Origin of the sequence: Neorhizobium alkalisoli (assembly GCF_007829835.1) — a bacterium.
Classification (GTDB): Bacteria; Pseudomonadota; Alphaproteobacteria; order Rhizobiales; family Rhizobiaceae; genus Neorhizobium.
In genome coordinates, this window is the sequence record NZ_VIWP01000008.1 from 1 (window position 1) to 203326 (window position 203326).

193 protein-coding genes and 1 pseudogene are annotated in these 203326 nt (G+C 60.7%); 87 read left to right on the top strand and 107 right to left on the bottom strand.

What is annotated here, in order from left to right; genetic code table 11:
- The 8 genes from FHW37_RS24920 to FHW37_RS24955 all read left to right on the top strand — a co-directional run.
- Positions 1–162 (top strand): fumarylacetoacetate hydrolase family protein (locus FHW37_RS24920; RefSeq protein WP_145641294.1); only part of this gene is annotated, 162 nt, incomplete at its 5' end.
- 141 nt (positions 163–303) lie between these two features.
- Positions 304–1383: a DNA topoisomerase IB gene (locus FHW37_RS24925; protein ID WP_145641296.1), complete on the top strand. Its 1080-nt coding sequence runs from the start codon at positions 304–306 to the stop codon at positions 1381–1383.
- A gap of 59 nt (positions 1384–1442) precedes the next feature.
- On the top strand, positions 1443–2078 hold the full coding sequence (locus FHW37_RS24930) for a TetR family transcriptional regulator (RefSeq protein ID WP_145641298.1): 636 nt from the start codon (positions 1443–1445) through the stop codon (positions 2076–2078).
- 109 nt (positions 2079–2187) lie between these two features.
- On the top strand, positions 2188–3030 hold the full coding sequence (locus tag FHW37_RS24935) for a metallophosphoesterase family protein (protein ID WP_145641300.1): 843 nt from the start codon (positions 2188–2190) through the stop codon (positions 3028–3030).
- 21 nt (positions 3031–3051) lie between these two features.
- The gene (locus FHW37_RS24940) at positions 3052–4347 is read left to right on the top strand and encodes an ABC transporter substrate-binding protein (protein ID WP_145641302.1); all 1296 of its coding nucleotides are present in this window, start codon (positions 3052–3054) and stop codon (positions 4345–4347) included.
- A 97-nt stretch (positions 4348–4444) separates the two neighbouring features.
- A complete protein-coding gene (locus tag FHW37_RS24945; RefSeq protein WP_145641304.1) occupies positions 4445–5398 on the top strand; it encodes a carbohydrate ABC transporter permease in 954 nt (317 codons plus the stop codon).
- Positions 5388–6251, top strand: coding sequence for a carbohydrate ABC transporter permease (locus FHW37_RS24950; protein ID WP_145641305.1), 864 nt, complete (start codon positions 5388–5390; stop codon positions 6249–6251). The genes FHW37_RS24945 and FHW37_RS24950 overlap by 11 nt, the downstream gene beginning before the upstream one ends.
- A gap of 1 nt (position 6252) precedes the next feature.
- The gene (locus FHW37_RS24955; protein ID WP_145641307.1) at positions 6253–6996 is read left to right on the top strand and encodes a tyrosine-protein phosphatase; all 744 of its coding nucleotides are present in this window, start codon (positions 6253–6255) and stop codon (positions 6994–6996) included.
- Between the two features lie 15 nt (positions 6997–7011).
- Here the strand turns inward: FHW37_RS24955 and FHW37_RS24960 are convergent, their stop codons facing one another.
- From FHW37_RS24960 to FHW37_RS24975, 4 genes are all read right to left on the bottom strand, one after another.
- Positions 7012–8031, bottom strand: coding sequence for a LacI family DNA-binding transcriptional regulator (locus FHW37_RS24960; protein ID WP_145641616.1), 1020 nt, complete (start codon positions 8029–8031; stop codon positions 7012–7014).
- A 41-nt stretch (positions 8032–8072) separates the two neighbouring features.
- Positions 8073–9098, bottom strand: a complete 1026-nt coding sequence (locus FHW37_RS24965) for a zinc-dependent alcohol dehydrogenase family protein (protein ID WP_145641309.1) — start codon at positions 9096–9098, stop codon at positions 8073–8075.
- A gap of 25 nt (positions 9099–9123) precedes the next feature.
- Complete coding sequence (locus tag FHW37_RS24970) at positions 9124–9894, bottom strand: L-iditol 2-dehydrogenase (protein WP_145641310.1); 771 nt, start codon at positions 9892–9894, stop codon at positions 9124–9126.
- 244 nt (positions 9895–10138) lie between these two features.
- Complete coding sequence (locus tag FHW37_RS24975; RefSeq protein WP_145641312.1) at positions 10139–11455, bottom strand: ABC transporter substrate-binding protein; 1317 nt, start codon at positions 11453–11455, stop codon at positions 10139–10141.
- A gap of 312 nt (positions 11456–11767) precedes the next feature.
- Here FHW37_RS24975 and FHW37_RS24980 point away from each other — a divergent pair, with 312 nt between their 5' ends.
- Both FHW37_RS24980 and FHW37_RS24985 read left to right on the top strand, forming a co-directional pair.
- Complete coding sequence (locus tag FHW37_RS24980; protein ID WP_246690909.1) at positions 11768–12748, top strand: tagatose kinase; 981 nt, start codon at positions 11768–11770, stop codon at positions 12746–12748.
- A 2-nt stretch (positions 12749–12750) separates the two neighbouring features.
- Positions 12751–14028: a D-tagatose-bisphosphate aldolase, class II, non-catalytic subunit gene (locus FHW37_RS24985; RefSeq protein WP_145641314.1), complete on the top strand. Its 1278-nt coding sequence runs from the start codon at positions 12751–12753 to the stop codon at positions 14026–14028.
- 20 nt (positions 14029–14048) lie between these two features.
- Here FHW37_RS24985 and purU read toward each other — a convergent pair whose 3' ends face one another.
- The 5 genes from purU to FHW37_RS25010 form a co-directional block, all read right to left on the bottom strand.
- The gene (purU, locus tag FHW37_RS24990) at positions 14049–14933 is read right to left on the bottom strand and encodes a formyltetrahydrofolate deformylase (RefSeq protein WP_145641316.1); all 885 of its coding nucleotides are present in this window, start codon (positions 14931–14933) and stop codon (positions 14049–14051) included.
- A 79-nt stretch (positions 14934–15012) separates the two neighbouring features.
- A complete protein-coding gene (locus tag FHW37_RS24995; RefSeq protein ID WP_145641318.1) occupies positions 15013–15546 on the bottom strand; it encodes a sarcosine oxidase subunit gamma family protein in 534 nt (177 codons plus the stop codon).
- The gene (locus FHW37_RS25000; RefSeq protein ID WP_145641319.1) at positions 15539–18505 is read right to left on the bottom strand and encodes a sarcosine oxidase subunit alpha; all 2967 of its coding nucleotides are present in this window, start codon (positions 18503–18505) and stop codon (positions 15539–15541) included. The genes FHW37_RS24995 and FHW37_RS25000 overlap by 8 nt, the downstream gene beginning before the upstream one ends.
- A gap of 19 nt (positions 18506–18524) precedes the next feature.
- The gene (locus FHW37_RS25005; protein ID WP_145641321.1) at positions 18525–18788 is read right to left on the bottom strand and encodes a sarcosine oxidase subunit delta; all 264 of its coding nucleotides are present in this window, start codon (positions 18786–18788) and stop codon (positions 18525–18527) included.
- A gap of 42 nt (positions 18789–18830) precedes the next feature.
- Positions 18831–20081 (bottom strand): sarcosine oxidase subunit beta family protein, encoded by a 1251-nt coding sequence (locus tag FHW37_RS25010; RefSeq protein WP_145641322.1) that lies wholly within the window; start codon positions 20079–20081, stop codon positions 18831–18833.
- Positions 20082–20173: 92 nt separating this feature from the next.
- Here FHW37_RS25010 and FHW37_RS25015 point away from each other — a divergent pair, with 92 nt between their 5' ends.
- The 7 genes from FHW37_RS25015 to glnT all read left to right on the top strand — a co-directional run bounded on the left by FHW37_RS25015 (position 20174) and on the right by glnT (position 26771).
- Positions 20174–21148 carry a GlxA family transcriptional regulator gene (locus tag FHW37_RS25015; RefSeq protein ID WP_145641324.1) on the top strand — a complete coding sequence of 325 codons (975 nt, stop codon included), beginning with the start codon at positions 20174–20176 and terminating at the stop codon, positions 21146–21148.
- Between the two features lie 42 nt (positions 21149–21190).
- Entirely contained in the window at positions 21191–21856 is a 666-nt protein-coding gene (locus tag FHW37_RS25020; RefSeq protein WP_145641325.1) for a helix-turn-helix domain-containing protein, read from the top strand.
- Between the two features lie 111 nt (positions 21857–21967).
- Complete coding sequence (locus FHW37_RS25025) at positions 21968–22873, top strand: class II glutamine amidotransferase (RefSeq protein ID WP_145641327.1); 906 nt, start codon at positions 21968–21970, stop codon at positions 22871–22873.
- Positions 22874–22900: 27 nt separating this feature from the next.
- On the top strand, positions 22901–23587 hold the full coding sequence (locus tag FHW37_RS25030; protein ID WP_145641329.1) for a GXGXG domain-containing protein: 687 nt from the start codon (positions 22901–22903) through the stop codon (positions 23585–23587).
- 14 nt (positions 23588–23601) lie between these two features.
- Entirely contained in the window at positions 23602–24930 is a 1329-nt protein-coding gene (locus FHW37_RS25035) for an FMN-binding glutamate synthase family protein (protein WP_145641330.1), read from the top strand.
- 1 nt (position 24931) lies between these two features.
- Positions 24932–25396 (top strand): OsmC family protein, encoded by a 465-nt coding sequence (locus tag FHW37_RS25040; RefSeq protein WP_145641332.1) that lies wholly within the window; start codon positions 24932–24934, stop codon positions 25394–25396.
- A 67-nt stretch (positions 25397–25463) separates the two neighbouring features.
- The gene (gene glnT, locus FHW37_RS25045) at positions 25464–26771 is read left to right on the top strand and encodes a type III glutamate--ammonia ligase (protein WP_145641333.1); all 1308 of its coding nucleotides are present in this window, start codon (positions 25464–25466) and stop codon (positions 26769–26771) included.
- A 118-nt stretch (positions 26772–26889) separates the two neighbouring features.
- Here the strand turns inward: glnT and FHW37_RS25050 are convergent, their stop codons facing one another.
- The 13 genes from FHW37_RS25050 to FHW37_RS25110 form a co-directional block, all read right to left on the bottom strand.
- On the bottom strand, positions 26890–27234 hold the full coding sequence (locus FHW37_RS25050; protein WP_145641335.1) for a hypothetical protein: 345 nt from the start codon (positions 27232–27234) through the stop codon (positions 26890–26892).
- Entirely contained in the window at positions 27234–28847 is a 1614-nt protein-coding gene (locus FHW37_RS25055; RefSeq protein ID WP_145641337.1) for a GMC family oxidoreductase, read from the bottom strand. Before FHW37_RS25055 ends, FHW37_RS25050 begins: the two co-directional genes overlap by 1 nt.
- Positions 28848–28965: 118 nt before the next feature.
- The gene (locus FHW37_RS25060; protein ID WP_145641339.1) at positions 28966–29817 is read right to left on the bottom strand and encodes an ABC transporter substrate-binding protein; all 852 of its coding nucleotides are present in this window, start codon (positions 29815–29817) and stop codon (positions 28966–28968) included.
- A gap of 231 nt (positions 29818–30048) precedes the next feature.
- Entirely contained in the window at positions 30049–31527 is a 1479-nt protein-coding gene (locus FHW37_RS25065; protein ID WP_145641340.1) for a gamma-glutamyltransferase, read from the bottom strand.
- A gap of 30 nt (positions 31528–31557) precedes the next feature.
- Positions 31558–32301 carry an SDR family NAD(P)-dependent oxidoreductase gene (locus tag FHW37_RS25070; RefSeq protein WP_145641342.1) on the bottom strand — a complete coding sequence of 248 codons (744 nt, stop codon included), beginning with the start codon at positions 32299–32301 and terminating at the stop codon, positions 31558–31560.
- Positions 32294–33769 (bottom strand): amidase, encoded by a 1476-nt coding sequence (locus FHW37_RS25075; RefSeq protein ID WP_145641343.1) that lies wholly within the window; start codon positions 33767–33769, stop codon positions 32294–32296. Before FHW37_RS25075 ends, FHW37_RS25070 begins: the two co-directional genes overlap by 8 nt.
- A gap of 15 nt (positions 33770–33784) precedes the next feature.
- On the bottom strand, positions 33785–34108 hold the full coding sequence (locus tag FHW37_RS25080) for a 2Fe-2S iron-sulfur cluster-binding protein (RefSeq protein WP_145641346.1): 324 nt from the start codon (positions 34106–34108) through the stop codon (positions 33785–33787).
- Between the two features lie 14 nt (positions 34109–34122).
- Positions 34123–35322 (bottom strand): cytochrome P450, encoded by a 1200-nt coding sequence (locus FHW37_RS25085; RefSeq protein WP_145641348.1) that lies wholly within the window; start codon positions 35320–35322, stop codon positions 34123–34125.
- A 70-nt stretch (positions 35323–35392) separates the two neighbouring features.
- On the bottom strand, positions 35393–37147 hold the full coding sequence (locus FHW37_RS25090) for a hydantoinase B/oxoprolinase family protein (RefSeq protein WP_145641349.1): 1755 nt from the start codon (positions 37145–37147) through the stop codon (positions 35393–35395).
- A complete protein-coding gene (locus FHW37_RS25095) occupies positions 37144–39261 on the bottom strand; it encodes a hydantoinase/oxoprolinase family protein (protein WP_145641351.1) in 2118 nt (705 codons plus the stop codon). Before FHW37_RS25095 ends, FHW37_RS25090 begins: the two co-directional genes overlap by 4 nt.
- A 2-nt stretch (positions 39262–39263) precedes the next feature.
- The gene (locus tag FHW37_RS25100; protein ID WP_145641353.1) at positions 39264–40418 is read right to left on the bottom strand and encodes a mandelate racemase/muconate lactonizing enzyme family protein; all 1155 of its coding nucleotides are present in this window, start codon (positions 40416–40418) and stop codon (positions 39264–39266) included.
- Between the two features lie 124 nt (positions 40419–40542).
- Positions 40543–41271, bottom strand: coding sequence for a helix-turn-helix domain-containing protein (locus FHW37_RS25105; protein ID WP_145641355.1), 729 nt, complete (start codon positions 41269–41271; stop codon positions 40543–40545).
- A gap of 14 nt (positions 41272–41285) precedes the next feature.
- Positions 41286–42017 carry an SDR family NAD(P)-dependent oxidoreductase gene (locus FHW37_RS25110; protein WP_145641357.1) on the bottom strand — a complete coding sequence of 244 codons (732 nt, stop codon included), beginning with the start codon at positions 42015–42017 and terminating at the stop codon, positions 41286–41288.
- A 296-nt stretch (positions 42018–42313) separates the two neighbouring features.
- Between FHW37_RS25110 and FHW37_RS25115 the strand changes: the two genes are divergently transcribed.
- The 7 genes from FHW37_RS25115 (at position 42314) to FHW37_RS25145 (ending at position 49512) form a co-directional block, all read left to right on the top strand.
- The gene (locus FHW37_RS25115) at positions 42314–43051 is read left to right on the top strand and encodes an alpha/beta fold hydrolase (protein ID WP_145641359.1); all 738 of its coding nucleotides are present in this window, start codon (positions 42314–42316) and stop codon (positions 43049–43051) included.
- Positions 43052–43261: 210 nt separating this feature from the next.
- Positions 43262–44113 (top strand): ABC transporter substrate-binding protein, encoded by an 852-nt coding sequence (locus FHW37_RS25120; RefSeq protein ID WP_186458382.1) that lies wholly within the window; start codon positions 43262–43264, stop codon positions 44111–44113.
- Positions 44114–44242: 129 nt separating this feature from the next.
- Positions 44243–45856 (top strand): amino acid ABC transporter permease/ATP-binding protein, encoded by a 1614-nt coding sequence (locus tag FHW37_RS34540; protein ID WP_281407276.1) that lies wholly within the window; start codon positions 44243–44245, stop codon positions 45854–45856.
- A 3-nt stretch (positions 45857–45859) separates the two neighbouring features.
- Entirely contained in the window at positions 45860–47329 is a 1470-nt protein-coding gene (locus tag FHW37_RS25130) for a glutamine synthetase family protein (RefSeq protein ID WP_145641364.1), read from the top strand.
- A gap of 10 nt (positions 47330–47339) precedes the next feature.
- Positions 47340–47705, top strand: coding sequence for a 5-carboxymethyl-2-hydroxymuconate Delta-isomerase (locus FHW37_RS25135; protein WP_145641365.1), 366 nt, complete (start codon positions 47340–47342; stop codon positions 47703–47705).
- Positions 47706–47713: 8 nt separating this feature from the next.
- The gene (locus FHW37_RS25140) at positions 47714–48202 is read left to right on the top strand and encodes a hypothetical protein (protein ID WP_145641367.1); all 489 of its coding nucleotides are present in this window, start codon (positions 47714–47716) and stop codon (positions 48200–48202) included.
- Positions 48203–48378: 176 nt separating this feature from the next.
- Positions 48379–49512, top strand: a complete 1134-nt coding sequence (locus FHW37_RS25145; protein WP_145641369.1) for a helix-turn-helix transcriptional regulator — start codon at positions 48379–48381, stop codon at positions 49510–49512.
- 20 nt (positions 49513–49532) lie between these two features.
- Here the strand turns inward: FHW37_RS25145 and FHW37_RS25150 are convergent, their stop codons facing one another.
- Positions 49533–50441 (bottom strand): LysR family transcriptional regulator, encoded by a 909-nt coding sequence (locus FHW37_RS25150; protein ID WP_145641370.1) that lies wholly within the window; start codon positions 50439–50441, stop codon positions 49533–49535.
- 183 nt (positions 50442–50624) lie between these two features.
- Here FHW37_RS25150 and FHW37_RS25155 point away from each other — a divergent pair, with 183 nt between their 5' ends.
- The 10 genes from FHW37_RS25155 to FHW37_RS25200 all read left to right on the top strand — a co-directional run bounded on the left by FHW37_RS25155 (position 50625) and on the right by FHW37_RS25200 (position 62644).
- A complete protein-coding gene (locus FHW37_RS25155; protein ID WP_145641372.1) occupies positions 50625–51749 on the top strand; it encodes a BMP family ABC transporter substrate-binding protein in 1125 nt (374 codons plus the stop codon).
- Between the two features lie 28 nt (positions 51750–51777).
- Positions 51778–52890 (top strand): ABC transporter permease, encoded by a 1113-nt coding sequence (locus FHW37_RS25160; protein ID WP_145641374.1) that lies wholly within the window; start codon positions 51778–51780, stop codon positions 52888–52890.
- Positions 52887–53819, top strand: coding sequence for an ABC transporter permease (locus FHW37_RS25165; protein ID WP_145641375.1), 933 nt, complete (start codon positions 52887–52889; stop codon positions 53817–53819). The genes FHW37_RS25160 and FHW37_RS25165 overlap by 4 nt, the downstream gene beginning before the upstream one ends.
- A 61-nt stretch (positions 53820–53880) precedes the next feature.
- Complete coding sequence (gene biuH / locus FHW37_RS25170; protein ID WP_145641377.1) at positions 53881–54558, top strand: biuret amidohydrolase; 678 nt, start codon at positions 53881–53883, stop codon at positions 54556–54558.
- The gene (locus FHW37_RS25175) at positions 54555–56093 is read left to right on the top strand and encodes an ABC transporter ATP-binding protein (RefSeq protein WP_145641379.1); all 1539 of its coding nucleotides are present in this window, start codon (positions 54555–54557) and stop codon (positions 56091–56093) included. Before biuH ends, FHW37_RS25175 begins: the two co-directional genes overlap by 4 nt.
- On the top strand, positions 56093–56758 hold the full coding sequence (locus FHW37_RS25180) for a cysteine hydrolase family protein (protein WP_145641381.1): 666 nt from the start codon (positions 56093–56095) through the stop codon (positions 56756–56758). Before FHW37_RS25175 ends, FHW37_RS25180 begins: the two co-directional genes overlap by 1 nt.
- On the top strand, positions 56751–57083 hold the full coding sequence (locus FHW37_RS25185; RefSeq protein WP_145641382.1) for a cupin domain-containing protein: 333 nt from the start codon (positions 56751–56753) through the stop codon (positions 57081–57083). The genes FHW37_RS25180 and FHW37_RS25185 overlap by 8 nt, the downstream gene beginning before the upstream one ends.
- Positions 57084–57116: 33 nt before the next feature.
- A complete protein-coding gene (gene atzF, locus FHW37_RS25190) occupies positions 57117–58916 on the top strand; it encodes an allophanate hydrolase (protein WP_432442893.1) in 1800 nt (599 codons plus the stop codon).
- A 304-nt stretch (positions 58917–59220) separates the two neighbouring features.
- The gene (locus FHW37_RS25195; protein WP_145641385.1) at positions 59221–60729 is read left to right on the top strand and encodes a L,D-transpeptidase family protein; all 1509 of its coding nucleotides are present in this window, start codon (positions 59221–59223) and stop codon (positions 60727–60729) included.
- Between the two features lie 280 nt (positions 60730–61009).
- A complete protein-coding gene (locus FHW37_RS25200; RefSeq protein WP_246690911.1) occupies positions 61010–62644 on the top strand; it encodes an alpha/beta fold hydrolase in 1635 nt (544 codons plus the stop codon).
- A 7-nt stretch (positions 62645–62651) separates the two neighbouring features.
- On the opposite strand, the gene FHW37_RS25205 is transcribed toward FHW37_RS25200, so the two are convergent.
- Positions 62652–63209 (bottom strand): TetR/AcrR family transcriptional regulator, encoded by a 558-nt coding sequence (locus FHW37_RS25205; protein ID WP_145641388.1) that lies wholly within the window; start codon positions 63207–63209, stop codon positions 62652–62654.
- A gap of 147 nt (positions 63210–63356) precedes the next feature.
- Here FHW37_RS25205 and FHW37_RS25210 point away from each other — a divergent pair, with 147 nt between their 5' ends.
- The 10 genes from FHW37_RS25210 (at position 63357) to FHW37_RS25255 (ending at position 75735) form a co-directional block, all read left to right on the top strand.
- Positions 63357–64043, top strand: coding sequence for a glutathione S-transferase family protein (locus FHW37_RS25210; RefSeq protein WP_145641390.1), 687 nt, complete (start codon positions 63357–63359; stop codon positions 64041–64043).
- A 155-nt stretch (positions 64044–64198) separates the two neighbouring features.
- Complete coding sequence (locus tag FHW37_RS25215) at positions 64199–65140, top strand: LysR family transcriptional regulator (RefSeq protein ID WP_145641392.1); 942 nt, start codon at positions 64199–64201, stop codon at positions 65138–65140.
- 156 nt (positions 65141–65296) lie between these two features.
- Positions 65297–66823, top strand: a complete 1527-nt coding sequence (locus FHW37_RS25220) for an ABC transporter substrate-binding protein (protein ID WP_145641393.1) — start codon at positions 65297–65299, stop codon at positions 66821–66823.
- Between the two features lie 28 nt (positions 66824–66851).
- Complete coding sequence (locus FHW37_RS25225) at positions 66852–67784, top strand: ABC transporter permease (protein WP_145641395.1); 933 nt, start codon at positions 66852–66854, stop codon at positions 67782–67784.
- Positions 67777–68658, top strand: coding sequence for an ABC transporter permease (locus FHW37_RS25230; RefSeq protein ID WP_246690899.1), 882 nt, complete (start codon positions 67777–67779; stop codon positions 68656–68658). Before FHW37_RS25225 ends, FHW37_RS25230 begins: the two co-directional genes overlap by 8 nt.
- A 3-nt stretch (positions 68659–68661) precedes the next feature.
- Positions 68662–69660, top strand: a complete 999-nt coding sequence (locus tag FHW37_RS25235; RefSeq protein ID WP_145641397.1) for an ABC transporter ATP-binding protein — start codon at positions 68662–68664, stop codon at positions 69658–69660.
- On the top strand, positions 69657–70559 hold the full coding sequence (locus tag FHW37_RS25240; RefSeq protein WP_145641398.1) for an ABC transporter ATP-binding protein: 903 nt from the start codon (positions 69657–69659) through the stop codon (positions 70557–70559). The genes FHW37_RS25235 and FHW37_RS25240 overlap by 4 nt, the downstream gene beginning before the upstream one ends.
- 87 nt (positions 70560–70646) lie before the next feature.
- On the top strand, positions 70647–72686 hold the full coding sequence (locus FHW37_RS25245) for a hydantoinase/oxoprolinase family protein (RefSeq protein ID WP_145641400.1): 2040 nt from the start codon (positions 70647–70649) through the stop codon (positions 72684–72686).
- A gap of 2 nt (positions 72687–72688) precedes the next feature.
- Positions 72689–74674 (top strand): hydantoinase B/oxoprolinase family protein, encoded by a 1986-nt coding sequence (locus FHW37_RS25250; RefSeq protein ID WP_145641402.1) that lies wholly within the window; start codon positions 72689–72691, stop codon positions 74672–74674.
- Positions 74674–75735: an NAD/NADP octopine/nopaline dehydrogenase family protein gene (locus FHW37_RS25255; protein WP_145641403.1), complete on the top strand. Its 1062-nt coding sequence runs from the start codon at positions 74674–74676 to the stop codon at positions 75733–75735. Before FHW37_RS25250 ends, FHW37_RS25255 begins: the two co-directional genes overlap by 1 nt.
- A 43-nt stretch (positions 75736–75778) precedes the next feature.
- On the opposite strand, the gene FHW37_RS25260 is transcribed toward FHW37_RS25255, so the two are convergent.
- Positions 75779–76555 carry a maleate cis-trans isomerase family protein gene (locus FHW37_RS25260; RefSeq protein WP_145641405.1) on the bottom strand — a complete coding sequence of 259 codons (777 nt, stop codon included), beginning with the start codon at positions 76553–76555 and terminating at the stop codon, positions 75779–75781.
- 208 nt (positions 76556–76763) lie between these two features.
- On the opposite strand from FHW37_RS25260, the gene FHW37_RS25265 reads away from it, so the two are divergent.
- Positions 76764–77564: a GntR family transcriptional regulator gene (locus tag FHW37_RS25265; RefSeq protein WP_145641407.1), complete on the top strand. Its 801-nt coding sequence runs from the start codon at positions 76764–76766 to the stop codon at positions 77562–77564.
- Positions 77565–77583: 19 nt separating this feature from the next.
- On the opposite strand, the gene FHW37_RS25270 is transcribed toward FHW37_RS25265, so the two are convergent.
- Genes FHW37_RS25270 through FHW37_RS25280 form a run of 3 tightly spaced genes read right to left on the bottom strand, consistent with a single transcriptional unit; the run spans position 77584 to position 80898 of the window.
- Positions 77584–78600 (bottom strand): ABC transporter substrate-binding protein, encoded by a 1017-nt coding sequence (locus tag FHW37_RS25270; RefSeq protein WP_145641408.1) that lies wholly within the window; start codon positions 78598–78600, stop codon positions 77584–77586.
- Between the two features lie 22 nt (positions 78601–78622).
- Positions 78623–80131 (bottom strand): aldehyde dehydrogenase, encoded by a 1509-nt coding sequence (locus FHW37_RS25275; RefSeq protein ID WP_145641410.1) that lies wholly within the window; start codon positions 80129–80131, stop codon positions 78623–78625.
- A 5-nt stretch (positions 80132–80136) separates the two neighbouring features.
- Entirely contained in the window at positions 80137–80898 is a 762-nt protein-coding gene (locus tag FHW37_RS25280) for an SDR family NAD(P)-dependent oxidoreductase (RefSeq protein ID WP_145641412.1), read from the bottom strand.
- A gap of 123 nt (positions 80899–81021) precedes the next feature.
- On the opposite strand from FHW37_RS25280, the gene FHW37_RS25285 reads away from it, so the two are divergent.
- On the top strand, positions 81022–82236 hold the full coding sequence (locus FHW37_RS25285) for an FAD-dependent oxidoreductase (RefSeq protein ID WP_145641413.1): 1215 nt from the start codon (positions 81022–81024) through the stop codon (positions 82234–82236).
- Positions 82237–82273: 37 nt separating this feature from the next.
- Positions 82274–82960 carry an isochorismatase family protein gene (locus FHW37_RS25290; RefSeq protein ID WP_145641415.1) on the top strand — a complete coding sequence of 229 codons (687 nt, stop codon included), beginning with the start codon at positions 82274–82276 and terminating at the stop codon, positions 82958–82960.
- A gap of 56 nt (positions 82961–83016) precedes the next feature.
- On the opposite strand, the gene FHW37_RS25295 is transcribed toward FHW37_RS25290, so the two are convergent.
- Complete coding sequence (locus FHW37_RS25295; protein ID WP_145641416.1) at positions 83017–84411, bottom strand: MFS transporter; 1395 nt, start codon at positions 84409–84411, stop codon at positions 83017–83019.
- A gap of 339 nt (positions 84412–84750) precedes the next feature.
- Between FHW37_RS25295 and FHW37_RS25300 the strand changes: the two genes are divergently transcribed.
- Genes FHW37_RS25300 through FHW37_RS25310 form a run of 3 tightly spaced genes read left to right on the top strand, consistent with a single transcriptional unit; the run spans position 84751 to position 87538 of the window.
- Positions 84751–85461, top strand: coding sequence for a GntR family transcriptional regulator (locus FHW37_RS25300; protein WP_145641418.1), 711 nt, complete (start codon positions 84751–84753; stop codon positions 85459–85461).
- The gene (locus FHW37_RS25305) at positions 85454–86383 is read left to right on the top strand and encodes a dihydrodipicolinate synthase family protein (RefSeq protein ID WP_432442897.1); all 930 of its coding nucleotides are present in this window, start codon (positions 85454–85456) and stop codon (positions 86381–86383) included. The genes FHW37_RS25300 and FHW37_RS25305 overlap by 8 nt, the downstream gene beginning before the upstream one ends.
- Before the next feature lie 15 nt (positions 86384–86398).
- Positions 86399–87538: a mandelate racemase/muconate lactonizing enzyme family protein gene (locus tag FHW37_RS25310; protein ID WP_145641421.1), complete on the top strand. Its 1140-nt coding sequence runs from the start codon at positions 86399–86401 to the stop codon at positions 87536–87538.
- 50 nt (positions 87539–87588) lie between these two features.
- Here the strand turns inward: FHW37_RS25310 and FHW37_RS25315 are convergent, their stop codons facing one another.
- From FHW37_RS25315 to FHW37_RS25355, 9 genes are all read right to left on the bottom strand, one after another.
- On the bottom strand, positions 87589–88086 hold the full coding sequence (locus FHW37_RS25315; protein ID WP_145641423.1) for a cupin domain-containing protein: 498 nt from the start codon (positions 88084–88086) through the stop codon (positions 87589–87591).
- Between the two features lie 71 nt (positions 88087–88157).
- Complete coding sequence (locus FHW37_RS25320) at positions 88158–88502, bottom strand: DUF6665 family protein (RefSeq protein WP_145641425.1); 345 nt, start codon at positions 88500–88502, stop codon at positions 88158–88160.
- 145 nt (positions 88503–88647) lie between these two features.
- Entirely contained in the window at positions 88648–89496 is an 849-nt protein-coding gene (locus tag FHW37_RS25325) for a transporter substrate-binding domain-containing protein (RefSeq protein ID WP_145641426.1), read from the bottom strand.
- Between the two features lie 40 nt (positions 89497–89536).
- Positions 89537–90319, bottom strand: a complete 783-nt coding sequence (locus FHW37_RS25330) for an ABC transporter ATP-binding protein (RefSeq protein ID WP_145641428.1) — start codon at positions 90317–90319, stop codon at positions 89537–89539.
- Complete coding sequence (locus tag FHW37_RS25335; protein ID WP_145641429.1) at positions 90316–91041, bottom strand: ABC transporter permease; 726 nt, start codon at positions 91039–91041, stop codon at positions 90316–90318. Before FHW37_RS25335 ends, FHW37_RS25330 begins: the two co-directional genes overlap by 4 nt.
- Complete coding sequence (locus tag FHW37_RS25340) at positions 91041–91760, bottom strand: ABC transporter permease (protein ID WP_145641431.1); 720 nt, start codon at positions 91758–91760, stop codon at positions 91041–91043. The genes FHW37_RS25335 and FHW37_RS25340 overlap by 1 nt, the downstream gene beginning before the upstream one ends.
- 109 nt (positions 91761–91869) lie before the next feature.
- Positions 91870–92715 carry a transporter substrate-binding domain-containing protein gene (locus tag FHW37_RS25345; RefSeq protein WP_145641433.1) on the bottom strand — a complete coding sequence of 282 codons (846 nt, stop codon included), beginning with the start codon at positions 92713–92715 and terminating at the stop codon, positions 91870–91872.
- Positions 92716–92754: 39 nt separating this feature from the next.
- Positions 92755–94428 (bottom strand): M28 family peptidase, encoded by a 1674-nt coding sequence (locus FHW37_RS25350; protein WP_145641435.1) that lies wholly within the window; start codon positions 94426–94428, stop codon positions 92755–92757.
- Complete coding sequence (locus FHW37_RS25355) at positions 94418–95857, bottom strand: M20 family metallopeptidase (RefSeq protein ID WP_145641436.1); 1440 nt, start codon at positions 95855–95857, stop codon at positions 94418–94420. Before FHW37_RS25355 ends, FHW37_RS25350 begins: the two co-directional genes overlap by 11 nt.
- Positions 95858–95966: 109 nt before the next feature.
- On the opposite strand from FHW37_RS25355, the gene FHW37_RS25360 reads away from it, so the two are divergent.
- Positions 95967–96602 (top strand): GntR family transcriptional regulator, encoded by a 636-nt coding sequence (locus FHW37_RS25360; protein ID WP_145641438.1) that lies wholly within the window; start codon positions 95967–95969, stop codon positions 96600–96602.
- 19 nt (positions 96603–96621) lie between these two features.
- On the opposite strand, the gene FHW37_RS25365 is transcribed toward FHW37_RS25360, so the two are convergent.
- On the bottom strand, positions 96622–97668 hold the full coding sequence (locus FHW37_RS25365) for an ornithine cyclodeaminase (protein ID WP_145641440.1): 1047 nt from the start codon (positions 97666–97668) through the stop codon (positions 96622–96624).
- Positions 97668–98588, bottom strand: a complete 921-nt coding sequence (rocF, locus tag FHW37_RS25370) for an arginase (RefSeq protein ID WP_145641441.1) — start codon at positions 98586–98588, stop codon at positions 97668–97670. The genes FHW37_RS25365 and rocF overlap by 1 nt, the downstream gene beginning before the upstream one ends.
- A 138-nt stretch (positions 98589–98726) precedes the next feature.
- Here rocF and FHW37_RS25375 point away from each other — a divergent pair, with 138 nt between their 5' ends.
- Positions 98727–99164: an Lrp/AsnC family transcriptional regulator gene (locus FHW37_RS25375; protein WP_145641622.1), complete on the top strand. Its 438-nt coding sequence runs from the start codon at positions 98727–98729 to the stop codon at positions 99162–99164.
- 178 nt (positions 99165–99342) lie between these two features.
- Positions 99343–100770, top strand: a complete 1428-nt coding sequence (locus FHW37_RS25380; RefSeq protein ID WP_145641444.1) for an MFS transporter — start codon at positions 99343–99345, stop codon at positions 100768–100770.
- A 79-nt stretch (positions 100771–100849) separates the two neighbouring features.
- On the opposite strand, the gene FHW37_RS25385 is transcribed toward FHW37_RS25380, so the two are convergent.
- Positions 100850–101263: a VOC family protein gene (locus FHW37_RS25385; RefSeq protein ID WP_145641446.1), complete on the bottom strand. Its 414-nt coding sequence runs from the start codon at positions 101261–101263 to the stop codon at positions 100850–100852.
- Positions 101264–101353: 90 nt separating this feature from the next.
- Here FHW37_RS25385 and FHW37_RS25390 point away from each other — a divergent pair, with 90 nt between their 5' ends.
- Positions 101354–102229, top strand: coding sequence for a LysR substrate-binding domain-containing protein (locus tag FHW37_RS25390; protein ID WP_145641448.1), 876 nt, complete (start codon positions 101354–101356; stop codon positions 102227–102229).
- A 24-nt stretch (positions 102230–102253) separates the two neighbouring features.
- On the opposite strand, the gene FHW37_RS25395 is transcribed toward FHW37_RS25390, so the two are convergent.
- The 8 genes from FHW37_RS25395 to FHW37_RS25430 all read right to left on the bottom strand — a co-directional run bounded on the left by FHW37_RS25395 (position 102254) and on the right by FHW37_RS25430 (position 108470).
- Entirely contained in the window at positions 102254–103024 is a 771-nt protein-coding gene (locus FHW37_RS25395) for an SDR family NAD(P)-dependent oxidoreductase (RefSeq protein ID WP_246690900.1), read from the bottom strand.
- A 9-nt stretch (positions 103025–103033) separates the two neighbouring features.
- Entirely contained in the window at positions 103034–103789 is a 756-nt protein-coding gene (locus tag FHW37_RS25400; RefSeq protein WP_186458383.1) for an amino acid ABC transporter ATP-binding protein, read from the bottom strand.
- A complete protein-coding gene (locus FHW37_RS25405) occupies positions 103786–104778 on the bottom strand; it encodes an NAD-dependent epimerase/dehydratase family protein (protein ID WP_145641451.1) in 993 nt (330 codons plus the stop codon). Before FHW37_RS25405 ends, FHW37_RS25400 begins: the two co-directional genes overlap by 4 nt.
- A gap of 3 nt (positions 104779–104781) precedes the next feature.
- On the bottom strand, positions 104782–105456 hold the full coding sequence (locus FHW37_RS25410) for an amino acid ABC transporter permease (RefSeq protein ID WP_145641453.1): 675 nt from the start codon (positions 105454–105456) through the stop codon (positions 104782–104784).
- 13 nt (positions 105457–105469) lie between these two features.
- Positions 105470–106135, bottom strand: coding sequence for an amino acid ABC transporter permease (locus tag FHW37_RS25415; RefSeq protein ID WP_145641454.1), 666 nt, complete (start codon positions 106133–106135; stop codon positions 105470–105472).
- 74 nt (positions 106136–106209) lie between these two features.
- Entirely contained in the window at positions 106210–107052 is an 843-nt protein-coding gene (locus FHW37_RS25420; RefSeq protein ID WP_246690901.1) for a substrate-binding periplasmic protein, read from the bottom strand.
- A gap of 24 nt (positions 107053–107076) precedes the next feature.
- Positions 107077–107991 (bottom strand): polysaccharide deacetylase family protein, encoded by a 915-nt coding sequence (locus FHW37_RS25425; RefSeq protein WP_145641456.1) that lies wholly within the window; start codon positions 107989–107991, stop codon positions 107077–107079.
- Complete coding sequence (locus FHW37_RS25430) at positions 107991–108470, bottom strand: ureidoglycolate lyase (RefSeq protein ID WP_145641457.1); 480 nt, start codon at positions 108468–108470, stop codon at positions 107991–107993. The genes FHW37_RS25425 and FHW37_RS25430 overlap by 1 nt, the downstream gene beginning before the upstream one ends.
- A 242-nt stretch (positions 108471–108712) precedes the next feature.
- Between FHW37_RS25430 and FHW37_RS25435 the strand changes: the two genes are divergently transcribed.
- Positions 108713–109381: a GntR family transcriptional regulator gene (locus FHW37_RS25435; protein WP_145641459.1), complete on the top strand. Its 669-nt coding sequence runs from the start codon at positions 108713–108715 to the stop codon at positions 109379–109381.
- Here the strand turns inward: FHW37_RS25435 and FHW37_RS25440 are convergent.
- A complete protein-coding gene (locus tag FHW37_RS25440) occupies positions 109347–110285 on the bottom strand; it encodes a LysR family transcriptional regulator (protein WP_145641461.1) in 939 nt (312 codons plus the stop codon). The two genes, FHW37_RS25435 and FHW37_RS25440, sit on opposite strands and share 35 nt — an antisense overlap.
- Before the next feature lie 193 nt (positions 110286–110478).
- Between FHW37_RS25440 and FHW37_RS25445 the strand changes: the two genes are divergently transcribed.
- Entirely contained in the window at positions 110479–111045 is a 567-nt protein-coding gene (locus tag FHW37_RS25445) for a chromate transporter (RefSeq protein ID WP_145641462.1), read from the top strand.
- On the top strand, positions 111042–111572 hold the full coding sequence (locus FHW37_RS25450; RefSeq protein ID WP_145641464.1) for a chromate transporter: 531 nt from the start codon (positions 111042–111044) through the stop codon (positions 111570–111572). The genes FHW37_RS25445 and FHW37_RS25450 overlap by 4 nt, the downstream gene beginning before the upstream one ends.
- An 83-nt stretch (positions 111573–111655) precedes the next feature.
- Here the strand turns inward: FHW37_RS25450 and FHW37_RS25455 are convergent, their stop codons facing one another.
- Together FHW37_RS25455 and FHW37_RS25460 are read right to left on the bottom strand one after the other, a co-directional pair.
- Positions 111656–113380 (bottom strand): M28 family peptidase, encoded by a 1725-nt coding sequence (locus tag FHW37_RS25455; protein WP_145641465.1) that lies wholly within the window; start codon positions 113378–113380, stop codon positions 111656–111658.
- Between the two features lie 222 nt (positions 113381–113602).
- The gene (locus FHW37_RS25460) at positions 113603–114403 is read right to left on the bottom strand and encodes an IclR family transcriptional regulator (protein ID WP_145641467.1); all 801 of its coding nucleotides are present in this window, start codon (positions 114401–114403) and stop codon (positions 113603–113605) included.
- Positions 114404–114685: 282 nt separating this feature from the next.
- Between FHW37_RS25460 and FHW37_RS25465 the strand changes: the two genes are divergently transcribed.
- From FHW37_RS25465 to FHW37_RS25505, 9 genes are all read left to right on the top strand, one after another.
- Entirely contained in the window at positions 114686–116338 is a 1653-nt protein-coding gene (locus FHW37_RS25465; protein WP_145641469.1) for an ABC transporter substrate-binding protein, read from the top strand.
- 116 nt (positions 116339–116454) lie between these two features.
- Entirely contained in the window at positions 116455–117432 is a 978-nt protein-coding gene (locus FHW37_RS25470; RefSeq protein ID WP_145641471.1) for an ABC transporter permease, read from the top strand.
- Complete coding sequence (locus FHW37_RS25475; RefSeq protein ID WP_210249318.1) at positions 117425–118339, top strand: ABC transporter permease; 915 nt, start codon at positions 117425–117427, stop codon at positions 118337–118339. Before FHW37_RS25470 ends, FHW37_RS25475 begins: the two co-directional genes overlap by 8 nt.
- Complete coding sequence (locus FHW37_RS25480; RefSeq protein ID WP_145641472.1) at positions 118336–119373, top strand: ABC transporter ATP-binding protein; 1038 nt, start codon at positions 118336–118338, stop codon at positions 119371–119373. Before FHW37_RS25475 ends, FHW37_RS25480 begins: the two co-directional genes overlap by 4 nt.
- On the top strand, positions 119370–120371 hold the full coding sequence (locus FHW37_RS25485) for an ABC transporter ATP-binding protein (RefSeq protein WP_246690902.1): 1002 nt from the start codon (positions 119370–119372) through the stop codon (positions 120369–120371). Before FHW37_RS25480 ends, FHW37_RS25485 begins: the two co-directional genes overlap by 4 nt.
- Before the next feature lie 18 nt (positions 120372–120389).
- A complete protein-coding gene (locus FHW37_RS25490; RefSeq protein ID WP_145641474.1) occupies positions 120390–121397 on the top strand; it encodes an NADPH:quinone reductase in 1008 nt (335 codons plus the stop codon).
- Between the two features lie 46 nt (positions 121398–121443).
- Positions 121444–123294, top strand: coding sequence for a hydantoinase B/oxoprolinase family protein (locus FHW37_RS25495; protein ID WP_246690903.1), 1851 nt, complete (start codon positions 121444–121446; stop codon positions 123292–123294).
- Positions 123281–125314: a hydantoinase/oxoprolinase family protein gene (locus tag FHW37_RS25500; RefSeq protein ID WP_210249319.1), complete on the top strand. Its 2034-nt coding sequence runs from the start codon at positions 123281–123283 to the stop codon at positions 125312–125314. Before FHW37_RS25495 ends, FHW37_RS25500 begins: the two co-directional genes overlap by 14 nt.
- A gap of 1 nt (position 125315) precedes the next feature.
- Positions 125316–126710 (top strand): M20/M25/M40 family metallo-hydrolase, encoded by a 1395-nt coding sequence (locus tag FHW37_RS25505; RefSeq protein ID WP_145641479.1) that lies wholly within the window; start codon positions 125316–125318, stop codon positions 126708–126710.
- 38 nt (positions 126711–126748) lie between these two features.
- Here the strand turns inward: FHW37_RS25505 and FHW37_RS25510 are convergent, their stop codons facing one another.
- The 6 genes from FHW37_RS25510 to FHW37_RS25535 all read right to left on the bottom strand — a co-directional run bounded on the left by FHW37_RS25510 (position 126749) and on the right by FHW37_RS25535 (position 132800).
- Positions 126749–127357: a DUF2026 family protein gene (locus tag FHW37_RS25510; RefSeq protein WP_145641481.1), complete on the bottom strand. Its 609-nt coding sequence runs from the start codon at positions 127355–127357 to the stop codon at positions 126749–126751.
- A 169-nt stretch (positions 127358–127526) separates the two neighbouring features.
- Complete coding sequence (locus tag FHW37_RS25515; RefSeq protein ID WP_145641483.1) at positions 127527–128252, bottom strand: ribonuclease activity regulator RraA; 726 nt, start codon at positions 128250–128252, stop codon at positions 127527–127529.
- An 11-nt stretch (positions 128253–128263) separates the two neighbouring features.
- Positions 128264–130000, bottom strand: coding sequence for an L-arabinonate dehydratase (gene araD, locus FHW37_RS25520; RefSeq protein WP_145641485.1), 1737 nt, complete (start codon positions 129998–130000; stop codon positions 128264–128266).
- Positions 130001–130036: 36 nt separating this feature from the next.
- On the bottom strand, positions 130037–130906 hold the full coding sequence (locus FHW37_RS25525) for an ABC transporter permease (protein ID WP_145641487.1): 870 nt from the start codon (positions 130904–130906) through the stop codon (positions 130037–130039).
- Positions 130907–130910: 4 nt separating this feature from the next.
- The gene (locus FHW37_RS25530; protein WP_186458384.1) at positions 130911–131729 is read right to left on the bottom strand and encodes an ABC transporter ATP-binding protein; all 819 of its coding nucleotides are present in this window, start codon (positions 131727–131729) and stop codon (positions 130911–130913) included.
- Between the two features lie 66 nt (positions 131730–131795).
- Positions 131796–132800, bottom strand: coding sequence for an ABC transporter substrate-binding protein (locus FHW37_RS25535; RefSeq protein ID WP_145641489.1), 1005 nt, complete (start codon positions 132798–132800; stop codon positions 131796–131798).
- Between the two features lie 157 nt (positions 132801–132957).
- On the opposite strand from FHW37_RS25535, the gene FHW37_RS25540 reads away from it, so the two are divergent.
- Positions 132958–133650: a GntR family transcriptional regulator gene (locus tag FHW37_RS25540; RefSeq protein ID WP_246690904.1), complete on the top strand. Its 693-nt coding sequence runs from the start codon at positions 132958–132960 to the stop codon at positions 133648–133650.
- 198 nt (positions 133651–133848) lie between these two features.
- Complete coding sequence (locus FHW37_RS25545) at positions 133849–134280, top strand: OsmC family protein (protein WP_145641493.1); 432 nt, start codon at positions 133849–133851, stop codon at positions 134278–134280.
- A gap of 41 nt (positions 134281–134321) precedes the next feature.
- On the opposite strand, the gene FHW37_RS25550 is transcribed toward FHW37_RS25545, so the two are convergent.
- Genes FHW37_RS25550 through FHW37_RS25565 form a run of 4 tightly spaced genes read right to left on the bottom strand, consistent with a single transcriptional unit; the run spans position 134322 to position 137815 of the window.
- Entirely contained in the window at positions 134322–134606 is a 285-nt protein-coding gene (locus FHW37_RS25550; protein WP_145641495.1) for a hypothetical protein, read from the bottom strand.
- 52 nt (positions 134607–134658) lie between these two features.
- Positions 134659–135543 (bottom strand): efflux RND transporter periplasmic adaptor subunit, encoded by an 885-nt coding sequence (locus tag FHW37_RS25555; protein ID WP_145641497.1) that lies wholly within the window; start codon positions 135541–135543, stop codon positions 134659–134661.
- Positions 135540–135749 (bottom strand): DUF1656 domain-containing protein, encoded by a 210-nt coding sequence (locus tag FHW37_RS25560; protein ID WP_145641499.1) that lies wholly within the window; start codon positions 135747–135749, stop codon positions 135540–135542. Before FHW37_RS25560 ends, FHW37_RS25555 begins: the two co-directional genes overlap by 4 nt.
- Positions 135746–137815 carry an FUSC family protein gene (locus FHW37_RS25565; RefSeq protein WP_186458385.1) on the bottom strand — a complete coding sequence of 690 codons (2070 nt, stop codon included), beginning with the start codon at positions 137813–137815 and terminating at the stop codon, positions 135746–135748. The genes FHW37_RS25560 and FHW37_RS25565 overlap by 4 nt, the downstream gene beginning before the upstream one ends.
- A gap of 292 nt (positions 137816–138107) precedes the next feature.
- Between FHW37_RS25565 and FHW37_RS25570 the strand changes: the two genes are divergently transcribed.
- A complete protein-coding gene (locus tag FHW37_RS25570) occupies positions 138108–138599 on the top strand; it encodes a MarR family winged helix-turn-helix transcriptional regulator (RefSeq protein ID WP_246690905.1) in 492 nt (163 codons plus the stop codon).
- A gap of 256 nt (positions 138600–138855) precedes the next feature.
- Here the strand turns inward: FHW37_RS25570 and FHW37_RS25575 are convergent, their stop codons facing one another.
- The 15 genes from FHW37_RS25575 to FHW37_RS25645 form a co-directional block, all read right to left on the bottom strand.
- Positions 138856–139731, bottom strand: coding sequence for a hypothetical protein (locus tag FHW37_RS25575; RefSeq protein WP_145641501.1), 876 nt, complete (start codon positions 139729–139731; stop codon positions 138856–138858).
- Between the two features lie 35 nt (positions 139732–139766).
- Positions 139767–144830, bottom strand: coding sequence for a beta strand repeat-containing protein (locus tag FHW37_RS25580; RefSeq protein WP_145641502.1), 5064 nt, complete (start codon positions 144828–144830; stop codon positions 139767–139769).
- Positions 144831–145089: 259 nt separating this feature from the next.
- Positions 145090–145533, bottom strand: coding sequence for a MarR family winged helix-turn-helix transcriptional regulator (locus tag FHW37_RS25585; protein ID WP_145641504.1), 444 nt, complete (start codon positions 145531–145533; stop codon positions 145090–145092).
- Between the two features lie 149 nt (positions 145534–145682).
- Positions 145683–147572, bottom strand: coding sequence for a potassium transporter Kup (locus FHW37_RS25590; protein WP_186458390.1), 1890 nt, complete (start codon positions 147570–147572; stop codon positions 145683–145685).
- Between the two features lie 332 nt (positions 147573–147904).
- Positions 147905–148621 carry a Bax inhibitor-1/YccA family protein gene (locus FHW37_RS25595; RefSeq protein ID WP_145641508.1) on the bottom strand — a complete coding sequence of 239 codons (717 nt, stop codon included), beginning with the start codon at positions 148619–148621 and terminating at the stop codon, positions 147905–147907.
- A gap of 38 nt (positions 148622–148659) precedes the next feature.
- The gene (locus tag FHW37_RS25600) at positions 148660–149430 is read right to left on the bottom strand and encodes an anti-sigma factor (protein ID WP_145641510.1); all 771 of its coding nucleotides are present in this window, start codon (positions 149428–149430) and stop codon (positions 148660–148662) included.
- Positions 149423–149950 carry a sigma-70 family RNA polymerase sigma factor gene (locus FHW37_RS25605; protein WP_145641512.1) on the bottom strand — a complete coding sequence of 176 codons (528 nt, stop codon included), beginning with the start codon at positions 149948–149950 and terminating at the stop codon, positions 149423–149425. Before FHW37_RS25605 ends, FHW37_RS25600 begins: the two co-directional genes overlap by 8 nt.
- A 606-nt stretch (positions 149951–150556) precedes the next feature.
- Complete coding sequence (locus FHW37_RS25610; protein ID WP_145641514.1) at positions 150557–152068, bottom strand: TniQ family protein; 1512 nt, start codon at positions 152066–152068, stop codon at positions 150557–150559.
- Positions 152068–153225 (bottom strand): ATP-binding protein, encoded by a 1158-nt coding sequence (locus FHW37_RS25615; RefSeq protein WP_145641516.1) that lies wholly within the window; start codon positions 153223–153225, stop codon positions 152068–152070. Before FHW37_RS25615 ends, FHW37_RS25610 begins: the two co-directional genes overlap by 1 nt.
- 11 nt (positions 153226–153236) lie before the next feature.
- A complete protein-coding gene (locus FHW37_RS25620; protein WP_145641518.1) occupies positions 153237–155444 on the bottom strand; it encodes a Mu transposase C-terminal domain-containing protein in 2208 nt (735 codons plus the stop codon).
- A gap of 20 nt (positions 155445–155464) precedes the next feature.
- Positions 155465–155842 carry a hypothetical protein gene (locus tag FHW37_RS25625; RefSeq protein WP_145641520.1) on the bottom strand — a complete coding sequence of 126 codons (378 nt, stop codon included), beginning with the start codon at positions 155840–155842 and terminating at the stop codon, positions 155465–155467.
- A 19-nt stretch (positions 155843–155861) separates the two neighbouring features.
- Positions 155862–156404: a hypothetical protein gene (locus FHW37_RS25630; RefSeq protein WP_145641522.1), complete on the bottom strand. Its 543-nt coding sequence runs from the start codon at positions 156402–156404 to the stop codon at positions 155862–155864.
- 11 nt (positions 156405–156415) lie between these two features.
- On the bottom strand, positions 156416–157336 hold the full coding sequence (locus tag FHW37_RS25635; RefSeq protein ID WP_145641524.1) for a hypothetical protein: 921 nt from the start codon (positions 157334–157336) through the stop codon (positions 156416–156418).
- A 53-nt stretch (positions 157337–157389) separates the two neighbouring features.
- Positions 157390–157665 (bottom strand): hypothetical protein, encoded by a 276-nt coding sequence (locus FHW37_RS25640; RefSeq protein WP_145641526.1) that lies wholly within the window; start codon positions 157663–157665, stop codon positions 157390–157392.
- 48 nt (positions 157666–157713) lie between these two features.
- Positions 157714–158106 carry a hypothetical protein gene (locus FHW37_RS25645; RefSeq protein WP_145641528.1) on the bottom strand — a complete coding sequence of 131 codons (393 nt, stop codon included), beginning with the start codon at positions 158104–158106 and terminating at the stop codon, positions 157714–157716.
- Between the two features lie 521 nt (positions 158107–158627).
- On the opposite strand from FHW37_RS25645, the gene FHW37_RS25650 reads away from it, so the two are divergent.
- A complete protein-coding gene (locus FHW37_RS25650; RefSeq protein WP_145641530.1) occupies positions 158628–159272 on the top strand; it encodes a hypothetical protein in 645 nt (214 codons plus the stop codon).
- Here FHW37_RS25650 and FHW37_RS25655 read toward each other — a convergent pair.
- The 4 genes from FHW37_RS25655 to FHW37_RS25670 all read right to left on the bottom strand — a co-directional run bounded on the left by FHW37_RS25655 (position 159269) and on the right by FHW37_RS25670 (position 163606).
- Entirely contained in the window at positions 159269–161470 is a 2202-nt protein-coding gene (locus tag FHW37_RS25655) for a DNA cytosine methyltransferase (RefSeq protein WP_186458386.1), read from the bottom strand. The two genes, FHW37_RS25650 and FHW37_RS25655, sit on opposite strands and share 4 nt — an antisense overlap.
- A gap of 275 nt (positions 161471–161745) precedes the next feature.
- Entirely contained in the window at positions 161746–162345 is a 600-nt protein-coding gene (locus FHW37_RS25660; RefSeq protein ID WP_186458387.1) for a PIN domain-containing protein, read from the bottom strand.
- 386 nt (positions 162346–162731) lie between these two features.
- Complete coding sequence (locus FHW37_RS34610) at positions 162732–162887, bottom strand: hypothetical protein (RefSeq protein WP_348642849.1); 156 nt, start codon at positions 162885–162887, stop codon at positions 162732–162734.
- Positions 162888–163072: 185 nt separating this feature from the next.
- Positions 163073–163606 (bottom strand): GXWXG domain-containing protein, encoded by a 534-nt coding sequence (locus tag FHW37_RS25670; protein ID WP_145641536.1) that lies wholly within the window; start codon positions 163604–163606, stop codon positions 163073–163075.
- A gap of 246 nt (positions 163607–163852) precedes the next feature.
- Here FHW37_RS25670 and FHW37_RS25675 point away from each other — a divergent pair, with 246 nt between their 5' ends.
- Positions 163853–164053 carry a hypothetical protein gene (locus FHW37_RS25675; RefSeq protein ID WP_145641538.1) on the top strand — a complete coding sequence of 67 codons (201 nt, stop codon included), beginning with the start codon at positions 163853–163855 and terminating at the stop codon, positions 164051–164053.
- Between the two features lies 1 nt (position 164054).
- Positions 164055–164261: a hypothetical protein gene (locus tag FHW37_RS25680; RefSeq protein ID WP_145641540.1), complete on the top strand. Its 207-nt coding sequence runs from the start codon at positions 164055–164057 to the stop codon at positions 164259–164261.
- Between the two features lie 51 nt (positions 164262–164312).
- On the opposite strand, the gene FHW37_RS25685 is transcribed toward FHW37_RS25680, so the two are convergent.
- On the bottom strand, positions 164313–165008 hold the full coding sequence (locus tag FHW37_RS25685; RefSeq protein ID WP_145641542.1) for a hypothetical protein: 696 nt from the start codon (positions 165006–165008) through the stop codon (positions 164313–164315).
- Between the two features lie 611 nt (positions 165009–165619).
- Here FHW37_RS25685 and FHW37_RS25695 point away from each other — a divergent pair.
- The 4 genes and pseudogenes from FHW37_RS25695 to FHW37_RS25710 all read left to right on the top strand — a co-directional run bounded on the left by FHW37_RS25695 (position 165620) and on the right by FHW37_RS25710 (position 172100).
- Positions 165620–166369, top strand: a complete 750-nt coding sequence (locus FHW37_RS25695; protein ID WP_145641546.1) for an ImuA family protein — start codon at positions 165620–165622, stop codon at positions 166367–166369.
- Positions 166293–167804 carry a Y-family DNA polymerase gene (locus tag FHW37_RS25700; protein WP_145641548.1) on the top strand — a complete coding sequence of 504 codons (1512 nt, stop codon included), beginning with the start codon at positions 166293–166295 and terminating at the stop codon, positions 167802–167804. The genes FHW37_RS25695 and FHW37_RS25700 overlap by 77 nt, the downstream gene beginning before the upstream one ends.
- A pseudogene (locus FHW37_RS25705) lies at positions 167804–171047 on the top strand (error-prone DNA polymerase). The gene FHW37_RS25700 and the pseudogene FHW37_RS25705 overlap by 1 nt, the downstream one beginning before the upstream one ends.
- Before the next feature lie 81 nt (positions 171048–171128).
- A complete protein-coding gene (locus FHW37_RS25710; RefSeq protein ID WP_145641551.1) occupies positions 171129–172100 on the top strand; it encodes a hypothetical protein in 972 nt (323 codons plus the stop codon).
- Between the two features lie 11 nt (positions 172101–172111).
- Here FHW37_RS25710 and FHW37_RS25715 read toward each other — a convergent pair whose 3' ends face one another.
- From FHW37_RS25715 to FHW37_RS25740, 6 genes are all read right to left on the bottom strand, one after another.
- The gene (locus FHW37_RS25715) at positions 172112–172408 is read right to left on the bottom strand and encodes a hypothetical protein (RefSeq protein ID WP_145641552.1); all 297 of its coding nucleotides are present in this window, start codon (positions 172406–172408) and stop codon (positions 172112–172114) included.
- Positions 172405–173079 (bottom strand): SOS response-associated peptidase, encoded by a 675-nt coding sequence (locus tag FHW37_RS25720; RefSeq protein WP_145641555.1) that lies wholly within the window; start codon positions 173077–173079, stop codon positions 172405–172407. Before FHW37_RS25720 ends, FHW37_RS25715 begins: the two co-directional genes overlap by 4 nt.
- Positions 173080–173449: 370 nt before the next feature.
- Positions 173450–173671: a hypothetical protein gene (locus tag FHW37_RS25725; RefSeq protein WP_145641557.1), complete on the bottom strand. Its 222-nt coding sequence runs from the start codon at positions 173669–173671 to the stop codon at positions 173450–173452.
- The gene (locus FHW37_RS25730; RefSeq protein ID WP_145641559.1) at positions 173652–174020 is read right to left on the bottom strand and encodes a hypothetical protein; all 369 of its coding nucleotides are present in this window, start codon (positions 174018–174020) and stop codon (positions 173652–173654) included. Before FHW37_RS25730 ends, FHW37_RS25725 begins: the two co-directional genes overlap by 20 nt.
- Positions 174020–174826 carry a Ku protein gene (locus FHW37_RS25735; protein WP_145641561.1) on the bottom strand — a complete coding sequence of 269 codons (807 nt, stop codon included), beginning with the start codon at positions 174824–174826 and terminating at the stop codon, positions 174020–174022. Before FHW37_RS25735 ends, FHW37_RS25730 begins: the two co-directional genes overlap by 1 nt.
- Before the next feature lie 12 nt (positions 174827–174838).
- The gene (locus FHW37_RS25740) at positions 174839–175744 is read right to left on the bottom strand and encodes a Ku protein (protein ID WP_145641563.1); all 906 of its coding nucleotides are present in this window, start codon (positions 175742–175744) and stop codon (positions 174839–174841) included.
- A gap of 300 nt (positions 175745–176044) precedes the next feature.
- On the opposite strand from FHW37_RS25740, the gene FHW37_RS25745 reads away from it, so the two are divergent.
- On the top strand, positions 176045–176497 hold the full coding sequence (locus tag FHW37_RS25745; protein ID WP_145641566.1) for a DUF892 family protein: 453 nt from the start codon (positions 176045–176047) through the stop codon (positions 176495–176497).
- 438 nt (positions 176498–176935) lie between these two features.
- Here the strand turns inward: FHW37_RS25745 and FHW37_RS25750 are convergent, their stop codons facing one another.
- Both FHW37_RS25750 and FHW37_RS33705 read right to left on the bottom strand, forming a co-directional pair.
- Complete coding sequence (locus FHW37_RS25750) at positions 176936–177133, bottom strand: helix-turn-helix domain-containing protein (RefSeq protein ID WP_432442894.1); 198 nt, start codon at positions 177131–177133, stop codon at positions 176936–176938.
- A gap of 57 nt (positions 177134–177190) precedes the next feature.
- The gene (locus FHW37_RS33705; protein ID WP_186458391.1) at positions 177191–177337 is read right to left on the bottom strand and encodes a hypothetical protein; all 147 of its coding nucleotides are present in this window, start codon (positions 177335–177337) and stop codon (positions 177191–177193) included.
- Between the two features lie 348 nt (positions 177338–177685).
- On the opposite strand from FHW37_RS33705, the gene FHW37_RS25755 reads away from it, so the two are divergent.
- Positions 177686–177868 (top strand): hypothetical protein, encoded by a 183-nt coding sequence (locus FHW37_RS25755; RefSeq protein ID WP_145641568.1) that lies wholly within the window; start codon positions 177686–177688, stop codon positions 177866–177868.
- A gap of 6 nt (positions 177869–177874) precedes the next feature.
- Positions 177875–178762 carry a hypothetical protein gene (locus FHW37_RS25760; protein WP_145641570.1) on the top strand — a complete coding sequence of 296 codons (888 nt, stop codon included), beginning with the start codon at positions 177875–177877 and terminating at the stop codon, positions 178760–178762.
- A 73-nt stretch (positions 178763–178835) separates the two neighbouring features.
- Here FHW37_RS25760 and FHW37_RS25765 read toward each other — a convergent pair whose 3' ends face one another.
- The 3 genes from FHW37_RS25765 to FHW37_RS25775 all read right to left on the bottom strand — a co-directional run bounded on the left by FHW37_RS25765 (position 178836) and on the right by FHW37_RS25775 (position 183392).
- Positions 178836–179177, bottom strand: coding sequence for a response regulator (locus FHW37_RS25765; RefSeq protein ID WP_145641572.1), 342 nt, complete (start codon positions 179175–179177; stop codon positions 178836–178838).
- Positions 179178–179184: 7 nt separating this feature from the next.
- Positions 179185–180687 carry a sensor histidine kinase gene (locus tag FHW37_RS25770; RefSeq protein ID WP_145641574.1) on the bottom strand — a complete coding sequence of 501 codons (1503 nt, stop codon included), beginning with the start codon at positions 180685–180687 and terminating at the stop codon, positions 179185–179187.
- Positions 180688–180758: 71 nt separating this feature from the next.
- Positions 180759–183392, bottom strand: a complete 2634-nt coding sequence (locus tag FHW37_RS25775; RefSeq protein WP_432442895.1) for an HWE histidine kinase domain-containing protein — start codon at positions 183390–183392, stop codon at positions 180759–180761.
- A 110-nt stretch (positions 183393–183502) separates the two neighbouring features.
- Between FHW37_RS25775 and FHW37_RS34680 the strand changes: the two genes are divergently transcribed.
- A complete protein-coding gene (locus FHW37_RS34680; RefSeq protein WP_432442896.1) occupies positions 183503–183817 on the top strand; it encodes a DUF6036 family nucleotidyltransferase in 315 nt (104 codons plus the stop codon).
- A 410-nt stretch (positions 183818–184227) separates the two neighbouring features.
- A complete protein-coding gene (locus FHW37_RS25780; protein WP_145641576.1) occupies positions 184228–184596 on the top strand; it encodes a hypothetical protein in 369 nt (122 codons plus the stop codon).
- Positions 184597–184598: 2 nt separating this feature from the next.
- Here the strand turns inward: FHW37_RS25780 and FHW37_RS25785 are convergent, their stop codons facing one another.
- Complete coding sequence (locus FHW37_RS25785) at positions 184599–185138, bottom strand: hypothetical protein (protein WP_145641578.1); 540 nt, start codon at positions 185136–185138, stop codon at positions 184599–184601.
- On the bottom strand, positions 185131–186318 hold the full coding sequence (locus tag FHW37_RS25790) for a DNA (cytosine-5-)-methyltransferase (protein WP_145641580.1): 1188 nt from the start codon (positions 186316–186318) through the stop codon (positions 185131–185133). Before FHW37_RS25790 ends, FHW37_RS25785 begins: the two co-directional genes overlap by 8 nt.
- A gap of 850 nt (positions 186319–187168) precedes the next feature.
- Between FHW37_RS25790 and FHW37_RS25795 the strand changes: the two genes are divergently transcribed.
- From FHW37_RS25795 to FHW37_RS25810, 4 genes are all read left to right on the top strand, one after another.
- Complete coding sequence (locus tag FHW37_RS25795) at positions 187169–187546, top strand: hypothetical protein (RefSeq protein WP_210249320.1); 378 nt, start codon at positions 187169–187171, stop codon at positions 187544–187546.
- A 151-nt stretch (positions 187547–187697) separates the two neighbouring features.
- Positions 187698–189332 (top strand): HWE histidine kinase domain-containing protein, encoded by a 1635-nt coding sequence (locus FHW37_RS25800; RefSeq protein ID WP_145641584.1) that lies wholly within the window; start codon positions 187698–187700, stop codon positions 189330–189332.
- A 49-nt stretch (positions 189333–189381) separates the two neighbouring features.
- The gene (locus tag FHW37_RS25805) at positions 189382–189738 is read left to right on the top strand and encodes a response regulator (RefSeq protein ID WP_145641586.1); all 357 of its coding nucleotides are present in this window, start codon (positions 189382–189384) and stop codon (positions 189736–189738) included.
- A gap of 484 nt (positions 189739–190222) precedes the next feature.
- Complete coding sequence (locus FHW37_RS25810; RefSeq protein WP_246690907.1) at positions 190223–191962, top strand: FAD/NAD(P)-binding protein; 1740 nt, start codon at positions 190223–190225, stop codon at positions 191960–191962.
- Here the strand turns inward: FHW37_RS25810 and FHW37_RS25815 are convergent.
- The 9 genes from FHW37_RS25815 to FHW37_RS25850 form a co-directional block, all read right to left on the bottom strand.
- Positions 191902–192630, bottom strand: a complete 729-nt coding sequence (locus FHW37_RS25815; protein WP_145641590.1) for an MOSC domain-containing protein — start codon at positions 192628–192630, stop codon at positions 191902–191904. The genes FHW37_RS25810 and FHW37_RS25815 overlap by 61 nt on opposite strands.
- The gene (locus FHW37_RS33710) at positions 192617–192763 is read right to left on the bottom strand and encodes a hypothetical protein (RefSeq protein ID WP_186458389.1); all 147 of its coding nucleotides are present in this window, start codon (positions 192761–192763) and stop codon (positions 192617–192619) included. Before FHW37_RS33710 ends, FHW37_RS25815 begins: the two co-directional genes overlap by 14 nt.
- A 123-nt stretch (positions 192764–192886) precedes the next feature.
- Complete coding sequence (locus FHW37_RS25820; RefSeq protein WP_145641592.1) at positions 192887–193372, bottom strand: hypothetical protein; 486 nt, start codon at positions 193370–193372, stop codon at positions 192887–192889.
- Positions 193373–193399: 27 nt separating this feature from the next.
- A complete protein-coding gene (locus FHW37_RS25825) occupies positions 193400–193927 on the bottom strand; it encodes a YidB family protein (RefSeq protein WP_145641594.1) in 528 nt (175 codons plus the stop codon).
- Between the two features lie 131 nt (positions 193928–194058).
- Positions 194059–196209, bottom strand: a complete 2151-nt coding sequence (gene catE / locus FHW37_RS25830; protein WP_145641596.1) for a catalase C — start codon at positions 196207–196209, stop codon at positions 194059–194061.
- Between the two features lie 74 nt (positions 196210–196283).
- A complete protein-coding gene (locus tag FHW37_RS25835) occupies positions 196284–196787 on the bottom strand; it encodes a ferritin-like domain-containing protein (protein WP_145641598.1) in 504 nt (167 codons plus the stop codon).
- A 46-nt stretch (positions 196788–196833) separates the two neighbouring features.
- Complete coding sequence (locus FHW37_RS25840) at positions 196834–197325, bottom strand: DUF3597 domain-containing protein (protein WP_145641600.1); 492 nt, start codon at positions 197323–197325, stop codon at positions 196834–196836.
- Positions 197326–197780: 455 nt separating this feature from the next.
- Entirely contained in the window at positions 197781–198023 is a 243-nt protein-coding gene (locus FHW37_RS25845; protein WP_145641602.1) for a hypothetical protein, read from the bottom strand.
- A gap of 59 nt (positions 198024–198082) precedes the next feature.
- A complete protein-coding gene (locus FHW37_RS25850) occupies positions 198083–198958 on the bottom strand; it encodes an alpha/beta fold hydrolase (protein ID WP_145641604.1) in 876 nt (291 codons plus the stop codon).
- Between the two features lie 272 nt (positions 198959–199230).
- On the opposite strand from FHW37_RS25850, the gene FHW37_RS25855 reads away from it, so the two are divergent.
- The gene (locus FHW37_RS25855) at positions 199231–200394 is read left to right on the top strand and encodes a zinc-dependent alcohol dehydrogenase (protein ID WP_145641606.1); all 1164 of its coding nucleotides are present in this window, start codon (positions 199231–199233) and stop codon (positions 200392–200394) included.
- Between the two features lie 109 nt (positions 200395–200503).
- Positions 200504–201082, top strand: coding sequence for a cysteine hydrolase family protein (locus FHW37_RS25860; RefSeq protein WP_145641608.1), 579 nt, complete (start codon positions 200504–200506; stop codon positions 201080–201082).
- 319 nt (positions 201083–201401) lie between these two features.
- Here the strand turns inward: FHW37_RS25860 and FHW37_RS25865 are convergent, their stop codons facing one another.
- The 3 genes from FHW37_RS25865 to FHW37_RS25875 form a co-directional block, all read right to left on the bottom strand.
- A complete protein-coding gene (locus FHW37_RS25865) occupies positions 201402–202130 on the bottom strand; it encodes a hypothetical protein (protein WP_145641610.1) in 729 nt (242 codons plus the stop codon).
- Positions 202127–202915, bottom strand: coding sequence for a hypothetical protein (locus FHW37_RS25870; RefSeq protein ID WP_145641612.1), 789 nt, complete (start codon positions 202913–202915; stop codon positions 202127–202129). The genes FHW37_RS25865 and FHW37_RS25870 overlap by 4 nt, the downstream gene beginning before the upstream one ends.
- 93 nt (positions 202916–203008) lie before the next feature.
- A partial coding sequence (locus FHW37_RS25875) for an integrase core domain-containing protein (RefSeq protein WP_145641614.1) occupies positions 203009–203326 on the bottom strand: 318 nt, incomplete at its 5' end.

Below are 203326 nucleotides of genomic sequence, written 5' to 3' on the forward strand. Positions count from 1 at the left end.
CAGTTCATGTCGCTGCATCCGGGTGATGTGATCTCCACCGGCACACCGCCCGGCGTCGGCATGGGCCTCAAACCGCCGCGTTATCTCAAGCCCGGTGATGTCGTCGAACTCGGCATCGAGGGGCTGGGGTCGCAGAAGCAGACGTTCAAGGCTGATATCTGATGGATTTTCCGGCGCGTCCGACAAGGGCGCGCCGGGCTATTGGCCGTTTCTTTCGGTCGCACATCTGTCGGGTTCTTCATTTGTGATCGGCAATGTTGCCTGTCCGGTGGAACTGCTTTGCCCAAACCCGGTTATGGGCATATGAACCAGATGATCGCGAAAGATCCGCTTGCGGCGGAACTGGCAGAGGCGAAACTTGCTTCGGGCCTCATTTATATTTCCGGCCTCGAAAGCGGCATCACGCGGAAAAAGAGCGGCAAGAGTTTTCGATATTTTTCGACTAACGGACAGCGGATCGTAGACAAGGCCGAGATCACGCGGTTGAACGCGCTTGCCATCCCACCTGCCTATACGGATGTCATCATTTCCAGCAACCCACTGTCGCATCTTCAGGCGATCGGCGTCGATGCGCGCGGCCGGCGCCAGTACCGGTATCACCCCGACTGGCATGCCGAACGTGGCAAGGCGAAGTTCGAGCGTCTCTCCGAATTTGCCCACAGCCTTCCCGATATCCGCGAAAGGGTCGATCACGACCTGCGCGGCCGTGGCATGACCATGGAGAAGGCGCTGGCGACCGTCGTGTGGATGCTCGACAATCTCTATATCCGTATCGGCAATTCCAATTATGCCGAGGAAAACGGCTCCTATGGGCTGACGACGCTGAGAAACCGGCATGTGAAGATCGACGGTGCGAGCGTCAAATTCCGCTTCAAGGGCAAGTCCGGCAAGGAGTGGAATCTTGTCCATAGCGACCGGCGCATCGCCAATGTCGTGCGAAAGCTGCAGGAATTGCCGGGCCAGCAGCTATTCAAATATGTTTGCGACGAAGGCGGCTGCCGGCAGATTTCGTCCCATGACGTCAACACCTACATTCAGGAAGCGGCCGGCGAGGATTTTTCGTCCCGCCAGTTCCGCACCTGGGGCGCAACCTGCATGGCCGTCTGGTCGCTTGCGCCATTGGAGGCGGCCACGTCAGAACGAGCGATTGCCCGTCAGCTCAACGAGGCGATCGATGGTGTTGCTGCCAAGCTCGTCAATACGCGCGCCGTCTGCCGTTCCTCCTATATCCATCCGGGCGTGTTCGAGGATTTTCGCGCAGGGCGTCTGGCGGACATCCTGAAAGCCCGAAAAACCCGCAGCGAAAGGCTTCTCGCCTGGATGGACGAGGACGAGATGCGGGTTCTGCAATGGCTGAAAGCGCGCGCCGCATTGGAAATCTGAGCACGCGTCACGGGCGTTACATATCGGTCTGATATGCTCCCCAGATTAAGGAGAGGCCGATGTCCGGACGCGAAAATGTCACCGCAAAGCGGTTGATGGATGCCTGTGAAACCCTGCTTTGCGAAACGGATACGCTGGAAGATCTGACGACGCGCCGTATCGCCATCCAGGCGGAGGCGACGCCTTCGGCAATCGCCTATCATTTCGGATCTCAGGAAGAACTGATCACGGCGGTGGCTGAACGGGTCTATCGTCGTCTCAATGCCGAGCGGTTGAGCCTGTTGCAGAAGGCAGTCGATCGTCGCGCCCCAGCGCCTGCCGATCTCGAAGAGGTGATCGCGGCACTCGTCGGCCCGTCGATCCGCTGGGCAACCGATCCGAAATCGAGCTATCCGGTCCTCGCCCATTTCACCTCGATGGCACAATCGCATCGCGACGATGTCGCGCATTACCGCCGCATCATCGACGATGTCGAACATCACCGCGCCTTCATCCCGCATCTGAAACGCATCGCGCCCTGGCTCGACGAAGTCGATATCGGCTGGCGGTTGAACTGCGCGCTCGGCATCCGCTCGCAGGTGACGCGCAATCGTCCGCGCACGGCGCTTCTCACCAATTACCAGCTGGATCTCGACAATGTCGATCTCGTCATCGGCCGCATGGTGGAAGTGATCGCGCCGATGTTCCGCCGCTAAGGCAAACGGCGCCTGGGGATTTCGAACAGCATTCGAAATCCGTCACGCGTGCGAAATAAAGCACTTCTATCGGTCTTCCCATCATCAGCCGAGCATGGAGGGCAATCCGGTGCGCCGCGAAACCACTTTCATTCATATGACCGACCTGCATATCGGCAATGCCGATGACAGCCATCTGCACAGCGATACGACCGAAACGCTGCAGCAGGTGCTCGACCTCGTCGCGACCGTGACCCCGAAGCCGCAATTCGTCATCGCCAGCGGCGATCTCACCAATGCCGGTGACGCGGAAAGCTTTCGTCGGCTGAAGGCGATCATGGAAGAGAAGCTCGACATGCCGGTGATCTACGCACTCGGCAATCACGATACCCGCCCCGGCTTCTACGACGGCATGGGCGTCGCGACCGACGATCCGGATGCGCCTTATGACCACGATACCGTGATCGACGGCATCCATATCATCACGATCGATTCCACCACGCCGGGTCTTATCGGCGGCTCGATCGAGCCGGAACAGTTCGACTGGCTCGCCACGACGCTCGACACCCATCCGGACCTGCCGAAGCTGATCGTCGTCCACCATCCGCCGGCACTTGGCGAAGAGGCGGATGTCGCCCATTGGCGGACGATCCATTTCCCGCAATCGGAGCGTTTTCGCGAGCTTTTGAAGGGCCGCAACATTATCGGCATTCTGAGCGGCCATATCCATCATGACCGGGTTTCGGTCTGGCACGGCATTCCGGTCGTTGTCGGCACCGGCCAGCATGCTGCAACCGACATTCTGCGCACGGATATCCTACGCATGGTGCGCGGCGCCTCCTTCGGCATCGGTACGATCCGCCCCTCGGGCCTGACCATGGCCTTTGTGCCGCTGCCGTCAGACCGCGCCGAACTCAACACCTATCCGCTCGAAATGCTGCTTGCCCGGGCCATGCCCGTCGCTGCCGAATAATCTGATCCGGAGATCAACACCATGCTGCGCAGAACCACGCTCAAGCTGACCGCCGCCCTTGCCGGCGCCTCGCTCCTGCCTTTCGGTGCCTTTGCCGAAATGCCGGCAACGGTCGACAAGCCGATCACCATCAGCTTCTACAATTACAACCTCGCCTCGGCCAGCGCCGGTGCTGACGCGACCAAGGAGCTGATCGCCGGCTTCGAGAAGAAATTCCCGAACGTCAAGGTCGAAACGATCGCCGTTCCCTCGAACGAGATCATGTCGCGCGTCCAGGCCGATATCGTCGCCGGTCGCCAGCCCGACGTTGCCCAGCTCGTCTTCCGCGACCTGATCTATCTGGCGACCGATCTCGGCGCCAATGCGCTTGAGGACATGGTCAGCCCGGCGGAGCTGAAGGACCACTTTTCCGGCATGATCCCGCAAGGGTTGGAGCTCGGCAAGGTCGACGGCAAGACCTATGGTCTGCCCTACACGTTTTCGACGCCGATCCTCTATTACAATGCCGACCTGTTCAAGCAGGCGGGCCTCAATCCCGACGCCCCGCCAAAAACCTGGGACGACGTTGCGGCCGCCGGCAAGGCGATCAAGGAAAAGACCGGCAAGAACGGCTTCTTTCCCGGCGCCTATGGCCCCACCGACGGCACCTTCGTCTACCAGTCGATCGTCATGTCGAATGGCGGCAAGGTGCGTGACGGCAATACGCTGACCTATGCGAATGCCGAAGCCGCCGATGCGACGAAGATGCTGCGCGGCATGGTCGATAGCGGCGCCCATGCCAAGATCGATCCGGCCAGCGCGTCGGACACGTTCGCGGCCGGCAATATGGGCATGTTCCTTTACACGACGGCGCTTCTCACCAGCATCAAGAAGTCCGCCCAGGGCAAGTTCGAACTGCGCCTCGCGCCGATGCCGTCCTTCGGCGACAAGCCGACTGCGCCGACCAATTCGGGCAGCGCGCTCTTCGTGTTCAGCAAGGATCCGGCCAAGCAGCGCGCGTCTTACGAGCTGCTGAAATATCTGACCAGCAAGGAAGCCTATACGATCATCACGACCAAGATCGGCTATCTGCCGCTCCGTCTCGATATCGTCGATGACCCGAACTATCTCGGTCCCTGGGTCAAGGAAAACCCGATGTTCCGCGCCAACCTGGAACAGCTCAACCGCCTGACCGCCAATATCGCTTTCCCCGGCCCGAATTACCGCCAGGTCGAGAAGATGATGATGGACAGCGTTCGTGAAGCCGTGTTCGGCAATGGCGATCCGGTCGCGACGCTGAAGGCTGCCCAGGAACAGGGCCAGGAGCTGATGCCGTAAGGCAATCCCCCGGCATAAGACGCCAGCATACGAGGGAAGATGGCGGGCGGGGCTGCGGCAGCTGCCGCCCGTCGTCAGGAATGTGAGGAAACCGCCGATGACCGACATTCAGGCCGAATTCGCCGGGCCGATTGGCCGCACGAAAACTGCCGCCAGGACACGATACCGCGGTGAAGCCTTCGCGATCGCGCCTTGGCTCTATCTCGCGCCGGCGCTCATCCTCCTGATGATCTGGACCTATATTCCGCTGGTCGAGGCGTTCCAGCTGTCCTTCTATCAATGGAACATGCTGCCGACTTCGCCGCAGCGTTATGTCGGGATCGCCAATTACAAGCGGCTTCTGGCATTGCCGGAAATGCGCAATGCGCTCTGGAACACGCTCTATTACATTATCGGGCTTTTCCCGATGTCGGTCGTCATTCCGCTTTTCGTGGCAATCTGGACGCAGGATCTGACCGGTCGGGCGCGGATGATCTATCGTGCGCTGGTCTTCGTGCCAATGATCGTCGCCCCCGTCGTTGCCGCCATTCTGTGGCGCTGGCTGCTCAATGAGGATCAGGGCATTGTCACGCTCGGGCTGGGCTGGCTCGGTATCGGCCGTATCGGTTTCCTGACCGATCCCACCTATGCACTGGCGACCCTGACCTGGATCACCGGCTGGAAGCTGATCGGCTTTTCGACGCTTCTGTTCTCCGCCGCCAATGCCGGCATCAATCCGTCCTATATCGAGGCGGCAAGGATCGATGGCGCGACGCGCTGGGCGATCATCCGCGATATCCGCCTGCCATTGTTGTCGCCGACCATCCTGCTTCTGTCGATGATGACCATCCTGTTCGGGGCGCAGTGGAGCTTTGCCTATATCAACGTGCTCACCAATGGCGGTCCGCTGAAATCGACCACCAACATCTTCTACCTGCTGTGGGAATACGGTTTCGAGACGATGTCGGCCGGCTGGAGTTCGGCGGCCGGCATGATCGCCTTTGCCGGTTTTGCGGTTCTCGCGGCAGTCTGCATGTGGCTGACGAAAAGGTTTGCGGTCTATGACAACTGACGTCTCCCACGCCCCGGCAACTGATACCGTCTCCTTGTCTTCAGGCGGTCTCGTACGAAAACTCTTCGTGCACGCGGTGATGATTTTTCTGTCGGTCGTTTCGATCTTCCCGATCTACTGGATGATCGTCACCTCGCTCCGGCCCGAAAACGAGATCTTTTCCACCTCGCTCTGGCCGACCGAGCCGACGCTCGAAAACTATGTTTTCGTGCTAACTCGCGTGCCGATGCTGCAGATGCTGTTGAACACGACGATCGTCGCTGCGATGACAGCGGCGCTGCAGGTGGTGACGGGACTGCTGGCCGCTTATGCGCTGGTGCGCTGGCGCATGCGCCTGTCCGGCGTCATCCATGGCCTGATCGCGCTGTCCTGGCTGGTACCGTTTCAGGTAACGATGATCCCGAATTACGTGCTCGCGTCCCGAATTGGCCTGTTGGATACGCTGACCGGCCTGATCGTGCCGAATGCCGCGCACGCCTTCGCCATCCTGCTTCTCTATAACGCGATGCGCTCCTTTCCGACCGAGATTCTCGAGGCGGCGAGGATCGATGGCGCAAAAAGCTGGAAAATCCTTTGGCAGATCGTCACGCCGAACATGGGCGCGCCAATCGCTTCGCTCTCGATCATCGCCTTCATTTCCGCCTGGAACGAATATTTCTGGCCGCTGCTTCTGTCGCGCAAGCCGGAAAATTCCGTGGTGCAGATCGGGCTGCAGATGTTCATGACACAGGAAGGCAATCTCTGGGGACCGCTGATGGCGGCCGCTGCCCTCGCCAGCCTGCCGATCCTGATCATCTACCTGATCCTGCAGCGCCACGTGATCGAATCCTTCATGAAATCCGGAATCCGCTGACATGCAGACTTTTGACCGACTGATCGCGCTCGACGGCGCCCATAACGTGCGCGATCTCGGAGGATACCTCACAGCTGATGGCGGCTCGACGCGCTGGCGCTCCATCCTGCGCGGCGATGCCCTGCATGCCCTGACGGCTGCGGATATCGAAAACCTTGTGGATCAGGGCCTGACGACGGTGATCGACCTGCGCAGCGAAAGTGAAATCACCGCAGAGGCCAATCCCTTCACCGGCCATGACAGGGTGAGCTACCACAACACGTCGCTATTCGGCGCGATGGCACCGCTCGAAATGATGGCGGACGCCATTTCCAGTTTCGACATGGGCCATCGTTATTGCCGAGGACTGGACGAATGCCAGCCGGCCATTGCTGAAGTGCTCGGAAAAATCGCCGATGCGCCTGACGGTGCCGTGCTTTTCCATTGCAGCGCAGGCAAGGACCGAACCGGCATCATTTCGGCACTGTTGCTGGCCAATGCCGGTGTCGAGGAAAAGACGATCATTGAGGATTATGCCCTGACGGCGACGATTTCCGGTCCGCTGATCTCGCTATTGCGCGAACGCGCCCTCCAGCGCGGCATCCGGCCGACCGTCGCCGATGTCGTTCTTGCCTCCGAGCCGGCGAGCATGTTGCGGGCACTTGCACATATCAGCGCGACCTATGGCGGTGCCAGATCTTATCTGAGCGCTATTGGTCTCAGCGATGCAGCGATCGACAGGCTTGCAAGCCGGCTGACCGCTTAGGCGCTGTGTCGGATCTCACGCCGAGGCGCGCAGCTTCAGGTCTGATTTAAGAAGTTTTCGGTCGTCCCATTCGTCGCGCATGAACGAGGGCAGTTCTCCGCCGAGTTTCTGCAGTAGAAGCTCGATCGCCATCTTGCCGATCTCGTTATAATTCTGCGCCACAGTGGTGATCGGCGGACAGGCGTATTGGGAAAGCGGATGATCGTCATGGCCCGCGACCCTCAGATCAAAACTGTCGCCGTGGCCAACTTTCAAACCCTTCTGATAGGCGGCTGCAATGACGCCGAAGGCGACGCGATCATTGGCACAGAGGACCGTTTTCGTCGGAAAGCCCGGCCCGCTATTGAGGATCCGCATCGTCTCCTCGAAGCCGAACCGTTCGAAATCCCAGGTCGCGACATCTGGCAGTTCGACGATCTGCGGCGGCAGGCCGAACCCAGCCATCGCCTCAATATAGGCCTGTTTGCGCGTCCTGGCATTGGTATTGACCTCCGGCATGCCGAAATAGCAGGGCGGATTTCCGGAGCGGCAGAGGTAGTCGACGATCAGGCTGAAACTCTGCCGGTTGTCGGTGCCGACAAAGGCCGAACTGTCGTCCAGCGGCGAGTCCACATAAACCAGCGGGATGGCCCGGCCGAGTTCCGCAAAGGTCTCGTGATGCGATTTGACGCCGAGCGGCGCGATGATGGCGCCGGCGACATTCATCGACTTGCAGGTATTGATCGCCCGGTCTTCCATCTCCGGCTTGCCGTGCGAAGAGAGGACGAAGGCGAGAAAGCCGGCATCATTGGCGATCGTCTCGATCCGCCGCGTCAGCGCCATATAAAACGGGTCGGAAGAGTTCGGGACGATGACGCCGAGAATGTTCGTTCGCCGCCGGTTGAGATTGACGGCGAACATGTTGGGCCGGAAGCCGGACTTGTCGAGCGCGGCCTCGATCAGCGCCCGTGTCGAGCGGCGGACGGAATCGGGATCCTGAAAATATTTTGAGACCGTGGGGCGCGACAGGCCGACGAATTCGGAGAATTCCTCCATTGTCCTGATCGTCTTGGCCACGCTTTTCTCCTGCACTCAGTTCAGTCTGCGACGAACTGCACTTTCATCGTTGCCGGATCGACGGACTTCTTGGTGATGAATGGCAGGATCTCGGCAATAGGCAAGCGGTGCGAAACGAGTTTCGACATCACGCCCTCACGATCGGCCTGAAGCAGCGCAAGTGCCTGTGGAATATTGTTGTTGAGCGAATGCGAGCCGGCGATCTTGATCTGGCGGCGGAAGATCTCGAAAGGCGCGATCGAGATTTTTGCATCCGGCGCGCAGACGCCGAAGATCATCACAGTACCGCCATCGGCCGTGTAGCTCACCATGTCCTGAACGACGGCCGGAATACCGGTCGCGTCCGCGACGAGGTCGAAATGTTTGCGCTTCGCAGCGAGTTCCGAGGAGCCTGACACGGTCGGGATCAGACCGAGGCGTTCGGCGAAGTCGAGGCGGGATTGGACGACATCGGCGACATGCACCTGTGCTGCGCCTCTTGCCTTCAATGACAGGGCGAGAAGCAGGCCGATCGGTCCGGCGCCGAAGACGATTGCGCTTTCCGGCACATTGCCGACGCTGCCATCCGGCTTCGTCACGCCGGCATTGTTGAGGCCGTTCAGAACGCAGGCGAGCGGCTCGGCCAGTGCTGCCGTCTCGAAAGGCAAGGTGCCGATATCGTGGAGATGATCGACGCGTACGAGGCTGTAGGCGGCAAAACCGCCATCGACGCTGACGCCATAGGCGCCGAGATCCTCGCAGAGATTGAAGAGCCCCTTCTCGCAGGCGCGGCAATGGCCGCAAGCGAGATTGGGGTTGATCGCGACACGGGCGCCGGGCGCAAATTCCGTGACGTCACCGGCGACGGCCTCGACGATGCCGGCATATTCATGCCCGGGCACCAGCGGAAAGCGGCCGTCGCCATAATGGCCATGCAGGACTTCGATATCGGTCTGGCAAAGGCCGGATGCCTTGACCTTGATCAGGGCGTGACCCGGCAGAAGCGTGGGCACGGGGATGTTGGCGACGCCGGCTTCGTCCTTGGCAGCGTATCGAATGGCCTGCATGGTATTCTCCTCCTCTAAATTCCGATCAGCTCATCCAGTTTCCGCCGTCGACGTTATACGTCTGGGCGAGGATATAATCGCTGTCGGCGGACGCGAGGAAGACGGCGAGGCCCTTGATGTCGTCCGGCGTCGCGAAACGGCCGATCGGCACTTCCTTGGCGACGGCCTTCTTCTTTTCGCCTGGCTTCAGGCCTTCATATTCGGCAAATTTCTGGTCAACGAAATCCCAATGCTCGCCATCGACCACGCCGGGGGCGATCGCGTTGACATTGATGCCGTGCTTGACGAGCGCCAGAGCCGCCGACTGGGTGGCGGAGATGATCGCAGCCTTGGAGGCGCAATAAAGCGTCACGAGCGCTTCGCCACGGCGGCCGGCCTGGCTTGCCATGTTGATGATCTTGCCGCCGCGCTTGCGCTCGATCATGACATTGGCAACCGCCTTCATCATGAAGAGCGGGCCCTTCAGGTTGATGTCGAAGACGCGGTCATAGCTGTCTTCGGTAATGCTCTGGATCGGCGCCATGTCGAAGATGGCGGCGTTGTTGATGAGGATGTCGATGCCGCCGAACTCCTGGTCGACAGCCTTGACCACGGCGTCGATCGACGAAAGATCCGTCACATCGAGCTTCAGCGCCTTGGCGGCCGGGCCGATGGCTTCTGCAGCCTTGGTAGCGCGGGTGATATCGATATCGGCGATGATGACTTTTGCGCCTTCAGCAACGAACGCCTCGGCAAAGCCCAGGCCAATTCCGCGCGCGCCACCGGTAATCAGGGCGACCTTGTCTTTCAGTCTCATCACAATCTCCAAACGGTGATTTTCATAGGAATTTCGAGTTCTTGGAAGCGTCGCCGCGGCATATGTGCCGGGCTTCTCCCGGCGCGATATTTGCGCTCAGCGGATCGTCTGCGCAAGTCGCTGTCTCGGGCAATTCGCCTCAACAAGTCATTGTGTTGTTTGAGAGGAGCAGCCCGGCAATCAGGTCGCCGGGCTACCCTCCGGGAGGAGACTGCGGCAACGGAGGCTGCCGCAGGTCTTGGATTTACTTCTTCGGATAACCGGCGCGGCGCATGTCGCGTTCGACCTGCGACTGCGCGGCGTCGAGTGCCTGATCCACCGACTGCTGGCCGACGAGTGCTGCCGCGATCTGCTGACCGACGACCGTGCCGATCGACTGGAACTCCGGAATGGCGACGAACTGGACGCCGGTATAGGGAACCGGATCCTTGGTCGGCTTGGACGGGTCGGCCGACATGATCGCCTCCAGAACCGTCGCGGCAAACGGTGCCGCCTTCTGGTATTCAGGCAGGGCGTAAGTGGACTTGCGGGTACCCGGAGGAACTGCGACCCAGCCCTTCGTCTCGCCGACGAGTTTTACGTATTCCTTCGAGGTTGCCCATTTCAGGAACGACTTTGCGGCTTCCATCTTCTTGGACGTCTTCGGGATGGCAAGGTTCCAGGACCACGACCAGCTCGAGCCGGCGGGGGTTACGGCAACCGGTGCGCGGGCAAAGGCGGTCTTGTCGGCAACCTGACTTTCCTTCGGATCATAGACGCGGCCGGCGGCGGAGGTGGCGTCGATCCACATGGCGCAATGGCCGGTGGCAAACAGCGCCTGGTTTTCGTTAAAACCGTTCGAGGATGCGCCGGGCGGGCCGAACTTCGACATCAGGTCGACATATTCGGTAATCGCCTTCTTCCACGGCTCGCTGTTGACCTGCGGCTTCCAGTCCATGTCGAACCAGCGGCCGCCATAGGTGTTGATCATCGTGCCCAGGAAGGCCATGTTCTCGCCCCAGCCCGGCTTGCCGCGAAGGCAAATGCCATATTGCTGCTTGGACTTGTCGGTGAGCTTTTCGGCGAATTCGCGGATCTGCGTATAGCTCGGCTGGTCGGGCATTTTGAGGCCGGCCGCGGCAAACAGATCCTTGCGATAGAGGGTGAACGAGCTTTCCGTATAGAAGGGCACCGCATACAGCTTGCCGTCGACCGAAAGGCCCTTCTTGATCGGGTCGAGAAGGTCGGAATAGTCGTAATCGGCGCCGAGATCGTCGACCGACGCCAGCCAGCCGGACTTGCCCCAGATCGGTGCTTCGTAACCGCCGATCGTCATGACGTCATATTGGCCGGCATTGGTGGCGATGTCGGTCGTGACGCGCTCGCGCAGGACGTTCTCTTCCAGAACCACCCAATTGATCTTGTTGCCGGTCTTCTGTTCCCACTGCTTGGACAGGGCCTGCATGATGATCATGTCGCCATTGTTGACGGTGGCGATGGAGAGCTCTTCTGCCTTTGCGGCAGCGCTCAGTGCCAGCGTGCCGGCAGCGGACAGTAGCAGGAATTTCGTGATGGCTTTCATGGTTCCGTTCCTCCTCAACGGTTTGTAGTGAAAGATTGCATGTGTAAAATTTAATCTCGCTATTTCTTGTGGGCTGTCAAGCGGCCTATTCGCTCAATTTCTCGTCTCAATGGCGCGAATTCTGCATATTGGCCGGAATTATTGCGTGTATATCAGGCATTTAGCTGAAGTTTGAAAATTACGGAGATGAAAATTTGCGCATCAAAAAGTTTTCGCGTGTAAATTTTGTTGACAAATTTTACGCTCGGTCTAGCGTTTGCGAAAAATCCCGGGCGACCGGATTGCGCGAATTTTGGAGGAGTGAACTTGGCCATTCGCAGGGAAGGCGGTCTGGCGCCCGAGGAGCGCGGACCGACGATAACGATCGGTGAAATTCTCGTGGAGATCATGGCGACGACGGTGGGCGACGGGTTCCTCGAACCGCTGTCGCTGATCGGGCCCTATCCGAGCGGCGCGCCGGCCATCTTCATCGATCAGGTCGCGCGGATGGGCGGTTCGGCGGGCATGATCGCAAGCGTCGGCAATGATGATTTCGGCCGGCTGAATATCGAGCGTCTTCGCAAGGACGGCGTCGATGTCTCGGCGATCTCGGTGCTGGACGACAAGCCGACCGGCTCGGCCTTCGTCCGTTACCGCGCTGATGGAGGCCGTGACTTCGTCTTTAATATCGCCCGCTCCGCTGCCGGTGACCTGCGCATCACGGACAGGGCGGAAGCGCTGATCGAAAGGGCAGGCCATATCCACATCATGGGCTCCGCCTTTGCCATTCCCGGCATGGAAGCGATCGTCGGCACGGCGATTGCCAGCATCCGGTCAAGAGGCGGTTCGGTCTCCTTCGATCCGAACGTTCGCAAGGAACTGCTCAGCGAGGAAAGCCGTGTCCTGATCGACCGGCTGCTGCACGAGACCGATCTGCTTCTCCCTTCGGGTGAGGAGCTGCTGATCGCCGCCGGCATCGATGACGAGGTTTCGGCCGTCAACGCGCTGATGGCCTTCGGCATCAGCGAGATCGTGCTGAAGAACGGCAAGGCCGGCTCCTCCTATTTTGCGCGCGGTGCTGCGCGTGTCGATTGCCCCGGTTTTATCGTCGAGGAAATCGATCCGACCGGCGCGGGAGACTGTTTCGGCGCCACCTATCTCACCTGCCGCCGGCTTGGCATCGAACCGGCCAGGGCGCTGCAATTCGCCAATGCGGCCGGCGCGCGCAATGTCACGCGGCGCGGCCCGATGGAAGGCGTTTCGACCTTCGCCGAGCTTGAAACCTTCATCGCCAATACGCCAACCGGAGCCTGATCATGACTTCCATCCTGCTCGATCTCGCCAAGGCCCGACGTGCCGGCAAGACCTATGGCATCACCTCCGTCTGCTCGGCGCATCCGACGGTCCTGAGAGCGGCACTGCGCCGTGCGGCGGCAACCGGCCGGCCCGTCCTCATCGAGGCGACCTGCAATCAGGTCAACCAGTTCGGCGGTTATACGGGCATGACACCGGAAGACTTCGTATCCTTCGTCGGCGAGATTGCCGGCGAGGAAGGTGTTTCCAGGGACAATATCATCTTCGGCGGCGACCATCTCGGGCCCAATCCGTGGAAGAAGGAGCCGGCCGACACTGCGCTCGCCAAGGCCGAAGCGATGGTCGAGGCCTATGTCAGGGCGGGCTTCACCAAGATCCATCTCGATGCTTCGATGGGATGCGCGGGCGAACCTGTGGCCTTGGCCGACGATGTGGTCGCGCATCGCGCGGCAAGGCTTGCGCTTGCGGCGGAGCGTGTTTCGAAGGAAATCGCGGGAGCGCCGCTCGTCTATATTCTCGGGACCGAAGTGCCGGTGCCGGGTGGTGCGGACCATGTTCTCGATCATGTCGAACCCACTGCGCCGGCCGCGGCCCGCTCGACCATCGAGGTTCATCGCAAGGTGTTTGCCGAAGCGGGGCTCGACGAGGCTTTTTCGCGGGTGATTGCCTTCGTCGTGCAGCCGGGCGTCGAGTTCGGCAGTGAGAACGTCGTCGCCTACGAGCCGGAGCTTTCGCAGTCATTGACGGCGCTTCTCGACGAAGAACCGCAATTCGTGTTCGAGGCGCATTCGACCGATTACCAATCCCTCGTGGCGCTTGCCTCGCTGGTCGAGGAAGGTTTTCCGATCCTGAAGGTCGGGCCGGGCCTGACTTTTGCGTATCGGGAAGCCATTTACGGCCTCGACATGATCGCTTCGGAAATGGTTGCCGGCTATGGAAACCGGCCGTTGATGCAATGCCTCGAAAAGGTGATGCTCGCCGAGCCCGCCGACTGGCAGGGGCATTATCATGGTGACGAGGCGTCGCTACGCCTGCAGCGGCATTACAGCTATAGCGACCGTATCCGCTATTATTGGGCAAGGCCGGATGTGACGGCGGCCGTGGCGCGGCTTTTCGAAGCCCTGCGGAACGTTTCCATCCCCGAAACCCTGTTGCACCAATATGTGCCGCTGGTCCTGCCCGCCGCAACACTGCCGCTCTCCGCCGAGGAGATCGTCATCGCAGCAGTCGACGTCGTCCTTGCGGATTACGATGCGGCCGTAATGCCTTCAGGGGTCTGAGACCGCATCGGCCTACCTTTTCAACCCATGCGTTCGGACGCGTATGATCCTGGCGACGGCGGGAAAACGACGGTGCGGTTGCCGTTGATGAAGGTGCGGTGATGGATATGGGCGTGGATGGCGCGGGCAAGAACCTGGCTCTCCACGTCACGGCCGAGCGAGACATAATCGTCTGCAGACTGGGCATGGGTGATGCGAACCGTGTCCTGCTCGATGATCGGACCTTCGTCGAGATCGGCGGTGACATAGTGCGCCGTCGCACCAATCAGCTTCACGCCGCGCGTATAGGCTTGCTTGTAGGGGTTCGCGCCCTTGAAGCTCGGCAGGAAGGAGTGGTGGATGTTGATGATCCTGCCCGACATTTTTTGGCACAGCTGGTCGGACAGGACCTGCATGTAGCGGGCGAGCACGACAAGCTCGGTGCCGGTCGATTCGACCACATCCATCAGCTGGGCTTCGGCCTGCGGCTTGTTTTCCTTCGTCACCTTGATGTGGTGGAAGGGAATGTCGTTGTTGACCACCTGCTTCTGGTAATCGAAATGGTTCGAGACGACGCCGACGATATCGATCGGCAGGGCGCCGATCTTCCAGCGATACAGCAGGTCGTTGAGGCAATGGCCGAAGCGCGACACCATCAGGAGCACTTTCACGCGCTCTTCCGAATCGAAGATTTCCCATTCCATGCCGAACGTGTCGGCGACGGGCTTGAAGCCTTCGAGCAGAGCGGGCTTGGCAACGCCTTCTTCGGAGATGAAGGAGACGCGCATGAAGAATTTTCCGGTATCGAGGTCGTCGAACTGCGAGCTAGCGATGATGTTGCAGCCCTTGTCGGCGAGAAAGCCGGAGATCGCAGCGACGATCCCGCGCGTCGATTTGCAGGTGACGGTCAGTACATAAGATTTCATCAGCAGTCCCCGAAATGGAGTGTCGGCACCGGCGGTGAGCCGGGGCGATTGAATATGGATGGGATTGATGCCGCCCGGGTCAGGCGAATTCGGCGCTCATATGGGCGAGGTCATCCCAGAGACTTTCGGCAAATCCGCGCAGGACCATGATCTCGAAAGCATCGTCTGCGACACGCGTAAGATGGGCAGCGATATGGCCGATCACGCTCGTCGTGGAATGGCCGAGCGGGAATTGCGTAAGCGAAAGATCCACTGCCGTTCCCTTGGCCAGCATGCGCTCGACCATCGGTCCGCTCGCAAGCATTCTCACTCGACCCTGGCTTTGATCGACGCCGTATGCATCCGGTTTGAGCGCTTCGAACAGCGCCGTCATGTCGGCGTGGGATTTTGCGGCATTGCCGACGATGAACCACTGGCCGGGACCGGCCGCGCGAACGGCATGCGCAGAGCCGTCGGATAGTGAGCCGAGGCGTTTCGCAAGTGCTTCGTCACCCGGCTTGCCGAGAACATGGACGACATGCCCTTCCGGCAGGGGCGTGAGCGCAATGTTTTCGGAGACAATCGACGTGACCGAGCCGAGAGCGGGGCGCAGCGTGATGCGAAATTCAGACATGCAGTTTCTCATTCGCTTGATCGACGAAAACCGGATTGCAGAGGCGGGCCGGCGTAAACTCTTCCCGCAGGCCATTCCAGACCAGCACTTCCTCGCCATGCCTGGTCGAACCGCTCTTCACCAAGGCAAGCCCGATCGTCGAGCCGACATGCGGCGAATAGGCCGATGAAGTGATATAACCCTGATCGTTTTCCAGCGTTGCGGCAGCGCCCTTGGCCAGAATATGCGAGCCGCTGCGGAACGAGGTTTTGGGATCGAGCGGCAGGACGCCGACGAGTTGTGGGCGATCGGCGGAGACGAGACCCTCGCGCCCGACCATGGCCTTGCCGATGAAATCCGGTTTTGCCTGCGACACCATCTTGCCAAAGCCGAGATCGCCCGGCACGACCGTGCCGTTGATCTCATTATGGGTGACGTGGCCCTTTTCGATGCGCAGGACGCCGAGCGCCTCGACACCGTAAGGCTGGATGCCATGTTCCCGGCCTGCCTCCATCAGCGCATCGGCAATGCTTTCGCCAAAGCCTGCGGGAACTGCGAGTTCGAAGGCAAGCTCGCCAGAAAACGAGATGCGGAACAGCCGGCCATGCAACTGTCCGCCGCAGAGCGAAACTTCCTTTGCGGCGAGGAAAGGGAAGGCCGCATTGGAAATATCCTCTTCGACGATCTTTTCGAGGGTTGTGCGGGCCTTCGGTCCGGCAATCGCCATCTGCGCCCATTGGTCCGTCGAGGATGCAAGGCGCACATCGAGATCCGGCCAAAGCGCTTGGGCGCAGAATTCCAGATGGTTCATGACACCGGCGGCATAGGCTGTCGTCGTCGTCATGAAGAAATGTTCGTCCGACAGGCGGCTGGTCGTGCCGTCGTCATAGATCATGCCGTCCTCGCGCAGCATCAGGCCATAACGGGCCTTTCCGACCGGCAGTTTCAGGAAGGCGTTGGAATAGACGCGGTTCAGGAATTCGGCCGAATCCTTGCCGCAGATCTCGATCTTGCCGAGCATGGACACATCGCACAGGCCGGCATTTTTGCGGATGTTCAGGACCTCGCGGTCAACGCTCTCGCGCCACGTGCTTTCGCCGTCGCGCGGAAACCAGGATGACCGGTACCAGAGGCCGGTTTCGACGAACACAGCGCCGGTTTTCTTCGCCCATTCATGCAGCGGCGATTTTCGCACCGGCTGGAAATGCGTGCCATGATAGGCGCCGGCGAGCGCGCCGAAGGAGACGGGTGTGTAAAATGGCCGGAACGTCGTCGTTCCGACGTCTCCCGGCGAGATGCCACGCGCTTCGGCAAGAAGACCGATTGCGTTGATATTGGAGAGCTTGCCCTGATCGGTCGCCATGCCGCTGGTCGTATAACGCTTGGCCAGCTCGACATGGCCGTAGCCTTCCCGCACGGCGAGGCCGAGATCCTTGCGCGTGACGTCGTTCTGATAATCGACAAAGGCCTTGCCTTTGACGCCCGGAACGGACCAGAGCGGTTTTTCCGGACGTGCCGACATGTCACCTTCGACCGCGCCGAAGCTTGCCGCGGTGCATGCGAAACCCATTTCCGAAACCAGTACAGCGGCCTTGGCGGCACCTTCAGACAGGCATGCGGCAATTCCGTTGCCGGTGCTGAGGGCCGCTCCCGCGATCTGTAACCCGTTCAGCTGCTGCGGCGCGAGGAATGCCGCCTCGGCGTCCGACCAGACGGGTTTGCCACCGCGATGGCAGGCAAGGTGAATGACGGGGCTGAAACCGCCGGACATGGCCAGAGCGTCGACCTTCAGGTTTTCCGTGCGGCCGTCCTTGAGGATGACAATGGAGGAAAGTGCCTTTCCGCCCTTTGCATCGGAGACGACAGCGCCTTTGACGATCCTCGCCTTGCCGGTATAGGCCGGATTTCCGCCTGCCCGGCTATCGACGATCGCGACGGGAACGATGCCGCGGGCTTCGAGATCGAGTGCCAGCGCATAACCGCTGTCATTGGTGGTGAAGATCGCGACCTGTCGGCCGGGCGCCACACCATAGCGGTTGAGATAGCTGCGCATGGCGGTCGCCATCATCACGCCGGGAATATCGTTGCCGCCGAAAACAAGCGGCCGCTCTTCGGCGCCGGTGGCCAGGAGGGCCTGTTTGGCGACGATGCGCCACAGTCGCTCGACCGGTGCCTTTGCATTCGGAATAGCGACATGTTTCTGAACGCGCTCGACGGCGCCAAAAACATTGCCATCATACCAGCCGAAGGCGGTGGTGCGGGTAAGAATGGTGACGTTGGAAAGTGATTCCAGTTCCGCCTTTGCGGTTAGAACGAAGTCGGTCGCGCTGGCTTCGCCGATCCGAGCGGTGTCGGAAAGCAGCGAGCCGCCGATCATCGATTGTTCATCGACAAGGATGACCCTTGCGCCGGAGCGTCCGGCCGTCAGCGCCGCGGCAAGTCCCGTCGGGCCAGCGCCGATGAGGAGCAGGTCACAATGGGCCCAGGCTTTTTCATAGGTATCCGGATCCTTCTCGTAACTCGCCTTGCCGAGGCCGGCCGCCTTGCGGATGAAGGGCTCGTAGACCTTTTCCCAGAATGCCGCGGGCCACATGAAGGTCTTATAGTAGAAGCCCGCGCCGAGGAAGGGCGACAGGAGGCTGTTGAACGAGCCTATATCGAAATCGAGCGACGGCCAGCGGTTCTGGCTTGCCGCTTCCAGTCCCTGATAGAGTTCCTGCATGGTGGCGCGGGTATTGGGCTCGGTGCGGCCGCCCTGGCCGATCGTCATCAGCGCATTCGGTTCGGCGGCGCCCGCCGTCAGGATGCCGCGGGGGCGATGGTACTTGAAGCTTCGCCCGACCAGCTGGCAGCCATTGGCAAGCAGGGCCGAGGCGAGGCTGTCTCCGGCAAAACCCAGCATGCGCTTGCCGTCGAAGGTGAAGGAAAGGCGCGACTGCCGGTCGATCAGGCCGCCGCTTTCCAGGCGATAGGATGTCATGGGTGCTTATCCTCTGACCTTATTCTCTGGCGAGCGCTGCGTCGCGGCTCGCCTCGATCTCGTGGGTGGCGGTATCGCGGGTAATGACCAGCCAGCGGCGGCAGCCCGATGTGTGGTGCCAATATTCGTCGTAACGGCCGCGCGGATTGTCGCGCAGGTAAACGTAATCCATCCAGGCATTCGGTGTCGCATCGGCCGCCGGGCGGTCGAGGACGGCTCCCTTGACGGTGAACTCCTCCTTGGGGCGTTTGCCGCAATGAGGGCAGGGGATGAGGCTTGCCATATCCAGATCTTTCTTGATGCCGCTATCGGCGAATGGTGGCGATCAATGCAGGTTCGGTTGGGCGCCCTGGCCCTTCTCGTCGATCAGGTAACCGCGCTCGAAACGGTCGAGCCGCATTTCGCGTGTCGTCTGGTGCGGTTCTCCCTTTGCGAGGAGATGGGCGAAGCAGAAGCCGGATGCAGGCGTCGCCTTGAAACCGCCGTAACACCAGCCGGCATTGAGATAGAGATTGTCGACGGGCGTCCTGTCGATGATCGGCGAACCATCCATCGACATGTCCATGATGCCGCCCCAGGAGCGCAGGACGCGGACGCGCGAAAGAGCCGGGATCATCGCCTTGCCGGCTTCGACCACATGTTCGACGGTCGCAAGATTGCCGCGCTGCGCATAGGAATTATAGCCATCGATATCGCCGCCGAACACAAGGCCGCCCTTGTCAGACTGCGAGACATAGAAATGCCCTGCACCGAACGTCACGACGCCATCGATGAAGGGTTTCAACCCTTCCGAGACGAAAGCCTGCAGGACGTGGCTTTCGATCGGCAGTTTCAGCCCGGCCATGTCCGCGACACGCGAAGAATTGCCGGCCGCTGCAAGGCCAAGCTTGCCGCAGCCGATAAAGCCCTTGGTCGTCTCGACGCCGGTGACGCGGCCATTCTCGCGGCGAATGCCGGTGACTTCGCAATTCTGGATGATATCGACGCCGCGCATGTCGGCGCCGCGGGCATAACCCCAGGCGACCGCATCGTGCCGCACCGTTCCACCACGGCGCTGGATCAGGCCGCCCTGGATCGGGAAACGGGCATTGTCGAAATCGAGAAACGGCAGCATGGCGCGAACCGCGGCGCGATCGAGCAGATCTGCGTCGACACCATGCAGGCGCATGGCATTGCCGCGCCGCGTATAGGCGTCGCGCTGGGCGTCGGAATGGAAGAGGTTGAGGACGCCGCGCTGCGACACCATCGCATTGTAGTTGAAGTCCTGTTCCAGCCCTTCCCAGAGTTTGAGCGACAGTTCGTAGAAGGGGTTGTTGCCGGGCAGAAGATAGTTTGAGCGAATGATCGTCGTGTTGCGGCCGACATTGCCGGAGCCGATATAGCCCTTCTCCAGAACGGCAACATTGGTGACGCCGAATTCCTTGGCGAGATAATAGGCCGTCGCAAGGCCATGTCCGCCTCCACCGACAATGATGACGTCGTAATGCGGTTTCGGCTGCGGATCCCGCCAGGCAGGCGTCCACGCCTTGTTGCCGCGAAGTCCGTTGAGAAGCAGGGAGAGTGCCGAATAGCGCATGAAATGGCGTCCTGAGGGTAACGCTCAGGACGATATTATGGATCTTTCGCCAAAGATTGCATCATAGGGACGGAATGATATAGAAAAAGGACATGGCATCCACCGAAGCAAAATCCCTGCAGCGTATCGGTTTCCTGCTGGTGCCCAATTACGCGCTGATGTCCTATGCCTCGGCCACAGAGCCGCTGCGCGCCGCAAACCTGATTGCGGGTCTGCCGCTTTACGAGGTGGTCAATCTCTCGGCCGCCGCAAAGCCGGTTACCAGTTCATCCGGGCTTTCGATCGATTGTCGGGGCCTGCAGGCAGAGGGGGCGAATTGCCACACGATCTTCGTCTGCGCCGGTGGCGGCCGTATCGACTGGGAAGACAGGGACGGGCTTTACGGCCTGCTTCGCAAACTCTCGCGCCAGGGTGTGAGGATCGGCGGCATATCGAGCGGCGCCTACCTGCTCGCGGCGGCCGGCCTGATGGAGAACCGCAACTTTACCATTCACTGGGAGCATGCGGAGCTTCTGAGAGAGGCTTTCCCGCATCTCCTGCCGTGGCATGCCCGTTACGTCATCGATGGTGACCGCATTACCTGTGGTGGCGGCGTTGCGCCGCTCGACATGATGCACGCGATGATCTCCGAGCGCATGGGCACGCATTTTGCCCGCCGCGTCAGCGACTGGTATCTCCACACGGCCGTCGGGGAGTCCAGCGCGCCACAGCGCGGTTCCGCCGCCGAACGTTTTGGCACGCACCATCCGGCCTTGCTGACTGTTCTCGAAAAGATGGAGGCGACGATCGAGCAGCCGGTGCCACGTGCTGCGCTGGCAAAGCTTGCCGGCATCAGCGCCCGCCACCTTGACCGGCTTTTTACGACCGAGATCGGTGCGGGCTTCCTTGATACCTATCGAGCTATCCGCATCCGCCATGCGCAGCGGCTTCTCGAGCAGAGCCCGCTTTCGATCGCCGAAATTGCCTTTGCCACCGGGTTTTCCAGCGCCGGCCATTTTTCCCGCGCGTTTAAGGCTGGGACAGGCAAGACGCCACGCGCTTTTCGTTTGAAGTTTCCTCGCGATTAACGGATTATTCCTGTCAAGATAATTCCTTGATGCGGAGAACAGATGGCGGGCCGGAACGAGAAAACGGAAGCGGGTGCAACCCTTTCGCAGGATCCGCACGCGGTGCGCGAGCCGCGCGTCAACAATCTGGAAATGGCGATCGGCCACGAGGTTCGCACCTATCGCAAGCAGCTTGGACTAACAGTTTCGGATCTCGCCGCCTCGACAGGCATGTCGGTCGGCATGCTCTCGAAAATCGAGAACGGCAATATCTCGCCATCGCTGACGACGTTGCAGTCCCTTTCCAAGGCGCTGAGCGTGCCGCTGACCTCGTTCTTCCGCCGTTTCGAGGAGCCGCGCAGCGCAACTTTCGTGAAGTCGGGTCAGGGCGTCAATATCGAGCGGCGCGGCACGCGGGCAGGGCATCAGTATAGCCTGCTCGGCCATATCGAGAACAATACAAGCGGCGTGACCGTGGAGCCCTACCTCATCACGCTGACTGCGGAATCAGACGTATTTCCGACCTTCCAACATGAAGGCATGGAGTTCCTCTACATGCTGGAGGGCGAGGTGGTCTATCGCCATGCCGAGAGCCTCTATCGGATGCAGCAGGGCGACAGCCTGTTCTTCGATGCCGACGCCCCGCACGGGCCGGAGGAACTCGTCCAGCTGCCGGCAAAATATCTGTCGATCATCAGCTATCCGCAGCGCCGCACCTCCTCGGATTGACCGGCATTGGTTAAACAAGAATTGCCTTAAAGGAAAAAAATATTCTTACAGATTGATCTGGCCTCTGGTGCGTGTTAGCTCTCCATTCAGTCACGAATGGAGATTTCGCCCATGTGCGGCATTGTTGGACTATTCCTGAAAGACAAGAGCCTCGAACCCAAGCTTGGGGAAATGCTCTCGGACATGCTGATCATCATGACCGATCGCGGGCCGGATTCCGCTGGCATCGCCATCTATGGCGCGACGACCGCCGGAAAGGCCAAGGTCACCTTGCAGTCGGCGGAGCCGAAGCTCGATTTCAATGGTCTTGCCGATGATCTCGCCGAGGCCGGCATCTATGCCGAGATCCTGATCAAAGATACGCATGCGGTGGTGGAACTGGATGCGGACAAGCTCTCGCAAGTCCGCGCCCTGCTCGCCGAAATCCGCCCTTCGGTACGCGTCATGGGCTCCGGCGACAGTGTCGAGATCTACAAGGAAACCGGCCTTCCGAGAGACGTCGTTGCCCGCTTCGGCGTTCGCGCCATGGGCGGTACGCACGGGATCGGGCATACGCGCATGGCAACGGAATCGGCTGTTACTACGCTCGGTGCCCACCCATTTTCCACGGGAGCCGACCAGTGCCTGGTGCATAACGGCTCGCTTTCAAATCACAACAACCTGCGCCGCGAGCTGGTTCGCGAGGGAATGACCTTCGAGACCCAGAACGACTCCGAAGTGGCTGCCGCTTACCTCACTGCTGAGATGGCCAAGGGCAAGAATCTCGGCGAGGCGCTGACCAGCGCCCTCGATGACCTGGATGGGTTCTTCACCTTCGTCGTCGGCACCAAGTCCGGTTTTGGCGTCGTGCGAGACCCGATCGCCTGCAAGCCGGCCGTCATGGCCGAGACGGACCAGTTCGTTGCCTTCGGCTCCGAATACCGGGCGCTGGTCAATCTGCCGGGCATCGAGAACGCGCGCGTCTGGGAGCCGGAACCGGCAACCGTCTATTTCTGGGATCACGAAAAGGCAGCCTGAGCCGCCGATATCGAGAAAGCTTTCAAAATGCCCGTATTCGATCTTTCCAGCACGCCGCTGCGTGAATTGAACAGCGCTCTCCACGCCCTTTCCAAGGGCGCCAACGACACGGCATTCGAGGTCGTCAACCCGCGCGGCAGCCATGCCGTCGCCGTTGGCATCGACAGCCCGGTCGTCGTCGATATCAAGGGTTCCGTCGGTTATTACTGCGCCGGCATGAACGATGGCGGCACCGTCACCGTGCATGGATCGGCCGGCCCCGGTGTTGCCGAAAACATGATGTCGGGCACTGTCGTGATCGAAGGCGATGCCTCGCAATATGCCGGCGCCACCGGCAATGGTGGCCTACTGGTGATCAAGGGCAATGCCGCCTCGCGCTGCGGCATTTCGATGAAGGGTATCGATATCGTCGTTTATGGCAATATCGGCCATATGTCGGCCTTCATGGGCCAGTCCGGCCACCTGGTCGTGCTTGGCGATGCGGGCGATGCGCTGGGAGATTCGCTTTACGAAGCCAAGCTCTTCGTCCGTGGTTCGGTGAAGAGCCTCGGCACCGATTGCATCGAAAAGGAAATGCGTCCGGAACATCTCGAAAAACTCGCCGAGCTTCTGGAAAAGGCCGGCGTCACGGATGTGAAGCCGGAAGAATTCAAGCGCTACGGCTCGGCCCGAAAACTCTACAATTTCAACATCGACAACGCCGACGCGTATTGAGGCGAGGGAAAGACATGTCCTATCACAACCCCTTCACGCCGCCCCGCAAGTCCGCGACCTTCGACGATCATACGCTGGCAGAAATCCGCCGTGCGGCGGCAACCGGCATCTATGACATTCGTGGCGCGGGCACCAAGCGCAAGGTTCCGCATTTCGACGACCTGCTTTTCCTCGGCGCCTCGATCTCCCGTTATCCGCTCGAAGGGTATCGCGAGAAATGCGATACATCGGTGACGCTCGGAACCCGCTTCGCCAAGAAGCCGATCACGCTGAAGACGCCGATCACCATTGCCGGCATGAGTTTTGGCGCCCTCTCGGGCAATGCCAAGGAAGCGCTCGGTCGTGGCGCAACGCTTGCCGGCACCTCGACGACGACAGGCGACGGCGGCATGACCAATGAGGAGCGCGGCCATTCGCAGACGCTCGTCTACCAGTATCTTCCGTCGCGTTACGGCATGAACCCGAAGGACCTTCGCCGCGCCGACGCGATCGAGATCGTCATCGGCCAAGGCGCCAAACCCGGCGGCGGCGGCATGCTGCTCGGCCAAAAAATTTCCGATCGCGTTGCCAATATGCGCAACCTGCCGAAGGGCATCGACCAGCGCTCCGCCTGCCGCCATCCCGACTGGACCGGCCCCGACGATCTCGAAATCAAGATCATGGAACTGCGCGAGATCACCGACTGGGAAAAGCCGATCTACGTCAAGGTCGGCGGCGCACGCCCCTATTATGACACGGCGCTTGCCGTGAAGTCCGGCGCCGATGTCGTCGTGCTCGACGGCATGCAGGGCGGCACCGCGGCAACGCAGGACGTGTTCATCGAAAATGTCGGCATGCCGACGCTCGCCTGCATCCGCCCCGCCGTTCAGGCGCTGCAGGATCTCGGCATGCATCGCAAGGTGCAGCTGATCGTTTCCGGTGGCATCCGCTCCGGCGCGGACGTTGCCAAGGCACTGGCGCTCGGCGCCGATGCGGTGGCGATCGGAACTGCAGCTCTGGTTGCTATCGGCGACAACGATCCCCGCTGGGAAGAAGAATACCAGAAGCTCGGCACCACGGCCGGCGCCTATGACGACTGGCACGAAGGCAAGGATCCGGCCGGTATCACCACCCAGGATCCGGAGCTTGCCGCCCGCCTCGACCCGATCGCAGCTGGCCGCCGCCTTGCCAATTACCTCAAGGTCATGACGCTGGAAGCGCAGACGATCGCGCGCGCCTGCGGCAAGAACAAGCTTCACAATCTGGAGCCGGAAGATCTTTGCGCCCTGACGATGGAAGCGGCTGCCATGGCGCAGATCCCGCTTGCCGGCACCAGCTGGTACCCCGGAAAGGGCGGCTTCTGAGATGGCGAGCTACACGGCCACGGTCCTATGGCAGCGGCAGGCGGGCGAGCTCTTCACCGACAATCGCTACAGCCGTGGCCATTCGTGGTCCTTCGATGGCGGCGTGAGTTTTCGCGCCTCCTCCTCTCCGCATGTCGTGCCGCGCTTTTCCGATCCCGCGGGCGTCGACCCGGAGGAAGCCTTCATCGCCAGCCTATCGTCCTGCCACATGCTCACCTTCCTTTATCTCGCCGCCAAGCACGGGCTGGTCGTCGAGCGCTATGAGGATGTTGCCGAGGGCAAGATGAGCAAGAATGCGGCTGGCAGGATGTGGGTCAGCGAAGTCACCTTGCGTCCGGCCATCGTCTGGGAAGGGCTTCCGCCGGAAGCTGCAGTGATCGAAGAACTGCATCATCTGGCGCATGAGGAATGTTTCATTGCCAATTCCGTTCGCACGGAGGTCCGCTGCGAACCGAGAACGAACTGAGCAAGACCTGAACCGCCGGGATAGAGCCAAAGGCCGATCGGTGTGCATCAAACAACGGGGAACGAAAATGACCATCGACCTTGAGACGTGGGCGAAGGAACGCGGCGTCAAATATTTCATGATCAGTTATACGGATCTGTTTGGCGGACAGCGCGCCAAGCTGGTTCCGACCCAGGCAATTGCCGACATGCAGAAGGATGGTGCCGGTTTCGCAGGGTTCGCCACCTGGCTGGACCTTACGCCCGCCCATCCCGATCTCTTCGCCATTCCGGATGCTTCCTCGGCCATTCAGCTCCCATGGAAGAAGGATGTTGCCTGGGTTGCCGCCGATTGCGTGATGGATGACAAGCCGGTCGAGCAGGCGCCGCGCGTGCTCCTGAAGAAGCTGGTGGCGGAAGCCGCTGGGCAGGGATTGCGGGTCAAGACCGGGGTGGAGCCGGAGTTTTTCCTGATCACGCCGGACGGTTCAAAAATTTCGGACGAATTCGATGCCGCCGAAAAGCCGTGCTACGATCAGCAGGCGCTGCTCCGCCGTTATGACGTGATCGCCGAGATCTGCGACAGCATGCTGGAACTCGGCTGGAAGCCCTACCAGAACGACCACGAGGACGCGAACGGCCAGTTCGAGATGAACTGGGAATATGACGATGCGCTCGCGACCGCGGACAAACATTCCTTCTTCAAGTTCATGGTCAAGTCGATCGCCGAGAAGCACGGCCTGCGCGCCACGTTCATGCCAAAGCCCTTCAAGGGCCTGACCGGCAATGGCTGCCACGCGCATATCTCGGTCTGGGATATCGATGGCAAGGTCAATGCCTTTGCCGACAAGGCGATGCCTTTCGGTCTGTCCGCGCAGGGCAAGACCTTTCTCGGCGGCATCATGAAACATGCTTCGGCTCTGGCGGCGGTCACCAACCCGACCGTCAATTCCTACAAGCGCATCAATGCGCCGCGCACGATTTCCGGCGCCACCTGGGCACCGAATACGGTGACCTGGACCGGTAATAACCGCACCCATATGGTGCGCGTACCAGGCCCCGGCCGTTTCGAGCTTCGACTGCCCGATGGCGCCGTGAACCCCTATCTTCTGCAGGCGATCATTATTGCAGCCGGCCTGTCCGGCGTCCGCTCCAAGGCCGATCCAGGCCCGCATTACGATATCGACATGTATAAGGACGGCCACACCGTCAAGGACGCGCCAAAACTGCCGCTCAACCTTCTCGACGCTCTGCGCGAATATGAAAAGGACGCCGAACTGCGTGGCGCCATGGGCGAGGAATTTTCCGCCGCTTACCTGAAGCTCAAGCACGGCGAATGGAGCAATTATTGCGCCCAGTTCACTGCCTGGGAGCGCGATACGACGCTCGATATCTGACTTTCCCCGCCGCATCTGCGGCCTTTGCCCCGTGCTCTGGCACGGGGCTTTTTTGTTACGCGGGAGTTTGACTGAAAGGGCGGGGCGGAAAGATCCAGCCGGATCTGAGAAAGCGGTCTTATCCGTGAAGGCGCTTCTGGCCCGGATAACCAAGGGCGCGCTTGACATCCGGCTGCATGAAATACGTCCCCGCAACGGTCTGCAACAATGCGGAAAGATGTGGCGGATGCTCGGAGGCGAGATGCAGCAGGGCTGCTTCTCCGCGATGGCCGCGACAGTGCAGCAAGGTTTCACGCACTGTTTCGAGGAGATCCGGGCGGCTGGCAAAAGTCCTTGCGAGATGCGAAACGAGATCGATATCGCTGGCGGAAGGCATGGTCTGGTAACGGGGGATGATGATATCGGCGAGCTCGGCAAGCTGCGCCATTTCTTGCGGAGTGAGCGAATGTGTCGGTCCAGACATTATCGCTCTCTCCGTGTTGCAACGATATGGTCGGCAGTCCGCAAGGCGAGTGCGGCGATCGTTGCGGAAGGATTGGCGCAGGATCCGGTCACCAGAACGCTGCCGTCGATGATAAAGAGATTGCCGGCGTCATGCGCCTCACCGAACTTGTCGACGACTGAGTTTTCCGGGGCGTCGCCCATGCGACAGGTGCCGAGTGGATGCCAGCCGAAATCCGGCATGAGGTCGATGGAAATCGCCTTGCTGGCACCGGCTGCCAGCAGCGATTCCTTCGCGCGTTCAAGATTATAGGCGAGCATGGCCTTCGAATTTTCCGAAAGACGATAATGCAGCCGTGGAACGGCGTTTCCGGATGCATCCTTCTGGTCGGGAGAAAGGTCGATGAAATTCGTCACTTCCGGAAGGTCTTCGCAGATAATGCCCCAGACCGCCGTTCGGCCAAGCCAGGCGTGAACTTTTTCATGCAAAGCCGCGCCCCAGATCGGCCCCTCTGGTGAGGGGAAAAGGGCTGCACCCAGCGGGCCGCCTGAAGGACCGAGATTCCATTTTGCACCACGCACGAAGCCGGTATCGGCGCGCGTATTGGCGAATTCGAGCGAGTAGACGGACTGTCCCCAGTGGCCCTGCCAGCTTTCCAGCGGCTCGTCGAAAAAACCGATCGCGCGGCTGAACGGGTGCATCATCAGCCTTTTGCCGACAAGGCCCGATCCGTTGGCGAGACCGTCCGGAAAGAGTGCCGATTGCGACGACAGGAGGATGCGGGCCGTGCCCACGGCATTTGCCGCAAGGATGACGATATCGGCAATGGCCCGGTGTTCGGAGCCGTCAGGCAATGTGAAGATGGCTCCATTCGCCTTGCCTTCGCGGTCGTGGGTGATCGAGCGGACGCGTGCGCCTGTGACAAGCCGGCCGCCCTTCGAAAGCACGATCGGCCAATGGGTGAGATCCACGGTCGCCTTTGCGCCGACGGGACAGCCATTGCCGCAGACGCCGAGCTGCAGGCATGGCGAGAGATTGCCATCCGGCCGGCTGGCAATGGCATTCGATCCCTGCCAGATATGCCAGCCCAGCGCCTTGTGCCCTTCCATGACACGCTTGCCGACAGATGACATCGGCAAGACGGGAAGTGGATAGGGAGGCTGCGGCGGCATGGCCGGATCGCCTGCGACGCCGGAGACCGAAAAATCACGGTCGATCCGGTCGTAATAAGGCGCGAGCTCGTCATAGGTGATCGGCCAGTCATCACCGACGCCATCGAGTGATTTCGTCCGGAAATCGGACGGCATGAAGCGCATCCACTGGGCGCCGTAAAGGATGGTGCTGCCGCCCACCCCGTTAAACATCATCGGCTTCATTTCCGACCGGCTGTCATCGATCGGATAATCGGCCGAGCCGCCCCGGATGTTCGGATTGGGATGCCATTGTTTGAACGACGTCAGTTCCCAGTCATCATGCTCGCCACGAAAATCCTCCGGCTTGTGCCAGTCGCCCTGTTCGAGACAGAGGACATCCATGCCGGCTTCGCTCAGCCGTCTGGCGGCGACAGCGCCCGAAAGTCCGGCGCCGATGATAAGAACCTCGGCCTTGTATGGATTTTCGGAACTGGCAGGCATGTCGTCTCGTCCTTAAAATATCCCGGCGAACCTGCATCCGTCGATGTCAGACGCTGGTTCCCCGCCTTGTCGCGGTGCGCGCCGTGATCGACGCGCACCGGATTTTGGGGCTACTGGCTTACTGAGTCTTCAGCTCGGTCGGATATTCCAGCGTCGGGTCGATGCCGTATTTCTTCAGGATGGCCTGTTCCGTGCCGGCAGCCTGAACGGCTTTCAGGCCGTCAAGTAGGGCGGAAGAGAGCGCATCATTGCCCTTCTTGACGGCAATGCCGATCTTGAAGCCGCTGACGACGCTATAGGCGCGCTGGTAGATGGTCGGGTTGTCGGCGACCGTCTTGTCGACGAGCGCAAGATCGGTCAGCATAATATCGGCGCGGCTGGTGGCGATCAGGCGGAAGCCGGCGGCATGGTCGGGATAGGTCATGACCTCGACATTCGGCTTCTTGGCCGCGACGCATTCCTCGCCGAGCTTTTTCATCTGGGCTTCCTCGACCGAGCCGAGGCCGGTCGCGACGGTCTTACCGCAGAGATCGTCCTGGGACTTGATCGACTTCGGATTGCCCTTCTGGGTGAGAGCGCCTGTGCCTGCCTTCATGTAGAGGATGAAGTCGCCCTTCTGGGCGCGCGTCTCGTTGTAATAAAGGTAGTACATCAGATCGATCTGGCCGGCGATGATGGCCGGAAACAACCCCGACCATGCGCCCGGCTTGATCTCGTATTTCACACCGATGCAGTCGAACACCGCCTTGGCGAGATCGATATCCGAGCCGACAAGGGTATTCGTCTTGCTGTCGAGGCTGGCATAGGGCGGCGTCTGGCCATCGGCGCCCATCAGGATCGTCTTGCCGGCGAGGGCGGGATATTTCTCAGCGACCTTGGCAGGTTCGCACTGAGGGGCGGATTGTGCAAACGCGGCGGTGCCACCAAGCACTGCGGTAAGCAACGTCATTGCAAAGATTGTCGAACGCATTCGCTGTCTCCGAAAGCTGGCTGAATGATCTTAAAGCGCGGCTTCCCTGACGTGTTTGCATCTCCCTCAGCCTCGGCCCGGCGGCGAATATTCTTTGATTTCTCAAGGCTAAACTACGTTATTTTCCTAAAAGAAAATCGTCAACATCAATTTTCATTTAGGAAAACAAATTTTCTTTTCACGAAAAAACGGATCCATATCCTTGCCAATATGGCCTCCGCTCGGGCCTCGTCAGATGACGCCTGACCAGGTCAGCCGACGCCAGTCGGAAACACAGATCGGTGCGCCCTGCAGGCTGCCGGCGAGCACGACGGCGCCAAGCCGCGTATCTCCATCCTCGAGGATGCGCAGCGTATGGCCCTTGGCGGCCAGACCTTCGGCATGCGGGTGGCTCTTTTCGATCAGGATATTGCCCTGCTCGCTGCGCCAGCGCGGGGCGGCGACCGCGGCGGCAATATCGTCGCCCTGTCCATATATCTTGGAAAGAATTTGCAGCAGGGTCTGCACCTGTCCGTCCGCACCGGGGGTGGCAAGAGCCAGTGACCCTTCGGTGGAGACGACAAGCGTCGGAGCCAGCGTATGCACGGGGCGTTTTCCGGCCGCAGCGTCATTCGGCGAAAGGCCGAATCCGGCGGCACGGTCGTTCAACGTGATGCCGCATTCTGGCACATAGACGCAGGAGCCGAAATCATCGAAGACGCTGACCAGCGAGGATACGGTGAGGCCCGTCTCGTCCGAGGCCGCAACGCCTGCCGTGTGCAGATAGGCGCGTGGTCCGCCGCGTTTGAGCGCCCGGTCCGGATCGAAGGACAGCGTTTCCGCAAGCAGGGCCTCGCCTTCTCCAACCCGGGAGCGATAGGCAAAGGAGGCCTCGGTCAGCTCTATGCCGGCATGGTCGCTTGCAAGGCCGGATGCCGGTGCTGCTTTCTCCATGGCCGAAAGAGCCATGTTAAGCAGGACGCCCTGCGCCATCGGCGGCTGGGTCGCGATTTTTACGCCTTGCCACTCCGTGATGATCGGCGTCTGGATCGTGCTTTTGTGGCCCGCAAGATCGTCTATGGATAGCTTGCCTCCGAGACGGCCAATCGAGCCGGAAATAGCTTCGGCAGCGTAACCCTTGTAAAAGCCGGCATCCCCTTCGCGCGCGATAGCTTCCAGCAATGTCGCAAGCTGCGGCTGCACGAAAAGATCGCCGCGTTTCAGGCCCATCAGCGCCCATTCCCCGGCGCCGCCCGCAAGCAGTCTGTCACGTTGCGCATCCCGCGCGATTTCGAGAATGCCGGTCAGGCGAAAACCTTCTCGGGCAAGCCGGATTGCGGGTTGAAGTGAACGCTCAAGCGGAAGCTTGCCCCAGCGCCTGGCTGCAAGGGTCCATGCGCCGACGATGCCGGGAACGGTGATGCTGTTGGCGCCTTCCAGCGCTTCGCCGCCATATCCGGCCGGCGCAGCACCTGCACCATTGATCGCAAAAACGCCGCCGCCGGGTTCATGCACGAGGCAGAGCATGTCGCCGCCGAGGCCACAGGCATCAGGCGCGAGAACGGTGAGCACCGCCTGCGCCGCGATGACGGCATCCACCGCAGATCCGCCGGCGAGCAGGATTTCCTGTCCTGCTGCCACTGCCAGCGGATGCGCCGCGGAAACCGCACCGCGCCGGCCTTCGAGTACGGGCCGGACGAAGGAGGAATAGGGGTCGCGGATTGCAGGCATTCGGGAACCTCGTATCGCAGGCAGGCAGCTTCAGACGGCGGTATAGCCGCCATCCACCACCAGCGACGTGCCGGTGATGTAACGGGCGGCGGGTGAGGACAGGAACAGCACGGCGCCGGCGACATCCTGTGGTTCGCCCTGTCGGCGCATCGGGATGGCGGATTCGATCTTTTCCCGGCTTGTCGCGGCATTTTCCTGATGCGACCAGAACGGATCGTTGAATGGTGTCTCGATCCAGCCCGGCAAGAGGCAATTGACGCGAACCTGGTGCGGCCCGAGTTCGTCGGCGAGGCTACGGGCAAGACCGAGCAAACCGGCCTTGCTGGCGTGATAGGCCGGCATGCCGGCATGGCCGCGCACGGCGCCGGTCGATGACGTGAAGAGGATGCTGCCATTGTCGGAGCGCATCAGATGCGGGGCCGCAGCCTTTGCAAGAAGGAAAGGCAGTCGAAGATTGAGCGCCATCGAGCGCTCCCACATATCGAGCGTCCATTCGGCCAGCGGTGCCGATTGCAGGATGGCGGCGGTGACGAAGATGGTATCGAGCCCGCCAAAGGCCTCTACGGCTGCCTTGACACAGCGTTCCGCTGCATCGGGCTCCAGAAGGTCGATTTCGAGCACTTTAACATGACCGGCTGTTGTCGCATCGGCGACCGCTTTGGCTTCCGAAGCGTTGATGTCCGCCAGCAGGATTTCATGTCCCGCCTCGGCAAAGGCGAGAACGGCTGCACGGCCGATGCCGGTTGCGCCACCGGCTACAAGTATCCTACCCATCGTTTCTCCCTGACGTTTCCACTACTTTACCCATGAAGCTTTCCTCCGGCGCGAGACCCGTCCATGGATGCGCAGTTTCGAATTCTGCCGCGAGGCGCAGGAGAAGGTCTTCCTCGCCATAACGGCCTGCAAAAAGAACACCGACAGGTAGGCCGTCCGCGCTCATATGCAAAGGCAGGGTCATCGAAGGCTGGCCGGTCCAATTGTAGAAGCTGGTATAGGTCGTGTAACGGCGGTTCAGCGCTGCAGACGCATCGTCGGTCCGATCGAGCGTGACCGTCCCCGGCAGTGGCGGAAGATCCGCCATGGCGGGAGAGAGAATGACATCATATCGCTGCATGAAGCGCTGAATGGCAAATCCCATCGCCAGAATCCGCTCGCGGGCGTCAAGAACTTCAGTACCCTTCACGGAGAGACCGGCCTGGTAGCGCAGCCAGGTCGCGGGCTCGAGATCTGCTTCTGTCGGCAGCCGGCCGATAGTTCTCGCCAGGGCTTGGATCGTCGCCGTCACCGAGGCGAGGCGGATTGCGCGCTCCGCGTCGGCATAGTCTTCGGCCTTGACCGGAAGATCGATCTCCTCGACTTGATGTCCCATCGATTGGCAGAGCGCCGCTACCTTCTCGACGGCAGCGAGGCAGTCCGGCGCCGGTTCCATTCCCGCGACGGATCGCCGAGCAAAGGCGATCCTCAGCCGCGGCAGGGGCAGATCGAGGCAGGCCAGAAAGCTTTCCCGGGGTGAGGGTGGCCGAAGGCTGGCAACCATTTCGCCGCTGGTTTCGAGATCGAGGAAAGCGGCGCTGTCGCGAACTGTCCGGGTGATGACGTGCTGTGCGGCAAGCCCGGCGCCGCCTTCCAGTCGCGCCGGCCCGTAAGGCACGCGTCCGCGCGAGGGTTTCAGGCCGAACAGGCCGCAGCACGAGGAGGGAATGATGATCGAGCCGCCGGCATCGGTCGCCTGCGCGGCGGGAATGATGCCGGCTGCAACGGCAGCCGCTGCCCCACCACTCGAGCCGCCGGCCGTGCGGGAAAGATCGAACGGGTTGCGGGTTATGCCGAAACGCCTGCTTTCGCTGGTCGATGTGCCGCCGAATTCCGGGCTGTGGGTGCGGCCGAAGATCACCAGACCGCCGGCCTCATAACGTTCGACGACCGCCGAGCTGGTCGATGAGGGATCGGGTGAGTGAAAGGCAGAGCCGTTATCGGAAACTGTACCGGCGACGTCCGTGAAAAGATCCTTGACCAGAAAGGGTACGCCGCCGAATGGGCCACGTGCTCCGGCATCCGCAACCATCGCACGGGCGCGGTCTAGATGCAGGGCCGTGACGGCGTTCAGTATTCCGTTGACTGCTTCCAGACGCTCGACAGCCGTATCCAGCAGTTCGCCGGCCGTGACCTCGCCGCGCCGGACGAGCTCAGCCAGTCCCGTTGCATCCTGTGCTGCGTAATCGGCCTGCGAAATGGCTGCCATCTGGGACCCCTGATATTACGCTTGTGTCGGCGGAAGGCGCACGACGAGCCCGTCGAGAGCCTCGGTCATGAAGAGCTGACAGGAGAGGCGGCTTTTTTCCGTCCGCTCGCTGGATGTCGCGTCGAGCATTTCCTCTTCCACCACGCCGACTTCAGGCAGAGCATCGAGATTGCCGCTTTCGACATAGACATGGCAGGTGGCGCAGTTGGCCGACCCGCCGCATTCGCCGAGAATGCCATTGATATTGGCATGGATGGCGGCTTCCATCAGGCTGTGGCCGACCGGAACCTCGATCTGCGTTTGCTTGTCATCGCTGCCGATGAAGGTGACTTTGGGCATTGGCGCCGGTCCTTTCAGTGCTTGCGCGGCGTGATCGCCAGCGGCAGCGAGCTTAGCCCCCTAAGGCCCGGATTGAGCCGAAGCTGCGATGGGCCGCTCGGCTCAAGCGTTTCGATGCGGGCGGCGAGCGCCTGGAAGAAGACTTCTGCCTCGAGGCGGGCGAACATCTGCCCGACGCAGCCGTGAATTCCGACACCGAAACCGATCTGGCCAACCGTGCGGCGGCGGATATCGAACGTATCGGCATTTTCCCAGCGTGCCGGATCGCGTCCCGCCGACCCAAGAAAACACATGATTTTTTCGTGCTTGCCGATCGTCGTTCCCGCGAAATCGACCTCCCGCGTCGTGGTGCGAAACAGGCTCTGGCTGGAGGAATCGTAGCGGGTCGCCTCCTCGAACGCGGCGCGTGCAAGGCTCGGATCCTCGCGCAGCAGCGCCCATTGATCCGGATGTTCGGCAAGCGCCCTGAGACACAGGCCGATGGAATCGATCGTCGTATCGACGCCGGCCGACAGGAAGGAGCGGACGAGAAGGCCGCCTTCCTCCTCGGTCAGGTCTCCGGCATCGACCGCGTCATAGATCATCTCGCCGATCCCGCCCGGAAGCATCGCCTCGCGCTTGCAATGGGCAAGGATCCAGTCCTGCACCGGGCCGACCCGGCTCATCAGCTCCTCGTACCATGGCGTGACCGGCCCGAAGGAACCGAAAACCATGGAGCCATAGGTCAGAAGGTTTTCACGGCCGTCCGCTTCCATGCCGACCGAATCCGGAAAGACTTTCAGCGGGTAAGGCGTGACGAGTTCGGGGATCGCATCGATTTCGCCGCGTCCCGCCACCGCATCGACGAACATCGCCGCATCCTGTTCGAAGCGCGGGCGGATGGCGCGCAATGTCTTCGGGGAAAGGGTGCGCGTCAGGGCCGCGCGCGCCTTGGGATGTTCCGGCGGATCGACCTCGAGAATGATGCTCGGGCGCCGCCACGGCTTTTCCTTGAAATAGTTGGCAAGCCCGCCGCCGCCAGCATTGCTGTAGGTTTCCCAGTCGGTGAGAACGGGAATGATCGTCTCGTGATGCGATACGGCCCAGATGTCGTATTTCTCAAGCCAGACGATCGGCCCCAGCGAGCGCAGCTTTTCGTAGGCGCTATAGGGATCGGCCCGGAATTCGGGTGAGAACGGGTCCAGATCGGACGTGACGCGGGTTGCGGATGACATAGTCCCCTCTTTGCAGTTCTGGCTTTGCAATTCCGGCATACGGACGTTCTCTGCGCCGCTGTGCCGATGCTTAGTTCATGGTTCTACGGGCGCTGCTCATGGTGGCGCGCAGCGTCTCTGTTGCATTGGGATCGATCGCCGGAATGCTGCCATCCTCCGCGATCACCACCCCATAGGCCTCTCGGGCTTGTCTGGTGGTCACGAGACCATCGATCACATCGTCCAGAACACGCCGCGGATCGCGCAGAAGCGGATCCCCATATCCGCCTCCACCGGCCATGATATGCCGGTAAACATCGTCCTTTTCGAGCGTCACCGGCAGGACCGGCAGCGAGGGCAGGATTCGCTCACCCGCACCCGGATTGACGACATTGCTCGACGGCTTGCCCGTTTCGCCACCAAACAGGCCGTGCGGCGGATGCGAACATTTGTCCGAGCGAACGCCGAAATAGGTATCGTCGGAGAGGATGCGGTATTGTCGCTCAAGCCCGACACCACCGCGAAATGTTCCGGCGCCGCCGGTATCTGCGACGAAGCCGTAACGTTCGATCCGGATCGGATAGTCCGCCTCGATCATCTCGATCGGCACGTTCGACTGGTTGGAGCCCATATGTGGCACGCCGGACTGGCCGTCATGGGTTGATGTCGCACCCCATGTGCCCATGACACATTCGGAAAACACGAAGCGGCGGCCTTCATGTGTGCCGCCAAAACTCGGTAGCGTCGAACCGCCCGTGCCATCGGCCGAGACTCGCTCGGGAAGGGCTTCCGCCAGCGCGCCGAAAATGCAGTCGATGATGCGATATCCGGTAATGCCGCGCGCTCCGCAGGGCGCTGGGTAGATGGCATTGACCAGGGTTCCTGCCGGCGCCGTCACATGGATTGGGCGCGTATAACCGTGGCAATTGGGCACGTCGCCGGGCATGATCGAGCGCAGTGCTGCATAGACATTCGACTTGCAGAAGGAGAGGGGCGCATTGATGCCGCCTTTGACCTGCCGTGCAGTTCCCGTCCAGTCGGCGGTGATTTCCGAACCAGCGATCGTCAGCGTCAGATGCAGTTCGATCGGCTCCGGGTTTTCGCCAAGGCCATCGATATGGTCGACGAAACGATAGGTGCCGTCGGCGATTTCCGAAATCGCCTGCCGTGCCAGTGTCTCGGCATAATCCTGCAGCGCATCGGCATAACGGGCGACGGTATCGGCGCCATAACGCGAAAGCAGCGCCTCGAGGCCGCGGCGGCCGGCGCGGGCGGCGGCCATCTGCGCACGCAGATCGCCGATCACCTGATCCGGCACGCGCACATTGGCGGCGACGATCTCCATCAGCATCGCGTTCTCAGTGCCGCGGTCGACGAGCTTGAGAAATGGCAGACGCAGGCCCTCCTGATGGATTTCCGTCGCGCCGATCGAATTCGAACCTGGCACGAGGCCGCCGATATCCGCGTGATGGGCGATCGTTGTCGCCCAGCCGCAGAGCCGTTCGCCTGAAAAGATCGGCTCGATCACATAGATATCCGGCAGGTGCTGGCCGCTTGCGAGATACGGGTCATTGGCGACAAAGACGTCGCCGGGATGGATGTTGCCGGCATATTGGACCGACAAATGGCGCATCGCGTCATAAAAACTGCCGAGATGCATCGGCGTGGTGAGGCCTTGGGCGATGGTCTGGCCTTCGGCATCGCAAAGCGCGGTCGAATAGTCCATTGCATCGCGCACGATCGGCGAATGCGCGGTGCGCATCAGGATCAGGGCCATTTCGTCGGCAATCGCCTCAAAGCCGTTTTTCAGGACTTCGAGAAGGATCGGATCAAGCGGGTTCGTCATGCCGCGACCTCCGAGGTGAGGAATTCTATCACTATATTGTCGTAGCGATCCCGCCAGGCACTGGCGTCCGGCGGGACAACAGTCGTCCCTTCATATTCCTCGATGATGAAAGGGCCGGGACGGGGCGTGTCTTGAAGGTCGGCGCGGGCGACAACCGGTGTATCGAACAGCCCCTGTTCGGACCCGAAATAGACCGGTCGGACAGAACCGGTGCCCGGTGTCGGCGCGGCGTCCAGCGCAAGCGATCCGGTTTGCGGCGGAGCAATCGCTCCGACGACGCGCAAGGTCACGAAACTGATCGGCACGTCGGTGAGGGCATGGCCATAGGTGCGAACGTGTTCTTCCTCGAAACGTTCGCGGATCACTTTCAACGTCGCCTCCGCGTCAAGGCCGTGCGGCACTTCCACCGGCAGCTCGAAAGCCTGACCGGCATAACGAAGATCGGCTTTCCAGGTCAGCTTCGCGCCCGCATCGGCGAGTTCCGCGACCACGTCCTTCTGAAGCTTTTCGAACGTTGAGATCATGGCGGAGAAAGTGTCGAGGCCGGCGCGCTTTAGGAAGGCGGCGGAGCGGGATACTTCGAAATTGGCGAACAGCAGACCGACCGCGCTGAAGACACCGGCTGCCGGCGGCACGACGATGCGCTTCATCTGCAGTTCGCGCGCCAGTGCCACTGCGTGAATGCCGCCATTGCCACCGAAGGCGAAGAGCGTGAAATCGCGCGGATCGCGACCGCGATAGGTCGAGACGGCTTTGACCGCCCGCATCATGGCGATATTGGCAAGCCGATGGACGCCGAAGGCTGCATCATGCATGCCGCAGCCCAGAGCATCGGCCACCTGTCTCTCGAAGACCGCGCGCGATGCGGCTGAATTGATCGGCACTGCGCCGCCCGCAAGCGCATCCGGATTGAGGTAACCCAGGACGACATTGGCGTCGGTCACCGTCGGCTCCGTGCCGCCGGCATCGTAGCAGACCGGTCCGGGAACCGCGCCAGCGCTGTGCGGGCCGACCTTGAGGGCGCCTGCCGCGTCGACGCGGACAATGCTGCCGCCGCCGGCGCCGACTTCGGACACGTCGATGACCGGCAATTTCAGGGCGTAACCGCCGCCCTTGACCAGCCGGCTGGAGAGGGAGATTCCGCCGCCGACTTCGTATTCGTCGGTGCTCAGCACCTGGCCCTTCTCTATCAGCGCGGCCTTGGCTGTGGTGCCACCCATGTCGAAGGTGATGATATCGGGATAACCGGCGCGGGCGCCGAGATGGGCCGCACCGACGACACCGGCCGCCGGTCCGCTTTCGACTACGGTCGCGGGCTTGGCGATGACGCTTTCGATATCGAGTGTGCCGCCGCTCGACTGCATCATCAGGAGCCTGCCGGTGATCTCGCGTTCCTTGAGGCGTTCGGCGAGCGACCGCAGATAGGTCGCGACGGCCGGCCCGATATAGGCATTGGCAACGGTCGTGGAGGTCCGCTCGTATTCGCGGATTTCCGGCAGAACTTCATGGGATACGGAGATGAAGCAGTTCTGCAGTCGCTTGCGGAGAATGTCTGCGACGGCCTGTTCGTGCTGCGGGTTGATATGCGCATGCAGGAAGCAGATGGCGACCGCCTCGATATCGAGCCCGGCGATCTGTTCGGCAAGGGCCTCAATTTCCGCAAGATCGAGCGGGGTGAGAACGCTGCCTGTCGCATCGAGGCGTTCGGTGAGTTCGAAGCGCAGCCGGCGTGGTACCAGTGGCGCGGGCTTTTCGTAGAGGGGTTCGTAAAGGCGGGGAACGCGGATGCGGCGCAGCTCGAGCACATCCCTGAAACCGCGCGTGGTGATCAGCGCGGTGCGGGCTCCCTTGCCTTCGAGGATGGCGTTGGTCGCCACCGTCGATGCGTGCAGGACCTCGTCGAAACTATCGCCGGTAATCCCGAGATCCGCGCCGAGAGAGTCGAGTGCACCGATGATGGCGCGGGCATAGTCATCCGGGGTGGAGGGCACTTTGCGAGTGACAAGCTGGCCGGTCGGCGAAAGACAGGCGATATCGGTGAAGGTGCCACCGATATCCGCGGCGACGCGGTAGCCGCCGATCTCGACGGAGAGGGAGGTTGCGGCCGTATCCATGATCAGTGTTCCCGATAACGAGCGAGGTTCTCCTCATCGATCTCGATGCCGAGACCCGGCTTGTCGAGCGGGAGGAGGGCTCCGTCGCGCACGGCGAAGGGTGCGGTGACGACATCATCGACATAATAATTGCCGCCGACCTTGTAGGGGTGGGTGCCAGCCGGTGCGTTGATCGGAATGACGCAGGCAAGATCGACGCTTGGCGCAGCCAGCGCGAAATGGATGTTGGCGGCGTTGCCGATGGCGGATTCGATCGAGCCGTTGACGTCGCAGCGGATGTTCATCGCGTCCGCCACGGCCCCGACCTTGCCGGCGCCGTAGAGGCCGCCGGCCTTGGCGAGATAGATGGAGATCCAGTCCGTGCCGCGAACGCCGGCCAGTTCGACGGCATCGACGATATCCCAGCAGGATTCATCAGCCATGACCGGAATGGGCGACTGGCGGGTGACTTCGATCATCGAGGAGAGGTTCGCAGCCGGCTGCTCGACGGCATTTGCGCCCGCATCCTTCAGCTTCTCGATGATCGTCACCGCATTGCGCGCATCGCGGTACCCCTGGTTTGCGTCGAGCCGCAACATGATATCCGAACCGAGCTCCCGGCGGATCGCGGCGATCAGTCTGACGTCGCGTTCGGCATCGACGCCGCCCTTGATCTGCAGGGCCTTCAGGCCATCGCCGGCTGCTCCGACTGCTTCCTCAAGCGCTTCGCGATCGCCCATCAGGCCGACCATGTGGGAGACATAGACGGAATCGCGCATGGCGCCGCCAAGCAGCTTGTAGATCGGCAGGCCGACGCTCTTGCCCCAGATGTCGTGAAGCGCGATGTCGATCGCGCATTTCGCATAATTGTTGCCGATGACCGCGAGGTCCATAGCCTTCCGGGCGGCCGTGACTGCAGTCGGGTCGGTGCCGATCAGGACCGGCGCGATGACGTCGCGGACGATGGCGACCACGGTCGCCTGCGTTTCGCCGGAGCGACGGCCGGCAGCGCCGCCCCAGTCGGGCAGTGGGGTTGCCTCACCCCAACCGACAAGGCCTTCGTCTGTCTCGATTTTCACGGCGACGAATCCGCCAAGGTCTTCGCGCAGCCCGGCCCATTTGAAATCTCGCCGCGGCTTCAGTCGGAACGGAAAGACGTCAATGGCGGTGATTTTCATGATTGGCCCTCTGTGACCCGGGAAGGAGGAGCTGCGTCCGGTCGGGCGCTCTCTGGAAGGCGTTGTACCATGCGAAGACCGACAATCAAGAAAATATTTTCATATAGGAAAATATTTTCCCGCATTATTTTGCTTTCTGGGTTTCCTTCCGCGATGGGTCGATGAAGTAGCCTTCGACGCGGCGGGTGCCGGGATTCATGAACTGGCCGATCCGTTCCGCAGCGCTGGCATCCGGATCATGGGAAACGGAAAGGACATGCGCATCCTCTTCGCTGACGGTGATGTAGAGGTGCTGCATGCTGCTGTCGAAATAGGCGCTTTCGCCGGTTTCCAGCCGGAACGGTGCATAGTGTTCCGTATGGATCTCGATAGCCCCTTTCAGCACATAGACGAATTCCTCTCCTGAATGGCGGCTCCAGTGGTCGAATTCGTCGAGCGAACGGGCTCTGACGGTCATTTCGAGCGGGACCATTCCCTTGCGGGAAAGTTCTGTTCCATGGGCCTTGTAGTCATACTGGCCGCTGGTGAAATGGACGCCTTCATTGGTGCGGGTGACGGTTTTCCGCCCGGAAATCTGGCTTTTTTCGCCGGGTCGGACAAAATCTTCCAGGCTGACATGAAGGCCGTCGCAGATGCGTTTGATGATGTCGAAGGACGGAGAAACCTGGCCGTTTTCGATCTTTGAGAGATAGGAGACCGAAACCGCCGTCATGCCGCTGAGATCGCTGAGCTTGAGGCCGGCCGCCTGCCGGACTTCCTTGAGTCGCAGGCCGATCTGATTCTCCGAAAAGAAGCTTCCGCTTTCTGCCTTTACCGCTCGCCTTGCTGCTGGTGCCGCCTTTTTCGCTTCCATGGTTTCCTCCGAATTCAGATTGTTACTGAGTTGTTATGTGTTTGCCTCGTGCCGGCAGCGGTAAATCCGCCGTCGACAACAAGATCGGTGCCGTGAATGTAAGGCTCTGCGAAAAGGAACGCTGCCGCCGCAGCCACGTCATCCATTTCGCCCAGGCGGCCGAGTGGGATCGCCGGCATGCCTTGTTTGTCGGGGCGGCCGAAGGGGCTGTTTATCCAGCCAGGTAGCAGGCAGTTGACCCGGATATTGTAGGGCCCCAATTCGTCCGCAAGGGCTTTTGTAAGGCCCGACATCGCAGCTTTCGCCGCATGAAATGGCGCTTTTCCAGCGCTTCCGTTCACTCCCGCCGTCGATGAGGTCAGCACGATTGCGCCGCGCCGGCGCTTTTGCATGTCGAGCGCCACGGCGCGGGCGAAAAGAAACGGCATGGTCAGGTTTGCAAGAAGATCGCAATCGAAGAGCGTGGCGTTCCATTCGTTCAGCGGCGCTTCCGAGCTTCTGTTCATGTTGATGAAAAGCCCGTCCGGCGGTCCTGTCTGTTGGTGGCAGAATGCCAGGATCTTGTCGGGAGACTGCGGGTCAAGCAGATCGCAGTCCATGGCAAAAAGCCGTCCACGGGGCCCTCCTGCCATGCATTCTGTAGCGGCGGGATCTGCAATCACGACGCTGTCGCCTTTATCGCGCATGTGTCGTGCTAGGGTGCCGCCGCTGCCGGATGCTCCGCCGACGATGAGTATGACTGACATTCAGGGTCTCGTTTGGCGTTTTCGCGCGAAGGCGAATGAAAATATCTTATATGAAAAATAGTTGCTCTTACAATTCATTCTGGAAAAATCTAAAAAGCCATTTTTATACAAAGATATATGCGTAAAAGATCTGCATTTTCAGTGTGGATTCCCGCTGACTGCGATCAGGAAATTTCCAATGTGAAAATATTTGACTGTCCGGTGCTTCGCGATCTAGTGTCTCGCCAAAGAGCTGAAGATGCACCCGCTCAACGAGGTGTCACAGCGCCCGGACATCGTTCGGAAGAGGGGATAAGATGACGACATTCCTGCTGGTTCACGGAGCCTGGCATGGTGGTTGGTGTTGGGAGAAGCTCGCGCGGATTCTCGTGCAGGCGGGTCATCATGTGCTGACGCCGGATCTGGCCGGGCTCGGCGCCGACCATGAAAACAGGTCTCCGGGGCTCGCCGAGCAGAGCGTCGATCTGCTGGCCGATATCGTGCGAACGGCGCCGCAGCCAATCATCGTCGTGGCGCATTCGCTTGGTGGAATGTTCGCCGCCGCACTTTCCGAGCGCCGCCCGGATGATGTCGCCAGAGTGATCTATCTTGCAGCTTTCCTGCCGCAGGATGGGCAATCCTGTTCCTCCTTTGCGACGTCGGATTGCGGCAGTGTTCCTTATGGCGTCGAGGATGATGGCATTGCCGGTGTTGCCAGATTCCGCGACGAGTGGCTCAAGCTGACGTTCTTCAGCGATTGCTCCGACGAGGACGTTGCATGGGCGCGGACGCGGCTGACGCCGCAGCCTCTGGAGCATTTCGACTTTCGTGTATCGCTGACGGATGATCGTTTCGGTCGGCTGCCGCGAACCTATATCCAGTGTCTGCGTGACCATGCGATCACGCCCGGATTTCAGCGGGAGCTGGTCCGCAGGACGCCTTGTGAGCGTGTGCATGTCCTCGACAGCGCCCATTCGCCCTTCTTGAGCTGCCCGGAAAATCTCGCCGAACTGCTTTTTCTTGAAGAGCGGCAGACATCGGTGCTGGCGGCATGAGTGGGTGGTTATCCTGCGGAGCAAAATTTATTTCCGATAGGAAATTTAAAGTTGACAATTTTCCTATCGGAAACATATCCTGATTTTCGAGGGTTCCCGGATTTTCTTATGAGTTCCGGAACCATGGGTCGCGCATGAAGTCGTCCTGTCGACATGCGGATATCCACTGCAATCCATCGATTTCCGACGCCCCTTTTCTGGAGAGACCTGATGCCATCCGCCATCCCGACTTTTCTCGGAATCCTCACTGCCGGCACCTTGCTTGCCGGTGCCGCCTTTGCCGCCCCGGCCTGCGAGCCGGCCAAGGTTGCGGAGAAATATCCGGCGATAGCCGGCAAGACGGTGGTCTTCGGCTACGATCCGTCGATCCCGCCCTATGCCATCATCGATGACAAGGACAAGACCAAGGTCAGTGGTTCCGACATCGACCTGGCAAAGGCCGTGTTCGATTGCCTCGGCGTGAAATACGAGCTGAAGCCGGGTGCATGGCCGGGCCTTTTCCCGGCCGTCGTTTCGGGCCAGATCGATGCGATGTTTTATCTCTACTACACCCCGAAGCGGGCGGAACAGGGCGATTTCATCACCTTCATGAAGGCCGGCTCGGGTGCGATCGTCCAGAAGGGCAATCCCAAGAACATCAAGGCTGAGGCAGACCTTTGCGGCAAGACGGTTTCGGCCGGTCTTGGAACCGTCGAGGAAAGGCAGATGAAGACGCTCGGCGAAAAATGCGTGGCTTCCGGCAAGGAGACGATCCAGGTCATGACCTCGACCGATGCGCCTTCCGGCTTTCGGCTGATCGCCACCGGCCGCGCGGATGCGATGGTTATCGACCTCCCGCTGATCAACATGATGGTGAAGCGCAATCCAGACGTCTACAGCGTCGGTTACAGCGTCATCAGCGATTACCAGATCGGCGGCGCGGTGAAGAACGGCAATCCGCTCGGCCCGGCAATTGCCGATGCGATCCAGGCGCTGCAGGCCTCCGGCAAAGTCAAGGAAATCTTCGCGACCTACGGGATAGACCCCGCCGTTGAAATTCCGGCGACGCTGAAGACCGAATAAGATTCTGGCCGGCATCTTGCATGCCGGCATGATGTTCGAACATGCCGGAGCCTTGCCCGGTTCCCGCAGCCATCGATGAACGGGAGCGGACGCCTTTTGGCCGTCCGCTTTCCGGTAGAAGGAAAAAACGTGGATTTTCTCTCGCAAGTCCTCGGATATTTTACGTCCGGCTTTCTCTGGGATGGCGCAGTACTGGCGGTCGAGATTACGGCGTGCTCGATCGTTCTCGGATTCATCCTCGGCCTTGGCGTGGCGCTTCTGCGCATGTCGCGCCTGACCGCCGTCCGTGCCGGCGCCTGGTTCTACATCTGGCTGATGCGCGGCACGCCGCAGTTGTTGCAGCTGGTCTTTATCTTTGATGCGCTGCCGGCGATCGGCCTCAAATTCGACAGCTTCACCACGGCCGTGATCGCCTTTTCGCTGAGCGAAGCGGCATTTGCCGCGGAAATCATCCGCGGCGGCATCCTGTCGGTCAATCCGCAGCAGGGCATTGCCGCATCCTCGCTCGGCATGGGCCCGGCAACGACCCTGCGCCGCATCGTCCTGCCGCAGGCACTGCGCAGCATCCTTCCGGCGCTGGCAGGTAATGCGATCGGCATGCTCAAGATGACGTCGGTGGCATCGGTCATTTTCGTCAGCGAGCTGACTTTCCGCTCGCAGCAGATCGTCGGCCAGACTTTTGAATTCTTCACCGTGTTTACCGGCGCGGCGATGATCTATCTCGTCCTGACCTCCGTGATCTCGGCAATCCAGGCCTATCTGGAGCACGCGCTTGATCCGGAGCGCAGTCGCGGCGGCGTCAAGGGTTACGGTTTCCTCGACAAGATTCTTCCCAAGCGCAGTGTCGCAACGCCGGCCAAAGTCGGGAAGTCTGCCGCTCCTGCCGTCAGCGCGGCGGATCGTTCCGAACTCGTCCGCAAGCTGCTTGCCGATAGCGTGAAGCCAAGCAGCACCGATGAGGAACCATTGATCGTCTGTCGGCGTCTCTGGAAGTCCTATGGCGATCGCGACGTGCTCAAGGGCATCGGTCTCGAGGTCAATCGTGGTGAAGTCGTCGCCGTGCTTGGCCCGAGCGGTTCCGGCAAGAGCACGCTCCTTCGCATGATCAACCATCTCGAAACCCTCGACGAGGGCGAGATCACCATCGGTGGGCGCTATGTCGGTTACGCGAAGAAGGACGGCAAACTGGTTCCCACATCCGGCCGGGCGCAGGCGCGTGCCGAAGTGGGCGTCTCGATGGTGTTCCAGAATTTCAATCTTTTCGCCAATCTGACGGCACTGGAAAACATCATGGAAGCGCCGATACGCGTCCATGGCGTCCCGCGCGACGAAGCCGAAAAGATGGCGCGGCAACTTCTCGCCACTGTCGGATTGTCTGGCCATGCCGATCACCTGCCGCACCATCTTTCCGGCGGGCAGCAGCAGCGCGTCGCGATCGCCCGCGCCCTTGCCGTCAAGCCACGGGTCATGTTGTTCGACGAACCGACCTCGGCGCTTGATCCGGAACTGGTCGGGGAAGTCCTGTCGGTGATGCGCAGCCTTGCCGATGCCGGCATGACGATGATCGTCGTCACCCACGAGATGAATTTTGCGCGCGAAGTGGCCGATCGGGTCGTGTTCTTCGACGAGGGCGAGATCGTCGAGCAGGGCAGGCCGGAAGACGTGCTTGATTCTCCGACAAAGGAGCGGACCCGCCGCTTTCTCAACAGGCTCGGCGGCGAGGCCGAAGCCAGCGAGGGCTAAAACATGTCGATCGCAGCCACCCATGGGGTGACGCTTGATAACGGCCTGACGGCCGACAGGCGCCTTCTGTCCCCTGATCAGTTCGAGATGGCTCACGAAGTTTTGGCAAAAGCGAAAGCTGCCGGACTGGAGACCATTCGTCTAGCTTTCGTAGACCAGCACGGCGTGCCGCGCGGCAAGGCGATCACGGTGGAAAGCCTTGCCTCCGTTTTCCGCAACGGCATGGCGATGACATCGACCCTTCTTCTGAAGGATACGTCGCATCGCACCGTGTTCGATGTCTGGGCCGGTGATATCGGTTTCGGGGAGGGGCAGCTGACCGGCGCCGGCGATGTCCTCATCGTCCCGGATCCGGCGACGTTCCGCATCCTGCCATGGTCGCCGCATAGCGCGAGCATTCTCTGCGATCTCTATCACAAGGACGGTTCTTTCATGCCGTTCTGTTCGCGTGGCATTCTCAAGCGGGCCGTTTCGGCCTTGGAGAAAACCGGTCGGCAGCTGGTTTGCGGCCTGGAAGTCGAGTTCTACGTCTTCCGCATAGACAATCCGCGGCTCGATCATGCAGATGGCGGAATGCCGGCTGCGGTGCCGGAAACCTCGCTCCTTTCGCACGGCTTTCAATACCTCACTGATGCGCGTTACGACGCGCTGGAAGACGTGATGGATCATTTGCGCCGCGCAGCCCAGGCGCTGCAATTGCCGGTGCGTTCCATGGAGGCGGAATTCGGTCCCAGCCAGTTCGAATTCACCTTCGAACCGGATTCGCCGCTCGCCCATGCCGACGCCATGGTCACCTTCCGCACCATGGTAAAACAGGTCTGCCGCCGGCATGGCTTGCACGCAACATTCATGTGCCGGCCGCGCGTCGACAATGCTGTGCCGAGCGGCTGGCATCTGCACCAGTCGCTCGTCGATACTGCAACAGGCCGCAACCTCTTCATTCCGGCGGATGGCGGTACCGTGTCAAAAGAAGCGAGCGGCTGGATCGGCGGGCTCCTCGCCCATGCCGAGGAAAGCTGCCTTCTGACGACGCCGACCGTCAACGGATACAAGCGTTATCAGCCGAATCAGATGGCTCCGGACCGTGTGCAATGGGGCAAGGACAACAAGGGTGCGATGATCCGCGGATTGATGGCGCCGGGCGACAAGGCGAGCCGTATCGAAAATCGCGTCGCCGAGCCGGCCGCCAATCCCTACCTGTTCTTTGCGTCTCAGATTTATAGCGGCCTCGACGGTCTCGATCGTGGATTGGAAGCGCCGGCCCCGGTCGAAAATCCATACAAGAGCAATGCCAGCGCCTTGCCGCGCAGCTTGCTTGGCGCGGTGGAGCTTTTCGAGAAAAGCGAATTTTACCGGAACAAGCTGGGCCCGGAATTCGTCGCCTATCTCAGCCATATCAAGCGCGCCGAATGGGATCGTTATCTCATGACCGTTTCCGAATGGGAGCAGCGCGAATATTTTTCCTTGTTCTGAGGGGCCAGCAATGCCGCATTTCGTCGTCGAATATGCCCGCCGGATGGAGGAGACGCTGTCCCTGGCCAAGGTTATGGAGGTCACCTATGCGGCCGGTGCCCGTTCAGGCGTGATGACGTCGTCCGACATCAAGGTCAGGGCTATTCCCTACGATCATTTTCTGATGGCGGATGGTACCGGCTCCTTTCTTCACGTGACTGTTTCGCTGCTTGCGGGAAGATCTGCCGAGCAGAAGGAACATCTCGGCATCTGTGTGCGTGACGATCTGGCGGCGGCTTTTCCCGAAGTTGGCAGTATCAGCGTCGATATCAGGGACATGGACCCTGTCTCATACAAGAAGCGGCTGGCGCCGGTCGCTGGGGCTGTGGCGCAATGAGTGGCGTCTTGTCAGCCGAACTGGTCGAACGCAGCTTTGCCTTTGTGCGCCCGGCCATTGAAGCCGTTTTCGAGACGGGCATTACCGGGCGCCGGCATCTCGCCATCGTCGTCACGGCGGTCGAGGCCATTACCGGCTGGCGGCGGACAAGCGGTGCAGCCTTCGAGGACAGCTGTTACCTCGTGACATCGCTGGGCGATCTCTCGGTTTCGCCCTGGCCGAATATGGAAATTGCCTTGAAGAAAGCAGAGATCTCGGCCCGTACCGGCGTGCCGACCGGCCAGCTGCCGCCCTCCTATATCCTTGAAGGGGATACGGTCTTTCACGGTAGTGCTGTTCTCGGCGGTATCGTCGTCGCATGCGCCGGGCTCGACCCACGCCATGACGAAATGTTCTCGTGGTGGATCGCCTCGGCGGTTTCCGCTCAGGCGCAGATCGATTTCACCGTCGCACTGGAAGCAAAACCCGCTGCCAGCTTCTGGAATACCCGCGGTTGAACAGGGCTCCGGCGCGCAGCGGCGGGATGCGGAATATGTCACAGGATCATATTTACCTTGGGTTTACGATCATCCGCAATTTTGGGGACCTCGGCCGCATGAAGTGCCGGTGTTCCTAAAAATGCTTTTATTGACGTTGATTTGAGGCCCGGCCAAAGGCTCGGGATATATGTGCGTTGACGGATATCGACAGGATAATCGGCGACATCTATGACGGCGGCATGGGCGATTGGCTCTCGGTCGGCAGATCGCTCTTCAACGGCCTCGGTGCCAGCAACGGTTCCCTGAGGTTCCGGCAGGCCGACGGCAGGTCCGTCAATGTGTTCGACCGATCGGAGCCGGCCGAAGCCCAGTACACCGCCTATTATTGCCATATCGATCCGATCCGCGCTGCACTCACCCGCACAGCGTCGGATCGCGGCCAGTCCAGCAATGCCTTGCTCGTCGAAGATCTACTGGATGAAAGCGACTATCGCCGCTCCGAATTCTATCAGGATTTTGCGCGGTCGAATGGCCAGCAACATATGCTGCTTGGTATCATCGGAGATGACGAACACACCGTCATTGGCCTCTTCCGTGATGGCAGGGCATTCGACGAGCGGGAGCAGTCGGCGCTTTCGCGTCTTCTGCCGCATATTCGCCGGGCGATGCAGCTGCAGCAGCGTCTGGAAAAAGCCGAGCTTGTTGGTCATCTGGGACATGCTGCCTTCGAAGCCTTGCCTGGCGCAGCAGTCGTTGTGGATGCGGATTGCCACGTTCTCTATGCCAATTCTGCGGCGGCACGCCGCCTGTCGCGGCGCGATCTGCCGGTCTCTTTCTCGCCTGAGGCGAATACCGGCAAGACCAAGCTCACCGTCGACAATCGCGGCAGGGCCATGCGTCTGCGGGCGATGATATCGGACGCAGCCTATCGCGGAAACGGCGGTGCGATGCGCTTCGAAATCGATGACGTAACGGCCGGTCGGCCGCGGCAGCTTGCTGTCTTTGTCCTGCCCCAGCCGACGCAGTTTTCTGCCACGGCGGTTCTTGCAGGCGAGGGCGATCCGGTTCTGATCCTGCTGCACGAACTGTCGCGCCCGACGATCATCAGCGCCTCGCTGCTCGCCGACCTGTTCGGCCTCAGCATTGCCGAGAGTGGCGTGGCGATGGCGCTTCTGGGCGGGCAGACGGCTGAAGCCGTTGCACGCGATCGTGACGTGTCGCTGGAGACCGTGCGCACGCAGATCCGCATGGTTCTGCGCAAGACCAATGCCGGCAGCCTGCGGGAGTTCGAGCGTATCGGCGCCATGCTCGACATGCTGGCACACTGAAAGACGACTTTGCGAGCCCTTCAGGAGACTTCGAACTGTGTTGCCAGCGCATGCGAGAGCTGTGCAGAAAAACGCGCCGCGGCCACGGGCAGGGCGCGGCCCTTGAGCTGCCCCATGTAAAGAATGCCGGATGGCACATCGCGTTTGTCGACCGGGCGTGAAACGATGTCTCCCGTTGTCGTCTGGTCGCCGAGGCCGATCGGGATCTGGAAGCTGACGATGTTTTCCGCCACCGCATGGTTGCGCAGGAACTCGAAACTGTCGGACTGCACGACCGGCTCCAACCGCATCGACCGCCCCTGCACGGCAATGTCCAGCAAATGCCGCACACCATAGGGCGCGGTTGGCAGGGAGATCGGATACCGCAGGCACTCGCTGAGCCTTACTTCCGGTTTCTCCGCCAGCGGATGCCCGGCCGCCATGATTGCATGGACTGGCTGAGAGACACGGATGACCGTCATGAAATCCGCCAGCCGGACGGGTTCGAAGACGATCGCGATATCCGCCGCATGGTCGACCAGCGCCTGTTCGGCTGCCTGGCGGTCGCGCACATGGACGCCAAACGTCACGCCGGGATGTTCCTTCCGGTAAAGCGCGATCTGCGTCGGCAGAAAATGCGGCAAGAGCGCCTGGCTGCAGGCGATAGAGACATGGCCGCGCCGCACGCCGGAAAGATCGGCGATCTGCGAGCGTACCCGTTCCATGTCCGAGAGCTGATGGCGGATATGATGGATCAGCACCTCGCCGGCGCTGGAAAGCCGCACGCCATGGGCAAGTCGCTCGAAGATCGGCACGCCGAGCTCTTCCTCGATCGCCAGGATCCGCCGGTTGAGCGCGGTCGATGTGATGGAAAGCGTTTCGGCCGCGCCACGGATCGAGCCCGCCTTGGCCACGGCATCGATATAACGAAGAGAAGTCAAATGACGCATCGAAACCTCCAGAGGGGCTGCTGCAAAAATTGCAGCAGCTTGGCGAAAAACTAGCACAAGACAGAAGCGGCCTCATCCACCTATCGTTGTCTCTAACGGGATGAAGCGGAGAAAACGGAAACGTACCGGCCGCACCCGAGACCGCTTTTCACGCAGATCTCGACGCTCAGGGGGAGCTTCCACATGACCAGTTTTCTGACGCCCAATCGCCGCCAGTTTCTGACCCGGACGGCAGGTCTTGCTGGCCTTGCCGCGGCAGGCAGCGCCTTGCCGTTCGGCGCCGCACGGGCAGCCTCTCTGACCGTTGGTTTCATCTATGTCGGCCCGAAGGATGATTACGGTTACAACCAGTCCCATGCGGAAGGTGCCGCCGCCGTGAAGGCGATCCCGGGCGTCACCGTTGTCGAGGAAGAGCGCGTGCCGGAAACGGTCGACGTCCAGAAGACGATGGAGAGCATGATCAATTTCGACGGCGCCTCGCTGCTCTTCCCGACCTCCTTCGGTTATTTCGACCCGCATATTCTGGCGCTGGCGCCAAAGAACCCGAAGGTTCGCTTCGAGCATTGCGGTGGTCTCTGGACCGCCGACAAGCCCAAAAATGTCGGCTCCTATTTCGGCTATATCGGCATGGGCCAGTATTTGAACGGTGTGGTCGCCGGCCATATGACGAAATCGAAGAAGATCGGTTTTGTCGCGGCAAAGCCTATTCCGCAGGTTCTGCTCAATATCAACTCCTTCCTGCTCGGCGCCCGCTCAGTCGATCCGACCATCACCTGCCAGGTGATCTTTACCGGCGAATGGTCGCTGGCCGTCAAGGAGGCGGAAGCCACCAATGCGCTCGCCGACCAGGGCGTCGATGTCGTGACCTGCCATGTGGACGGGCCGAAAGTCGTCATGGAGACCGGCGCCGGCCGCGGCATGTATCTCTGTGGCTATCACGCCAACCAAGCGCCGCTTGCGCCGGCAAAATATTTGACCGGCGCGGAATGGAACTGGGCCAAGGTCTATACCGACATGGTCAATACGACATTGAAGGGCGGTGCGATCAACAATTTCGTTCGCGGTGGCCTTGCCGAAGGGTTCATCAAGATGAGCCCGCTTGGCTCGGCCGTCAGCGAACCGGCGAGAAAACAGTTCGAAAGCGTCAAGGCGGAGATCATCAAGGGCGGTTATGCCGTCATCAAGGGGCCGCTCAAGGACAACAAGGGCAATGTGATTGCCACCCAGGGCCAGTCCTTCGTCGAGACGGATGTCGCGCTGGAAGGCATGAACTACCTCGTCGATGGCGTCGTCGGCTCGACCTCCTGATCGTTTCACCCGCAACGGAGGACCTGTCATGACCCTACAGGCGGATCTTGCGGCGGGGCTTGCCGCCAAACAGAGTTCGGTCGCAGATTATGCCGGCCGAATCTTGCAGCCTCTGTTCCTGCCGCTCGCGGCCGTCGTGGCGGGGATGATCGTCTTTTCGGGCTTCCTGCTTCTGGTCGGCAAGTCGCCGATCGATTTCTACATGATCGTCTACAAGGCAGGTTTTGGCACCAGCTTTTCCTGGGCCAATACTCTGGCCCGGGCAGCACCTCTGCTGCTGGCCGCGCTCTGCGTGGCGCTTCCCGCGCGTCTCGGTCTCGTCGTGATCGGCGGGGAAGGGGCGATAGTGCTCGGCGGCGTTGCGGCCGGTACCGTCGGCATGATGGTGCCCGGCCTGCCGGGGGTGCTCGGAATTCTGGCGATGGCGATCGCCGCTTCCGTCACCGGAGCGATCTGGATCGGCGGCATCGGTGCGCTCAGACATTACCGGGGTGTCAACGAGACGATTTCCAGCCTGCTTCTCGCCTATATCGCGATTGCGCTGATGAACCATCTGGTCGAAGGGCCGCTGCGCGATCCGGCAAGTCTCAACAAGCCGTCCACCGTTCCGCTTCCGGAGGCGTACAGAATTGGCGAAATTCCAGGCATCGGTGTCCATTGGGGACTGGCGGTCGGCATCGTCGCCTGCATTCTCTGCTGGGTGCTGATCGAGCGGACCACGTGGGGTTTCGCCGCCCGTATCGTCGGCGGCAATATCCGGGCGGCACAGGTTCAGGGGCTTCCGGCGGGCCTGCTGATGATCGGCTTCACTGCGCTTGGCGGCGTCTTTGCCGGACTTGCGGGCATGTTCGAGGTCGCGGCCGTGCATGGTTCGGCAAATGCCTCGCTTGCGGCCGGCTATGGTTACACCGGTATCCTGATCGCCTTTCTGGCGCGGCATAACGGGCTGGCGGTCATTCCGGCAGCCATCCTGTTTGCCGGTTTCGAAGCCTCTAGCGGTCTCGTCCAGCGCCGGCTCGGCCTGCCGGATGCAACGATCGTCGTCTTCGAGGGCATGATCTTCATTGCGATCCTCCTGTCGGACGCGCTGCAGGACAAGATCGATTTTCGCACGCTGTTCAGAATAAGGGGCCGGTCATGACGGATATCGGTTACTGGGGTGTGCCGCTCGCCATTTTGGGCGGCGCCATCCGTGTCTCGACCCCCTTCATCTTCGTCAGCATTGGCGAATGCATCACCGAACGGTCGGGCCGCATCAATCTCGGGCTGGAAGGCACGCTCGTCTTCGGCGCGATGAGCGGTTATGCCGTCGCCTATCACACGGATTCGGCCTGGGCCGGCACGCTGGCTGCCGCCTTTGCGGGGCTTCTCTTCGGCCTGCTGCATGGCTGGATCTGCAAGTTTCCGAAGGTGAACGACATTGCCATCGGCATCGCGCTGATGATCTTCGGTTCGGGCCTCGCCTTCTTTTTCGGAAAACCTTACGTGCAGCCGGTAGCGCCGGACCTTCCGGCTATTCCGCTCGGCTTCTGGTCCGACATTCCGCAGCTTCAGGCGGCACTCAACGTCAACGTCCTGTTTCTCGTCGGTATCGCACTCGCCTTCGCTGCGTCCTGGATGCTGAAGAATACAAGGATCGGCCTGACCATCCGGGTTGCAGGAGACAGCGCCGATGCGGCGCGGGCGCTCGGCATCGACGTCAACAGGGTGCGGCTCTGGTCGACCGGCGTCGGCGGCGCGCTTGCCGGCATCGGCGGGGCCTATCTTTCGCTCTATTATCCGGGCAGCTGGAACGAGGGGATTTCATCGGGGCAGGGGCTGATGGCCGTGGCGCTGGTGATCTTCGCCCGCTGGAGCCCGGTCAATTGCCTTTATGCCTCGCTGTTGTTCGGCGGAGCCGGCGCACTCGGCCCGGCGCTGCAATCGGTCGGCATCAGCCAGGGCTATTACCTCTTCTATGCTGCGCCTTATGTGCTGACGCTCGGCCTTCTGGTCGCCACCAGTTCCGCCGGCGGCTCCGCCACGCGGGCGATCACCGCCGCTCCCGGCGAGCTCAGCATTACCAAGTGATCTTCCCGACTGATCTTCAAAGCCAGGCTTTGCCCCAGCTGCAACGAAGGATTTAAGACCCGTGACGACCATCCAAGCCGATCCCTATCTCTGGCCCTATAATGGCGACCTGCGCCCGGAAAACACGGCGCTGATCATCATCGACATGCAGACGGATTTTTGTGGCGTCGGCGGTTATGTCGACAAGATGGGCTATGATCTCAGCCTCACCAGGGCACCGATCGAGCCGATCAAGAAGGTTCTCGCCGCCATGCGTGACAAGGGTTACGCCATCATTCACACCCGCGAAGGACACCGTCCCGATCTTTCCGATCTGCCGCCCAACAAGCGCTGGCGGTCGCAGCAGATCGGCGCCGGTATCGGCGATGCCGGGCCCTGCGGGCGTATTCTCGTGCGCGGCGAGCCGGGCTGGGAGATTATCGACGAACTGGCGCCGCTGTCCGGCGAGGTCATCATCGACAAGCCCGGCAAGGGTTCCTTCTGCGCCACCGATCTGGAACTTGTCCTGCGCACGCGTGGTATCGAGAATATCGTGTTGACCGGCATCACCACGGATGTCTGCGTACACACGACGATGCGCGAGGCCAATGATCGCGGTTTCGAATGCGTGATCCTGGAGGATTGCTGCGGTGCGACCGATCCGGGCAATCATGCGGCTGCGATCAAGATGGTGAAGATGCAGGGCGGTGTGTTCGGCTCCGTCTCGGATAGCGACAAGCTGGTGAGCGTGCTGTCATGAAGGTCCCTCCGCAAGACAACCGCATCCCCGATCGCGCGCTTGCCGTCTCGACCCATGGCATGACCATGCGCTTCGCCAACTTTTATGCGCTGCGTGACGCCTCGATCACCATCGCCGCCGGATCTTTCCATGTGCTTCTCGGCGAGAACGGTGCCGGAAAGTCGACGCTGGTCAAATGCATGATGGGCTTTTACCGGCCCACATCCGGCCAGATATCGATCGATGGCCAGGAGGTCGATATTCCCGATCCGCGGGCGGCGCACGAACTCGGCCTCGGCATGGTCTATCAGCATTTTACGCTGGTCCCGTCGCTGACGGCCGCCGAAAACCTCGTCATCAGCCGCGCCGATGCGCCGGCGCGGATCGACTGGAAGACGGAGCGCGAAGGGCTTGCCGCCTTCATGGAAAAAATGCCGTTCAAGGTGCCGCTCGGTATTCCGGTCGGCCGCCTTGCCGCGGGCGAAAAGCAAAAGCTCGAACTGCTGAAACAGCTTTATCTCGGACGTCGTTTCCTCATCCTCGATGAACCGACTTCGGTTCTGACACCCGCCGAAGCCGATGAACTGCTCGGCATGGTGCGCGGGCTCACCGAGGCGGGCGAACTGACATGCCTGATGATCTCCCACAAGTTCCGCGAGGTCACGGCCTTTGCCGACGAGGTTTCGGTCTTGAGGCGCGGCGAACATGTCGGCGGCGGCAAGGTCTCAGACCTTTCCACCTCCGAAATGGCGGCGATGATGATCGGCGACAAGGAACTGGTGCGGCCCGCCGCCCGGCTTCCCTTCATCGGCAAGCCGGTGCTGGAAATGGCGGGCGCCAAGGCACCGGACCGATCCGGCCTGAAGACGATCGAGATCGACGGTCTTGCCGTCAAGTCGGGCGAAGTCGTCGGTATTGCCGGCGTTTCCGGCAATGGACAGATGGAATTGATGGAGCTTCTGACCGGTCAGCGGCCGCTGGAAAAGGGCGCAATCCGGGTCAAGGGCGCGGCCTATCGTGCAAGCCGCGAGGAGGCCCGTCGCTTCAACGTCCGTTATCTCCCGGAAGAACCACTCAAGAATGCCTGCGCGCCAAAAATGACGGTGGCGGAAAACATCTATTTTCGCGATTTCGACTTTCTCGGCGGCAAGACGCAGTTCTGGCTCGATGGGCGCCGGATGAAGCAGGAAGCCGGCAGGCTGGTCGGCGAATACAAGGTGAAAACCGCCTCGCTCAATGCGCCGATCGCCTCCCTTTCAGGCGGCAATGTGCAGCGCGCGGTGCTGGCCCGCGAATTCACCGGCGCGGTCGATCTCCTCGTCATCGCCAATCCCTGTTTCGGCCTCGATTTTTCCGCCGTGGCCGAAATCCGGGCGCGGATCATGGCAGCACGCAATGCCGGCGCCGCGGTGCTGCTGATCAGCGAGGATCTGGACGAAATTCTGGAACTCTCCGATCGCATCCTCGTCATGTCGGACGGGCATATTGCCTATGAGACGCCGGCCGAAGGGGCCGATATCGGCGAGATCGGCCGGCATATGGCGGGGCATCACTGATGGCGATCGTCGAGGCAAGGCCCTTCCCGTTCGTTCTCGATCCGCCCGCCACGGCCCTGATCGTCATCGACATGCAGCGCGATTTCGTCGAACCGGGCGGGTTTGGCGCAACGCTCGGCAATGACGTCTCGCTGCTGCGGGCGATCATTCCGGCAACGGCGGCGCTGATCAAAGGCTTTCGCGATGCCGGACTGCCGGTCATCCATACGCGCGAATGCCACCGGCCGGATCTGTCCGACTGCCCGCCTGCAAAACGCGAGCGGGGAAATCCGTCGCTGCGGATCGGTGATGAGGGCGCGATGGGGCGTATCCTGATCTCGGGCGAACCCGGTGCCGACATCATTCCGGAACTCTATCCGATCAAGGGCGAGACCGTGCTCGACAAGCCGGGCAAAGGCGCTTTCTACGCCACCCCGCTCGACGAGATTCTTCGAGAGAAGGGCGTCCGGCAGCTCGTTTTTGCCGGGGTCACCACCGAGGTTTGCGTGCAGACGACGATGCGCGAGGCCAATGATCGCGGCTATGAGTGCCTGCTCGCGATCGATGCGACGGAAAGCTATTTTCCGGAATTCAAGAAGGCGGCGATCGACATGATCACCGCACAGGGCGCCATCGTCGGTTGGGCGGCGGCGGTCGATGATATCGTGAGGGCAGTGAATGACTAAACCGTGGATGTCGGCCTATTTTCTCGGCGGCGGCTGGCGCGACTGTGCCTTCGAATATTTTCGCGAGGGTGTCGAGATCTGCCGGCTTGTGCCCGGTGAACCGGAACTCGCGCTTTTGCGATATCAGCCCGGCGCCTCGGTGCCGCGCCACAGGCATGTCGGCATGGAGACCATTCTTGTACTGGAAGGATCGCAGAGCGATGAATATGGCCATTATCCGGCCGGATCGCTCGTCGCAAATCCCGAAGGCACCATTCATTCGGTGACCTCGGAAGAAGGTTGTGTCGTGCTGATCCAGTGGACGCGGCCTGTCGAAATCCTGTGAACGCCGAAATCCTGTGAAACAGGGATGCCGCTCGTGAACCTGCAAGAACTGCCCTTCACCCTTTTCTCGCTGCGGGCCTCGTATCGCAACGGCATTGCCGCCGCAGACGTCGTGCGGGAGGCCTATCGGCGTCTCGCGGCAGCTGATGATCCCGGCATATTCATTCATCTTGCCGATATGGATGAGGTGATTGCTGAGGCTGACGCGCTCGGCCCCTACGATCCGGAAAAGCCGCTCTGGGGCATTCCGTTCGCGGTGAAGGACAATATCGACGCGGCGGGCATGCCGACCACCTGCGCCTGTCCGAATTTCGGTTATATCGCCGAAAAGGATGCTTTCGTCGTGGCAAGGCTGAAGGCTGCGGGCGCGCTTCTGATCGGCAAAACCAATCTCGATCAGTTTGCGACCGGGCTGGTCGGCACGCGCACGCCCTATCCGGTGCCGCGGAATGCGCTCGATCCGGATATCGTGCCGGGTGGTTCGAGTTCGGGCTCGGCCGTCGTCGTGTCACGGGGCATCCTGCCGTTTTCGCTTGGAACGGATACGGCAGGGTCGGGCCGTGTTCCGGCGGCGCTCAACAACATTGTCGGGCTTAAGCCGAGTCTTGGCGCGCTCTCTGCCTCCGGCATGGTTCCCGCCTGCCGGACGCTGGATACGATCTCGATCTTTGCGCTGACGGCCGAAGATGCCTTCGCGGTTTATCAGGTCGCGGCGGCATATGACGACAGCGACGCCTATTCGCGCAGGCACCCCGCGCCCGTCATCTATGCGGGAGAGCAGGGGCTTTCGGTCGGCGTTCCCGATCAGGCCTCCAGGCAGTTCTTCGACGACGAAGCTCAGGCCGCCATGTTCGAAGCCGCTCTCGCCAGGCTCGAAGCCATGGGTCACAGGATCGTGCCGGTGGACTTTTCGCCGCTCTATCAGATCGCGGACTTGCTCTATTCCGGCGCCTGGGTTGCCGAGCGCTATGTCGCGACAGAGCGGGTCATGCAGGCAAACCCTCGCGCCATGCATCCCGTCACACGGCGCATCATCGCGCAGGCGGAAAACCTGTCGGCGGCGGATGTGTTCAAGAGCATGTATCGGCTGGCGGAGTTGCGGCGGGCCATCGAGCCGTTGCTTGCAGATCTCGATCTCCTCTGCGTGCCAAGCATTCCCTGCTTTGTCACGCTCGCTGATCTGGCTGAGGATCCGATCGGCCCGAATTCGAGGCTGGGTACCTATACCAATTTCGTCAACTTGATGGATATGTGCGGCATTGCCGTGCCTGTTTCAGCACGCGGCGACGGGCGACCGGGCAGTGTCACGCTTTTGGCACAGGCGGGGCGGGATGGCCGGATCGCGGGACTGGCGGCTGCCCTGCAGGCGGATGCCGCCGCACCGCTCGGCGCCGTCGGCTGGAGTTGCCCGCCGGTGCGGGCGACAAGATCCGTTGCGGCAGGCGGCGAGATCGCGGTCGCGCTTGTTGGCGCGCATATGCGCGGGCTTCCGCTCAATCATGAAGTCACCCGGCTCGGCGGTCGTTTTCTGTTCGAAGGCAAGACGGCGCCCGACTATCGCTTCTATGCGCTTGCCGGCGGGCCGCCTAAGCGGCCGGGCCTGGTGCGCGCAGCCGGCGGCGGGCCGATTGCGCTTGAGGCATGGGCCATTCCGCTTTCTCGCTTCGGTGACTTCATGGCCGGCATCCCGTCACCGCTCGGCATTGGCACGATTTCCCTTGCCAGCGGTGAAACGATCAAGGGCTTTTTGTGCGAGACGGCCGGTCTGGACGGGGCCGAGGAGATCACTGCGTTTGGCGGCTGGCGGGCCTATCTGGACGCTCAGCGGCGCTGAAATTTGAACAAATTCCACCACGGATGACAGGGCGATGTAACAAGCCGGCTTCTGCTGACGAATATATGTTCATGAAGCTTTCTGAGCCTGATCTGCTGCAATGCGGCGGGGCAGGTATGTCATAATAGCGGAGCGGCTTTTCAATGTGGCGTGATATGGCCAGAAGGTCAGTATCGTGACATTGATCGGCCACGTTTCAGGGAGATTGTTGCCGGGCTTTTAGCGGGTGCTGTGGCAATGATCCCAACCTCCATCGCCGGTATAGCTTGAGCATATGTTTTTCCGTCATTTTTCAGGACAAGAGATGAAAAAGGGTTCGTCTTCTCGCGTGATCTTGCCGCTGGTCGGCGCGCTGGCCTTTTCGGCAAGCGCGATCGCCGCACAGGCGCAGCCGCCTCAGACGCCGGCCGTGGCTACGGCTGCCACCGCGCCAAAGACTTATCCGGCGCCGGCCCGTCGCCCCGCCCATATCGTTTCCAAGGCTGATCCGTCCGGTTTTGCAGCCCTGTTCGATCCCGTCGCCGCCAATCAGGCTAAGGTGTTGCACGAGATGGGCAGCCTGCCGCTGACGATGAACAGCGATATCGCTGATGCCGTCGAAGCCTATTACGCCCAGCCCAAGGCGACCCTTATCTGGACCGATGGCAAGGGACCGAATGCAAAAGCCGTTCAGGCGATCAAGCTTCTGAAACAGGCTGAAGACTGGGGTCTGAACGCCGGCGATTACGCCGTCGGAACCGAATACGAGTCCATGCCGCAGGGTTCCGCCGAACGTGTGCGCGGTCTCGCGCTGTTCGAAGCCTCGCTGTCGAACAAGATGCTGATGTTCTTGCAGGACAATTTCCGCGGCCGCATCGATCCCAACCAGCTGTCCAACTATTATGATTTCAAGCGCAAGCCTGTGGATCTGAAGGCGACGATCGGCCAGCTTGCGAGCCTGCCGGATCTGATGCCGATCTTCGACCGCTTCATGCCGAGCAATCCGAAATTCGCCCAGCTTGCCGCCGAACTGCACTGGCTGCGCAATTCCGGCAATGGCGCAGGCGCTGCCGCCTCGATCGACAAGGTGATCGTGGCGATGGAGGAGCTGCGCTGGTTGCCGAAGGAATTTCCGCAGCGCTACGTTTTCATCAACCAGCCCGCCTATATGGCCTATTACCATGAGAACGGCGATATGACGCTGTCGATGAAGGCGGTGATCGGCCAGCAGGACCACCAGACGAATTTCTTCGACGCGTCGATCAAGACCGTCGAATTCAATCCCGACTGGGGCGTACCGCAATCGATCATCCGTAACGAGATGCTGCCGAAGCTGAAGCGCGATCCGGCCTATCTCGACAAGGAAGGCTACAAGGTTTCCGTCAAGGGCAAGGAAATGCCCTCGGCCAAGGTCGACTGGACCCAGCCGCTGGAGAACATTTCCGTCATCCAGCCGCCAGGTCCCGACAACGCGCTCGGCCAGCTGAAGATCCTGTTCCCCAATCCGCATGCGATCTACATGCACGATACGCCGGCGCGCGGAAAATTTGCCGCCCAGGACCGCATGTTCAGCCATGGCTGCGTGCGCCTGGAAAATCCGCGGGCGATGGCCGCCGCTGTTCTGAAGACTTCGGTCGATTTCGTGGGTGAGCAGATTGCCGGTGGCGAGAAGAAGGACATGGACGTTCCCGAGCAGGTCCCCGTCTTCGTCTCCTATTTCACCGCATGGCCGACGGCGGATGGCACGATCCAGTATTACGACGACATCTATAAGCGTGACCTTGAGACACTGAACGCCATGTCCGTCACGAGTTCAAGCCGCGCGCAGTCCTGAGGGCATCCGGACAACATCACGGAAGCGCTCGCGTCCACTTGGCTGACGTCACCGCGTCTTGTGCGGTGATGCCGGCGAGGTGTCTGGCAACGACTTGTCTACCAAGCTTCAAGGTCAGCGGTGGCCAACACGTTCAGCTTGAATTAGTAGTTCAAGCTGAACGGCCCATTGCGGTGGCCAGTTGTGATGTAAGATCTTGAGACGCCCATTCGGCACACCAATAACTTTCGGCACGTGTGCCGGCTTCATTCACGACGGTGGTGGTACCACGGGCGTGCTGATGCTTCCCGCCTGGGGTTTTGAAGAGTTCACGATTCGCCGGGGGTGGGGCCGTTTCGCGGATATGCTTGCGGATGTCGGCTATACCTGCCTGCGCTTTGATTGGCCGGGCTCGGGGGACAGTCTTGGAGATGTGGAAACCACGGTCTCCTTTTCGCAATGGAAGGAAGCTTTCGTCGCGGCGGCCGATCTACTCAAGACCAATTACAAGATAGAGAAACTTGTGCTTGTAGGCCATGGTGTCGGAGGTTTGCTTGCACCCCATTTCGGGTGCGCTTTGTCGGCCTCTGCCATGGTGTTGATGGCGCCACAGAATGAAGGCCGCACAGGCCTGCGCGAGCTGGATCTGTCGGGCAAGCTTATCGGTACCTATCTTAAGCTGGCCGAACAATCCTCGGACGATGTCATCAACATCGCCGGCCACTCCATCGCAAAATCGCTGGCTCAGGAAATTGCCGCTCTACGGCTTGGTGAAGAGCATTTTCTGCATGACCTACCCGTCCTGACGGTGGCGCGCGCAGAAACGCGTTCTGCCATTGACTGGCCGCACCGGCTTCGCAAGATCGGTTTCGCCGTCACCGAATTTGATTATGCCGGCTACGACGAGTTTGCCGGCTACAAGCAGGCGTCCATTGCCCCGATCCGTGATTTTGAACGGGTTCGTGACTGGCTTCTGGAAACTGTTGCGCCAGGAGATGCCGTATCCGGAGCTGAGGCCGCCCCGACGGCTCAAGGCCTGGAAGGCGAGGGCTTTCGCGAGTCGGCTTTGGTGTTTGGACAGAATGATCGCCTTTTCGGCGTTCTTTGCAGGTCTGTGGCGCGTCCGTCGCGGGCAGCCGTCATTCTTGTCAATTCCGGGGACACCTATCACATCGGCTGGGGGCGAATGCATGTGGCATTTGCACGGTCGCTGGCAAGGATGGGTATTGCGAGTTTCCGCATCGATACCAGTGGTATCGGTGACAGCCAGTCAACCGGCAAGCCGCTCTATTACGACGATGCGCAAGTCCAGGACATTCTAGAGGCAGTTCAGGCTTTGGAAGGCCTGAACCTGGGGCCAATGATCGTCGGCGGCCTTTGCAGTGGCGGTTATGCCTCGATCCAGACCGCCTTATGCGACCCACGCATTCAGGGCATTGTCGCCATCAATCCCGTCCGGCTGGCAATCGATCCGGAAGAGACCTTCGAGCAGATCATGAATGCCGGCACGTCCTCGATTGCCGCTTATCGCAGGCGCATCCTGTCGGCAAAACTTTTCAAGGATGTCTTGTTCGGGCGTGTTTCGGTGCTGTCGATCATGTCCAAGATCAGGCAGATCGCCGGCGCGCGTTATGTGGGGTTCACTCTTCGGAACCGGTTGAGAACGAAAGCGCGGCAACAAGCGGAAGCGCTCAGCCAGCGCGGCGTGACGTCGATCCATGTTTTTGCTGAAGGCGATGCCGGTCTTGATGAACTGGCTCGCTTGTTTGGAAAGCGTGAACCGGTCGATTATGACCATGCTGCTGTTCGGATCATATCGGACACTGAACATAACATGACGGCTCCCCATGCGCGGGACGCAATTTTGCAGGCTATTGTCGATGTTTCGCTCGGCAATCAGCGGGATGCCGTTTCAAAACATTCGGTGCCGGCCTAACCTGGTATCAGGGAAGCAGGCCCGCGTTTCGATAGGCTGATATCGTCGCGTCGAATACGGTAATGTCTGCACGTCCTCTGGCGATCAGCTGCGCGCCTTCGATCGCGGAAAACATGGCCAGTGCACGAGCGCGCCGCTCTGCCTCGGGCACTTTCGGATAAAAACTTGCGGTCACTCTTTCCAGCCAGTCGGTATTGACCTCGGTGAAACGGTTGACCTGACGTCTGACTTCATCGGGCAGATCATCGTGCTCGGCAACCATAATGCCATAAAGGCACATGCGGTTTTCATTCAGGAGGGCGGCACGAAAGGGTGCCAGATAGGCAGCCATCGTTGCTTCCCTGTCTTGGGGTGAAAGGGAAAGGCGGGCGAACGCCTGTTCCGCTTCTTGCGCATAACGATCTGCGAGCGCCGCCCCAAGATCTCCCTTGGTTGGGAAATGGTAGTGGATGCTTGCGCTTTTCACGCCGATTGCCTTGGCGATCTCGCGAAAGCTCAGGGCGTTATAGCCGTGCGACTGAACCATCGCCCGAGCGACGGTCATTATCTGTTCTCTGGTATCCATCACGCCCTCTTATCTACCGATAGATAGCGCGGGCATGATAATTTTTCAACTTTGCCTATCTATCGATAGATAAATGATTGACGGCGGCATCGCGACGACGGTACAGAAGGTTACCTATCGATAGATAGGCAATTGAGGAGAAGAAAAATGAAGATGTATGATCGCTCCGGTTTTCCCAACCCGGCCAGAATTCGTATCGTCCTTTCCGGCAAGGGATTGGACAATGACGTTGAATTCGTTCCCGTCGATCTGATCGCGGCGGAACACAAGCAGCAGGCCTTTCTGGACAAAAACCCTTCCGGCGTTGTTCCGGTTCTCGAACTTGATGACGGAACGCTGATCTCCGAAGCGACTGCGATCACCGAATATCTCGACAATCTCGACGGCGATCCGATCTTTACCGGCAGGACGCCGCTCGAAAAGGGATTGATCCACATGATGCAGCGGCGGGCCGAAGCCATGGTCAACGATCCCGTCGGCATCTATTTTCACCATGGAACCCCGGGCCTCGGCGCCGCACTGCAGGCCTATAAGAGCCCGGAATGGCAGGGACGCAGCGACTGGGCCGAACGGAACAGGCAGGCGGTGGAAGCGGGCATGCGCTATTTCGATCACGTTCTCGAAAACAGGGAGTTTGTTGCCGTCGATTATTTCTCGATGGCGGATATTACCGTGTTCGCGGGCCTGGCTTTTGCTGAAGCGGCGGGGCTCTCGGTCGGAGAGGAGCTCAAAAACCTGCGTGCCTGGCGCGCTCGGGTGGCGGAACTGCCGAGTGTCAAAAACCGCACCGGCCAGCAATTCCTCGCCGAAGACGCGCGCCGACTGGGCTTTTGAGCAAGCAATGGAGCGGGCATCCGGCCCGCTCCTTTTCGATTTTCGCGCCGTTCGAAAATGCTCCTGCGGGAAAATATCCTCTTCTATGCTATGGGAATTCCTGGTGGCCTAATATAGCTCCACCCAAATCCCATTTCTGCCGAACCGAGGCTCTCGTGGATCTGAAACAATTGCGGGTATTCATGTCCGTCGCCGAAACGCAGTCGCTGAGCGCGGCCGCCGATCGGTTGCGGGTCAGCCAATCGACGCTGACGCGGCAGATCCAGCTTCTCGAAACGGCCGTCGGCTGTCCCCTCTTCCTGCGACACGGCCGCGGCATGCGGCTGACCGAGGCGGGCGACGAATTTTTGAACCGGATCGCCGGCCCCGTGCGCCAGATCGAGCTTGCGATCCATGAAGTCTCCTCACCGGAGCGGTCCGCCTCCGGCGTTGTGACGATCGGCATGCTGCCCTCGCTGGCGCACCTGATCTCCGCCCCGCTTGCGCGTCGCGTCGCACGGGAGTTTTCGGACGTCTCGCTGCGTATTATCGACGGTTATCCAGGCCACATGATCGAATGGCTGCAAAGCGGCGAGATCGATATCGCCTTTCTCTATGGTCCGAGCAGCGATCTGCATCTGCGCGTTATTGATCTCGTCTTCGAGGAAATGCGCCTCATCGGTCCGCTGGACAGTTCGCTGATGGCGATGAAATCCGTCGCGGTGAAGGATCTGGAAGGCACCGATTTCATCCTGCCGTTCCGGCCGCATGGCCTGCGACCGATCATGGAAAGCGCTTTTGCGAAAGCCAATATCCGCGTTCGTGTCCGGGCAGAGGCGGATACGCAACAGCTCATCAAGGATCTTGTGGCGAGCGGTATCGGTTTTTCCATGCTGCCGCTGTCGTCGATCAAGCCGGAGGATTCCGGCCGCTTCATGCATACCTCGCTTACGCCAAAGATCATGCGCCAGATCTTGTTGGCACTGCCGAGCGACCGCCGCGATACGCGTGCGGTTCAGGCGGTGACGGACCTCATTCAGGAGGAAATCCGCATAGCGATCGAAAGCGGCGCATGGCCGGCGGTGCCGAGCCCGAACCTGTCGGCGAAGAAACCCTAGCGATTTCAAATTCTTGTTTGAATATGCTGATTATTTGTGCAGTTCCAGAATCTGCATAACTGGTATTGAGGCGGCGGCGTTGCTCCATAAGCCGATGCTTTTTAATGTTGCGGCTACCGTTAACGGTCGTCTTGTCCTGACCAGGGGAACAAAAAAATGAAATTTCATGCAAGACCATCTTCCACCTCGCATCTGGCAATGCTGCGCACGGCGTTTGCCGCATCGGTTGCGCTCGTTGCCCTCTCCGCGTCCGCTGAGGCCGCAAGCCTGACGATCGGCCTGTCCTCCAGCGTCAACTCGCTCGATCCGGCCCAGGCGCAGGTCGTACAGACGGACTTGAGCACGATCAGCGAGCTTTATTCCTCGCTCGTCACCCGTGGCCCGGACATGAAGCTGAAGGGCGATCTCGCCGAAAGCTGGGCGGCCGTCGATGACAATACCTGGTCGTTCAAGCTGAAGCCAGGCATCAAGTTTCCGAATGGCGAGGCCCTCGATGCCGCCGCCGTCAAATGGAACTTCGATCGTGTAAAAAGCCCCGACACCAAGGCCCGCAACAAGCTGTGGTTCGATCCGATCAAGTCGATCGAAGTGGTCAGCCCGACCGAAATCCGCTTCATCACCGACAAGCCCTATCCGGCCCTACCGGCCCAGCTTTCGATGTTCTACCTGCTCGCGCCGAAATGGACCGAGACCCATAACCCGATCCTCGAAGCCATGGGCACCGGTCCTTACGATCTCGTCAGCGCGACACCCGGTGACCGCATCGTTCTGAAGGCCAAGAAGGATTATTACGGCGCCAAGCCCGCCTATGACGACGTGACGCTGCGCATCATCCCGGAAGCTGCTGCCCGCATGGCGGCCGTCGAAGCCAAGGAAGTCGATCTCGCCTTCGACATTCCGGTCGCCGACGTCGCCCGTCTCAACAAGGAAAACGGCCTTGCTGCCGGCTGGATCGACTCGAGCCGCATGATGGTCCTGAAGATCAACACGCTGAAGGCCCCGCTCGACAAGCAGGCCGAAGTCCGCCAGGCTTTGAACTATGCCGTCGACAAGAAGGCGATTGCCGATGCGATCTATGCCGGCGCCAGCACGGTCAGCGCCTGCCAGCTCGTCTCGCCGCAATATTTCGGCTTCAACCCGGATCTGAAGGCCTATCCTTACGATCCGGAAAAGGCCAAGCAGCTTCTGAAGGCGGCCGGCGTTTCCGGCAAGCTCGATGTCGAGCTGGAAGTGCCGCTTGGCCGTTATCTTGCCGCAAGCGACCTGGCGCAGATCATTGGTCAGCAGCTTTCGGAAGTCGGTATCAACGCGAAGATCCACGAAATGGAATTCGGCGCCTGGGCGAAGAAATATGCCGGCGGCGATCTCGGTAACATGGCGCTGACCGGCCAGGCCTGGCCGACGCTCGATGCCGACGGCCTGCTCAGCCTTTACGACTCGTCCAACCCGACATCCTATTTCAAGAATGCCGATTTCGACGCGGCGCTGGCCAAGGCCCGCTCGACGACGGATGTCAATGCCCGCCTCGAACAGTACAAGATCGCCACCAAGATCATGTGCGAACAGGCGCCCGACCTGTTCCTGTTCAGCCAGCCGACCACCTATACCCATTCCAAGGGTGTCACGTGGCAGGCCCGCGGCGACGAATGGGTTCGTGCCTCGGACGTGACGCCTGCCAAGTAAGGCGGGCGTCGATAACGGAACTGGGAAAATGCCGAATTATCTCCTGACCCGAATTGGCGAAAGCCTGCTGGCGATCTGGGGCGTGGTGACGATCGTTTTCGTCGTCACCCGTGTCCTCGGCGATCCCGCAGTGCTGCTTCTGCCGATCGGATCGCCTGCCGCAGCACTGGCCGAATTGCGCAGCCAGCTTGGGCTCGATCAGCCCATCCTGACGCAATACGTCCATTTCCTCGGTCAGGCGGTGAGGGGCGATTTCGGCAATAGCTACCAGTATATGCGGCCGGCCATGTCGGTCGTTCTGGAGCGCATGCCGGCAACCCTGATGCTTGCCGGCAGCGCGATCATCATCGGGATCGTGCTCGGCGGCATTGCCGGGCTGCTGGCGGCGATCAAGCGCAACACATTTGTCGAATACATTGTCATGTTCCTCGCCCTGATCGGCCAGGCGACGCCGATGTTCTGGCTCGGCATCGTGATGATCATGTTTTTTGCCGTCAATCTCGGCTGGCTTCCGACTGGCGGTTACGGATCGTTCTCGAATCTCGTCCTTCCCGCAATGACACTTGGCACTTTCGTTGCCGCCAGCGTCACGCGCCTGTTCCGTTCCAGCATTCTCGACGTGCTGCGCGAGGAACATGTGCGCACCGCCCGCGCCAAGGGACTGCGGCCGAAAACGATCTATGTCTGGCATATCGGCCGCAATGCGCTGATCCCGGTCGTCACCATGGTGGCTATCCTGACGGCGGAACTGCTCGGCGGCTCTGCCGTGGCGGAAACTGTGTTTTCGTGGCCGGGCGTCGGGCGTCTGATCGTCCAGTCGATCGAGACCCAGGACTTTCCGGTGGTGCAGGCCGCGGTCTGCCTCGTCACGACGATCTTCGTCTTCATCAATCTCCTCGTCGATATCGGCTACAGCCTGCTCGATCCGCGCATCCGCAGCCATGGAGGCGGCCATGAGTGAGAGCCGCACCGTGACAAGATCCATGCTGCACGCCTTCTTGGCCGCACTCATCAGAAGCAAGCCAGGCCTTGCCGGCGCCGTGATCTTGACGATCTTCGTGCTTGCTGCTTTGCTGGCACCGGTCCTCGGCCTGCCCGATCCGGTCAAGGGCGATCTTCTCGCCCGGCTGAAGCCGCCGACCATCAGCCTGTCCGGTTTTGGCGCCCATCCGCTCGGCACCGACCAGCTCGGCCGTGATATCCTGAGCCGCATCATCTATGGCGGCCGCGTGACGCTGATGATCGCGGCACTTTCGGTCCTGACGGGCGGCGTCTTCGGCGTCGTGATCGGCCTGATCTCCGGATTTTTCGGCGGCTGGGTCGATCGTGTCCTGATGCGCGTCGTCGACATGCAGCTTTCCGTGCCGTTGACCATTCTGGCGCTGCTCATCATCGCCTCGCTCGGGCCGGCGCTGCACAACCTCGTCATGGTTCTGGCGCTGACCAGCTGGGTGCAATATGCCCGCGTGGTGCGCGGTCAGGTGCTGGCGGTGAAAAGCCGCGAATATATCCAGTCCGCGCGTGCCATCGCGGCGCATCCTCTGCGCATCATCTTCCATCACGTCCTGCCCAATGTCATGACGCCGGCCATCGTCGTGCTGACGCTGGAACTTGCGCGTATCATCCTGCTTGAAGCCGGCTTGTCCTTCCTTGGCCTCGGCATCCAGCCGCCGGATGCGGCCTGGGGGCGGATGCTCGCCGAAGGGCGCACCTTCATGTCGACGGCCTGGTGGCTGTCGGTTTTCCCCGGCGTCGCAATCATGCTGACCGTGCTGAGCGTCAATCTGCTCGGCGACTGGCTGCGCGATTACTTTGATCCGCATCTGGAGGGTTGAGGGATGAGCACGCTTCTCGACATCTCCGATCTCACCGTCCGGTTCGAAACCCGCCGCGGTTTCGTGCATGCCGTCAACGGCGTTTCCTACACGCTCGAAAAGGGCAAGACGCTTGGCATCGTCGGCGAAAGCGGTTCCGGCAAGAGCGTGCATTTTCTGGCGGCCCTCGGCCTTCTGCCGCCGACCGTCAAGCGTGAGATCACCGGCCGTGTTTTGTTCGACGGCAAGGATCTGCTGACGCTGTCCGACGAGGAACTGAGCGATATCCGCGGCCGCGATATCGGTGTCGTGTTCCAGGATCCGATGAGCGCGCTCAATCCGGTCCTGACTGTCGGCCGCCAGCTGCGGGAAGTGCTGATGCGCCATCAGCCGCTTTCGAAGGCGCAGGCGGAAGCGCGTGCGATAGAACTTCTCGATCTCGTCGGCATTCCCGAGCCGCAGCGCCGTGTCAGACAATATCCGCACCAGTTTTCCGGCGGCATGCGCCAGCGCGTGATGATCGCCATCGCCATTTCCTGCCAGCCGAAGCTTTTGATCGCCGACGAGGCGACCACCGCGCTCGACGTGACGGTACAGGCACAGATCGTCGATCTCATCCGTGATCTGTCCGCGAAAATGGATATGAGCGTGATCTGGATCACCCATGATCTCGGTGTGCTGGCCGGCATCGCCGATCAGGTTCAGGTCATGTATGGCGGCCGCGTCATGGAGCGTGGCCCGGTCGATGCGATCTTCGATAATCCGCGCAATGCCTATACGCGGGGCCTTTTGAATTCCGTTCCCTCGCTCGACGAGAACGCGGAAAAGCGCCTCTACCAGATCCCCGGCTCGCCGCCGGATCTTTCGAAGCCGCCGGTCGGCGATCCCTTTGCGCCGCGCAATCCGGATGCGACCGAGCGCTGCTTTGCCGAAATGCCGCCGCTTCGCGCCGTCGAAGGCAGTCCCGGCCACGTCGTTGCCGCCTGGTACGAGCTTCCACCTTATGCGGAGGGCAGCCGATGAGCGCCGGTCACGATCATCTCTTGTCGGTCAGCGACCTGACCAAGACCTATCGCACGCGTGGCGGCCTGTTTTCGAAGGCCAGCGATTTTCATGCCGTGAAGAATGTCGGCTTTCATGTCGGCCGCAACGAGACGCTCGGCCTTGTCGGTGAATCCGGCTCCGGCAAGAGCACGATCGGCCGTATGGTCATGGGCCTCACCGCACCGACCGCCGGCCAGGTCACCTTTGACGGCGAAGATGTCACCTCGCTCCCCGCATCGCGCGTAAAAGACGTGCGGCGCAAGATGCAGATGGTCTTTCAGGATCCTTATTCCGCCCTCAGCCCGCGCATGCGGGTCGGGCAATTCGTTGCCGAGCCCATGGTCGTTCATGGGATCGGCGATAGTGAGGCCGACCGACGAGAGCAGGTTGTGGGGCTCTTCCGTCGCGTCGGCCTCAACCCCGACTTCATGGAACGTTATCCGCACGAGTTTTCCGGCGGCCAGCGGCAGCGCATCTGCATTGCCCGCGCCTTGGCGCTCGGCCCGAAATTCATCGTCGCCGACGAGCCGATCACGGCGCTCGACGTGTCGATCCAGGCGCAGATCGTCAATCTGTTTCAGGACCTGCAACAGGAAATGCAGATGTCCTACCTGTTCATCGCCCATGACCTGTCGATGGTGCGCTATCTCTGCCAGCGCGTCGCCGTCATGCTGCGGGGGCGGCTGGTCGAGATCGGGCCGACGGCCGCGATCTTCGGCGATCCGCAACATCCCTACACACAATCGCTCCTGTCCGCCGTTCCAATCGCCAATCCACGGCTGGAGCGGGCGCGCAAGCGCATTGCCTATCAATACTCACCCGAAACGCTGGGCAACCAGCTGGAGGAGGTCTCATCCGGACATTTCGTGCTGAAATGAACTGACGAGCAACCAACGAAAATGAAGCATCGCTTCGACGCCCTTGCGGGCGAACGGAGAACTGCATCCTGAAGAAAGGTTTCAATCATGCTGCGGGTCGGCATCGACATTGGCGGGACATTCACGGACTTCACGGCCTGGGCTTTGAAGCCGGACGGCGGCGAGATCAACATCACCTTCAAGGTGCCATCGACGCCGCCGAATTTCGCCGAAGGGTTCAAGAACGGTTTTACCCAGCTGCTTGAACGCGTCGGCGAAGTCGACGAAGTCTTCGTCGTTCATGGCACGACGGTCAGCACCAATACCGTCATCGAGCGATCGGCTGCACCCGTCGCCCTTTTCACGACGGCCGGCTTCAAGGATGTCCTGAACCTGCAGCGCCTGCGCCTGAAGCAGCCGACCGACATTTTTAACCAGCGCCCGGCCTCTCTCGTGCCACGCCATCTCGTGTTCGAGATCAACGAGCGTCTTTGGGCCGATGGTTCGGTGCGGATCGAGGCAAAGGAAGAAGACATCCTGCGCGCCATCCGCGAGGCGGAAGCAGCCGGTGCCGAGGGCGTTGCGGTCGCCTTTATGCATTCCTTCCGCAATCCGGCCCATGAAGAGCTTGCCCGCCGCGTCATCCGTGACAACAGCAAGCTCGATGTTTCGATCTCGTCGGAAATCTGGCCGCAGATCGGCGAATACGAACGTGCCGTCCTTGCCGTTCTCAACGCTTATGTCCGACCGGCGATGAACAGCTATATCGGTGAGATCGAGGCCTGGCTGCACGAACGCCTGCCGAATGCCGACCTGTTCATCACCCGCTCCAATGGCGGCGCGATGGCGGCCACCGAGGCACGCGCCTATCCGGTGCAGACGCTTCTCTCCGGTCCCGCCTCCGGCGTCACCGCAGCGCAGGATCTGGCCCAGCGTCTCGGCGATGCGCAGATCCTGACCTTCGATATGGGCGGCACCTCGACCGACGTCTCGCTGATCCGCGATGCCAACCCGACGATTTCCAGCGAAGCCGAAGTCGGTGATTTTCCGCTGACCATGCCGGTCACGGAAATCGAGGCGATCGGTGCCGGCGGCGGATCGCTGATCGCCATGGACGGCAAGGTGCTGAAGGTCGGCCCGCGGTCGGCGGGTGCCCGTCCGGGTCCGGCCTGCTTCGGCCATGGCGGCACCAATCCGGCCGTCTCAGATGCCTATGCGATCTGCGGCTACCTCAACCCCGAAAACTTCCTCGGCGGCAAGATGAAGCTCGATGTCGCAGCCGCCGAAAGGGCGATTGCGCCGGTTGCGCAGGCCATGAATGTCGATGCCGCCACCGCCGCAGAGGCCGCGATCACGGTTGCGACTTCCAACATGGTCGCCCGCGTCATGCCCTATCTCGCCCGCCATGGCGTCGATCCGGAAGACGTGACTTTGGTCGTCTACGGCGGGGCAGGGGCTCTGCACGGCCCGCTTCTGGCGCAGGAAATGGGCATCGGCCGCGTGCTGGTGCCGCCGACTCCCTCGGTCTTCTGCGCATCGGGCGGTCTCGTCACCGGCCTTGTGCATGATGTCGTCGCCTCCGTTCATGGCCGGACGATCGATGCCGAAAGCCTCAAGGCGACGCTCGCCGATCTCGTCGGTCAGGCGCATGAATGGCTCGGCAAGCAGGTGGATGACGCCAAGATCACCGATCGCCGTCTCAGCTATTTCGCCGAAATGCGGTATCAGGGCCAGTCTTTCCAGGTGCGTGTCCCGCTCGATGAGGCGATGGTCGAAAACGGCGATCTCGTCCGTCTGGCCGAGGCTTTCCACGCCGAGCATGAACGGCTCTACAGCCATTGCGATCCGCATGGCGCCGTCGAAATTCTCGAAATCCGCGCCCGTGTTTCCGGCAATCTTGCCGGTCCAAGCGCCCGCACGATCGAGGCTGGCGAAGGTCCGGCATCGGCAGCGCTTGCCGGTAGCCGCCGCATCCGCATCAACGGCGCATGGCATGAGGCATCCGTCTATGACCGCCACAAGTTTGGCGCCGGTCATGTGATCGATGGCCCGGCCGTTGTCGAACAGGGCGATGCCACCATCCTCGTTCCCCCGCAATACAGAGCCGAAACCAACCGTTTCGGCGATCTCATCATCGAGAGGCTCTGATCATGGATCCGATCCGTACCGCCATCATGAACAACCGCTTCTCGGCCATCGTTGAGGAGGGATCGACGGTTCTGCACCGCACGGCGCACACGACCTTCGTCAAGCTGGTGCAGGACTATCAATGCGCGCTGGCTACCGTCGAGGGCGATATTTTTGCTTATCCGAGCGGAACCGGCGTCACCGTCTTCATCGGCCTTCCCCTGCAGGCGACGCTGGCGCAGATCGATGTCGCCAGCCTGAAGCCGGGTGATTGCATCATCACCAACGACCCGTTCTCCACCGAGGGTCTTCTGACCCACATGATGGATGTGACGATGATCTATCCGGTGTTCCGAGGCGAGACGCTGATCGCCTTCGGCTGGGCCTTCGTGCATGCGTCGGATATCGGCGGCGGCGTGCCCGGCTCGATCTCGCCGGCCTTCACGGAATCCTTCCAGGAAGGCCTGCGCATGCGGCCCGTAAAGCTCTACAAGGCCGGCGAGCTGAACGAGGAGATCAAGAACGTCTTCCTCGACAACAGCCGCATTCCCGACGAGATGTGGGGCGATTTCCAGGCCATGCTGTCGGCCATGAAGCGCATGGAAAAGCGCCTCAACCAGCTCTGTGACCGCTATGGTCAGGAGAGCGTCACGACCGGTATGAACGAGGTCATCGATTTCGCCGAGGTAAAGGCCCGCGCCATCATCCGCGATATTCCGGACGGTGAATACGAGTTCAGCGACTATCTCGAAGGTCTTGAGGAGGGCCAGTACACCCATATCATGACGACGATGCGGGTGAAGGGCGACAGTATCGAGCTCGACTTTACCGGCACGGATCCGCAGGTGCCGGCCGCCTACAATTTTATCATCGGCGAGCGCACCCACCCATATGTGGCACAGGCGCTGGTCTATTTCCTTCTCTCCAAGGATCCGGAAGCGCCGAAAAATGCCGGCCTGCTGCGGCCGATCACGGTCAAGGCGAAGCGCGGCACGGTCATCAACGCCAATTATCCGGCCGCCATGGGCTCGCGCGTCGCCTCGGGCACGCGCGTCTATGACACCGTCATCGGCTGCCTCGACAAGGCGCTGCCGGAAGGTCTGGTCGCCGCAGGCGCGGGCATGGCCGGCATCATCGTCGTGACGGCGCGCGACAAGCGCACCGGCAAGAACCGCGTCTCGGTCATCAACCCGATCTGCGGCGGCGGCGGCGGCCGCTTCGGCGTGGACGGTGTCGATGGCGTCGATGGCCGGTTCGGCTCGCTGAAAAGCGTGCCGACCGAGGTGATCGAGGTCGAGACCGTCATGCATATCAAGGCCTATCATATGCTGACTGACACCCAGTCGGCCGGCAAATGGCGCGGCGGCTCGGCTCTTGTCATGGAGCTCGAAAACACCGGGCTTGAGGCGACGATGACGGTGCGCGGCATGAATCGCTTCCATTTCCGCCCCTGGGGCGTGCGCGGCGGCGAAGAGGGTCGTCTTGCGACCGTCACCACCAATCCGGGCACCGAACGAGAACAGGAAATCGGCAAGATCAACGTGTTGAAAATGGGTAAGGGCGACGTGGTCAGCATCGTCACACCGGCCGGCGGCGGTTTCGGCGATCCGCTGGAGCGCGATGCGCAGGTCATCGCAAACGACGTACGTGGCGGGTTGCTGAGTGCCGCCAAGGCCGAAGAGGATTACGGTGTCATCCTTGGCGCCAATGGCAATGTCTCGGTCGTCGAGACGGAAGAGCGGCGGATCGAGATGCGCGAACTGCGCGGCGAACTCTCTGATTTTGCCTTCGGTCCCGAGCGTAACGACTATGACCGGATCTGGCCGATGGCGGTTCGCGCCCGGCTGGCCGAGGATGTGCTTGCCCAGCCTTCGGCCGTGCGTCAGCACCTTATCTCTGAAGTGCGAACCAAGCTGACAAGCCGCGCCGCCGTGGTGGACGATGCGATCCTTTCGGATGCGCTCAACCAGGAACTTTCCGCGCTGAAGACGGCGATGGGGATCAATTGATGAAGATCACGGTTCTCGGCGCCGGCGCGATCGGCAAAGCCTATGCGGCTTATCTGTCCTCTCGCGGACATTTGGTGACGATCTGGTCTCCCTCTGGCCGAGCCCTCGGACGGTTATCGTCCGGGGGTGTGCTGAGCGCGACCGGGATTTGCGAGGGAGAGTTTCAGGTTACGGTCGCATCAGATGCCGCTGCAGCTTTGGCGGGTGCCGATCTGCTTGTCGTCGCCGTGCCGGCGAATGGCCATGCGACGGTGATTTCGGCGATCGCACCGCATCTAAAGAATGGCCAGACGGTCATAATCAGCGCCGAGCTGTCGTTCAGCGCCGTGCTGATGGCGCAGGCGATCAAGGCGCGGGGCCTCGACGTGCCGGTCATTGCCTGGGCGACGACGGTGGTGACGGCAAAATCTTCGGGCGCGGACAGCGTCGCCGTATCGCTTCTGAGAAAGCGGCTCGACGTCGCCAGCATTCCCGCCGGCCATGTCACGGCGGCGGCCGAGCTCTGCGCGGACGTTTTCGGCGTCGCTTTCGATGAGAAGCCGAGCGTCATGGCGACCGCGCTTTCCAACCTCAATCCGCCGGCGCATATGGCGATCGCTCTCTGCAACTTCACCCGCATGGAAAAGGGCGAGGACTGGTCGAGTTATGGCGGCATCACCGAAGGCGCCGGCAAGCTGATGGAGGCGCTCGACGAGGAACGTCTGGCGCTGGCCGCCTCGTTCGGACTGTCGGTGCGCTCCGTCTTCGACCATTATGTCCATTCGTTCGGCGTGGAGCGCGGATCGGTCGGCCAGATGGCCCAGACGGTTGCGGCGGCCCGGCCGCATGTGAAAGGTCCGGCGACGCTGGATACACGTTTCGTGACTGAAGACGTGCCGTTCGGCCTGTATCCGTTGGTCGAACTTGGCAGGCTTGCGGGCGTGAAAATGCCGTTGCATGAAAGTGGTGTGGAACTGTTTTCCGCCCTTTACGGCCGGAATTTCAGGGCTGAGAACGACATTCTTCCGCAATTGCGGCTGGAAGAGATGTCGCGCGCGCAGCTGCTCGATCTGGTCGGGTAAAGATGGGCCGGCGGGCCGGGGGAATCCTCTCGCCGGCCTCTTTTCACGCGACAACACCACGGCTGCGGCGAAGGGCTTCCTTCCATATGCCGCCGCGGACCCAGTCCAAAAGTCCTGCTTTACCGTCGAATTTCGGGTCGACCAGAGCCGCTGCATGCCAGCCGAGGCACAGCATGCAGGAGAGAACCGGCGCCTTGCCGAGGAAAGGCTGGGCCGCGATCGCGTCCAGCGTCGGCATGCCGGTGCCGAGCATCAGCACGGCATCGAGATCCTCGCCCTCCAGCTCTTTCAGCGCTTTTGCCGCTGCCGCGGCGTCGAGACTGTAGATCGGGTGGAATTCTTCCGTTTCGCGATAGGCGCTGACTTCCGCCACCACATCCAGCCCGCGCGAACGCCAGTAACCGGCGCTTTCGGCATCGAGAGCCGAGTTATAAGGTGAGACCAGGCCGATCCTCTTGGCGCCAAGCGCCGAAAGGGCGGCGAGAGAGGCAGTCGCACCCGTGATGGCCGGCCCGCCCGCCTTGTCGGATATCTGTTTCAGAAGCACGTCCTCTGCATCCTTGCCGATCAGGTAGGAGGCGCCGGTGCAGGCGATCGCGACGACATCGAGAGGGGCATTGGCGAACTGGCTGAGCTGGGCCGGGAACTGGCCCATGTAATCCACCAGCCGTTCCGTGATCGTGCCCGCGGTACTTGTCATCCGGGCGTTGAGAAATGCCATGCCGGGCGGCGTCATCAGCGCCATTTCCGGCTCGACGGTCGTATTGGCCTGCGGCGTGAAGACCCCGACGAGACCCTTTGGCGCATAGGCTACGGACATGGCTTTCCCTCTCGCAAATCCCGCCTGCGAAGCTGCAAGGTCGGTCAAATCTAACTTGTATTGTTTTGCATACATCATGCATGATGGGAAGAGGGCGATTGACGGACGACGATGAGGATCGGTGCTGCGTATTCGCCGAATTTGCTTTTCCTTCGGTCCTGCAATGGTATAGGGCGGAAACGATCGCACGGAATACGGGAGGTTTGCGTTGGGCGAGGAAAATCCCGGCAAGAAACGTCAGCCTTCAAGGCCGCGCCGTATCCAGCCGCTCTATCACCAGATCTATCTGCAGCTGCGCCAGCTGCTGACGGAAAGCGCGCTCGATATCAGCCATCCGCTTCCCTCAGAGCCGATGCTTGCCAAGCGCTACGGCGTCAGCCGTGTGACGATCCGCAAGACCCTGCAGCAATTGCAGCAGGAAGGCCTGATCCGGCGCGTGCATGGCAAGGGCACATTTCCGGCCCATCCCAATGACGATCCGGCCAAGGATGCGGCGGGAAAGGCTGACATATCCAGCGTTCTCGACAATCTCCTGTCCTTCGAGAAACGCACGACCGCGGTGACGCTGGATTGGCAGATGATCGATGCCGAGCCTGCAATTGCCCGCAAGCTCAGGTCCGAACGCTGCCTGCGGATCACCCGGTTGCGCAGCATGGAAGAGATGCCGATCTCCTTCACCGTCCTGCATGTGCCCGAGCGCTACAGCCTGCTTCTGCAACAGGATGCGGTCGGCAACGAGCCGATCATCCGCGCCCTCGAACTGGGAGGCGTCGAGGCCTATGATGCCGACCAGGTGCTGAGCGCCACGGCTGCAGGCCCGGAGATCGCGACATATCTCGGCGTGGAGGCGGGCTCGCCGCTGATCGTCATGCGCCGGTTGATGTTCAATGCCGAACACGATCCCGTGCTGCATCAGGAAGGGTATTATCCGCCTGACCGCTTCGAATATCGGATGCGGGTGTCGCGACAGAGCATCGGTCCCGTCGCACAATGGTCGCCGATCTCCTGAGAGATCGGCGATTGTCTCCTCAGCCCTTCAGGGCCTGATCGATATAGGTATTGGTGTAGAATTTCGTCGGGTCCGTTGCGGTGGTCAGCTTGGAATCCCGCAGCGTTTCGACGCCGGAGGCCCAGAGCGCCGGCACGTTGCGCATCAGGTTTTCCTTGCCCTGCGACAGCCAGAGATCGTCGACCGTCGCCTTGGTGATCGCCACCAGCTCGTCCATCTTGTCCATCCGCGGGATCTGAAAATCCTTGGCGGCGCGCTGATAGATCATCTCGGTCGGCTGGGTGATGATCTCGTTGACCGATGCCGTCAGTGCCTTGGAGATCCGCACGAACTGGTCGGCATTCTTTTCCATGACGCTGCGCTTTGCCACATAGCCCTGGCTCGGCATTGGGGCATAACGGTCGGTCGACCAGATTTCCACCGGCGCATCCATGTGCCGAAGCGCGGCGACGACATTGATCGAGCAGATGAAGCAATCGACGCGGCCCTGCTGCAGGATACCGAGCGCACCGGGCGTATCGCCGGTCACTTCACGCTTCACCTCTGCGGGCGGAACGCCGACCTTGTGGAGCATCAGGTTGAGAAAGATTTCCGTCGACCCGCCGACCGAAACGAGACCGACGGTTTTTCCGCGCAGTTCTTCTGCGGACTTGATCGGCTTGGATTTGAGCGAGACGAGATGGAAGGTCGAGGCCTGGTAGAGGTTCGAGAAGCAGACGAGATCCTCGCCGGATTTTTCGACCGCGCCGATCTGCTCGATCGAGGAGATGCGGATGAAACGGGTCTGGTCGGAGACGAGTTGCTGCAGGGTCTGGGCCCCGCCGCGTCCGGCTTCGAGCTTGACCTCAAGACCCTGCTTGGCGAAGTGGCCGCCCGAGACGGCATTCATCATCTCGATAAAACTTGCGCCGAAGGCGAAGGGTGTCAGGACGTTGATCTGTTCCAGCGCCTGCGCCCTGACGATGGCGGGCATGGGAAAGAGACCGGCTGCGGCGATCGCGGCGGTATGCTTCAAAAGGGAACGTCGCGTTGTCATGGAAAGTCCTCTCTGGCGGTTGTCAGTCGGTAATCCCGATCTTCTTCACGGTAATTGGCTTGGTCGGTATCGTGACCGTTTTTACCTCGGCATAAAACTGCTCGCTCGACTGGCCGCCTTCGCGGCCGATGCCGGAATCCTTGTAGCCGCCGAAGGGCGCGCGCAGCTCGCGGGTCATCGTCGTGTTGACCCAGACGACGCCGGATTTCAGATCGCGGCTTGCCGCTTCCACGGTCGGCAGATGGTCGGACCAGAGATAGGAAACGAGGCCGAACTGGGTGTCGTTCGCCATTCCGATCGCTTCGTCATAGGTGTCGAAGGTGAGGAAGGCTGCGAAGGGGCCAAAAATCTCGTCCTGGCAGACCTTGGCTGAATTCGATTTCGCAAGCACGGCTGTCGGCTCGATGAAATAGCCACCGGAAAGATCGCCGGAAAGGCTGGCGGCCTTGCCGCCAATCAGCAGCTCGGCGCCTTCCGACGTGGCAATATCGGCGAAGGAGAGGACACGGTCGCGATGAGCGGCCGACGCCAGTGGTCCGAGCTCAGTCTCGTCCAGCATCGGATCGCCGATCCGGATCTTTCCGGCTCTCTCGACGAATTTGCCGATGAAATCATCGGCGATCGAGCGTTCCAGCAGAATGCGCGAGCCGGCCAGGCATTGCTGGCCATTGTTGGAATAGATGCTGACCAGTGCCGCATCCAGCGCCCGGTCGAGATCGGCCGAGGCGAAGACGATATTGGCGCTTTTGCCGCCGAGTTCGAGTGTGCAGGGTTTGAGCCTGAGGCCGGCCTGAGACATGATCCGGCGGCCGGTGGTCGTTCCGCCGGTAAAGCTGATGCGGTCGATGCCGGGGTGGTTGACCAGCGCTTCGCCGGTCATCGCACCGCGGCCGTTGACGATATTGACGACGCCATCCGGCAGCCCGGCCTCATGCAGAAGCTCGACGAAGCGGCGCAGCGCCAGCGGCGTCTGCTCGGACGGTTTCAGCACGCAGGTATTGCCGAAGGCGATGCAGGCCGCGACCTTCATCGAGGCGAGCGCCGTCGGCGCATTCCAGGGCGCGATCAGGGCCGCGACGCCGACCGGTTCGCGTACGACCAGCGAGCGGTAACCCGGCGTCTGGTCATAAACGTCGCCCTTGGTCTGGCTGATATATTCGGCAAAAAAACGGAAATTGTAAGCGGCGCGCTTCACGTGCCGTTCGCGCAGTTCGCGCATGGAAACGCCGAGATTGAGGCATTCCAGCCGCGCCAGTTCATCTGCATGGGCAACGATCGTGTCGTGGATCTTAAGCAGGATGTCCTGGCGCTTCTCGACCGAAAGCCGCGGCCAGTCGGTCTTGTCGAAGGCGCGGCGCGCGGCCTTTACCGCGAGGTCGATCTCCGTCTCGTCCGCTTCGTGCAAAGTGGCGATCTGCTGGCCGGTGGCCGGATAAAAGACCGGGATCTCATGCCCCGAGACAGGCCTTATCTCGCCGCCGATCAGGCTGGTTACATCCGATGAAAAGGCGTTGGGAAGCAGGCTGTTCATAAGCATCACACCATCAGAAGTCCGCCATTCACATGCAGGGTCTGGCCCGTCACGTAAGCGGATTGGGAGGAGAGAAGAAACAGGATCGGACCGACGACGTCGTCAGCGGTCGCAAGCCGCGCGAGCGGTACGGTTTTCAGATAGGCGTCGACATCCATGCGGGTGGCGTTCCCATCATCACCGCCACGCCCCGTGCCGCCATGCAGGAAGGCGGTATCCACGGCTGATGGCGCAACCACATTGGCGCGGATGAGCGGCGCGTTTTCCTGTGCCAGAAGCCGGGTCAGTGCCAGAACGCCAGCCTTGGAAACCGAATAGGGACCGTAACCGGGTGTCGGCTTCAGCGCGAGGCCGGAGGAGGTGTTGACGATCGCCGGATCGCGCCCCTTCTTCAGGAGCGGCAGAGCGGCGCGGGCGATGTAGAAGGCCGAATTGAGATTGCCAGCCGTGACGTCGTCCCAGATCTCGTCGCTCGTCTGTTCGACCGGCTGTCTTTCCCGCGAAAAGCCGACGAGATTGACCAGTCCGTCTATGGCCTCGAACTGTTCGACGACTTTTGCGAATGCCGAATCGACACTTCCTGCATTGCTGGCATCCAGCGGAAAGGCGAATGCCCCTTCCGGAACGCCGTGCCGGGCAATCGATGCTTCCAGATCAAGAATGATCGCGGTCGCGCCCTTGGCAATCAATGCCCTGACGACCGCCCGGCCTATGCCGCCGCAGCCGCCGGCCACAACGACCCTGCGCGCTTCGAATTCATCCGCCACGTTTTACGTTCCCGTTTTTTTGTCGCGACCTCTTGCTTGATCGATCGCGTTCAGTTGTTCTATTGATAATACAACATTGCGGTTCGTCAAGTCTGGAACCGTGCATTTGGAATGGGAAGACGCATGGTCGAGAAGAACAAGTTTGATTGCGAGGTCGTCATCTGCGGCGGCGGTCCCGTTGGCCTCTGCCTGTCGCTTCTGCTGACACGTGCCGGTTTCGACGTCGTGGTTCTCGAAAAGGAAGCGGCAATCGAAGAGGATCTGCGCGCCTCGACCTTTCATCCGCCGACGCTGGACATGCTCGAGACGCTTGGGATCTCGGAAAAGCTTGTCGCCCAAGGTCTGGTTTGCCCGCATTGGCAGATCCGCCTGCATCCGGATGGCGACCGGGCGGTGTTCGATCTGTCGGTTCTGGAGAAAGACACGAAACATCCTTTCCGGCTACAATGCGAGCAATGGAAACTTTCGGTCGCTCTCGCCTATGCGCTGACAGAAGAGAAAAAAGCCGATCGGCGCTTTGGTACCGAAGTCACCGGCTTCGAGCAGGATGAGAATGGCGTCACTGTGCTTACGCGCTCGGCTGAAGGTGAGGAGGGGACGCTCCGTGCTCGTTTCCTGGTCGGCGCCGATGGTGCGCGCAGCATCGTCAGAAAGACGCTCGGCATCGAATTCGGCGGGCTGACCTATCCGGAAACCACGCTTCTGGTGACGACGCATTTTCCCTTCGAAGAGCATCTCGAAGGCATTTCGAACGTTTCCTATTGCTGGAAGGACGATGGCAATTTTTCGCTTCTGAAAGTGCCGGGGCGCTGGCGCGTCTCGATCTATCCGAAGGAGGATCTGCCGATCGAGGATCAGCTGACACCGGAAGCGGTGGAGCGCAGCCTGCAAGAGATCGTCCCGCGCGCGGAAACCTATGAGGTGATCGAAAAGCGGCCCTATCGCGTCCATCAGCGCATCGTCGAAAATTACGTGCATGGCCGTGTGCTGCTGGTCGGGGATGCGGCGCATCTCAATTCGCCGTCGGGCGGTATGGGTCTCAATGGCGGCATTCACGACGCCTTCGAGCTCAGCGCGGCCTTGTCGGCGATCTTGAAAGGCGAGGCGGATCTCGACGGGCTTTCGCTTTATGACCGCCGCCGCCGGCCGATTGCCCGTGACCAGATCCTCGCGCAGGCGGATGCCAATCGCGCCCGCATGCGCGAAAGAAGCCCCGAGCGCCGGCGCGAAATTCTGGCCGGTCTGCAGAAGATCACTGGCGACCGGGAAGCACTGCACGCGCATGTGCTGAAAAGTTCGATGATCGAAGGGTTGCGGATGTCGGCGTCTATCGTCTGATTTTTGCGCGTCCGGCTGACGGAAAAGGACCACCTCTATGCACAAGCTCGATATTCCCCAGTCCGTGATCGACGGCGTGATTGCGCGGCGGGGTACGGCGCATCCGTTTGCCGATCTCGATCCGGCCAAGACCGCGCTCGTCGTTATCGACATGCAGAATGGTTTCATGATGCCGGGCGTCGCTCACGCCCTCTGCGAGATGGCGCCGAGAATCGTGCCGACGATCAACCGGCTGGCCGAGGCACTGCGTCGGGCGGGCGGAAAAGTGTTCTGGATCGAGAACACCCATGACGAGAGCTGCTTTTCGTCATGGTCGGTTCTCTACGACTATCTGAAGCCGGAAAACGGTCGCAAACGGGTCGAAGCCATGACGGCGGGATCGGTCGGGCATGCGCTCTGGGGCGAGCTCGATGTGCGGCCGGAGGATGAAAGGGTTCGAAAGTTCCGTTATTCGGCCTTCATCCAGGGCTCGTCCGAGCTGCCGGAAATCTTGCGGGCTCAGGGCTACGATACCGTCCTGATTGCCGGCACCGTTACCAATACCTGCTGCGAAAGTTCTGCGCGTGACGCGATGATGCTGAACTTCAAGACGATCATGGTGACGGACGCCAATGCCGCCCATAACGATGAAGACCATAACGCCGCGCTGATCGCCTTCTACCGCATCTTCGGTGACGTGATGAGCAGCGAGGACATTATCGGCATCTGCGCAAAGCGCGGCTGACATGCGATTTCGAATGCTGCGGCCGAGTGTCAACCCGGCCGCAGGAGCGTTCAGATTTAACGGTTGCTGCCCTGCGCTGCGGAGAGGGGAAGATCCGCAGGCGCGCGGTCTGTCCTGGCACCGGTAATCTTGAAGCGCTCGATCGGTCCGACGATCACCCAGTAGCTGATCACGGCCCCGATGACATGCAAGCCGACATAAAGCAGTGCGCCGTGGAATGAGCCTGTACCATCGATGATATAGCCGATCGCGACGGGGGTAATCACGCCGCCGACGCTGCCGGCCGCATTGAACAGGCCTCCGGTCAGGCCGATCGCTTCCTTGGGTGCCGTATCTGCAACGACTGTCCAGCCGAGCGCTCCAAAGCCTTTGCCGAAGAAGGCGGCGCACATGATCGCCACGACGATCGCGTTCACCTCGGTGTAGTTGCACAGAATGATGCAGGCGCTGAGACCGAGGCCGATGGTGATCGGGATTTTTCTAGCCAAGCTGAGCGAGCCGCTGCGGCGCAGCAGCCAGTCGGAGAAGAAGCCGGTCGACACGCCGCCGATGCAGCCGAAGATGGCGGGCAGGGATGCAACGAAACCAGCTTGCAGCATCGAGAAATGCCGCTCCTGCACGAGATAGCTCGGGAACCAGGAGATGAAGAAGGTCGAGAGCGTAGCAATGCAATATTGGGCGATAAAAATACCGACCAGCATCCGGTTCGTCAGGATCTGTTTGGCAATCGTGCGGGTCGGAAGCTGTGCTTCCGGGCTCTTGTCCGCTTCGCCGCCGACATCGGTCAGCGCACCGCCGGCCTTGATATAGGCGATCTCTTCTTGGGTCACCCGCGGATGGCGGCTCGGCGCGTAATAGAAGGCCGCCCAGATGATTGCGAGGACAAGGCCGAGCCCGCCCATGACCGTAAAAATATGTTCCCAGCCGAGATAGTGGAACAGGGCCCCCATCAGGGGCGTGAAGACGGCCAGCGACAGATATTGCGCCGAATTGAAGATTGCGCCGGCAACGCCGCGTTCGGCCGAGGGAAACCAGGCGGCGATGATGCGGGCCGAAGCCGGCGTAACCGGACCTTCCAGCAGGCCGAGAATGAAGCGCAGGGCATAAAGGGCCACGACCGGGAAGGCGACGTAACTAACGCCGCTCACCAGCGTGATCGCGATCGACCAGCCGGCCAGTGAGATCAGCATCGCCATCTTGGCGCCCGTGCGATCGACGATATAGCCCGAAGGAACCTGGGCGATGAAATAGCTCCAGGAGAAAGCCGAGAACAGCCAGCCCATATTGACCGCGCTGATGCCGAGATCCTTCGAAATACCCGGTCCCGCGACGGAAAGCGTCGCCCGGTCTCCTGTGCTGACGGCAAGGATGACGGTGATCAGGGCGAGAACGATGAACCGCTGATAGCCTGCACGCGGCACGCCGACGGGTTCAGAAGCAGTGTTTGCCATCTGCGGAACCTTTCAAGGAATGTTCAAATTGATTGAGCGGAAACGATGTTTTCCGGACCTGCGCCAAAGCGGCGACTGTCGGCTGCACAAGCGTTGGCCGAATAAAGTCGCTCTTGGTTCCTGATGAAAAACCGGAGTGGCGAGGCCTTCCCCGTGGCTGCGCGCCGAGTTTCGGCGCGGTCCTGCGCGCAGTGGCGCAATATCTCTTCATGGCGATGACCTCCCCAAGGCTCCTCAACCTCGTTTTTCGATCCCGCCAATTTAAATATCGACAATTGGCTGAAATCTGATATACCAGATGTCACACAAAAAATGGGTCGTCAACGAATTTCGAGAAAAATGGCCGAAACCGATCAAAGCACCGCCCGCGCCGCACAATTTGCGAAAATCGATCCCGCCTTCCAGGTGACCGTCCGAGATCACGTTTACCGCACGGTGCGCAGCGCCATCCTTTCAGGCAGCTTCGCCACGGGCGAAAAGCTGAACGAGCGCGGGTTGGCCGAACAGTTTGGCGTCAGCACGACGCCGGTCAAGGAAGCCTTGCGGCAGCTCGAAACCGAAGGTCTCGTGGAAGCGCTGCCGCGGCGCGGCATCGTCATTCGCTTCAGCAGCCAGTGGGCGGAGGAAATGATCCTGGCGCGTGCGGCACTGGAATCGATGATCGCCCATCTCGCAGCCAAGCGCATCGGCAAGCAGGCGAAGGCGGAGCTGCAATCCGTTGCCGATCTGATGAAGAAGGCGACAGCCTCCGGGGATGCGGATCGTCTGATCGAACTGAACGAGATGTTTCACGATCAGATCCATGACTGTTCCCGTTGCACCTATCTCGCCAAGCTGATCGAGCGGCAGCAGTTTTACGACGCAAGCATCCGCCGCGTCATTCATCTCGATCCGGCAGAACGCCAGAAGGCGCTGGAGGAACATCTCGCGATCGCACAGGCCATCATCGCCGGCGATTCCGATCTCGCCGAGCGGGTGATGAGAGACCACGTGGTCCGGTCCGGCGATACCTATCTCAATATCGTATTCGGAAAGCAGGAGGATATCTGACGTGAGCGACAAGCTTGAGGCCGTGAGGACGGCCCTGAAGGGTATTTCGGGTGTCCCGGTCACGCCCTATCAGAAGGATGGGTCCATCGACGTCGAAAAGCTCGGTCAACTGATCCGGCGTCTCGCCGCAGCAAAGGTCCACAATCTTATGGCTGCCGGCAATACCGGCGAATTCTTCACCCTGACGATGGACGAAGTGCGGCTTGTGCATGACACCACGATCGAAGCTGCTGCAGGCAAGGCACTGGTGAGTGCCGCAGTCGGCCGCTCGCTGACCGAAGCCAAGGCGCTGGCAAAGGATGCGATTGCAAGCGGTGCCGATGCGATCATGGGCCATCATCCGATGGATCCCTTTGCCGGTCCCTCCTATCAGGCCGGCTATTTCCTCGATCTTGCCGATTTCTCGACCGTTCCGGTCATCGCCTATGTGCGCAGCGACGGCTTTTCCGTTGCCGATTTTCGCAGGCTCGCCCTGCATCCCAATATCGCCGGTATCAAGTTTGCGTCGCCCAACCTGATGCTGCTGTCCGAAGTAATCCGCTCGACCTATGACGCGCCCGCGATCTGGGTCTGCGGACTTGCCGAAGGCTGGGCACCGGCTTTCTACGCCATGGGTGCGCGTGGTTTCACCTCGGGCCTCGTCAATGTCTTCCCCGAGCGCTCGCATGCCATTCATCAGGCTCTGGAAACCGGTGACTATGCGGCTGCCCGCGGCCTGATCGATGCCATTGCCGGCTTCGAGGCGCTGCGGACGAAATACAACAATGGCGCAAATGTCACTGTGGTGAAGGAAGCGCTCGGCATGCTCGGCACAGATGTCGGGCCGGTTCGTCTTCCGGGCGTCGTTGCCCTGAATGAGGACGAGCGCCGCATCCTGCGCGGCATTGTCGACCATGTGAAAGCCGAAGCGCTCGCCGCCTGACCGGAGAATTTCAAAGTGCATATTACCGGAATAAAGACGTACATGCAGCGCGTGGACGAACGCCCGCGGCTGCTTTTGAAGATCGAGACGAGTGAAGGCATTTCCGGCTGGGGTGAGTGCTATAATCACGGCCCGGACTGGGCGTTGCCGCCGCTGCTCGATTATCTCTTCCACCAGATCGAGGGCGAGGATCCGCGTCGCGTCGAATTCCTCGTGCTGAAACTCAACCAGCAATGCCGCTTTCCTCCCGGAGCGCTCGGCCTTGCCGCGATTTCCGCGATCGACCATGCATTGTGGGATATTGCCGGCAAGGCCGCAGGGCTGCCGGTCTATATGCTTCTCGGCGGCCATGTGCGCGATCGCGTCCGGATCTATTGCGGCGTCTATTCCGCGCCGGATCCCGAACGGCTTCTCGACCAGACGTTCGAGCTTAACGAGAAATACGGCTATACCGCCTTCAAGCTCAGCCCCTATCGCCGCGATCTGCATTCCGGCCGCTGGGGCGAGCTGGTCAGAGAAACCGGCGACTGGTTTGGCAGGATCCGCGAGATCAGCCCGTCCGATTACGAATTCGCCTTCGACGCGCATGCGAAGATCTTCGAGCCCTACAAGGCCGTGCAGCTTGCCGCTGCAATCGCGCTGAACGATCCGCTTTTCTACGAGGAACCGCTGCGGCCCGAACATATTCCGGCCTGGCGGGAGCTGAAGTCGAAGCTGACCGTGCCGCTGGCAACGGGTGAATCGCTCTATAACCGCTTCGAATTCCTGTCGCTTCTTTCGGCCCAGGGCGCCGATATCATCCAGCCGGATATATGCGTCGTTGGCGGTGTTACCGAGATGCGCCGCATCGCAACGCTGGCGGAAGCGCATTACGTCACGGTCGCGCCGCATAATCCGATGGGACCGCTCGCGACCGCGGTCAACATTCATTTCGCAGCGGTGCAGCCGAATTTCCAGATTCTCGAGTTCAAGCCGCATGTCCATGCGCCCTGGGCGCTCGACCCCTATATGCCGGTCAATGGTCATATGGAGCTGCGCCCGGATCGCCCAGGCTGGGGCATCGAGATCGACGAGAAGGTGCTCGCGACCGACGACTACGTTCATTGGGAGCGCAAGGTCACGCGCAAGCCGGACGGCTCGACGGCCTATCCCTGAATTTTAAAAGGCCGTCACATCCGATGTGGCGGCCTTTTTCGGTGACTAGCCTATTGGCGATGGATCGGGTCGATCCACGCCACGTTTTCAGGCTTTTCCACCGGTTCGATATCGAGATTGACGACAACCGGCTCCTGCCCGGAGCGGACGAGCACACATTCCAGCGTCTCGTCGCGGCTGGCATTAATTTCCTGATGCGGCACATAGGGTGGCACGAAGATAAAGTCGCCGGGGCCGGCTTCAGCAGTGAATTCCAGATTTTCGCCCCAGCGCATCCGCGCCTTGCCCTTCACCACGTAGATGATGCTTTCGAGATCGCCGTGATGATGGGCGCCGGTCTTGGCATTGGCATGGATCGTGACGGTGCCGGCCCAGATCTTTTCGGCGCCGGCGCGTGCCTTGCTGATGGCGGTCGCGCGGTTCATACCCGGCGTCTGGGCCGTGTTCGGGTCCAGCGAATTGCCCGGAATGACCTTTACGCCATGGTCGCGCCAGTGGCTCGCATCATGGTGATGGTCCGCGTCATCGTGGGTGTGATCCTCGCCCATGCCATTCTCCTCGGCTGCTATGTTCCGATGGATTAAGCCATAGAGGATGCGCGGGGAGAAGGAACAATATTTCAAAGATGCGGGCGGGGTGCCGGCGCTGCGCCCAGCCGGACCAGCACCTTGTTCGGGATGCCGTAGCGGGCAACGACATCGCGGCCATTGCGCAGGCCGCAGATTTCCCGCTGGATGAACAGCGCCCAGACGGCATCGGCCGCGGCCTGCACGAGTTTCTCATGCTCTGCCTCGCCGATCCCGTTGCTCTCGCCCTTTGTGAGCGCAGCAAGTGCTGCTTCGGCAGTCGAACCGGTGCGGCCGAGCGCGCTTGCCCGCTCCGCCATCAGTTCATATTCGAGCACGTTGAAGCCGGTCTCGGCGAGACCGGCCTGACTGAAATTCCGTGGCGGGCGCACTGTCATCTCGTTTTCCCCGTGGAATTCGAGCCAGTCTATACCCGCTGCCCTGCCGATCAAGAATGGAAGGGCCATTTCTGGCCGCTATGAGGTGGAATTCCCGCCCGGCCAGGTTTCGGCCGAACGGGAAAACATGTCGAAATGGCCGGAATTATTGCGGCGTCACGTCGAAGCCGAACCACTTTTCCGAAAGCTTCTTCAGCGTGCCATCGGCCTTGGCGGCGGTGATCGCTTCATCGAACTTGGCCCTCAGCGCCGTGTCGGTCTTGCGCAGTCCGACCGACGAGCCGGCGCCGAGGAAGCCGCCCTGAAAGCGCGGGCCGGTGATGGTCATGTCGGAATTGGTCGGCTTTTCGACGGCGGTCTTCAGGTAACCCATCGATGCCATGGTGAGATCGATGCGGCCGGCGAGCAGATCGAGATCGTGCTGTTCGGTCGTCTTGTATTCGCGGACCTGGACGATGCCCTTCATGTATTCGTCGACGAAACGAGCCGCGATCGAGGCAGTCTGCACGCCGATCGTCTTGCCCTGAAGCATCGGCTTCATCTCTTCGATTGCCTTGCGCGCGCCGGCTTCATTCGAGCCGAGCGAGAACAGATCACCCTGCAACGGCAGCTTGACGAGATCGCTGTCCTTGAGCACGGCAAAACCCTGTCCGGTATTGCCGTAGGGGATCGAGAAATCGATCACTTCCTTGCGCTTCTCGGTGGCCGACATGCCGGCCATGATGGCGTCGAACTTGCCGGCATTCAGTGCCGGAATGATGCCGTCGAAGGCCTGGGCGATGATCGTGCACTTGATCTTCATGTGGTCGCAGAGATAGTGCGCCAGATCGATGTCGTAACCGTCCAGCGTGCCATCGGCGCGGGTCAGGTTATAGGGCGGAAATGCGCCTTCGGTGGCGATGGTGATTTCGGTCTTTTCCTGCGCCATTGCGGCGGAGGAAAACAGGGCCGAAACAGCGAGCGCCGCTGCAGCCAATATCCTGATCATCTTCATTTTAGTTCCCTTCTCCTTGTTGGATTTGTTGATTTCGTTGTCAGCCGCTGATGAACTTGCGGAAACGTTCCGATTTCGCGTTGGCGAACATTTCCTGCGGCGTGCCCTGTTCCTCGATCGCGCCCTGATGCAGGAAAACGACCCGGCTCGAGACGTCGCGCGCAAAGCCCATTTCATGGGTGACGACGAGCATGGTGCGGCCTTCCTCGGCAAGCGAGCGCATGACGCGCAGCACTTCGCCGACCAGTTCCGGATCAAGCGCCGAGGTCGGTTCGTCGAACAGCATCACCTTGGGGCGCATGGCGAGCGCGCGGGCGATCGCCGCGCGTTGCTGCTGGCCACCGGAGAGATGCGAGGGATAATGGTTGCGCTTGTCGGCAATGCCGACTTTTGCCAGCAGTGCTTCGGCCTCCTCGATGGCCTCGGTTCGGGAGCGCTTCTGCACGTGGATCGGCGCTTCGATAATGTTTTCGATCACCGTCTTGTGCGACCAGAGATTAAAACTCTGGAAGACCATGCCGAGCTCGGAGCGGATGCGCTGCACCTGGCCGCGGTCGGCGACGCGGCTCTTGCCATGCGGGCCGGGCTTCATCGCGACCTTTTCGCCGGCAACGACGATATCGCCGCCATCGGGCGTTTCCAGCATGTTGATGCAGCGGAGCATGGTCGACTTGCCGGATCCCGATGCGCCGAGGATCGACAGGACTTCACCTTCATGGGCGGTCAGGTCGATGCCCTTCAGCACTTCGACGGGGCCAAAACTCTTGCGCAGGCCGCGTACTTCGATGGCCGGCACGGAGGGAGAGTTTGAAGAAACGGTCATCGGATTTCTCCTGCAACGGTAGCGGCCGAAAGTGGCGCCGGCTGGCGCATATGGGGGCTAAGTCGGTATTCGACGAAGGCGACGAGACGGGTCAGCACGAAGTTGATCGCGAGATAGATGAACCCCGCGACGACGAAGACCTCGATCGCCCGAAAGGTTTCGGAAATAAGTTTTGCCGCAACGCCGGTCACTTCCATGATGGTGATGATCGAGGCGAGTGATGTGGCCTTCACCATCGAGATCATCTCGTTGGAATAGGCCGGCAGCGCCTGGCGGACCGCAAGCGGCAGGGTGATGCGCCGAAAAACCATGAAGGGCGACATGCCGCAGGATCGCGCGGCCTCAACCTGGCCATGCGGCACCGAAAGCAGGCCGCCGCGGATGATCTCGGCGGCATAGGCGGCCGTGTTCAGCATCAGGGCAATCACCGCGCACCAGTATGGATCACGCAGGATGAACCAGAACATGCTGTGACGGACTTCGCGGAACTGACCAAGCCCGTAATAGATCAGAAAGATCTGCACCAGCAGCGGCGAGCCGCGGAAGATGAAGATGTAGAGGCGCGCAAACCAGTCGAGCGGCAGGATGCCGGAGATGCGGCAGAGCGCCAGACCAAGTGCGAGGATGGCGCCGAACGCGATGGCGGTTGCGGCTAGCTGCAGCGTCAGCGGCAGGGCCGCGATCAGCGTCAGGAAGGTTTCGTAGAGAAAGGGAAAATCCATCAGGCTCTCCTGACGCCGCGCGAGGCGCGCTTTTCGCCGAGCTGCAGAAGCCCGCCGGATACGGTCGAGATTGCCAGATAGATGACGGCTGCAATCGCATAGAAATCGAACGGCATGCCGGTAGAGCCGGCGCCGATCTGGGCCTGGCGCAAGAGTTCGACAACCCCTGTCACCGAAACCAGCGCCGATTCCTTGAGCGTTACCTGCCAGACATTACCCATGCCGGGCAGCGCATGACGCAGGGTCAGCGGCGCGATGATGCGGCGGAAGCACAGGAAGCGCGACATGCCGCAGGCGATCGCGGCCTCGATTTCGCCGGCATGCACCGCCTTGAAGGCGCCGCGGAAAACTTCCGTCTGCTGCGCACCGGAGGTAATGCCGACGGCAAGCGCACCGGCGAGGAAGCCGGGAAAGCCGATAAAGCCCTCGGCGCCGAACCAGCGCCCGACTGCGGTGACGACGCTGCTGCCGCCGAAATAGAAGAGGTAGATGACGAGCAGGTCGGGAATGCCGCGCAATATCGTCGTGTAGGTCGATGCGATCCCGCGCAGCACCGGGCCGCCGGAAATCTTCGCCCAGGCGCCAAGGGCACCAATCGCTGCGCCGATCGCAAATCCGGAGATGGCGATCAGGACCGTCATGATGGCGCCGGTCAGCAATGCCGGTCCCCAGCCATTGGGGCCGGTTCCGATCAGGTCAAATAGGGTCGGCTGGGTCATCCGCCTTGCTCTTGTTCCGGTTTCATCTCGAAAACCCCGGTCTCATCCTGAGAACGATGGGCCGCACGGGAGGCCTTTCGGCGCTCCCGTGCGGGTCCGCCGCTTCGACTTAGAATGTCGGGGTCAAGTCGAGCTTGCTCCACTTGACCGACAGGGTCTTGATCACGCCATCGGCGGCTGCCGACTTGATGGCGGCGTCGAGCTTTTCCTTAAGCTCGGTTTCGCCCTTGCGCATGCCGATCGCGACTTCGGTTGCCAGCATGGCGCCCTTCAGCTGCGGGCCGACGATTGTCAGATCCTCGTTGCCCGGCTTGGAGGGCAGGGTGGCGCCATAAACGCCGCTGTCGAAGCCGGCATCGATGCGGCCGGCCTTGAGGTCGAGATCGCGTTCGCCGGAATTCTTGTAGGTGCGCAGCGTCACGTCCTTGCCGAAATAGGCGGTGATCAGCTGTTCGTGGCTGGTCGACTGGACAACGCCAACGGCCTTGCCGGACAACATCTCGCCGATCGACTTCATGACCGGATCGGCCTTTTCCTTGTCGTTCAGGTCAAGCTTTTCGCCGGTCATCGGCATTTTTGCGAGCGGGCCGTCCTTCTCGACGATGAAACTTGCAACGCCGCTGGCATAAGGCACGGTGAAATCGACGACCTGCTTGCGCTTTTCGTTGATGCCGAGCGTCATGATCAGGTCGAACTTGCCGGCATTCAGGCTGGGGATCATCGCCGACCATTCGCCGGCCTGCAGATCGCATTCCACTTTGGCGCGGGTGCAGAGATCCTTGATCAGATCGACGTCGAGGCCGGTGAGATTGCCCTGCGGATCGAGTGCATTCCACGGCGGGAAGGCGCCTTCGATGCCGACCTTCACATGGGTCCAGTCCTTGGCCTGAGCGGCGGGCGCTGCGGCGGCCACAAGGGCTGCCGCGACGGCAGCCAAGATCATCCTGTTATTCATTGGTAGTTCCCTTTTTTATTTGGATCAGATTGGGTTCACTCAGCCGGCAAGAACCTCGCGGGCCTGGCGCAGTGTCGAGAGAACGAGATTGCGGCTACGGCGGGCATGCACCTGGAAGAAAGGCGTGTCCTTGTCACCGGCCGGCAGTTCGGCCAGTTCGCGCAGGCCGGAAAGCGATGGCCACGCTGGATGAGGCACGGCGCTGTCGGGATGGAAGCGATCGCCGAACGTATAGTTCAGCGGCACAAGCAGGCGGGCGGCGCGGCGCAGGCGATCGTCGAGGGCGACGGCTTCAGTTCCTTCGGCTGCCTTTGCAGCCTGATTGAGGCTGCGCGCGGCAGCGTCAAGCTCATCGACGGCGGATAGAAGCGAGCCGATCTCCAGCCGGTCGCCCAGGGTTTTGGCAAGGGCAAGCAACTCGTTTTTCAGCGAAGCGGCATAGATCGTGTAGTCGAGCGGCACGACATTGGACGAAAGAAGCTGCCGCAGGACGCGCAGGACGATATCGGTGTCGCGGGCGAGATTGTCGGGGTCGATATGCTCTTCCGTGTCATGCGGCGTGTGCCACCACCAGCCAAGCGCTACCGGCATCTTGACCGGCCCGGGCGGCTGATGGCTGAGGCTGCCGAACATGGAGGGAATGCCGACACCCCAGAAGGATTGGTCGGCAGCCCGGCCGTGCCGGCGACCGAGATGCACCTGTCCGGTCACATCCCTGATGGCCGTGGCAGCAACGGCCCGCAACTCGTCGATGACCGACGAATTGGTCAGCACGCTTGCGCCTTCGCCGCCGGTGGAATCGACGTTCACATGCGCAAGGCAGCGGCGTTCCAGCTCGTCGAAATATTCGTCTGCATACCAGGCGGAGCCGGAATAGCGGCCATGCGAATGACCGGACCAGAAGCAGAGCCGCAGCGAGCGTTTCCATTCCGACTTCCGCTCGGCCAGCAGGCGCGCGGCCTCCAGCATGGTGGCATTGGCGCCGCCATTGTCCATGACGCCATAATGCCAGGTGTCATGATGGCCGGAGAACAGCACGAAAGGCGCATCGGGATCGTCGGAATAGGCAAGATCCGCCTGCAGGATCGGCGTCTTGCGCCAGCCGGTATCGACTTCGGTAACGAGCGTTGCGATCGGTGCCTTGCCGGCAAGGCAGGCCTCGCGCAGTGGTGTGCCATCGGCTTGCGAAATGGTGCAGATCGCCGTCGTCGGCAGGTTTTCACGCGTATGCTGCGACGGGCTGCCCCAGACGGGCGACACGCACATTTCATAGAGGTTTTCGTTCGGCGTGACATGCAGCTCGCCGACGGCGCCATGTTGGCTTGCAAGCTGTGCCACGTCCTCGAAAGCGATTGCATCGACCAGCACGATCTTGCCGCGCACATCGACCTTGGCGAAATCCGCCGCATGGCCTTCGCCAACATAAACGAGGGGTGCTGTGACACCTTCGGCCGGCGTCGGCACCGACATGGAATGTGTGATGCTCTTCAGCGGCTTGCCGTCCACCTCGACGCTCGCCTTGCCGGGCAGGCTGATATAGGCGTCGTGGAAGATCAGCTGTGTCTTGTAGCCAAAAGACTGCATCTGGGCTTCCAGATAACGGAAGCTTTCCAATTCCTCAGGCGTACCCGACAGTTTTACCCGTTTGGCGAATTCGCGGATATGCGCCATCAGGCGCTGGCGATCCGGGACGATTGCAGCGTCAGGCGACATGGGACGTCTCCGGCTGCGTCGCAGGAAGCGGCGGCTCGACGTCGTCGGGAATCGGGTTGACGAAAGGCGTATCGACAAGGCGCTCGGCAAAATCGGCCTTGGCGGCTTCGATCAGGTCCGGCCTTGCGATGAGGTCGGCAGCGGTCGAGGCCATGACCTTGGCGGCCTGAGTCATGCCTTTATGAGCTGCAGCAAGTTTGCCCTGCGCCACCAGCTGCCAGGAATGGCCAGGCGTGCCGATCGCATAGGTTGCGCCGCGCATCTGCACGGTCGGTACAACCCAGCTGACCGTGCCAACATCGGTAGAGCCGACGATGGTGCCATCGCCCGCATTCGGCGGGAAGATCACGTCGCAGAGCGAAACGCTGGCCCGCGGCTTCAGGCCGAAACGGGCAAAGGAAGCCTTGATATCGGCCGGCGTGAAGGTCTCCTGGAATTTCGCGGCAATCGCCCGGTCGGCATCGTCGAAATCCGGCAGGCCGATCCGCTCGATGTGGGCGTGCATCAACTCTTCCAGCGGCGTGTTGCCGACGAGGTTGGCGTCACCGCTGATCACTTCGCTGCGGACGGACGTGCCGGTCATCAAGGCAGCACCGGCCGCAACATCCTTCACGCGGTCTACCAGTTCCATCAGATCCGGCAGTTCGCGGGCGCGGATGAGGTAGCGCACGGTTGCGCGGGCCTGGACGACATTCGGCGAATGGCCGCCGGTCTCGGTGATCGCATAATGAATGCGGGCGGTCGAAGGCATGTGCTCGCGCAGATAATTGACGCCGACATTCATCAGTTCGACGGCATCGAGCGCGCTGCGGCCGAGATGCGGCGTTGCTGCCGCGTGAGATGCCCGGCCGGAAAAATGGAAGTTCAGCTCGTTGCAGGCAAGCGAGATCGGATTGTTGACGCCGACAAAGGCGGCCGGATGCCAGCAGATGGCGATGTCGACATCGTCGAACACGCCGGCGCGGACCATGAAGCCCTTGGAGGAGCCACCTTCTTCGGCGGGGCAGCCGTAATAGCGGATCCGGCCCGGAATGTTATTGGCGGCGAGGTAATCCTTGACGGCGGCCGCCGCCAGCATCGAGCCGGCGCCGAGCAGGTTGTGCCCGCAGCCATGGCCGTTGCCATTTTCGACGATCGGCCGTTCCTCTGCCACGCCGGCTTCCTGGCTCAGACCCGGAAGCGCATCGTATTCGCCGAGAATGGCAATGACCGGGCCGCCTTCGCCGGCTTCGCCCATGATTGCGGTCGGCAGGCCGGCGACATTGCGGGTTATCCGAAAGCCTTCCGCCTCGAGCCGGGCGGCGTGGGCGGCAGACGAGCGATATTCCTCGTAATTGACTTCGGGTGCATCCCAGACCTGATCGCTGAGATCACAGAAATCGGGAGCCTTGTTGTCGACGATTTCCCAGACGGCATCGGTATTTTTCATTGCGATCTTCTGTGTTATCCAAAATTGGTACCAATCTTAGGCGCGGATTATCGATTGCGCAACAGAATAAAATGACTATTTATTGGGCAAAAATGCAGTGCGGGGAAACATGACGGATACGTCGCTTGATAACCAGGAAAGTGCGGAAACGGATGCGACGCAGCTAATCCTGCAGGACATCCAGGCCGGCATCTATCCGCCGGGCACATGGCTCAAGCAGATCGATCTGGAAACTCGCTACGACAAGGGGCGAAACGAGATCCGCCGGGCGCTGGACCGCCTGACGCTCAAGCGCGTGGTCGAGCATGTTCCCAATCGCGGTTACCATGTCTACCAGACCGACGGGAAACAATGGCAGGATATTTCCGAGATCCGCATCATGCTGGAGACGGGTGTCGTTCCCAAGCTGATCTCGCGGCACAATGCGGCGGATATCGAAAATTTGAGGGCGCTGGCGCAGGATTTTCAGGACCTGCTGCTGTCCGGCACGCTGTTGGAGCTTTACGAGTCCAATCTCAGGTTCCACTACGCCTTTATCGATCTTGCCGGCAATCAGGAGCTTCACACGGTCATCGCCGAATTGCGCCAGCGCACGTCCTCCGCGCCGGTTTCGCAATGGAAGACGCGTGCCCGTGTGGATATTTCGGCGAAAGAACATTTCCAGATGATCGATGCGCTCGAAGCCCGAGATGACCAGGAGCTCCGCCGTTTGATCGAATGTCACATCCGCCAGCTGCCGGAGTGAGCGCTCGGCACTACGGTACTTACCCAGCTGCGCGCAAAAGCATGCCGAAAAGGTCGCGCGGCTCGTCCGGATCGGCCAGCAGGTCGAGCTGTTCAAAAAATGCATGCTGGTGCAGTTTTTCACGGACATAACGAAGCGCCGAAAAATCCTCCGTCGCAAAACCGACGCTGTCGAACAGGGTGATCTGTTCCGCGCTTGTCCGGCCGGATGCGCTGCCTTCCATGACCTGCCAGAGTTCGGTGACGGGAAAATCCGCCGGCATCTGCTGGATCTCGCCCTCGATGCGGGTCTGGGGCGGGTATTCGACGAAGACGCTGGACCGGCCGAGGATATCCTTCTGTAGCTCCGTCTTGCCAGGGCAGTCGCCGCCGACCGCGTTGATATGGACGCCGGCGCCGACCATGTTGTCGGACAGAATGACGGCATTCTGCTTGTCGGCGGTCACGGTGGTGATGATATCGGCGCCTTCGACGGCTTCCTGCGAGGAATTGCAGACGGTGATCTCGAACCCGAATTTTTTGAGATTGCGGCTGCAGCGCTCGCTGGCGGAGCGATCGATGTCGTAGAGGCGGAGGCGATCGACGCCGAGAAGAGCCTTGAAGGCCAGAGCCTGGAATTCACTCTGGGCGCCGTTGCCGATGATCGCCATGGTGCGGGAACCGGAGCGGGCGAGATATCGGGCGGCAACGGCCGACGTGGCGGCGGTCCGCAGCGCGGTCAGTATCGTCATTTCCGACAGGAGCAGCGGATAGCCCGTATCGACATCGGACAGGACGCCGAAGGCCGTCACGGTCTGGCGGCCGGTGCGCGTGTTCTTCGGATGGCCGTTGACATATTTAAAGCCGTAGAGCGCGCCGTCGCTGGTCGGCATCAGCTCGATCACGCCATCGCGCGAATGGGCGGCCACTCGCGGGGTCTTGTCAAAACTCTGCCAGCGCCGGAAATCCTCGTCGACGAAGGTCGCGAGCTCCTTCAGGAAGGTTTCCACGCCAACGGCAAGGACGAGCTTCATCATGTTGTCGACGCTGACGAAGGGAACGATGTTGAGGTTGGCGGGGACGGACATCAAAAACTCCTTGTCGGGCGGTCCATGACCTTGCGGCCCATCAGGCTCGCCGTGAGGTCGACCAGCAGGGTTGCGGTGCGGCCGCGTTCGTCGAGAAAGGGATTGAGCTCGACCAGGTCGAGGCTGGTGGCGAGCCCGCTGTCATGCAGCATTTCCATGATGAGATGTGCCTCGCGAAACGTTGCGCCGCCGGGAACGGAAGTGCCGACGGCGGGTGCGATGGACGGATCGAGAAAATCGACGTCGAGGCTGACATGCAGCATTCCGTTATCGGCCTTTACGCGATCGAGGAAGGCGCGCAGCAGAGTCGCAACGCCGTGCTCATCGATCATCCGCATGTCGTGAACGGTTGCTTCGGTCTTGCGGATGGCAGCCTGTTCTTCGGGATCCACGCTGCGGATGCCGATCATGCAGACGCGGGAAGTTGGGACCGGAACGGTGAGCGGCGGAAAGGTGTTCTGAAAACCGTCACGCCCGGTGAAATAGGCGACCGGCGTGCCGTGAAGATTGCCGCTTTCGGTCGTATCGAGCGTGTGGAAATCCGTGTGTGCATCCAGCCAAAGGACGTAAAGCGGGCGGCCAAGCTCGACGCTTCTGCGCGAGAGGCCTGCAACCGTTCCCGCGGACAGGGCATGATCGCCGCCCATGAAGATGGGAAAGCCATCGGCGCTGGCGTTATAGGCTGTCTCCTGCAGCAATTTTATCCAGGCGACGATCTCCGGCAGTTGCCGGATCGCCGGGTTCGCATGGCGGGCGTCCGGCACATCGGTAATCGTAAAATTACCGAGATCAGCGACCCGGTGCCCAAGGGATATCAGCGTGTCCGCCAGCCCGGCGGTCCGCAGGGCGCTCGGTCCCATCTCGCAGCCAAGTCGCGGCGCTCCATCCTGAAGCGGGACACCAATGAGTTTGCAAAGCATGTTTTTCTCCATGACCGATTATGAGCATGGAGGAGTGGCGGAATGAACAATCAAAATTGCCAAATAAATTGGATTGGCTTATCAAAATGCTCAATTGAACTGACAGAATGAGAATACGTCATGAGCAGCATGAACGATATGGACGCGATCGATCTGAAGCTGATTTCGCTTCTGCGCCATAATGGGCGAAGGAGCGTCACGGATCTCGCCGTCGAGCTCGACATATCCCGCGCGACCATCCGCAGCCGTATGGACCGGCTGGAGCGGCAGGGGCATATTCTCGGTTATACCGTGATCCTGCGTGCCGATGCCGTGGAGCTACCGGTGCGCGGCATCATGATGATCGAGATCGAGGGACGTGCCGCCGAAAGGGTGGTGGACAAGCTTGCCGATTTTCCCGAAATCTCGGAAATCCACACGACCAACGGCCGCTGGGACCTGATCGTCGAACTCGGCGCAGGAACTCTGACAGAACTCGACGGCGTGTTGCGGCGGATCAGGCAGGTTCCCGGGATTTCCGGGAGTGAGACCAACCTTCTGCTCGCAACGCCACGCAGCACCAAGGCGCGGCTCTGACCTTCCGGCAGGAGACCTTTTTGACACAGGCGGCGCTTGAATGCCTCTTGTCGGTCAAGAGTACCCGAAACGATGAAAACGAACTGGTCAGCCGGCGTTTCGTTTGATACGCCGCAATGACTCATTTCATCGAGGCACCCGGCAGGCCGGGTCGAATAAGCGTTGAGCATTTCCCCAGATGGCGGATCAATCCTTTCAAGCTGTAGCCGCTGAGCGCGCTGCACCGAATTTCCGTGTCACGGCCATGATCGTTGCAAGCGCAATGTTGATGGAAAATATCGATGCCACCGTGCTGGCAACGGCGCTGCCGACCATGGCGCGCGATTTCGGGGTCGATGCCGCGGCAATGTCGATTGCGCTCACCTCCTACCTTCTCAGCCTCGCCATCTTCATTCCCGCCAGCGGAAGGATCGCCGACCGTTTTGGGTCACGCACGGTGTTTCGCGCCGCGATCTTCATCTTCATTCTCGGCTCGATTTTTTGCGCGCTGGCGCCGACTCTTCCGGCGCTTGTCGTTGCGCGGCTATTTCAGGGTGCCGGTGGCGCGATGATGATGCCGGTCGGACGGCTGGTGTTGATGCGCAGCGTGGCGCGAAAGGATATGGTCAGCGCGATTTCCTGGCTGCTGATCCCGGCCCTGATCGGCCCGATCATCGGCCCGCCGCTGGGTGGCCTGATCGTCACCTATCTCGCCTGGCGCTGGATCTTCTATATCAATGTCCCGATCGGCATTGTCGGCATACTGCTCGTCTCGATCTACATCCAGAATTTTCAAGGCTCGACCGTCGAGCGGTTCGACTGGATCGGCTTTGTTATTTCCGGTGTGTCGCTCAGCGCTCTTCTGTTCGGTTTCGAGCTTGCGAGCCATCAAGGGCAGGGGATGACCTCGGTCTCTCTGGTTGCGTGCGGCTGCCTGTTCGGCCTGCTCTACCTCCGGCATGCCCGTAATCACCCGGCGCCGATCCTGGATTTCTCGCTGATGAAGGTGCCGAGTTTTGGTACGTCGGTAATTGCCGGATCGCTGACGCGTATCACCCAAGGCGCGCAGCCCTTCCTTCTGCCATTGCTGTTTCAGATCGGGTTTGGTTACACGGCCGCCCAAGCCGGAAAGCTCGTCATCGCAACGGCCGTCGGTGCACTTCTGATGCGGCCTTTCGCAAAGCCGGTCTATCGTTATCTCGGCTTCCGCAACAGTCTTGTGGTGAATGGCGTGCTTGGCACGATCGGTTATGGCCTCTGCGCGGCCTTCCGGCCTGATTGGCCTGACTGGCTGATGTTTGCCGTCATGATCCTTAGCGCCTTCTTCCTGGCATTCCAGTTCACGGCCTACAATACCATCGCCTATGACGAGATCGAACCAGGGCGAATGAGCTCGGCCACCAGTTTCTACACGACTTTCCAGCAGTTGATGCTGTCGCTCGGCATTTGTATCGGAGCACTTGCCTTGCAGGCATCGGTGACGATGAACGGCAATGTCGAACCGCAGCCGACGGACTTTTCCGCCGCGCTGATCGTGGTGACGCTCATCTCCATCACGGCCACTGTGTGGAATTTTCGCTTCAAGCCCAATGCCGGCGCCGAAATCAGCGGACACCACGCGCACTGATCGCTAGCAATACTAGGATCGGCAACGACCAAGCCGCCGATCCTCGCGAAAAGTGCAGCATGAAGTGAGCCTTGGCGGCTTACTTCATGAAGACGCCTTCGAAATCCTTGAAACCCTTGACTTCGATCGGGTTGCCGCTCGGATCGAAGAAGAACATCGTGCGCTGCTCGCCCGGCTCGCCTTCAAAACGGACGACCGGCGGAATGTCGAAAGCGATACCGGCTGCCTTCAGGCGCTCGGCCAGTGCAAACCAGTCTTCGAGCCGCAGGATGACACCGAGATGCGGCATCATCACCATGTGATCGCCGACCTTGCCGGTGCGGGTCACTTCGAAGGGCTTGCCGAGATGCAGCGAGATCTGGTGGCCGAAGAAATCGAAATCGACCCAGGTATCGGTCGAGCGACCTTCCTCGCAGCCGAGGACATCGCCGTAGAAGCGGCGGGATTCATCAAGGTCGGTGACGTGGTAGGCGAGATGGAAAAGCGAGCGCATGCGGGGATCCTTTGTGCGAAAGCCCAGCTCTAGCGATTTCCATGAAATGGTTTTACTATCTTATTCTGTCTCAGAGCATAAGGAAAACTGTTGGATATTCGCTTTCTCGAAAGCCTGCTGGCCGTCATCGATACAGGCTCAATCGCGGCTGCCGCGCGGCGGCAGAACCTGACGCCGGCCGCCATCAGCCAGCGCATCCAGACGCTCGAAAAGCAGTTCCGCAGCGCGCTTCTCACCCGCAATGCCCATTCTGCAAAACCGACCGAGGCCTGTCTGGCGCTGATGCCGCGCATGCGCCATCTGATCGCCGAAGCGCAGGCGCTCAGCGATGGTCTCGATGCCGCGCATCTGACCGGAGAATTGTCGATCGGCGCGATCTCGACGGCGCTGACGGGCATGATGCCTTCCGCCCTCAAGCGCTTTGCCGAGGCTGCACCGCATGTCAGGCTGAGGCTCAGCCCCGGCGCATCGGACGGGCTTTACGAGGCGGTTCTGGCTGGCGAACTCGATGCCGCTATTCTCGTGCAGCCGCCCTTCGCACTGCCGAAATCCCTGAAGACGGCGGCGTTGCGGCGGGAGCGCCTCGTGCTGATTTCTCCCGAGCCTGCAGGCGATCGGCAGCCAGAGGATGTTCTGACGGAGGCACCTTATATCCGTTACGACCCCGGATCCTGGGGCGGCAGGATGGCAGCGCGCTTCATCGAGGAACGCGGGCTGCAGCCGGAAATCTTCTGCGATCTGGACGGGCTGGAGGCGATCGCGATCCTTGTGGAACGCGGCATCGGTAATTCGCTGGTACCGGCCTGGGCCGGATTTCGCCCGCAAGGGCTCAGTGTCACGGAAATCGATCCGGATGGGCGCTATGGCCGGGAGATCGTCTTCCTGCAATCCTCGCTGCCGCGGCGGCCGAAGGCTCTCGATCTGTTCCGAAAAGTTCTGGCCGAAACGATCGACCAGAGCGGATAGTGCAAAGGCTGGTTTTGGTGGCGCTCAGCGCGCCATCCAGCCGCCATCGACCATCAGATTGTGGCCGGTGACATAGGTCGCTTCGGCGCTTGCCAGGAAGAGCACGGCGCGGGCGACGTCGATCGGCTTGCCGAGACGGGGCAGGGGCGTGCGGCTTCTGGAATAGTCCAGCATTTCCGGATCGACGGCACGGCCGCCCTTGCCGGTGAGGATCTTTCCGGGTGCGACGGCATTGCAGATGATGCTCTCATGGCCGTAATCGGAGGCGACCTGCTTGGTCATGTAGACCATGCCGGCCTTGCTGACGCCGTAGGCGAAATCGCCGGGCGCCGCGATCATGCCGTGCTGTGAGGTGATGTTGACGATGCGGCCACGCGCTTCGTCGACGATTTTCTGTGTCAGCATCTGGCGGACCGCTGCGCGCAGGCAGAGATAGGCCCCCTTCAGATTGACGTCGGTCACTCGATCCCATTCCGCCTCGTCCGTATCGACGAGCGAGGATCCGCCGCGCACGACGGCGTTGTTGACGAGAATGTCGATCCGGCCGTAACGCTTTGCGACATCGTCGAAAAGCGCCTGAACTTCGGCGGCCTTTGCAATGTCGGCCTTCACGAAGATCGCCTTGTCGCTGACCTTGTTCAGCTCATCGATAACGGGCGTACCGCCCTCGACGACGTCGGTCGTCACGTCGGCGGCGATCACGATCGCGCCTTCCTGAGCAAAGAGAAGCGAAATGGCGCGGCCGATGCCGGAGGAAGCTCCGGTGACGATCGCAGTCTTGCCAGCCAGTCTCATGGGCATGTCCTAGTGTCTGATGACCTGCTGCAGGAAGGCCTTGGTGCGTTCATGCTGCGGGTTGGAGAAGAATTCTTCCGGCGTGTTGCGCTCGACGATCTGGCCCTTGTCCATGAAGATCACCTGGCTCGCCACCGAACGGGCAAAGCCCATTTCATGGGTGACGCAGACCATGGTCATGCCTTCGCGCGCCAGTTCGACCATGACGTCGAGCACTTCCTTGATCATTTCCGGATCGAGCGCCGAGGTCGGCTCGTCGAACAGCATGATCTGCGGTTCCATGCAGAGCGCGCGGGCAATCGCCACGCGCTGCTGCTGGCCGCCGGAAATCTGCGACGGCATCTTGTGGGCATGATCCGAAATGCGCACGCGCTCGAGATAATGGCGCGCCAGCTTTTCCGCCTCGGCCCGCGTCTTGCCGCGGTTCTTCATCGGCGCGATCATCAGGTTCTGCAGCACGGTCAGATGCGGGAAGAGATTGAAATGCTGGAAGACCATGCCGACTTCCTGGCGCACCTTGTCGAGATTGCGGGTGCTGTTGCCGATCGCGATGCCGTCTACGGTAATCGAGCCGCCGTCAAAGGTTTCGAGCCCGTTTATGCAGCGGATCAGCGTCGACTTGCCGGAGCCGGACGGGCCGCAGATGACGATCCGCTCGCCGCGCGCGACATCGAGATCGATGCCGGCAAGCGCCTTGAAGTTCGAATAGGATTTCGTCACGGCGCGCATCTCGATCACGGTGCGCCCAAGGGTGGGAGTGTTCATGCGCTGATCCTCTTCGGGAGCGGGTCAAAGGTCGTGAGCCATTCGGCGTAATCGGCAGCGGCAGTCTCGCCGCGGTATTTTGGCGTGTAGCCAGTGTCCTGGGACAGGCGGTCGATAGAGAGGCTTGCCCGGTCCTGCGCCATCGTCACCGTAACATTCGGGGCCTCATCCGAGGTCGCTACCGTCGCGCCATGGCCACCGACCGAGCCGGAAAAACCGTTGGCCCAGTCGAGCACCGTCTCGCTTGCGCCGGCGCCGATATTGTAAACTGCGTGCCGAAGTTCCGTGCCTGTAAGGAGGTCGGCGAGGCCTTGAGCGGCATCGCGGCTGTAAAGCCAGTCGCCGAGAAGCGGGCGGGCGAGCGCAGCGGCAGAACCCTTGCGCCATTGGGCCAGAACCTGGGCATGCGGGCTCAAGAGCGGGCGCACACCCGTATGATATTCCCATGGGCCGAACAGCGGCCCGAGCCGTGCGATCCTCAGGTCGAAGCCGTAAAGCGATGCAAGCCGCTGCGCCGTATTTTCCGCAGCAGCCTTGGTGATGCCGTAGAGGCTAGCGGGATTGGGCGCACGTTCTTCCGCAATCGGCCCATCCGCGAGATCGACATGGCCGTAGACCGCGACGCTGCTGGTGGTGACGACCCGTTTCAGATCCGGCGCGTTCCGCAGCATTTTCAGAAGCGTTGCGGTGCCGCCGACATTGACGGCGATGATGCGGGCCGCCATTTCGCGTTCGGCCTCGATATCCGGCGTCATGGCAGCCAGATGCAGGACGGCCTCGGGGCGGGCTTGCGCGATGACAGCGCCGAGATCGGCCTCGCTGCAGATATCGCCGAGAGCGATTTTTGCGCCGGCCAGAGCTTTGGCATCGCGAAAGGCGTCCGGCAGGGGCGAGGTGGCGAACAGCGTCACCTCGTGGCCGGCGGCGAGCAGCGTTTCCGCCGTCGCAAGCCCGACGAAGCCGGTTCCACCGGTGATCAGGATACGCAAGGCTCAGGCCCTTCCGACAATGGCTTTGCGCTCCAGGCGGGAGACCCAGTGGGAAAACGGCCAGAGCATGAGGAAGAAGATGACGGCAGCAGCCGTCAACGGTGTCGGATTATAGGTCTGTTCCTGGGCGACACGGGCTGAGCGCAGCAGTTCGGGAAGCGCCACGAGCGAGGCGATCGAGGTCGTCTTGACCAGTTCGAGCGAGTTGCTGGCAAGCGGTGCGACGACCTTGCGGACAGCCTGCGGCAGGATGATGTAGATCATGCCGCGGAACTTGTGAAAGCCGAGTGCGGCCGCCGCCTCATGCTGGCCTTTCGGAATGGATTCGAGGCCAGCGCGAAAAATTTCGCTGAAATAGCCGGTATTGTTGATGACGAGAGCCACGACCACGGCCGTGAAGCTGCCGAGCGTCAGCCCGAAAAACGGCAGGCTGTAATAGATCAGCACGAGCAGGACCAGAACCGGAAAGGCGCGCAGGAGATCGATGACGATCATCATCAGCCGGCGGATCGCAGGGCCCGAAAAGCTGTACATCACGGCGACGGTGAGGCCGGAGAGGAGTGACAGCGGCAGGGCGACGATCGCCAGCAGCAGCGTCAGCTGCAACCCCTGCAGCAGCAGCGGATAGATCAGCTTGAGCGAGTCGAAATTGGCGAAGTTGAGAAGAAGAAGATCCATATCCGTTTTCCCCTCAATGCGAGAACCGGCGTTCCACATAGCGGCTGAAAGCCACAAGCGGGATGAAGAACAGGAGGTAGAAGAAGGCGGCAAGCGTCAGCGGCGAAGGGTTTGCCTTGATCGACATGATGCTCTGGGCGGCACCCAACGTTTCCTGCAGCGACACCGCGACACCGAGCGCGGTACCCTTGGTAATCGCGATAGAGCGGTTGGTGACGAGCGGCAGCGCGAGCCGCACGGCCTGCGGCAGGATGATGTAGGTGAGCGTGCGCCACGGCTTGAAGGCAAGCGCGGTCGCGGCCTCCCATTGTCCCTTCGGCACCGCGATGATCGATGCCCAGAAGATTTCCGCGGCAAAGGCGGACAGGACGGCGGCAAGGCCGAAAACCGTTGCCAGGAAAGGTGAGAATGTCAGGCCGAGATAGGGAAGGCCGAAATAGACGAAGATCAGTACAACCAGCTGCGGCAGGGTCCGAAAGATCTCGATATAGGCGGTGATCAGGCCGTCGATGACGGGGTTGCGCAGACAGCGGAGAATGGCGAGCGCCAGCCCCATGATGAGGCCTATGGCGATCACGGCCAGCGACGCCTGGACGGTCACCCAGAAGCCGGCCAGCACTTCCGGAAAGGCTTCCCGGATGATGTCCCAGTTGAGATAGTTTTCGAGAATTTTCTGCATCGCGCGCTCCGGAAAGGGGCCGCCGACTTCAGGTCAGCAGCCCCGATGGCCAGTCCTTACCCTAAAGGTGAGGCTTACTTGCAGGACAGCTCATGCGGCGTGGCGTCATAACCGGTGAAGCCCGGAGCGCCGTAGCCAGGATAAATGGTGGTCAGCGGGCTGTCGGCAGCCGGCTTCTCGTTGTACCACTTCTCGTAAAGGGCGGCGAGAACGCCTTCCTGCTTCAGGCACTCGATGGCGTTTTCGACCTGGTTGCGCAGCTGGACGTCTTCGTTGCGGAAGGCGTAGCCGAACTTGCGGCCGTCGAAATCCTTGAAGGCGACTTCGATCATCGGGTTCTTGCTGGCGGCATAGACCGTGGTCGGAATTTCGTTGAGCGCGGTGAATGCGCGGCGCGTCAGGACAGCCTGGACGGAATCCGGGAAGGTGTCGTAGCGCTGGACTTCAAAACCGTATTTTTCGGCATTGGCGGTCGCCCAGGTGTCGGACAGCGTGCCGCGGTTGACGGCGACAGCCTTGCCCTTCAGATCCTCGAAGCCGGACATTTTTGTGCCTTTTGCGACGATGAAGCCGTTGCCGGTCGCAAAGATCGGCTCGGCGAAAAGCATCTTTTCGCTGCGGTCCTTGGTGATGTTGAGCGGGTTGACGGTGATGTCGATGCGGCTTGCGAAGAGGGCGGCGAACAGACCCGAGAAGTTGACGTCGGTGATCTCGACCTTCGGACGACCGATCTTCTTGCCGATGGCGTTGATCAGGTCGACACCAAAACCTTCCGGACCACTGGCGCCACGGACCATCCAGGGTGCAACGCCGAAGTCGGAGCCAACGACGAGCGGCTTGGCATCTTCGGCACGGGCCATCGAGGCAACGGTCAGTGCCAGCGCGCCGGCAATGGTGGAAAGAAGCATTTTTTTCATTTTTCAGTTCCCCTTATTTAGGACTTAGGCTTGAGGTGGATGGTGGCGATGCCAGTGGCGGGCGATCTCCGACCGGGTCGTGACCCAAACGTCGTCGCGGTGTTCGGCAACATGATCAAGGAAGCGCTGCAGGCCCGACGCGCGGCCCGGATGACCGGCAATGCGCAGGTGCAGGCCGACCGACATCATCTTCGGCGCGACCGGGCCTTCTGCCAGCAGCATGTCGAAACTCTCGCGCAGCATGCGGAAGAAGGCCTCGCCGCTATCGATCGCGCCGCGCATGAATTTCGCGTCATTGTTGGTCAGGCTGTAGGGCACGACCAGATGGTTCTTGCCGTCGACGTCGAGCCAGTAGGGCAGTTCGTCGTTATAAGCGTCGCTATCGAAGAGAAAGCTGCCGTTTTCGCTGAGCAACGCTCGGGTGTTCATGCTCGGTCCGTAACGGCAGTACCATCCATCCGGTGCGCGGCCGGTCGTCTCGCGAATGGAAGAAACGGTGCGGGCAATCCGGTCACGTTCTTCTTCACGCGTCAGGGCGCGGTGATGTTCCCAGCGCCAGCCATGGGCGCAGATATCGAGGAGCTGGCTGTCGCGAATATGCGCTGCAATCGCCGGATTGCGTTCCAGAGCCAGGGCGCAGGCCATGGCCGTCGCCGGCATCTGCCGTTCTTCGAAGAGACGGATGATCCGCCAGTAACCGACGCGGCTGCCATATTCGAACATCGATTCCGCGGCGAGATCGCGGCCGGGAAAGTTGCCGGAGGCGCCTTCCGTGAGGGCTGCTTCGGTTGCCGGATCGCCATCGTCGATCGAGGCTTCGGAACCTTCCTCGATGTTGATGACGAAATTCAGCGCGAGTTTTGCGCCGCTCGGCCATTTCGGATCGGGCGGCGTCGGCCCGTAGCCTGCGAAATCACGGATCGGATGCTTGATCGGCATCAGACGGCCTCCTTGAAGTCGATCTGGATCGGCCGCTCGAGTGGCAGGAAGATGTCGGTGTCGGAGGCGGACTGTTCCATCGCCATCGTCACCACGAATTCCGACGGAAGATCGAGCACGGACATGCCCGAATGCCAGACATTGCGGCGGTAGACGACGCCCTGGCCCGGATTGGAAACGAAAGCCCGCACGCCAGAGAGATCCGGCCCGCCATCGGCCAGCGAGGGGCAGACGACGATCAGCATGCGCTGGCCCGACAGGGGAAAGAAGGCTTGGTCCGAATGGGGATGCCGCTCAAGCTGCGAAACTTCGAAGGGAAACGAAATCGCCTCGGCGATCCTGGTGACCCAGAAGGCCTGTTTCAGATCCTCGGCGCCCGCAAGCGCAAAGCGGTGGCGGCGTTCATTGCCCTGGTGGGCGACGACTTCGCCGAACTCCACAAAGGCTTCCGCAGACAATGGGCGGGCATGCAAATTCACGAGGAGCTCCGTTTATGGATGCGCTTTACTGCTATTGAATACCTGTGGTATCCCAGCTGGATACGAATGGGATTTCTATAGAGCAAAAAATGTGCTGTAAAGCGATTCATTGCACCGCAGCATAAATTGTTCTGAGGGTGCTCATTTCGATTGGACTGCTGGCGCTTCGTTCGCACCTGCAGTAACGAAGGACAGTTGCAGCATGTTCTGACAACAGTCTGCAGCCTTATGGGAGACGGCATATGGATGAGGTTACCGAAATCGCGAAGGCACCGGGCAAGAAGTCTGTCAGCCTCACCGAGCAGGCCTATCAATATGTCCGAAGCCTGATCCTGGCGCAGGAGCTGAAGCCCGGCGAGGTCTTTACCGAACGCGCGCTTGCCGATCAGCTGAATGCTTCACGCACGCCGATGCGGGCGGCGATCAACCGTCTCGTGGGGGAGGAGCTGGTCGAGCGCCTGTCGAATGGCACGATCGTCATCAAGCAGGTGGCGATCGAGGAGCTGATGGATATCCTGATCATTCGTCGCATGCTGGAAGGCGAGGCCGCGGCGCAGGCCGCCCAGCGGCACATCCCCCACAGCGTCGACGGTATCCTGCAGAAGAGCCGCGAAGTGGCGGCCAATCCGGAAATGGATCTCGAGCCCTTCTGGAAATACGACGATGAATTCCACGAGTTCGTCGCCAATGCCAGCGGCCGGCCGATCCTCAAGCAATATGTCCAGAACATCCGCCAGCGGGCGCGCATGTGCCATGTCGTGCGGATGGAAAAGAATTTCGAAAACCAGGCGATCGAACATATCGCCGTCCTGGAAGCCATTGCCGCCGGCGATGCCGCCAAGGCCCGCGAGGCGATGGAGGCGCATGTCGATGGCGTCAAGGACCGCTTTGTCCGCTGGTATTTTGCTTGAGCCTTTCGCGGCCGACGATCTCCAGAAACAGCTTTAGCGGACCGCTCGGCCGTCCGTAACGATGAACCAGATGCAGCGGCGCCACGAGATCCGTATCGGTGCCGAGGCGCAGATAGGCGATGCCCTTCGTTCCGAGCTGTGCCATCGAGGCCGGAATGATCGAAATGCCGAGCCCAGCGGCAACGAGGCCGAGCGTCGACAGCAATCGTGGCGCTTCATGCCGGATATGCGGGCTGAAACCGGCCGCAAGACAGGCGGCGATAATGCCGTCGTAAAGACCTGGCCCACTCCGCCGCCGGTAAAGGATGAAGGCCTCGCTCGCCAGTTTCGACAGGGCGATGGGCGCTGAAGGCGCACCGCTTGCGGTGACAAGCGGATGGCGCTCGGGCAGGGCAACCAGCATTTCCTCGTCAAGGATACGCGAGACCACCAGGCCGCGCTGCTCCAGCGTCTTCGAGCGGACAAAGGCGACATCGAGAAGACCGGCATGCAGGCCCTCGATCAGGTCCGGCGAGCTGGTTTCATCGAGGGTCAGCGTCACATCAGGCGATTTTTCGCCAAGAAGCCGGATGGTCGACGTGACCATCGGGTGAAGCGCGGAGGAACTCGTATAACCGATTGCGAGACGTCCCTGTTCGCCCAGCGCATGCCGCCGCGCGGATTCCACGGCGAGATCCACATCCGCCAGAATAACTCTGGCCCGCTCGACGAAAATCCGCCCGGCATCGGTGAGCTCGACGCCGCGGGGAAGGCGGTTGAACAACGGCGCGCCGATCATCGTTTCCAGTCTGGCGATCTGCTGGCTGAGCGGCGGCTGCTGGATGCCCAGCCGCTCCGCCGCGCGGGTGACATGGCCTTCGTCGGCGACGGTGACGGCATAACGGAGATGGCGTAGTTCGATCATGGCATATCTCTAGCATATGGATATTGCATGATCCATATATTGGACCTTTGCCGGCAACAGGCGTAGCTTGATTCTGCTACCAGCTGATGCGTGCCTTTCGGCTCACGGCTTCCCATTCCGCTCAGACAGAACTGCCATGCTGCGGAGCCTTTCCGACCGTCCGGTTTTCCGGATCAACAGAGATAAGAATGCCATGAATGTCATGTCCCCCGTGCCCATAGTCGAGCGAGATCCGCCGAGTGTCGCGCAGCTGTTCACCGGTTTTTTCCAGCTCGGACTGATGGGGTTTGGTGGCGTCCTGCCGCTGGCGCGGCGCATGGTCGTTGAGGATCGTCATTGGATGACGGGTGAGGAATTCACCGAATTGCTCGGCCTCTGTCAGTTCCTGCCCGGCGGTAATATCATCAACATGTCGGTTGCGATCGGCGCGAAATTCCATGGCGTGCTGGGTGCCATCTCGGCGCTGCTTGGCTTGATTGTGGCGCCGACCGCGATCGTCATCGGTCTCGGCGTCATCTACGACCAGTTCAGCAATGATCCGCGTATCGAACACATGTTTGCCGGTCTCGCCGCCGCGGCGGCGGGTCTGCTCGTTTCGATGGCCATCAAGATCGTGACGCCCCTCTGGCGCCGGCCGATCGCCGTGGTGATCGCCGCGATCTGCTTCTTCGCCATCGCGGTCCTTGGGCTGCCGCTTGTCACGACGATGCTCGTGCTTGGCACGATCAGTATTCTCGTCACATGGAGGTTCGAAGGATGACCGCGACACTCATTGCCCTTGCGATCATCTTCACGCAGCTCTCGATTGTTGCCTTTGGCGGCGGAAATTCGATCCTTCCGGAAATGCACCGGCAGGTCGTCGATGTGCATCACTGGATGACGGCGCAGCAATTCAGCGCCCTGTTCGCCTTGGCGCAGGCTGCGCCGGGGCCGAACCTGATGGTCGTGCCGCTGGTCGGCTGGCATGTTGCCGGCTGGGGAGGGCTGCTCGTGACCTCGATTGCCAAGTTCGGCCCGTCCTCGGTCATCACTTATTTCGTCGTCAGTCTCTGGACTCGTTTCAAGGACAAGCCATGGCGCCGGATCGTGCAGGCCGGACTCGTGCCGATGACGGCCGGTCTTGTTGCCGCCAGCGCGGCGGTCATCACCGTGGCCTCGGTTCAGGGTGTGGTGCTGGCAGGCATTGCGGCAGTGAGTGCGCTGGTGCTGACCCGTACGAAAATCCATCCGCTCTGGGTGCTTGGTGCAGGCGCCTTGGTCGGCCTGAGCGGGATCGGTCAGGTCTGAAGCGCCTGCCGTAATATCCGGCTTCGGGCTGCAGTACTATGGTCACCCATTGCTGCAACCCGAAGCATTTTCAGTCTTTTTGCTCAGCGCGCGCTGGCGACCAGATCCGTGGCCTGGCGCAGCATGCTGACGACGCGGTTCTGGCCGCGGGTCAGTTGCGTCAGGGCAAAACCCAGCTTGGTTGGTCCGAGCTTGTCCAGATCCGCAGCGGTCGACAAGGCCGGCAGCGGCGGGATGGGGATGGCCGGGTCATGCCGGAACCGCTGCTCGCGCGTAAAGTTCAGGGGAACCAGAATGCGGGCGAGTTTCTGGATGACGCGATTGGCGTGTTTTGCGTCGACGGCACCGGATTCAATGCCGGAATAGAAGCCCGCTAGAGCAGCCTGCAACTGTTCCGCAGCCTTGCGCGACAGGCCGAGATCGAAACGTGCACCCGCCTTCTGCTGGTATCCGTCGATCGTTTCGAGGAATTCCGCTGCCGTCGCCCGCCAGTCGAAGGGCAGGATTCTGGCATTGGCATTACGCAAGACGGCCAGCAGATAGACCTTGATGTCACGCAGCAGGATATCCTTGTCGGCAATCTCCAGCGTGTCGTTTTCCGTATGCCAGGCAATATTGCCGCCGCAGCCGCCGACCGTATAATAGCCCTTTTCCTCGCGGTCGCGGCCGGTCATGGTCGAGGACAGCATCAGGTAGCTCGAAAGCCCGATATTGTTGAAGGAATAGTCGCCGGCGCGATGCGGGCGCTCGCCCTCGGCCTTCATGCCGGCCACTTCCTCGATAACGTCGGAGAGAAAGGCTTCCGTCTCCGTCATCATGCAGAGGTTGATGAATTCGGTCGCCCAGCGGCAGCCGGGGCTGTCGCAATTGACGGAGGTGACGCAGTTCTCGTCGAGATCCAGCGCGAAATTGTCGGAAAACCAGGTGGAGCCGGCATAACGGCCAGTCGAATGGCCCGGCCACCAGCAGATGCGCACCGAACGCTTCAGCTTGTCGCGGTTTGCCCAGAGCACGCGGGCGATTTCCAGAAGTGTCGCGTCACCGGTGGCATTGTCGCCGACACCGACATCCCAGCTGTCGAGATGGCCGTGCAGGAGAATGTATTTTTCGGGTTCTTCCGTGCCCTTGATGAAGACTTCCGGCAGTTTCGAGGAGAACCAGCCTTCTTCCATCTCGGTAAAAACAGTCACTTGGGTACCGGTCTTGGCAAGCTCGATCAGCGCATCACCGCTCTCGCGATTGACGGCGACGGCAGGGATGGACGGCTTGCGCGGCAGGTCGTCGAGATCGGGCGTGCCCCAGACCGTCGTGCAGGTGCCCCAATGGACATCGACGCCCGGATTGATGGCGATGACGCCGATCGCGCCAAGCTCGGTGAACTGAGAGACGAGACCGGGATTGGCAAAACCTTCCGATAGCACGACCTTGCCGCGCACCATGGCGGCAAGCGCGCCGGTGCTGTCCACGGTCTTCTCGAACATGGTCGAGATCGCCTTCGGCTGCAGGCTGGCGATATAAACGAGTTCGCCGGTCACGCCATCGACGGCATCCAGCGCATAGGACGGCGGCTTCGCGCGGAATGTCGTGCCGCCAGCCTCGACGCGGGCCGAAATCGGCAGGCTGAGGTAAAGGCTCGGCTCGTGCATGGTGGCTTCGATGCCGTATTTCTTCAGCCGCGCGGCAATCTCGTCCATGGCGCGGTTCACGTCCGCCGGATGTTCGCGCTTGTAGGTGGAAAAGCTTTCGATCAGCGACCAGGGCTCATCGAGTGTCACCGCTCCCAGAACGGCGGATTCGATCTCGTTCATCTGCAATACTCCCCTAATTGTTTTATTAGATGAAACATCGTTTCAGAAAACGAGATGACGCTAACAGAGGATTTATGGCCTCGCAAGCGGGTTCGATTGTTGGATGGAGGAGAAGGTCAATCTGGGAAGGCTGCCGGCGGCGCCTGTTTGCCGCGCAAAAAGCTTTGGCGCCCACATGGGCGGGCGCCATTCTTCAGGGAATGCAGATCGGTTCGGTCAGGCTCACGCCTTTGACTTGGCTGCGTTCTTTTCAGACGGTGCGTGGATGGACATGCGTTCGGAAATTTCCGCTGCCGCCTCCAGAACCGCCTTCAGATAGGTTTCCCTACGCTCCTCGTCGAAACGCACGACGGCGCCGGCGACTGAAATCGAGGCGATGATCTCGCCATCTGCGCCGAGTATGGGCGCGGCCACGGAAAACGCGCCATCATCGAGATCGTTGAGGACGATATTGTAGCCATTGGTCTTGATGCGTTCGAGCATCTGCATCAGTCGCGTGGGATCGGTCACCGTATGCGCGGTGAAGGTTTCCAGCGTTTGAGACAGAACGGATTCGATGATGGCGGGGCCGGCATATGCCAGCAGAACCTGCGAACTGCCACCGGCATGCAGAGGTCCGTAGCGCCCGGCCTGTGCAAAAAGCCGGATCGAATGCCGGCCGGCACGGGTTGCGAGCACGCAGGTTTTCAAACCCTCACGCAGCACGAGGTTGACGTTTTCCGATGTGCTGTCGCGCAGCGCATCCATGACCGGGCGGGCGGCATGCAGCAATGCGCCATCCTTGCCCAGTCGTTCTCCCAGCACGCCAAGTCGATACCCCAGCGAATATTCGGTGCGCTCGGGATCGCGGGAGACGAAACCGCGCCCCTCCAGCGTATGGAGCAGGCGGAAGACGAGTGATTTCGTCATACCCAGCGACTTCGCCAATGACGTCACACCCTGGTCGGGCTGGTCTGCCAGTGCCTCAAGCAGCAGCAGCGCGCGGTCCACCGCCACGATCGTATAATCTTTTTCCTCGGTCACCGACCGTCTCCTCGCCTTGCGAATTGGATTGCCTAAGCGTGTTGCAATCTTCTTGGAATGTGTTTTACTGCTTCGCAAATGCGAAACGATGTTTCATAGAATAAAACATTGCAGGACGAGATGCAATTGGTTGCACGCCGTCATCAATGAAATCTGTGGATTAATTCGGCCATCCAAATGCACGCACAGAGTGCTTGGGGTCGGTCTTGGATTTGCAAATCAGAGGGCAAAAAGCCCCTGGCAAAAATAAAGAATAGTCAATCTATTCAGAGGAGAACGAGCATGAAGTCGATTTTCAGAAGTGCATTGACGTCTCTGATGCTTGCTGCCGTCGCCCTGCCTGCATGGGCCGGCGATCCGATCCGCAAGATCACTCTTTTGACCCGTCCGCAGGCGGGCCAGCAGGCCGAGTTCCAGTCCGTCCAGCTGATCGCCCAGGAATGGCGCAAGCTCGGCCTCGATGTTGAGGTCAAGGCCATGCCCTACGAGCAGCTTTCCGACGAGGTCTGGTACAAGCGCGACCAGTGGGATTCGACCGCCTGGCAGATGGTGGGTCGTCCCGAGCGTTCCGATCCGGACGAACTGGTCTTCAATCTGTTCCATTCCTCGACTGCCGAGAACGGTTATAATTTTGCCGGTTACCTCAGCAAGGATTACGATGCGACGGCCGAAGCGCAGCGCGGCGAGATCGACCAGGACAAGCGCAAGTCGCTGGTCTTCAAGGCGCAGGAAATCCTGAGCAAGGACCAGCCCTATATGATGCTGGTCCATCCGAAATCGACCTTCGCCTTCGACAAGACGGTTTTCAAGCCGGAAAGCGTCGTCAACCAGAGCGGCATCGGCATCCGCAATACCTGGACGTTCATGAATATCGAGCCTGCCGGCGCGAAAAAGGACCTGATCATCAGCTCCTCCGACAATATCAGGGCGATCAACCCGCTCTATATTTCCGGCGGTGTCGACAGCTGGGTGACGGAACTGATCTGGGACCGCCTTCTGCGCGTCGGCCCGGATGGTCTGCCAAAACCTTGGGCCGCCGAAAGCTTCGAATGGAAGGATGGCACGACCATCGACGTTAAGCTTAAATCGGGCATGAAATGGCATGACGGCGAACCGGTGACGCCGGAGGATGTGAAATTCTCCTTCGAGGCTGCCGTCGGCGGCGAAGCGCCGATGTACAAGCCTTTCGCCACCAATATCGACTCGATCAGCATCAATGGCGATGTCATCACCTTCAAGCTGAAGAAGCCGGCCGCTTCCTTCGTCACCTCGAGCCTCGCCAAGATCAACCTGATCCCGAAGCATATCTGGGAGCCGATCCTCAAGGATCTGGCGACCAAGCCGGAAACGGCGGAAAGCTATCAGGAAAAGACCCCGATCGGTTCCGGCCCGTTCAAGTTCTCCGCCTGGGCGAAGAATGAATCCGTGACGCTGGTCGCCAACAAGGATCACTTCAACGCGCCGAAGATCGATCGCTGGATTCTCCGCATCGTTCCGAATGCCGAGGCCTCGCTCGGCATGCTGCGCTCCGGCGAAACCAACTTCATGGGTGAATTCACCGGCGATCCGCAGATCCTCCAGAAAGCTGCCGAACAGGATGGCGATCTGGAAGTCGTCTCCACCGTTGACATGGGCTTCCGTTATATCGCTTTCAACGAGCGTCGTGCACCGTTCAACGATCCGGCCTTCCGCCGCGCACTTTCGGAAGTGGTCGATCGCCAGCTGATCGTCAAGGCGGCCTATCGCGGGTTTGCGGTTGCCTCGAATTCGATCGTCTCGCCGGCGCTTGAATACTGGCACGACAAGGCCGTTGTCGACGGCTTCAAGACCGGCCGCGAACTTGCTGCCAAGACGCTGGCCGATGCCGGTTACACGCTGGAAGGCGGCAAGCTGCATTATCCCGGCGACACCAAGGAAAGCCTTACCGCCAAGTGATGCGGTGACGATGCCTTGCGGAGGCGGCAGGTGCTGCCGCTTCCCGTTCTGCATGACCTGACGCTTGAGCACCGGTTTCGCGAATATGAGACCGGGCCAAGAAGGGGAATTTCCAGATGAGCAATTTCAAGGCCGTGGGCAGCAGGCTTCTGCAGCTTGCTCTTGTCCTGTGGGCGGTGGTGACCATTCTTTTCCTGATGTTCCGGCTGATGCCGGGCAATCCGATGGCCGCCTATATCGACCCGACCTTCACCGTCGAGCAGCAACAGCAGCTGATGGCGCAGTTCGGTCTCGACAAGCCGCTGTGGCAGCAATACTTGATCTATCTCGGCAACTTGCTTCAGGGTGAGCTCGGCCAGAGTTTTCGCTACCGCGAGCCGGTCGGCGACCGGATCTGGCTGCTTTTGCCGAACACGCTGATCCTCACCTTTTCCTCGCTCATCGTTGCCTATGTCTTCGGCATTCTCGCCGGTGCCTATCTCGCCTGGCGGCGCGGCAGCTGGGTCGAGCAGACCGCCATCCCGCTGGTGCTGACCACCCGCGCCATGCCGGAATTCTGGCTCGGCATGGTGCTGCTCGCCATCTTCTCCTTTTCGCTCGGCTGGTTTCCGGCCGGTGGCACGCGCAATCCTGGCGCCGAATATTCCGGCTTTCTCGATCTTTACACGTCGCGCGATTTCCTCGCGCATCTGGCTTTGCCGGCTGCGACGCTCGCCATCTACAGCCAGGGCCTGCCGCTTCTCCTGATGCGCTCCAACATGCTGGACGTGATGAAGGAGGATTTTGTCACCATGGCGCGCATCAAGGGCCTGTCCAACTGGACGGTCGTCGTGCGCCATGCCGCCCGCAACGCGCTCCTGCCGGTCATGACCTCGTTTGCGATCGCGGTCGGTTATCAGCTGCAGGGCAATGTCGTGGTCGAATCCGTCTTCTCCTGGCCCGGCCTTGGTCGCGAACTGGTCAATGCCGTCGCCTCCTCCGACTATCCGCTGGCGCAGGGCGCATTCCTGATGATCGCGCTCGTGGTGATCTTCATGAACCTGCTCGCCGACATGCTTTACGCCTTCCTCGATCCAAGGATTTCCCATGCCTGAGATCGCTGTTCCAACGATGGCAAGATCGCGCCGCGCCAACATTTTCGCCAGGATGTTTCGCGCCCTGAAACTCCCGACCAACGATCCTTTCGCCGTTGCCGGGCTTCTCATCTATCTCGTCTTTATCATCACCGCGATCTTCGCCGACAGTATCGCAACGCACGACCCGAACGAGATCCTCTACACACCGGCCTACGATCTTGCGGCGGACCTCCGGCCGGGGCAGGAGGGTTTCGTGATGGGAACCACCAGCCTCGGCCGGGATGTGTTCTCGCAGCTGGTCTATGGCAGCCGCTCGGCGCTGCTGATCGGCATCACCGCTGCTTTCATGGTGGCGCTGATCGGCTCTGTCATCGGTCTTGTTGCCGGTTATTTCGGCCGCTGGGTCGATACCGTGCTGATGCGATTGGCCGATATCGCCTTCGGCATTCCCTTCCTGCCTTTCGTCATCGTGCTCGCCGCCTTCCTGAAACCGTCGATCTGGAACGTGGTGATCGCCATGGCGCTGGTCCTCTGGCGTGACACCGCCCGCGTCATCCGCAGCCAGGTCCTGACATTGCGTAGTCGTGGTTATGTTGAAGCCGCGCGGGTTGCCGGATCGTCGCATTTCAAGATCATCCTGCGCCATATCGCGCCGAACATCCTGCCGCTGTCCTTCCTCTACGGATCGATCGCGATCGGCTGGGCGATCCTCACCGAAGCCTCGATCAGCTTCCTCGGTTTCGGCGATCCGGATTCGATCAGCTGGGGCTACATGCTGCAGGATGCCTTTGCCAGCCAGGCGCTCGCCAAGCAGGCCTATTACTGGTTCGTGCCGCCGGGCGTCTGCATCATCCTCGTCGTCAGCGCGGGCTTCTTCATCACCCGCGGTTATGAAAACCTCCTGTTTCCGAAGTTGGGCCGATGACCGAATCGCTTCTTTCCGTGCGCGATCCCCTTCTTTCTGTGCGGGATTTGCGCGTCAGCTATCAGGTGGGGCGCAATTTCGTCCATGCCGTGGATGGCGCGAGCTTCGATGTGCCGAAAGGCTCGATCACCGGCCTGGTCGGCGAATCCGGCTGCGGCAAGACGACGATCGCCCGCGCCCTGACCCGCGTTATGGCCGACAATGCCTCGATCTCCGGCGGCCAGATTCTGTTCGACGGCAAGGATCTCGCCAAAATCCCCGAGCGTGAAATGAATGCGCTGCGCTGGCGCGATATCGCCTTCGTGCCGCAGAGCGCCATGAACTCTCTCGATCCGGTCTATACGGTCGAATACCAGCTCGGCGAGGTTCTGCGCCGACGCGGTGGGCTTGATCGCAGGCAGGCGCGCGCCCGGTGCGAAGAGCTGTTCGAAATGGTCGGCATCGATCCCGGCCGGCTTACCGACTACCCGCACCAGTTTTCCGGCGGCATGCGCCAGCGCGTGGCGATCGCGCTGGCCTTGGCGCTCAATCCAAAACTCATTATTGCCGACGAGCCGGTGACGGCGCTCGATGTCATCGTCCAGCGGCAGATTCTCGACCAGCTGAAGGAATTGCAGGAGCGTCTGGGCCTCTCGGTCATTCTCGTCACCCACGATATCTCCGTCGTCGCCTATATCTGCGATCGCACTGTCGTCATGTATGCCGGCAAGGTGGCCGAATCCGGCACGATGCAGGCAACCCTGACCGCCCCGTCGCATCCCTATTCCATGGGCCTGCGCAACGCATTTCCCGATCTGCAGAGTGCTGCCGCTGGCATCCTGACGCCGATCGAGGGCGCGCCGCCCAACCTTGCCAATCCGCCGGCCGGCTGCCGCTTCAAGCAGCGCTGTCCCTTCGCGCTCGATCTCTGCGGCGCCGAACCGCCGGTCATCGAGGTGGCGCCCGGCCATCCGGTCCTCTGTCATCGCGCAAAGGAAAGTGCGGCTTTGCGCATCGATGCGGCCAGAACCGAGACATGGATGGCGAGTGCATGAACATGATGATGGGCAAAGCCACGAGGAAAACGGAAGTCCTGATCTCCATCCACGAGGCGCGGCTGCATTATGCGGTCGGCGGCGCCTTTGCAGCCATGCGCGGCAAGTCGACGGTGGTGAAGGCTGTCGATGGCGTCACCTTCGATATCCGCCGCAGCGAAAGCGTCGGCCTGCTCGGCGAATCCGGCTGCGGCAAGACGTCCATGGGGCGTCTGCTTTTGAAGCTCGAGGACACCACTGACGGAACGATCCATTTCGACGGCGAGGAACTGACGAAGATCCAGCGCAAGCGGCTGAAGGAATTTCGCACCCGCGCGCAGCTGATCTTCCAGAACCCATTCGATGCCGTCAATCCGCGCTTCACCATACGCCAGACTTTGTCGGAACCGCTGGAAAATGCCGGCATCAAGCGCAGCGAACGTGAGGCGCGCATCATCGCAGCGCTCGAACTGGTGCGCCTGCCGGAGCCGGCCCAGTTTCTCGACCGTTATCCGCATCAGCTTTCGGGCGGCCAGCTACAGCGCGTCGTCATGGCCCGCGCCCTGATCCTGCAACCGGAATTCGTCGTTGCCGACGAGCCGGTATCGATGCTCGACGTTTCTGTGCGCGCCGGCGTGCTCAACGTGTTTCGTGATGTGCGCGATAGGCTCGGCCTGACCGCGATCTATATCAGCCATGACCTCGCGCTGGTCCGCTATGTCTGCGAACGGACGATCGTCATGTATCTCGGCCGCATCATGGAGGATGGCCCGACCGAGGATATCGTCCACCAACCGCTCCACCCCTATACGAAGGCGCTGGTCGCTGCCGTGCCGGTACCCAATCCGGACCAGAGCCATGATCCGCTGCCGATCGGGCGCGGCGCGCCGGATCCGCGCAATCCACCTTCGGGCTGTGTTTTCCGTGACCGCTGTCCGCAGGCGTTCGAGCGCTGTGCCGCCGAAGTGCCGCAGCCGCGGCCGGTCGGTACGCGCAGTGTCGCCTGCCACCTGTTCTGATCGGAGCGAGGAAAAGAAATGCTTGCCGCCACCTACACACGCACCGGTCCCGCCGCGGAGGTTCTCTCCGTCGGTGAGGTGACGACACCCGTCGCCGGCCTCGGTGAGGTGCTGGTGCGGGTCGTGGCATCCGGCATCAACCCCGCCGATGTGAAACGGCGCGGCGGCTGGCGCGGCATGGACATGGAGCACGAACTGGCCATTCCGCACACGGATGGCGCAGGCGATATCGTCGCGGTGGGCGAGGGCGTCGATCCGGGCCGGATCGGCGAGCGGGTCTGGATGTGGAACGCCCAGGGCGGTTATGGTGAAGCTGGCCGCGCTTTCGGCACTGCCGCCGAGTTTATTGCGATTGCCAGCCGTCAGGCTGTTAGGCTGGCAGATGCGTTGAGTTATGCTGCAGGCGCCACGCTCGGCGTCCCGGCCATGACCGCCTATCGCGCGGTTTTTGCGGATGGGCCGGTCGAAGGACAGACGGTTTTTGTTAGCGGCGCCGGTGGTGCGGTCGGACATTATGCCGTTCAGATGGCGGTTGCCGGTGGTGCGCGGGTGATCGGCACGGTTGGCAGCCCGGAAGCCGCAGCGCATGCCATGGCCGCAGGCGCGACCGCAACGATCGACCGTCGCCGCGAAGACGTTCTGGCGCGGATCATGGACTTTACCGAAGGGCAGGGTGTCGATCGCGTGGTCGAGGTGGATTTCGGTGCCAATCTCGAACTCGATGCCGCCGTGCTAAAACGCAACGGCACGGTTGCCGCCTATTCCTCGACCAGCAATCCGACCCCCATCCTGCCCTATTACGCCTTCGCCTCGAAGGGCGCCAACCTGCGCTTCATCCAGGGATTTGCAATCCCCGAAGCCGACCGGCTGGCCGGCGAAAGGATGATTTTCGAGCTTGCCGAGGCGGGAAAACTGCAGGCGGCGATCGGGGCGACCTTTCCGCTGTCCGAAATCGCCAAGGCCCATGAGCGCGTCGAACGCGGCGGGCTTGGCAATGTCGTCGTTCTGACCGGAGGCCCGTCGTGAGCCTCTCCTTGAAACCAATCCAGTGCATTCGATGAGGATTAGAGAAATGTACAATCCCAAGGAAAGCCCCAGGGAAAGCGATAGCGGGCCTGCAGCCTCCGCAAAGCCGGAAGGTAGCGTTTGCGATCCCGTCTCGCTCGAAATCATCCGTGGTGCGATCGCCGCCGCTCAGTCCGAGATGGAGGCGTTGCTCGAGCGCACCGCGATCTCCGCCTTCATCCGCGAGAAGAAGGATTTTTACACAGCCCTTTTTGATGGCGACGGCGTCATGGCGGTCGGCTCCATGGTGCCGGTCTTCGGCGACATGACCGGTCCCGTCTTCGACAAATTCCCGGCCGATACGATGAAGCCCGGCGACCTCTACTGGTATAATGACTGCTACGGCTCTCGCGGCGCGGTCTCCCATTCCAACGACCAGGTTCTGCTGGCGCCCGTCTTCAAGGACGGCAAGCGCTGCGCCTTCGTGATGAGCTGGGCGCATTTCGCCGATATCGGCGGCATGCACCCGGGCTCGATCAGCCCCGCCGCCACCGATATCTATCAGGAAGGTATCATCATTCCGGTCACCAAGCTGATCGATCAGGGCGTCACCAACGAGGCGACGCTGTCGATCTTTCATCGCAATTCGCGTTTTCCCGAACAGAGCATCGGCGACATGCGGGCGCTGATGGCAAGCGTCGATGTCGGCGTGAAGCGCATCGGCGAGATCCTCGACCGGTTCGGCACGGATGTTGTCGAGGACGCACTGGCCCAGCTCCTCACCCGCACGCGCAAACTGGTGCGCACCAAGCTTGCCGAGACCTTCGACTATGGCACGCACAAGTTCACCGATGCGATTGATACGGACGGCCATGGCAATGGCCCGTTCAAGATGCGGTTCTCGCTCACCCGCGCGAAGGGCGCCGATGGCGAGGACAGTTTTGTCTTCGACGCAACCGAATCCGACGATCAGGCGCCCGGCCCGGTCAATTTCCTGATGAACCGCGGCGTGCCGGGCATGGCACTCGGCCTGTTCTATCTCGGCGGCGATCCGGCCCAGGTGTGCAATGCCGGCGGTCCGCAGGCGCTGGACGATGTCAAGCTGCGGCAGGGCTCCTTCCTGCAGCCGAACTTTCCGGCCGCGCTCGGCATGCGCGGTCTGACCATGATGCGGGTCATCTCGGCGCTGAACGGCCTCGTCAATTCCGCCGGCGGCAAGGCGCCGGCCGCCAATTCCGCCTATGTCATCACCATCATGCGCGGCAATTACAGGAACGATACCGGCGCGATGCAGCGCTTCCTGCTGGCCGACGGTATCGGCGTCGGTTACGGCGCCCGTCCGAATGCCGATGGTATCGATGCCGTCTATTTCGTTGCCCAGGAAAACTATCCGGTCGAGTTCCTCGAAGTCGGTTATCCGGTGCGGTTGCGCACCTATGGTGTCGTCAAGGATTCCGGAGGGGCAGGCCAGTTCCGCGGCGGTTGCGGCATCATCCGCGAATACGAGATTTTGGCCGAGGACATGATGCTCGCAGTGCGTATCGACAGCGTCAAGAACCCGCCCTGGGGCATTCATGGTGGCATGGGGGGCGGCACCGGTCGCGTCACGATCAATCCCGGCAGGTCGGATGAGCGCGTGCTCGCACCGCTCTCGGACGGCAACAGGCTGGTGAAGGGCGATATCCTGCGCATGGAAACCGGCGGCGGTGGAGGCTACGGCCATCCCTTCGACCGCAGCCTCGATGCCGTTTTCGAAGACGTTCTCGGCGGCTTCGTCAGCGCCGAATCCGCCGAACGCCTCTATGGCGTCGCCTTTAACGGCAACCGCATCGACGAGGCCGCGACAAGCGTCCTGCGTGCCGCCCGTCCCCAGACCCGTGCCTTCCATCGTCAGGAGTATGTCGATGTCCTCGCCTGAACTGTCTCTCTCCGTCGCCGTCGATATCGGCGGCACCTTCACCGACGTTGCGCTTCTCGATAAAGCAACCGGCAAGGTCTGGCGTGCCAAGACGCCGAGCGTGCCTTCCGACCCGTCCGAAGCCTTTTTAAACGGCATCCGGCTGGCATTGGCCGATGCGGGCCGCGAAGCGGCATCACTCGGTCAGGTCCTGCATGGCACGACGGTCGCTACTAACATGATCCTGGAGGACAAGGGCGCGCGCACCGCGCTCGTCACCACGCGCGGCTTTCGCCACGTTCTGGCGATCGGCCGGCAGGATATTCCGCGCAAGGCGAACCTCTATACCTGGGTGAAACCGCAGCGCCCGGTTCCGGCCTCGCGCATCATCGAGATCGATGAACGCATCGCTGCCGGTGGCGCGGTGCTGGATGCACTCGACGAGGCGAGCGTGCGCGCTGCTGCCGCAGCGATCCGCGGCATGGATGTCGAGGCCGTGGCCGTCTGCCTGCTGCACGCTTTCGCGAACCCGGCGCATGAGAAGCGTGCGGCGGAAATCCTGCGGGAAGAGCTGCCGGATCTTGCCGTTACGACGTCCACCGATGTTCTGCCCGTCGTGCGCGAATTCGAGCGCACGCTGACGACCGTGCTGAATGCCACCGTCATGCCCGGTGTCACCACCTATGTCGGCCGGCTGGAAAAGCGGCTGGAGGACGAAAAGGTGGCGGCTCCTCTGCTGCTGATGCAGTCGAATGGCGGCGTCGCGGGTGCGGCGACCATTCGCCAGGCCCCGGCGCTGACGGCGCTTTCCGGGCCGGCGGCCGGCGTGGTCGGCGCCCGTTCGGTCGCCGCGGCTTGCGGCATCAAGGATATCATCACCGTCGATATCGGCGGCACCAGCGCCGATATCTGCCTGATCAAGGACGGCAAGATCGGCCTCACCCAGAACGGCAAGGTCGGCGAATGGCCTTTGCCGTTGCCGATGGTGGATATGGTGACGATCGGCGCCGGCGGCGGTTCGATCGCCAAGGTGAGCGATGCGACCCTGTCCGTCGGCCCACAGAGTGCCGGTGCGCGTCCGGGGCCTGCCGCTTACGGCCACGGCGGGCAGAACCCGACGGTTACCGATGCCCATGTCGTGCTCGGCCATCTGCCGTCAAAGCTGCTTGGCGGTCGCATGGCGCTGGATGTCGAGGCTGCCCGAACGGTCGTCGACAAGGTTGCCGAACCACTCGGGCTGGAAACGGCCACGGCCGCCCGCGGCATACTCGCAATCGTCGATAACCACATGGTCGGCGCCGTGCGTGTCGTCTCCGTCGAACGCGGCCACGATCCGCGCGATTTCACCCTTGTGCCTTTTGGCGGTGCCGGTCCGCTCCATGGCTGCTCGCTGGCCGAACTGCTCGGCATTTCTCGCGTCATGATCGCACCGGCCCCCGGCATTCTTTGCGCCGATGGCCTGCTTGCCGCCGATCTCAAGGCCGAGTTCAGCCGTACCCTGCCGAAGGCCGGGGCAATCGATATGGGTGTTGCCGAAGGCATCATCGCCGAGCTTCAGGGACAGGCAGCCGCATGGTTCGATGCGGAAGGCGTGGCCGAGGCTGACCGGCGTATCCAGACGGTGGCGCTCCTGCGCTATCATGGCCAGGGCGGCGAGCTTGCCGTCACCTGGGGCGACAGCCGCGAAGCCGTCGAGGCGGCCTTTGCCGCCGAGCACAAGGCGCTTTACGGCTTTACGCTCGATACGGCGATCGAACTGGTAACATTGCGGATCGAAGCCGCCGGCATGACGGTCGAGCCGCCGCCGGCAGCGCTCGAAGCGGGATCGTCGGTGACGCCGTTCGATCATGTGCCGGTGCATTTCGAAAGCGGCGTCGCGAGCGTGCCGGTCGTCGATCGTTCGACGCTCGGAGCCGGCGCCACTTTCTCCGGGCCGATGATCCTGACGCAGCTCGATACGACAACGCTGGTAACGCCCGGATGGACCGGTACGGTTCATGGTTCCGGCGCGCTTCTTCTGACCCGTAAACAGGATGCCTGACATGACCGATAACCAGACCCAGCCCCAAACCGAGAGCGGGACCGACCTGGAGCGCATCTTTGCGCATATCGAGGAAAACCGCGAAAGCTTCATCGAGCGGGTGATGGATTATGTCCGCCACCCCTCGATCAGCGCCCAGAACAACGGCATTACCGAAGTCGCCGCCATTCTTGTCGATATGCTGCAGGGCATGGGCATGGAAGCGACCAGCATTCCGACCAAAAACCACCCGATGGTGCTCGGCCGCATGGAAAAACAGCCGGGCAAGCCGACCGTGCTGCTCTACGGCCATTATGACGTGCAGCCGCCAGAACCCTATGAACTCTGGGACAGCCCGCCCTTCGAGCCGACCATCCGCAATGGCCGCATCTATGCGCGCGGCATCGGTGACAACAAGGGCCAGCATTTCGCCCAGCTGATGGCGCTGGAATCGCATCTGAAAGTGACCGGCGAACTGCCCTGCAATGTCATCTTCCTGCTCGAAGGCGAGGAGGAGATCGGCAGCCCGCATATCGCCGAATTCGTCGCCGAACATGCCGACAAACTGGATGCCGATCTGGTCGTCACTTCCGACGGCCCGCTGCATGAAAGCGACACGCCGATCATCACTTTTGGCGTACGCGGTGTCGCGTCTTTTGAGCTGCGTTGCAAGACGGCGAAGCGAGACGCCCATTCCGGCAATTTCGGCGGCGTCATGCCGAACGCGATCTGGAAGCTCGTGCATCTGCTCGGCACGATGAAGAACGAGGCGGGCGAGATCACCATCGAAGGGCTGCATGACGTGGTCGTGCCGCCGACCAATATGGAGCGCGAGGCGGTCTCGAAACTGCCGCTCGATCTTGAGGCGATCAAGGCCGATCTCGGCATCAAGGAGCTCGATGCGCCGCTCGACCGCGGTTATTACGACCGGCTGATGTTTTCTCCGACACTGACGATCAACGGCCTGCATGGCGGTTATGGTGGGCCCGGCCAGAAGACCGTTCTGCCCTGCGAAGCCTTCGCCAAATGCGATATCCGCCTCGTCGAAAGCCTGACGCCGGATTACGTGTTCGAGAAGGTGCGGGCCCATTTGGAAGCGCATGCGCCGGATGTGGAATTCGTGCCCTTGAACGCCATGCTGCCGTCGAAGACGCCGATGGACAATCCCTTCGCCGAGGTCATCCGCGATGCGATCGTCACGGCCCGTGGTGTCGAGCCGCTGCTTTACCCGACCGTCGGCGGGTCTCTGCCGGATTACGTCTTCACGAAGATCCTCAAGAAGCCGGCCTTCGTCGTGCCTTATGCCAATGCCGACGAAGCCAATCACGCGCCGAACGAGAACCTGAAGCTCGATCTGTTCATTGCCGGCATCAAGACGGGCGCGGCGCTGCTGACGAAGCTCGGGGAGATGAAATAAGCGAAATGGCGGGTGCCTCGGTCAGAGGCGCCCGCTGGTTACCATGTTCCGTTGAGTGTGTTGCCGGTCAGCGGGATATCCTTTGGCGCACCATCGCGACGGCTTACGGATAGCGACGTCTGCATCTGTTTCGGAGACCTGCGAAACCATTGGGCCGCCACGCTGGCGAGATCCCCGATCGCCGCGTGTTTCTGCCAGTCGGCAAAGCGGCGTGCCATGGCTTCCTGCTCATGGCGATAGTAAAAATCACCGGAGCGGCCGAGATCGTTGATCGATGCGGCCATCTCGGTCATGGGCTTCTGAAACATCCGCGACGGCAGTGACAGATCGTTGGCGCTCTGCGGGAAGGCTGGTGCCATGAAATCGATCGCCCAGCCCTGCGCCTCGACCCAGCAATGAAAATTCTCGCCGGCGCCCGTCACATAACCGTCCTCGCGGTGATCGGCGAAGAGGATGACCTTGCCATCGAGATTATAGGCCGCAAGACCGCCTCTCGGCACGGCGCCGCATTTGAAATGCTGGTTCAGAATGAAGGCGCCAAACGTGCTGAAGAACATCGACGCGGTCGCCGGATCGGCATTCTCGTTGACCAGCAGGCTGTGAATGACCCGGTAGATCCGGTGATAGTCGCTCTGCTTGATCAACATGGGGTTTCGCACTCGTTTAGCGTCGGTTGGCGCCGTCACTAGGTTATCACGGCCTTGATGTAAACGCTGCGATGATACGTTGAGAGTGTCGCATGATCACCCAGGCGGCCAATCATGCGACAGGTCAAGGTAATGTGCTGATCCCGCAAGGAAAGGCTTACAGCCGAGTTCAGCGGCCGTTCTTCTTCCGCCAGGCCTCGAATTTCGGCAGATATTCGTCCTTGGTGCGCGGATAGAGGCCGATGATCGGTTCACCGCCCTTGACCTGATCCAGCACGAAATCCTCGTAGCTTTCCATCTCCGTGCATTCGTCGGCAAGTTCCTCGGCGAGATGTGCGGGGATGACCATGACGCCGTCGCGGTCACCGACCAGCACGTCGCCGGGGAAAACCGGCGCGTCACCGCAGGCGATCGGGACATTGATATCAAGCGCCTCGTGATGGGTCAGGTTGGTCGGGGCAGACGATTTTGCGTAATAGGCCGGCATGTCGAGTTCGCCGATACCGAAAGCATCACGAAAACCGCCATCGGAGACGACGCCTGCTGCACCACGAAGCGCCAGCCGGGTGATCAGGATCGAGCCGGCGGTTGCGGCCCGCGAATCCTTGCGGGCGTCCATGACGAGAACCCAGCCGGGCGGGCAGGTTTCCATCGCGACGCGCTGCGGATGATCGGCATTGCGGAACACGGTGATCGGGTTGCGATCCTCACGGGCCGGGATGTAGCGCAGGGTAAAGGCCTGGCCGACCATGTTTTCGGCCTTCGGCGCTACCGGCACGACGCCCTGGATGAACTGGTTGCGCAGGCCGCGCTTGTAAAGTGCGGTCGCGATCGATGCGGTCGAGATCTTCTTGAACTTGGCGCGGGTTTCGTCGCTCAGAACGTAATCGGTCATCGTCATTCCTCTCAAAAGATATCCGGTTCGCCGGCCGATTTGCCGAAACCGGTTTCCAGAAAATCGAAGTCGCAGCCCTTGTCGGCCTGCGTGACATGGCGGGAAAACATCCAGCCGTAACCACGCTGGAAGTGAGGTTCCGGCGCCTGCCATGCCGCCTTGCGGCGGGCGAGTTCATCCTCGTCCACCAGCATGTCGAGGCTTCGGTTGGGCAGGTCGAGGCGGACGATATCGCCGGTCTTCAGAAGCGCCAGCGGGCCGCCGACATAACTTTCCGGCGAGACATGCAGCACGCAGGCGCCGTAGGACGTGCCGGACATACGCGCATCGGAGATGCGCAGCATGTCGCGATGGCCCTTCTTGATCAGGGCCTTGGGGATGGGCAGCATGCCCCATTCGGGAAAGCCGGGACCGCCGAGAGGACCGGCATTGCGCAGCACCATGACGTGGTCGGGGGTGATGTCGAGATTCTCGTCGTCCACCGCCTTCTTCATCTCCGGATAGCTGTCGAAGACCAACGCCGGGCCCTGATGCACATGGTATTTCGGATCGCACGCGGCAGGCTTGATGACGGCGCCATCGGGGCAGAGATTGCCACGCAGAACGGCGAGCGATCCTTCGTGATAGACCGGATTGGAAAGCGGTCGGATGACATCGTCATTATAGACCTGCGCGCCTTCGAGGTTTTCGCCCATCGTTTTGCCGGTGACGGTCATTGCCGAGAGGTCGAGCCTTTCGTCGAGTTGCTTCATCAGCGCGCGAAGACCGCCCGCGTAGAAGAAGTCTTCCATCAAGTAATCCTTGCCGGACGGGCGGACATTGGCGATCAGCGGCGTGACGCGGCCCAGCTCGTCGAGGTCGTCGAGCGTCAGGTTGACACCGGCGCGGCGGGCCATGGCGATCAGGTGCACGACGGCATTGGTGGAACAGCCGGTTGCCATCGCGACGATCGCCGCGTTCCGACAGGCGCCTTCGGTGATGATGCGATCCGGCATCAGATCTTCCCAGACCATATCGACGATGCGGCGTCCGCAATCGGCGCCCATCCGCTGATGGTTGGAATCGACGGCGGGAATGGAAGAGGCGCCGGGCAGGGTCAGGCCCATCGCATCGGCAATCGCCGTCATGGTCGAGGCGGTGCCCATGGTCATGCAGGTTCCGGCCGAGCGTGCGATGCCGCCCTGCACGCCGAGCCATTCGGCATCGGTGATATTGCCGGCACGCCGCTCGTCCCAGTATTTCCAGGCGTCTGAACCGGAGCCGAGGATCTTTCCGGCATAATTGCCGCGCAGCATCGGGCCGGCCGGCAGGTAGATCATCGGCACGCCGGCGGAGATCGCGCCCATGACAAGGCCGGGCGTGGTCTTGTCGCAGCCGCCCATCAGCACCACGCCGTCGAGCGGATGCGAGCGGATCATCTCTTCCGTCTCCATCGCCAGCATGTTGCGGTAGAGCATGGAGGTCGGCTTGGTAAAACTCTCGTCGACCGAAAGCGATGGCATCTGGACCGGAAAGCCGCCGGCCTGCAGCACGCCGCGCTTCACGTCCTGCACGCGTTCCTTGAAGTGGGAATGGCAGGTATTGAGCTCCGACCAGGTATCGAGAATACCGATCACCGGCTTGTCGCGAAACTCTTCTTCGGAATAACCGAGCTGCATCATGCGCGAGCGGTGGCCGAAGGAGCGCAGGTCGTCGGGCGCGAACCAGCGCGCGCTTCTCAGCGTTTCAGGTGTTTTTCTGTCTGTCATGGGAATGGCCTCTTGGAACCGAAGGAGCGCCGGGGGCTACTCCTTCATCCCCCATTTCTGGATTGTGTGACGCTCGATCGTCTGGAAGACGAGGTTTTCGACGATGAGGCCGATGATGATGACGGTCAGCAAGCCGGCAAACACGGCCGGGATATCGAGCAAGTTTCGGTTCTCGAAGATGAACCAGCCGAGACCGCCCTGGCCGGAGGAGACGCCGAAGACGAGTTCAGCGGCGATCAGCGTGCGCCAGGCAAAGGCCCAGCCGATTTTTAAGCCGGTCAGAATCGAAGGGAACGCAGCCGGTACGAGGATGCGCAGCACATAGGAAATACCGGTCAGTCCGTAATTGGCGCCGACCATGCGCAATGTGCGCGACACGCCGAGAAAGCCGGAATGGGTGTTGAGTGCAACGGCCCAGAGGACCGAGTGAACCAGCACGAAGACGAGGCTGGAAGCACCAAGCCCGAACCAGATCAAGGCGAGCGGCAGAAGCGAGATTGCCGGCAGCGGGTTGAACATTGCCGTCATCGTTTCGAGGAAGTCGGTGCCGATGCGGGTGTTGATGGCAAGCACGGTGAGCAGTGCGGCCAGAACGGTGCCGGCGGCATAGCCCATGAACAGGATCTTCAGCGTCGTCCAGATGCGAGACGGCAGCGTGCCGTCGACAAAACGGTCGACCATTGTCTGCAATGTGTCGCTGAGGGTCGGGAAGAGCAGCGGATTGTCGAGATAGGAGGCATAGACCTGCCAGATGATCGCCAGGACGAGGATCAGCAGGGCCTTGCGCAGCGCGCCTATACCCCAGAGCGTTTCGAAGGCGCTGAGTTTCTGTTCCACCGGCTTGACATTATCATAGGGTTTGCTGGTCTCGACCTCGGAGGCGAGAATGATGTTCGGGGACAACATGGCTCTATTCCTTGTGGCCGGGTTCGTTGGAGAACAGCAGGTTATGGATGTCGCGCTCGAGGGCTGCGGCGCTGCCGTCCTCGTTGCTCACCTTGTCGACATCGACGACCTCGGCCTTCACCCGGCCCGGATGCGGCGAGAGCAGCAGGATGCGGTTGGAAATCTTGATCGCCTCGGCGATCGAATGGGTGACGAAGATGACGGTGAACTTCGTGTCTTCCCAGAGATGCAGCAGCTCGTCCTGCATCTGCCGGCGGGTGAGGGCATCAAGCGCCGCGAAGGGCTCGTCCATCAAAAGGATATCCGGCTGCATGGCCATGCCGCGGGCAATCGCGACGCGCTGTTTCATGCCGCCCGAAAGGGTATGCGGATAGCTGTTCACCGCGCGGGTCAGCTTGACCTTGTCGATATATTCGCGGGCGCGGGCTTCGGCCTCCGCCTTCGGCAGCTTGCGGGCAACGAGAAGCGGAAACATCACGTTTTCCAGAACGGTTTTCCACGGCATCAGCTGGTCGAATTCCTGGAAGACCATCATCCGGTCCGGCCCGGGACACTTCACCTGGCGGCCATTGATGTGGATCGTGCCGGCTGCGGGCGGCATGTAGCCGCCAACGGCTTTCAGGAGCGTGGACTTGCCGCAACCGGATGGGCCGAGCAGCACGAAGCGGTCGGATTCGCGGACGTTGAAGCTGACATCTTCGGTGGCGGTGATCAGGAGATTGGGCGTCTTGTAACGCAGCGTCACGCGATCGACTGAGAGAAGGGGCGCCTTTTCGGGCGCCGGCGCAAAGCGCTCGGCGGCGGCGACAGTGGCCTGCATCATGGCATTCACTCCTTGGAAAGAAAGGCAGCGGCGGACCTCGCCGCTGCAATGGTCGCTTGCGGCCGGTCAGTTGCCGTTGAGATAGGCGCTGTCGGGCAGGTAATAGTCCGTCCAGGCCTTCGGCATGCTTTTCAGCGTGCCGATCTTGTGCAGGTGTTCGGCAAACTTCATCGTGCCCTGCGGGTCGGTGCGCCACTCGTCCATGCCCGGCTCCTTCATCATCGCCATCAGGTCGTCGAGGCTGGTCTTGTCGCCGGAAACGGTCTTGTAGGCTTCGAGTGCGGCCTTCGGATCCTTCTTGATGAAGGCAACGGCATCTTCGGTCGCGGTGCGCAGCGCCTTGACCAGTTTCGGATTGGCATCGGCAAAGGTTGTGGTGGTGAAGAAGGTCGCCTGGGTCAGCGCGCCGCCGAGGATTTCACGCGAATCCGTCACCTTGTGGACGCCGGGCTGCTTCAGCTCGACATACTGGAAGGGTGGTGCGGAGAAGTGGTTCTTGACCTCGTGCTGTGCGTTGGCGATCGCAGCCACAGCATCCGGATGGCCGAGCTGGACGGTGTTCGGGTCGAATTTCTTGACCTGGTCGTCGCCATACATCTTGGCGGCCGCCATCTGCAGCAGGATCGCCTGGGTCGAGACGCCGACGGTCGGCACGGCGATCTTGTCGGTCGGCTGGATATCCTTCAGCGATTTGATGCGCGGATCGTTGGAAACCATGATGACCGGCTGCGCCGAGCTGGTGATGATCCCCTTCACTTTGCCGCGCGTCCGATCCCACAGAAGAAGCAGGTTGCCGGTACCCGTGTTGACGACGTCGACGTTGCCGGCCAGCAGCGCGTCGGTCTGGGCGCCACCGCCGCTAAAAGTCCGCCATTCGACGGTGACGCCGGCAAGGCCTTCCTTCGCGGCCTCTTTCTCGATCAGCTTCTGGGTCTCCATGACATGGCTTGCCAGATAGAGAATGCCGGGCTGTCGGGTGATGGAGAGATTGGTCTTTTCCTGTGCCTGGCTCGGACAGGCAAGGCCCAGAGCAATGGCGATAGCGGTCACGCCGCCGATAAGCAGTCGCATGGTTTTCCTCCCAAGGATGTGCAGGCCAGCAATCCAATCTTGCGGCCCGGCCCGCTTCACTCCCAAAGCGGATAAATGCATTGAAGCACTAAAACATCAGTGCATCAACCCCATTTATGTGCTTTAGTGTTTTGCAGGGCAGCAAATGGATAGTCGAATGGGTGGAATGATCAGGGGCGGGCAGCTGGATCGCTCGCGGCAAGTGGCGCTACAGGTGCATGAAATCCTGCGGGAAAGAATCCTCAAGGTGCAACTGGTGCCGGGCACGGTTCTGTCACGTGCCTCGCTGCAGCTGGAATTCGGCGTCAGCCAGACGCCGGTGCGGGATGCCCTGATGCGGTTGCAGGAAGAAGGGCTCGTCGAGGTCTATCCGCAATATGCGACGGTCGTCGCCAAGATCGACATCGATCATGCGCGGCAGGCGCAGTTCCTGCGGCTTTCGATCGAACTCGAAGCCGTCCGCCGACTGACAGAGACGTCGCCGGCTGAGACGGCAGCGGAAATGCGGGAGATCCTGGCACGGCAGAAGCTCGTGGCATCTCCCGAAACCTACGACGTCTTCGACAATATCGACCGCGAATTTCACCGGAAGCTTTACGAAAAGACCGGTATTCCGCAGCTCTGGACAAATGTCCGGCGCCAGAGCGTCAACCTCGACCGACTGCGGCGTCTCAACCTGCCCATGCCCGGCAAGATGCAGACCGTGCTTACCGATCACGAGGCGATTGTCGAAGCGATTGCATCCGGCAGGGCGGAGGATGCAACGGCGGCGCTCAGGAAACATCTGTCCGGCACGCTGTCGATCATCGACCTGATCAGCGCCGAATTTCCGGATTACATATTGGCGTAACAGGCCGCCTCTAGGGTCCGCTTCGGCCGGCCCGTGGTCATTTGAACGTTCGGCTTCCATTTTATGGACGCCGGCCCGGCGCCGACTATCAATCGGCTTGCCGTGATCACCGGTTGCCATATCTATTGGAGCGCCGAGGTCGATCAAGGGCGGCCCGGACGGCCATGTTTCAATCGAGCGAGATCAGGGAGAAATTTGATGAAAATTCAGAAGAACGGCTCTGCACACTGGACCGGCGGCCTGAAGGACGGAAAGGGCGAAATCTCCACCCAGAGCGGCGCTCTGAACGCCTATCCTTACGGCTTTGCCACCCGTTTTGAAGGTGTCAACGGTGCAAACCCGGAAGAGCTGCTCGGCGCATCGCATTCGGCCTGCTTTACCATGGCTCTCTCGCTTATTCTGGGCGAAGCCGGCCTGAAGGCCGATAGCCTCGACACCAAGGCTGTGGTCACGCTCGAAAAGGTCGAGGACGGTTTTGCCATTACGGCGATCGAGCTCAACCTGCACGGCGTCGTTCCGGGTACGGATGAAGCGCAGTTCACCGCACTTGCCAATAAGGCCAAGGTCGGTTGCCCGATTTCGAAGGCGCTTGCCTCCGTTCCGATCAGCCTCAACGTCACCTTCGGATAATCAAATCGGCGGCTGGCAGATTCTGCCGGCCGCTCATCCTTTCATGCGCTCTTCTGTTCCTCGCCATTCATCTGTGAGGTGGCCGTGGCGTGATTTGAATTGTCGGCCTGTGGTGCCAACGCTGCAGCCGTGCCTTGCCGATCCGAAAACCATTCCTCTATTCCGGCAAGCAGCATATCCGGGCCGCTTTCACCGGCCCTTACCATCGCGATCAATTGTTGTGCGGCCTCGATGGCCGTTTCGTCTTCCACCGGAAGATGATGGTTTTCACAGAATGCGTTCAACGCCCTGCGAATGACCAGAAGCGATCCAACGCTTCTCCCCATTGCATGTCTCCTAAAATGAATGTCCTGGATTGCCGATCTATTGCCGGCTTCGTCAGGGTTTGCCTTCGCCGCTATCGACGATGCTGACGCTCGCCGTTCGTCCCGCGACGAGCGCGGTTCCGGCCGGGATCTCGTCGAGTGCGATGCGAACCGGCACACGCTGGGCGAGCCTGACCCAGGTAAAGGTCGGATTGACGTTGGCAAGCGCGCCGGTGGTCTCTGACCGTTCCCGGTCCACGATCCCCGCAGCGATCCCCACGACATGCCCCTTCAGAATTTCCGAAGTGCCCATCAGGCCGATACGTGCCTGGTCGCCCGGCTTTATCCGGTCGAGCTTGTTTTCCTCGAAATAGCCGTCGACATAATAGGAATCGCTATCGACCAGTGCGGTAACGGCGGATCCGGCCGTGATATAATCACCGGGCTGCAGCGAGAAATTGGTGATGATGCCGTTGACGGGAGCCTTGACGGTCGATCGCTCGAGATTGAGTTCCGCCGTATCGAGAGCGACCTTGGCTGTCTCGAAACTCGCCTCGGCCTGATCGACCGAAGTCTGTGCCTGGTCGATCTTCTGCTTGGTGACGGAGCCGTCGCCAAGACGCTGATACAGCGACAGATCCGCCTGTGCCTGCCGCAGGGCTGCCTGCGAACTCGTCAGCTCGGCTTCCGCCTGCCGTTTGGCAAGCGCGAAACGCGCGCCATCGATCCGGAAGATCACGTCGCCTGCCTTGACCTTCTGATTGTCATGGGCCTCGACGTCGCTGACGATGCCGGACACATCTGTGGTGAGGCGGACGACATCGGCCTGAAGCTTTCCGTCCCGGGTCCAGGGGCTGTTCATGTAATAATCCCAGACATGCCATCCGAGAACGCCGGCAACGCCGACAAAGGCGCACGTGACCAGCACGCGGCCCGAAGCTGCGAAGAGAGATTTCATAGTGTTACCTTGTCAGCCGCCTCGACCAGTCCGGCCAGTAGCGAGACCAGAAGGGCCATATCGAAGAGCGGCCTGTGCCATACGAGTTTGTAGAAGCCGATCCGGTCAAGCAGCCTGCGCAGGATGATGCTGAGCAGGTAGGCTGCCAGAGCCAGAAGGGCGAGAGTTGGAATGAAGACGCCATAGATGTCGAGTTCGGGTTTCATGCTGCGCGGTCCTGTAGTTGATGCGTCGGCGCAGGCTGAAAATCGTCGGCATCGGGGAAAAGATTGTATCGTAATGCAGCGCAGGCTCTCGAAGCATCGGCCGAGGCCTGTGAACCGTCCTGGATCAGGGCGTCGAGGCACTGGTCGAGTGCATTGAGCAGATCCCTGTCGGGGCTGACCGGGTCGCTGCTGCGGATCTTGCGATCGTAATATTTCGCCATTGCGGCTGCGACCTGCGAGATGAGTGCGCGTTCCGTCCCGTTCAGGGCCTGCATGCCGCGCTGCATCTCGATCAGGTTGAAGCCGGCGCGCATGTCCTTGAGGATATCCTCGCCATGTACGCTGGAGCTTTTCGGCAGAGCGTTGATCCGCGGTGCAAGCAGGGCTAGCCGATCCAGCATCTTGTGCAGGAGCCTGGTAAAGTCGCTGGCGGCATCGGCGCGGGCAGCGGCCCGGACATCACTCCAGCCGGCGCGCAACAGGCGCCTTGCGCTCCACTCGGTGCCGATCGTCTTGACCAGAACCGTGACGGTCAGGGCCAGTATCGTGCCGGCGACTGTGGAGATGTTCGAGTTGAGGAAGGCTGCGGCGTCGAAGCTCGGCCGGGCCGGCAAGCCCAGCATGTTCGGCATGCTGGTACCGATCGACATGCCGAGAAGGAAAGTCTGCGGTTTTGCCGCGAGCAATCCGACAGGGATGCAGACGATCGCAAGCACCGCCATCAAGGCTGTGAAGCTGGTGATCATCGGTGTCAGCGCGAACTGGATAACGAAGCAGACGACAGCTGTTGCGATGGTTGCGAGCATGAAGGTCGTGATTACCGGCTTGGCATTGTCCATGGCGGCAAAGAAACACATCATGATCGCACCCATCACCACCATGCCGGCGCCGGAAGACCATTCCGTCGAAATCCAGATGGTGCAGCCGAGGGCAGTTGTCAGGGCGGCGGTGGCCCCGGAAAACAGCGCCATCGTATAGTCCTTGTGCATCGGACGCTGCGAACCGCTGAGACCGAGGCGCGTCAGGAGGCGCGAACGCGTCCGCTTGGGCTCTATGCCGTTTTTCAGATCGATGCAGTCGCTCCATGTCTGGACGAGGTCCTGCAGTCGAACCGCCAGATTGCGCGACAGGATGCCCGACCAGCTTGCTTCCGCGGCGCCATTGCGCGCAATGTTTTCCAGCCGGGTCCAAAGCAGGTCGCGGTTCTCGTCGGAGAGCGCAACGCCTTGTGCCATCCAGGTATCGACGTCGATCAGCACCTGCCGGATGTCGGTCGGCATTCCATTGCGGCTGTTGCGGAAGGCGCCAAGCACGTCGTCTATGCCGGAGATGACTGGCAGCAGCGCAACCATCATGCGCTGCAGTTCGCGCGAAAGCATGGCCGCACGCCGCGAATCGCCGGTGTCGAAAAAAGCGTGGGTGGTGAAGAGCCGGATATCCGTAGCTTCGGCGGCGAGCTTGCGCGACAAAGCAGAAAGCGTGCCGCTCGTATCTTCGCCGCGCAAAACACCGCCGGCCAGCTTGCGAACGTCGGCGAGCCAGCCATCGACCCGGCGCGTCAGGACGCCGTTGGCTGATTTCGGGAAGAAGATCGTGTTGAACAGAAGCGTGCAGATGATGGCCACGCCAATCTCGAGCGTGCGGGCGGTAGCATAGGTGAAAGCCGTATCCGGCGCATCGACCACCGGAAAGCTCGTCAGTGCTGCGGTATAACCTGCAAGCATGAATGCATAGCCGCGCGGCGAGCGGTCAAGCAGGCTGAGCGTCAGGCACATTCCGATCCAGAGCGAAATTGTGACGGTGAGAATTTCAGCGGAATTGATGAGGTTGGGAATGAAGGCGACGGTCGCTGCACCACCGACAGCGGTGCCGACCAGCCGATAAAGCGCCTTGGATCCGCTAGCGCCGGCCAGCGGGTTGGCGATGATATAGACGCTGGTAAAGGCCCATTGCGGCCCCTGAAGGTCGAACGTGTAGCAGATAAGCAGTGCCAGCACTGCGGCTGCAAACGTCTTCAATGAAAAGACGACATCTTCCCGGGCAGGATTGAGGATTTGCGACAGCATTACCATTCGTTTCACGCAACAGCCCGGTTGCCAGGGCCTCCGTCTTTAAAAAGTCGCATGATGTCGAAGGCAAAGGTCGGAAGCGCTGCGGCGCTGCGGCGGCAAAGTCTGCATCAAGCCGAGCCCGGAACGACCAAGGAAACGCCCGGCATCCGGAGCGCATGCATTCCTCTATCGTGGCTTGCTCTAGATCAATGATATAGTTCACGTGCGTACTATTCTCAAGTCACTAATAGGTGTATAAATAAATTTCCGCCGCAGGGTTGCCAGACCGATTGTCGCAGGCGGACGTATGGATGGCAGGGATCAGATGAACGACCAGCAGGCACAGAGACGCAAGGCGACGAGCGGACTGCTTCAGGCGGCAAGCCTCTGGAGGCGGTTGGCGGAGCGAGCGCTGCTTGCCGAGGGCATATCGGCGGCCCGGGCGGACGTTCTGATCTGGATCGGCAGGCTTGGGGGAGGACTCCGTCAGGTGCAGCTGGCCGAAGCGATCGGCCATACGAGCAATGCGCTTGTGCGGCTGCTCGATGAATTGAGCGCCAGCGATCTGATAGAACGGCGACCCGATGAAAGCGATCGACGCGCCAACCGGATCTGGCTGACGCCACAGGGCGAGGAATTGGCTGCGCGCGCCGAGGATGTTCTCAACGTGTTGCGAGACGAAGTGCTCGGCGACATGGGCAGCGATGATCTAGCAGCCGCGGTCCGCCTTTACGAAACGATTGCCGAGGCGGCGAATGGTCAGGCCGAAGCGCGGAACGCTTCCCTGCTCGCAAGCTGAATGACCGTCATGGTAGTCTGACGAATTAGCACTCCCGGCAGACGCAGTGGCGGTCAAATCCATGCCTGCCGAGGAACTTAAGAGACCGTCTCACGTTCTGTTGAAGAGACGTTCTTCGACAGGAGGTAATCATGGGTCGCGGTCTTATTCTCTGGCTTCTGGGCATTCCACTGCCCATCGTCATTCTTCTCGTTCTCTTCCTGCGGTAATCATTGAGCGCAGATATTTCGTGCGGCGGCTCGACCCTGATAAGGGGTCAAGCCGTCTGTGCCACTCCATCCGGATTGTTTCTGAGACCGCGAATAAAAGTTCTCAGATCGCATTCTTCTCTTGGAACACGTTTGACGCTGTAGACGTCTTGCAGAACCGAGGCGCCGACATGTGGGGAACGCAATGTCCGCGGGATGCGACGGCCGTAAAGGGTTCCCACTCCCGCAATAATCTGGGCAATGTTTTCGGGCGATATGGCGATATTGGTGCAGTAGTCACACAAGGTGATCGGAAGCGCCGCAGTACTCCCCGTCATGCAATATCGCGCTGCGACCGTCGGTGGAAGCATCTCCTCGACGACAAATCCGACGGACGCCATGTCGAAGTTCTCGACATAAAGCGTTGCGATCAAAGAAAAAATCGTCTTATCATAGAACTGCCCTTCCGCTTGGCCTCCGAAGAAAACGGGGAAGCCAAGTCGATCGAGGACGCGCCTCACTCTTTCATCTTCCAGCATGCTGGTACGGAAGAGATGCCAGTCGGTGGAAAGATCGTAAACCTCGGTCTGAGCACCCAGCCGATACCGGTTAACATGCTCCGAAACGCCATGCTTGACGAACATCTCGTTCGAGGAAAGCAGCACGATCTTTTCAAAATCCAAGCCCATATTCAGCGCATGATGAAAGTTGCTGACATGGGTGTGCAGAATGCCCTTGCCGGCCACTGTCTCGTAAGACTTCGGATTGACGAATGTCTTCGGCAGATCGCAATAGCGTCTGAATTCATCGATCTGGGGCGCCGCGAGGTCCGACACATGGATGACGATGTAGGCATCCGGGCAGAAGTAGTGAATGTTCTCTACCTGGTCGCGAACGATATCCGGGCGTTCGTGAACGGGGATCGAGAAGAGGATGCCAGCCATCGTATTTCCATCTTATTCCGTTGTGAAATCGGTTCTCAGTAATTCTGATAGGCCGATACGACTGCGTTGATCTGATCCGAGTTCATGACATCGATCTGCGACGCGGTAATCGAGTGCAACTGATCGCTGGAGAGGCTCATGATATCCTTGGTCGACAGGCCCGCGATACCGGCCGTGCTGATCGATGCGATATCCTCGTTAGAGAAGGTCGACAGTTCGGCGGTGCTGAGCGCCGCAATCTGCGACGAGCTCATGCTTGCCACCTGCGCCGGCGTGAAGGCTTCGGCCTGCTGAAGCGTGAGCTTGCCGATCTGCGCGGTGGTCAAGCCGGCAATCGCCTTGTTGTTCATCGCCGCGATCTGGTCCGTGGTCAGCGACGTGACATTCGCCGTCCCGAGCGCCGCGATCTGCAGGGCATTCAGTGCACTGACCTGGTCGGTGGTCAGTGATCCGACCTGACCGGAACTCAACGCCTTTACCTGGTTGAAGCTCAGTCCAGGGATCTGGCTGGTCTTGATCGCCCCGAGCTGATCACCGTTCAGGCTACCGATCGTAGTGGTCGAGATACCCGAGATCGCGGCAGAGCTGATCGCGCCGATATCGTCGGTGGAGAACGTGGCGAGATCTGCGGAGCTGAATGCGCTGATCTGCAGCGAACTCATCGCGGAGATTGCCCCCGAAGTCAGCGCCTCGGCCTGAACGGTCGAGAGAGCTGCGATCTGGGCAGTTCCGAGCCCGCCGATCGAATTGGCGGTGAGCGAGGCGACCTGCTCTGCCGAAAGGGCTGCGATGCTGCCCGTCGGCAGGCCGGAGATCGCGCCCGAGCTCAGGGCGCCGAACTGGGCCGTCGTCAACGATCCGATCTGGGACGTCGTCATCGCCGCAAACTGGCTGGAGGTCAGCGCAGCCATCTGCGCCGTCTTCAGCGATGCGGTCTGATCGGGGTTCAGGGCTGCGACGCCTGAGGTCGAGAGGCCGGCAATAGCCGAAGCCGTGATCGCAGCGATCTCTTCCGGTGAGAAGGTCGCCAGATCGGCGGCACCAAGTGCGGCGATCTGCGTCGAACCGAGACTTGCGATCTGGAGCGATGTCAGCGCCTCGACCTGCGCCGTTGAAAGCGCGTCGATCTGTGCGGAGGTCAGGCTTGAGACCGCCTTGGTTCCCAAGCCGGCAATCTGGTCGTTCGAAAGGGCAGCAATGCCGTCGGTCGCCAGGGCCTTGACCTGGGTCGAGCTCAATGCGCCGAACTGCGTGGTCGTCAGCGAGGCAATCTGTGCGCTTGTCAGCGCGGCAACCTGGCCGGAGGAAAGAGCAGCCATCTGGCTGGCCGTCAGACCAGAGGTCTGATCAAGCCGCAGCGCCGCGATATTATCCGTCGAGATACCGGTAATGCCCGAGGAGCTGAGAGCCGCAAGATCGGTGTCGGAGAAGGTTGCCAGGTCCGCAGGTTCCATGGCGGCGACCTGCGTGGCGCTGAGAGCTCCAATCTGTGCCGTCGTGAAGCTGTCGATCTGGTCGCTTGTCAGGGCCTCGATCTGGGAAGACGTGAGGCTGGCGATGGCCTTGGAGGTCAGCGCCGCGATCTGGTCGCCTGAAAGCGTCGTCACGTTGCCAGCCGAGAGACCAGGGATCGCCGATGATGTCAGGGCTGCCATCTGCGCGACGGTCAGCGCTGTGGCCTGATCCGATGTCAGCGCGGAAAGCTGGATGGAGGTCAGTGCCGCGACCTGTGCTGTCGTCAGCGAAGACGTTTGGTCCGGGCTCAGCGCGGCGATCGTCTCGCTCGAAAGGCCCGACATGGCGGATGCCGTGATCGCTGCGATTTCTTCATCCGTGAAGGCTGCAAGTCCGGCCGGGGTCAGCGCCGAAATCTGTGCCGATGTCAGGCTTGCGACCTGCGCAGTTGTAAAGGCATCCAGCTGGCTGGTCGACATCGCTTCGATCTGTGTCGATGTCAGGCTTGCGACGGCCTTCGTGCCCAGAGACGCGACCTGATCTGCAGAGAGAGCAGCAATCGCTTCGTTCGACAGCGCCTTGACCTGCGTCGAGGTCATCGCGGCCACCTGGGACGTGGTCAGGCTGGCAATCTGGTTGGTATTCAGCACCTGAACCTGGGTCGAGGTCAGGGCAGCAACCTGACCCGTGGTCAGGATGGCGATCTGGTCTGGCGTCAGCGCGGCAATATTGTCGCTGGACAGGCCGGAGACTGCGCCGGAACTCAGGGCAGCGATCTCATCCTGCGTGAAGGAGGCGAGATCCTCGACGCTCAGAACCGAAACCTGGGAAGAGGTGAGGCTTGCAATCTGGGTCGAGGTAAAGGCCTCGACCTGTGCGACGGAAAGGGCATCGATCTGCGCCGAGGTCAGGCTTGCGACCGCCTTGGTGCTCAGTGCCGCGATCTGGTCGGTGGTGAGAGATGCTATGCTGTCCGTCGACAACGCCTTGATCTGCAGCGAGCTCAGAGCGTTGATCTGGGTTGTGGTCAGCGAGGTCAGCTGGGTCGGCGTCAGGCTGGCGATCTGGGTGGTCTTCAGCGCTGTAATCTGGGCAGATTTCAGTGCCGCTGCCTGCTCGGCGCTTAGCGCGGCGATATTTTCGGTCGAGAGAACCGCAATCGCGCTGGCGGTGATGGCCGCAATGTCTTCGGTCGAGAATGTCGCGAGATCGGCCGGGCTAAGGGCGGCGATCTGCGTCGTGCCGAGGCTTGCAACCTGGGACGAGGTCAACGCTTCCGCCTGAGCGGTCGAGAATGCGCCGATCTGCGCGGAGGTCAGGCTTGCGACCGCCTTGGCGCTGAGTGCTGCAATCTGTTCCGGAGCCATGATCGCGATGCTTCCGGTCGACAGAACCTTGATTTGCGACGAAGTCAGTGCCGCGATCTGCGCTGTCGTGAAGGACGAAATCTGGTCCAGCGTCACGGCGCCGATCTGGGTGGTCTTCAGCGCTGCAATCTGGGCGGTCTTCAGTGCGGAGGTCTGGTCGAGATTGAGCGAGGCGATATTCGCGGTGGAAAGGCCGGCGACGGCGCTCGCGGTGATCGCTGCGATTTCCTCAGGTGTAAAGGTCGCAAGATCAGCGGCATTCAGCGCGGCGATCTGAACCGAGGTCAGGCTGGCGACCTGCACGGATGTCAGCGCTTCGGCCTGGTCCGGCGTGAGGCTGGCGATCTGGGCCGAAGTCAGCGCTGCCACGACCTTGGTCGCGAGTTTTCCGATCTGCTCCGGCGTGAGAGAACCGATCGTGTCGGTCGACAGAACCTTGACCTGTGCGGCAGTCAGAGCGCTGAGCTGCGTCGAGCTCAGCGAAGCGACCTGGCTTGCCGTCAGGGCTGCGATCTGGCCGGTCTTCAGCGCGGCGATCTGGGTGCTCTTCAGAACGGCGGTCTGTTCGGCGCTGAGCGCTGCGATGTTGGCAGTGGAAAGGCCGCCCAGTGCTGCAGGCGTGATCGCGGCAATATCTGCCGTGGAGAAGGTTGCCAGTTCATCTGCAGTCAGTGCTGCCAGTTGTGCCGACGTGAGAGCTGCAACCTGCGCAGACGTCAGTGCCTCGACCTGTGCCGCCGAGAGGCTGTCGACCTGGGTTGAGGTCATGGCCACGATCGCCTTGACGCTCAGCGCGGCGACCTGGCTGGTGGAAAGCTGGCCGATGGTGCCGGTGGACAGGAACTTGATCTGCGCAGCGGTCAGTGCTGCGACCTGGGTGGTCGAAAGAACACCGACCTGTTCTGCCGTCAGCGACGCGATCTGAGTCGATTTCAGCATGGCGATCTGGGTGGACTTGAGTGCCGCGGCCTGTGCGGTGGTCAGCGCTGCGATGGTGCCGGTGGAAAGGCCGCCGATCGCCGCTGAAGTGATCGCTGCGATATCAGCCGTCGAGAATGCAGCAATGCCTTCCGTGGAGAGGCTGGAGATCTGTGCAGACGTCAGTGCTGCAACCTGCGTCGAGGTGAATGCCTCAATCTGCTCGGCAGAGAGCGCATGCAACTGCGACGTGGTCAGAACCGAGACCGTATTGGTCTTCAGGGCGGCGACCTGCGCTGTCGTCAGCGCGGCGACGCTGATGGTCGAGAGGGCCTTGACCTGAGCGGATGTGAAGGCCGCGATCTGCGCGGTCGAAAGCGCTGCAGTCTGCTCGTCGGTCAGGGCCGTGACCTGGGCAGGCTTGAGCGCGGCAATCTGAGCCGCCTTCAGTGCAGAGGTCTGGTCGGCGCTAAGGGATGCGATGCTGGAGGTGGAAAGCTTGGCAAGGGCGGTCACGTTGATCGCCGCGATGTCTTCCAGCGAGAACGCAGCGAGGTCGTCGGTGCCAAGTGCAACGATCTGCAGCGACGTCAGGCTCGCGACCTGCGCCGAGGAGAATGCCTCGACCTGTTCCGGCGTCAGGATCGTCATCTGCGTCGAGGTCAGGCCGGGAATGGCCTTGGCGCTGATCGCAGCGATATGGTCGGGCGACAGGGCAGCAATGGCAGTGCTGGACAGAGCCCTGAGCTGCAGGGATGACAGTGCGGCAACCTGTGCCGTCGTCAGCGCTTCCGTCTGCTCGGCCGTGAGTGCGGCGATCTGGGCTGTTTTCAGCGCCGCGATCTGCGCAGTCCGCATCGCGGCGACCTGTTCCGCGCTCAAGGCGGCGAGGTTCGTGGACGTCAGTCCACCGAGGCCGGCAATGCTGATCGCAGCCACGTCTTCCGGCGCGAGCGTCGCAATTTCGTCAGGGGTCAGGGTGGCAAGCTGCGCGGAGCTGAGTGCCGCCATCTGGGCCGGGTTAAGTGCTTCGATCTGGCTTGCGTTAAAGGCCGCGACCTGGGTGGCCTTGAGGGCCGCAACCTGCGCAGTGCCGAGCCCGCCGATCTTGTCGGCCGAGAGGACCGCCAGCTGATCGAGGCTGAGGCTGACGATCGATGCTGCAGAGATCGCGCCGATCTGGGTTGAGGAGAAGGCTGCAAGGTCTTCCGTCTCGAGTGCGGCGACCTGTACCGAAGACAGAGCCTTGATCTGGGCCGTCGAAAGCGCGGCGACGTCTTCCGTCGTCCAGGCGGCAATCGATGCCGGAGTCAGCGATCTGATCTGCGTGATGCTCAGCGAGGGGATGGTCGAAGTCATAAAGCGAAACCCTTTGATGTTATCCGATCGCTCAAAATTCAGGTGACCTGCCATGAAGCCCAAGAGGAGGTTTTCTCCTCTCATGGTTCGGCGCACCTCGGGACCAAATGTTCCGAGGCGGTGCCGTGCAGGTGTGGAATCTGAGGTCCACTGGAGCAATTCATGATTGAGCAGGCTTGCCCGAAGCTGGCTAAATCCGCCGAATGATTTCTTATGGTTGTCGTGCGGAAAAATCGAAAGGAGGCAGAGCGGGCAGGGCTTAGCTGATCTTTCGGATAAGCTCGATCAGCATCATCCGTTCACCTGATGTGAGCGGTTGCAGCGTCTTTTCGGATATGGCGAGCGCTGCTGCGATATTCCTGTCTATGGCTTCTCGACCCTGGTCGGTCAGAGACAGAACGAGTCGCCGGCCGTCGTTCGGATCGGGTTCTGTGCGGATGAAGTCACGCTTGACCAGCCGGTCGACGACACCCTTGATCGTCGCCACGTCCATTGCGGTCTCCCGACCCAGCTGATTCTGTGAGCAAGAGCCGGCCTGACGCAGTTTGATGAGTGCTGCCCACTGAGTCGTGGTCAGCTTGTCGCCGATCATTGCGGTGAATATCGCGACATGTCGCTGGGAGGCCTGACGCAGCATGAAGCCGATCTGGCGATCGACCGCATACTCCGTTTCGGGGGAGTTTTCGATATCGGTCGAACTCATGTCGTGCCGTTTCCATCCATGCGATGTCCGTTCGGCCAGCCAATATCAACGGTTTAAATGGGCCGACGCGATTGTCAACGGAGCCGGCGGCTCCGTTGGAACATTGCTGTGGGCGACTGTCGGATACCCCCTAAAACGACGGGGTAAACTTAGATAGCAACCTGTTCACCGAGCTCAACGACCCGGTTCGGCGGCAGTTTGAAATAGGCGGATGGATCGATCGCGAAGTCGGCCATGCCCATATAGAGCTTCTCCTGCCAGCCCGGCAGGCCTGTATTCGGCGTGGCGATCAGGTTGCGGCGGCCGAGATAGAAGGAGGTCTGCATGATCTCGAACTTGAAGCCCGCCTTGCGGCAAAGCCCGAGCGTCTTCGTCACGTTCGGTTCTTCCATAAAGCCGAAGGTGATGTCGATCCGCAGGAATCGCTTCGACAGGCGGGTGATTTCGATGCGCTCGCTCTCCGACACGTAGGGCTTGTCCTTCGTCCATACGGTCAGGATGACATTCTGCTCGTGAAGTACATGGTTGTGCTTGATATTGTGCATCAGCACGGCAGGGGTCTGGTCCGGTACGCTGGTGAGAAATACAGCGGTGCCCGGCACCGTGACGGGAGAATGATCCGATTCCTTTTCGACCATCGCGATGAAGGTCTTGATCGGAATATCGTTCCTGGCGGCCTTTTCCTTGAGATAGCGGGAGCCCTTCGTCCAGGTCCACATCAGAAGCATGATGACGATGGCGAGTGCCACCGGAACCCAGCCGCCATCATGGATCTTCAGCAGATTGGCAGCGAGGAAGACGGCTTCGACGATGAAAAGCGGCGCCAGGAAGATGGCTGCAACCAATACCGACTTGTTCCAGATCGAGCGGAGGAACTGGAAGGCCATCAGCGTGGTGACGACCATGGCCCCCGTCACCGAGATGCCATAGGCGGTAGCCAGCGATTCCGAGCTGCGGAAAGACAGAATCAGCACGATCACGCCGATGAAGAGGATGCCGTTGACGGCCGGAACGTAGATCTGCCCGGTATTGGTTTCCGAGGTGAAGCGGATCATCAGACGCGGCATGAAGCCCAGATGCACGGCCTGACGGGCAAGCGAAAATGCGCCCGTGATGACGGCCTGGGCGGCGATGATCGTCGCGAGCGTCGCAAGAACGACGATCGGCAGCAGCGCCCATTGCGGATACATCAGATAGAACGGATTGTCGGCGGCGGCCGGGTTATCGAGTACGAGCGCGCCCTGGCCGAGATAGTTGAGGGTGAGCGCCGGGAAAACCAGGATGAACCAGGCGATCTGGATCGGTTTGCGGCCAAAATGTCCGAGGTCGGCATACAGGGCTTCTGCCCCGGTGACGGTCAGGAAAACGGCGCCGAGTACGATGAAGCCCACGGTGCCTGCATGGGTTATGAACCATAGGGCATTCAAGGGATTGAGCGCTTCAAGGATCGCCAGGTCGTCACCGATGTGGATGAGGCCGCCCCAGGCCATGACCAGGAACCAGACGACGGTAATCGGTCCGAAGAATTTCGAGACCGCCGCCGTTCCTTTCGACTGTACCGCGAAAAGGCCGACCATGATGGCGATCGATAGCGGCAGTACGTAATCCCCAAACGCCGGCGTGACGAGTTTCAGGCCTTCGAGCGCCGACATGACGGAAAGCGCCGGGGTGATCATCGCATCGCCGATGAAAAGGGCTGCGCCGATCAGTCCGGCAAAGAACAAGACAGGCATGTAGCGGCCGGTCTTCTTCATCAGCAGCGCCAGAAGCGAAAGCGTGCCGCCTTCGCCGTCATTATCGGCACGCAGGAGGAAAAGAACGTATTTGAAGGTGACGATGATCGTCAGCGTCCAGACCATCAGCGAAATCAGGCCGATGATCTCCGTTTCGTGGAGACCATCCTCGGCAAACGGACGCAATGCCTCACGGAACGCATAAAGCGGGCTCGTGCCGATATCGCCGTAGACAACGCCGATCGAGCCTATGACCAGGAGCAGAAGTTTGCGGGCGTCCGGTGTCTGGTCGACAGTGCCGGTCATCGAGGAAGTCATGCGGTCTCCGTTCTCGAACTGATGCCCGAGGATTGGGTGAGAAAGCTAAGCGGTTCGCTTGTAGCGGTAAACACCCTTTGGCCGGTTTTGATCCCTCACGCACAGGCAGGCCTGTCGTTCTGCGTGAAACGGCCGGTAAAAGAGGATCGATTGTGTCGGAAATTTCTGTTGATGAAGCCGGGCGAGGATGCCGGGCCTTTGCTGTTTCCCGGCAGTCGTTCGCTTGAGCGGCAGGAAACAGGCAGTGTCGCGTTCACATATATCCATGGCATATCCCCCGCCGCCTCGGGCGACGGGGGATGCATCTGCTGACGTTCGGACTATTCGTCGCGTTCGCCGGTGAAGTTAAGCAGCAGCTGGAAGATGTTGACGAAGTTCAGGTAGAGCGAGAGGGCGCCGAAGACGGCCAGCTTCTGCTGGGTCTCCTGGTCGTAGTTCTCGGCATACTGTTCCTTGATGTTCTGCGTATCCCAGGCGGTCAGGCCGACGAAGACGACGATGCCGATGACCGAGATGGCGAACTGCAGCGCGCTGGAGCCGAGGAAGATGTTGACGATCGAAGCGATCATCACACCGATCAGGCCCATCACCATGAACGAACCGAACTTCGCGAGGTCACGCTTGGTCACGTAGCCATAGAGGCTAGTGGCGCCGAACATGGTTGCTGCAATAAAGAAGGTACGGGCGATGCTGGCACCGGTGAAGACCAGGAAGACCGAAGCGAGCGACAGGCCCATCACGGCGCAGAAGGCCCAGAAGGTCATCTGTGCGGCGGAAGCCGACATGGTCTGCATCTTGAACGAGAAGAAGAAGACGAAGGCGAGCGGCGCCAGCATCACCACCCACTTCAGCGGCGACGAGAAGATCGGCACGTAGAGTGCCGGCGTCGAGCCGACGATGAATGCGACGAGGCCGGTGACGACCAGGCCGAGGCCCATATAATTGTAGATGCGCAGCATGTGCTGGCGCAGACCTTCGTCGAAGGCTGCGGCAGATGCCTGGCTCATTCCGCCGAAGCGGTTCTGGTTCGGATACATGTTCAATGTCCCTTGGTTGAGATTATGGGTTAAAGGGTTCAGTAGAGCGACTTCTTGAGCAGCTCGGCCTCATCGGCGAGCCCGCTCTTTGCATTGCTGGAGACGACGGCATAAGCGACGTCACCGATCTGCCACCATGCGGCCTCGGCATTCGCCATGCTGATGTCCTTGACAGGCTCGACGGCGAAATGCCCGGGGCGTACCGCAAAGAGCGAGATCACCATGCCTTCGCCGGTATGCAGCCGTGCCTCGACGCTCGGGCCGAATTCGGACGGAAAGATCTGAACGTCATCGACCTGCCAGTCATTCGGCAGTTCGGGCATGACAATCGCGGTCGCGGCGCGGATGTCTTCCCGTTCGTAAGCGCGGACCTGCGGCTGCGAAGGCATGCCCTGGCGCACCAGCGCCGTCTCGTGTGCCCGGATCGCCTCTTCGAGAAGCGGCGGTGTCCGCACCGAGGCGTTGACTTCGCGTGGCGCAAACGGACCGATCGAGGAATTGGCAAGCCAGCCCACCGAAACGAGCACGGCAACAGCCGCGATACGCTGCACGACCGCCCATTTGCGGCGGCTGTCGAGATTGGCGGAAAGGCGCCTTGCCGCCTCGCGCGTCTCGGCGCGGCCGAGCATCTCGTTCGAGGACATTGCCAGCTTCAGCGAGGTGCGCATGCTCAGATCCGTCATCACCCGTGCAGCTGCCTGCGGATTGTCAGCAAGATAGGTCTCGACCCTCAGGCGCGCTGCGGTATCGAGCTGGCCATCGACATAGGCGTTGAGATCGGCATCGATGATCATGTCTTTTTCAGTCATCGTTTCCTCCCACGAGTTTCAGGTGGCCGGGTCGTTTTCCTTCTTCCTCGAAGGAGCGCAGGCGGGCGCGGGCGCGCGAAATCCGTGACATCAGCGTGCCGACCGGAATGCCGAGCGCATCGGCCGCTTCCTGATAGGAAAGGTCTTCGACCGCAACGAGATGCAGCGCTTCCCGCTGATCTTCCGGCAATGCCATAAAAGCCTCGCGAATCTGGCCGAGCCGAACGGAATGTTCCTGTCCGGCCGGATAGGAGATGTCCGTCTCGGCGGCAGCCTCATCGCGCTTCTGGCGTGCAAGGCTGGCGCGGCGGCGGTCTATATGGGTGTTGTGGACGATCGACATCAGCCAGCTGCGCAGATTGGCGCCGCTGCGAAAGGTCGAGCGTTTTTCATAAGCCTTGACCAGCGCATCATGCACCAGGTCTTCCGCATCATTCGGATTGCGCACGAGCGCACGTGCATAACGCCGCAAGGCGGTAAGCTGTCCGATGACGTCAAATGGGCGTTTGCTGCTGCTCATACCTGCATATACGGATCAACCGCGCATTCTCATCCATGCCCTGTTCGATTTTTTTGAATCGATGTGGGGAACGATTGTTCGGGCGGCCGGTTATGGGGCGCTGCCGGACGGGCGCGACGCGGGAATATGTAGCTAGGATCGCTTCTTATCCAGCTTGTCCGGCCTTCAACACAAGATGACGGGGGAGGTCGCCATGAAGCGATTTTGCGACAATTGCCACAATACCGGATTGGTCTGCCAATCGCATCTGCGGCGGCCTTTCACAGGCAGTTATGGCTGCGGCTGCGGTGAAGCCGGTGTGAAATGCCCCGTATGCCGATACGAACCGCGCGAGCCGGACCTTTCGAGTGTCCTTGAATTCGAGATCCGTTGCCACGCCGTGGGTGTTGCTTCGGCCCAATAACATTGTCCCGAAAATTTTATAGGTCTGCAGTTAAGCCATTGATCTTGTTGAATGGGGTAGCGTGCCCCGTTCCTTTATTTGCCGGTGAAGTTCCACCAACGATGTCCCTAAATCGGCCTCAATGAAGTATCGTTAAAATCGCGGCACGAAAAAACCCGCCGGCGAGGGCGGGTTGCTAGCGTTCGTATTTTTCTGTCCGGCCCCTATTTTGGAACGGGTTCGTTGCCTGAGGAAATCGGGAGTTTGTTGCGGACTTCCTCGACCGAGACTTGAATGCCAAGGAACTTTAAGTCTGGGTCGTAGCTGACATGGCCAAGACGTCGCTCCATTAGAAGCACGAGGATGTCGTTCAGGGAGCATTCGGCCTTGCGAGCCGCAGTCGTCAAAACGCACCGTCCGGGATGCTTTCCAGCCGACGCGTCGATTGTGAGGTGGTTTAGCAAAGCGTCGGCATGATGACTAAAGAAGGTCCGTCGGCGGGAGGATTGAGCTATAGTTTTCGGCCGGAGCGCCCAGGAAAATCGACCGTCGAAGATAGCCGACCCCTTGAAGAGTTGCAAATTATACCGCGTCAAGAGGGTTCGATAGCTGATACCTCCGGCTTCCGCCTCAAGCCTAGACCTTACGGAGGAGACGTCGAACTTGAGTGTAATGTCGTGGAGCTCCGCATTTTCGACGAGAACACCCTCTTCCTGCAGAATTGTCATGACGCGTTTGTGCGGGATTCCGTAATGCAACACCACACCGCGGATGGTTTGCACCCCACCGTTCCCTCGCGTCCCTAGGAACTTCCGCCCTCTTTCGAGGGGAAGGCCGTCCGAAGCAACCTTCCGCAAGACCTCAGCCACCTGCGAGGTGCCCTGATCGCCGCTGTTCGCCTCAAGATATTGATATAATTCGCCGAAGAGATGGCGGCCGATGTTGGTAGTGTTCCGCTTCCACTTCTTCCGGATCCAGTATCTCGAGAAGGCCTCGAAGCCGGACGCGCCGGCGGACAACACGCCGAAGCCCTCTCTCCTGGCGGCCAGCATCTCGACTTCCGGCAGACTGCGCACGAGTGTTCTGGCTCCGTGGCGGACTAAGATCCCGATCCGCGCGGCTACGCCGGAGGCGACGTCGTACGGGATTGCGTCGAGCCAGGGATGTTCCAACGTCGCACCGTCGAGACGGCTGGCGAAATACCGGTCCGCTTCATGGAGGCTGACCGGCTCCAGGCGTTCCGCCTTGAAGCAGACATAAGTCGGATCGGAAGATACCGCATTGTAGAACTCGTGGCGTAGGCCACGCGAACGCGACGTCATTAGCGCGACCGAATGGACGTGACACGCGCCCACCGAGCGCAGCCGCCACGAAAGCCTCGCGAAGGAGCGGGCCCTTTCAGGCCCGCGCCCAAATTTCATATCGTCAAGGATGCATAGCGGGCAGAAGCGCGGCGCGCCGGTCCACAGTTCCTTGTGGAGGATCCTGCTGCCCGCGACCGAGTATACTCCTTCGTGTAGTGGCACGAAGCTGGCACGCCGCACTTGGTGGAAAGGGCGGCTCAGGTTCGCGCAGACTGCGGCCGTCGCGACTTCCTTCCCCAGCCAAACCTCGTGAGGCGTGGTGTCCATCTGCCGGAGCATGGAAGCCGTGCTCGGTACGCCGTTGACCGCCGCTACCCGCGACAAGTAAGACAGGATGTCCTCGAACGGATGGAGTTCCACATCCAGTAGCATCACTCGCTCCTCTTCTTCCGGTTCCGCCGCCGTGCTTCAAGCCTGTTGTCCGCCGCCTCCTGCCGATCGGCCAGCTCGATGACTGCGGTGGCGGGGGTGAGGTGGAGCCAATCGGCGGCCAGAAAGATGTTCCGGCTCGGGCTGCATCCGGAAATCAGCGCGAAGGCGTCGGCGAAATGCGCGCGTTCTACGGTCTGGGCATCAGCTCGGATCGCCGTTTCGCAGGCCGACCTTACGAGCTGAATGACGGAACCAAAGCCACCTTCTCCGGCGCTAATAAGGCGCTGCACGAAATCGTCGCTCGCGAGATCGGGAGCCATTCGCATCTGAGCGTGCTTCTCAATGACCCCTTGCACGATGACTCGGACGCGGTCGACGTCCGCAGGAAAGGTGAGAGGCTCGAGCTCCACCACGGTGCTGCGGTTGCGGAGCTGAGGCTCATATTCGAGAAATTGCGCCAGCGAAGGAACTCCCGAGAGGACGATGTGGAGCGGCCAGCCTTCGATCTGGAGCAGGCTCTTGACCGTGTCGGCGAGGTTCTGGATCGTCTGCCGATCGTTGCCCTTGAGAAGGTGCTGGGCCTCGTCGATCACGACGAGCAGCACCTGCCTTTCGCGCAGAATGCCCTTGGCCAGTTCGAAAAGCTCGTAACCAGCCATCCTCGAAGTGTCGAGCGGATGACCTGCAACCTCGATCAGCTTACGGGCGAAAAGCTTCTCAGTGACCGGCTTAGGGCAGTCGAAGTGGATCATCGTACGCCTCCACTCGCCATGGCGGTCGAGCTGGGGCTGCAGTTCTGGTCGCGACAGCAATGTCCGCTGGAGCACCGTGCTCTTGCCGGAGCCGGATTCGCCGATTAGAAAGAGGGCGCGCCGCTTTCCCGACTGCCCGTCTTCCGAGGCTACGAGGTTCTCGACGAGATCCGATACCGCAAGCTCGGCCTTGGCGTGGACGTGCGAGGACACGTAGAGGTCCTCGAGCCTTCCGCGGCGCCTGGCGCGCTCGCGCGCCCTCGGGTCCAGCAGCGCCGCCAGCCGTCCGGTCGCCTCCTTCAGGGTATCGCTGATATGGTCTTTTCGGTCGTCGTTCACTGCAGGCATCGTCTTGTCCTTGTGGTCATTGATCGGTGTGTTCTGGTGGTGGCTGTCGTTCGTCATCGTGGTCTCCTTCAAAAGCTGATGTCGGTCGCGGGTTTGATCGCCGCGGGAAGCTTGGCGGCCTTGATCGTGATGATGGCCGGCTGGTTCTCGTCCGCAGGCAGGTCGTCATCGACGCCTTCGATGCCGTGGTGCAGCGGGTCGGCGGCGAACACGAGCGGTGCCAGCGTCGGGTCGCGGCGCTCAAGGTCGTCGCGGAGAACCACGCCGTCGAAATACTGCAACTGGAGCTTGTTGAGCTTCTCCGCGTCGATCGGCTGCGTCGCGAGGTTCGCGCGGGCCGTCGCGGCCTCGCCTGCCAGGCGGAGGCGGTTCACGGCCTGAAGCATGGTCGAGAGGTTGAGCTCGGTGCTGCCAGCGTTCTCGACCGTCACCTCGCGGCGGGCTCCGACCCATTCCCAGATCGAGAGGTCCTCCGGAATGGCCTCCAGCGCCTTCACGACGAGCCAGCCGGTGCCGGTCCAGACGCTAACGGCGTCCAGCGAGAAGCGGTCTACGCGGACCATGACTTTGCGTTTGGCCTGCAGGCGGATCTGCTGCAGTTCCTTCGACTGGTAATGGATACCCCAGAAGCAGACGCCTTGGTCCGTGATGTCGCGCTCAACGGTGGTGCCGAAGATGTGGCGACGTACCGATCGCGGGGGAGGCGGCATCACTCCGTACTGGCGCGAGAGGCGCATCCAGGCGTTGTGCGGCGTCTCTCCTGCTAGTCCGGAGTGCGGCTGATGGTGGTAGATGTCGACGATCGCCTGAACGAACAGGAGGTTCAACTGATCGATCGCGAGACTGACGCGCTCGTGCGCCTTGTAGTCTCCCTTCTCGAAGATATCCCCGAACGTCCGGCCTTCGAACCAGTCCATGAACTGGGTGGCGAAGGTATGAAAGAGTGACTCGATCGCTCCGCGCATTTGCGGAAGACCGGCGGGCGGGTTCATGTAGTCGCATCCAAGCGCGGTCATAACGGCGCGCACCATGATGCCGGTGAACGGGCCACCGTTGTCCGTCACGATGCACTCCGGCGTGAGGTGATAGGGCCAGAGGGAGGTTGCACCACATAGGCGTGCCAGACGGGCCTTGTCGGTCGCCATCATCTCGAGGCTGTCGATCACTGCCTGCTCCGTCGCTGCGGACGGCGTGAAACGCATCGCGAGGATGCAGCGCGTGGCGATGTCGATGGCCACGACGACGCGTAGGCGCACCTTGCGGATCGCCTTGATCTCGTCTTCGCTCAGCCTCGCGAGCATGCCCGTCCATCCGAGCCATTGGATGAGGTCGACCGTCCACTCGTCCATTTGGACCATTTCGCCGGGCCGCTCGACCTGGAGCCCGGTGAAAGTGATGTTGTACTTCTTGCGCGCCGCCTCCTCGCCTTCGCGCTGGGCGCACACCCAGAAGGCGTTTAGGCTTTTGATCATGCCCTCAAAGACCTTGCGGCCGGGGACTTTGTGCAGACGCAGACCCTTTTCGGCACGATCGAGGTTGAGCTTTACAATCTCGGCAGCCAGCTCCTTCAGGAGCTTTGCCATGGTCGGCTTCAGGTGGTGCGCGTACTTCCTTGAAAACTCGTCCCAAATGACGACGTCTTCAGGGTGATGGTAGGAGATGCGTACCCTGCTGCCGGTGCGCGCGGCGAGCGACATGGGGTCGTAGCCCCCTTCGTAGAAGCGCTTAAAGATGCGGCGAAAGTGGCGGTTCGACGGACGGGCGACACTCTTGGTGACTTTCCCGCCGCGCTTTTGTCCTGCGATTTCCGCTTCAAGGTCGGGTAGCAGCCAGTCGAGGCACGCGTCGCTGAGAGAGATCCGGCGGAGCTTCGGGCTGCCCTTCTTCGGCTTTTCGGCAGCACTCGCCTCGTACGCTGCCTTGCGGCGCAGGAACCCCTTGCAGTACTCGGTGTTGCCGAGCACGCGAACCATCGCGTCTTCTGCCAGGTCGGTGACGCGGGCGTCGCCGAAGCGCGCGCGGGTCTTTTCACGGCCGTGGTAGTGGTACTCTTGATCCACCTCGAGGCGGTCGGTGCACATCATCTCGTAGAACTGGACGTGCGAGAAGAACTCGCGACGGGCCGGGTTCGATTCCGGGGCGATGACGTGGCCGATATCGGAAGACTCCACCGGCTTGTAATGGAGCTTCCCGTCGATGGTGACGCGCGCCGTTGCCGACAGGAAGTAGGTCGGCACGTAGGTGGGTACGCGGGTGGAGGCGATCAGGTTGGGCATGGTTGCTGTTCCTTTCGAGATCAGCGGGTTTCGGAGGAGGCGACAGAAGCGTTGGCTGCGGCGGCCCTGGCCGCCTGCCGGTAGAGGAGCTCGACGTACCGGTCGGCGATCGCTCGAAGGGCGCGATCGTAGGCCGCCTCGGCCGAGGCTTCGTCCACGGTCTCTTCGACGACGTCATCGGTCTCGTTGGCGCCTCGCAACTGAATCTGAAGGCGTCCGGACATGACGAGCTCGTTCACCTGCTGGTGGGAGTAGAAGTCCAGCACGTTGGGGTTCTCCTCCATCGCGAGAACGTGGCCGCAATCGGTTGACTGAACGCAGCGGAAGTTGCGGGTCCGATCGAGGACGACGAGAGCCGAAGGCGGAAGCACGAAGTGGGGGTAGGGGATGGTCTTCATGGCTGTTTTCCTTTCAGGATCAGCGGATTTCGGTGACGAGGTTCAGGAGAGCGGCGGCATCGCTGACCGCACGCTCGTATTCCCGCAGCGCGCGGCGGAAGCTTCGGGCCGCGGGCAAAGCCTGGTAGGTCGAGCCTGCCCAGAACAGGCGCATGATCGCGTCGACTTCGGCCATGAGAACCGCCATGCCGCGCTCGCTACGCGTTGCGGGGAGGCCGCGACGTTGCACCTCCTTTCTCTCAAGGCTGAGAAAGATGCGGCAGGCGCGGGCCAGCGCGATGGCACGGCGTTGGCTTGATTCCTTGACCTTGCCGGCGCAGTTCAAACGGCGCGACCTATCCATCAGCGCGATGGCGCCCGCTCCGTGGAGGAAGTCCGTAACGACGAAGGTTGCCGGGGCGGCGGGGGTGGAGGTCGGCCGGACTGCAGGCTGTGCGTAGATCGTCATGTCGGTGTTCCCATGGATGTTGAGACGGAAGGAAGAGGCCTGCGCCAGGAATTTGGCGCGGGTCGAAGCAGGCGCGACGGCGCCGAAGGCGGAGGGAGGGATGCGGGCGTTCATGGAGGGAATCCTCAGTTCTGGGTTGCGCGGCGGAGCCACGAGAGGTCAGTGATGCGGCCCGGCTCGAGAGGCGCGAGGTAGCCCTCGTCGATCAGGTTCCAGATCGCGATGCGTCGGGCTGCAGGATGGTCGGCGCCACTCAGGAGATCGTGAAACCGCACGACACCATTCATGTCGCAGACCAGGGCAAGCGCTTCGCGGTATGCCGCCTCGTTGCGCATGCGGCGGGCGTGCAACTTCCAGCCGGCATTGCGCGCGGCGTCATGGGTCGCATAGGCGTCCGTAATCAGAGCGACCTCGTCCGCGGCGTCGCCGATTCCCTGTACCGCAATCTGGCGGAGCTTCTGGACGACGCGGGAGCTGCGTACCCGAGCCGCAGGCTTTACGGCGATCGCGATGCGGCGGCCGTCGATAAGCTTTACCCAGAAGTCGAAGGTATGCTCGCAAAGCTTGCCATCCGCGTCCGCCCACCAAACGTGGGGGTACTGGTCTCGCAGTTCGACGACGTCGTTTCGGGCCATGAGAAGCGCGGCAACGCGCTTTTCCAATGCGCTCTCGACCACGAGCTTGCGGTTGTCACCATGGTGCTGGGTGGCGCCGCGGAACGAGATGACGTTCTTCTTGTCAGGCTCGCGGGTGCCGGTGGATGCGGCCGTGCCGATCCAGAGGTCTCCGGTGAGCGAGCCGTTCGCTGCCGCAATCGTTCGACCGACGTGAGCCTGATCGGCGGAGAGGTACTGCGTGGTTTCCGGGATGATGCGGTCGGGCTTCAGCCCGGCGCGGTTCATCTTGACGCGCACGGCGGCAATCTTGGTCTTGGTCATGCCAAGGGTTTCCTTGCAAAGATTGAGGAGATTGAAAAAGGTGGTCGCGAGCAGTTTCGTTTTGGAAAGCGGGCGCGACGAAGGGCATGCGTGTTCGATCTGCGACACGGCAGTTCTCCTAGGAGGTGTTGGGAAGGGCAGGTTGTTGGGCTAGGCGGCGCCTATGCGGTGCGTGCGCCGGCTATTCGGGCCGCTGCCATCGACTCTTCATGAGACGTGATGGATTCGATGATCTTGCGCAGGTCGAACTGCGCATCGTCGGCTTGGCGGATATGGACCGCGAGCCCGTGCCTTTCGGCGATGCACCTTTTTCGCGGGCTTTGTCCCGCGAAAAGATTTAAGAAAGCGCTCTTCGCTACCGGCGTCGGTCGGCGCCTGCTGTTTTTCCGCAGCCGGGATGCCGGAAAATCTGCGCACGGGTTCTCAATCTGCAACATGGCAGCGTTCCTTGATTCCGATGTCATTTGAAGTTGCGGTCGCGCCGACTATGCGGCTGCGCGGGCGTCTATGTGCGCGATCACCGGGTATAGCCCAAGAGCAATGGCGACGGTGATCCGTGCTGCCACCGCTTCCGTAACAAGGCGTCCTTCCCTGAAGTGGGCCGCACGCACTTCGTCATCGGCCCAGTATTCGACCAGCAGATCGACGAACTCTTCGAAGGAAGGAACCTGCCTTGAGTTTCGGAACGTGCCGATGCTACGGATCAGGCTTTTCAGGCCCATGTACTGCTCGGTGAGGGATTCGAACTCAGGGGCGCCGATGCGAGGGATCGCCAGAACCATGAGGAGGGTCGTGTCCTCGCAGGACTCGCCATACTGACGCTCGAGCCAGGAGGCGAGGACGGGGTGGACGTCGGTTTCTGCAACGCGGAAAATCATGTGTCGTACTCCAAACTTGTCGACTGCGTTTACTCGATGCCCTGACGATAAGCCTTTCGCGGCTGGCAAGTCTCGCGGTGCGCAACAGAATTCCTTCTCCGACGGCACGCGACCATTGGAGGCGTGGCTTCCGAGTTGCGGGCGATAGAACAGAATTCCGGGGTCGAAAAAATGTTCTTATTTCGTACCGGTTCTGGTGCGTGGGGGAGACGTTTTGAGGGGCGGACCGCTGCAACGACCCGTCGGCGCGCTTATACGGCTTGTCCGCCGATCGCCCCGAGGGCGTGATTTATTCGCGCAATTCGCATCGGATCTTTCCATCTAGCGAAATCAATGGCGGCATTCCGACGCCGACCTGACCGGAAGTCAATAAAATTTTAACGACCAAGTTAAGTATGGTTAACGACGTCCCGTGCCGACCGTTTTGTAGTATGCGAATTCTCGGCGGACGCTCTTCTCCAAAAGCTGTGGAGAAGAAGCGAATGTATATGGCGCAACGTCTAGCCGAGTTGGAAGCGACCATGCGTCCGGTTCTCGAAGAACTGGGCTTCGAATGCAGGTTGCTGACGCGCCGCCAATATGAATGCATCACCTTCGTTCGCCCCGGCGCCGAGGAATGGAGTTCCGCGGTGGAGATTCGGTTCCTCTGTCAGGAAGTTTCCGGAGCCGATGAGGCTAGCTGGGGGACGGACACTCAGGTCACGAGCTGGGATGTCCATGTCCAAGAGATCGGAAACGACGGATGGGCTACCTGGAACTGCGAGGGCCCGAACATCTGGGGCGTAGACGTCTCGATGCGCGATGCCATGCTCATCGCTTCGGAAATGCTCCGCACGGAACCTCTCATTCCGACCGGCCGAAATGTCCCCAGAGTCCCGAACAGCTACCCGCTTGTCGAACTGTGGAGGGCGATACGAAACCGTTATGAATATGACGAGGAAGTCTCTGCCATTGGGCTTGCGCGAGACGATGATGGGAACGAAACACTCTCCTTCACCGACGACGGCCGCGTCTACGACTTCGTCTTTTCGAGCGATGGCAAAGAGGTGATGTTCTTGATCGATGGAGAAGAGAACGCACGCTGCAAGACATATGTCAGAGACCTGATGGGCCAGCTATCCTCTGCAATCGCGCGTTATCCGGGAGATCCTTACAGAATGCGTTAGTTGCCGTATGTAGAGGTCGCTGCATCCAAAGGGTGATCGTCTTCGCCTTTCCACGTCGCTCGCCAGTCAGCAATCTGTGCCGCCTCATCGCTGATGTATCGGAAACTCCTCAGTCCATTACGAGGCGACCAGTCTTCCGGAACCTCGACACTCCACCGTCTGCCGGCATACCTGTTGCCGAACCAAACCTTTTTGACAGGCGGCGGCGGTTGCCTGAGCGGCTCGCTCATAGACTTCTGAATATCGATTTTCTCTCCCGTAAGGGCCGAAAATATTGCGAAGCCGACGAGTTTCGCCAGGACGGGAGGCACCGCGGTCTCGATGAGGTCGCGATGCCACTCGCCGTTAGCGCCGGTAACCGACCATTCGTCCGGGATGCCTTGTATCCTCGCCAACATGGCAGAGGTTAAACGAAGTCGGAACGCGGGATCCGCGATCTCTTCGGATGTCGGCCGAGAAGAGGTGTATTTTCCGATATCGATCTTGAAGATATTCGCCCATTCGTCCGATGCCGGGGCGTGGGGTGTCCAATTCACGATCATCGGGGCGAGCTTGTCTGCGCAGGCAGCCTTCCAGGATTCGACCCAGTCTAGCCGAAGCTTTGAATCCTTGTCGTCCCCGATGATATGCGAGGAAACCAGATCGCCGATGGCGTCGACGACAGTCCTTGTGACGGGCTCGATCATGACCGGAATCTCAAGATCGCGGATGCGGCCGTCGCGCATGCCCACCATGACCAGGCGCGGATCGATTTGTGGAAGCCCGATGCGGGACACCGCGATGAGGCTCCATCTAATGTCGTAGCCAAGCTCCTCAATGATCGTTTCGACATGGCGCCGAAATTTCGAGTTCTCCTGATTATTTATCCTGGGGTCGACTTCGAAGAAAAATGCGGACGGGCTGACCGTCCGTATAGCGTTCACCGCATGGCCGAAATTGTCATAGCTGGGATCCAGCCGGCCCGCCCGAGGTTCGAGCGAGAAGTGCTTCAACGATGTCCCGCTTGTTACGAGGCCGATATTTTTTCCCGTGAAGGGCGCAAACTGATATCGGCCCACGAGCGGATCCATCTGAGGCCGTGACACTGCCGGGTAGTTCTCATCCATAAGCTTTCGAGCGGAAAGAGAGAACTCGTACGCCGCCACGGGATGAAATCCCGCGCTCTCCAGGCCGAGAACAGTGCCTCCAATGCCGGCCGCGATATCGATCATCCGAAGAGATTTCGACGGCAAGACCGGAAGCTTTACCTTCCGCTTGGTCCTAAGCGGAACCGCGCCGCTCTCGCTGCCCGCTAGGAATTCGATGCATTGTCGCAACCTTCGTGGATCATCCGACCAAGGTTCTATGTCATATCCTGCGAACCGGCCGGCAGACAGGTCTACAAGCGCGTGCCAGCTCAACGCCACTGACGCCTGGAAGTCGTCCTTGAGGGCGATTTCCAGAATATCGGCGCGGTCGGCGTGCTCGCTCCCGAACAAGGCTTCAAGATGCCGCAGCACCGTCGCCGCAGCCTCCTGAATCCCAATGACGGCTTCGAGATATTTCTTGTCCTCGAGGTCGTATTGCGTCTCAAACCAGCCACTCTCTCCATTTTCGTCGGAGTCGTTTTCGTAAATGACTGCGTGCTTCGCTTGGAGTTTGACAAACATTGCGACGAGCTCGGCCGCACCCCTCTCGAGCCTCACCCGACATCTGTCGGCAGCCTGGCGCATTGCAGCGCTTCGTGCCGCGTTCGCCAGGCTTTCCTCGCTACGTGCTGCGGCGCGATTTCTTTTGTAGATGTCGTTGATGGCTGGATAGTCGATCGTGTCGCCCTGGGCGAGCCTGAGAAGGCATTCGGCTTGTGTCGCTTTGTCGGCGACGAGCAGGTGCTGAACGACGTCGACGTTTAAATCGAGCTTGTCCACCTGCTCGGTGAACCCGCTCATATGCGATCGAAAGCGCGCGTGTCCCACTGCTTCACGATAGGAGAGCCGACCCTCGGAGCAGAGCCAAGCTATCAACTCCTCTTCGGAAAGATTCGGATGCGCTTCCGCCAAGGATTCAACAACTGCCGCCGTCTCAAGATAAGTCTTCCTCGAAGCTCCACGAATCTTTTTCAGCAGTTTTTTTGCGGACCGAAATGGTTCGCTAAAAAAATCGATGGGACGCTGTGGTTCGATGATCGAGCGAGGTTCTTCGGCGTCGAGGTCAACCATCATCCACTCCCTGCCCACTTTCTTATAAGCGAGTTCACGCTGAGGTCATAAGACGGTCGAGTTTCGGTTTCGACAAAGAATGGGGTAAATCGGAAGTTAGGGGAGGCCGATGAGGCCTACTTAGGAGGCTCGTCTGGCAGCTCCGCGGCTTTTCGCCAATCGCACGCTGGTGCAAAGTGGCCGGCTTCGGCTTGTGGCACGCATCTAGCTTGCCGCCTGATAGTCGCCGGATCGGAGGCTACTGTTTCACCAACTAGGCGAACTGATTTCTTCCCTTATGCCCTAAGCCGTACCACGCCGCCGGTCATCCGGTTCGGATTGTGGTCGACTGCACTTACTTCCGGATCATCTTCCACTTCGAACGACCATCCGGACGCCGGATCCACCACCCATTCACCGACGACGGGATCGTATAGGCCCGGAAGAGGAAAGTAGCGGTGGATCAGCATGTAGTCCCGAGCGTCGACGGTGGCGATCGGCATTCCGTGAGCAATAGCTGTTGCGGCTATGATCGGGTCTGAGCCGAACTTGAGCCGTTTCGACTTTTCATGCTCAGGTGCTCCCAGCCAGTAGTTCCTAAGCGCACCCGTCGTCGCCATCGCAGCCATGATGTCTGCAACCTCACACGTTAGTTCAGGCATGAAGAAGTTGTGCGCCAATAGCTCTTTGAACCATTCAGAAAGCTGGCGGGCTTTTCCGGGGTTCGCCTTCTCGACAAGCCTGATGCCATGTGAGACCTCGAAGATTACCTGGAATGGGATGGCAACTTTCGACGGTGGCAGCCTCCTGAGCCAAGCTGACACCTCTGGTCTGGGGCGGGGCTTTTGAGCCTCGCTTATGATGCATGTGTCTAACACGATGTACTTCGATGCCATGCATATACCTCCTGTTAATGCCGCGACGGTTGATCGCGGGCAGGAGAATGGTACGATTGGATGGACGCCCAAATCGTTACAGTCGATTCTACCGTGGCGAGGAGACATTTCATGATGGGAGAACGTGTTATCTGGACGTCGCTACGGGCTCGCAATCAGTTCGACCACCTCCTTGATGAGGCGAAAGATAAAGGCCCCCAAGACATTAGGGATGTGCGGGGGACATTTACGCTTATATTCAAGCCCGAAGCGGCCAGCACGAGCGTTACAGAATTCCTTGCAAAAGGGTTACCCGAATCCTAGCCCTGCAAAGAATTTGATAACCATGCTGAAAGAAAGTTTCCCAGCTTAAACCTGGCAGGTGGTGTGCAAGATCCCGAGGCCCATCAATCCTGAGGCGAGGCGGCACCGGCTTCGACGCTGGCGTACCATTCCGCGTAAGGGGTGTTCTTTGCAAGATGTCGATTAAAATCGGGGGCTCCGTCCGACCACCACACTTCGCCCCGCTCGCCGAGGCCAACTTTCGCGTCGTTGACGGCCATCCTGGCCTCTTGAAGTAAGGTGTCGTTTCCGCGGGAAGCCCGTACTCTCCTTCTCGCCGCCATGAGCAACGATACGAGCCTTTCACGCTCCTCCTCCGGCAAATACGGGTTCGATGTCCGCCACAGCCTTCCGCGAACCACAATGTATCGCCCATCTGGCGTGTGCAGTGGAGAAACTTTCTCGCTCACTCTGATGCCCCGCTTGCGAGAGGCGCGACGCGATGGAGGCGGAAGAAATATCTTCTCTGGTCCTGTTCGATGATCATCATTCCAGCAATCTCGTCATCGCCGATCCTTCTGAAGAAATCCACGATCGGCTTCGTGTCATAGACCATCGCAGCGGTCTCCCCGTCGTCGATCATGCGCAACTTTACCGAGGCGGTCGTGCCGGAGGCACGGATCATTTGATGCAGGTACGAAAACCAGTTTTTGGCGACCGGCGTTTTCCCGAAGGTCGCAAGCTTGAGCGCGGCCCGAATGGGAATGCGTCGCGGATCGAGAGGGACCAGGCGGCCTGGCCGCCACTGAAAAAGAAGAGCATCTGCTCGGAGGTCTGCATGGAAGCGTTTCCCAAACCAATTCAAGTTTTCGAGCACGCCGTCGAGCGGATGGCCGGAGGGAATGCCTTCGCCGCGCCACAACCCGATCAGCTCGGCAGGGGATATCGGCGGTAGCGAGTTAAACCAGGCGATCGTCGTTGACTGCGGATCGTCGGTCATCAGGGCTCCATAAATGATCGTGGGGAAGCGGTACCGGACGGTGGGGCACTCGACTGCCATTTCGTTGGACAAGACGAGAAACCGGGAAAATACCACGCTCGCCTTCCCCATCGCGTCCGGTTGACATCGCCCGCGCTTCGAAGGGAATGTCGGTTATGACATATGGTTCCCATCCTCAGAGCAGGGGCCACGAGGAACAAGGTACGGGCTCGAAGGTTACCTTCTCATTCAACAGGAGGTTCAACCATGGGAATGAACAATCCGAAGGACGGTGCTCCCGGCACTACCGACCAGTCGCCGCGCTGGGAAGGCCCGCGGGAAAACACGCCTTCCGGCTACCTACCGGCAAAGGACGATCCCGATCAGGCGCAGGACGCGAACGGCGAGACAAACAGCGATCCGGAAGCCAGTTCGCTCGCCGGCGGCTTCAAGCAGAAAGGTGATTAAGATGTCGAACGTTAAAAAAGATGCCAAGGGCCAGTACGCCAAGTCGATTGCCGACCGAAAGTCGACGGGCGTCCACAGCGCCAAGCCAACGGTCATCACCGGATCGGAAGACGCCACCGAACATAAGACGCCTCCCGGAAAGAAGCCCGTCAAAGACTGGGACATCAACTTCGATCCGGCGGACGAGAACGAAAGCCAGATGCCTTAGAAGTTAGAGAGAAGCCGCGCAGTCTGTACGCGGCTTCAATAGTCTCTGACGTCAGCGGCTACCCGGCAAAATCTGGCTCTGCCTCAGGTCGTCGATCGACTGACCCTGCGACATACGATCATCGGCAGGCCGTTCACTTTCGGAAACGTCGCGCTGATGACCTGTCGGGAGAACGTCGTCGACGACATCGCTGGGAACGTCTCCTGCGAGATCATATCCCCGCACTCTCGGCGAAGTCGCCTTGGCACTTCTGCTATAGCGGCCTACGCCCGTCGCGCTGCCTGCGGCCGCGTCCGCCTGGAACACGTCTTCAGTGGACGCTGCAGCCTGTTGATCGTACCCGCCGGTCGACCAGCCTTCCGTCCGCCATAGATCCGCCCGTTCGTCGATGTCGATGGAACCCTCGTCGTCGAGAATGTCGTGTGCGGTGTCGTAATTGCTGTCGTTCACCGAAGCGGAGACGAGGAAGCCGCCGCGGCGAAGACCTTCGGCGTACACGTCGCGATCTTCATCCGGGAAGAACCAATCGGCCAACCCGGCCCAGAACCCGGAACCTTCCGGGGCGGCAGCGGACCCTTCGCGGTCGGCTTCGTATCCGGGCATGAGACGGACGTCGGCGACCCCCGCTGCCTTGAGCTTATCGATCGCCGTCTCGGCGTCGCTTCGGCTGTCGAAGAATGCCGTCAGCGTGCTCTTGGCGAGATTGCTTGCGAACGCGGGCGCGCCTTCATTGTAAACATTGGTCATTGGATGCTCCTCCTTGATTGTGAGGAGCGAACGACCACCGAAACCGATTGTTCCGGCAGAGCTATCGATCGAGGCCTGGAAACCGAGTTCCGCAGCGATCGCCGTCCGGCCCAACCATCCTATCGCATCCCATCGCCAGTCGACGGCGCAACTTCGCGAGACATGCCGTAGCCCCGAACTGCGTCACCAGAACCTTCCGCTCGAAGCTGTCGCGGCGGTCGCAGTACGAGCACTCGAGTACGATGACCATATCCCGGATGTCCTTAAGCGTCGGTCCGTCTCCGCCCGCCAAGTTCGTTCTCCGTCTCGCCATCACCTCTCCGATGCGTTGGCTTCATGCCCGAGCGGCGGGCTGACTAACCGATCCGGAATCCACAGGCAAGGCGCCGACGACGACAAAAATATTTTCAATGGCGGCGCCCACTTAGATCGAACACCTACGAAATTGATTCCGTTCGCTGAATCTTCGCAAACGCTAATTCGTAGGAACAGATTCCTGTCCGCCGGGTGCCTTGACGCCGCCGACGATAAGGAACAGATAGAGAACAATCAAGTTTCCATCGACATGATGTCGTGCTTTTTCACCGCGATTTCGGAAGGATTCGCCAAGGATGTCGGCTGCCCGCGAGCTAGCCATCGCTGATCTCCGCGACCGCATAGCTGCCTTGGAGGGCGGCGTCGCGAAGCGGAAGGTGTGCCTGCCGTTCGGGGCGCCTGAAATCGACGACGCTCTTCCGGGAGGCGGTCTCGCCTACGGCGCGCTGCACGAGTTCGCCGGGGGTGGATCGGGCACCGTCGATGGAGCGGCCGCCGCCCTGTTCGCGGCGGGGATAGCGGCGCGGACGAAGGGTCCCGTGGTCTGGTGCCTGACGCGCCCGGACCTATTCCTTCCGGCACTCGCTCAGGTCGGGCTCCAGCCGAACCGGGTGATCTTCGTCGAGGCGGGGAAAGAAGAGGACGTCCTGGGGTCGATGGAAGAGGCCCTGTCCTTTGGCGGTCTGGGCGCCGTCGTCGGAGAGCTTGTGCGCCTGCCGATGGTCGCCTCCCGTCGTCTGCAGCTTGCTGCCGAGCGGACGGGAACGATGGGCATCGTAGTGCGGCGCTGGCGGCGGCAGACGGAAGCCAACGATTTCGGCCAGCCGACCGCGGCGACGACACGATGGCGGGTCAGCGTCCTGCCGTCCGAAGAGCTGCCGGTTCCGGGCGTGGGACGGCCACGATGGTTTTTGGAGCTGATGCGAGTGAAAGCGGGAGAGTGTGCTGAGTTTTGCGTAGGAGCATGTGATGACCAGGGTCGTATCGATATTTCTCCCGGATCTGCCGACCGATCGAATTCGGCGCGACGATCCGTCCATAGCTGACGACCAGCCCATTGCCGTCATCTCCCGGAGCGGCGCGAAGCGCTGGGTCTCCGCCGCCGATGCCGCCGCCGAGAAGGTGGGCGTCAGAGTTGGCATGCCGGCCGCCAAGGCGCAGGCGCTCTTCCGCGGACTCATGCTGGTCGACGCCGACCCCGCTGCCGACGCCAGACGGCTCGATATGATCGCCCTCTGGGCGCTCGAATATTATTCGCCGATCGTCGCCGTCGACGGCATCGATGGTCTCGTTCTCGATACGGAGGGGGCCGACCATCTTCAGGGCGGCGAGCTGCCGATGGTCACGAAGATCTTCAACTCCTTCCACGCCAAGAAGCTGACGGCCCGTGTCGCCGTTGCAGACACCTGGGGTGCCGCGCACGCTTGCGCGCGGGCTATCAAGCGCGAGACAGTCATCATTCCAACCGGCAAGACTTTTCGCGCCGTCGAGAGGCTGCCGATCTCGCTCCTTCGCCTTCCCGAAAAGACCGTCGCGGATCTCCGGGTTCTGGGTTTCCAGACGATTGGCGAACTGGCGAACACGCCGCGCGCGCCGCTGGCGCTCAGGTTCGGTCCGGAAGTCGGCCGCAGGCTCGACCAGATCCGAGGGCTGATCGCCGAACCCATCGACCCGATCCGCACCGCCGAGACCGTCCAGGTCTCCCGGAATTTTCAGGAACCGATCGGAGCGGCGGAAACGATCAACAAGTATGTAGGCCGCTTGGTCGTCCAGCTTGTCGCCGAACTCGAGAAGCGGGGCCTCGGCGTCCGTCGTGCCGATCTCTTCGTCGAGAAGGTCGACAACACGCGCCAGGTCATCAGGGCGGGAACCGCCAAGCCAGTGAGGGACGTCGCTTGGCTCACCAAACTCTTCCGAGACCGTACCGAGAAGATCGAACCCGGTTTCGGCATCGAGCGTCTGGTTCTCGTCGCAGCCGCGGCAGAGCCCCTCGTGGAGGAACAGCGCATATCTTCGCTCGTCGAAGAGGAAGTCACCGACGTCACCCCTTTGATCGACATCTTCGGCAACCGTGGCCAGCGCGTGTACCGCCTCGCTCCCGTGGCATCCGACGTTCCGGAGCGCAGCGTGCAGCGCGTGTCCGCCGTCGCAGAAGCCATCGAGGAGACCTGGGTGGGCCACTGGCGTCGCCCGGTCAGGCTTCTGCCGCACCCCGAAGTGATCGACGCGATCGCCCTGATGCCAGACCATCCTCCGCGAAGCGTCACGTGGCGGGGGAACCGCCACAAGGTCGTCCGGGCGGACGGCCCCGAGCGCATTTTCGGCGAGTGGTGGCGTCGTCCGGCAGAGCTGGAGGCAGTCCGCGACTACTTCATGATCGAGAACGAGCATGGCGAACGGTTCTGGATCTACCGTGCCGGCGACGGCGTCGATCCCGAGACCGGCTCCCATAAATGGTTCATGCACGGGATATTCGCCTGATGCGCTACGCCGAACTTCAGACCACCACCCATTTCTCTTTCCTTCGCGGCGCGAGCAGTGCCGACGAACTCTTCGCGACCGCCAAGGAACTTGGCATCGAGGCCCTGGGCGTCGTCGATCGCAACTCTCTCGCCGGGATCGTTCGAGCGCTCGAAGCGTCCCGCGCGACCGGGCTGCGCCTCGTCGTCGGATGCCGGCTCGATCTGCAGGATGGTCTATCCGACCGACAAGGCCGCTTACTCCCGGCTTACGCGCCTGATCACGCTTGGCAAGGGCAGGGGCGGTAAGAACAACTGCATACTGCACTGGGACGACATTCCGCTGTACGCCGAGGGGCTCATCGGCATCCTCGTTCCTGACATGCCGGACGACCTTTGCGCCGTGCAGCTCCGGCGCATGAAGGACGTGTTCGGCGACCGCGCCTACGTCTCGCTCTGTCTCCGGCGTCGGCCGAACGACCAGATGCGGCTTCACGAGCTTTCGAACATGGCCGTGCGGCACAAGGTGAAGACGGTCGTGACCAACGACGTCCTCTTCCATGAGCCGGGCAGGCGGCAGCTCCAGGACATCGTCACCTGCGTCCGAGAGGGCACGACGATCGACGAGGTCGGTTTCGACCGGGAACGCTTCGCCGACCGCTTTCTCAAGCCCCCGGAAGAAATGGATCGTCTGTTCCCGCGTTATCCAGAAGCGCTCGCACGGACGATGGAGATCGTCGAAAAATGCAAGTTCAGTCTCGAGGAACTCACCTACGAGTACCCGGAGGAGGCCATCGTCGAGGGAATGGACGCTCAGCAGTCTCTGGAGCACTACGTCCGCGAATGCATCCCCGACAGATATCCCGAGGGCCTGCCGCAGAAGGTCCTCCGATCTGTCCGGCACGAGCTCGATCTTATAAAGGAGATGAACTACGCGCCCTATTTCCTCACGGTCTTCAGCATCGTCCGGTTCGCGCGATCCCAAGGCATTCTCTGCCAGGGCAGGGGATCGGCGGCGAATTCGGCCATCTGCTACATTCTTGGTGTGACCTCGATTGATCCGGAGACCAACGATTTGTTGTTCGAGCGCTTCGTGTCAAAGGAGCGTAACGAACCGCCGGACATCGACGTGGATTTCGAGCACGAACGCCGGGAAGAGGTCATCCAGTGGATCTACAAGACCTATGGGCGCGACAGGGCCGCGCTCGTCTGCACCGTCACGAGATATCGGGCGAAGAAGGCAATCGCCGACGTCGGCAAGGCGATGGGCCTCCCGGAGGACGTGACGAAGGCCTTGTCGTCGGGTCTGTGGTCGTGGTCCGAGGAAATCACCGAGAAGAACGTAACGGACCTCAACCTTAATCCTAACGACTATCGGCTCGTGATGACCTTGAAGCTCGCGCGCGAGCTCATGGGCGCGCCCCGGCATCTCGGGCAGCATGTCGGCGGCTTCGTGCTGACGCGCTCGCGGCTCGACGACCTCGTTCCGATCGAACCGGCCCGCATGGAGGACCGCCAGGTCATCGAGTGGGACAAGGACGACGTGGAAGCCTTGAAGATGATGAAGGTCGACGTTCTGGCGCTCGGAATGCTGACGTGCATGCAGAAGGCATTCGATCTGATCCGCGAGCACAAGGGCGAGGACCTCGACCTCGCAAAGGTGAAGCAGGAGGACAGTGCCACCTACGCGATGATCCGCAAGGCCGACACTCTTGGCACTTTCCAGGTTGAGAGCCGGGCGCAGATGTCGATGCTGCCACGCCTGAAGCCGCGCACATTCTACGACCTCGTGGTGCAGGTTGCGATCGTGCGACCAGGACCGATTCAAGGAGATATGGTTCATCCGTATTTGAGGAGGCGCGAGGGCAAGGAGCCTGTCGAATATCCCACGCCGGAACTCGAGGCCGTCCTCGGCAAGACCCTGGGCGTGCCGCTTTTTCAAGAGTCTGCCATGAAAGTCGCGATGGTCTGCGCCGGGTTCACGGGAGGGGAGGCCGACCAGCTACGCAAGAGCATGGCGACGTTCAAGTTCACCGGCGGGGTGTCACGGTTCCAGGCCAAGCTCGTCGACGGAATGATAAACAATGGATACACGCGGGAGTTCGCCGAGCGCACGTTCAAGCAGCTCGAAGGCTTCGGGTCCTACGGATTCCCCGAGTCCCACGCGGCGTCCTTCGCCTTGATCGCCTACGCTTCCTGCTACATCAAGTGCCATTTCCCCGAGGCGTTCGCGGCCGCGTTGATGAACTCCCTGCCGATGGGCTTCTATGCGCCCGCGCAGATCATATGGGACGCGCGCCAGCACGGCGTCGAGGTCCGACCGATCTCCGTCCAGCATTCGCGATGGGACTGCACGCTGGAAGCGATCCCCGGCACCGAGCGGCATGCCGTCCGGCTCGGCATGAGGCAGGTGACGGGACTTGCCACACTCGATGCCGCCCGAATCGTCGCCGCCCGAGGAGAACGGCCGTTCGAATCCGTGGACGATGTATGGCGACGATCGAAGGTTCCGGCCGAAGCGCTCACTCAACTCGCCGAGGCCGACGCCTTCCGGCCCGCCTTCGGTCTGGAGCGACGCGACGCTCTCTGGGCTATAAAAGCACTCCGGGACGAGCCTTTGCCGCTTTTCGCAGCCGCCGCCGAACGCGAACAGATGGCCGTCGCCGAACAACAGGAGCCGGAAGTCGTCCTTCGCCAGATGACGGAGGGCCATAACGTCATCGAAGACTACGCGCACGCAGGGCTGACGCTCCGACAACATCCGATCGCCTTCCTCCGAAAGGATCTTGCGGCCCGCCGCATCGTGACGTGCGCCGACGCCATGAACGCGAAGGATGGCCGCTTCCACATGATCGCAGGCCTCGTTCTCGTGAGACAGAAGCCGGGCAGCGCGAAGGGAACGATGTTCATAACGCTGGAGGACGAGACCGGCCCGGCGAACATCATTGTCTGGCCGACCCTCTTCGAGAAGCAGCGGAGGATCGTGCTCGGCGCGTCGATGATGGGCATCTACGGGAAGATCCAACGGGAAGGCGACGTCGTCCATCTGATCGCGAGGAAACTGTACGACCTTTCAGGAGACCTTTCGGCGCTGGCAGATCGCGATCTCGAGGTGAAGATTCCGACCGGCCGAGGCGACGAGTTCGCCCATGGATCGCCAGGGAGCGCAGATCACCGGGACAAGGCCGTGGTGAAGGTCAGGGACATGTACGTTCCCGACCTCCACATCGACAGCCTCAAGGTCAAGTCACGGAATTTTCACTAGAGACGCGATAGCCGAGAACCGGGCCCTTGTCGCTTACGAGCTGAGGGACGATTCTAGTCGGGAACAGAGCTGCGAGTGCGCATGAGCCGAAAAAGCAAAGAAGAAGAGCGCCACCCTTCAGAGATTTCCGATTGGGAAGGTAATCAAGACGCGTTCTATAAGAAGATTTTTCTTGGATCCCCGCTCCTTCGAGGAATGATTGCCGATCGCCTCGGGTGGCAGGCGGAGGATCTGGCCGATATGGACCCACACACGACCGAGTTCCAGTCGCGAGCGGTATCCGATGCCTTCCACGGACAGAACCCTTGGAAGGGCTTGCGTTCAGATGGGATTTACAAGTCGGCAGGGGGCTTTGCGTTAGGGATCGAATTCCAATCGACGCCGAATCATGGGATGCCGATCCGGGTTCAAGTTTACAAGACGGCGTATCTTGAGGAGCATCCAGACTTTCCCTCCGAAGATTTGAAGTTCGTCGTGGTATATTCCGGTAGTGGGCGCGGGGTTGCAGGCGACAAGCACGGCGAAGTCCGTCGCGAGGAGATCGAGTACCTTTATCTCGATCTCAACAAGATCCCTGCCGAACAGCTCGAAGCAGACGGCCCCTATGGACTCGTCATGCGTCTCACGCGACCGGACGCCATCGATATCGGCCAGTTCCATCTTGCAGAAGATATGATAAAATCGGCGGACATCTCGGAATTGGAACAGAACAACCTATTTACCGCTTTGGTCGTTGCCGCTTCGAACAAGCCGAGAGTTTTTGCCGAGGTTCTTGAGAGATTTCAAATGAACAATGCAGTCAGAAGAAGCCTTGTCGAAGCTCTCCCCCGTCTCCGGACGATGGCGGAAGGGCAGATGATGCGCGATCGCCTGTCGTCAACTGCAGTTCGTCGGGAATGGCCGGACGAGGTACTCACATTAATCGAATACGTTCATGACGACGACCTTGACGATCTCGATGATCGCATCCGAAATGCGGAAAAGTCTGAAGACTGGACTGATCTTATCGAGCAGGCTCAAGAGTTTGCATCTGCGGGGCCGGGGTTCCGGTAGTATCCGAAAGCCTACGTCGGCTCTCGATTGAGGATTCTCAACGTCCTGATCTGGCTTGCCAGCGCCAGAAGGGCTTTCGCCACCGTCTCGTCGGGTATCCTTTCGATGTTGTGGATGATCTCGCCCACGACGCATTCGGTCGAACCGTCGAACGGAGCAATCTTGCCGGTCTTGTGCAGCAGCCCACGAAGAGCGCCGGAAGCTGTGACGCCCCTCTCGAGAAGACGTCGCCGTTCGGCCTGTGGCAGTTTCGGCAAGCTGTTCGCGGCCCGCACGAACTCCGAAACCAGATCGGTCGTCACCGTCACAGCGGGTTCACCTCCGGGAGCGGCTTTCCTTCGAACCGCGACGAGTTCACGTCACGTGACACGCGATGGAATTCCAACCTATCGTCAAGGTTCGCCTGCAGCAGCTCCTTCGCATGCGCAGGCACCGTGCCGACATCGAGCCATTCCTTGTAGGCTTCAGGATCAAGGATGACAGGCTGTCTGTCGTGGAGTGTCTGCATCGGATCGCCCGCGGGCATCGTCACGATGGCGCAGCTCGTAGTGCCCAGCTTGTCGTTGTGCGCCCATAGGCCGGCGAACGAGAACGGCACGTCTCCCGGAAGATGGATATGCCACGGGTTTTTCTTGCCGTCGGAGGCGTCGACCGTCCATTCGTAGAAAGCGGACGCGGGGATGAGGCATCTCTTCGACTTGAACGCTTCTCGAAACGCGGGCGCGGTATCAACGGTCTCGATGCGTGCATTGAACATTGCCGCCTTCGGCATCTCCTTTGCCCAAAAGGGAACGAGCCACCACCTGGCCTCTTCGGCGATCTGTTTTCCATCGCCGTCGTTGTGCACCATGAGCACTGGCTGGGTCGGCGCGATGTTGAACCGCGCAGCCGTATTTCGCCCGCGCTCGACATCCCAGGGAAGATCGTAGAGATCGACGAAAGCCGGCCATTCGTGTTCCAACGTAAAGCGACCGCACATCGTCAACGTCTCCGTAGTAAGCCGACGTCGCGTTCCAACTCGCGATTTGCGAGCACCGCGAGCATGGCGTGGTCCGCCAGTTCTACAAGCGCGGCTGCCACCTCCTCGGCCCGCCACCCGGCCGCCATCCCGGCAAGTGCGACTTCCGACACGCTGTCGGCAAGCGCTTCCTGGCATTGGAGGAAGCGATCCGGATGTATGCCGGGATGAGGAGGTGCGATAGCTTTCATGACAAGGAGAATGGTGCCGCTTCGCCCATCGTCAAGGCGCCGCCCGCACCACCGATCCTTCGGCTCTCAGAATGAACAGGAATACCTGCACGGTGCGGCTTCATCCGCGATGAGAAATTCTACCAGTGTCCGAAGCGCGATCAAGGCAGACGAGCGGGCATTGTTTCCGCAGCAAGGCTTTCGACGAGGGCCTGTGCACGCTCCAGACAGACAAGAGGGCCCTCGACGACAGTGGCCCGCGGCTGCCGTTCTTTGAAGTCGATTACGCGGTTGCTTCCGGGCGGGCAGATGACGGCGAAATGGCCGCTGGGGCTATAGATCGCTATCCGGTAGCCCTTGTACTCATGCACGATGCTGGGCATGTCCGGCGTCCTTGGCAGCGGGAGCCATCATACGACGCCCAGATCGGTTTCCACCGAATGCCGCGAGCTGCGCAGGCGGCGACGACTGCACCAGCGCTTCGGTTACCCAAACCTTCTCGTCGACAGCTTCGCCACGGCGGATCGCTGCCGCCGCCAGATCGCGATAGTATCCAGCATACCGTATCAGCCTGCGAAGCGACTTCTCCGGCGGAGGAGCGGTCGCCCGCATGGCCTCGCAGGTGACGATCACCTGATAGACGGTCGACCCGTCCGTGATGGCGAGCTGACCGTTCTCAAAGTAGATGAAGGGTTCCGGCTCACAGATTTCGAATTCTCCCAGGTCTCCCATCAGCTCGCCTTCTTCTTTTTTTGGTCCAGTTCGAGGCTCTTCCTCAGCACGTCCATGATGTTCACGACGTTGGAAGGGGCAGCATCGCCCTTCTTGGCCTTGGTTTTCCTTTCGGGCTTCAGCGACCTCTTCTTCTCGTCGATCAGCGCCAGCAGCGCATCCTGAATCGGATCGCTGACCAACTTTGGCGACCAGGCCTTCGTCTTCTGCTTGATCAGCTTCCGCACCAGGGGCAGGGCGTCGTCGTCCGCCTCGTCGTCGATGTCCTCGAAGTAGTCGTTCTCAGGCCGCACCTCGTCTCCGAACCGCAGGGTCCAAAGTACAATACCGTTGTCGCGCGGTTCGAGAACGACCGCTCGTTCCCGGCGTCCGACGACCAGCTTGGAGACGCCGACCACGTCGGAGGCCTTCATCGCCTCTCGGATGACCGAAAACGCCTCGTCACCCACCTTGTCGCCGGGCGTCAAGAAGTGCGGCTTCTCGAGATAGATCCACGGAATGCTATCCGCCGGCACGAACTGCGAGATGTCGATAGTCTTGACGGTATCTAGCGCGACGGCATCGATCTCGTCCTCAGTCAGCACCACGTAGTCGCTCTCGCCACGGGCGTATCCCTTGCCCTGCTTGTCGTCGCGGACAGGCTTGCCTGTAACGGAGTCGACGTACTGGGACATGACCCGGTTGCCGGTCTTCTCGTTGATGGTGTGGAACCGGACCTTCTCGGATTCCGACGTCGCCGGCATCATCTCGACCGGGCAGGTGACGAGCGAAAGCTTGAGGTAGCCTTTCCAATAAGGACGTGCCATCGTCGTTCCTCCTCAACCGGCCTTGCGCTGCGGGGCGGCTTTTGAAGCGGCGGACTTCGCGGCCGCCCCCTGCGCTGCGCGCTGCCGTCCACTGCCAGCATTGGCATTGACGGCAGTGCGTTTCGGTTTGTCTTCGGACTTCTTCGACAGCCCGGCGCTCTCTCGGAGGGCTGCGAGCAGATCGTTAGGCTGCGAGACCTCGACCTTCTTCCGCTTCGGCAGGGACTTGCCTTCGAGCTTCGCCTTTACCAAATCGGCCAGCGCCTCTTCGTAGCGGTCGTCGAACGTCGCCGGATCGAATTCGCCGATCTTGGTGGAGATGATATGCTTCGCGAGATCGAGCATCTCGCCCTCGATTTTGATCTTAGGCACGGTTTCGAAGGCCTTCTGCGACGATCGAACTTCGTAGTCGTATTGGAGGTTGGTCGCAATCAGCCCTTTGCCGTGCGGTCGGATGAGAACCGTGCGCATGCGGCGAAACAGGACCGTCCGTGCGATGGCGGCGACCTTGTCGGCCTTCATGCCGTCACGCAGCAGGGCAAAGGCATCGCCGGAGGTCTTATCCGGCGTAAGATAGTAGGGCTTGTCGAAATAGACGTCGTCGACCGCACCGCAGGAAATGAAAGCTTCGATCTCGAGCGTCTTGTTGCTTTCCGGAACGGTCGCCGCGATCTCCTCTGGATTGATGAGAACGTATCGGCCGTTCTCGAGCTCGAAGCCCTTGACCTGGTTCTCCTTCGGCACCGGCTCCTCGGTCTCGCTATCGACGAAGACGCGGTTCACCCGGTTGCCTGTCGCGGTGTTGATGGTGTTGAAAGCGATACGGTCCGACGTCGACGCGGCCGTGTATAGCGCGACGCCGCAGCTCACTTCGCCTACCTTCAGAAAGCCTTTCCATTGCGCTCGATGCCCTGCCATACGCTCTACTCCGAATCACCTGGATTGCGAATCAAAGGTTCGAGCGAGTGATTCGTTCCGAGTCGAAACGAATCAAATTTCAATGACTTAGGAATCCGCGTTCAGAGATTGATTCATGAGCTGCGGCTCTATCTCGGCGGGTTACGAGCGCTTGCAGTAGCGTCGTTTCCGGCGATCGACCACCCTGTCATTTGCAGTTTAACGCCCGCGTGTCCGGTAGCGTACGCTTCGCACCACCACTGGAACAACGCCGAGCCCTCGGGCATTGCCGGACACCCAGTCAACAAAGAGGAGAACCATATGGTCACCATGGTCGGCAACGAAGGCAGCATCGAAAAGCTCGTGAAGGATCTCATGTATCTCGAGCACGACGCGATCGCTGCATACGATTCATGCATCGAACGGCTCGACGACAAGACGCTTAGCGCGAAGATCGCGGATTTTAAGCAGGATCACCTGCAGCACGTCGCCACACTGACGGAGATGGCTCGCGAGCTCGGCATCGATGCGCCGACGGAAGGCGACATGAAGCAGATGCTGACGACGGGCAAGATCGCGCTCGCCGACCTGATGGGCGACAAGGCGATCCTGAAAGCGATGAAGACGAACGAAGACGATACGGTCACGGCCTACGAGCGGGCCACCCGTCACGAAGACGCGATCCCGGAGTCGAAGGCTTTCTTTATGAAGGCCCACCTGGACGAGGAGCGTCATCGGGCATGGATGAGCTCAACGGCCGACACCCTGTCTTGAAGCCGCTGACCCGCGGTTTCATCTAGGGTGAACCACCGAAAAGCTTGGCCGACATTACGACATGACAGTCGCAGGTGCCGGCCCCGCGGTGAGGAGGGCGCTCCGTCATGACGACGTCGAGCGCCCTCTGCGTATTCGACAGTGTTGCAACGTAACGAACCAACACGCGGTTCGTGAGATCAGAGGAGGCGTTGCAGCACCGCCTATAGTTGCTCGGTCGCATGCCAGGTTTCGGCGGGACCGAGCAACGTCGTAGCCAATCGTAGCTCCGGATAATGTCGGCAACCTCACCGTCGTGGCCCAGAAAGCGAAACGGTCGGCAAGGTGAAGCCTGCCGAGCATATGTGCCTTCCGTCTGGAGTTGCCGCCGCGGTGTAACGCCCCGACGGCAATTTGCAAAGGCGACCGTAGGTGGACGAACTAGAACGCGTTTAACGCTTATCGAAGAGCGTGCTCGATCCGCTCCACGTGTTGTTCTTGAGCTGGGATGCCGCGCTCTGCAGCATCGATCTCTTCGGTGGTCAGCCCCGTCGTGACTGCGACCTCCTCGAGCGAGTATCCCTTGGCAAGGCGCGCTTCCCGCAGTTTCGACGCGGGAGCGGCAATGTTCGAAACATGATCCATGTCGAAAACCATTCGTTGTTCGAGTTTTGCTAGTGACTGATGGCGGCGCCCGGCCGTAACCGCGAGCACCTATCTTTTCGAGGTCGTCTCTGCTGCCAGCCTCAGCTTACGCAGGCGCTCCGTCTTTTCTTCACGGCAGCGGCGCTCTTCATCGGCCGCCTCCTGCGCGATCGTGTTCGTGCGCTCGACCGCGGCCGCGCGCTGGCCGACGGTCAAGGTTCGTCTGATCCTTGAAACCATGATGTCCATCTATGTGAGTGGTGCCGGATATATGGTGATGAACCAGCCGTTCGGCAACGCATGGCTGCCCTCCGCTCAGCGCGTGGATCGCTATCTTGCACCCGGACGGCGCCGTTCTCATCTATCGGTCACACCCCGTATCGACGACCGCCGCCGCGACACCCCCTCTCCGTCGCGCGCAGTCGTCCGGGTGGATGAGGGCGCTCCCTGGAAACGGGTCGAGCGCCCTCTGCGTGACGGCGGGCCGGAGCCCGGACGCGTCCGGTGCTGAACCAACCGGAGCGGGCTGCGTTGTCTGGTCATGCCACCAGAAGGAGCCTGCCGATGGGCACGAACGATACGAATGCGACCCCGGAACAGCACCGCCCGGTCGACGTTCATCCGACCCCTTCCAATCCCGCGCCGGCCGACGAAGAATCCATGCCACCGACCTCGGTGCAGCCGGCAGACAAGAAGGACGAGAGCGAGCCGCCGATCGTCAATCCCGTGACGGGCGCCTCTCTGTAAGGAACCATGACCGCGACGCCTCAGCCCGAGACCGACGAGCCGCAGCACGAGACGATTTCCTTCGCCTTCGACAGGATGACCGTCGCCCGCTTCCGTGAGACCTTTCCGAACGCTCGATGGAGCGACGCCCTTCAGGCATGGACGGTGCCCGGAAGTACAGCACGGCGTCGCATCGACAGATGGCTGGCCTCGGAAGCCGATCGTAGGGCGCCGTACGAAGAGGAGAGGGGCCGCGACGCCTACGAGTTCGAACCCGTCCTCTCGCCGTATCTCGAAGTCATATCGACTGGCTTCCGCATCAAGACGCCGTTCTCGAGAACGGTCGTCGACGAACTCCGGCAGATACCCTTTGCCCGCTGGAACGGCGACGACAAAGTCTGGGAGGTTCCGTACGCCTCGTATGACGACCTTCAGCATCGATGGGAGTCCATTGAGGAGGGCGCGAAAAGAGCCGAACCAGAGGAGCGCCGGAAACGGGCCGAGGCGCGGAAGGGCACCGAGGAAGAGGTGAAGGCAAAGCGTCGGGCTTTGGAGCGAAAGAAGAAGCGGTTGCCTGTCCCGAGCGACGACCGGCCGCCGCTGGACAGGCCTGTAGCTACGGCTGCCTTCGGGATTGTCGTCATCACGGAGATCACTGGCGAGCTCGTCGATCCCGCGGAGGTAGCCGAGTATCATCCGGATGCCGACGACGAGCACATCTGGGCCGGAAGGCGGGCGCCCACTTTAGAAGAACTCGTGCAAACATGGCCGGCAAAAGCCGGGCCGGGGGAGTACGAGCGGCTTCGGGGATGGTGGCAGCCGCAGATCGAAGAGCTGCGGGCCGCTATTCGTTCTGCGAAATCCAGGGAACGGCGGCGGACCCGTCGCGAAGCCCATGCAACTTCAACCTCCTAGCTGCGCCTGCAACGCGAAGCTTGTCGGCGTTATGGTTTCACCTTGAGCAACGGTCTCCCATCACGTCACGTGTTCACAAGAGCCTCTGCAGCACCGCCTCTAGTTGCTGTGGAGCGAACGGCTTCTGCACCACCGGCGCATTGTGATAGCGTTCCGCCAGACCTGCCGAGCCGTATCCGCTCGCGAACACGAAGGGGATGCCTAGCTCGACCAGGCGGTCGGCCACCGGGAACGACAGGTTGCCCGCCAGGTTGATGTCCAGGATCGCGAAGTCGAAGGTTTCCGTCGCGACGGTCTCAAGTGCCGTCTCCAGCCTCATCGCCGGCCCGACGACCTCATGTCCCATGTCGGTGACCGCATCTTCGATCAGCATGGCGACAAGCATCTCGTCCTCGACGATCAGTATGCGCTTCATCTTCTGTTCAAACTCCCTCGACTACCGGCCTGTCGCTGATCGCCTCGAGGGACGTACTCAACTTGAACACAATGCCGGAGGACCGACGGACCAGCTCGGCGGTTCCGCGGAGTTCGCGAGGAAGCACCTGGAGGATCAGGCGAGAGCCGAAGCCCTTGCGTTCGCTTTCGAAGACCGCCGGGCCACCTTCTTCGGACCACACAAGCTCGAACTGCTCGTTTTCGTCCAGGTTCCAGTGAAGGTCGACAATGCCCGTGGGACTGGAGAGTGCGCCATACCTGGCGGCATTCGTCCCGAGCTCATGAAGTGCGAGCGCGATGGACATCGCCGCATGCGGCCCGACACGAATGTTCGGCCCCGAGATTCTGATGGCCTCACGACCCTCGATGCGGAACGCGTCCATCGAACTTTCGACCATGGTGAGCAGATCGGCGCTGTCCCAGTTCTCCTCGGTGAGAACGTTGTGCGCTCTGGACATGGCCAGTATGCGCGCGGTGATCGCCGCGGATGCCTCTTCCTTGGAATGCACCCCACGAAGTGTCTGCGACACGATGGACTGGATGGAGGCGAGGGTGTTCTTTACGCGGTGGTTCAGCTCGTTGATGAGCAGTCTCTGACGCTGTTCCGCCCGCACGCGCTCCGTCACGTCCGAGCCTTGCACGAAGATATGCGTGACGATTCCGGTCTCGTCGCGGATCGGCTGGTAGACGTAGTCGACAAAGCGTTCCTCTGGAGGCGCGTCGACTTCTCGCTGGAGATAGACGCGTTCGGAAAACCGTCTGACCGTCTGGCCCGTTGCAAAGACCTCGTCCAGCAGCTCGTAGTATCCTTGACCCGTCAGCTCCGGCAGTGCTTCGATGATCGTCTTACCGGCCACGTCACGCCCGCCGATCAGCTCACGGTATCCCGGATTTACGAGCTCGAACCTATGCTCCTTCCCGCTGAGCATCGCCATGAATGTCGGCGCCTGCTCGAAGAGACTTTGAAGCCGCTGGAACTCCTCCTTGTTTCTTCGCTCCGCCAGAACTCGGTCAGTCGTCTCGACGACGATGGCAATCACCCCTGCAGGCTTGCCCTCTTCGTCAGGGACCGGCGAATAGTCGAGGTCCATCCAGACCTGCTCGGGGTATCCTTTGCGGTGGAGCGTCAGCTCCTGGTCGCGGTAGGCGAGCGTCCGGCCCGACAGGCCGACATTCATGACGTTGTCGTTGAAGTCGGCGATCTCCGCCCAGCCTTCGCGCACGTTCGATCCGAACAGCGACGGATGCCGGTGCCCCGCGAACACGGAGTAGGCGTCATTGTAGATCATCACACCTGCTTCGCCCCAGAGCATCACGATCGGAACCGGCGACTGGAGCAGGAGGGCCGTGCTCGTCTTCAAGGACGGCGGCCACGACTCCACCGGACCTAGCGGTGTCGAGGCCCAGTCGTAGTTCCGGATGATGCCGGCAACCTCCCCATCGTTGCCGAGGAAGCGAAAGGGGTCGTCGAGGTCGAGCATGCTGGGCATAGGCATCTTCCGTTTCCAGTTCTCGCCGCGAAGGTAAGGCGGCCGCAAAACTTGGCAAGATTGGGGAGTTGCTAAGCGTCAGATTCCGCGCGAGCAACGCCCAGCGCTGCCGAAACTGCGCTCGCCAGCGCAGCCTGCGATACGGGCTTCCTAACCACGGGAATGGCTGAGAAGTCTGCCGGAATGTGCACGCCGTCGCGATAACCCGTCGCGAATACGTATGGAATGCCGCGCTTCTCAAGCTCCCTAGCGACATCCTCGGAAGTGGAAGATCCCAGGTTGAGATCGAGAACGGCACAGTTGGGTGATCCCTCGGCCAGAAGTTTCAATGCCGCGCCGACATTGGCCGCGGTCGAAACTTCCTCGGCGCCGAGCGACCTTAGCAGCTCCTCGGTATCCATCGCGATAAGCGACTGATCCTCGACAAGCAGGATGCTCATTCCATCCAACGGCGTGAAACTCTCTTCGTTCATGGCATGGTCGACAGGTGGGAGGTCGACGACCTCGCGCAAGTGTTGGCTCGGGATCGTGATATGGGCCTTTAGGCCTCCGGGAGCGAAGTCGATGTCAATGCTTCCACCAAGATCGTGCGAAACGGTCTTCTCGATCAAATTCGAACCGAAGCCGCGGCGTGTCGGTGCGACGACTTCCGGTCCGCCGCTTTCTTTCCAAGAGAGGTGGCAGTCGCCGTTTTCGGCTATCGACCAGGATATTTCCAGCCTGCCGGACGTGACTGAAAGGCTGCCGTACTTCGCCGCGTTGGTCATCATCTCGTGCAGAAGCAGGGCGAAGACGCCGAACGCACGTTCGGTTAGCCCGATGTGGTTTCCCGAGATCTGAATTCGATCAGGGAGTTTCGCGAACCGATGCATACCGGCCTCGGCTTCGATGAGGCCCTTGAGCTCGCCACCGTCGCGGCCGCCGAAGGACTGGTCATGCGCGAAGGAGAGAGCCCGGAGCCGCCCTTCGAACGACTTGGAGTATTCGTCGACCGACTGGGAATTTGCACCGGTCTGGGTCGCAATCGACTTCACCAGTGCAAGGATGTTCTTTACCCGGTGGTTCAGCTCCGAGTTCAGCAGCTTGCGCTGGCTCTCAGTCCGCTCGCGCTGTTCCTCGGTGGCGTCGTTGTGCGAAAGCATCACGTCCCGGACATATCCCCTGATGGAATCGGCAACGACGACGTCGGCTTTCGACCAAGGGAGGGACTTGTGCCTGACGTCTTCCCTCCAGGTGTCGAAGCTGCCGCGCGGCGACAGTCTCACGCCGTTTTCGGTGAGTTCCTCCTTCTTCCGAGGCTCTCCGGCCCATTCGATTTGGTGAGCCTCCTCGCTTCGGAAGAACACTAGGAAGTCCGGCGAAGAGACGGAGATCGGGATCGCAAGGACGCCTGCGACCCGCGTGCCGTATTCCTCGGCATTCCCCGTCTCCGACTGGAGATCCTGCGTGTCCCAGATGCTGCGACCCGCCTTCTCGACGATGACTTCCATCAGTCGGGGGATCGCGGATTCCGACGGCGAGACCCCGTACGCGGCCCACTCTCCACGCGACCACAGACCCGCCCCGTCGCTGGCGATCAGGGAGGAAAATGCTCGAAGCCGTCTGCGAAGAGTGACTTCGACCGGGTCGGCGGGATCGACGCCCGCGATGATGGCATCAAGACGACTGCGTGTCGCGGCGGCGGACGCCTGCTGTTCGCGATGCTCGATGGCGGCCACATGCAGCGAGAAGTACTGTGCAAAAAGCTCGGTCGCCACGCGCAGCGGTATGGAAAGCCATTTCGGCGTGTTGTGATGGCAGGCGATCAGGCCCCAGAGCTGGCCGTCCACGACGATCGAGATCGACATCGAGGCGGCAACGCCCATGTTTCGCAGGTACTCGCAGTGGATGGGCGAGACGCTTCGAAGATGGGCGAACGATAGGTCCACTGCCGGATCGCCTTCAGCGATTTTCGGAAGGAGCGGCACGGGGGTGAACGACGCGTCGCCGATCACGCGGATCCAGTTCTTGACGTAAAGCTTACGTGCCTGAACGGGGATGTCGGATACAGGAAAGTGCTGCCCGAGGAAGCTTCCGAGCGAAGGATCCTTTGCTTCCGCGATCACCCGGCCGGCACCGTTGTGCAGAAACCTGTAGACCATCACGCGGTCATAACCGAGCATCGCGCGTACGAGCCGCGCGACCGACTTGAACAGCGGATCGAATTCCCGGTAGCCGTCCACCCGGCGGATAAGCGACTGTGTCAGGTGAAGGGCGACTTCCGTATCTTCGGGAGACGCGGGCCGCTCGAGCTCGAGAAAGGTCCGGCCTTCGTATCTGTGGGCGGTGATGTCCGCAACGCTCGCGCCGTCCGAGAGCTTCGCCTTGAGCACGACGCCCGCGATCTGGCCCGCTCCGGCCCGAGCGACGGCGTTGCCTATGTCATGGGCGACGGTCGAACCGACCAGATCGGCAAGCTCCGCCCCGACATATTCGCGGTTTGTATCGCCCAGAAACTCGTTGATGTTCTCGGAGACGAACGAGACCATCCCTTGCTCGTTCAGGACGATCATTGCTCCGTGAGGCTGGATGCTGCCCGGAATGTGGATGGGTTCTCGATCGCAATTGGTGAGATCGACTTTGGACCTATCATAACTCAACGGCGAACATCCTGCTTTCTCGATGGGGTGGGCATGCTGTCTGCCATAGCGTCCGAAGGCCAGCAACCGCTAACGGCGTGTATACGATTGATTTGGGGTATCGGATTATCGGAAATGCTGCTCGAACAAGTAGGTGCCGTGACCGCTGGATCAATGCTCAGAGGTCTATTATTGTTATGCGGATACCAAACCGCCTTTTTGGATACCTGAGCAACTTCGACGAGACCCATGGGTTCTACATCGACGGATGCGATGAGACTACGGCGCGACTTCCGCCGGACTGGCAAAAGAGAGCCGTTTACAAGACCATCACTGCGCGTGGAAGGAAGGTCGAACTCATCGCTCCCTCGATCGAGGACATACCGCTTTCAAAGCTGGTCAGGCTAGTGGAGAAGGACCGGGGATGGATCTCTTCTCTTCATTCATCGAGACCAGTCGACAAGCCAGCCATCATTGAGCGTATGAGCGCTCCGGCATCGCTTCTGACGTAGTCGCGAAGGCCGAGCAATTTCTAGGAGCGCTTCCCGATCTTCCACCTCAAAAGAAACGTCTGCCTGCAGCGATACCCGATTACCCGCGCGAAACACATTGCGCCTTCTTCACGCCTGAAACGAACACTGTCTCTATCAGGAAGTGGGACCCGTTGAAGAGGGTCTACAACCAGGATCCTTCGGCGGAAGTGGGACGTTCCCGCTGGACGCTGCTTCAGTCACGCGATCCGGGGGTTGGTCGAGTGCCAGGAAAAGGTTCCTGAAATGAACGTCGTCATCAGGGTGAAAACTCGCGTTTCGGCCATTCGTGACGAATACCCGCAACCTTTGAACCAAGCTTTTCGCTCTCTCTCGCGATGTCATATTTGCGCCGGCAACTTCTTACGCCGACCATAGGAGGCCATAATGGAGTGGTAGAAAAGATGAATTTGCGTGAAATCGATTACCGCGGCGTCTCCGGCCGCGATAAGGCGAAATTGAAGGTTATCGAAAGCTCTCTCCGGTCAGGGCTATCCCGGACAGCACAGCGCTTCATCGAACGCTTCGAACCTTCGATCATTGCTTGCTCCCAGCCCGCAGCCGCCTCCATCCTAGAGGAGCTGATCCGCTACCTCTCGCAGGTGAAGCAGGCCGAAGAGCAATACGGGTACGGCGCGATGCTCGACTACTCGCGACCCGTGGTTAAGTCGCTTCTGAGCGCGAAAAAGTTTGACGGAGAACCCGCAATAACGTTGGACATGGTGAAGGCGAGGGACCGGCGGCTCGCAAATGCCGCCTGACATCAAAGCGACAAGGTTGTCACCCGCTCGGCGACTTCTTCGATCAGTTCAAGTCGGTTTTCGTCGACCTCGCCCGCTTCGTCGAAGTGCGACCATGGTTCAACGGAGTTGAGGTCGTATGCGAGTCCCAGCGCGGCTTCGGACATCACATCTATAAGGTCGAAGTTGTCGTCGAGGTCATCGTCTATTTCATGCAAAAGGTCTCCTAATACTTCGAGCGTCCCGTAGCTTGCGTCGTCTTCTTCGTCCCCGAAAACGAAAACGAGAAGCTCTCCATTTTCGTCTCGAACCACGCCAAGCTGCGCGCGTGCATAGCGCACTGCCTCAGCGCCTCGCACGGCTTCCTCTACAAGGAGCCTCGCATGCTCGGAACCGCGGACGGGCCTCGCCGTGCCGTCGGGGTAGCAGAGCCGGTAGAGACGTTTTCCGTCGACGATCCGACGTTGAAGCCTGTATCCCGAAGGCAACAAGGACAGCGGCACGCTGCACCACTCTTCTGAACTCTTCAGCCGCGCACCAAAGCGGGGGACAAAATTAAACATTCGATGCAGTACTCTCTTTTCTTTCTACGTCGCGGATCGGTCTAGGAGGCGATCGATCGATGTCAAGCGATGGCACCTCGTTTCCCGAAGGAGAAGCGGGCACCCCCATCATCGCCTCCCAGTCGATCTCCCACCCCTTGAGCGCCGACAGCATCGCCAGCCCCATCGCCTGCGCCACTGCCGGCACGACGGCATTCCCGATCTGGTCGGCCACCGGCCCGAGGCCGCCGATGAACCTCCAGTCGTCGGGGAAACCTTGCAGTCTGGCACGCATGCGGTTCGTCAAACCGGGCACGAATCCATCGTGGGATGCTTCATCGTCGGTCGGCGCCGCTTTCGCCGGAGGGGCGTAACGAATCCCTCGCGCTTCCGCACGGATCGCCTCTCCGTCGCGCGGGCTTCCCTGGTATTTTCGAATGGTATCGGCCCGATAGTCGCGATCCTTCATGGACTGCAGCCATGCCTCCGCACCCGACCAGCCGTTTTCGCCCATCAGATCGGCGAGGACGACACCCACGTTCGTAGTGAGTTCAGGAAACTTCCTAGGCATGCGGAAGCTATCTCCCAGGTCTTTGCGTATCCCGACGAACATGATCCGCGAGCGGTTCTGCGCGACGCCGTAGTCCTTCGCGTCGATGCGGTGGATTTCCGTCGCATATCCGGCCTTCGAGAACTGCCGCAGCAGGAAGGCCACATAGTCCGCGTGCCGCGAGTGCAGCAGGCCCTCGACGTTCTCGAAGAGGAAGGCCTTAGGCGCGATCTCACGCACCGCACGCACGCCTTCCATCATCAGATCGTTCTCGTCGTGGCGGCCCTTCTTCTGGCCGGACGTGCTGAACGGCGTGCACGGCAATCCGCCGGTCAGGAGGTCGATGCGTTGATCCCGATACGGCTTGAAGTCCACCTTGCGGAGGTCTGCTGCGATCACGGGCCAGTTCGGCCGGTTCGCCTTCAATGTGGCTACCGCGTTCTTGTTGAATTCGACGAGGGCGACGTGCTCGAAGCCTGCGCGTTCCAGCCCAAGCGCCAGATAGGGGCGGCAGCTCGGCATAGGCCTTGCGCGGCCTTGGATCGAACGACACCCGTGCTTCGCCGGTGACAGCCTGGAGCGCGCTAGTCTCCATCGGCCCGATTGCGGCAATCTTTCCAGATGCAATGCCGCCCAACACCCGGTGCGCATTCGCGATCCGGTACTGGGCAGACATGCGTCGCACTGAGGCGAGGGCGGGCTGCTCTGCGCCGAACAAAGATTCGAACTCGGCAAGAAGCATCCCGGCTTGATCGCGAAGGCCCGCTTGCACGACGATGAGTCCTTCCTTGCCCCCGCGATAATGCAGCCGCAGGTCGCCTATAAAGGACGACACCTTCGTCTCGAAGGACAGAATTGAATTCTTCACGTGCTTCCTTGCGGCGTCCGAGACGATCTTCCTGTTCGCCGCCGTCAGGGCATCGGCCGGCGTCAGCTTCGCCGCAGCGAGCCGCCTCCGAATACCGGCGATGTCCTTCGTGTCGATCCGGGCGCCGATCTCCATCCTTTCCAGGACTTCCCGCCGGGTATCGGGGTCGGCGGCAACCAACGCCTTGATGACAGGAAAGGAAGCGCGAGTCCTTTCAAGGACATCCTCGCTTCCCTTCAAGGTCGTCGCAAATCCCAGGTAGGTCGAGAGCTCGCTGGCCGCGAGATTGCAGCGTGTCTTCAGGAAGGCTTTCACATCGGCGGCCGGCACGACGTCTGTCAGCTTTCCGATCTCGGCGGACATCTGCAGAACCTTGTCGGTCATCTGCTCCTGAAGCTGGATGATCCGGTTCATTGCGGCGGAAAGCGCCTGCGCCTTCGGGTCGATGTCGGCCATTGGAGTGTCCCCTTTCGGGACGTCCTTACGACATCGGATCTTTCAGGGCCGGTAAGCGGATTGGTAAAATCATATCGAAATCCGAGGATTCGACGCACCTGTTCGAGTTAATAATCTCGAAGTGACTCGGCGCTACGTACTAAGGGCAAAACCCCTGTATTACTCCGGTGACCGATGATGTTCTCCGCACCGCCTCTTGAAGGATTCGTCGTCATTGTCCAGCACGAGACGGACGTCGCCCGTCGTCTCGAAGCAGCTCTCTCCCATGCCGGCGCGACGGTCTTCATCGCCTCCAGAGCGTGGGAGACCGTCGAGCTCCGCAAGAAGTACGACGCCCAGCTCGTCGTGTTCGACAGCCATGACGCAGATGGGGAGGCCAACGAACCCGTCGTCGTCGACGCTCGTCTGATGGCGAACGTCGGCGCCATCAGGTATTCGGCGGAAGTCGAAGGACTCCCGGAGCTGATGTCCTTCGGCACATGGATAGATATCGTCCGGCCGACGGCGGACGTCGTGGCGGCCGCCGTCGAGTGGCGGCGTGTGCTGGGAGCGTAGCGTCGGTTCTGCGGCGGGACAGCTTAGCGTGGTGATCTTCGCTTCGAGCGCACGAATACGCCGGAGAAATGGTATCGAAGATCTGGCCGCGCTGCACCCTCTACTCATGCCAGAGCCATCATGCTAACTAGGCCGGAGAAGGGGATTCCGGATGAAGTTCAAGCTAGTCGCGGTCGCGGTCGCCGCGCTTGTCCCAGTGGTCGGGATGCTGGGCTATGGCGAATACGCGATCCGCCAGGAGCGTGGCGCGGAGGTTCGCGCGCAGGCCGCGCAGGCGGCACGTCAGGCGTCTTCTGAGGTCGACCGCATCGTCGAAGGACTACGTTCGCTTCTTCTCGCCGTGACGTCGATGCCGTCGGTCCGGCATTTGGATGCCCCGACGTGCGACGAGGCCCTGAACTCGCTGGCGGGCAATGTGCCCAACATCCGCACTATCTTCGTGCTCCGACCTGACGGGAGTCCTGTCTGCGGTAGCATGGAGATCCCGGCTGGTACCACGTTCGCCGACCGAAAGTACTTCCATCAGGCCATCGAGACAAAGGCGTTTGTCGTCGGTACTTACACTAAGAGCAAGCTAAGCGGCGAGGCGGTCCTGCCGCTGGCCATGCCACTCGTGGAGGACGGCGCCGTCGTCGCTGTCGTGGTGAGCGGCATCCGCCTCGACTGGCTCCAGAATCGGATCACCGAGCGTGGCGTCGCGCCAGGCAATGCCGTGACGCTTGCGGACGGCGAGGGGACGATCGTCGCGCGCGTGCCCCTCCCGGAACGTTTCGTCGGGACGGTAATCCCTGACGGCTTCCTCAAGCTCATCCATGCCGAGCAACCGGGCGTCGTGGAAGTCCGAAGCCAGGACGGAACGGAACGGGTGCTCGGTTACCGCCCCATCGCGTTACCGAGCAGCCCGTTGTACGTCAGCGCCGGCTTTTCTACCGGTGAAGCGTTCGCCCCCATCAACAGGTCTACGATCATAAACGCGCTCGGCATCGCATGGGGCGCTCTCGTCGCTCTGGTGTTGTCCTTCTACGTTGGCAACCGGGTCATTCTCGCACCAATCTCCCGGATCGGAGACGTCATGCGACATTGGAAGGCCGGCAACACCGAAGCCCGCACGGGGATGAAGCATTCCGACGAACTTCACGCTGTCGGTGCCGCGCTCGACGATCTGCTCGACCAGCTCGACGCCCGTCGATCCGAAGCCGAGCGCTCCGAGGAGGAGCGCATGCTTCTCGTCCGCGAGCTTGCCCACCGCGTCAAGAATGGATTCGCGCTTGTCCAGGCGATTTCCCGCCAGACGTTCGCCCGTTCCGAACCGGAGAGATACCGGTCCTTCTCGGAAAGACTGACAGCACTCGCAGGAACCTACGATCTAATCCTTGCAAGGGAAGGATCGGCCTCTTCAATCAAGGACGTCGTGCAGGCAGCCCTGAAGGCGCACGCCTCGGATGCTGGACGGATTTCTTTCGACGGCCCGGACGTCGTCCTTCCTGCCGACGTGGCCCTTCCTCTGTCGCTCGTCCTCCACGAACTTGCGACGAACGCCATCAAGTATGGAAGTTTGGGTGTCGACAATGGAACAGTATGCATAACGTGGGCTGCCGACGGTGGCCGAGTCGACCTCCGATGGGTTGAGGCTGGCGGGCCGCCTGTCACGGCGCCGACGAGCAAAGGGTTCGGCAGCGTCCTAATCGAGCGCGCCTTTCCATCGACGTTTAATCCAAGATCGACCGTCGACTTCCGGCCGGACGGACTTCATTTCGACATTAGTTTCGGTTGCGCGGAACCATGATCAGTCTTTTACGTGCCGTGCGACTGGTGAGCGATAGGCAGGAAGATTTATGCCGTATAGAGTGCTAGTAGTGGAAGACGAACCACTTGTGAGAATGCTTGCCGTAGACGTGGTTGAAGAGGCGGGTTTCGAAGCTGTGGAGGCATCTAACGCGGACGAGGCCCTCGAGCTCCTCGAAAGTATGCCGGATATTCGGCTGATTTTCACGGATATAGACATGCCCGGTTCGATGGATGGCCTACGTCTTGCGGCGACCGTGCGTGATCGTTGGCCGCCGGTTCGCATCATCGTGGTATCTGGGAAGCAGCGTCCGAGCGCTGCGGAACTTCCTGATGGGATCTTTTTCCCGAAACCGTACGACGTCGGCAAGGTCTGTCGGACCATGCAGGGGATGCTGGCAGCGTGATGCGAGATTTCATTCAATTGTCCTGATGCTCCGAGATGGGGCTTGGCCATGGTGCCTGCGCTAGCATTTTTTCTTTCCTCGATTAGCGGCAGGAGACTCTCCTGATAGGGTCGCCCACCGTGGGCGGCGACCATTCCTCCTTGTGCTCTGTCCGATAGCGTACGTTGTGCGCCTCAGGGGAACAGAAGAGAGGGTGCTGCATTGCTTGATACTCGAACAAGCGAAAGGGAGGAAGGGCATGATCACCATGGTCGGCGACGAAAATACCATTGAGAAGCTCGTCACTATCCATCTGTATCTCGAACCCTTGTCATGGAAACAGCGAGCCTGCGATCGGGATGTCACCCCTTGAATCACGATGTCGCCCACTTTCAAGCGGCAGTTTCAATAACGCGTGGAGCTAGCTGATAATACCCCATGATTTTGGGCGAAAGAAAGCCCGCCCGGTGCCCCCCACATTACCAGTATATTTTGAGCGACCATCATGACCCGTGTAGCTATCATCGGATCCGGCCCAACGGGCATCTATACTCTAAAGGGCCTCGTCACCTCCCCCACGCCGCTTTCTATCACCATCTTCGAAGAGACGCCTGACGCGGGGAAAGGGACGCCGTACCACCCGGCTGTGAATGACCGCGCTATGCTTGCGAACATCGCCAGTATAGAGCTCCCACCGATCGAACAGAGCCTTGTCCAATGGCTGCGGTCTCAATCGGTCACCCGTCTTCAGGAGTTAGGCATTGGCGTCGACGACATCGGCGAGAGAGAATTCTACCCACGCGTCGTCCTGGGAGAGTTTTTCGCATCGCAGTTCTGGGCTCTCGTCAGTCGAGGCCTTGCCGCGGGGCATACGATAGACGTCAAGCCGAGCCATCGCATTCTCGACATCCGCCTTAACAGCTCCTCTATCACGCTCTCATACGAAAGCCGCTGCGGAGACGAGGAGGGGGCCATGGAGTTCGATCACGTTGTAATGGCAACCGGACACGACTGGCCAGAGAACACCGAGACGTCACCTGGCTACTTCTCCTCGCCGTGGCCTGCAAGCGCGATCAAGAGGATCGGCGCCGTCGGTGTCGGCATTCTCGGAACCTCCCTGAGCGGAATCGACGCCGTAGTATCGGTCTCGACGGCGCACGGAATGTTTCTTCGCGACGAGGCAGGTACGCTGCGATACGAGGCCCGCCCAGATGCCGCGGCCTTTCACATGACAATGATGTCGCGGAAGGGGTTGCTACCCGAGGCAGACTTTTACTGCCCTATCCCCTACATGCCACTGCGCTACTGCACCAAAGATGAAGTCCAGCGTTTGATCGTCGAGAAACCGGACCGACTGCTCGACGAGATATTCGAACTCTTCAAGCGCGAGCTCGCCGACGCGGATCCGGATTACGCCGCTCGCACCGGCATCGCCCTGGCAACGGTTGAGGACATCGCCGACCGATACTTCGCCGCGCGGGTGTCGGCAGAGCCTTTCGCGTGGGCGGCCCGCAACCTTTCCGAGGCTAAGCAAAACAAGCAGCAGCGCGTCACGGTCGAGTGGCGTTACGCTATTCTTCGCATGCATGAGGTCATCGCTCTAGCCGTACCGCATTTCAGTGCGGACGACCTGAAGCGCTTTCACGAGCATTTCAAGACAGTGTTTGTCGACGACTATGCAACGGTGCCCCACGAGTCGGTCGAGCGCCTGCTGGCGCTCCGCGCGGCAGGAAAGCTCGATGTCCTGGCGCTTGGCGACGACTACGAGATTGAACGTTCAGAAAACGTGCCGGGCGTAACGCTGAAGATGGGCAAGGACACGATCTCGTTCGCCGCTTTCATCGACGCCACCGGCCAGCACGCGCTCTCCGCGTCTGACTTGCCGTTTCCAAGCCTCCGGCAGCCGGGGGCACTTCAGGAAGCGATGACGAACGAGGTGGCCGCCGATGGCGATGTCAACGTCCGGCGAACCGGTGGCATCGATATTGACGACGAGTTTCGCCCGCGGGTGTCCGGCGACGTGAGCAATAGGCTCTACTGCGTCTCTGTCCCGTTCCTGCTTCACAAGCTTCCATTCGTACAGGGTATCACCAGTGCGCACGAAATGGGCGTCAAGGTTTCGAAAGCGATCATCCGATCGGCGACGGCGACGGCGACGGGAGAACTGTCGTTGATTGGTGCAGGTCACGATGGGGTCAATTCGGCTCCGACAGCGATTGCGCCGTCCCCGGAGACGGCGGCGTAGACGCCGAAGCAGCGCGATCTTTGTCGCACGATCGTTCGAAGAATTTCGGCATCTTCGGTAAGTCCATCCTGTGCGATCATCGTCATTCCGCACCGTTTCGTTTTCTCAGTGATCGTCATCGACCGGTCGCCAATGGCGAACCGGCTGCCGACGGCAATATTCTCGAGGCTGCCACCCTCAATGACGACGTTGGGTCGGAACCGGCGGGCGTCGATGGTCGTGTCTGGAAGAGCCGACTGCAAAGCGTGCATCTCCTCGGCGAAAACGATGTGAAGAGGGGCGATTTCGTAGCGCGAACGGACTTCGATTTCGCCGTCGTGAGCAACTACCGACGCACCGCTCGAGCGCACACCGCAACGGAACCCAAAGTGTTCTGAAAGGGCGTCGTCGAGCCGCTCGTCATCCAAAGCGAAAGTCCAGTGGGAACCGTTGACGAATACGCTGCCATCCCGAGATGCCGCTGAAAGTTGCAGTGCCTGCCGCCAGCGGGCTGATTTCTCGGGCGCGGCTGTTTCACCTGTCGTCAAATCGATTAGGAATGATGAGCGATCACCGAAAACGCCGGATTCATTGAAGTCCAAACGGCCTGTTTCGTAGCCGCCGATGGAGGCGACCGGATACCGCCAGAGCTGCGAAACGATCATCGGGCAGCCGTCATTCTGCTTCAAAGGCTTTTTGCAGCGCTCGGCGCGCCTCCCGGAGCCTCGCTGTCTTCGCGTCTCGCGCCGCAGCCTGAGCCTTGATGATCTCCGAGGCGACCCGATCGGTCTCCTGTCTCCTCTCGGTCATCGCTTTTGTCATGGGATCCTCCTTTCCAATAGTCATCGTTCGATTTCTGAAGTCGCAGGGAAATCACGTTGAACTGCATGTAGTAATGCCGCCACAACAGCTCTCTCGACCCCTCGTTCGTCCTGTTTTCGAAGCTTAGCGGGTAAGTCCCCAGATATATCCCAGCATCGCGGCAACACCGACTGCCGCCAGCGGACGTGCCCGAATGCGGTCCTCAACGTCGCGAACGGAAGACCTGGCTTCTGCCTTCACGAGGTCTACGCCGCCCTCTACGACCTCCAGTAGGTTTTCTCTTAGGCGGGCGACGTCCCTGCGCAGAGCACGGACTTCCTCGCTGCCATCGAGGATTTCGGATTTGACAGGCGGTCGGCTCTGCAGCGCGTCGTCAACAAGGGGATAGTCGCGATCCCCGGCAAGGTCCGCGGCCCCCTCCGCCGGGTCTCCTGTTATGGTTTCCGCACTCCCAGTTGGGATTGAGGTAATCGTCGCGGACACGGGGTCGGACGCCGGGAAAGTGGCTTCCAGCCCATCGTCTAAAGCATCGGCGCTTGCCGTAGCGCGCTGCTGCTTTTGCTCATCCCGCATGGACTGGACGGCTGGCGAGTTGTTCTGTTCGGACATCGTGTTCTCCTTCTCGGAAGGTAGCGTTTATGCGTTTCGGCCGGTTGAAAGCGCGCTCGCCGAGTGGAGTATGTCCTCTTCACTCGGAACCCTGCCATCCGGCGTGAGGTCGTCCACGGCCTTCGGCAGGTCCCGCGTCAGCCGTTCGAGGATATCCTGGCGCGACAGTCCTGTCTTCGCAGTGAGCTCGTCAAGGACGTCCGGACCGAGCGCCTCGGAAAGCTGGCCCCGTTCAATAGGGGCGTTCGGCCCCGGCTGGACCCAGGTGTCTGCCTTATCGCCGTGACCATTCTGCTGAAACGTCTTCAAGAGGTCACCGAGGCCGCCGCTTAGGATGCCGCCGGTTGTCAGGCCTCCGAGCAAGTCTCCGAGGCCGCCTTGTCCACCGAAAAGACCACCCAGCCCGCCGTTCGCCTTGTCGTTCGGGCGAGATGCCTCGGCGTCTTGTGGTTGCCGGTTCTGGAGGCCGCGCAGCACCTCTGCGATCTTGTCCCGGTTCTGATAGCCTGCCACAGCAAGCGCGCCCAGCAGCGCTTTCATAGGTCCACTCATCATTGGTCGATCTCCTGGTTTGTCGCTTCGAGCGCTTTGGCGCTCCAAAGAACGACAACACTGAACGGCGTCCGTCGTTCCCGTGCTCTCTTAAAGGGTGGATGGCGCGGACATCCCTTGTCCGCGCCCCCTTTTCACTTGATCGGCGGCGACGCTTTACCAAGCTTGAGGGCCGGCTCTCGCCCCCAGACCCGCAGCTTACCAAGCTCGGATGCGAAGGCGGCAAGTCCTTCCTCTCCGGGGAGGACGATGGTGCCTTCATCGAGATCGTCGGCAATGCCGGCCTTTGCGAGAAGCGGAACGGCACTCTCGTCGTAGCCGATGAACTTGCAATGCTGGAATGCATCGGCCACGAAGTCTCGTGCAGTCGCTTCCTTCACCAGATCCTCCATCGCGGCCGGCGAGGCGAGGACGGCCACGGCGTCGAATAGCACCGATGGACCGCCGTCGATCATGTGCTGCGCCTCGATCCACGATCCGTCTGAGGCGGTCACACCTCCGACTTTCGGGGCGATCAGCTCCACCAGAGCCTTTTCCTTCTCGATCGCCGTCTTCAGCCCCTTGAGCAGCTTGGCATCGACTCCGTCGGTGACGAGCACACCAAGCTTGCGGCCCTCGAAACGCTTCGGTCCACGCTCGACAATGCTAAGGGCAGGAGAGGGCTCAAGATCCTGGCGCGTCGGCATCGCCGCGTCCGCGGCCTTAGGCATCGTCTGGATGCCGAGCTTCTGGGCGACCGTGGTGGCGAGCGTCTCGTCGATGTTCAGCAGGTGCGAGATCATCCGCTCTCGGATTGCCAAGGTTTCGACCTTGCTCAGCTCAAAGGTGAGCGCCATCGCGATGTGCCGCTGCTCCGGCGGCGTCTGGCTAAGGAAGAACTGACGTGCTTGGCTGTAGTGGTCGGCGAAGCTTTCCGGACGCAGCCGGACCTTCTGGCCATTCTCCTCGGCCGGGAAGTGGCGGTAGCCTCGCGCGGGCGACTCCCGCGGACCTTCCCCGAACGAATTCGGCTGGTAGTTCACCCGGCCGACTGGGTTGCGCATCGCCATATGCCCATCTTGTTGGAAGTTGTGGAAAGGACACTTCGGCGCGTTGATCGGGAGGTGCGTGAAGTTCGGACCGCCAAGGCGCTTGAGCTGCGTGTCGAGGTAGGAGAAGTTCCGGCCCTGCAGAAGAGGGTCGTTGCTGAAGTCGATGCCCGGCGGTACGTTCTGCGTCATGAATGCGACCTGCTCGGTCTCCGCGAAGAAGTTGTCCGGCATGCGGTCGAGGACGAGACGGCCGATCGGCTTCACAGGCAGGATTTCCTCAGGGATGATCTTTGTCGGATCGAGGACATCGAAGTCAAAGTTGTCGGCGAACTCCTGATCGAAGAGTTGGACGCAGAGTTCCCATTCCGGAAAATTGCCGGACTGGATCGACTGCCACAGATCGCGGCGATGGAAGTCGGGGTCGGCGCCGTTGATTTTGACGGCCTCGTTCCACGCGACCGACTGCAGGCCGAGCTTGGGCTTCCAGTGGAACTTGACGAATGTGGACTCGTGCTTCTCGTTCACGAACCGGAAGGTGTGGACGCCGAAGCCCTCCATGAAGCGGAAGGAACGAGGGATGGTCCGGTCGGACATGATCCACATGACCATGTTCATGCTCTCCGGCGTCAGGCTGATAAAGTCCCAGAAGTTGTCGTGAGCTGTCTGTGCCTGCGGAAAGGCACGATCCGGCTCCTGCTTCGCAGCATGGATCAGATCTGGAAATTTGATCGCATCCTGGATGAAGAATACCGGGATGTTATTTCCGACGAGGTCCCAGTTGCCTTCCTGAGTATAGAATTTGACGGCGAATCCGCGAACGTCGCGTGCGAGGTCGGCGGATCCCTTGTTGCCTGCCACTGTCGAGAAGCGGACGAAGACGGGCGTCTTCTCGCCTGCGCGCTGGAAGATGTCGGCGCGCGTGACGTCGGACAAGGATTCGTACGTCTCGAAGAAACCGTGGGCAGCGTAGCCACGCGCGTGCACCACGCGTTCCGGAATGCGCTCGTGGTCAAAGTGAAAAATCTTCTCGCGGAAGTGGAAATCGTCGACGAGAAGCGGACCTCGCGCGCCAACGCGAAGGGAGTTTTGGTCGTCGGCGACGGGTCCACCCTGCGAGGTGGTCAGCACGTCGTGGCCATCCTCGGCGATCTGGTGGAGCTCGCCGCCCGCGCCGCGGTGAAGCTGCTGATCATGGATGGTGACGTTGTCGGTAGAGGAGGTCGAGCTGGAGGCCCGTGTCGTACGCTTTGCCATGGTAGTCCTCGATGAGTGTGGTCGGATGTCAAAAAGGCCGCCCCGAGGGACGGCCTTTCAGAGATTGCGATGACTTAAGCTGCCTTGCTCTTGCCCTTGGCGTTTGCGGACGCCTTGGCGAGCTGCGTGAGCTTCTTGTCGGTGGCCTCTTCCTCGGCGAGGTTCGCCTGCAGCAGTGACACGGCGTCCTTCAGGCCGAGCTGGTTTGCCCACTCGATGAGCGTGCCGTAGCGGGCGATTTCGTAATGTTCGACCGCCTGGGCGGAGGAGATAAGGCCTGCATCGAGAGCCGGAGATTCCTTGAATTCCTCGATAATCTCTTCGCCTTCGGCGATGATGCCCTGGATCGCTTCACAGGTCTTGCCCCGTGCCGGCTTCCCGAGCAGTTCGAAAACCTGCTCGAGGCGTTCGATCTGGCCTTGGGTCTCGTCGCGGTGCTGCAGGAAGCCGGACTTGCCTTCTTCGGACTGCGCGGCGCGGGCCATCTTCGGAAGGGCCTTCAAGATCTGTTTCTCTGCGAAATAGATGTCCTTGAGCGTATCGAGAAACAGGTCGTCGAGCGTCTTGGCGGTTGCCATATCTTTTCTCCGTTAGTCGTGAAATTGAAGTTGAGAATGACTGCGATCAGTCGAGCAGGTCGGCCGGCACCGTTCCGCCATTTTCCGACAGCTTCTTCATGAGCGCCTTGTGAAGGAAGGTGTTCATCTTCGCGCTGTCGTGGACGTCTCCGGAATAACCCAGCTCCTGTGCAAGCTCCTTGCGCTCCTCAAGGCTTGCGTCCATACCGAGAGCCTTCATAAGGTCGACGATGGAGTGTCGCCAGTCGAGCTTCTGGCCTGACTTCTTCACCGCCTCGTTCAGGATCGTTTCGACATCGACGGAAGCCGGAGATGCTGAGCCCGAGGCTGCGCTGCCATTCTGGGACGGGTTGGGACTTGCCGGCTGGGCTGCGGACGGCGCCGGCTGGGCTGCCGCCGGGGCCGCCGCGGGCGTGGAAGATGCAGGCGATGACGACGCCGGCGAGGTCGCCGCGGCGGACGGGTTGGAAGCCTGAGGAGCAGGCGCGGCATTGGCTTCGCCAAAGATGGCGTGCTTGATACGGTCGAAGATGCTCAATAGATCCTCCCTTTGTGAGCGATAGAGGACGTTCTGCCAAGTTCAGGCACGAAGCGAGGCGCAGTCGCGCAGGCAAATCGTCAGATCACGTATCCGTGAGATCGACTAAACGTTGAGAGGAGAGAGCAGTTCCGGCGCGTGACTGTCTATCGGTGAAAGAAACGGATAGCGTACGGAATCGTACCAACAGATCTTTCTCCGGATTTTCTCGCTTTTCCCGCTAGAATGAAGGCTGCACCGACATTCCAGCGCCGGGAGCCGACCGTCGCCCGAGCATTTAACGAACCAAGACCATTCGAACCCGTTTTTGTCAGGGGGCGGCGAGAAGGGAGCGCCTTGTGGTCTCACAACTGGTCTATGGTACCAACGGGTAGTCGCGATGATATCTGTCGAGAAAGGCGTCGGCCGCCCCAATTCCCGATATCAGCCGTCTCTTCGTCCACCGAATTGGACCGTCACGCGAAGTCGCCAATCTTGCCAGACTGGAAGACAATTTCAGGGTCACCTCCCTCGCCCACCACCGGGTCGCCTTCACGCTTCCAGACGACCACGCCAGCGTGCCTGTCCGCCAAGGCGCGCGCCTCTTCGATCGCCGCCGCTTCGGTCGCCGCGGCGCGGGGTTCGAAAGCTCTCACCGGCTGGTCGTGTGCATCGAGGTCGAAGGCCAGCACGTACACGGTGACGAACGTTCCGGGCATCTGAAGACTCCTTGGATGTGAGCGGGGAGCGGCGACGTCGCCGCTTTCTCGCAGAAGCTCTAGTTCTGGAGGAATATGGCCAGTTCTCGGGCGACCGTCTCCGGATCCTCCCTCTGTGGAAAGTGGCCGACATTCTGGATCAGAATTCTGTCGAATGAGCCTGAGAACTTCTCGTGCAGGTTCTCGGACAGCTCCGACGGGTTGACGCCATCATCCCCTCCTTGAAAGTAGATCGTCGGAAGCGATAGCGACTGCGTTTCCCTGATGCGGTCTTCAAGCCAAACGCTTCGCGGATCGGGCTCGGCTTCACCCCAACGAACCCGGTAGCTATGGAGCGTTACCGCCATCCAGTCCGGATTGTCGAAGGACCGCGCGACAGCTTCGAAAGTCGCCTCGTCGAACCAGCCGTCAGGGCTCCAGTTCTCCCATTGTATTCGTGCGAAACCGTGCGGGTCCGCAGCGATCGCCTCCGAACCGCGCTTCGTGGCCATGAACCAGTGATACCAGTACCTCTGTGCTTGGCGAAACGGGGGCGTCTTTAGTCCGCCCATCCGCGGAAGGGAGGAAAGCAACGCCATCCGGTTGACGCGGTCTGGCCAGCCGATGGCTAGCGCCTCGGCTATGTTGGAGCCCCAATCGTGACCGACGACAGAAAAGCGCTCGATGCCGAGGCCGTCCATCAGAGCGATAGCGTCCATGGCGAGAACCGCACCATTCGCAGTGCGTAGCGCCTCGGAGTTAGCGAACATCGTGTCGCCGAAGCCGCGCAGGTAAGGCGCGATGAGACGAAGGTCGCGACCATGCAGGAGCGTCGAAACGTCCTTCCAAGTTGATGGGTCGTCGGGCCACCCGTGAAGCAGGAGAACCGGATGGCCGTGTTGTGCGCCGGTCTCGTAAAATGTGATGTGCAAGTCAGGCGTGTCGAAGTGCGGCATGAGAGATACCCCTGTCCGAAACCGTACGCTCCGGTTCGCTCCATGGAACTATGGGCATGCCCGGCTGTTCCTTGATCTGGGCAACACCGCCCCGAATTCCAAGGGGGCGCCATCAACGCACGATCATCATCTCCCATCAGGCGAAGAGCCTCGCCGCGGCGAGCGTGACCCTCGCAGGGTCCGTTCGGTCGGGTTCATATCAGAAGGAGAACATCCCAACAGTCCTAGTCGATCACTCTCCATTCAAAACGACAGCTCAAGGAGACAGCGAAATGAAAGCATTGACCTGGCATGGTAGCGGCGACATCCGATGCGAAGAAGTAGACGATCCTATAATCCAGCATGATCGCGACGCCATCATCAGGGTGACGAGCTGCGCGATCTGCGGCTCGGATCTCCACCTGTACGGCGGCTTCGTTCCGGGCATGCACTCCGGCGACGTCATGGGCCACGAAACCATGGGGGAAGTGGTTGAGGTCGGCCGTGGCAATTCTAAACTCAAGGTCGGAGACCGCGTCGTCGTCCCATTCACCATTTCCTGCGGCGAGTGCCGTCAATGCAAGTGGGGCCAGTTCTCGCTATGTGAACGATCGAACCCGAACGGCGCGATGCAGGCCAAGCAGGTTGGGTATCCCACGGCCGGCCTCTTCGGCTATTCCGAACTCTACGGTCGCTTCCCTGGAGGCCAGGCACAATACCTTCGGGTGCCGTATGCGGACGTCGGCCCGATCAAGGTTCCCGATGGGCTTTCGGACGAGCAGGTGCTCTTCCTGTCGGATATTTTCCCAACCGGCTACATGGCTGCGGAGAACTGCGACATCAAGCAGGGCCAGACGGTAGCCGTGTTCGGCTGCGGTCCGGTAGGCCTCTTCGCCATCAAGTCGGCTTTTCTGCTGGGTGCGGAACGGGTCATCGGGATCGACACGGTCCCGGAACGTCTTGCACTGGCGCAGCAATCCGGCGCCGAGACCCTCGACTATACGGACGAGGATCTCCAGCAGCAGATACTCGAGATGACGGGCGGCAAAGGTCCGGACGCCGTCATTGAAGCAGTCGGCATGGAAAGCCATGGGGCAGGTGGCATCATGGAAACGATGCAGACCAAGATTACGTCGACGGAACGTCCCTACGCGCTCAGCCAGGCGATCATGGCATGCCGTCCGGGCGGCGTCGTTTCGCTTCCGGGCGTATTCGTCGGCCCGGCCGTTCCCGCGCCGCTCGGCGCGTTTGTGGGCAAGGGTTTGACCCTGAAGACCGGCCAGACGCACGTGCAGCGTTACCTCCAGCCACTTATGGACCTCATCGAGCAGGGCAAGATCGACCCGTCGTTCATCATCACCCACCGCATCGGTATCGAGGAAGGGCCGGACGCCTATAAGACCTTCCGCGACAAGGAAGACGGTTGCGTCAAGGTCGTAATCAGGCCCAATGGCTGATCGAGGCATCAGAGGCGGCAAGGCTCAGGCGCTGCCGCCTCTTACCAGAACAACGACGACTATGCAGGCCTTCAGAGCGGAGAGCCAGATGACTGGCTTCGTGTGAATCATGACCGAATGGATCCATCTCTGTATCGACATGCAGTCGATGTTTGCCGAAGGGACGCCTTGGCAGGTCCCCTGGATGGCGAGCGTGTCGCCGGCAGTCGTCGAAGTCGCTGGCGAGCATCCGGATCGCACGGTCTTCACCCGCTTCGTTCCGCCGGAATCTCCCGAGCAGGTAACCGGTGCGTGGCAGCAATACTATAGGAAATGGGAGGTGATGACGCTCGAACGGATGGATCGCCAGCTCGTCGAGGTCGTACCTGAACTCGCGCGCTTCATCCCGCCTGCGAGGACATTCGACAAGATGACCTACTCGCCGTGGGTCGACGGCCGGTTGCATCGAATCCTGCAGGCGGAAGGGGTCGGCACCCTCGCCATCACCGGCGGCGAAACGGATGTATGCGTTCTAGCCGCCGTACTTGGAGCGATCGATCTGGGCTACTCGGTGAAGCTTCTCAGCGACGCCGTCTGCAGCGGGGCGGATCAGACGCATGATGCGACGCTACAACTCCTAGGAGATCGCTTCTCTGTGCAGGTGGAGGTGCTGACGAGCGACCAATTCCTAAGAAGGTCGAGCCGCTAAACCGGGAAGTGCCGAGAATCGAGGCTGCCCTGCTTCAGACGACGCCCTTATATCGTAGAACGCCTTTTGCTTCAGGCGACATTACCTATCGAACCTGGCGTGATTGAATTAGCACTCGTGATACCGAACGAAAAATCAATATGTCCGGACAGTGAGCCACCGGTTAGAGCAATCCACTGCGAAGTAGCTATAGGCGAATGGTACCTATCCCTCTCTTAGCGGTAGTGCTGAAAACCACTTTACATGGTCAAGGTGGCGGGGTGACAGCGCTTACCGCTCTGTTTGCTTATCGTTTAGCTACTCGCAGTCCACATCGGGCTTACCTCATTGGGGCTGGGGTAGGCGGCTTTGGTGTGGATCCTGGTTTGGGTCTTTTGGTAAAGTCGTATTTGTCCCTGAAAACAGCAGGGACGAATGAACGAGAGTCTGCCGACGATCGGAAGCCCGCCCGATTCAAGGGGCTTCCCCCAACACCCGGACTGAGGATACCATCCATTGAAAGTTCGTGATCTTTCCGATGATCGAACAAGCGCAACTTTCCGCGATAGTTCTCTGGCAGCACCCCTTCGAGATGTCGTTCGGCATCCATGTGTGACACCAAACTGGACACGACGATACTTTCGTATGTGGTCGGGCCTCTATCGAACAGCACGTGCGCAAGGATTGCTTCGATTTCCGTGATGGTGGCGATGGATTGCGCCATCACCACGAGCTGAGGCATATTGTGTGCTCCCTTTTCCGACAGTGACATCGAGATTGTGGTGCGATCGACCGTTCCTTTGACAAGGATGTCGGAGATCGGCCAAATGCATGAAACGACTACACGATAATCGTTGTCACGTAGCACCTTTATGGAAGGTTCAAGTACCAGCTCATAGTCTGCGACTGCAGCGACCGCATGGATCCCCTGAAGAGTAAGTGCGCCTTTGGATATGGCTTGTTCGGCAAGGTCCTTGGACAAAATTGCTGCAACTCGGGCGTATTCTTCCGGCTGTGTGGACGGATTGGAAAGCTCACCCAAAGCCAGAATCAATTCGTGAGATTTCACAGGACCTCGTCCTCTTCGCGATAATGCTCGAACCACATCATAAGCTGACCGGTCGAGATCTCGTCGTGCTCGTCGTACCAACCATCGAACTGATTGAGCATCTCGATGTTGCAAGGGACAATACGGAACCAGTCGTCGCCGCCAACGTCGGACCTCAGAGTCACGCCGTGAGCCTCGGCATCATCAGCATAGATTTCGAAGGACTCAAGCAGCGTAAAAAACGCGTGGAGCCGTATATCGTCATTGAGCATCGCAGGAGATTGGTATCGCGTCTCGTCGGCGATCTCGCTGAAAAGTTCATGGATGGAGTAGTCGCGCTTTAGAATCCACTTCGCAATAATATTGCGATGAAGGGCGATCCACACACTGCGTCGCTGACTTCCGGTGAGCCATGCCATCAACTCTTCGATACTGCCGTCTAAGGGAAGTAAGGCAGTTAGTCCGACGACTGGAGGGAATTCGACGATGTTGCATTCGACGTCATGCTCTGACAGCCATCTGGAGATACCTTCCGCATAACGTGGCGTGACGACGAGGAAGTACGAGGCCTCAAAGCCCTGTCGCCTATCAAGAACCTGTTGATTGTCGAAATCGGCCTTCAGAGCAAGTCTGTCAGTGACGCGACCTGACTTAATCTGAAAGTAGCAGATTTCCTCGCCTCGTCTCGTCATCAGATCGTCCACGAGGCACGCCAGTCCCTCTGCTAGATCGTAAGGATCAAGCCCCTCGGAATCTTCGGCAAACCATTCGAATGCCATCTCTAACGCCATACGGGTGATGAACATAACTTCGTATGATCGTCCGTCCGCGAAACCGTCTCCGCCCACTTGCTTGGCGGCGAATCGATGGAGTGCTCCCCGTTTCACCGGACAGGTCGGCTAGATTGATTTTGCCCTGATGAACTGCCGAGGGGAAGCCATCTTGAGCGCTGAATGTGGATGGATTTCGTTGTAGTCTTCGATCCATCCGTCGATGAGCCGGAGCGCCGTTTCGGCGTCCGGTAGTGCAGAGATGCGGATGTAATCCCGCTTCAGGGTTTTGACGAATGCCTCGGACATTCCGTTCGACTGCGGGCTGGCCACCGGCGTGAAGCAGGGCGTCAGATTGAGCGCCTGGGCAAATAGCCTGGTCTCCCGTGCTGTATAAGCCGAACCGTTGTCCGAGAGATGCTCGATAGCATGCGGGGCTCGGGTTGC

Coding starts and splice junctions, on each gene's coding strand:
- FHW37_RS25675 (WP_145641538.1), top strand. CDS start 163,853: ATGGGAATGAACAATCCGAAGGACGGTGCTCCCGGCACTACCGACCAG.
- FHW37_RS25545 (WP_145641493.1), top strand. CDS start 133,849: ATGAAAATTCAGAAGAACGGCTCTGCACACTGGACCGGCGGCCTGAAG.
- FHW37_RS25345 (WP_145641433.1), bottom strand. CDS start 92,715: ATGAATAACAGGATGATCTTGGCTGCCGTCGCGGCAGCCCTTGTGGCC.
- FHW37_RS25425 (WP_145641456.1), bottom strand. CDS start 107,991: ATGCCGATCAAGCATCCGATCCGTGATTTCGCAGGCTACGGGCCGACG.
- FHW37_RS25855 (WP_145641606.1), top strand. CDS start 199,231: ATGAAAGCATTGACCTGGCATGGTAGCGGCGACATCCGATGCGAAGAA.
- FHW37_RS25630 (WP_145641522.1), bottom strand. CDS start 156,404: ATGAACGCCCGCATCCCTCCCTCCGCCTTCGGCGCCGTCGCGCCTGCT.
- FHW37_RS25420 (WP_246690901.1), bottom strand. CDS start 107,052: ATGAAAAAAATGCTTCTTTCCACCATTGCCGGCGCGCTGGCACTGACC.
- FHW37_RS25385 (WP_145641446.1), bottom strand. CDS start 101,263: ATGCGCTCGCTTTTCCATCTCGCCTACCACGTCACCGACCTTGATGAA.
- FHW37_RS25560 (WP_145641499.1), bottom strand. CDS start 135,749: ATGAAACCCGAACTCGACATCTATGGCGTCTTCATTCCAACTCTCGCC.
- FHW37_RS25475 (WP_210249318.1), top strand. CDS start 117,425: ATGCCTGAGATCGCTGTTCCAACGATGGCAAGATCGCGCCGCGCCAAC.
- FHW37_RS25155 (WP_145641372.1), top strand. CDS start 50,625: ATGACCAGTTTTCTGACGCCCAATCGCCGCCAGTTTCTGACCCGGACG.
- FHW37_RS25700 (WP_145641548.1), top strand. CDS start 166,293: ATGACCAGGGTCGTATCGATATTTCTCCCGGATCTGCCGACCGATCGA.
- FHW37_RS25670 (WP_145641536.1), bottom strand. CDS start 163,606: ATGACCGACGATCCGCAGTCAACGACGATCGCCTGGTTTAACTCGCTA.
- FHW37_RS25115 (WP_145641359.1), top strand. CDS start 42,314: ATGACGACATTCCTGCTGGTTCACGGAGCCTGGCATGGTGGTTGGTGT.
- FHW37_RS24975 (WP_145641312.1), bottom strand. CDS start 11,455: ATGAAAGCCATCACGAAATTCCTGCTACTGTCCGCTGCCGGCACGCTG.
- FHW37_RS25530 (WP_186458384.1), bottom strand. CDS start 131,729: ATGATGCAGGCCACTGTCGCCGCCGCCGAGCGCTTTGCGCCGGCGCCC.
- FHW37_RS25615 (WP_145641516.1), bottom strand. CDS start 153,225: ATGACGAACGACAGCCACCACCAGAACACACCGATCAATGACCACAAG.
- FHW37_RS25095 (WP_145641351.1), bottom strand. CDS start 39,261: ATGGATACGGCCGCAACCTCCCTCTCCGTCGAGATCGGCGGCTACCGC.
- FHW37_RS25795 (WP_210249320.1), top strand. CDS start 187,169: ATGTTCTCCGCACCGCCTCTTGAAGGATTCGTCGTCATTGTCCAGCAC.
- FHW37_RS25415 (WP_145641454.1), bottom strand. CDS start 106,135: ATGCAGAAAATTCTCGAAAACTATCTCAACTGGGACATCATCCGGGAA.
- FHW37_RS24925 (WP_145641296.1), top strand. CDS start 304: ATGAACCAGATGATCGCGAAAGATCCGCTTGCGGCGGAACTGGCAGAG.
- FHW37_RS25485 (WP_246690902.1), top strand. CDS start 119,370: ATGAACATGATGATGGGCAAAGCCACGAGGAAAACGGAAGTCCTGATC.
- FHW37_RS25625 (WP_145641520.1), bottom strand. CDS start 155,842: ATGAAGACCATCCCCTACCCCCACTTCGTGCTTCCGCCTTCGGCTCTC.
- FHW37_RS25005 (WP_145641321.1), bottom strand. CDS start 18,788: ATGGCAAGCCTCATCCCCTGCCCTCATTGCGGCAAACGCCCCAAGGAG.
- glnT (WP_145641333.1), top strand. CDS start 25,464: ATGACCATCGACCTTGAGACGTGGGCGAAGGAACGCGGCGTCAAATAT.
- FHW37_RS25785 (WP_145641578.1), bottom strand. CDS start 185,138: ATGTTTAATTTTGTCCCCCGCTTTGGTGCGCGGCTGAAGAGTTCAGAA.
- FHW37_RS25770 (WP_145641574.1), bottom strand. CDS start 180,687: ATGCCCAGCATGCTCGACCTCGACGACCCCTTTCGCTTCCTCGGCAAC.
- FHW37_RS25130 (WP_145641364.1), top strand. CDS start 45,860: ATGTCGATCGCAGCCACCCATGGGGTGACGCTTGATAACGGCCTGACG.
- FHW37_RS25810 (WP_246690907.1), top strand. CDS start 190,223: ATGACCCGTGTAGCTATCATCGGATCCGGCCCAACGGGCATCTATACT.
- FHW37_RS34680 (WP_432442896.1), top strand. CDS start 183,503: ATGCGGATACCAAACCGCCTTTTTGGATACCTGAGCAACTTCGACGAG.
- FHW37_RS25165 (WP_145641375.1), top strand. CDS start 52,887: ATGACGGATATCGGTTACTGGGGTGTGCCGCTCGCCATTTTGGGCGGC.
- FHW37_RS25760 (WP_145641570.1), top strand. CDS start 177,875: ATGACCGCGACGCCTCAGCCCGAGACCGACGAGCCGCAGCACGAGACG.
- FHW37_RS25180 (WP_145641381.1), top strand. CDS start 56,093: ATGGCGATCGTCGAGGCAAGGCCCTTCCCGTTCGTTCTCGATCCGCCC.
- FHW37_RS25590 (WP_186458390.1), bottom strand. CDS start 147,572: ATGACCGGCACTGTCGACCAGACACCGGACGCCCGCAAACTTCTGCTC.
- FHW37_RS25295 (WP_145641416.1), bottom strand. CDS start 84,411: ATGGCAAACACTGCTTCTGAACCCGTCGGCGTGCCGCGTGCAGGCTAT.
- FHW37_RS25610 (WP_145641514.1), bottom strand. CDS start 152,068: ATGCTACTGGATGTGGAACTCCATCCGTTCGAGGACATCCTGTCTTAC.
- FHW37_RS25015 (WP_145641324.1), top strand. CDS start 20,174: ATGGCATCCACCGAAGCAAAATCCCTGCAGCGTATCGGTTTCCTGCTG.
- FHW37_RS25235 (WP_145641397.1), top strand. CDS start 68,662: ATGAGCACGCTTCTCGACATCTCCGATCTCACCGTCCGGTTCGAAACC.
- FHW37_RS25355 (WP_145641436.1), bottom strand. CDS start 95,857: ATGAAAAATACCGATGCCGTCTGGGAAATCGTCGACAACAAGGCTCCC.
- FHW37_RS25395 (WP_246690900.1), bottom strand. CDS start 103,024: ATGAGACTGGCTGGCAAGACTGCGATCGTCACCGGAGCTTCCTCCGGC.
- FHW37_RS25330 (WP_145641428.1), bottom strand. CDS start 90,319: ATGACCGTTTCTTCAAACTCTCCCTCCGTGCCGGCCATCGAAGTACGC.
- FHW37_RS25525 (WP_145641487.1), bottom strand. CDS start 130,906: ATGTTGTCCCCGAACATCATTCTCGCCTCCGAGGTCGAGACCAGCAAA.
- FHW37_RS25850 (WP_145641604.1), bottom strand. CDS start 198,958: ATGCCGCACTTCGACACGCCTGACTTGCACATCACATTTTACGAGACC.
- FHW37_RS25055 (WP_145641337.1), bottom strand. CDS start 28,847: ATGCCTGCCAGTTCCGAAAATCCATACAAGGCCGAGGTTCTTATCATC.
- FHW37_RS25790 (WP_145641580.1), bottom strand. CDS start 186,318: ATGCGCACCGGGTGTTGGGCGGCATTGCATCTGGAAAGATTGCCGCAA.
- FHW37_RS25465 (WP_145641469.1), top strand. CDS start 114,686: ATGAAGTCGATTTTCAGAAGTGCATTGACGTCTCTGATGCTTGCTGCC.
- FHW37_RS25175 (WP_145641379.1), top strand. CDS start 54,555: ATGAAGGTCCCTCCGCAAGACAACCGCATCCCCGATCGCGCGCTTGCC.
- FHW37_RS25060 (WP_145641339.1), bottom strand. CDS start 29,817: ATGCGTTCGACAATCTTTGCAATGACGTTGCTTACCGCAGTGCTTGGT.
- FHW37_RS25110 (WP_145641357.1), bottom strand. CDS start 42,017: ATGTCAGTCATACTCATCGTCGGCGGAGCATCCGGCAGCGGCGGCACC.
- FHW37_RS25065 (WP_145641340.1), bottom strand. CDS start 31,527: ATGCCTGCAATCCGCGACCCCTATTCCTCCTTCGTCCGGCCCGTACTC.
- FHW37_RS25100 (WP_145641353.1), bottom strand. CDS start 40,418: ATGAAAATCACCGCCATTGACGTCTTTCCGTTCCGACTGAAGCCGCGG.
- FHW37_RS25410 (WP_145641453.1), bottom strand. CDS start 105,456: ATGGATCTTCTTCTTCTCAACTTCGCCAATTTCGACTCGCTCAAGCTG.
- FHW37_RS25340 (WP_145641431.1), bottom strand. CDS start 91,760: ATGACCCAGCCGACCCTATTTGACCTGATCGGAACCGGCCCCAATGGC.
- FHW37_RS25680 (WP_145641540.1), top strand. CDS start 164,055: ATGTCGAACGTTAAAAAAGATGCCAAGGGCCAGTACGCCAAGTCGATT.
- FHW37_RS25020 (WP_145641325.1), top strand. CDS start 21,191: ATGGCGGGCCGGAACGAGAAAACGGAAGCGGGTGCAACCCTTTCGCAG.
- FHW37_RS25080 (WP_145641346.1), bottom strand. CDS start 34,108: ATGCCCAAAGTCACCTTCATCGGCAGCGATGACAAGCAAACGCAGATC.
- FHW37_RS24940 (WP_145641302.1), top strand. CDS start 3,052: ATGCTGCGCAGAACCACGCTCAAGCTGACCGCCGCCCTTGCCGGCGCC.
- FHW37_RS25755 (WP_145641568.1), top strand. CDS start 177,686: ATGGGCACGAACGATACGAATGCGACCCCGGAACAGCACCGCCCGGTC.
- purU (WP_145641316.1), bottom strand. CDS start 14,933: ATGAAATCTTATGTACTGACCGTCACCTGCAAATCGACGCGCGGGATC.
- FHW37_RS25450 (WP_145641464.1), top strand. CDS start 111,042: ATGACCGCGACACTCATTGCCCTTGCGATCATCTTCACGCAGCTCTCG.
- FHW37_RS25575 (WP_145641501.1), bottom strand. CDS start 139,731: ATGGCTGGCATCCTCTTCTCGATCCCCGTTCACGAACGCCCGGATATC.
- FHW37_RS25470 (WP_145641471.1), top strand. CDS start 116,455: ATGAGCAATTTCAAGGCCGTGGGCAGCAGGCTTCTGCAGCTTGCTCTT.
- FHW37_RS25655 (WP_186458386.1), bottom strand. CDS start 161,470: ATGGTTGACCTCGACGCCGAAGAACCTCGCTCGATCATCGAACCACAG.
- FHW37_RS24950 (WP_145641305.1), top strand. CDS start 5,388: ATGACAACTGACGTCTCCCACGCCCCGGCAACTGATACCGTCTCCTTG.
- FHW37_RS25000 (WP_145641319.1), bottom strand. CDS start 18,505: ATGACATCCTATCGCCTGGAAAGCGGCGGCCTGATCGACCGGCAGTCG.
- FHW37_RS25360 (WP_145641438.1), top strand. CDS start 95,967: ATGACGGATACGTCGCTTGATAACCAGGAAAGTGCGGAAACGGATGCG.
- FHW37_RS25445 (WP_145641462.1), top strand. CDS start 110,479: ATGAATGTCATGTCCCCCGTGCCCATAGTCGAGCGAGATCCGCCGAGT.
- FHW37_RS25455 (WP_145641465.1), bottom strand. CDS start 113,380: ATGAACGAGATCGAATCCGCCGTTCTGGGAGCGGTGACACTCGATGAG.
- FHW37_RS25320 (WP_145641425.1), bottom strand. CDS start 88,502: ATGACAGTGCGCCCGCCACGGAATTTCAGTCAGGCCGGTCTCGCCGAG.
- FHW37_RS25805 (WP_145641586.1), top strand. CDS start 189,382: ATGCCGTATAGAGTGCTAGTAGTGGAAGACGAACCACTTGTGAGAATG.
- FHW37_RS25070 (WP_145641342.1), bottom strand. CDS start 32,301: ATGGGTAGGATACTTGTAGCCGGTGGCGCAACCGGCATCGGCCGTGCA.
- FHW37_RS25605 (WP_145641512.1), bottom strand. CDS start 149,950: ATGAGCAGCAGCAAACGCCCATTTGACGTCATCGGACAGCTTACCGCC.
- FHW37_RS25765 (WP_145641572.1), bottom strand. CDS start 179,177: ATGAAGCGCATACTGATCGTCGAGGACGAGATGCTTGTCGCCATGCTG.
- FHW37_RS33710 (WP_186458389.1), bottom strand. CDS start 192,763: ATGACAAAAGCGATGACCGAGAGGAGACAGGAGACCGATCGGGTCGCC.
- FHW37_RS25725 (WP_145641557.1), bottom strand. CDS start 173,671: ATGCCCAGCATCGTGCATGAGTACAAGGGCTACCGGATAGCGATCTAT.
- FHW37_RS25195 (WP_145641385.1), top strand. CDS start 59,221: ATGAAAAAGGGTTCGTCTTCTCGCGTGATCTTGCCGCTGGTCGGCGCG.
- FHW37_RS25245 (WP_145641400.1), top strand. CDS start 70,647: ATGCTGCGGGTCGGCATCGACATTGGCGGGACATTCACGGACTTCACG.
- FHW37_RS25500 (WP_210249319.1), top strand. CDS start 123,281: ATGTCCTCGCCTGAACTGTCTCTCTCCGTCGCCGTCGATATCGGCGGC.
- FHW37_RS25540 (WP_246690904.1), top strand. CDS start 132,958: ATGGGTGGAATGATCAGGGGCGGGCAGCTGGATCGCTCGCGGCAAGTG.
- FHW37_RS25260 (WP_145641405.1), bottom strand. CDS start 76,555: ATGTCCGTAGCCTATGCGCCAAAGGGTCTCGTCGGGGTCTTCACGCCG.
- FHW37_RS25440 (WP_145641461.1), bottom strand. CDS start 110,285: ATGATCGAACTACGCCATCTCCGTTATGCCGTCACCGTCGCCGACGAA.
- FHW37_RS25250 (WP_145641402.1), top strand. CDS start 72,689: ATGGATCCGATCCGTACCGCCATCATGAACAACCGCTTCTCGGCCATC.
- FHW37_RS24970 (WP_145641310.1), bottom strand. CDS start 9,894: ATGAGACTGAAAGACAAGGTCGCCCTGATTACCGGTGGCGCGCGCGGA.
- FHW37_RS25685 (WP_145641542.1), bottom strand. CDS start 165,008: ATGACCAATGTTTACAATGAAGGCGCGCCCGCGTTCGCAAGCAATCTC.
- FHW37_RS25105 (WP_145641355.1), bottom strand. CDS start 41,271: ATGGAAGCGAAAAAGGCGGCACCAGCAGCAAGGCGAGCGGTAAAGGCA.
- FHW37_RS25565 (WP_186458385.1), bottom strand. CDS start 137,815: ATGCTGTCGCAAATCCTCAATCCTGCCCGGGAAGATGTCGTCTTTTCA.
- FHW37_RS25225 (WP_145641395.1), top strand. CDS start 66,852: ATGCCGAATTATCTCCTGACCCGAATTGGCGAAAGCCTGCTGGCGATC.
- rocF (WP_145641441.1), bottom strand. CDS start 98,588: ATGCTTTGCAAACTCATTGGTGTCCCGCTTCAGGATGGAGCGCCGCGA.
- FHW37_RS25585 (WP_145641504.1), bottom strand. CDS start 145,533: ATGAGTTCGACCGATATCGAAAACTCCCCCGAAACGGAGTATGCGGTC.
- FHW37_RS25085 (WP_145641348.1), bottom strand. CDS start 35,322: ATGTCATCCGCAACCCGCGTCACGTCCGATCTGGACCCGTTCTCACCC.
- FHW37_RS25735 (WP_145641561.1), bottom strand. CDS start 174,826: ATGGCACGTCCTTATTGGAAAGGCTACCTCAAGCTTTCGCTCGTCACC.
- FHW37_RS25275 (WP_145641410.1), bottom strand. CDS start 80,131: ATGAACAGCCTGCTTCCCAACGCCTTTTCATCGGATGTAACCAGCCTG.
- FHW37_RS25750 (WP_432442894.1), bottom strand. CDS start 177,133: ATGGTTTTCGACATGGATCATGTTTCGAACATTGCCGCTCCCGCGTCG.
- FHW37_RS25595 (WP_145641508.1), bottom strand. CDS start 148,621: ATGTATCCGAACCAGAACCGCTTCGGCGGAATGAGCCAGGCATCTGCC.
- FHW37_RS25820 (WP_145641592.1), bottom strand. CDS start 193,372: ATGTCCGAACAGAACAACTCGCCAGCCGTCCAGTCCATGCGGGATGAG.
- FHW37_RS24960 (WP_145641616.1), bottom strand. CDS start 8,031: ATGGAGGAATTCTCCGAATTCGTCGGCCTGTCGCGCCCCACGGTCTCA.
- FHW37_RS24955 (WP_145641307.1), top strand. CDS start 6,253: ATGCAGACTTTTGACCGACTGATCGCGCTCGACGGCGCCCATAACGTG.
- FHW37_RS25640 (WP_145641526.1), bottom strand. CDS start 157,665: ATGTTGCAGATTGAGAACCCGTGCGCAGATTTTCCGGCATCCCGGCTG.
- FHW37_RS25335 (WP_145641429.1), bottom strand. CDS start 91,041: ATGGATTTTCCCTTTCTCTACGAAACCTTCCTGACGCTGATCGCGGCC.
- FHW37_RS25030 (WP_145641329.1), top strand. CDS start 22,901: ATGCCCGTATTCGATCTTTCCAGCACGCCGCTGCGTGAATTGAACAGC.
- FHW37_RS25645 (WP_145641528.1), bottom strand. CDS start 158,106: ATGATTTTCCGCGTTGCAGAAACCGACGTCCACCCCGTCCTCGCCTCC.
- FHW37_RS25845 (WP_145641602.1), bottom strand. CDS start 198,023: ATGCCCGGAACGTTCGTCACCGTGTACGTGCTGGCCTTCGACCTCGAT.
- FHW37_RS25270 (WP_145641408.1), bottom strand. CDS start 78,600: ATGACAACGCGACGTTCCCTTTTGAAGCATACCGCCGCGATCGCCGCA.
- FHW37_RS25010 (WP_145641322.1), bottom strand. CDS start 20,081: ATGCGCTATTCGGCACTCTCCCTGCTTCTCAACGGACTTCGCGGCAAC.
- FHW37_RS25325 (WP_145641426.1), bottom strand. CDS start 89,496: ATGAAGATGATCAGGATATTGGCTGCAGCGGCGCTCGCTGTTTCGGCC.
- FHW37_RS25050 (WP_145641335.1), bottom strand. CDS start 27,234: ATGTCTGGACCGACACATTCGCTCACTCCGCAAGAAATGGCGCAGCTT.
- FHW37_RS25710 (WP_145641551.1), top strand. CDS start 171,129: ATGAGCCGAAAAAGCAAAGAAGAAGAGCGCCACCCTTCAGAGATTTCC.
- FHW37_RS25515 (WP_145641483.1), bottom strand. CDS start 128,252: ATGACCGATTACGTTCTGAGCGACGAAACCCGCGCCAAGTTCAAGAAG.
- FHW37_RS25870 (WP_145641612.1), bottom strand. CDS start 202,915: ATGTTCATCACCCGTATGGCGTTAGAGATGGCATTCGAATGGTTTGCC.
- FHW37_RS24930 (WP_145641298.1), top strand. CDS start 1,443: ATGTCCGGACGCGAAAATGTCACCGCAAAGCGGTTGATGGATGCCTGT.
- FHW37_RS25035 (WP_145641330.1), top strand. CDS start 23,602: ATGTCCTATCACAACCCCTTCACGCCGCCCCGCAAGTCCGCGACCTTC.
- FHW37_RS25400 (WP_186458383.1), bottom strand. CDS start 103,789: ATGAACACTCCCACCCTTGGGCGCACCGTGATCGAGATGCGCGCCGTG.
- FHW37_RS25550 (WP_145641495.1), bottom strand. CDS start 134,606: ATGGGGAGAAGCGTTGGATCGCTTCTGGTCATTCGCAGGGCGTTGAAC.
- FHW37_RS25230 (WP_246690899.1), top strand. CDS start 67,777: ATGAGTGAGAGCCGCACCGTGACAAGATCCATGCTGCACGCCTTCTTG.
- FHW37_RS25570 (WP_246690905.1), top strand. CDS start 138,108: ATGGATGGCAGGGATCAGATGAACGACCAGCAGGCACAGAGACGCAAG.
- FHW37_RS25160 (WP_145641374.1), top strand. CDS start 51,778: ATGACCCTACAGGCGGATCTTGCGGCGGGGCTTGCCGCCAAACAGAGT.
- catE (WP_145641596.1), bottom strand. CDS start 196,209: ATGGCAAAGCGTACGACACGGGCCTCCAGCTCGACCTCCTCTACCGAC.
- FHW37_RS25495 (WP_246690903.1), top strand. CDS start 121,444: ATGTACAATCCCAAGGAAAGCCCCAGGGAAAGCGATAGCGGGCCTGCA.
- FHW37_RS25650 (WP_145641530.1), top strand. CDS start 158,628: ATGCGTCCGGTTCTCGAAGAACTGGGCTTCGAATGCAGGTTGCTGACG.
- FHW37_RS25660 (WP_186458387.1), bottom strand. CDS start 162,345: ATGGCATCGAAGTACATCGTGTTAGACACATGCATCATAAGCGAGGCT.
- FHW37_RS25535 (WP_145641489.1), bottom strand. CDS start 132,800: ATGCGACTGCTTATCGGCGGCGTGACCGCTATCGCCATTGCTCTGGGC.
- FHW37_RS25040 (WP_145641332.1), top strand. CDS start 24,932: ATGGCGAGCTACACGGCCACGGTCCTATGGCAGCGGCAGGCGGGCGAG.
- FHW37_RS25135 (WP_145641365.1), top strand. CDS start 47,340: ATGCCGCATTTCGTCGTCGAATATGCCCGCCGGATGGAGGAGACGCTG.
- FHW37_RS25090 (WP_145641349.1), bottom strand. CDS start 37,147: ATGACGAACCCGCTTGATCCGATCCTTCTCGAAGTCCTGAAAAACGGC.
- FHW37_RS25185 (WP_145641382.1), top strand. CDS start 56,751: ATGACTAAACCGTGGATGTCGGCCTATTTTCTCGGCGGCGGCTGGCGC.
- FHW37_RS25075 (WP_145641343.1), bottom strand. CDS start 33,769: ATGGCAGCCATTTCGCAGGCCGATTACGCAGCACAGGATGCAACGGGA.
- araD (WP_145641485.1), bottom strand. CDS start 130,000: ATGACAGACAGAAAAACACCTGAAACGCTGAGAAGCGCGCGCTGGTTC.
- FHW37_RS25720 (WP_145641555.1), bottom strand. CDS start 173,079: ATGTGCGGTCGCTTTACGTTGGAACACGAATGGCCGGCTTTCGTCGAT.
- FHW37_RS25210 (WP_145641390.1), top strand. CDS start 63,357: ATGAAGATGTATGATCGCTCCGGTTTTCCCAACCCGGCCAGAATTCGT.
- FHW37_RS25490 (WP_145641474.1), top strand. CDS start 120,390: ATGCTTGCCGCCACCTACACACGCACCGGTCCCGCCGCGGAGGTTCTC.
- FHW37_RS24945 (WP_145641304.1), top strand. CDS start 4,445: ATGACCGACATTCAGGCCGAATTCGCCGGGCCGATTGGCCGCACGAAA.
- FHW37_RS25835 (WP_145641598.1), bottom strand. CDS start 196,787: ATGGCAACCGCCAAGACGCTCGACGACCTGTTTCTCGATACGCTCAAG.
- FHW37_RS25290 (WP_145641415.1), top strand. CDS start 82,274: ATGCACAAGCTCGATATTCCCCAGTCCGTGATCGACGGCGTGATTGCG.
- FHW37_RS25315 (WP_145641423.1), bottom strand. CDS start 88,086: ATGGGCGAGGATCACACCCACGATGACGCGGACCATCACCATGATGCG.
- FHW37_RS25740 (WP_145641563.1), bottom strand. CDS start 175,744: ATGGCAGGGCATCGAGCGCAATGGAAAGGCTTTCTGAAGGTAGGCGAA.
- FHW37_RS25300 (WP_145641418.1), top strand. CDS start 84,751: ATGGCCGAAACCGATCAAAGCACCGCCCGCGCCGCACAATTTGCGAAA.
- FHW37_RS25480 (WP_145641472.1), top strand. CDS start 118,336: ATGACCGAATCGCTTCTTTCCGTGCGCGATCCCCTTCTTTCTGTGCGG.
- FHW37_RS25825 (WP_145641594.1), bottom strand. CDS start 193,927: ATGATGAGTGGACCTATGAAAGCGCTGCTGGGCGCGCTTGCTGTGGCA.
- FHW37_RS25600 (WP_145641510.1), bottom strand. CDS start 149,430: ATGACTGAAAAAGACATGATCATCGATGCCGATCTCAACGCCTATGTC.
- FHW37_RS24965 (WP_145641309.1), bottom strand. CDS start 9,098: ATGCAGGCCATTCGATACGCTGCCAAGGACGAAGCCGGCGTCGCCAAC.
- FHW37_RS25240 (WP_145641398.1), top strand. CDS start 69,657: ATGAGCGCCGGTCACGATCATCTCTTGTCGGTCAGCGACCTGACCAAG.
- FHW37_RS34610 (WP_348642849.1), bottom strand. CDS start 162,887: ATGGCCGTCAACGACGCGAAAGTTGGCCTCGGCGAGCGGGGCGAAGTG.
- FHW37_RS25255 (WP_145641403.1), top strand. CDS start 74,674: ATGAAGATCACGGTTCTCGGCGCCGGCGCGATCGGCAAAGCCTATGCG.
- FHW37_RS25205 (WP_145641388.1), bottom strand. CDS start 63,209: ATGGATACCAGAGAACAGATAATGACCGTCGCTCGGGCGATGGTTCAG.
- FHW37_RS24995 (WP_145641318.1), bottom strand. CDS start 15,546: ATGTCTGAATTTCGCATCACGCTGCGCCCCGCTCTCGGCTCGGTCACG.
- FHW37_RS25860 (WP_145641608.1), top strand. CDS start 200,504: ATGACCGAATGGATCCATCTCTGTATCGACATGCAGTCGATGTTTGCC.
- FHW37_RS25555 (WP_145641497.1), bottom strand. CDS start 135,543: ATGAAATCTCTCTTCGCAGCTTCGGGCCGCGTGCTGGTCACGTGCGCC.
- FHW37_RS25025 (WP_145641327.1), top strand. CDS start 21,968: ATGTGCGGCATTGTTGGACTATTCCTGAAAGACAAGAGCCTCGAACCC.
- FHW37_RS25505 (WP_145641479.1), top strand. CDS start 125,316: ATGACCGATAACCAGACCCAGCCCCAAACCGAGAGCGGGACCGACCTG.
- FHW37_RS25285 (WP_145641413.1), top strand. CDS start 81,022: ATGGTCGAGAAGAACAAGTTTGATTGCGAGGTCGTCATCTGCGGCGGC.
- FHW37_RS25435 (WP_145641459.1), top strand. CDS start 108,713: ATGGATGAGGTTACCGAAATCGCGAAGGCACCGGGCAAGAAGTCTGTC.
- FHW37_RS25730 (WP_145641559.1), bottom strand. CDS start 174,020: ATGGGAGACCTGGGAGAATTCGAAATCTGTGAGCCGGAACCCTTCATC.
- FHW37_RS25510 (WP_145641481.1), bottom strand. CDS start 127,357: ATGTTGATCAAGCAGAGCGACTATCACCGGATCTACCGGGTCATTCAC.
- FHW37_RS25150 (WP_145641370.1), bottom strand. CDS start 50,441: ATGCGTCATTTGACTTCTCTTCGTTATATCGATGCCGTGGCCAAGGCG.
- FHW37_RS25745 (WP_145641566.1), top strand. CDS start 176,045: ATGGTCACCATGGTCGGCAACGAAGGCAGCATCGAAAAGCTCGTGAAG.
- FHW37_RS24985 (WP_145641314.1), top strand. CDS start 12,751: ATGACTTCCATCCTGCTCGATCTCGCCAAGGCCCGACGTGCCGGCAAG.
- FHW37_RS25695 (WP_145641546.1), top strand. CDS start 165,620: ATGTCGGCTGCCCGCGAGCTAGCCATCGCTGATCTCCGCGACCGCATA.
- FHW37_RS25380 (WP_145641444.1), top strand. CDS start 99,343: ATGGCGGATCAATCCTTTCAAGCTGTAGCCGCTGAGCGCGCTGCACCG.
- FHW37_RS25220 (WP_145641393.1), top strand. CDS start 65,297: ATGAAATTTCATGCAAGACCATCTTCCACCTCGCATCTGGCAATGCTG.
- FHW37_RS25375 (WP_145641622.1), top strand. CDS start 98,727: ATGGACGCGATCGATCTGAAGCTGATTTCGCTTCTGCGCCATAATGGG.
- FHW37_RS25800 (WP_145641584.1), top strand. CDS start 187,698: ATGAAGTTCAAGCTAGTCGCGGTCGCGGTCGCCGCGCTTGTCCCAGTG.
- FHW37_RS25620 (WP_145641518.1), bottom strand. CDS start 155,444: ATGCCCAACCTGATCGCCTCCACCCGCGTACCCACCTACGTGCCGACC.
- FHW37_RS25200 (WP_246690911.1), top strand. CDS start 61,010: ATGCTTCCCGCCTGGGGTTTTGAAGAGTTCACGATTCGCCGGGGGTGG.
- FHW37_RS25580 (WP_145641502.1), bottom strand. CDS start 144,830: ATGACTTCGACCATCCCCTCGCTGAGCATCACGCAGATCAGATCGCTG.
- FHW37_RS25350 (WP_145641435.1), bottom strand. CDS start 94,428: ATGTCGCCTGACGCTGCAATCGTCCCGGATCGCCAGCGCCTGATGGCG.
- FHW37_RS25365 (WP_145641440.1), bottom strand. CDS start 97,668: ATGTCCGTCCCCGCCAACCTCAACATCGTTCCCTTCGTCAGCGTCGAC.
- FHW37_RS25120 (WP_186458382.1), top strand. CDS start 43,262: ATGCCATCCGCCATCCCGACTTTTCTCGGAATCCTCACTGCCGGCACC.